Annotated in this window: 210 protein-coding genes and 1 tRNA gene (2 of these 211 running past the window's edge); 80 read left to right on the top strand and 131 right to left on the bottom strand. The window is 69.1% G+C overall.

Features of this window, described 5'->3' with window-relative positions; translation table 11 throughout:
* From ACIQJ5_RS04825 to ACIQJ5_RS04815, 3 genes are all read left to right on the top strand, one after another.
* Positions 1 to 125: the 3' end of an LOG family protein gene (locus ACIQJ5_RS04825; RefSeq protein ID WP_231089547.1), read on the top strand. Its footprint begins 979 nt before the window's first position; the window shows 125 of its 1,104 coding nt (coding positions 980–1,104); its start codon lies off the left edge, out of view; it ends in the stop codon at positions 123 to 125.
* Positions 126 to 262: 137 nt separating this feature from the next.
* Positions 263 to 1,561, top strand: coding sequence for an MFS transporter (locus ACIQJ5_RS04820; RefSeq protein ID WP_231089546.1), 1,299 nt, complete (start codon positions 263 to 265; stop codon positions 1,559 to 1,561).
* Between the two features lie 79 nt (positions 1,562 to 1,640).
* On the top strand, positions 1,641 to 3,152 hold the full coding sequence (locus ACIQJ5_RS04815) for a serine hydrolase domain-containing protein (protein ID WP_402841422.1): 1,512 nt from the start codon (positions 1,641 to 1,643) through the stop codon (positions 3,150 to 3,152).
* 65 nt (positions 3,153 to 3,217) lie between these two features.
* Here ACIQJ5_RS04815 and ACIQJ5_RS04810 read toward each other — a convergent pair whose 3' ends face one another.
* Both ACIQJ5_RS04810 and ACIQJ5_RS04805 read right to left on the bottom strand, forming a co-directional pair.
* Positions 3,218 to 3,586: an FKBP-type peptidyl-prolyl cis-trans isomerase gene (locus tag ACIQJ5_RS04810; RefSeq protein WP_231089544.1), complete on the bottom strand. Its 369-nt coding sequence runs from the start codon at positions 3,584 to 3,586 to the stop codon at positions 3,218 to 3,220.
* Positions 3,587 to 3,731: 145 nt separating this feature from the next.
* A complete protein-coding gene (locus ACIQJ5_RS04805; RefSeq protein ID WP_402841419.1) occupies positions 3,732 to 4,988 on the bottom strand; it encodes a PrsW family intramembrane metalloprotease in 1,257 nt (418 codons plus the stop codon).
* Positions 4,989 to 5,128: 140 nt separating this feature from the next.
* Here ACIQJ5_RS04805 and ACIQJ5_RS04800 point away from each other — a divergent pair, with 140 nt between their 5' ends.
* Positions 5,129 to 5,992 (top strand): fumarylacetoacetate hydrolase family protein, encoded by an 864-nt coding sequence (locus ACIQJ5_RS04800; RefSeq protein ID WP_402841417.1) that lies wholly within the window; start codon positions 5,129 to 5,131, stop codon positions 5,990 to 5,992.
* Between the two features lie 86 nt (positions 5,993 to 6,078).
* Here the strand turns inward: ACIQJ5_RS04800 and ACIQJ5_RS04795 are convergent, their stop codons facing one another.
* Positions 6,079 to 6,750 carry a GntR family transcriptional regulator gene (locus ACIQJ5_RS04795; RefSeq protein ID WP_231089541.1) on the bottom strand — a complete coding sequence of 224 codons (672 nt, stop codon included), beginning with the start codon at positions 6,748 to 6,750 and terminating at the stop codon, positions 6,079 to 6,081.
* A gap of 118 nt (positions 6,751 to 6,868) precedes the next feature.
* On the opposite strand from ACIQJ5_RS04795, the gene ACIQJ5_RS04790 reads away from it, so the two are divergent.
* Entirely contained in the window at positions 6,869 to 7,486 is a 618-nt protein-coding gene (locus ACIQJ5_RS04790) for an ankyrin repeat domain-containing protein (protein ID WP_402841412.1), read from the top strand.
* A gap of 47 nt (positions 7,487 to 7,533) precedes the next feature.
* On the opposite strand, the gene ACIQJ5_RS04785 is transcribed toward ACIQJ5_RS04790, so the two are convergent.
* From ACIQJ5_RS04785 to ACIQJ5_RS04765, 5 genes are all read right to left on the bottom strand, one after another.
* Positions 7,534 to 9,000 carry an aspartate ammonia-lyase gene (locus ACIQJ5_RS04785; protein WP_402842051.1) on the bottom strand — a complete coding sequence of 489 codons (1,467 nt, stop codon included), beginning with the start codon at positions 8,998 to 9,000 and terminating at the stop codon, positions 7,534 to 7,536.
* 140 nt (positions 9,001 to 9,140) lie between these two features.
* Positions 9,141 to 10,037, bottom strand: a complete 897-nt coding sequence (locus tag ACIQJ5_RS04780; protein ID WP_402841409.1) for a phosphodiesterase — start codon at positions 10,035 to 10,037, stop codon at positions 9,141 to 9,143.
* Positions 10,038 to 10,114: 77 nt separating this feature from the next.
* Positions 10,115 to 10,456: a peptidase gene (locus ACIQJ5_RS04775; protein ID WP_231089538.1), complete on the bottom strand. Its 342-nt coding sequence runs from the start codon at positions 10,454 to 10,456 to the stop codon at positions 10,115 to 10,117.
* Positions 10,453 to 11,964 (bottom strand): inorganic phosphate transporter, encoded by a 1,512-nt coding sequence (locus tag ACIQJ5_RS04770; RefSeq protein ID WP_231089537.1) that lies wholly within the window; start codon positions 11,962 to 11,964, stop codon positions 10,453 to 10,455. Before ACIQJ5_RS04770 ends, ACIQJ5_RS04775 begins: the two co-directional genes overlap by 4 nt.
* 208 nt (positions 11,965 to 12,172) lie before the next feature.
* Entirely contained in the window at positions 12,173 to 13,396 is a 1,224-nt protein-coding gene (locus ACIQJ5_RS04765; RefSeq protein ID WP_402841405.1) for an OmpA family protein, read from the bottom strand.
* A 181-nt stretch (positions 13,397 to 13,577) separates the two neighbouring features.
* On the opposite strand from ACIQJ5_RS04765, the gene ACIQJ5_RS04760 reads away from it, so the two are divergent.
* Together ACIQJ5_RS04760 and ACIQJ5_RS04755 are read left to right on the top strand one after the other, a co-directional pair.
* On the top strand, positions 13,578 to 15,701 hold the full coding sequence (locus tag ACIQJ5_RS04760; protein WP_402841402.1) for a S9 family peptidase: 2,124 nt from the start codon (positions 13,578 to 13,580) through the stop codon (positions 15,699 to 15,701).
* Between the two features lie 62 nt (positions 15,702 to 15,763).
* Complete coding sequence (locus tag ACIQJ5_RS04755) at positions 15,764 to 16,444, top strand: DUF4375 domain-containing protein (RefSeq protein ID WP_231089535.1); 681 nt, start codon at positions 15,764 to 15,766, stop codon at positions 16,442 to 16,444.
* Between the two features lie 76 nt (positions 16,445 to 16,520).
* On the opposite strand, the gene ACIQJ5_RS04750 is transcribed toward ACIQJ5_RS04755, so the two are convergent.
* Positions 16,521 to 17,549, bottom strand: a complete 1,029-nt coding sequence (locus ACIQJ5_RS04750) for an ATP-dependent 6-phosphofructokinase (protein ID WP_231089534.1) — start codon at positions 17,547 to 17,549, stop codon at positions 16,521 to 16,523.
* A gap of 256 nt (positions 17,550 to 17,805) precedes the next feature.
* Positions 17,806 to 19,950, bottom strand: coding sequence for a DEAD/DEAH box helicase (locus ACIQJ5_RS04745; RefSeq protein ID WP_402841397.1), 2,145 nt, complete (start codon positions 19,948 to 19,950; stop codon positions 17,806 to 17,808).
* 291 nt (positions 19,951 to 20,241) lie between these two features.
* On the opposite strand from ACIQJ5_RS04745, the gene ACIQJ5_RS04740 reads away from it, so the two are divergent.
* Positions 20,242 to 20,700 carry a carboxymuconolactone decarboxylase family protein gene (locus tag ACIQJ5_RS04740; protein ID WP_231089532.1) on the top strand — a complete coding sequence of 153 codons (459 nt, stop codon included), beginning with the start codon at positions 20,242 to 20,244 and terminating at the stop codon, positions 20,698 to 20,700.
* Positions 20,701 to 20,725: 25 nt separating this feature from the next.
* Entirely contained in the window at positions 20,726 to 21,601 is an 876-nt protein-coding gene (locus ACIQJ5_RS04735) for a sigma-70 family RNA polymerase sigma factor (RefSeq protein ID WP_231089531.1), read from the top strand.
* A 58-nt stretch (positions 21,602 to 21,659) separates the two neighbouring features.
* Here ACIQJ5_RS04735 and ACIQJ5_RS04730 read toward each other — a convergent pair whose 3' ends face one another.
* The 9 genes from ACIQJ5_RS04730 to ACIQJ5_RS04690 form a co-directional block, all read right to left on the bottom strand.
* Positions 21,660 to 22,523: an aldehyde dehydrogenase family protein gene (locus ACIQJ5_RS04730; protein ID WP_231089530.1), complete on the bottom strand. Its 864-nt coding sequence runs from the start codon at positions 22,521 to 22,523 to the stop codon at positions 21,660 to 21,662.
* Positions 22,520 to 23,962 carry an aldehyde dehydrogenase family protein gene (locus ACIQJ5_RS04725; protein WP_231089529.1) on the bottom strand — a complete coding sequence of 481 codons (1,443 nt, stop codon included), beginning with the start codon at positions 23,960 to 23,962 and terminating at the stop codon, positions 22,520 to 22,522. The genes ACIQJ5_RS04730 and ACIQJ5_RS04725 overlap by 4 nt, the downstream gene beginning before the upstream one ends.
* A gap of 67 nt (positions 23,963 to 24,029) precedes the next feature.
* Positions 24,030 to 25,040 (bottom strand): deoxyribose-phosphate aldolase, encoded by a 1,011-nt coding sequence (deoC, locus tag ACIQJ5_RS04720; protein ID WP_231089528.1) that lies wholly within the window; start codon positions 25,038 to 25,040, stop codon positions 24,030 to 24,032.
* On the bottom strand, positions 25,037 to 25,972 hold the full coding sequence (locus ACIQJ5_RS04715; protein WP_402841390.1) for a sugar-binding transcriptional regulator: 936 nt from the start codon (positions 25,970 to 25,972) through the stop codon (positions 25,037 to 25,039). Before ACIQJ5_RS04715 ends, deoC begins: the two co-directional genes overlap by 4 nt.
* Positions 25,973 to 26,081: 109 nt before the next feature.
* The gene (locus ACIQJ5_RS04710) at positions 26,082 to 27,020 is read right to left on the bottom strand and encodes a bifunctional riboflavin kinase/FAD synthetase (protein WP_231089526.1); all 939 of its coding nucleotides are present in this window, start codon (positions 27,018 to 27,020) and stop codon (positions 26,082 to 26,084) included.
* A complete protein-coding gene (locus tag ACIQJ5_RS04705) occupies positions 27,017 to 27,418 on the bottom strand; it encodes a hypothetical protein (protein ID WP_402842048.1) in 402 nt (133 codons plus the stop codon). Before ACIQJ5_RS04705 ends, ACIQJ5_RS04710 begins: the two co-directional genes overlap by 4 nt.
* Positions 27,419 to 27,532: 114 nt before the next feature.
* The gene (locus ACIQJ5_RS04700; RefSeq protein ID WP_402841386.1) at positions 27,533 to 27,901 is read right to left on the bottom strand and encodes a hypothetical protein; all 369 of its coding nucleotides are present in this window, start codon (positions 27,899 to 27,901) and stop codon (positions 27,533 to 27,535) included.
* A gap of 37 nt (positions 27,902 to 27,938) precedes the next feature.
* Positions 27,939 to 28,847 carry a tRNA pseudouridine(55) synthase TruB gene (gene truB / locus ACIQJ5_RS04695; RefSeq protein WP_402841383.1) on the bottom strand — a complete coding sequence of 303 codons (909 nt, stop codon included), beginning with the start codon at positions 28,845 to 28,847 and terminating at the stop codon, positions 27,939 to 27,941.
* A complete protein-coding gene (locus ACIQJ5_RS04690) occupies positions 28,847 to 29,482 on the bottom strand; it encodes a uridine kinase (protein ID WP_402841381.1) in 636 nt (211 codons plus the stop codon). Before ACIQJ5_RS04690 ends, truB begins: the two co-directional genes overlap by 1 nt.
* Positions 29,483 to 29,522: 40 nt before the next feature.
* Between ACIQJ5_RS04690 and ACIQJ5_RS04685 the strand changes: the two genes are divergently transcribed.
* Positions 29,523 to 30,386, top strand: a complete 864-nt coding sequence (locus ACIQJ5_RS04685) for an A/G-specific adenine glycosylase (protein ID WP_402841378.1) — start codon at positions 29,523 to 29,525, stop codon at positions 30,384 to 30,386.
* 38 nt (positions 30,387 to 30,424) lie between these two features.
* Here the strand turns inward: ACIQJ5_RS04685 and ACIQJ5_RS04680 are convergent, their stop codons facing one another.
* The 5 genes from ACIQJ5_RS04680 to nusA all read right to left on the bottom strand — a co-directional run bounded on the left by ACIQJ5_RS04680 (position 30,425) and on the right by nusA (position 36,251).
* Entirely contained in the window at positions 30,425 to 31,135 is a 711-nt protein-coding gene (locus ACIQJ5_RS04680; RefSeq protein ID WP_402841375.1) for a hypothetical protein, read from the bottom strand.
* Between the two features lie 293 nt (positions 31,136 to 31,428).
* Positions 31,429 to 31,863 (bottom strand): 30S ribosome-binding factor RbfA, encoded by a 435-nt coding sequence (gene rbfA, locus ACIQJ5_RS04675; protein WP_231089520.1) that lies wholly within the window; start codon positions 31,861 to 31,863, stop codon positions 31,429 to 31,431.
* A gap of 199 nt (positions 31,864 to 32,062) precedes the next feature.
* Positions 32,063 to 34,774, bottom strand: coding sequence for a translation initiation factor IF-2 (infB, locus tag ACIQJ5_RS04670; RefSeq protein WP_402841370.1), 2,712 nt, complete (start codon positions 34,772 to 34,774; stop codon positions 32,063 to 32,065).
* Between the two features lie 54 nt (positions 34,775 to 34,828).
* On the bottom strand, positions 34,829 to 35,101 hold the full coding sequence (locus tag ACIQJ5_RS04665) for a YlxR family protein (protein ID WP_231089518.1): 273 nt from the start codon (positions 35,099 to 35,101) through the stop codon (positions 34,829 to 34,831).
* 160 nt (positions 35,102 to 35,261) lie between these two features.
* Entirely contained in the window at positions 35,262 to 36,251 is a 990-nt protein-coding gene (nusA, locus tag ACIQJ5_RS04660) for a transcription termination factor NusA (protein ID WP_231089517.1), read from the bottom strand.
* Between the two features lie 145 nt (positions 36,252 to 36,396).
* Here nusA and ACIQJ5_RS04655 point away from each other — a divergent pair, with 145 nt between their 5' ends.
* Complete coding sequence (locus tag ACIQJ5_RS04655) at positions 36,397 to 37,071, top strand: hypothetical protein (RefSeq protein WP_231089516.1); 675 nt, start codon at positions 36,397 to 36,399, stop codon at positions 37,069 to 37,071.
* A 20-nt stretch (positions 37,072 to 37,091) separates the two neighbouring features.
* On the opposite strand, the gene ACIQJ5_RS04650 is transcribed toward ACIQJ5_RS04655, so the two are convergent.
* From ACIQJ5_RS04650 to ispG, 5 genes are all read right to left on the bottom strand, one after another.
* Positions 37,092 to 38,174 carry a TIGR00730 family Rossman fold protein gene (locus tag ACIQJ5_RS04650; protein ID WP_231089515.1) on the bottom strand — a complete coding sequence of 361 codons (1,083 nt, stop codon included), beginning with the start codon at positions 38,172 to 38,174 and terminating at the stop codon, positions 37,092 to 37,094.
* 55 nt (positions 38,175 to 38,229) lie between these two features.
* Complete coding sequence (locus tag ACIQJ5_RS04645) at positions 38,230 to 39,069, bottom strand: hypothetical protein (protein ID WP_402841363.1); 840 nt, start codon at positions 39,067 to 39,069, stop codon at positions 38,230 to 38,232.
* 69 nt (positions 39,070 to 39,138) lie between these two features.
* The gene (locus ACIQJ5_RS04640; RefSeq protein WP_402841360.1) at positions 39,139 to 40,125 is read right to left on the bottom strand and encodes a hypothetical protein; all 987 of its coding nucleotides are present in this window, start codon (positions 40,123 to 40,125) and stop codon (positions 39,139 to 39,141) included.
* A 60-nt stretch (positions 40,126 to 40,185) separates the two neighbouring features.
* Positions 40,186 to 41,097 carry a serine protein kinase RIO gene (locus ACIQJ5_RS04635; RefSeq protein WP_402841357.1) on the bottom strand — a complete coding sequence of 304 codons (912 nt, stop codon included), beginning with the start codon at positions 41,095 to 41,097 and terminating at the stop codon, positions 40,186 to 40,188.
* Between the two features lie 224 nt (positions 41,098 to 41,321).
* Complete coding sequence (gene ispG, locus ACIQJ5_RS04630) at positions 41,322 to 42,452, bottom strand: flavodoxin-dependent (E)-4-hydroxy-3-methylbut-2-enyl-diphosphate synthase (RefSeq protein WP_231091333.1); 1,131 nt, start codon at positions 42,450 to 42,452, stop codon at positions 41,322 to 41,324.
* A gap of 274 nt (positions 42,453 to 42,726) precedes the next feature.
* Here ispG and ACIQJ5_RS04625 point away from each other — a divergent pair, with 274 nt between their 5' ends.
* Together ACIQJ5_RS04625 and ACIQJ5_RS04620 are read left to right on the top strand one after the other, a co-directional pair.
* Positions 42,727 to 44,652 (top strand): chorismate-binding protein, encoded by a 1,926-nt coding sequence (locus ACIQJ5_RS04625; protein ID WP_231089511.1) that lies wholly within the window; start codon positions 42,727 to 42,729, stop codon positions 44,650 to 44,652.
* A complete protein-coding gene (locus ACIQJ5_RS04620) occupies positions 44,652 to 45,104 on the top strand; it encodes a DUF3592 domain-containing protein (protein WP_402841353.1) in 453 nt (150 codons plus the stop codon). The genes ACIQJ5_RS04625 and ACIQJ5_RS04620 overlap by 1 nt, the downstream gene beginning before the upstream one ends.
* Before the next feature lie 210 nt (positions 45,105 to 45,314).
* Here the strand turns inward: ACIQJ5_RS04620 and ACIQJ5_RS04615 are convergent, their stop codons facing one another.
* On the bottom strand, positions 45,315 to 46,640 hold the full coding sequence (locus tag ACIQJ5_RS04615) for a M50 family metallopeptidase (protein WP_402841350.1): 1,326 nt from the start codon (positions 46,638 to 46,640) through the stop codon (positions 45,315 to 45,317).
* A 162-nt stretch (positions 46,641 to 46,802) separates the two neighbouring features.
* Between ACIQJ5_RS04615 and ACIQJ5_RS04610 the strand changes: the two genes are divergently transcribed.
* Positions 46,803 to 48,425, top strand: coding sequence for a Mur ligase family protein (locus ACIQJ5_RS04610; RefSeq protein WP_231089508.1), 1,623 nt, complete (start codon positions 46,803 to 46,805; stop codon positions 48,423 to 48,425).
* A gap of 69 nt (positions 48,426 to 48,494) precedes the next feature.
* Here ACIQJ5_RS04610 and dxr read toward each other — a convergent pair whose 3' ends face one another.
* Both dxr and ACIQJ5_RS04600 read right to left on the bottom strand, forming a co-directional pair.
* On the bottom strand, positions 48,495 to 49,577 hold the full coding sequence (dxr, locus tag ACIQJ5_RS04605) for a 1-deoxy-D-xylulose-5-phosphate reductoisomerase (protein WP_402841346.1): 1,083 nt from the start codon (positions 49,575 to 49,577) through the stop codon (positions 48,495 to 48,497).
* Positions 49,578 to 49,664: 87 nt separating this feature from the next.
* The gene (locus tag ACIQJ5_RS04600; RefSeq protein ID WP_402841343.1) at positions 49,665 to 50,627 is read right to left on the bottom strand and encodes an FKBP-type peptidyl-prolyl cis-trans isomerase; all 963 of its coding nucleotides are present in this window, start codon (positions 50,625 to 50,627) and stop codon (positions 49,665 to 49,667) included.
* A gap of 222 nt (positions 50,628 to 50,849) precedes the next feature.
* Between ACIQJ5_RS04600 and ACIQJ5_RS04595 the strand changes: the two genes are divergently transcribed.
* On the top strand, positions 50,850 to 51,569 hold the full coding sequence (locus ACIQJ5_RS04595; RefSeq protein WP_231091332.1) for a 1-acyl-sn-glycerol-3-phosphate acyltransferase: 720 nt from the start codon (positions 50,850 to 50,852) through the stop codon (positions 51,567 to 51,569).
* 600 nt (positions 51,570 to 52,169) lie between these two features.
* On the opposite strand, the gene ACIQJ5_RS04590 is transcribed toward ACIQJ5_RS04595, so the two are convergent.
* The gene (locus ACIQJ5_RS04590; protein ID WP_231089505.1) at positions 52,170 to 52,634 is read right to left on the bottom strand and encodes an OsmC family protein; all 465 of its coding nucleotides are present in this window, start codon (positions 52,632 to 52,634) and stop codon (positions 52,170 to 52,172) included.
* A 76-nt stretch (positions 52,635 to 52,710) separates the two neighbouring features.
* Between ACIQJ5_RS04590 and ACIQJ5_RS04585 the strand changes: the two genes are divergently transcribed.
* Entirely contained in the window at positions 52,711 to 53,706 is a 996-nt protein-coding gene (locus ACIQJ5_RS04585) for an asparaginase (protein WP_402842044.1), read from the top strand.
* A gap of 43 nt (positions 53,707 to 53,749) precedes the next feature.
* On the opposite strand, the gene ACIQJ5_RS04580 is transcribed toward ACIQJ5_RS04585, so the two are convergent.
* Positions 53,750 to 56,545: an FtsK/SpoIIIE domain-containing protein gene (locus tag ACIQJ5_RS04580; protein WP_402841338.1), complete on the bottom strand. Its 2,796-nt coding sequence runs from the start codon at positions 56,543 to 56,545 to the stop codon at positions 53,750 to 53,752.
* 273 nt (positions 56,546 to 56,818) lie between these two features.
* A complete protein-coding gene (locus ACIQJ5_RS04575; RefSeq protein ID WP_231091330.1) occupies positions 56,819 to 57,574 on the bottom strand; it encodes a PP2C family serine/threonine-protein phosphatase in 756 nt (251 codons plus the stop codon).
* Between the two features lie 296 nt (positions 57,575 to 57,870).
* On the opposite strand from ACIQJ5_RS04575, the gene ACIQJ5_RS04570 reads away from it, so the two are divergent.
* Complete coding sequence (locus ACIQJ5_RS04570; RefSeq protein WP_231089503.1) at positions 57,871 to 58,656, top strand: DUF4870 domain-containing protein; 786 nt, start codon at positions 57,871 to 57,873, stop codon at positions 58,654 to 58,656.
* Positions 58,657 to 58,714: 58 nt separating this feature from the next.
* Here the strand turns inward: ACIQJ5_RS04570 and ACIQJ5_RS04565 are convergent, their stop codons facing one another.
* From ACIQJ5_RS04565 to prmC, 13 genes are all read right to left on the bottom strand, one after another.
* Positions 58,715 to 59,461 carry a YaaA family protein gene (locus tag ACIQJ5_RS04565; RefSeq protein ID WP_231091329.1) on the bottom strand — a complete coding sequence of 249 codons (747 nt, stop codon included), beginning with the start codon at positions 59,459 to 59,461 and terminating at the stop codon, positions 58,715 to 58,717.
* 101 nt (positions 59,462 to 59,562) lie between these two features.
* Complete coding sequence (locus ACIQJ5_RS04560) at positions 59,563 to 59,823, bottom strand: F0F1 ATP synthase subunit epsilon (protein WP_231092741.1); 261 nt, start codon at positions 59,821 to 59,823, stop codon at positions 59,563 to 59,565.
* Positions 59,824 to 59,825: 2 nt separating this feature from the next.
* Entirely contained in the window at positions 59,826 to 61,274 is a 1,449-nt protein-coding gene (gene atpD / locus ACIQJ5_RS04555; protein WP_231092740.1) for a F0F1 ATP synthase subunit beta, read from the bottom strand.
* A gap of 24 nt (positions 61,275 to 61,298) precedes the next feature.
* Complete coding sequence (locus ACIQJ5_RS04550; RefSeq protein ID WP_231092739.1) at positions 61,299 to 62,195, bottom strand: F0F1 ATP synthase subunit gamma; 897 nt, start codon at positions 62,193 to 62,195, stop codon at positions 61,299 to 61,301.
* Positions 62,196 to 62,216: 21 nt separating this feature from the next.
* A complete protein-coding gene (gene atpA, locus ACIQJ5_RS04545; protein ID WP_231092738.1) occupies positions 62,217 to 63,860 on the bottom strand; it encodes a F0F1 ATP synthase subunit alpha in 1,644 nt (547 codons plus the stop codon).
* A 63-nt stretch (positions 63,861 to 63,923) separates the two neighbouring features.
* Complete coding sequence (locus tag ACIQJ5_RS04540; RefSeq protein ID WP_231092737.1) at positions 63,924 to 64,712, bottom strand: F0F1 ATP synthase subunit delta; 789 nt, start codon at positions 64,710 to 64,712, stop codon at positions 63,924 to 63,926.
* Positions 64,712 to 65,266 (bottom strand): F0F1 ATP synthase subunit B, encoded by a 555-nt coding sequence (locus ACIQJ5_RS04535; protein WP_231092736.1) that lies wholly within the window; start codon positions 65,264 to 65,266, stop codon positions 64,712 to 64,714. Before ACIQJ5_RS04535 ends, ACIQJ5_RS04540 begins: the two co-directional genes overlap by 1 nt.
* 30 nt (positions 65,267 to 65,296) lie before the next feature.
* Positions 65,297 to 65,533, bottom strand: coding sequence for an ATP synthase F0 subunit C (atpE, locus tag ACIQJ5_RS04530; RefSeq protein ID WP_231092735.1), 237 nt, complete (start codon positions 65,531 to 65,533; stop codon positions 65,297 to 65,299).
* Positions 65,534 to 65,576: 43 nt separating this feature from the next.
* Positions 65,577 to 66,392, bottom strand: coding sequence for a F0F1 ATP synthase subunit A (gene atpB, locus ACIQJ5_RS04525; RefSeq protein ID WP_231092734.1), 816 nt, complete (start codon positions 66,390 to 66,392; stop codon positions 65,577 to 65,579).
* A gap of 148 nt (positions 66,393 to 66,540) precedes the next feature.
* Complete coding sequence (locus tag ACIQJ5_RS04520; protein ID WP_231092733.1) at positions 66,541 to 67,092, bottom strand: hypothetical protein; 552 nt, start codon at positions 67,090 to 67,092, stop codon at positions 66,541 to 66,543.
* Positions 67,089 to 68,255, bottom strand: a complete 1,167-nt coding sequence (locus ACIQJ5_RS04515; RefSeq protein ID WP_231092732.1) for an MraY family glycosyltransferase — start codon at positions 68,253 to 68,255, stop codon at positions 67,089 to 67,091. The genes ACIQJ5_RS04520 and ACIQJ5_RS04515 overlap by 4 nt, the downstream gene beginning before the upstream one ends.
* Entirely contained in the window at positions 68,252 to 69,031 is a 780-nt protein-coding gene (locus ACIQJ5_RS04510; RefSeq protein WP_231092731.1) for an L-threonylcarbamoyladenylate synthase, read from the bottom strand. The genes ACIQJ5_RS04515 and ACIQJ5_RS04510 overlap by 4 nt, the downstream gene beginning before the upstream one ends.
* A gap of 135 nt (positions 69,032 to 69,166) precedes the next feature.
* Entirely contained in the window at positions 69,167 to 70,042 is an 876-nt protein-coding gene (gene prmC, locus ACIQJ5_RS04505; protein ID WP_402841327.1) for a peptide chain release factor N(5)-glutamine methyltransferase, read from the bottom strand.
* 155 nt (positions 70,043 to 70,197) lie between these two features.
* On the opposite strand from prmC, the gene cysK reads away from it, so the two are divergent.
* The 6 genes from cysK to ACIQJ5_RS04475 all read left to right on the top strand — a co-directional run bounded on the left by cysK (position 70,198) and on the right by ACIQJ5_RS04475 (position 75,045).
* Positions 70,198 to 71,136, top strand: a complete 939-nt coding sequence (cysK, locus tag ACIQJ5_RS04500; RefSeq protein WP_402841325.1) for a cysteine synthase A — start codon at positions 70,198 to 70,200, stop codon at positions 71,134 to 71,136.
* Between the two features lie 127 nt (positions 71,137 to 71,263).
* Positions 71,264 to 71,833, top strand: coding sequence for a serine O-acetyltransferase EpsC (gene epsC / locus ACIQJ5_RS04495; RefSeq protein WP_231092728.1), 570 nt, complete (start codon positions 71,264 to 71,266; stop codon positions 71,831 to 71,833).
* Positions 71,834 to 71,873: 40 nt separating this feature from the next.
* Positions 71,874 to 73,268, top strand: coding sequence for an amidase (locus ACIQJ5_RS04490; RefSeq protein WP_402841322.1), 1,395 nt, complete (start codon positions 71,874 to 71,876; stop codon positions 73,266 to 73,268).
* 50 nt (positions 73,269 to 73,318) lie between these two features.
* Positions 73,319 to 73,564, top strand: a complete 246-nt coding sequence (locus tag ACIQJ5_RS04485) for a hypothetical protein (protein WP_231092726.1) — start codon at positions 73,319 to 73,321, stop codon at positions 73,562 to 73,564.
* The gene (locus ACIQJ5_RS04480) at positions 73,561 to 74,523 is read left to right on the top strand and encodes an SRPBCC family protein (protein WP_402841318.1); all 963 of its coding nucleotides are present in this window, start codon (positions 73,561 to 73,563) and stop codon (positions 74,521 to 74,523) included. Before ACIQJ5_RS04485 ends, ACIQJ5_RS04480 begins: the two co-directional genes overlap by 4 nt.
* Positions 74,524 to 74,634: 111 nt before the next feature.
* Positions 74,635 to 75,045, top strand: a complete 411-nt coding sequence (locus ACIQJ5_RS04475) for a GNAT family N-acetyltransferase (protein WP_402841315.1) — start codon at positions 74,635 to 74,637, stop codon at positions 75,043 to 75,045.
* A gap of 60 nt (positions 75,046 to 75,105) precedes the next feature.
* Here the strand turns inward: ACIQJ5_RS04475 and prfA are convergent, their stop codons facing one another.
* From prfA to ilvD, 10 genes are all read right to left on the bottom strand, one after another.
* Positions 75,106 to 76,185 carry a peptide chain release factor 1 gene (prfA, locus tag ACIQJ5_RS04470; protein ID WP_231092723.1) on the bottom strand — a complete coding sequence of 360 codons (1,080 nt, stop codon included), beginning with the start codon at positions 76,183 to 76,185 and terminating at the stop codon, positions 75,106 to 75,108.
* An 18-nt stretch (positions 76,186 to 76,203) separates the two neighbouring features.
* Positions 76,204 to 78,309, bottom strand: a complete 2,106-nt coding sequence (gene rho, locus ACIQJ5_RS04465) for a transcription termination factor Rho (RefSeq protein ID WP_402841311.1) — start codon at positions 78,307 to 78,309, stop codon at positions 76,204 to 76,206.
* 95 nt (positions 78,310 to 78,404) lie between these two features.
* Positions 78,405 to 79,340, bottom strand: coding sequence for a homoserine kinase (thrB, locus tag ACIQJ5_RS04460; protein WP_231092721.1), 936 nt, complete (start codon positions 79,338 to 79,340; stop codon positions 78,405 to 78,407).
* A 69-nt stretch (positions 79,341 to 79,409) separates the two neighbouring features.
* A complete protein-coding gene (locus tag ACIQJ5_RS04455) occupies positions 79,410 to 80,711 on the bottom strand; it encodes a homoserine dehydrogenase (RefSeq protein ID WP_402841307.1) in 1,302 nt (433 codons plus the stop codon).
* Positions 80,708 to 82,150, bottom strand: a complete 1,443-nt coding sequence (gene lysA, locus ACIQJ5_RS04450; RefSeq protein WP_402841305.1) for a diaminopimelate decarboxylase — start codon at positions 82,148 to 82,150, stop codon at positions 80,708 to 80,710. Before lysA ends, ACIQJ5_RS04455 begins: the two co-directional genes overlap by 4 nt.
* A 143-nt stretch (positions 82,151 to 82,293) precedes the next feature.
* On the bottom strand, positions 82,294 to 83,064 hold the full coding sequence (locus ACIQJ5_RS04445) for an LmeA family phospholipid-binding protein (RefSeq protein WP_402841302.1): 771 nt from the start codon (positions 83,062 to 83,064) through the stop codon (positions 82,294 to 82,296).
* Position 83,065: 1 nt separating this feature from the next.
* Positions 83,066 to 84,730, bottom strand: coding sequence for an arginine--tRNA ligase (gene argS, locus ACIQJ5_RS04440; RefSeq protein WP_402841299.1), 1,665 nt, complete (start codon positions 84,728 to 84,730; stop codon positions 83,066 to 83,068).
* 55 nt (positions 84,731 to 84,785) lie between these two features.
* Positions 84,786 to 86,174 carry a DUF2252 domain-containing protein gene (locus ACIQJ5_RS04435; protein WP_402841296.1) on the bottom strand — a complete coding sequence of 463 codons (1,389 nt, stop codon included), beginning with the start codon at positions 86,172 to 86,174 and terminating at the stop codon, positions 84,786 to 84,788.
* A 187-nt stretch (positions 86,175 to 86,361) separates the two neighbouring features.
* Positions 86,362 to 87,306, bottom strand: coding sequence for a Dyp-type peroxidase (locus ACIQJ5_RS04430; protein ID WP_402841293.1), 945 nt, complete (start codon positions 87,304 to 87,306; stop codon positions 86,362 to 86,364).
* 199 nt (positions 87,307 to 87,505) lie between these two features.
* Entirely contained in the window at positions 87,506 to 89,386 is a 1,881-nt protein-coding gene (gene ilvD / locus ACIQJ5_RS04425) for a dihydroxy-acid dehydratase (protein ID WP_402841290.1), read from the bottom strand.
* A gap of 108 nt (positions 89,387 to 89,494) precedes the next feature.
* On the opposite strand from ilvD, the gene ACIQJ5_RS04420 reads away from it, so the two are divergent.
* Entirely contained in the window at positions 89,495 to 90,292 is a 798-nt protein-coding gene (locus ACIQJ5_RS04420; protein WP_402841287.1) for a helix-turn-helix transcriptional regulator, read from the top strand.
* A gap of 4 nt (positions 90,293 to 90,296) precedes the next feature.
* On the opposite strand, the gene ACIQJ5_RS04415 is transcribed toward ACIQJ5_RS04420, so the two are convergent.
* The 5 genes from ACIQJ5_RS04415 to ACIQJ5_RS04395 form a co-directional block, all read right to left on the bottom strand.
* Complete coding sequence (locus tag ACIQJ5_RS04415) at positions 90,297 to 90,857, bottom strand: histidine phosphatase family protein (RefSeq protein ID WP_402841284.1); 561 nt, start codon at positions 90,855 to 90,857, stop codon at positions 90,297 to 90,299.
* Positions 90,858 to 91,010: 153 nt separating this feature from the next.
* Positions 91,011 to 91,370: a hypothetical protein gene (locus tag ACIQJ5_RS04410; RefSeq protein WP_402841281.1), complete on the bottom strand. Its 360-nt coding sequence runs from the start codon at positions 91,368 to 91,370 to the stop codon at positions 91,011 to 91,013.
* Between the two features lie 63 nt (positions 91,371 to 91,433).
* A tRNA-Arg gene (locus ACIQJ5_RS04405) sits at positions 91,434 to 91,506 on the bottom strand.
* A gap of 68 nt (positions 91,507 to 91,574) precedes the next feature.
* Positions 91,575 to 92,321, bottom strand: coding sequence for a tRNA (guanosine(46)-N7)-methyltransferase TrmB (trmB, locus tag ACIQJ5_RS04400; RefSeq protein WP_402841278.1), 747 nt, complete (start codon positions 92,319 to 92,321; stop codon positions 91,575 to 91,577).
* Positions 92,322 to 92,393: 72 nt separating this feature from the next.
* A complete protein-coding gene (locus ACIQJ5_RS04395) occupies positions 92,394 to 93,230 on the bottom strand; it encodes a DUF3097 domain-containing protein (protein ID WP_402841275.1) in 837 nt (278 codons plus the stop codon).
* A gap of 194 nt (positions 93,231 to 93,424) precedes the next feature.
* Here ACIQJ5_RS04395 and ACIQJ5_RS04390 point away from each other — a divergent pair, with 194 nt between their 5' ends.
* The 4 genes from ACIQJ5_RS04390 to ACIQJ5_RS04375 all read left to right on the top strand — a co-directional run bounded on the left by ACIQJ5_RS04390 (position 93,425) and on the right by ACIQJ5_RS04375 (position 97,683).
* Positions 93,425 to 95,470, top strand: a complete 2,046-nt coding sequence (locus tag ACIQJ5_RS04390) for a TPM domain-containing protein (RefSeq protein ID WP_269143253.1) — start codon at positions 93,425 to 93,427, stop codon at positions 95,468 to 95,470.
* Positions 95,471 to 95,551: 81 nt separating this feature from the next.
* Complete coding sequence (locus ACIQJ5_RS04385; RefSeq protein ID WP_231092708.1) at positions 95,552 to 96,286, top strand: PspA/IM30 family protein; 735 nt, start codon at positions 95,552 to 95,554, stop codon at positions 96,284 to 96,286.
* A gap of 120 nt (positions 96,287 to 96,406) precedes the next feature.
* Complete coding sequence (locus ACIQJ5_RS04380) at positions 96,407 to 97,237, top strand: arginase family protein (protein WP_231092707.1); 831 nt, start codon at positions 96,407 to 96,409, stop codon at positions 97,235 to 97,237.
* The gene (locus tag ACIQJ5_RS04375) at positions 97,234 to 97,683 is read left to right on the top strand and encodes a Fe-S oxidoreductase (protein ID WP_231092706.1); all 450 of its coding nucleotides are present in this window, start codon (positions 97,234 to 97,236) and stop codon (positions 97,681 to 97,683) included. Before ACIQJ5_RS04380 ends, ACIQJ5_RS04375 begins: the two co-directional genes overlap by 4 nt.
* A gap of 82 nt (positions 97,684 to 97,765) precedes the next feature.
* Here ACIQJ5_RS04375 and ACIQJ5_RS04370 read toward each other — a convergent pair whose 3' ends face one another.
* The 3 genes from ACIQJ5_RS04370 to ACIQJ5_RS04360 all read right to left on the bottom strand — a co-directional run bounded on the left by ACIQJ5_RS04370 (position 97,766) and on the right by ACIQJ5_RS04360 (position 99,511).
* Positions 97,766 to 98,215, bottom strand: a complete 450-nt coding sequence (locus ACIQJ5_RS04370) for an SIP domain-containing protein (protein ID WP_231092705.1) — start codon at positions 98,213 to 98,215, stop codon at positions 97,766 to 97,768.
* Positions 98,216 to 98,288: 73 nt separating this feature from the next.
* Positions 98,289 to 99,050 (bottom strand): tyrosine-protein phosphatase, encoded by a 762-nt coding sequence (locus ACIQJ5_RS04365; RefSeq protein ID WP_308071097.1) that lies wholly within the window; start codon positions 99,048 to 99,050, stop codon positions 98,289 to 98,291.
* Positions 99,047 to 99,511: a carboxymuconolactone decarboxylase family protein gene (locus ACIQJ5_RS04360; RefSeq protein ID WP_402841266.1), complete on the bottom strand. Its 465-nt coding sequence runs from the start codon at positions 99,509 to 99,511 to the stop codon at positions 99,047 to 99,049. The genes ACIQJ5_RS04365 and ACIQJ5_RS04360 overlap by 4 nt, the downstream gene beginning before the upstream one ends.
* A gap of 197 nt (positions 99,512 to 99,708) precedes the next feature.
* Here ACIQJ5_RS04360 and ACIQJ5_RS04355 point away from each other — a divergent pair, with 197 nt between their 5' ends.
* From ACIQJ5_RS04355 to ACIQJ5_RS04330, 6 genes are all read left to right on the top strand, one after another.
* Positions 99,709 to 100,653, top strand: a complete 945-nt coding sequence (locus tag ACIQJ5_RS04355) for an alpha/beta fold hydrolase (RefSeq protein WP_402841263.1) — start codon at positions 99,709 to 99,711, stop codon at positions 100,651 to 100,653.
* Positions 100,654 to 100,799: 146 nt separating this feature from the next.
* Positions 100,800 to 102,305, top strand: a complete 1,506-nt coding sequence (locus ACIQJ5_RS04350) for an ABC transporter substrate-binding protein (RefSeq protein WP_402841261.1) — start codon at positions 100,800 to 100,802, stop codon at positions 102,303 to 102,305.
* A 21-nt stretch (positions 102,306 to 102,326) separates the two neighbouring features.
* Positions 102,327 to 103,277: an ABC transporter permease gene (locus tag ACIQJ5_RS04345; RefSeq protein ID WP_402841258.1), complete on the top strand. Its 951-nt coding sequence runs from the start codon at positions 102,327 to 102,329 to the stop codon at positions 103,275 to 103,277.
* Positions 103,277 to 104,173 carry an ABC transporter permease gene (locus tag ACIQJ5_RS04340; protein WP_402841255.1) on the top strand — a complete coding sequence of 299 codons (897 nt, stop codon included), beginning with the start codon at positions 103,277 to 103,279 and terminating at the stop codon, positions 104,171 to 104,173. Before ACIQJ5_RS04345 ends, ACIQJ5_RS04340 begins: the two co-directional genes overlap by 1 nt.
* On the top strand, positions 104,170 to 104,958 hold the full coding sequence (locus tag ACIQJ5_RS04335; protein WP_231092699.1) for an ABC transporter ATP-binding protein: 789 nt from the start codon (positions 104,170 to 104,172) through the stop codon (positions 104,956 to 104,958). The genes ACIQJ5_RS04340 and ACIQJ5_RS04335 overlap by 4 nt, the downstream gene beginning before the upstream one ends.
* Complete coding sequence (locus ACIQJ5_RS04330; protein WP_402841252.1) at positions 104,955 to 105,746, top strand: ABC transporter ATP-binding protein; 792 nt, start codon at positions 104,955 to 104,957, stop codon at positions 105,744 to 105,746. Before ACIQJ5_RS04335 ends, ACIQJ5_RS04330 begins: the two co-directional genes overlap by 4 nt.
* A 13-nt stretch (positions 105,747 to 105,759) precedes the next feature.
* On the opposite strand, the gene ACIQJ5_RS04325 is transcribed toward ACIQJ5_RS04330, so the two are convergent.
* From ACIQJ5_RS04325 to ACIQJ5_RS04315, 3 genes are read right to left on the bottom strand one after another with little or no spacing between them, the layout of a single operon-like run.
* Complete coding sequence (locus tag ACIQJ5_RS04325) at positions 105,760 to 106,347, bottom strand: GNAT family N-acetyltransferase (RefSeq protein ID WP_231092697.1); 588 nt, start codon at positions 106,345 to 106,347, stop codon at positions 105,760 to 105,762.
* Positions 106,340 to 107,035: a uracil-DNA glycosylase gene (locus tag ACIQJ5_RS04320; RefSeq protein WP_402841248.1), complete on the bottom strand. Its 696-nt coding sequence runs from the start codon at positions 107,033 to 107,035 to the stop codon at positions 106,340 to 106,342. Before ACIQJ5_RS04320 ends, ACIQJ5_RS04325 begins: the two co-directional genes overlap by 8 nt.
* Positions 107,035 to 107,820 (bottom strand): SDR family oxidoreductase, encoded by a 786-nt coding sequence (locus tag ACIQJ5_RS04315; protein WP_402841245.1) that lies wholly within the window; start codon positions 107,818 to 107,820, stop codon positions 107,035 to 107,037. Before ACIQJ5_RS04315 ends, ACIQJ5_RS04320 begins: the two co-directional genes overlap by 1 nt.
* A gap of 185 nt (positions 107,821 to 108,005) precedes the next feature.
* Between ACIQJ5_RS04315 and ACIQJ5_RS04310 the strand changes: the two genes are divergently transcribed.
* The 3 genes from ACIQJ5_RS04310 to ACIQJ5_RS04300 all read left to right on the top strand — a co-directional run bounded on the left by ACIQJ5_RS04310 (position 108,006) and on the right by ACIQJ5_RS04300 (position 111,428).
* Entirely contained in the window at positions 108,006 to 109,322 is a 1,317-nt protein-coding gene (locus tag ACIQJ5_RS04310; RefSeq protein WP_231092694.1) for a bifunctional o-acetylhomoserine/o-acetylserine sulfhydrylase, read from the top strand.
* An 82-nt stretch (positions 109,323 to 109,404) separates the two neighbouring features.
* Positions 109,405 to 110,157 (top strand): DUF1345 domain-containing protein, encoded by a 753-nt coding sequence (locus ACIQJ5_RS04305; protein WP_402841241.1) that lies wholly within the window; start codon positions 109,405 to 109,407, stop codon positions 110,155 to 110,157.
* Positions 110,158 to 110,216: 59 nt separating this feature from the next.
* Positions 110,217 to 111,428 carry a homoserine O-acetyltransferase gene (locus ACIQJ5_RS04300; RefSeq protein ID WP_402841238.1) on the top strand — a complete coding sequence of 404 codons (1,212 nt, stop codon included), beginning with the start codon at positions 110,217 to 110,219 and terminating at the stop codon, positions 111,426 to 111,428.
* Between the two features lie 131 nt (positions 111,429 to 111,559).
* Here ACIQJ5_RS04300 and ACIQJ5_RS04295 read toward each other — a convergent pair whose 3' ends face one another.
* From ACIQJ5_RS04295 to ACIQJ5_RS04265, 7 genes are all read right to left on the bottom strand, one after another.
* Positions 111,560 to 112,750: an MFS transporter gene (locus tag ACIQJ5_RS04295; RefSeq protein ID WP_402841235.1), complete on the bottom strand. Its 1,191-nt coding sequence runs from the start codon at positions 112,748 to 112,750 to the stop codon at positions 111,560 to 111,562.
* Positions 112,751 to 112,837: 87 nt separating this feature from the next.
* Positions 112,838 to 113,515 (bottom strand): NUDIX hydrolase, encoded by a 678-nt coding sequence (locus tag ACIQJ5_RS04290; protein WP_402841232.1) that lies wholly within the window; start codon positions 113,513 to 113,515, stop codon positions 112,838 to 112,840.
* A 72-nt stretch (positions 113,516 to 113,587) separates the two neighbouring features.
* Positions 113,588 to 113,899 carry a thiamine-binding protein gene (locus ACIQJ5_RS04285; protein WP_231092689.1) on the bottom strand — a complete coding sequence of 104 codons (312 nt, stop codon included), beginning with the start codon at positions 113,897 to 113,899 and terminating at the stop codon, positions 113,588 to 113,590.
* Positions 113,896 to 115,209, bottom strand: a complete 1,314-nt coding sequence (locus tag ACIQJ5_RS04280) for a glycosyltransferase 87 family protein (RefSeq protein ID WP_402841228.1) — start codon at positions 115,207 to 115,209, stop codon at positions 113,896 to 113,898. Before ACIQJ5_RS04280 ends, ACIQJ5_RS04285 begins: the two co-directional genes overlap by 4 nt.
* Positions 115,206 to 116,012, bottom strand: coding sequence for an NAD(P)H-hydrate dehydratase (locus tag ACIQJ5_RS04275; RefSeq protein ID WP_402841225.1), 807 nt, complete (start codon positions 116,010 to 116,012; stop codon positions 115,206 to 115,208). Before ACIQJ5_RS04275 ends, ACIQJ5_RS04280 begins: the two co-directional genes overlap by 4 nt.
* A gap of 20 nt (positions 116,013 to 116,032) precedes the next feature.
* Positions 116,033 to 117,082 (bottom strand): hemolysin family protein, encoded by a 1,050-nt coding sequence (locus ACIQJ5_RS04270; protein WP_231092686.1) that lies wholly within the window; start codon positions 117,080 to 117,082, stop codon positions 116,033 to 116,035.
* Positions 117,079 to 118,395 (bottom strand): hemolysin family protein, encoded by a 1,317-nt coding sequence (locus ACIQJ5_RS04265; protein ID WP_402842039.1) that lies wholly within the window; start codon positions 118,393 to 118,395, stop codon positions 117,079 to 117,081. Before ACIQJ5_RS04265 ends, ACIQJ5_RS04270 begins: the two co-directional genes overlap by 4 nt.
* A 316-nt stretch (positions 118,396 to 118,711) precedes the next feature.
* On the opposite strand from ACIQJ5_RS04265, the gene ACIQJ5_RS04260 reads away from it, so the two are divergent.
* Complete coding sequence (locus ACIQJ5_RS04260; protein WP_402841222.1) at positions 118,712 to 122,416, top strand: multifunctional oxoglutarate decarboxylase/oxoglutarate dehydrogenase thiamine pyrophosphate-binding subunit/dihydrolipoyllysine-residue succinyltransferase subunit; 3,705 nt, start codon at positions 118,712 to 118,714, stop codon at positions 122,414 to 122,416.
* 75 nt (positions 122,417 to 122,491) lie between these two features.
* On the opposite strand, the gene ACIQJ5_RS04255 is transcribed toward ACIQJ5_RS04260, so the two are convergent.
* The 4 genes from ACIQJ5_RS04255 to ACIQJ5_RS04240 all read right to left on the bottom strand — a co-directional run bounded on the left by ACIQJ5_RS04255 (position 122,492) and on the right by ACIQJ5_RS04240 (position 127,359).
* Positions 122,492 to 123,799, bottom strand: coding sequence for an alpha/beta hydrolase (locus tag ACIQJ5_RS04255; RefSeq protein WP_402841219.1), 1,308 nt, complete (start codon positions 123,797 to 123,799; stop codon positions 122,492 to 122,494).
* Positions 123,799 to 126,303 (bottom strand): bifunctional lysylphosphatidylglycerol flippase/synthetase MprF, encoded by a 2,505-nt coding sequence (locus tag ACIQJ5_RS04250; protein ID WP_402841217.1) that lies wholly within the window; start codon positions 126,301 to 126,303, stop codon positions 123,799 to 123,801. Before ACIQJ5_RS04250 ends, ACIQJ5_RS04255 begins: the two co-directional genes overlap by 1 nt.
* A gap of 142 nt (positions 126,304 to 126,445) precedes the next feature.
* Positions 126,446 to 126,691 (bottom strand): zf-HC2 domain-containing protein, encoded by a 246-nt coding sequence (locus tag ACIQJ5_RS04245; protein ID WP_231092682.1) that lies wholly within the window; start codon positions 126,689 to 126,691, stop codon positions 126,446 to 126,448.
* Complete coding sequence (locus ACIQJ5_RS04240; RefSeq protein ID WP_308071095.1) at positions 126,688 to 127,359, bottom strand: sigma-70 family RNA polymerase sigma factor; 672 nt, start codon at positions 127,357 to 127,359, stop codon at positions 126,688 to 126,690. Before ACIQJ5_RS04240 ends, ACIQJ5_RS04245 begins: the two co-directional genes overlap by 4 nt.
* A 139-nt stretch (positions 127,360 to 127,498) precedes the next feature.
* On the opposite strand from ACIQJ5_RS04240, the gene aroA reads away from it, so the two are divergent.
* The 3 genes from aroA to bcp are packed head-to-tail and all read left to right on the top strand — an operon-like array spanning position 127,499 to position 130,411.
* Positions 127,499 to 128,854, top strand: coding sequence for a 3-phosphoshikimate 1-carboxyvinyltransferase (gene aroA, locus ACIQJ5_RS04235; RefSeq protein WP_231092681.1), 1,356 nt, complete (start codon positions 127,499 to 127,501; stop codon positions 128,852 to 128,854).
* Positions 128,851 to 129,891, top strand: a complete 1,041-nt coding sequence (rsgA, locus tag ACIQJ5_RS04230; protein ID WP_402841211.1) for a ribosome small subunit-dependent GTPase A — start codon at positions 128,851 to 128,853, stop codon at positions 129,889 to 129,891. The genes aroA and rsgA overlap by 4 nt, the downstream gene beginning before the upstream one ends.
* Before the next feature lie 46 nt (positions 129,892 to 129,937).
* Complete coding sequence (bcp, locus tag ACIQJ5_RS04225; protein WP_402841208.1) at positions 129,938 to 130,411, top strand: thioredoxin-dependent thiol peroxidase; 474 nt, start codon at positions 129,938 to 129,940, stop codon at positions 130,409 to 130,411.
* A 12-nt stretch (positions 130,412 to 130,423) separates the two neighbouring features.
* On the opposite strand, the gene ACIQJ5_RS04220 is transcribed toward bcp, so the two are convergent.
* A complete protein-coding gene (locus ACIQJ5_RS04220; protein WP_402841205.1) occupies positions 130,424 to 130,867 on the bottom strand; it encodes a histidine kinase in 444 nt (147 codons plus the stop codon).
* Between the two features lie 295 nt (positions 130,868 to 131,162).
* Here ACIQJ5_RS04220 and ACIQJ5_RS04215 point away from each other — a divergent pair, with 295 nt between their 5' ends.
* On the top strand, positions 131,163 to 131,411 hold the full coding sequence (locus ACIQJ5_RS04215) for a WhiB family transcriptional regulator (protein WP_023955350.1): 249 nt from the start codon (positions 131,163 to 131,165) through the stop codon (positions 131,409 to 131,411).
* Positions 131,412 to 131,473: 62 nt separating this feature from the next.
* Here the strand turns inward: ACIQJ5_RS04215 and ACIQJ5_RS04210 are convergent, their stop codons facing one another.
* From ACIQJ5_RS04210 to ACIQJ5_RS04200, 3 genes are read right to left on the bottom strand one after another with little or no spacing between them, the layout of a single operon-like run.
* Positions 131,474 to 132,967, bottom strand: coding sequence for a sensor histidine kinase (locus ACIQJ5_RS04210; RefSeq protein ID WP_231092677.1), 1,494 nt, complete (start codon positions 132,965 to 132,967; stop codon positions 131,474 to 131,476).
* 9 nt (positions 132,968 to 132,976) lie between these two features.
* On the bottom strand, positions 132,977 to 134,206 hold the full coding sequence (locus ACIQJ5_RS04205) for a CpaE family protein (protein ID WP_402841193.1): 1,230 nt from the start codon (positions 134,204 to 134,206) through the stop codon (positions 132,977 to 132,979).
* Positions 134,203 to 134,808, bottom strand: a complete 606-nt coding sequence (locus ACIQJ5_RS04200) for a hypothetical protein (protein ID WP_231092675.1) — start codon at positions 134,806 to 134,808, stop codon at positions 134,203 to 134,205. The genes ACIQJ5_RS04205 and ACIQJ5_RS04200 overlap by 4 nt, the downstream gene beginning before the upstream one ends.
* A gap of 143 nt (positions 134,809 to 134,951) precedes the next feature.
* On the opposite strand from ACIQJ5_RS04200, the gene ACIQJ5_RS04195 reads away from it, so the two are divergent.
* Positions 134,952 to 135,221, top strand: a complete 270-nt coding sequence (locus ACIQJ5_RS04195; protein WP_402841189.1) for a helix-turn-helix domain-containing protein — start codon at positions 134,952 to 134,954, stop codon at positions 135,219 to 135,221.
* A 12-nt stretch (positions 135,222 to 135,233) separates the two neighbouring features.
* Here the strand turns inward: ACIQJ5_RS04195 and ACIQJ5_RS04190 are convergent, their stop codons facing one another.
* Positions 135,234 to 135,890 carry a hypothetical protein gene (locus tag ACIQJ5_RS04190; protein WP_402841186.1) on the bottom strand — a complete coding sequence of 219 codons (657 nt, stop codon included), beginning with the start codon at positions 135,888 to 135,890 and terminating at the stop codon, positions 135,234 to 135,236.
* Positions 135,891 to 136,115: 225 nt separating this feature from the next.
* On the opposite strand from ACIQJ5_RS04190, the gene ACIQJ5_RS04185 reads away from it, so the two are divergent.
* Positions 136,116 to 136,550, top strand: coding sequence for an Rv3235 family protein (locus tag ACIQJ5_RS04185; RefSeq protein ID WP_231092672.1), 435 nt, complete (start codon positions 136,116 to 136,118; stop codon positions 136,548 to 136,550).
* 152 nt (positions 136,551 to 136,702) lie between these two features.
* Here ACIQJ5_RS04185 and ACIQJ5_RS04180 read toward each other — a convergent pair whose 3' ends face one another.
* Positions 136,703 to 137,929 (bottom strand): pyridoxal phosphate-dependent aminotransferase, encoded by a 1,227-nt coding sequence (locus tag ACIQJ5_RS04180; protein WP_231092671.1) that lies wholly within the window; start codon positions 137,927 to 137,929, stop codon positions 136,703 to 136,705.
* Positions 137,930 to 138,024: 95 nt separating this feature from the next.
* On the opposite strand from ACIQJ5_RS04180, the gene ACIQJ5_RS04175 reads away from it, so the two are divergent.
* The gene (locus ACIQJ5_RS04175) at positions 138,025 to 138,444 is read left to right on the top strand and encodes a VOC family protein (RefSeq protein ID WP_402841182.1); all 420 of its coding nucleotides are present in this window, start codon (positions 138,025 to 138,027) and stop codon (positions 138,442 to 138,444) included.
* Between the two features lie 58 nt (positions 138,445 to 138,502).
* Here ACIQJ5_RS04175 and secA read toward each other — a convergent pair whose 3' ends face one another.
* Together secA and ACIQJ5_RS04165 are read right to left on the bottom strand one after the other, a co-directional pair.
* Positions 138,503 to 141,343 (bottom strand): preprotein translocase subunit SecA, encoded by a 2,841-nt coding sequence (gene secA / locus ACIQJ5_RS04170; protein WP_269143252.1) that lies wholly within the window; start codon positions 141,341 to 141,343, stop codon positions 138,503 to 138,505.
* A gap of 41 nt (positions 141,344 to 141,384) precedes the next feature.
* Positions 141,385 to 141,978, bottom strand: coding sequence for a hypothetical protein (locus tag ACIQJ5_RS04165; RefSeq protein WP_402841178.1), 594 nt, complete (start codon positions 141,976 to 141,978; stop codon positions 141,385 to 141,387).
* Positions 141,979 to 142,074: 96 nt separating this feature from the next.
* Between ACIQJ5_RS04165 and ACIQJ5_RS04160 the strand changes: the two genes are divergently transcribed.
* From ACIQJ5_RS04160 to ACIQJ5_RS04145, 4 genes are all read left to right on the top strand, one after another.
* On the top strand, positions 142,075 to 142,668 hold the full coding sequence (locus ACIQJ5_RS04160) for a PadR family transcriptional regulator (protein ID WP_402841176.1): 594 nt from the start codon (positions 142,075 to 142,077) through the stop codon (positions 142,666 to 142,668).
* 127 nt (positions 142,669 to 142,795) lie between these two features.
* On the top strand, positions 142,796 to 142,918 hold the full coding sequence (locus tag ACIQJ5_RS04155; RefSeq protein WP_269143251.1) for a hypothetical protein: 123 nt from the start codon (positions 142,796 to 142,798) through the stop codon (positions 142,916 to 142,918).
* A gap of 68 nt (positions 142,919 to 142,986) precedes the next feature.
* Positions 142,987 to 144,102: a hypothetical protein gene (locus ACIQJ5_RS04150; RefSeq protein WP_402841171.1), complete on the top strand. Its 1,116-nt coding sequence runs from the start codon at positions 142,987 to 142,989 to the stop codon at positions 144,100 to 144,102.
* Positions 144,102 to 144,296, top strand: a complete 195-nt coding sequence (locus tag ACIQJ5_RS04145) for a hypothetical protein (RefSeq protein ID WP_402841168.1) — start codon at positions 144,102 to 144,104, stop codon at positions 144,294 to 144,296. The genes ACIQJ5_RS04150 and ACIQJ5_RS04145 overlap by 1 nt, the downstream gene beginning before the upstream one ends.
* Before the next feature lie 63 nt (positions 144,297 to 144,359).
* Here the strand turns inward: ACIQJ5_RS04145 and hpf are convergent, their stop codons facing one another.
* The 5 genes from hpf to mtrA all read right to left on the bottom strand — a co-directional run bounded on the left by hpf (position 144,360) and on the right by mtrA (position 149,949).
* Positions 144,360 to 145,022, bottom strand: coding sequence for a ribosome hibernation-promoting factor, HPF/YfiA family (gene hpf, locus ACIQJ5_RS04140; RefSeq protein ID WP_231092666.1), 663 nt, complete (start codon positions 145,020 to 145,022; stop codon positions 144,360 to 144,362).
* Between the two features lie 87 nt (positions 145,023 to 145,109).
* Positions 145,110 to 145,778 (bottom strand): ComF family protein, encoded by a 669-nt coding sequence (locus ACIQJ5_RS04135; protein ID WP_402841164.1) that lies wholly within the window; start codon positions 145,776 to 145,778, stop codon positions 145,110 to 145,112.
* A 97-nt stretch (positions 145,779 to 145,875) separates the two neighbouring features.
* Positions 145,876 to 147,576 carry an LpqB family beta-propeller domain-containing protein gene (locus tag ACIQJ5_RS04130; protein WP_402841161.1) on the bottom strand — a complete coding sequence of 567 codons (1,701 nt, stop codon included), beginning with the start codon at positions 147,574 to 147,576 and terminating at the stop codon, positions 145,876 to 145,878.
* Entirely contained in the window at positions 147,573 to 149,264 is a 1,692-nt protein-coding gene (mtrB, locus tag ACIQJ5_RS04125; RefSeq protein WP_231092663.1) for an MtrAB system histidine kinase MtrB, read from the bottom strand. The genes ACIQJ5_RS04130 and mtrB overlap by 4 nt, the downstream gene beginning before the upstream one ends.
* A 4-nt stretch (positions 149,265 to 149,268) precedes the next feature.
* Complete coding sequence (gene mtrA / locus ACIQJ5_RS04120; protein ID WP_231092662.1) at positions 149,269 to 149,949, bottom strand: MtrAB system response regulator MtrA; 681 nt, start codon at positions 149,947 to 149,949, stop codon at positions 149,269 to 149,271.
* A gap of 183 nt (positions 149,950 to 150,132) precedes the next feature.
* Between mtrA and ACIQJ5_RS04115 the strand changes: the two genes are divergently transcribed.
* The 8 genes from ACIQJ5_RS04115 (at position 150,133) to ACIQJ5_RS04080 (ending at position 158,816) form a co-directional block, all read left to right on the top strand.
* Positions 150,133 to 151,692 (top strand): glycerophosphoryl diester phosphodiesterase membrane domain-containing protein, encoded by a 1,560-nt coding sequence (locus tag ACIQJ5_RS04115; RefSeq protein WP_402841155.1) that lies wholly within the window; start codon positions 150,133 to 150,135, stop codon positions 151,690 to 151,692.
* Positions 151,676 to 152,356, top strand: coding sequence for a DUF4129 domain-containing protein (locus tag ACIQJ5_RS04110; protein ID WP_402841152.1), 681 nt, complete (start codon positions 151,676 to 151,678; stop codon positions 152,354 to 152,356). Before ACIQJ5_RS04115 ends, ACIQJ5_RS04110 begins: the two co-directional genes overlap by 17 nt.
* Positions 152,353 to 153,531, top strand: coding sequence for a DUF4350 domain-containing protein (locus ACIQJ5_RS04105; RefSeq protein WP_402841149.1), 1,179 nt, complete (start codon positions 152,353 to 152,355; stop codon positions 153,529 to 153,531). Before ACIQJ5_RS04110 ends, ACIQJ5_RS04105 begins: the two co-directional genes overlap by 4 nt.
* Complete coding sequence (locus tag ACIQJ5_RS04100; RefSeq protein WP_402841147.1) at positions 153,528 to 154,502, top strand: AAA family ATPase; 975 nt, start codon at positions 153,528 to 153,530, stop codon at positions 154,500 to 154,502. The genes ACIQJ5_RS04105 and ACIQJ5_RS04100 overlap by 4 nt, the downstream gene beginning before the upstream one ends.
* Before the next feature lies 1 nt (position 154,503).
* Positions 154,504 to 155,811 carry a DUF58 domain-containing protein gene (locus ACIQJ5_RS04095; RefSeq protein ID WP_402841144.1) on the top strand — a complete coding sequence of 436 codons (1,308 nt, stop codon included), beginning with the start codon at positions 154,504 to 154,506 and terminating at the stop codon, positions 155,809 to 155,811.
* A gap of 140 nt (positions 155,812 to 155,951) precedes the next feature.
* Positions 155,952 to 156,401 (top strand): Fur family transcriptional regulator, encoded by a 450-nt coding sequence (locus ACIQJ5_RS04090; RefSeq protein ID WP_402841141.1) that lies wholly within the window; start codon positions 155,952 to 155,954, stop codon positions 156,399 to 156,401.
* Complete coding sequence (locus ACIQJ5_RS04085; protein ID WP_231092655.1) at positions 156,394 to 157,845, top strand: catalase; 1,452 nt, start codon at positions 156,394 to 156,396, stop codon at positions 157,843 to 157,845. Before ACIQJ5_RS04090 ends, ACIQJ5_RS04085 begins: the two co-directional genes overlap by 8 nt.
* A 176-nt stretch (positions 157,846 to 158,021) precedes the next feature.
* Positions 158,022 to 158,816: an aquaporin gene (locus tag ACIQJ5_RS04080; RefSeq protein WP_231092654.1), complete on the top strand. Its 795-nt coding sequence runs from the start codon at positions 158,022 to 158,024 to the stop codon at positions 158,814 to 158,816.
* A gap of 57 nt (positions 158,817 to 158,873) precedes the next feature.
* Here ACIQJ5_RS04080 and ACIQJ5_RS04075 read toward each other — a convergent pair whose 3' ends face one another.
* Positions 158,874 to 159,863, bottom strand: a complete 990-nt coding sequence (locus ACIQJ5_RS04075) for a stage II sporulation protein M (RefSeq protein WP_231092653.1) — start codon at positions 159,861 to 159,863, stop codon at positions 158,874 to 158,876.
* A gap of 17 nt (positions 159,864 to 159,880) precedes the next feature.
* On the opposite strand from ACIQJ5_RS04075, the gene ACIQJ5_RS04070 reads away from it, so the two are divergent.
* Positions 159,881 to 160,678, top strand: a complete 798-nt coding sequence (locus ACIQJ5_RS04070; RefSeq protein ID WP_402841137.1) for an RDD family protein — start codon at positions 159,881 to 159,883, stop codon at positions 160,676 to 160,678.
* Positions 160,679 to 160,684: 6 nt separating this feature from the next.
* Here ACIQJ5_RS04070 and ACIQJ5_RS04065 read toward each other — a convergent pair whose 3' ends face one another.
* Positions 160,685 to 160,891 (bottom strand): DUF3499 family protein, encoded by a 207-nt coding sequence (locus tag ACIQJ5_RS04065; protein ID WP_231092651.1) that lies wholly within the window; start codon positions 160,889 to 160,891, stop codon positions 160,685 to 160,687.
* A gap of 84 nt (positions 160,892 to 160,975) precedes the next feature.
* Here ACIQJ5_RS04065 and ACIQJ5_RS04060 point away from each other — a divergent pair, with 84 nt between their 5' ends.
* Positions 160,976 to 161,410 (top strand): hypothetical protein, encoded by a 435-nt coding sequence (locus ACIQJ5_RS04060; protein WP_231092650.1) that lies wholly within the window; start codon positions 160,976 to 160,978, stop codon positions 161,408 to 161,410.
* Positions 161,411 to 161,416: 6 nt separating this feature from the next.
* Here the strand turns inward: ACIQJ5_RS04060 and ACIQJ5_RS04055 are convergent, their stop codons facing one another.
* The 4 genes from ACIQJ5_RS04055 to manA all read right to left on the bottom strand — a co-directional run bounded on the left by ACIQJ5_RS04055 (position 161,417) and on the right by manA (position 167,419).
* Complete coding sequence (locus ACIQJ5_RS04055) at positions 161,417 to 162,781, bottom strand: DUF5719 family protein (RefSeq protein WP_402841133.1); 1,365 nt, start codon at positions 162,779 to 162,781, stop codon at positions 161,417 to 161,419.
* On the bottom strand, positions 162,778 to 165,624 hold the full coding sequence (locus ACIQJ5_RS04050) for a glycosyltransferase (RefSeq protein WP_402841129.1): 2,847 nt from the start codon (positions 165,622 to 165,624) through the stop codon (positions 162,778 to 162,780). Before ACIQJ5_RS04050 ends, ACIQJ5_RS04055 begins: the two co-directional genes overlap by 4 nt.
* A gap of 145 nt (positions 165,625 to 165,769) precedes the next feature.
* Entirely contained in the window at positions 165,770 to 166,096 is a 327-nt protein-coding gene (locus ACIQJ5_RS04045) for a WhiB family transcriptional regulator (RefSeq protein ID WP_308071089.1), read from the bottom strand.
* A gap of 144 nt (positions 166,097 to 166,240) precedes the next feature.
* Entirely contained in the window at positions 166,241 to 167,419 is a 1,179-nt protein-coding gene (manA, locus tag ACIQJ5_RS04040) for a mannose-6-phosphate isomerase, class I (protein WP_402841124.1), read from the bottom strand.
* A 61-nt stretch (positions 167,420 to 167,480) separates the two neighbouring features.
* On the opposite strand from manA, the gene ACIQJ5_RS04035 reads away from it, so the two are divergent.
* From ACIQJ5_RS04035 to ACIQJ5_RS04015, 5 genes are all read left to right on the top strand, one after another.
* Positions 167,481 to 168,902 carry an O-antigen ligase family protein gene (locus tag ACIQJ5_RS04035; protein ID WP_402841121.1) on the top strand — a complete coding sequence of 474 codons (1,422 nt, stop codon included), beginning with the start codon at positions 167,481 to 167,483 and terminating at the stop codon, positions 168,900 to 168,902.
* Positions 168,903 to 168,956: 54 nt separating this feature from the next.
* A complete protein-coding gene (locus tag ACIQJ5_RS04030) occupies positions 168,957 to 170,378 on the top strand; it encodes an O-antigen ligase (protein ID WP_231092645.1) in 1,422 nt (473 codons plus the stop codon).
* The gene (locus ACIQJ5_RS04025) at positions 170,375 to 171,676 is read left to right on the top strand and encodes an O-antigen ligase family protein (protein WP_231092644.1); all 1,302 of its coding nucleotides are present in this window, start codon (positions 170,375 to 170,377) and stop codon (positions 171,674 to 171,676) included. Before ACIQJ5_RS04030 ends, ACIQJ5_RS04025 begins: the two co-directional genes overlap by 4 nt.
* A 63-nt stretch (positions 171,677 to 171,739) precedes the next feature.
* Complete coding sequence (locus tag ACIQJ5_RS04020; RefSeq protein ID WP_231092643.1) at positions 171,740 to 172,708, top strand: glycosyltransferase; 969 nt, start codon at positions 171,740 to 171,742, stop codon at positions 172,706 to 172,708.
* Positions 172,705 to 173,397, top strand: a complete 693-nt coding sequence (locus ACIQJ5_RS04015) for a hypothetical protein (RefSeq protein ID WP_231092642.1) — start codon at positions 172,705 to 172,707, stop codon at positions 173,395 to 173,397. Before ACIQJ5_RS04020 ends, ACIQJ5_RS04015 begins: the two co-directional genes overlap by 4 nt.
* A 2-nt stretch (positions 173,398 to 173,399) precedes the next feature.
* On the opposite strand, the gene ACIQJ5_RS04010 is transcribed toward ACIQJ5_RS04015, so the two are convergent.
* From ACIQJ5_RS04010 to ACIQJ5_RS03975, 8 genes are all read right to left on the bottom strand, one after another.
* Positions 173,400 to 174,137, bottom strand: a complete 738-nt coding sequence (locus ACIQJ5_RS04010; RefSeq protein ID WP_231092641.1) for an ABC transporter ATP-binding protein — start codon at positions 174,135 to 174,137, stop codon at positions 173,400 to 173,402.
* 1 nt (position 174,138) lies between these two features.
* Positions 174,139 to 174,939 carry an ABC transporter permease gene (locus ACIQJ5_RS04005; protein ID WP_402841114.1) on the bottom strand — a complete coding sequence of 267 codons (801 nt, stop codon included), beginning with the start codon at positions 174,937 to 174,939 and terminating at the stop codon, positions 174,139 to 174,141.
* A 59-nt stretch (positions 174,940 to 174,998) separates the two neighbouring features.
* Positions 174,999 to 177,017, bottom strand: a complete 2,019-nt coding sequence (locus ACIQJ5_RS04000) for an acyltransferase family protein (RefSeq protein ID WP_402841112.1) — start codon at positions 177,015 to 177,017, stop codon at positions 174,999 to 175,001.
* Positions 177,018 to 177,068: 51 nt separating this feature from the next.
* Positions 177,069 to 178,205: a UDP-galactopyranose mutase gene (glf, locus tag ACIQJ5_RS03995; protein WP_231092638.1), complete on the bottom strand. Its 1,137-nt coding sequence runs from the start codon at positions 178,203 to 178,205 to the stop codon at positions 177,069 to 177,071.
* Positions 178,206 to 178,290: 85 nt separating this feature from the next.
* On the bottom strand, positions 178,291 to 180,417 hold the full coding sequence (locus tag ACIQJ5_RS03990) for an acyltransferase family protein (RefSeq protein ID WP_402841109.1): 2,127 nt from the start codon (positions 180,415 to 180,417) through the stop codon (positions 178,291 to 178,293).
* Between the two features lie 15 nt (positions 180,418 to 180,432).
* Positions 180,433 to 181,671, bottom strand: a complete 1,239-nt coding sequence (locus tag ACIQJ5_RS03985; protein WP_402841106.1) for a lipopolysaccharide biosynthesis protein — start codon at positions 181,669 to 181,671, stop codon at positions 180,433 to 180,435.
* Positions 181,671 to 182,564 (bottom strand): glycosyltransferase, encoded by an 894-nt coding sequence (locus ACIQJ5_RS03980; protein ID WP_269143268.1) that lies wholly within the window; start codon positions 182,562 to 182,564, stop codon positions 181,671 to 181,673. Before ACIQJ5_RS03980 ends, ACIQJ5_RS03985 begins: the two co-directional genes overlap by 1 nt.
* Positions 182,565 to 182,601: 37 nt before the next feature.
* Positions 182,602 to 183,846 carry a glycosyltransferase gene (locus ACIQJ5_RS03975; protein WP_231092634.1) on the bottom strand — a complete coding sequence of 415 codons (1,245 nt, stop codon included), beginning with the start codon at positions 183,844 to 183,846 and terminating at the stop codon, positions 182,602 to 182,604.
* A gap of 38 nt (positions 183,847 to 183,884) precedes the next feature.
* Between ACIQJ5_RS03975 and ACIQJ5_RS03970 the strand changes: the two genes are divergently transcribed.
* Both ACIQJ5_RS03970 and ACIQJ5_RS03965 read left to right on the top strand, forming a co-directional pair.
* Positions 183,885 to 184,736, top strand: coding sequence for a glycosyltransferase family 2 protein (locus tag ACIQJ5_RS03970; RefSeq protein ID WP_402841103.1), 852 nt, complete (start codon positions 183,885 to 183,887; stop codon positions 184,734 to 184,736).
* Positions 184,733 to 185,614 carry a glycosyltransferase gene (locus ACIQJ5_RS03965; RefSeq protein WP_231092632.1) on the top strand — a complete coding sequence of 294 codons (882 nt, stop codon included), beginning with the start codon at positions 184,733 to 184,735 and terminating at the stop codon, positions 185,612 to 185,614. The genes ACIQJ5_RS03970 and ACIQJ5_RS03965 overlap by 4 nt, the downstream gene beginning before the upstream one ends.
* Before the next feature lie 59 nt (positions 185,615 to 185,673).
* Here the strand turns inward: ACIQJ5_RS03965 and ACIQJ5_RS03960 are convergent, their stop codons facing one another.
* From ACIQJ5_RS03960 to rfbA, 5 genes are read right to left on the bottom strand one after another with little or no spacing between them, the layout of a single operon-like run.
* Positions 185,674 to 186,057 (bottom strand): DUF2304 domain-containing protein, encoded by a 384-nt coding sequence (locus tag ACIQJ5_RS03960; protein WP_231092631.1) that lies wholly within the window; start codon positions 186,055 to 186,057, stop codon positions 185,674 to 185,676.
* Positions 186,054 to 186,785, bottom strand: coding sequence for a glycosyltransferase family 2 protein (locus tag ACIQJ5_RS03955; RefSeq protein ID WP_231092630.1), 732 nt, complete (start codon positions 186,783 to 186,785; stop codon positions 186,054 to 186,056). Before ACIQJ5_RS03955 ends, ACIQJ5_RS03960 begins: the two co-directional genes overlap by 4 nt.
* A complete protein-coding gene (locus ACIQJ5_RS03950; RefSeq protein WP_402841095.1) occupies positions 186,782 to 188,203 on the bottom strand; it encodes a sugar nucleotide-binding protein in 1,422 nt (473 codons plus the stop codon). Before ACIQJ5_RS03950 ends, ACIQJ5_RS03955 begins: the two co-directional genes overlap by 4 nt.
* A gap of 1 nt (position 188,204) precedes the next feature.
* Entirely contained in the window at positions 188,205 to 189,203 is a 999-nt protein-coding gene (rfbB, locus tag ACIQJ5_RS03945; RefSeq protein ID WP_231092628.1) for a dTDP-glucose 4,6-dehydratase, read from the bottom strand.
* Positions 189,200 to 190,072 carry a glucose-1-phosphate thymidylyltransferase RfbA gene (gene rfbA / locus ACIQJ5_RS03940; RefSeq protein WP_231092627.1) on the bottom strand — a complete coding sequence of 291 codons (873 nt, stop codon included), beginning with the start codon at positions 190,070 to 190,072 and terminating at the stop codon, positions 189,200 to 189,202. Before rfbA ends, rfbB begins: the two co-directional genes overlap by 4 nt.
* Before the next feature lie 153 nt (positions 190,073 to 190,225).
* On the opposite strand from rfbA, the gene ACIQJ5_RS03935 reads away from it, so the two are divergent.
* Positions 190,226 to 192,874 (top strand): hypothetical protein, encoded by a 2,649-nt coding sequence (locus tag ACIQJ5_RS03935; RefSeq protein ID WP_402841090.1) that lies wholly within the window; start codon positions 190,226 to 190,228, stop codon positions 192,872 to 192,874.
* Positions 192,875 to 192,984: 110 nt separating this feature from the next.
* Here the strand turns inward: ACIQJ5_RS03935 and ACIQJ5_RS03930 are convergent, their stop codons facing one another.
* From ACIQJ5_RS03930 to ACIQJ5_RS03920, 3 genes are read right to left on the bottom strand one after another with little or no spacing between them, the layout of a single operon-like run.
* Positions 192,985 to 194,955, bottom strand: coding sequence for a DUF6541 family protein (locus tag ACIQJ5_RS03930; protein WP_402841087.1), 1,971 nt, complete (start codon positions 194,953 to 194,955; stop codon positions 192,985 to 192,987).
* A gap of 7 nt (positions 194,956 to 194,962) precedes the next feature.
* A complete protein-coding gene (locus tag ACIQJ5_RS03925; RefSeq protein WP_231092624.1) occupies positions 194,963 to 195,871 on the bottom strand; it encodes a glycosyltransferase family 2 protein in 909 nt (302 codons plus the stop codon).
* The gene (locus ACIQJ5_RS03920) at positions 195,865 to 197,559 is read right to left on the bottom strand and encodes a glycosyltransferase (RefSeq protein ID WP_402841084.1); all 1,695 of its coding nucleotides are present in this window, start codon (positions 197,557 to 197,559) and stop codon (positions 195,865 to 195,867) included. Before ACIQJ5_RS03920 ends, ACIQJ5_RS03925 begins: the two co-directional genes overlap by 7 nt.
* Before the next feature lie 190 nt (positions 197,560 to 197,749).
* Here ACIQJ5_RS03920 and ACIQJ5_RS03915 point away from each other — a divergent pair, with 190 nt between their 5' ends.
* The 4 genes from ACIQJ5_RS03915 to ACIQJ5_RS03900 all read left to right on the top strand — a co-directional run bounded on the left by ACIQJ5_RS03915 (position 197,750) and on the right by ACIQJ5_RS03900 (position 200,893).
* Positions 197,750 to 198,616, top strand: coding sequence for an ABC transporter permease (locus tag ACIQJ5_RS03915; RefSeq protein ID WP_231092622.1), 867 nt, complete (start codon positions 197,750 to 197,752; stop codon positions 198,614 to 198,616).
* Positions 198,600 to 199,340: an ABC transporter ATP-binding protein gene (locus ACIQJ5_RS03910; protein WP_231092621.1), complete on the top strand. Its 741-nt coding sequence runs from the start codon at positions 198,600 to 198,602 to the stop codon at positions 199,338 to 199,340. Before ACIQJ5_RS03915 ends, ACIQJ5_RS03910 begins: the two co-directional genes overlap by 17 nt.
* A 76-nt stretch (positions 199,341 to 199,416) precedes the next feature.
* Positions 199,417 to 200,205, top strand: coding sequence for an NAD-dependent epimerase/dehydratase family protein (locus ACIQJ5_RS03905; RefSeq protein WP_231092620.1), 789 nt, complete (start codon positions 199,417 to 199,419; stop codon positions 200,203 to 200,205).
* The gene (locus ACIQJ5_RS03900) at positions 200,198 to 200,893 is read left to right on the top strand and encodes a 2-C-methyl-D-erythritol 4-phosphate cytidylyltransferase (protein ID WP_231092619.1); all 696 of its coding nucleotides are present in this window, start codon (positions 200,198 to 200,200) and stop codon (positions 200,891 to 200,893) included. Before ACIQJ5_RS03905 ends, ACIQJ5_RS03900 begins: the two co-directional genes overlap by 8 nt.
* Before the next feature lie 13 nt (positions 200,894 to 200,906).
* Here the strand turns inward: ACIQJ5_RS03900 and ACIQJ5_RS03895 are convergent, their stop codons facing one another.
* From ACIQJ5_RS03895 to ACIQJ5_RS03855, 9 genes are all read right to left on the bottom strand, one after another.
* Positions 200,907 to 201,176, bottom strand: coding sequence for a hypothetical protein (locus tag ACIQJ5_RS03895; protein ID WP_231092618.1), 270 nt, complete (start codon positions 201,174 to 201,176; stop codon positions 200,907 to 200,909).
* Positions 201,173 to 202,711 carry a class I SAM-dependent methyltransferase gene (locus ACIQJ5_RS03890; RefSeq protein WP_402841077.1) on the bottom strand — a complete coding sequence of 513 codons (1,539 nt, stop codon included), beginning with the start codon at positions 202,709 to 202,711 and terminating at the stop codon, positions 201,173 to 201,175. The genes ACIQJ5_RS03895 and ACIQJ5_RS03890 overlap by 4 nt, the downstream gene beginning before the upstream one ends.
* 124 nt (positions 202,712 to 202,835) lie before the next feature.
* Entirely contained in the window at positions 202,836 to 203,885 is a 1,050-nt protein-coding gene (locus ACIQJ5_RS03885; protein ID WP_402841074.1) for a substrate-binding domain-containing protein, read from the bottom strand.
* Positions 203,886 to 203,925: 40 nt separating this feature from the next.
* Positions 203,926 to 205,023 carry a glycosyltransferase gene (locus ACIQJ5_RS03880; RefSeq protein WP_402841072.1) on the bottom strand — a complete coding sequence of 366 codons (1,098 nt, stop codon included), beginning with the start codon at positions 205,021 to 205,023 and terminating at the stop codon, positions 203,926 to 203,928.
* A gap of 74 nt (positions 205,024 to 205,097) precedes the next feature.
* On the bottom strand, positions 205,098 to 206,561 hold the full coding sequence (locus ACIQJ5_RS03875) for an LCP family protein (protein ID WP_308071082.1): 1,464 nt from the start codon (positions 206,559 to 206,561) through the stop codon (positions 205,098 to 205,100).
* On the bottom strand, positions 206,558 to 207,025 hold the full coding sequence (gene purE, locus ACIQJ5_RS03870) for a 5-(carboxyamino)imidazole ribonucleotide mutase (RefSeq protein WP_402842035.1): 468 nt from the start codon (positions 207,023 to 207,025) through the stop codon (positions 206,558 to 206,560). The genes ACIQJ5_RS03875 and purE overlap by 4 nt, the downstream gene beginning before the upstream one ends.
* Positions 207,026 to 207,154: 129 nt before the next feature.
* Positions 207,155 to 208,279 carry a 5-(carboxyamino)imidazole ribonucleotide synthase gene (locus ACIQJ5_RS03865; protein ID WP_402841069.1) on the bottom strand — a complete coding sequence of 375 codons (1,125 nt, stop codon included), beginning with the start codon at positions 208,277 to 208,279 and terminating at the stop codon, positions 207,155 to 207,157.
* Positions 208,280 to 208,421: 142 nt separating this feature from the next.
* Complete coding sequence (locus ACIQJ5_RS03860; protein WP_372459814.1) at positions 208,422 to 208,979, bottom strand: PH domain-containing protein; 558 nt, start codon at positions 208,977 to 208,979, stop codon at positions 208,422 to 208,424.
* Between the two features lie 64 nt (positions 208,980 to 209,043).
* On the bottom strand, positions 209,044 to 209,832 hold the full coding sequence (locus ACIQJ5_RS03855) for a biotin--[acetyl-CoA-carboxylase] ligase (RefSeq protein ID WP_402841067.1): 789 nt from the start codon (positions 209,830 to 209,832) through the stop codon (positions 209,044 to 209,046).
* 104 nt (positions 209,833 to 209,936) lie between these two features.
* Here ACIQJ5_RS03855 and ACIQJ5_RS03850 point away from each other — a divergent pair, with 104 nt between their 5' ends.
* Entirely contained in the window at positions 209,937 to 211,538 is a 1,602-nt protein-coding gene (locus ACIQJ5_RS03850; RefSeq protein WP_372459813.1) for an acyl-CoA carboxylase subunit beta, read from the top strand.
* Positions 211,535 to 211,759, top strand: a complete 225-nt coding sequence (locus tag ACIQJ5_RS03845) for an acyl-CoA carboxylase epsilon subunit (protein WP_231092611.1) — start codon at positions 211,535 to 211,537, stop codon at positions 211,757 to 211,759. The genes ACIQJ5_RS03850 and ACIQJ5_RS03845 overlap by 4 nt, the downstream gene beginning before the upstream one ends.
* Positions 211,760 to 212,065: 306 nt before the next feature.
* On the opposite strand, the gene ACIQJ5_RS03840 is transcribed toward ACIQJ5_RS03845, so the two are convergent.
* The 4 genes from ACIQJ5_RS03840 to ACIQJ5_RS03825 all read right to left on the bottom strand — a co-directional run bounded on the left by ACIQJ5_RS03840 (position 212,066) and on the right by ACIQJ5_RS03825 (position 216,369).
* Entirely contained in the window at positions 212,066 to 213,142 is a 1,077-nt protein-coding gene (locus ACIQJ5_RS03840) for a hypothetical protein (protein WP_402841062.1), read from the bottom strand.
* Positions 213,139 to 214,410 carry an ATP-binding protein gene (locus ACIQJ5_RS03835; protein WP_231092609.1) on the bottom strand — a complete coding sequence of 424 codons (1,272 nt, stop codon included), beginning with the start codon at positions 214,408 to 214,410 and terminating at the stop codon, positions 213,139 to 213,141. The genes ACIQJ5_RS03840 and ACIQJ5_RS03835 overlap by 4 nt, the downstream gene beginning before the upstream one ends.
* A complete protein-coding gene (locus ACIQJ5_RS03830) occupies positions 214,400 to 215,065 on the bottom strand; it encodes a response regulator transcription factor (protein ID WP_231092608.1) in 666 nt (221 codons plus the stop codon). Before ACIQJ5_RS03830 ends, ACIQJ5_RS03835 begins: the two co-directional genes overlap by 11 nt.
* Before the next feature lie 62 nt (positions 215,066 to 215,127).
* On the bottom strand, positions 215,128 to 216,369 hold the full coding sequence (locus ACIQJ5_RS03825; protein WP_402841058.1) for a class I SAM-dependent RNA methyltransferase: 1,242 nt from the start codon (positions 216,367 to 216,369) through the stop codon (positions 215,128 to 215,130).
* 50 nt (positions 216,370 to 216,419) lie between these two features.
* Here ACIQJ5_RS03825 and ACIQJ5_RS03820 point away from each other — a divergent pair, with 50 nt between their 5' ends.
* Together ACIQJ5_RS03820 and ACIQJ5_RS03815 are read left to right on the top strand one after the other, a co-directional pair.
* Complete coding sequence (locus ACIQJ5_RS03820) at positions 216,420 to 217,064, top strand: Maf family protein (protein ID WP_402842032.1); 645 nt, start codon at positions 216,420 to 216,422, stop codon at positions 217,062 to 217,064.
* Between the two features lie 125 nt (positions 217,065 to 217,189).
* Complete coding sequence (locus ACIQJ5_RS03815; RefSeq protein ID WP_231092606.1) at positions 217,190 to 218,956, top strand: biotin carboxylase N-terminal domain-containing protein; 1,767 nt, start codon at positions 217,190 to 217,192, stop codon at positions 218,954 to 218,956.
* 62 nt (positions 218,957 to 219,018) lie between these two features.
* Here the strand turns inward: ACIQJ5_RS03815 and ACIQJ5_RS03810 are convergent, their stop codons facing one another.
* Both ACIQJ5_RS03810 and ACIQJ5_RS03805 read right to left on the bottom strand, forming a co-directional pair.
* Positions 219,019 to 220,023, bottom strand: coding sequence for a hypothetical protein (locus ACIQJ5_RS03810; protein WP_402841054.1), 1,005 nt, complete (start codon positions 220,021 to 220,023; stop codon positions 219,019 to 219,021).
* Positions 220,024 to 220,102: 79 nt separating this feature from the next.
* Complete coding sequence (locus ACIQJ5_RS03805; RefSeq protein WP_231092603.1) at positions 220,103 to 221,554, bottom strand: NAD(P)H-quinone dehydrogenase; 1,452 nt, start codon at positions 221,552 to 221,554, stop codon at positions 220,103 to 220,105.
* Positions 221,555 to 221,713: 159 nt separating this feature from the next.
* Here ACIQJ5_RS03805 and ACIQJ5_RS03800 point away from each other — a divergent pair, with 159 nt between their 5' ends.
* The 5 genes from ACIQJ5_RS03800 to ACIQJ5_RS03780 all read left to right on the top strand — a co-directional run bounded on the left by ACIQJ5_RS03800 (position 221,714) and on the right by ACIQJ5_RS03780 (position 226,525).
* Positions 221,714 to 222,547 (top strand): purine-nucleoside phosphorylase, encoded by an 834-nt coding sequence (locus ACIQJ5_RS03800; protein ID WP_402841050.1) that lies wholly within the window; start codon positions 221,714 to 221,716, stop codon positions 222,545 to 222,547.
* Positions 222,547 to 224,214, top strand: coding sequence for a phospho-sugar mutase (locus ACIQJ5_RS03795; protein WP_402841047.1), 1,668 nt, complete (start codon positions 222,547 to 222,549; stop codon positions 224,212 to 224,214). The genes ACIQJ5_RS03800 and ACIQJ5_RS03795 overlap by 1 nt, the downstream gene beginning before the upstream one ends.
* A 116-nt stretch (positions 224,215 to 224,330) precedes the next feature.
* Positions 224,331 to 225,668, top strand: coding sequence for an MFS transporter (locus tag ACIQJ5_RS03790; protein WP_402841044.1), 1,338 nt, complete (start codon positions 224,331 to 224,333; stop codon positions 225,666 to 225,668).
* A 9-nt stretch (positions 225,669 to 225,677) separates the two neighbouring features.
* Positions 225,678 to 226,262: a GNAT family N-acetyltransferase gene (locus tag ACIQJ5_RS03785; RefSeq protein ID WP_402841041.1), complete on the top strand. Its 585-nt coding sequence runs from the start codon at positions 225,678 to 225,680 to the stop codon at positions 226,260 to 226,262.
* On the top strand, positions 226,259 to 226,525 hold the full coding sequence (locus tag ACIQJ5_RS03780; RefSeq protein WP_402841038.1) for an HPr family phosphocarrier protein: 267 nt from the start codon (positions 226,259 to 226,261) through the stop codon (positions 226,523 to 226,525). The genes ACIQJ5_RS03785 and ACIQJ5_RS03780 overlap by 4 nt, the downstream gene beginning before the upstream one ends.
* Before the next feature lie 3 nt (positions 226,526 to 226,528).
* On the opposite strand, the gene ACIQJ5_RS03775 is transcribed toward ACIQJ5_RS03780, so the two are convergent.
* Positions 226,529 to 227,865 carry the 3' portion of a BglG family transcription antiterminator gene (locus ACIQJ5_RS03775; RefSeq protein WP_402841035.1) on the bottom strand. Its footprint extends 559 nt past the window's final position, so the window shows 1,337 of its 1,896 coding nt (coding positions 560–1,896); its start codon lies off the right edge, out of view; it ends in the stop codon at positions 226,529 to 226,531.

The raw sequence follows: 227,865 nt of genomic DNA, 5'->3' as shown, positions 1-227,865 counted from the left end.
AGTGGACGAGGGACGTGCCCGCGTGGCAGCTCCTGCGCTCGCTCGGTGCCGGACGAACGCTGGGTGAACGCATTCACCTCGTGGACTCGGCGCTGGATGCTCCCGCAGCGCTCGGTCTCACCTGACCCGCGCGCGAGCGCCGCGCCGGCGTCGCTGGCGCACGCCGCCGGCTCACGACGGCCGATCCGGTGTCCGTGTGCGCGGATACGCTGGTTCTCATGCCGCCCGCCAGTCGCGATCCGTATCCCTCGTCCCCCCGCGCATGAGCCGCAGCGCCTTCATCGACCTGTCGCCGTTCCGCGCTTCACCGGCGTTCGCGCGCATGTGGATCGGGTCCACGCTCAGTGGGCTCGGCGGGCAGCTCACCATTGCCGCGGTCATGCTGCACATGTTCGCGCTGACCGGCTCCACCTTCGCGGTGTCGATGATCGCGGTCGCCGGGCTCGCGCCCATGGTGATAGCCGGCCTGTACGGCGGGATGCTGGCCGACGCCTTCGACCGGCGGACGGTGGCCCTCCTGGCCGCCTCCGTCACCTTCTGCTCCACCCTGCTCCTGGCCGTCCTCGCCTGGAGCGGACAGGAAACGCAGTGGTGGCTGTACGGGCTGTCCATCGTGAACGCCTCCGCCAACTCGATCGTGATGGCCACGCGCAGCGCCATCACCCCACGGCTGCTGCCGCGCGAACTGCTGCCGGCCGCCTCCGCGCTCGGCGGCATCACCATCGGCATCATGGTGATGGTCGGGCCGGCCCTCGCCGGTGTGCTGGTGGCCACGACGGGCTATGCGTGGACGTACTCGATCGACGTCGTGCTCATGCTGGGTCTGTTCCTCGGGCTGTGGACGCTGCCCTCCCTGAAGCCGGAGGGTGAGATCGTGCGCCCCGGCCTGGAATCGCTGCGGGATGGCGTCCGCTTCCTGCGGCGGGCCGGCAACATCCGCCTGCAGTATCTGATGGACATCATCGCGATGACCTTCGGGCAGCCCATGGCCCTGCTCCCCGCCATCGGCGCGACCATCCTCGGCGGTGGCCCCATCACCACCGGTATCCTCACCGCGGCGGTGGCCGTGGGGGCCTTCCTGTCCAGCCTGTTCTCCGGACCGGTGAGCAGGTATCGATGGCATGGGCGCGGCATCGAGCGCTCGATCATCGTCTACGGCGCCATGATCACGCTGTTCGGGGCGATCGTGCTGACCGGCTGGCTGGGCGTCCTCGGACCGGCACCGGCCGATGCCACGCACGCCAACGTGATCCTGATCGTGCTCGCCTGCATGGCGCTCGCCGTGTCCGGCGCCGCGGACAACATCAGCTCGATCTTCCGCAGCACCATGATGCAGGCAGCGGTGCCCGACACGATGCGCGGACGGCTGCAGGGCATCTTCACCGTCGTGGTCACGGGCGGACCGCGCCTCGGCGCGCTGTGGTGCGGCCTGCTCGCGACCCTGCTGGCCGAGTGGTTCCCGCCGTTGCTCGGCGGAATGATCATCGTGGTGCTCATCGCGGTGCTGGCACGACTCAACCCCCGCTTCCGGGCCTACGACGCCGAGCATCCCGAGCCCTGATCTCGCAGACCCGCCGCCCGCCGGGGACGCCCTCGCGTCGGTGGAGCCGGCGCCGTCAGGCGCTCGTAGACTGTGGCGCATGCCTGCCACCGCGCACCTCGAATCCGCACTCGATGACTTCCTCGCCGGTGTCAGCGCCGATCACCTGGAACTGCACGGTCTGCTCATCGTGCGCGGCGACACCGTCCTTGCGGAGGCTGCGGCCGCCCCGCGGGCGCTGACCGATCGACGCTTGCTGTACTCCGTGAGTAAGACCGTGACGATGCTGGCGCTCGCGACGGCGATCGACGACGGACTCCTCGGCCTCGACGACGTCGCAGCCGACGTGCTCGGCATCGCGCACGCCGATCCTGCTGCTGCACGCCTCACCGTCCGCCACCTTGCACGAATGTCCTCGGGCCACAGTTCGGAGTCGCTGGGTCCGATGGAGGAGCTGGCGGTGCGCGAGGGCGTCCCGCTCGTCGACGCCTGGTTCCGTCTTCCCCTCGACACGGAGCCGGGATCGATCTTCAGCTACGACAGCGGAGCGACCTACGTGCTCGGCGCACTGGTACGGCACGTGACGGGAGAATCGCTCGCCGAGCGCGCACGCACGCGCGTCCTGGGCCCGATCGGGATCGGCGAGTTCGCCTGGTTCCGTGCCGCCGGCGACGACGAGGGCTTCAGCGGATTGCATCTGACGATCGAGGACATGGCCCGCATCGGCATGCTGCTTCGCGACGAGGGCATGGCCTCGGGCACGCGCATCGTGTCGGCGGCACTGGTGGCGGAACTCACCCGCTCGCAGATCGACAACCACGATCCGGCCGCACCGGATTGGAGCGCGGGCTACGGTCTGCAGCTGTGGCGATCACGCCACGGGTTCCGCGCCGACGGCGCCTACGGCCAGTTCGTGCTGGTGCTGGCGGAGCACGACACGGTGATCGCGCTCACCGGCGAACAGACCGATGGTCTCAGCCAGGATCTGCTGGAGCGGGTGTGGCGGCACCTGCTGCCCGCCCTCGACGCACCGATCGATCACACCGTGCGGCGCGAGATCGATCTGCCCCTCCCGGCGCAGGCACAGCTCCCCCGCGACGGGGCGACGCACCTCGGCACGGGGAGCACCTACGAGCCGCGCGCCTCTGCGGCTACCGACGGGGCGTGGGAAGGCTTCGGACCCTCCCGGGTCGCCCTGACCGCGCTCCGGGTGGAGGGCGGCGAGGGGGACCTGCGCTTCGGCCTCGTCTTTCCCGATGGCGAATCGGCGACTCTCGCCGGTGGCCGCGGCCACTGGATCGCCGGCGCCCTCCCCGGCCTCGGCGGTGGGAACCTGCCGGTCGATCCGTCCGATCGACGTGGGACCGTCGCCGTGACCGCTCGTGCGGTCCTCACGGACACCTGCGTGATCTGCGATGTGGTGCTGCCTTCGACCCCGCACCGCTTCCGGATCGTCGCCGATCCCGAAGCGGGCACGTTCGACGCGCGGTGGCGTGCCGAGCCGCTGTACGGCCCCGACCCCCGGACACTCGTGACCGATGCGGTGCGCCATGCCGCCGGCGAGGCGAGCGATCCCCTCCCCCGTCTTCCGCGTGAAGCCGCGCCTTCCTGATCCTCACACGTGAAAGGCGCAGGGCCCAGAGCTGATGCCCCGGGCCCTGCGCTGCGTCATCGGTCTCAGCCGACGGCGAGCAGGTCGATGATGAAGATCAGCGTCTTGCCGCCGAGGAAGTGACCTCCGGCAGGACCGTAGGCCAGGTGCGGCGGGATCACCAGTTCGCGACGACCGCCGACCCGCATGCCGGGAATGCCGTCCTGCCAGCCCTGGATCAGGCCGCGAAGCGGGAACTGGATGGACTCTCCGCGCCCCCAGGACGAGTCGAACTCCTCGCCGGACTCGAACTCCACGCCGGCGTAGTGGACGGTGACGTTGTCGCCGGGCTTCGCCTCGGCGCCGTCGCCCACGATGATGTCGCGGATGACGAGCTCGCTGGGCGCGGGGCCGGAGGGAGCGTCGAATTCAGGCTTCGTGCGGTCTGCAGTCATGTCTCCATCTTTGCGGGGAGGACGGGGCGCGGTCAAAGCCTCTTGACACTCGTTCGCCAGGAGCGCATCATGGCTGCACGCCAACTCAACGCCCGGCAGGTTTCGGAGGCAGTGCCCCGACCCCGGGCGTTGAGTCTGTCCGGGCTCAGCGCGCGAGCAGTGCCTGGCGATCGGCCACCGTGCGGTTCAGCAGCACCCATTCGTCCGCACCGGCCTGCGGATCACGACCGGAGATCGCTCGCTGACGCACGGCGGCGAGTTCGGTGGCGTCGACGATGAACTGCTTCATCTCACGCCCGCGACCGCTGCCGAGGCTGCTGGCCCACGCGAGCGCGGCGCGCCGACCGGGGCGTGTCGCCAGCATGTTGACCTCCTGCGGGGTGAACCAGCCCGCAGCGGCGTAGTCGCTGAGACGCATGCGCGTGAGCTTCGACTCCTCGCGCAGCAACAGGATGATGCCGACGATGAAGAGGATGAACAGCGGGACCTGGATGGCGAAGTACAGCGCGAGCAGGTCACCGAACACCGCGGAGCCGTTCCACAGGGCATGCAGACACGCGGCGCCCACCCAGCCCAGCAGGAACATGCCCACCACGTTTCCCCGGTTGCCCTGACGCACCGCCAGCCCGACGCAGAAGCCGGTGACGGCGGTGAACATCGCGTGCGCGAACGGCGACATGATCCCGCGGAGGAAGAAGGTGAGCGTCAGCGAGTCGACGCCGTCGGCAAGGGCCTGGCCGAAGTACTGGATGTTCTCGGTGAACGCGAAGCCCGCGGCGATCAGCATCGCATAGACGATCCCGTCAACGGGGCCGTCGAACGCGCGCTTTCCCATCACCACGAGGATCAGCAGGCCGAGGCCCTTCGCCAGCTCCTCCACGATGGGGGCCTCGATGACCGTCATGAGGGCGTCTGCCTCCGCGGTGGGCGGAAGCGCGAACGCGACGGCGATCCCCACGATGAGCGAAATCGCGACCGCGGCGATGCCGCCCCAGCCGAGGGCGAACAGCACCAGGGAGCGGGGCTCCGGCTCCCACCGGTCGATCAGAAGGGCGGCCGTGACCACGATGGCGAGCGGTACGAGCGCGAGGATCATTCCCACCACGGCACCCGTGGACCCGATGCCGAGCAGCATGTACGCGGCCACCAGCAGGAGGAGGAATCCGAGGATCACCCACAGCCACACCGCCGTGTGCCGCCCCTTCACGGTGGGCACGGGCAGCTGCGGAACCGCGGACTGCGGCGCGGGTGCGGCATAGGCGGGAAGCGTGCCGTACCCGACGGGCGCACCGTAGGCGGGAGGGGTGAGCGAGGTTGGTGCACTGTTCGCGTGCGAAGCCGTCGACGGGTACTGCTGAGGCGCCCCCATCGGCGACTGGTGAGAACCAGGGCCGAACGTCATGGCTGACAGCCTAGGGCGTCGCGCCGGAGCGGCGTTACTGCCGCGCGGCAGCATCCGTCGCATCGGTGCTCTTTCGCGCGACGGAGCGGATCGTTTGTGGAATCCACCCGGGTTCCACGACCGGCCGGTAACGTGGAGACATGCGCTTCGCCCACATTCAGCTGCCGGCGAGCCCCGAACCGACGCTGTGCGTCATCGACGAGGACGATGCGTTCATCCTCTCCGAGCTCTATCCCGGCGCGCCCTCCGATCTGACTCGCCTCATCGAGGGGGGTGACGAGGCCCTCACGCGCATCCGCGAGGCACTGCCCGGGGCGGATCGCTTCCCGTGGGCGGGCCAGGAGTTCGCGTCGGCGGTACAGCGACCGCCGGTCATCCTCGCGATCGGTCTCAACTATGCGGCGCATGCGGGTGAGCTCGGGCTGAAGGCGGATGCCGCACCGACGGTGTTCACGCTGTGGCCCAACTCCCTCACCGGGCACCACAACACGACGAGCTGGCCGCGTGAGCTGAGCGAGAACGTCGACTACGAGGCCGAGCTCGGCGTGATCATCGGCCGGACGGCCAAGAACGTGACGCAGGACGAGGCGCTGCAGCACGTGTGGGGCTACACGGTGGTCAATGACATCACGGCGCGCAACATCCAGTTCTCCGAGGCGCAGTGGTGCCGGTGCAAGTCCTTCGACGGATTCACCCCCACCGGCCCGTTCCTGGTGACGGCCGACGAGATCGACGACCCGCAGGACTTGCACATCTGGACCATCGTCGACGGTCACATGGTGCAGGACGGCTCGACGGGGCAGATGATCCGTCCGGTTTCCCAGCTGATCTCTCACCTGTCCTCATCGGTGACCCTGCTCCCGGGAACCCTCATCTCCACCGGAAGCCCCGGAGGTGCCGGCTACTCACGGGATCCGCAGATCTTCCTCCGCGATCGTTCCACCGTCACCGTCGGCATCGATGGGATCGGCGAGCTCGTCACGCACTGCCGCATCCACGACTGACGTCGCCTCGCCCCGCGACCCTCACCTGGTCACGATGCGCTCCCCTGGTTACGATGCGCTGAAGGGTGCGAGCGGCACGGACCGGATCAGCGGATGGTGCGGATGACGCCGGTGCGCCTGGCCTCGGTGTGAGCGACACGTTCCCTGCGGCTGCTCTCCAGGTGCTCGGTGGCAAGACGCGCCGCACGATCGCCGTCGCGATCCCGGATCGCCTCGAACAGCGCGACGTGCTCACTGCTGATGTGCTGCAGATCGTCGTGCTGGGTGAGCGCCCAGCGCACGCGGCTGCGAATGCCGCGCATCATCTCCCCGAGCAGACGGTTCTCGCTGAGCTCCGTGACGATCTCGTGGAAGTCTGCGGCGGCGCGACGGGAGGCCACGGGTTCACCCGAGCGCGCCCCCTCCTGCTCCTGCGCCAGCGCGGCCTCAAGCCGCTCCAGCCCGTCCCGGCGGTGGCGTTCAGCCGCCAGACGGAACGCGAGCGGATCCAGCACGGCCCGCACCTCGTCGAGGTCGGCGAGGTCGGCATCGGTGAACTCACGCACGATCGCCCAGGTGTTCGGTCGCGGCTCCACCAGCCCCTCCGTGACCAGTTGCTTCAGCGCGTCACGCACGGGGATACGGCTGACGCCGAATTCGGCGGCGAGATCGCGCTCGATCAATCGGCTGCCAGGCGGACGCTCACCGTCGAGGATCGCGTCTCGCAGCCAGGTGGTCACCCGGACGGATTCGGGCTCGCGCTTGTGGGGAGTGCTCACCCCGCCATTCTCCCAGACCTGTTCGCAGCCGGTCGAGGTCCATACACGGGATCGATCACGAAGAACTCAGAATGGTATACCATTATCCGCGCCCGGCACCCTCCGAAGGAGTCTCCCCATGCCCCTCGCCTTCGCACTCCGTGACATCGACCGCGACTACCTGTCGGCGGCGGCTGCGGGTGATCTCGCGAGAGTCCGCGAGGCCCTGGCGGGCGGCGCGAACCGCGATGTCACGGACCACGAGGAGGCCACCGCGATTCTGCTCGCGGCACGCGGCGGTCACCACGACACGGTGCGCGCACTCATCGCCGAGGGCGTCGATATCGATGCGCAGGATCAGATCTGCGCGAACCCGTTCCTGTTCGGATGCATCGCCGGAGATCTCACGCTGGTGCGGATCATGGTGGAGGCCGGCGCCGACATCACCCGACGGACGCGGATGGGCGGCAACGGGCTGACCCCGGCTGCCGAGAAGGGCCATCGCGAGGTCGTGCACTACCTGCTGGAGAACACCCGCATCAACGTGAACCTCACGAACAACCTGGGCTGGACCGCGCTGATCGAGACCATCATCCTCGGCGACGGTGGTCCCGCCCGGCAGGAGATCGTTACCCTGCTGCTGCGCCACGGGGCCCGCTCCGACATGTCCGATCCGTGGGGTGCCTCCCCCGCGGACCTCGCTCGCGAGCGCGGGTACGACGAGATCGTGGAGATCCTCGAACAGCACGGCGCATGAAACGAGGACGGCCGGTACCCGCGGGTACCGGCCGTCCTCGTTTCAGCTCAGGCGTTCGCCGCGTCCTCCACCGTCACCACGTTCTCCGCCGGCTGGATGACGGGGATCGTCCCGGTGACGACCTCGAGACCGGTGAGGCGTGCGGGCGAGATCTGCTTCATGACCTCTTCGCGGGTCATGAGACCCGCCTCGACCACGAGGTCGGCGATGTTGTGCCCGGTCATCAGCGCGGTCTTGGCGAGCGCGGCCGCCGAGGCGTAGCCGATGAACGGGGTGAGCGCCGTCACCACGCCCACGGATGCGCCGACCATGGCTCCGAGGCGCTCGGTGTTGGCGGTGATGCCGTCCACGCAGTTCACGCGCAGCGTCCACATGGCCTGTCGCATCCAGGTGATCGACTGGAAGATGGAGTGGGCGATCACCGGCTCGAAGGCGTTGAGCTGCAGCTGTCCGCCCTCCACCGCCATCGTCACCGTCAGGTCGGAGCCCGCGACGGCGAACGCCACCTGGTTGACGACCTCGGGAATCACCGGGTTGACCTTGCCGGGCATGATCGAAGAGCCGGCCTGGCGGGCCGGAAGGTTGATCTCACCGAGACCGGCCTGCGGACCCGAGGACAGCAGACGCAGGTCGTTGCAGATCTTCGAGAGCTTGATCGCATTGCGCTTGAGCGACGAGGAGAACGACATGAACGCGCCGGTGTCGCTCGTCGATTCGACCAGGTCGGTCGCGGTGCTCACCGGGATGCCGGAGATGTCGCGCAGGTGGGTGCACACGGCGTTGGCGTAACCCGGGTGGGTGGTGATCCCGGTACCGATGGCCGTCGCGCCCATGTTGATCTCGGTGAGGAGGAAGGCGTTCTCCTTGAGACGGCTGTAGTCCTCACCCAGCGTCGTGGCGAACCCGTGGAACTCCTGACCGAGCGTCATCGGCACCGCGTCCTGGAGCTGGGTGCGTCCCACCTTGAGGATGTCGTGGAACTCCCCCGCCTTGTTCAGGAACGACGTGCGCAGCAGATCCAGTTCGACGAGGAGGCTACGCAGCGTGAGCGACAGCCCGATCTTGATCGACGTGGGGTACACGTCGTTCGTGGACTGACTGCGGTTGGTGTGATCGATCGGCGAGAGGAACGCGTAGTCGCCCTTCTCACGCCCGACCATCTCCAGCGCAATGTTGGTGATGACCTCGTTCGCGTTCATGTTGGTGGAGGTTCCCGCACCACCCTGGATGACGCCGACGATGAACTGGTCGTGGAACTCGCCGTCGATCACCCGCTGGGCGGCGTGGTCGATGAGATCGGCCTTCTCCTGGCTCAGCACGCCGATCTCGGCGTTGGCGCGGGCGCTCGCCTGCTTGACCATCGCCAGGGCGATCACGAGGTCCGGATACACCGAGATGGGGCGCGTGGTGATCGGGAAGTTCTCCAGCGCGCGGGCGGTGTGGATGCCCCAGTAGGCGTCGGCGGGAATGTCGAGGGAGCCGAGCGAATCGGTCTCCGTGCGGGTGCGCGTCATTGCGTCCATATGTCGGTTCCTTCGTACGGCCTCGTGGGTCGTGTGTGAACGAGTGGGATGCATCCAGCTTAGTCGGCGGGCGCGTCCGCGACGGCGCCCTGTGAGTGAACCGTCTGGCCGGCCAGACACCAGCGGATGCCTCAGCGTTTGCGGCTGAAGTAGTCCAGTCGTTCCTGCTCGCTCATCGCCGCGAGCTTCGCGTACCACTCCGGCGTGAAGGTGTCCGCGGGCTCCGCCGATGCCACCGGGACGACCGCATGGGTGATGGTGTCGTCCCAGACATGGACGAGGTGGAAGGACTGACCGGCGTCCATGCCGTTCACCCGGTCATCGGGCAGGGCGAGATCCATCGTGTAACACGTGGCAGATGCCACGCTCACTGGAACACCATGGAACGTCCCGCTGGTGGAGTAGTGCAGGTGCCCCGCGAGGATCGCGCGCACGTCGCCGCCCTCGATGGCGGCGGCGAGCGACGGCTGATCGCGCAGCTCCAGGATGTCGAAGAACGGGATGTGGCTGGGCAGCGGCGGGTGGTGTATCGCGAGGATCGTGCCCAGCGGTGCGGGAGTCTTCAGCTCTTCTCGCAGCCACTCCAGCTGCGTCACATCGAGTTCGCCGTGATGCCACCCCGGCACCGTCGAATCGAGGGCGATCACCCGCAGACCGTCCAGATCGTGAACAGAGGTGACCGGTTCCTGCGTGGCCGGCCGGTCGAGCAGGTGCTCACGCAGAGCGGGCCGCTCGTCGTGGTTTCCCGCCACCCAGATGAGCGTGGCACCGATATCCTGGGCGAGCGGCTCGAGCAGGGCGCGCAGACGGCGATACGACGCGGGCTCTCCCCGCTCGGTCAGATCCCCCGTGAGGATGATCGCGTCGGGATGCGGCTGCATGGCGCGGATGCGCTCCAGGGTGCGTTCGAGGTTGGCCACCGTGTCGTAGCGACCTCCGAGGCGCGCCCCTTCGAGAAGGTGCGTGTCGCTGAGGTGCAGCAACGTACGACGGGCGGGGGCGTGTGCACCGAAGCGGAGCTCGTTCATGCAGACAGTCTAGGAACCGCCACCGACGCGAGGCGCGAGGACCGATCCGTGCGGGCGTCGCGCAGGGAGAGTACGGGTCAGCCGAACAGGGCGTTCTTGAAGACGATCATGAGCACGCCGCCCAGCAGCGCCGCGCCGCACAGCGTGAAGCACGCGTATGCACCGTACAGCGCAAGGCGCTTCTGCGAGAACGTCAGCGGACTCTTGCGCGCGGCCTTGGCCGCGGCCTTCTGAGCGCGCTGCGCCTCCTTCTCCGAGATGACGGTGATCGCGTCGGTGAACTCAGCGGGACCGACCACCGGCGCACGGCCGGCGCGCACCAGCAGGCGCACGCCGCACGCGTAGAAGAGCACCACAGCGGAGGCGCCGATGAGCGCACCGACGAAGACGTTGAGGAAGGCGCTCCACTCGATGCTCATCGTCCCGACTCCTTCTTCTCGCGCGCACCCTGGTGATCCGCGCTCGCTGCCTTCTCGCCACCGGACTTGGCGCGCGCCTTGTCTGCGCGCGACTTCTCGGACTTGTCGCGCACGTCCTTCGCCTTGACCTTCGCGGCGGCTGCCTGCTCCTTGGCCGCCTTGGCCTTGCGCTCCGCCTTGCGCAGCCGCTGCTCGACCTCCTGTGCCCACTCCTCCGCTTCCACGGCACGGCGTTCCGCCGCGCGTGCCTGCCGCTCGACCTCGTCGATCTGCCGCTGGGCCTGAGCCTGAGCACGCTCCTCCGCACGCATGATCATGCGCTGGGTGCGGGTGGGCGGCGGGTTGTCCTCGACGGCGACAGCGACGCCGGAGGCAGCGACATCGCTCATGGCGTTGCCGGCGTGGACCATGTTGCGGCGCGAGTAGAGGAACAGCCCGATGATCACGACCAGCGCGATGACGGCGTCGACGAGCACGCCCCAGTGACCGAACGCCACCACGACGAGCGCCGCGAGCGCGCCGACCAGACCTGCGGCGGGCAGCGTCAGCAGCCAGCCGATCATGATCTTTCCTGCTGTCCCCCAGCGCACCTTCGAGCCGCGGCGGCCGAGGCCGGAGCCGATGACCGAGCCGGAGGCCACCTGAGTGGTGGAGAGGGCGAAACCGAATGCGGACGACGCCAGGATGGTGGCGGCGGTGGACGCTTCGGCGGAGAAGCCCTGCGCGGGCTTGACGTCGGTGAGACCCTTGCCGAGCGTGCGGATGATCCGCCACCCGCCGATGTAGGTGCCCGCGGCGATCGTGAGCGCGCAGAGCAGGATGACCCAGAACTGCGGCTCGTGCTGCGACTGCCAGCCGACCGTGAGCAGGGCCAGGGTGATCACACCCATGGTCTTCTGGGCGTCGTTGGTGCCGTGGGCGAGCGCCACCATGGAGCTGGTGACGATCTGGCCCCAGCGGAAGCCGTCGCGCCCGTCGGGTTTGCCGTCATAGCGACGGGTGACGCCGTACGCGATCTTCGTGGCGACGAAGGCGATGATGGCCGCCGTGAACGGCGCGATCAGGGCAGGCAGGATGATCTTGGACATCACCGCGCCGAAGTTGATGGCCGACATGTTGACGCCGACGATCGTGGCGCCGATGAGGCCGCCGAACAGCGCGTGCGAGGAGCTGGAGGGAAGGCCGAGCAGCCAGGTGAGCATGTTCCAGGTGATCGCGCCGATCAGGGCGGCGAAGATCAGCGAGGGGAACAGCGTGTGACTGTCGTCTGCTGCGAGGATGTCGGCCTCGTTGATGATGCCGCCGGAGATGGTCTTCGACACCTCGGTGGACAAGAACGCCCCCACCAGGTTCAGCACGGCCGCCAGGAGGACCGCGGTCTTGGGCTTCAGCGCACCCGTGGCGATGGGCGTCGCCATCGCGTTCGCGGTGTCGTGGAAGCCGTTCGTGAAGTCGAAGAACAGCGCCAGGAGAATGACCAGGACGACGATGAGGGCTGCGAGTTCCACCGGCCGCTTTCAGATGGATGTACGAGGAATGGCGTCGACGTGATCGACCTGGTGAGCGAAGAGTTCACCTCGTTTTCAAGAACCGGCAACCGGCCATTCAGAATCCTACACGCGGCCCCGGGGACGGATAAAACGCAGCGGTGCCGCAGACGGGTCGCCTCCCCGTCGCGGCGAGGCGACGGGGAGGCGAGGAGACGGTGAGGCCGGCTCAGAACGCGGGGACGAAGATCTCGACGCGCCGGTTCAGCTGACGCCCCTCGGGGTTGTCTGCGCCGTTGATCTCGTTGGGCGCGACCGGTGCGCTCTCGCCGTAGCCGACGGCGGTGAATGAGGTCGCGACGCCGCGCTGCTGGAGTGCGGCGACGACCGACTGCGCGCGTTCGTCGGACAGGGTGAGGTTGTACGCGTCGTCGCCGATCGCATCGGTGTGACCGCCCACCTCGGCGGCCGGCACGCTCAGCGCGGTCAGCGCCTTCGCCAGCGCATCCATGGTGGCCGCGGCGTCCGGGCGGATGTCGGAGCGGTCGAAGTCGAACAGCACGCCGTCCTCGAGCGTGATGGTGGTGCCGCAGTACTCGATGGGAGCGAGCGCGCCCATCTTGGGGAACAGGCCCACGGGCGCAGCCTTCACGAGCGGTTCCATGTCGATGGTGGCCCCGTCGAACAGGCCGGTGCCGTCGCCGTGGTTGACCACCGTGTGCTCGCCGTCGCTGTACGAGCCCGAGCCGTCGCCGTTGTTGACGATGGTGGTGGTCTGCGTGGAGAACGAGCCCGAGCCGTCGCCGTTGTTGACCAGTGTCGTGCCCCGGTTCGCGTCCGACGAGGAGCCGGAACCATCGCCGTTCACCACGACGGTGAGGTTCGCGTCGCTGTAGGAGCCGGAGCCGTCACCGTTGCTCACGATCGTGACATCGCCACCGCTGAACGAGCCCGAGCCGTCGCCGTTGACGACGCCCACCCCGTCGCCCACGGTGAACGAGCCGGAGCCGTCACCGTTGTTGACCGTCGTGCCGCCGTCGCCGGAGACCGAGCCGGAACCATCGCCGTTGAGCACCATGACCCCTCCCGCGGTGGCGCGAGCGACGGCGTCGCCGCAGGCTGCGGGCGTGATGCGGATGCCGGGGATCTGCGGGATGTCGGAGGCGAACCGGGTGGCCACCCCCGCGAGCGCTTCGTCGGCCATCGCGATGGACGGAATCACCAGCGCGGGGATCGGCGGGATCTCACCCGGGGCGTACCCCGCGATGGCGGCCGCCGCGTCGCCGGTCGCGGAGGCGCTCGGCGAGGGCGCGGTGGTCGTCGGCTTGTCGGCACTCGACGAGGTGGCACTCGCGGGCTGCTGGACCTCAGCCGCGCAGGCGGCGAGCGGAAGGGTGAGAGACGTGGCGAGGAGCAGCGCCCCCCAGGCGCGTGCTGTCCGATCTGCGTTCATGATTCGACCCTACGGTGAGCGGGTGAACCGGCGGTGGCGCATCTGTCGCGAAGCTGTCTCAGGTCTGCGACAACCCGGCCGGCGGGCGCAGCGATCCCCTGGTCCCCCGGAACGACCGTTGCGCCAGGAACCGCCCCGGACGACCGCCGTGCCGTGCCCGGGGGCGCGATAGCGTGGAGCAGTGACAGAGATTCAGGCTCCCCGGGCCGAGCAGCGCCCGATCGACCGCGTCCACCACGGCGACACCTTCTCCGACCCGTACGAGTGGCTGCGCGCCAAGGAGGACCCCGAGGTCATCGCGCATCTCGAGGCCGAGAACGCCTACACCGACGCTCGCACCGAGCACCTCGCGGCGTTGCGCGCGCGCATCTTCGACGAGGTGAAGGCGCGCACCCTGGAAAGCGACCTGTCCGTTCCCAGCCGACGCGGCAACTGGTGGTACTACGGTCGCACGATCGAAGGCAAGCAGTACGGCGTGCAGTGCCGCGCACCGTTGTCCTCCCCGGACGACTGGACTCCCCCGCAGCTCACCGCGGACGCACCGGTCGACGGCGAAGAGGTGCTCTTCGACGGCAACGTCGAGGCCGAAGGGCATGAGTTCTTCTCCGTCGGCAGCATGGATATCTCGCGCGACGGCACCCACATGCTGTGGGGTATCGACGTGGAGGGCGACGAGCGGTACACCATCCGGGTGCGCAACCTGGTGGACGGGGTCACCTACGACGACGTGATCGAGGGCACCGCGGGCGGCGCCGAGTTCGTCCCCGACGGCTCGGGCTTCATCTACACCACGGTCGATGACGCCTGGCGTCCCGACACCGTCTGGCTGCACCGGATCGGCACACCGCGCGCCGAGGACGTCCGGTTGTTCCACGAGGACGACGAGCGGTTCTGGGTGGGTGCCGGCTTCACGCGCAGCGATGCGTACCTGGTCATCGAGAAGGGCTCCTCCGTCACCAGCGAGGTGGCGCTCGTCCCGGCAGCCGACCTGACCTCGGCGCCCGCGGTGGTCTGGCCCGCCGTGGAGGGAGTCGAGTACGGCGTCGACCACGCGGTGATCGACGGCGAAGATGTGCTCTTCATCACCCACAACGCCGATGCTCTCGACTTCGAGCTGGTCCGGGTGAGCGCCGATGATCCTCGCGGCGAGCGCACCCCTGTGCTTCCTCATGAGCCGGGAAGGCGCGTGCTGGGCATCGAGTGCTTCCGTGACTTCGCCGTGGTGGAGTACCGCCGAGCAGGGCTCGTCCGCGTCGGACGGCTCGACTACGCCACCGGCGCGATCGATGAGCTGGGCTTCGAGGAGCCGCTGTACAGCGTGGGCGTCTCGGGCAACTCCGAGTGGGCACCGCCGCAGGTGCGACTCGGCTACGGCTCGTTCGTGACGCCCTCCAGCGTCTACGACTGGGAGGTGGCAACCGGGCAGCTGCACCTGCGCAAGCAACAGCCGGTGCTCGGCGGCTACGACCCCGACGACTACGAGCAGGCCCGTGTCTGGGCCACGGCCGACGACGGCACGCAGATCCCCGTCTCCCTGGTATGGCGACGATCCTTCGGGCCGGTGGGTCCGGGAGCGCCCGTGCGACCGCTGCACCTGTACGGCTACGGATCGTACGAGCACTCGATCGATCCCGGGTTCTCCTCGATGCGGCTGTCGGCGCTCGATCGCGGTGTGATCTTCGCGGTGGCTCACGTGCGCGGCGGCGGTGAGATGGGGCGCGCCTGGTACGAGGACGGCAAGATCCGCAACAAGAAGAACAGCTTCTCGGACTTCGTGGCCGTCGCCCGGCACCTCGTCACGGAGGGATACACCTCTCCGGAGCGCATGGTGGCCGAGGGCGGCTCGGCGGGCGGGCTGCTGATGGGCGCGGTGGCCAACCTCGCCCCCGAGCTCTTCGCCGGCGTCCTCGCCTCGGTGCCGTTCGTCGACGCCCTCACCTCGATCCTGGATCCCTCGCTCCCGCTCACGGTGATCGAGTGGGACGAGTGGGGAAACCCGCTCGCGGACGCCGAGGTGTACGAGTACATGAAGTCGTACACGCCCTACGAGAACGTGCGAGAGGGCGTGGACTACCCCCGCATCCTCGCCGTCACCTCGCTCAACGACACCCGCGTCCTGTATGTCGAACCGGCCAAGTGGGTGGCCCGACTGCGCGACGTCGGCGCCGACGCGCTCCTCAAGTGCGAGATGGTGGCCGGGCACGGTGGCGTCACCGGCCGCTACAACTCGTGGCAGGAACGTGCCTATGAGCTGGCCTGGTTGTTCGAGGTCCTCGGCGTGGCGGAGGTCGAACCCGCGGTCTGAGGCCAGTCGCCACACACGGGGCGGAAGGGATCCTTCCGCCCCGTGTGCTGCATCATGGGTCTGTGACACCGCATTCCGCCGATCACGTCCGCGCCCGCATCGTGGATGTCCGCTTTGACACCCGCCGCGTGCTCGTGGACCTCGATGACGGCCGCACCCTGGGCGCACCACTCTCCTGGGCCTCCCGTGCGGCCGAGCTTCCCGCGTCGCAGCAGCGGCGCTGGGTGCTCGTCGACCACGGTCGTGGTGTCAACTGGCCCGCGCTCGGTCAGGAGGAACCCGAGGGGGCGCTGTCCCTCTGGATCATCGAGCAGGACCGGCTCTACGAGGGAGCGCTCGGTGTGCTCCAGCGCGCCGGCTGGGACGCCGCCGCCCTCAGCGCCCGCGATCGGGAACTGGTGGCGCTCTGGCGACTCGAGGCGGACGTCTACAACGGCGGCTTCCTGCAGTTCCTCGGCAACTGGGGTCAGCAGGACCTCGCAATCGCCCGCGATGCCGCCGGGCTGATCGGAGCGCAGCGCACCCACCGAGCGGTCATCTCGCTCCAGGAACTGCTCGGGCCCCTCATCGAGCGTGAGGACGTCACCTCCATCGATGACGTCCACCGCCTCATCGCCGCCGCGGCACCGTCCGATCCCGCCGCCCGGTTCGAGGAGCTGGAGGCCGAACTCACCGAGGCCATGGAGCAGGAGCTGGTGCGGTGCGTGGTCACCGCCTACGGCCCGGCCCCGTCAGAAGCCTGACCGATCCACCACGGCCTCACGGAACGGCGCAAGGCCGGGGCGGGGTGTCCCGCAGCCCGGCCCTGCTCGTCGCGGCTCAGCCGAAGAGAGCAGCAGCCTCGTCGTAGCGGTGCTTCGGCACCGTGTTCAGCTCACCGAGCGCGTCGGCGAACGGAACGCGAACGATGTCGGTGCCCTGCAGGGCCACCATCTGTCCCCAGGCGCCGTCGACGATCGCGTCGGCGGCGTGCAGGCCGAGGCGTGTGGCCAGCACGCGGTCGAAGGCGCTGGGCGCTCCGCCGCGCTGGATGTGGCCGAGGATCGTGGCGCGGGTCTCGATTCCGGTGATGCGCTCGATCTCCGGGGCGAGCAGGTCGCCGATGCCGCCCAGGCGCGGACGGTTGAACGCGTCGAGGCCCTTGTCGCTGTACGCCTCGTCCATGCCCTTGAGAGTGAAGCCCTCGGAGACCACCACCAGCGGCGCCCGGCCCCGGTCGTGCGCGGAGGTGACGAGCGCCGCGATCTCGTCGAGGGTCATCGGGTGCTCGGGGATGAGGATGGCGTGGGCGCCCGCCGCCATGCCGGCGTGCAGCGCGATCCAGCCGACGTGCCGGCCCATCACCTCGGCCACCATGCAGCGCTGGTGGGAGTCGCCGGTGGTGCGGAGGCGGTCCATCGCGTCCGTCGCGATGTTGACGGCCGTGTCGAAGCCGAACGAGTAGTCGGTCGCCTGAAGGTCGTTGTCGATGGTCTTCGGCACGCCGATCACCTTGATGCCGTCCTTGGACAGCCGATCGGCCGCCGCCAGCGTCCCCTCGCCGCCGATGGCGATGATGCCGTCGATCTTGTGCCCGTACAGCGTCTTCGCGATGTTCTCCGCGCCGCCGCGGTCGCCCTCGTAGGGGTTGGTGCGGCTGGTACCGAGGATCGTTCCGCCGGTCTTGGACAGGCCCTTCACCTCGTGACGGGTGAGGGGCATGAAGTCGCCCTCGACCACACCACGCCAGCCGTCACGGATCCCCACGAACTCGAGGTCGTAGGTCGTGGTGCCCTTGAGCACGATGCCGCGGATCACGGCGTTCAGTCCGGGGCAGTCGCCGCCGCTGGTGAGGATACCGATCTTCATGGTGAATGCTGCCTTCGCGCGTTGGAAAGGAGGGGGAACGAGGCGACGGTGCCTGCATCGAATCTAGCGGTCTCCCACCCTCCAGCGCCATTCAGGACGATGAGAACGGGTGTTCTTGACGCAAATCAGGCGGAATTTCCCCGACCACCTCAATTTCTCCGGCGTCACGCGTGAAGAATGCGAATTCCTTACATCTGGCTGCCGGGAACGACGCAGCCCCCGCACACCGGGTGCGGGGGCTGCCTCGACGAGCGTCTCAGGCGCCGAGAGCCTCGCGCAGCAGGTGCATGAGAGCCGCCAGCTGCACGGAGTCCTGGGAGCCCGGCTCCACGGACACGCCATCCAGCGCGCGCAGGGACAATCCCTGTTTCTGATCGATCAGCTCGGCGATCTTGGAGTCCAGCGTGTGTGCCGCGATGATGCGCCATGCGGTGACCGGCTCGTCCTGGCCGATGCGGTGCACGCGGTCGATCGCCTGCGTCTGCTCCGCGGCGGTCCAGCTGAGCTCGGCCAGCACCACGTTGGATGCGGCCTGCAGGTTGACGCCGACGCCTGCCGCGGTCAGAGAGCACACCGCGATCGAGACAGCCGGGTCGTTGTTGAAGGCATCAATCGCCTCCTGACGCGCCGTGGACGTCTGGTCTCCTCGGATCGACACCGCCTGCAGACCATTGGCCGCGAACAGCGCCTCCGCCTGGTTCATGACGTCGATGTGCTTGGCGAAGAACACCACCTTGCCCACCGACCGCTGCAGCTGGACGGCGTAGTCGGCGGCAAGACCCGCCTTCGCCTGACCGATGCGGCGCACCATCGTGAAGACGTTGTCGCCGCCGGCATCGGCGTTCTTCGCATCGTCGAACTCGTGCTGCGCGACAAGCCGCACGATGTCCTCGTCGATGCCGTCGGTGACGCGTCCGCGCGCCTCGATAATGCGGCGGTATTTGGCTGCCATGCGCTCGCCGAGCTCCCGCTCGGCCTGGCGGATGGAGCGGCCGAACTCGTCGTCCAGCTGCACCGGCATATCGGCGATCAGCTTGTCGGGAAGGTCCGCGGCCACGTCCTTCTTCTTGCGGCGAACGATGCCCATGGAGATCACGGCGTCACGGGCCTCGGGGTAGAACGCCTTGTCGGCGGGGGTGAGGCCGGTGGCGTCGAGCTTGTCGGCCAGGACGGGACCCGGGCGCTCCCCGTTGGTCCATCCCAGGAAGCGCCAGATCGCGTCGAAGTCCTCGACGTCGTTGATCAGCGGCGTACCGGTGAGGGCCATGAGCAGCGGGTTGCCGCCCGGGGTGGTCTCGCGAACGCGCGACGCCAGGGCCAGCACGTTCTGCGAGCGCTGCGAGCTGAGGTTCTTGATGAAGTGGGCCTCATCCACCACCAGCCCGCGCAGTCCCACCTTGCTCAGCCACTCGAGGTGGCGGTCGAGGATCTCGTAGTTCACTATGAACACGTCCGCGAAGGCGTCGATGTTCTCGCCGTCGCCCTGGATGACGGTGGCGCGGCGCTGAGGCGTCCAGCGCTCCACCTCGCGGGCCCAGTTCATCTTGACGACGTTGGGGACCACCACCAGGAGCGGGTAGGCACCGGCGACCGACGCGGCCAGTACCGACTGCGCGGTCTTGCCGAGACCGGGCTCGTCGGCCAGCAGGAAGCTGCGCTTGCCGGCGCGGACGGCTTCGATGAAGCGCATCTGGTGCGGCATCACCTCCAGCCCCTTGGGCGAGATGTGATCGAACTCGGGAACCGGCGGCAGTGCCATCGTCGCAGCCCCACCCCCGGCGCCCGTCTCGAAGGCCTTGTACAGCGGCCCCATGAGGTCCCAGCCATCGAGACGGCGCCGTGGTGTCTCCTTCGGGATGACGACGGAGGTGTCCGGTGCGAGGAACGGGTTCGACTCGAGACGAGACTCCACCATGGGCGGCGTCACCTGGCGCTCGGCGATGGCGGCCGAGACCACGGGCGTGGCCGCGACGGGCACCACGTCCGTGATGATCAGCTCGTCCGGAGCGAGCTCGGCGCCGGACTCGAGCAGCCAGTCGCGGCGCATGCGCTTGGCCACCGGACTCGTGGCCTGGTCGGCCTCCAGCAGCGGGATGATCGAGGTGTCCCGGGCCGCGGTCTTCGCGAGGATCTGCGCGACGCCCTCGAGGCGCTTAAGCAGCTCGGCGCGTGCGGAGTCGGTGAGATCCGGGTCGGCCTTCACGCGGGTGCGCTCCTCGCGCACCAGGAACGCGATGACCTGGAACTTGACGCGATTGGTGGGGCCGAGTTTGCCCTTCTGCGCCTTGGCCTCCACCTCGCGCACCTTGCGAGCGAGGATGGGGATGATCGGGGCCTCGTCATCACGACGGGAAGACGAGGACTTCCTGCGCCGTGAAGCGGCGGTTGCCGTGGTCGGCATGCTCCTCCTGAGCGAACGTCCGGGATTCCTCCCGGGGGGCCGGTGTGCACCGGTGCGATCTCGCGGAGGCTTCCGCTGCCCGCGCCACAGATTCCGCTTCAGCGGCCAGCGACACGGGGCGAAAACGCCCGCAGACGCATTTTACCGCATCACCCCCTCCCCCGCCATCGCTGTGGGACGCGAGTCGATGTCACACTTTCACGCGCTCGCACGACACCTCTGTGACACCACTCATCGCCATCGGTCCCCGTCCGTGAGACGTCGGGGGCCATTCCCAGAACAGGACGACACATGACTCGCATCGACATCAACCGCACCAACCGCCTCGGCTACACGGCCGTCATCGGGATGGAGGCCTACGCGCGCACGAACGTGGACAAGCGTCTGTTCGAGTTGCTGAAGATCCGCGCCTCCGTCCTCAACGGGTGCACCTTCTGCGTGGACATGCACATGACCGATGGGCTGAAGGCCGGTATCCCCCAGCGTGTGCTCACCGCCGCCACCGCGTGGGAGCACGCCGGCGACCTGCTGGATGAGCGGGAGAAGGCGGTTCTCGCCCTGACCGATGCCGTCACCCGCCTCGGCGAGAACGCCGTGGACGATGCCGTCTGGAACCGGGCCGCCGCGTTCTTCGACGAGGGCGAGCTCGGCGCGCTGGTGCTCGCGATCGCCACGATCAACGTGTGGAATCGCATCGCGATCGCCACGCGCATGACGCCTCCGGTGGACGCCGCGCACCCGGTGGCATGAGGATGGAGCGCAGGAAGGAGCGCGGATGACGACCCTCTCCCCGGCGGCGACGGCGTGGCAGCGCGAACAGGGTCGTCTGCTGGGCATCGCGTACCGGATGCTCGGCGACTACTCCGAAGCGGAGGACGTGGTCTCTGAGGTGGCCGAGCTGGCGGTTCACGCTGAGCGGGAGGCGTCGGAGATCCGGTCCTGGCCCGCCTGGCTCACCACGGTGTGCGTGCGCCGCTCCATCGACCGGGTGCGAGCGATCGCGGCCCGGCGCGAGAGCTACCCCGGTCCGTGGCTGCCGGAACCGGTGGCCACGGACCGGCTGCCGGACGATGTCGTCGCCACGCGCGAGATGCTCTCGATAGCGCTGCTGCATCTGGCCGAACAGCTCCCGCCACGTCAGCGTGCGGCCATCGTGCTGCATCGCGCTTTCGCCATGTCGGCGCCAGAGATCGCGGAGATCCTCGAGACCACGCCGGCCGCGGTTCGCCAGCTGATCTCGCGCGGGGAGCGGCGTCTGGACATCCACCCCGATCAGCCGGTGTCGACGCGGGTCGACGCCGCGTCGCTCGACCGGCTGATCGGCGGGATCGAATCGGGCGACATCACCCTCGTCGCCTCGATGCTCGAAGACGACGCGGTCCTGTGGACCGACGGCGGCGGCGTGGTCAGCGCGGCGCTGAATCCGATCTTCGGCGCCGCCGCCATTGCGCGCTTCGTCATCGGCGTCTTCGAGAAGGCACGGCGCGCGAACGACGAGATCCTGGTCGGATGGCTCGACGTCAACGGGGACCCCGCGATCGACTTCCGCCGTCGTGTCCGCCGCGACGTCGTCACGCTCCAGTTCGGCTCCACGGGGCGCATCGCCGGGATCCGTCAGATCGCCAACCCCGACAAACACTCCCGGCTCTGACGTGAAACGACGCGGGCCGGCTCTCCCGTGAGGAAGAGGCGGCCCGCGTCCGAAACCGTCAGATCATCGACTTCGTGTGCCAGACGGTCTTGGTCTCGGTGAACGCGGTGATCCGCTGCAGCGAGGGGGCCGCCGCATCCGGGCCGTCCTCCGGCGTGAGCACGCGCTTGAGCGTGCCCGCCGCGGACTGCTGCAGCGAGATCCAGTCCAGCGCGCCCGCGCCCACCAGGTCGAGGGCGTTGACGTCGTCGTGCGATGCGAGCCAGGGAGCGATCTCCGCAGGCGAACCCGTGAGCACGTTCACGACGCCCGCGGGGACATCGCTGGTGGCGAGGACCTCGGCGAAGGAGATCGAGGACAGCGGGAACGCCTCGCTGGCGATCACGACGACGGCGTTGCCCGCCACGAGGGCCGGGGCGACCGCCGAGACGAGCCCCAGCAGGGCGTTGTCCTGCGGGGCGATGATCACCACGACACCGGTGGGCTCGGGTACCGAGATGTTGAAGTACGGACCCGCCACCGGGTTCGCGGCGCCCGAGACCTGCGAGAACTTGTCACACCATCCGGCGTACCAGACCCAGCGATCGATCGCTTCATCCACCTGCGCGGCAGCGGCCGCCGCTGACACGCCCTGCTGTGCGGTGATCTCCTCGACGAACTGCGCGCGCCGTCCCTCGAGCACCTCGGCGATCCGGTACAGCACCTGGCCGCGGTTGTACGCGGTGGCGCCCGACCACCCCTTCACGGCTGCCCGCGCGGCCTTCACGGCATCGCGGGCGTCCTTGCGGGATGCCTGGGCCGCATTCGCGAGGAACTCGCCCGACGGCGAGCTGACGGCATAGGTGCGACCGGACTCGCTGCGCGGGAAGGCGCCGCCGATGGCCAGCTTGTACGTCTTGGGCACGGTCAGTCGCTTGCTCACGCCGCTCCACCCTTCAGGTAGGCGAGGAGGCCGTGCCGGCCGCCCTCGCGTCCGTAGCCGGACTCCTTGTAGCCGCCGAACGGGCTCGACGGGTCGAACTTGTTGAACGTGTTGGCCCACACCACACCCGCGCGCAGGCGGTCGGCCACGGCGAGGATGCGTGAGCCCTTCTCGCTCCAGATACCGGCCGACAATCCATAGGGCGTGTTGTTCGCCTTCTCGATCGCCTCCGCGGGAGTGCGGAAGGTGAGCACGGACAGCACCGGGCCGAACACCTCCTCGCGGGCGATGCGGTGGCTCGCCTGCACGTTCGTGAAGATCGTCGGCGCGAACCAGAAGCCGTTGTCGGGGATGTCGCAGTCCGCGCTCCAGCGCTCGGCCCCCTCCGCCTCGCCGATGTCGCTGAGCGCGCGGATGCGCTCCAGCTGGGCCGCCGAGTTGATCGCACCGATGTCGGTGTTCTTGTCCAGCGGGTCGCCCAGACGGAAGGTCGACAGGCGCGACTTGAGGCGGTCGACGAAGTCCTCGGCAATCGACTCCTGAACGAGCAGACGGCTTCCCGCGCAGCAGACGTGGCCCTGGTTGAAGAAGATGCCGTTCACGACGCCTTCGACCGCCTGGTCGATCGGTGCGTCGTCGAAGACGATGTTCGCCGCCTTGCCGCCGAGCTCGAGCGTCAGGCTCTTCCCGGTTCCGGCGACGGACTGCGCGATCGATCGGCCGACCGCGGTGGAGCCGGTGAAGGCCACCTTGTTGACGTCGGGGTGATTCACCACGGCGGACCCGGTGGCACCGGCACCGGTGACGATGTTGAGCACGCCGGCCGGAAGGCCCGCCTGCTGCACGATCTCGGCGAACAGCAGCGCGGTGAGAGAGGTGGTCTCCGCGGGCTTGAGCACGACGGTGTTTCCGGCAGCCAGCGCCGGGGCGACCTTCCACGCCAGCATCAGCAGCGGGAAGTTCCACGGGATCACCTGACCGGCGACGCCGAGAGCGCGCGGGTTGGCCCCGAGCCCGGCGTAGTCGAGCTTGTCCGCCCAGCCGGCGTAGTAGAAGAACCACGCCGCCACGAGCGGCACGTCCACGTCGCGGCTCTCCTTGATCGGCTTGCCGTTGTCGAGGGACTCGGCCACGGCCAGCTCGCGGGCGCGCTCCTGGACGAGACGAGCGATGCGGAACAGGTACTTCCCGCGGTCGCGTCCGCTCATCTTCGACCACACCCGGTCGTAGGCGCGGCGGGCGGCGGCGACCGCGCGGTCGACGTCGCTCTCGTCCGCGGTCGAGATCAGCGCGATCGTCGACTCGTCGGCGGGGTTGATGGTGCGAAACGACGCGCCGTTGCCATCGACGAACTCGCCGTCGATGAACAGGCCGTACTCGTCCTTCAGGTTCAGGATCGCGCGGGATTCCGGCGCGTCGGCGTACTCGAGAAAGCTCATCGTGCTTCGTCCTTCAGATCCGGGCTCGCATCCACGCGGGACGCGAAGTAGTCGGGGGAGCTCATCGTCAGTCGATGGTCACGTAGTCGGGGCCGGAGTAGTGTCCGGTGGTCATCTTCTGCCGCTGCAGCAGCACGTCGTTCAGAAGGCTCGACGCACCGAAGCGGAACAGGTGCGGCTGAAGCCACTCCTCGCCCACCGTCTCGGCGACGGTCACGACGTACTTGATGGCGTCCTTCGACGTCCGGATACCGCCTGCAGGCTTCACGCCGATCTTCTCGCCGGTGAGGCGGTGCCAGTCGCGCACGACCTCCAGCATCAGAAGGGTGACGGGGAGCGTGGCTGCCGGTGTCACCTTTCCCGTGGAGGTCTTGATGAAGTCGCCGCCTGCGAGGATGGCCAGCCACGAAGCGCGTTTGACGTTGTCGTAGGTGTTCAGCTCACCGGTCTCCAGGATCACTTTGAGCGACGCAGACGTTCCGTCCGCGCGACGGCACGCGTCCTTCACCTGGACGATCTGGTCGAACACCACCGAGTAGCGGCCCGACAGGAACGCACCGCGGTCGATGACCATGTCGATCTCGTCGGCGCCGGCCGCCACAGCCTCGCGGGTGTCGGCCAGCTTGATCGCCAGCGACGAGCGGCCGGAGGGGAATGCCGTGGCGACCGCGGCGACAGAGATCAGCCCGTCATCGGGATCGCCGTGCAGCGCACCGAGGGCCTCGACGGCGTACGGCACCATGTCGCCGTACACGCACACGGCGGCCACGCGCGGGCACGTCGGGTCGGAGGCGTCGGGGTGCACAGCCTTGGCGACGAGGGATCGCACCTTTCCGGGGGTGTCCGCGCCTTCGAGCGTGGTGAGGTCGATCAGCTCGATGACCCGATCCAGAGCCCATTTCTTCGAGGTGGTCTTGATCGAGCGGGTGCCGAGGTCGGCCGCGCGCTGCTCCAGACCCACGGCATCCACGCCGGGCAGTCCGTGCAGGAATCGGGCCAGGGTGATGTCGTCGGGCTCACCGCCGATCATCTCGCGCGCTCGTGCGGCGCGCTCTGCGGTGTCCGCCACAGCGGTCATTCGTCCTCCAGCAGGTCTCGGGCAGTGCCCTCGTCGGTGATCAGGATGGAACACAGTCCGTTCACGACCACCGCGCGGGCGATGTCGTGCTTGTCCTCGCCCGCCACCACGAAGATCGCGGTCTTGGCGGCACGCAGGGTGCTCAGTTCGACGCCCACGGTACGGCCGTCCAGTTCGGGATCGACGATGTTCCCGTTGGCGTCGATGTAGCGGCCGAGGACATCGCCGACGGCGCCCTTCATGGCCAGCTCCTCCAGGTCGCTCGCCCGGAGATATCCGGAGTCGACGAGGGCGGAGTTCTTGTCGCCGAGTCCCGCGCTGTACAGGTACGCATCAGCGCGCTGCGCGAGATCGAGCACGGCCGCCACGGTGCGGTCCGATGCGATGGCATCCTTCGTCTCGCGACGCTCGAGCACCGCCGGTGAGGGCAGGAGGACCACCTGCCCTCGTCCGCGATTGGCGATCGTGGATGCGAGCGTCGCCGCGGTGGAGGCGCGACGGTTGAGGCTCACGCCCCCGTTGATCTGCACCACCGTCACACCGGTGGCCCAGCCGTCGGGCAGCTTGTCCGCCACCTCGGTGAGGGTGTGACCCCAGCTCACGCCGAGTGTCTTCGGAACCGGGCGGAGTGCGGTGAGGAAGTCGGCAGCCGCCTGCGTGACGACGGAGGTGACGGAGCCGTTCTCGTCCGGCACCGGGACGACGATCGCGTCACTCAGCCCGAAGCGGGCGCACAGCTCGCGCTCCAGGGCGAGCCGACGCGCACGGGGGTGGACGATCTCGATCCGCACGATACCGCGCTCACGCGCCTGCGTGAGCAGCCGGCCGGCCTTCCAGCGGGAGATCCCGAGGAGCGCGCCGATCTCGTCCTGCGTCTTGTTCTCCTCGTAATAGAGTTCCGCGACGCGGACCGCGAGCAGTTCGTCATCCACCCCTCGACGGTACCGCCGCCTCCGGGCCCTGACAACATCTGCGCCTCCATGTGCTCACATGAGCAGGAGCCCCTGCGCTGATGCGCATCCCCCGCATCCCGCCTCGCCGTCAGGACAGGATCACGCGAGTGCGGGCGACGTCGTCCGTCATCTGCTCGATCAGCGCGGGGATCCCCTGGAAGGCCACCATGCCGCGGATGCGGTCGACGAACTCGACCACCACGTGCTGCCCGTACAGGTCCAGGCCCGTCTCATCGAGGACGTACGCCTCCACCTGACGAAACTCGACGTCGTCGAACGTGGGGTTCACACCCACGGAGATCGCCGACTTGTGATGAACGCCGTCCGGTGTCACGAGCCATCCGGCGTACACACCGTCTGCGGGCACGTCGCCTTGCGACTGCGGCGAAAGGTTCGCCGTGGGAAAGCCCAGCTCGCGGCCGCGCTTCAGCCCGTGAACGACCTCACCCTCCACCCGGTGCGGGCGGCCGAGCAACTGCGCCGCGCGCGCGACGTCGCCCGCCGAGAGCAGTTCGCGGATCCAGCTGGAAGACACCCGGCGTTCCTCACCGGCGACCACGACGTCGTCGACCACATCGGTGGTGAAGCCGAGTTCCGCGCCCATCCGCTCGAGGAGCTGCGCGTCGCCGGCACCGCGGTGCCCGAACCGGAAATCCGTGCCGAGGAGGACGACCACGGCGCCGAGAGCGCCCACCAGGATCTCGCGGACGAAGTCCTCTGCCGAGACGTGGGACATCTCCTCGTCGAAGCGCAGTACCACGGCGGCGTCGAGTCCGGTGCCGGCGAGAAGGTCGATCTTCTGGCCGAGGCTCACCAGCTCGTTCGGGCACAGTTCGGGACGGATGGTCGCGAGCGGGTTGCGGTCGAAGGTCACCGCGACGACCTTGGCCCCGAGGCGCTCGGCATCGGCTCGAGCGCGCTCGAGCACTCGCCGATGACCGGTGTGCACACCGTCGAACTTGCCGATGGCGACGACGGATGGCCCGAATCCGTCGGGGATCTCCGCGGGATCGGAGAACACGATCACGACCGCACCTCCGGCGAAGCGGCGGGCTTGTGGGTGATCAGATACCAGAGGCCGATGAACGGCAGGACGAGCGGAATGAACACGTATCCCTGGCCGAACACGCTCCATACCGTCGGATGCGCGAAGAGGTCAGGCAGCACGAGGCTCAGCGTGCCGATCACGAGAACGCCCGCCAGCTCGAAGCAGATGGCGATCCACGCGACGGTGTACCACCCGGGCCGACGCGAGAAGATCAGCGCCAGCGTGGCCACGACGTAGACCGCCGCCGATGCGGCGGACAGCGAGTAGGCCAGCGGCGCCTCGGCGAACTTCTCAACGATCTGCACGAACGAACGCGCCGTGGCGCCGAGGGCGAGCACCGCGTACACCGCGACCAGCACCTGACCGATGCCGCTCATCCGGCGCGGGTTCTTCGCACGCCGTGGGGTCCCGGATTCCCGGGGCGTCTGCCCGGTCTGAGCCTGTGTCATCACTCGGACGATTCTACCCGCGGCACGGAAGCGGCCCGGCGCTCAGGCCACCTGAACCGTCCAGATGACCTCCATGCGCCACACCATGATCGCAACGGCCAGCGCACCGACGCCCATCACGACCGTTGACCACCGGGAGCGGTCGACGAACGCCCACACGACGACGCCGACGGGGATGAGCGCTGCGGAGATGAGGTAGGTCCAGAACTCCAGGAGGCTCCCCGACGGCGGGTTGCCGGCGAAAGGTGCAGCGATGGCGATCACGATCTGCGCGATCAGCAGCAGCTCCAGCACCGCAAGCGCACCGACGCTCCAGTCACCGGGCACACGTCCGATGAGGCCCAGCACGATGCACAGGAGCGCGGCGGCCACCGCCACCGCCACGACGGCGATCGTGAACCCGAGGATCATGCGCTGGTCCTTGGCGTCCGGTTCATCGTGCGGGTGCTCATGGCTGCTCCTCCGGCATGTTCATGGCGCTCTTGAGGTCGGCGCCGCGCCGTTCCAGAACGCCGATCAGCGAGCCGTCCGGGGCAATCGCGGCTACGGGAAGGGACGCGACACGTTCGGCCGCACCGGCCAGCTTCTTGCCGTGGCGAAGATCGGTGGCTTCCTGCTCGGTCACGGTGAGAGCTCCGAGCACGTCGGTGGCGACCCGGGCGGGTGTGAGCACAGGGGCCGCGCCGATGCCGTCCGTCAGAGCCACGGCGTCCGACACGAGGAACGGACCGATCGCGCTCCGCCGTAGCGCCGTCAGGTGTCCGCCGACGCCGAGCGCAGCGCCGAGGTCCCGGGCAAGCGCGCGGATGTAGGTGCCGCTGGTGCAGTCGACCACGACGTCCAGATCGATGACCCCGTCACCGCGTCGGGTGTCCAGCACATCGAAACGAGAGACGGTGACCGGACGCGACTTCAGCTCGACGCTCTCCCCCGCCCGCGCCAGATCGTATGCGCGCTTACCGTCGACCTTGATCGCGGACACGGTGCTCGGCACCTGGAGGATATCGCCCGTGAGCGCGGCGATCCCTGCGGAGATGGCCGCGTCGGTGACGCCATCGGCCGATGCGGTCGCGGTGACCGTTCCGTCGGCGTCGTCCGAGTCGGTGCTAACACCCAGCCGGATGGTGGCGGTGTATGTCTTGTCCAGTCCCACCAGGAACGTGAGGAGCCGGGTGGCCCCCTCGATGCCGATGAGAAGCAGGCCGGTGGCCATCGGATCCAGCGTTCCGGCATGGCCCACCTTGCGAGTACCGAAGCCCCGCCGCACGCGGGCCACGACGTCGTGGCTCGTGATCCCCTGCGGCTTGTCCACCAGCAGCAGCCCCGCCGCGGGGCGGGGTCCGTTCGCGCGGGCCATCAGCAGGAGTCCTGGAAGAACTCGGCCGGACGATCCGGCCGGGAGATGTCGATGAGTGCCGACGCGGCTGCGCGCGGGCGGGCATCGCGCAGGTAACGGAACTCGGCTTCGCTGTACGGGGCGTCCGTCGAATGACCGGTGCGCTCGGCCAGACGGCTCTCCGGCGTCTCCAGCCAGAGCGCGAACGCCGCCGTGCCGCGAATTCCCTCCTGCTGGGCGAACACGCCGTCCAGCACCAGGACGGCGTCCTCGGGTGCCGTGACCCACCGCGCCTCGACCGGCTGATCGCGTCGCTCATCCCACACGCGCAGTTGCACGCCCGCCGTGGCGGAGGCCTGAGCCCCCTCACGGAAGGGGTCCAAGAGCACGCGCCGCAGCGTCTCGACGTCGACATCCCCGGGAGCGGGTTCCGCGCCACGTTCGGCGCGGGGGCGCACGAAGTCCGTGAGGGACGCGCGCAGCACAGCAGATCCGTCCTCCCCGATGATCTCGGCGAAGGAGTCGGCGAAGGACCGTGTGCTCTCGGGGTCGAGCCCGTCGACGAGCACCACTACGCGCCCCGCGGGACTGTTGTGCCGCAGTTGCTCGCGCAGCTCGCGCTGCAGCGTGGTGACGGGTGTGATCGGGAGCCGCATGCCTCCAGCCTACGGGTGGGGGCGGATAGGCTGGTGCCTCGTGTCCGAGATCGCCGATGCCCTGCAGCCGTGGTACCTCCGAACCGCGCGCGATCTGCCGTGGCGTCGTGCCGGCTTCGGTGCGTGGGGCATCCTCGTGAGCGAGTTCATGCTGCAGCAGACACCGGTCACGCGGGTGATCCCGATGCTGGAGGCGTGGCTGGAGCGCTGGCCCTCACCCGCCGCACTCTCCGAGGCGACGCCGGCGGAGGCGGTGAAGCAGTGGGCCAACCTCGGCTACCCGCGCCGCGCGCTGTGGCTGCACCGGGCAGCGGTGGAGATCACCGAGCGCCACCGGGGGGTTGTCCCGGACGACGTCGACGCTCTGCTCGCGCTCACCGGCGTCGGGGACTACACCGCGCGTGCGGTGGCGGTGTTCGCATACGGCCGGCGCGCGCCGGTGGTCGATACCAACACCCGGCGCGTCATTGCTCGTGCCGTGCACGGCCGCTCACAGCCCGGCGCCGCCGCGAAACGAGACCTCGCCGACATGTCGGCGCTGCTTCCCGAAGACGATGCGGCCGCCGCGGTGGTGAACGCGGCCGCCATGGAGCTGGGCGCCCTGGTATGCACCGCACGCATTCCGCGGTGTGAGGAATGTCCGCTGCGCGCGCTGTGCGCCTGGCGTGCGGCGGGCTATCCCGATACGGGCGACGAACGCCCGAAGCAGGCGAAGTACGAAGGCAGCGATCGACAGGCCCGTGGCGCTGCCATGCGGGTGCTGCGCGACGCCGAGCACATCGTTCCGCTGAGCGCGTTGATCCCCGATTGGCCGGACGCTCGGCAGCGAGACCGTGCGATCGACTCCTTGATCGCCGATGGCCTGATCGAGATCGATGGCGAAGGGGCTCGGCTCCCCCGTTGAGGAACGCTGGGTCCTCGCAGGCGTGCGAGATACCCGTGTCAGCCGCAGAACTCCGGCAGCGGCCGCTCCAGAAGCGTGACCGTGACGCCGCTGATGACATCGTCGCCCCCCGCACCGAAGTACATCGTTCCGCCGGCAGCCGGCACTCGAAGCGCCATCGTGTAGTTCGCGAGCATCGCGTTCTGTCCCTCGGGATAGGCCGCCTGGGCCTCCGCAAGCGTCGAGCCGATTCCGATGCCTTCAGCCGTCTTCGGGCTGCTTCCCGCTGACCCGGTGACCGAGACCTGGTTCAGCGTCGTGTTCGGCTCCCCGGAGACGGCGTAGCCCGCTGCGGCGAAGATCGAGAGCTGGTCCGCGCCGGAATAGCTGATCACCGGTGCGTCGGGCGACGGCGCGTCCGGGCCACAGCCGATCGTCCATCCGTCAGCGCCGACCGTTCCGGCCAGTGAGGCGAAATCCGCTCCGAGTTCGAGCGGGCCGATGCCGGCGCCGCTCACCACCCATCCGGCGGGGTCCTCGGCTGATGCGGTCTCGGTGGGCGACGGCTCCGGGGTGGGCGCCGTGGTCTCCGGCGGCGTCGTCGCAGGGGGTGTGGTGGCCGTGGCCGTGGGCTCGGGCGCAGCCGAGGACGAACCGCCATCCCCGCCGGATGATGTCGCGCAACCGGAGAGCGTGAGAGCCCCTCCGAGCATCAGCGCCGCCAGAGCCGCGGCGGTGCGAGTGCGTGCGATGGCCGTTGAGCGCATCATCTCCCCTTTCTCGTCCAGGCTGTGACGGCCCGGATCGCCCACACTACGGCAGACCGCCGACACGCCACGCCGGGCCCCGCCGTTTCTGCGACGAACGTGGCCGGACCGAGATGAACACCGGCGAACACGCCCCTGTTCCACCGTGGTGGGGCTCCCGCCGATGGGCGTCGACGCGCCCGTCAACCAGGAGGGCACGTCCGCCGGATGACAGGACGAGACCCCCTGTCGTCACCGTCGCGGTGGGCCAGGGGGTCTCGTGCTCGTCCGTGAGCAAGCGCTCACGGGACGATCGCTCAGTCCTCGTCGTCGTCCTCGCGCGGCTTCACGTACGGGTCCGCCTCACCGGCATACGACGCGCCCGAGGCGGTCTGCGCCACTTCGGCGTCGCGCTGGTGGGCCTCGCGCAACAGCGCCGAGATGTGGTCGGCGTTCTCCGGAAGCGCGTCGGGAATGAACTCCAGCGTGGGCACCAGTCGCACGCCCAGTCGCTTGCCCACTTCGGAGCGGAGCATTCCGGTGGCGGCCTTGAGCGCCGCGGCGCTGTCTTCACGTTCCTGATCGCTGCCGTACACGGTGTAGAAGACGGACGCATTCTGCAGGTCGCCTGTCATGCGCACATCGGTGATGGTGACGAAACCGAGGCGCGGGTCGCGCAATCCCTTGTCCAGTCGCTCCGCGATGATCACGCGGATGCGATCGGACAGGCGACCCTGTCGTTCTCCGGCCATGATTGCCTCCTTGCTCGGGGGTGCGGCAGGTGCACTCTCCCCATGGTAGTTATCGAAACGGATCGAGCCGGCACGGACGGACCGCGAGCTGCGGCACGATGGGTTCCCGGCCGCAAGCCTGCTCCGAACGGCCACCGCCCGCCCCACGAGGTGAGGCGGGCGGTTCCGCGATGACGCTGCTCCCGAGGGAGCGCGCCCATCAGGAACGAGGCTTCTCGACCATCTCCGTGGTCTCGATCTCGTCGCCGATCTGGATGTCGTTGTACTTGCCGAGGCCGATACCGGCTTCGTAGTCGGTACGCACCTCGGTGACGTCGTCCTTGAACCGGCGCAGCGACTCGATGGCCAGGCCATCGGCGATGACGATGCCATCGCGGATGACGCGTGCCTTCGCGTTGCGGGTGATGGTTCCCGAGCGAACGATGACACCGGCGATGTTGCCGAACTTCGAGGAGCGGAACACCTCGCGGATCTCGGCGACACCCGACTGGACCTCTTCGTACTCCGGCTTGAGCATCCCCTTGAGGGAGCTCTCGATGTCCTCGATCGCCGCGTAGATGACCGAGTAGAACCGGATGTCCACACCCTCGCGCTGAGCGCGCTCGCGCGCCTTCTGGTCGGGGCGGACGTTGAAGCCCACGATGATCGCGTTGTCGATCGTCGCGAGGTCCACGTCGGAGGCGGTAATGGCACCGACGCCGCGGTGGAGGATGCGCAGCTGCACCGAGTCGTCCACCTCGATCTTGAGCAGCGACTCCTCGAGCGCCTCGACGGCACCGGAGACGTCACCCTTGATGATGAGGTTGAGCGATTCGACCTTGCCCTCTTCGAGAGCACGGGTGAAGTCCTCGAGCGAGATGCGCTTGCGGGCCTTGGCCAGCTGGGCGTTGCGCTCGGCGGCCTCGCGCTTCTCCGCGATCTGACGAGCCGTGCGGTCCTCATCGGTGACGATGAAGGTGTCTCCGGCGCGCGGCACCGAGTTCAGACCCTGCACCTGAACCGGACGCGACGGGTACGCCTCTTCGACGGCGTCGCCGTTCTCATCGAGCATCGCGCGGACACGTCCGTACGCGGTTCCGGCGACGATCGCGTCACCGACGCGCAGCGTTCCGGACTGGATGAGCACGGTGGCGACCGAACCGCGGCCCTTGTCGAGCTTGGCCTCGATGGCCACACCACGAGCGGCCTTGTTCGGGTTCGCGCGCAGGTCGAGCCCGGCGTCTGCGGTCAGCAGCACGGCGTCCAGGAGCTCCTGGATACCCATGTTCTGACGCGCGGAGACGTCGACGAACATCACGTCGCCGCCGTACTCCTCGGCCACCAGGCCGTACTCGGTCAGCTGCTGACGCACCTTCGCCGGGTTCGCCTCGGGCTTGTCGACCTTGTTGACCGCCACGACGATCGGCACATTGGCCGCCTGTGCATGGTTGAGGGCCTCCACCGTCTGCGGCATGATGCCGTCGTCGGCGGCCACCACGAGGATCGCGATGTCCGTCACCTGCGCACCGCGGGCACGCATGGCGGTGAACGCCTCGTGACCCGGGGTGTCGATGAAGGTGATGGCGCGCTCGATGCCCTCGTGCTCGGTCCAGATCTGGTAAGCACCGATGTGCTGGGTGATGCCACCGGCCTCACCCGCGACCACGTTGGTCTGACGGATGGCGTCGAGCAGTCGCGTCTTACCGTGGTCGACGTGACCCATGACGGTCACCACCGGCGGGCGGATCTCCAGGTCGTCGTCATCCTCATCGGCGAGCTCGGCGTCCAGGTCCAGACCGAAGCCCTCGAGGAGCTCCTTGTCCTCGTCCTCGGGCGAGACCATCTGGATCTTGTAACCCAGCTCGGCGCCGAGGACCTCGAAGGTCGACTCGTCCAGCGACTCGGTGGCCGTGGCCATCTCGCCGAGGTTGAAGAGGATCGTCACCAGCGTGCCCGGCTGCACCGTGTAACCGGTGATGGCCTCGATCTTGTCGGCGAAGTCCGCGATGGAGGAACCACGACGGAGGCGAATGGTCTCGCCATTACCCCGCGAGACGTTGACGCCGCCCACCATCGGGGCATCGCGCATCTCGAATTCCTGGCGCTTGGCGCGACGCGACTTGCGCTGCTTCGACTTGCCGCCACCCTTGCCGAACGCACCGGCTGTGCCGCCACGACCACGGCCACCGGGGCCGGGACGACCGGCGAAGCCGCCGCCACCGGCGGGACGCTGGAAGCCGCCACCGGCACCAGCACCGGCACCGCCGGGACGACCGGGTCCACCCGGACGCTGCTGGAACGGAGCACCACCCGGACGACCGCCGCCACCGGGACGCTGCGGACGCGGGGCGCCCGGACGGGGCGAACCCGGACGGGGAGCCTGGGGGCGCGGGATGTTCCCGGGCGTCGGGCGCTGTCCCATGCCCTGCGCGGACGCGAAGGGGTTGTTGCCGGGACGCGGGCCGGCGGGACGCTGTCCCATGCCCTGCGAGGACGCGAACGGGTTGTTCCCGGGACGCGGGCCGCCGGGGCGGGGTCCGGGCGTGGGTGCACCGGGCTTCGGTGCACCGCCAGAGGGCTTGTCGCCGGCCGGCTTCTCAGCCGCCGGAGCGGCAGGCGCGGCCGGAGCAGCGGGCGCGGGAGCCTTCTCAGCGGCGGGCGCGCTCGGCTTGGGGCCCGGCTTCGGGCCGGGCTTCGGTCCGGGGGTGGCGGCCGGCTTTGCCGGGGTCGCCTTCGCGGGCGCGGCGGCGGAAGCTCCACCGGCAGCGCGCTCGGACTCCAGCGCGGCACGCAGCTTGCGCGCGACCGGAGGCTCGATCGTGGACGACGGGCTCTTGACGAACTCGCCGAGTTCCTTCAGTTTCGCAAGGGCGACCTTGCTGTCGACACCGAGTTCGGATGCGATCTCGTGTACGCGTGGTTTGGCAGCCACATTTCTCCTGTCTGGGTCCACCCAGGCAGGGCAGACCGTATCAGCGGACGGGTCTCATTTCGAGCCGTTCACTTTGTTTCCATAGCCGTTCAGCCGTTTCTCGATGGTCTGCGTGTCAAGTGGCCCCGACACACGGAGTGCTCGCACGAACGCCCGCCGCTGCAGCGCCTTCTCGAGGCACTGCGCATCGTCGTGCACCCACGCACCCCGCCCGGGCATCGAAGCCCGCTCGTCGAAGACGAGGGAGGTTTCGGAGGCCACTACCCGCAGAAGAGCGGAGCGAGATGCACGGCTGCGACATCCGACGCACGTCCGTACGGGTTCCATGTTACACCTCCCCGGTGCCTGCTCGCTCTCATCGCCATCGGCCGCTGCGACCCTCATGGCGCGGGATCACGGTGCTGGAGCGGAATCCGGCATCGCCGCCCCGGCCAGGCGGTGGCGGGCGGCTCCGGCGTTTCGCCGTCGCCTGCGCCGCCTCAGCGGATCACTTGTCGTCGAGAATCGAGTCCGGCTGGATATCGATCTTGGCGCCCGTGAGCTTCGCCGCCAGGCGGGCGTTCTGCCCTTCCTTGCCGATCGCCAGGGACAGCTGGTAGTCGGGCACCAGCGCACGGACGGCCTTGGTGGTGGCGTCCAGGACGAAGCTGGAGCTCACTTTCGCCGGCGACAGCGCGTTCGCCACGAACGTGGGCAGATCAGGACTGTAGTCGACGATGTCGATCTTCTCGCCCGAGAGCTCCTCGGTCACCGCGCGCACGCGACGGCCCATCTCGCCGATGCATGCACCCTTGGCGTTGACCTGCGGGTCGTTCGCGATGACGGCGATCTTGGTGCGATGCCCCGCCTCGCGAGCCAGGGACTCGATGGTGACCAGGCCGTTCGCGATCTCCGGGACTTCCAGCGCGAAGAGCTTGCGGACCAGGCCGGGGTGGGTGCGCGAGACCGTGATCTGCGGACCCTTGTTGCCCTTGGCCACGGTGGTGACGTACACGCGGATGCGCGACCCGTGCGTGTACTCCTCGCCCGGGACCTGCTCCTCGGGAGGAAGGATGGCTTCGACGGATCCGAGGTCCACGTGGATCATCTTGGGGTTGGGGCCCTGCTGGATCACTCCGGCGACGATGTCGCCCTCTTTGCCACGGAACTCCCCCAGCACGGCGTCGTCGGCGATGTCGCGCAGACGCTGACTGATGACCTGCTTGGCGGCGAACGCCGCGATGCGCCCGAAGTCCTCGGGCATGTGCTCCTCTTCGCCGATGACGGCGTCCTCATCATCGAGCACCGGGATGTAGACGGCGACGTGACCGGTCTTGCGATCCAGCGACGCGCGGGCGCCGGCGGGCAGCGATCCTTCCGGCGAGGTGTGCTTGGCGTAGGCCGTGAGCACCGCCTGCTCGATGATGCGAACGAGTTCGTCGAAGGGGATCTCCTTCTCTCGCTCGATGTTGCGCAGCAGTCCGAGATCGATCTCCACGGTGGGCCTCCCTATTCAGCTCTTCACCCGCGAACGGGCATCCTCTCCAGGATACTCGCTCGGCGAGGCGCGGCGGCACATCGGGATCCCACCGAGATCGCCCGCGACCATGGGAAGCTCGGAGGAACGACACCGAGGAGGACTCATGATCTCTCGACGAATGGCAGCGCTGCCGGCTGTACCCGCCATACCCGTGCCCCCGTTCGCGACGCGCGAGGACCATGATCGCTACCTCCGCATGCTGCAGCTCCACCTGGCGCTTCTCGACGACGGTGGTCCCGCGCTCGGGACCATCGCCTTGTCGGCCGCGCTGGAGGCAGGACGCCGCGACGGGCGAGCGTTTCCCGCGGGGCTCAGTGCGCTCGAGCTCACGGCGACGCTGACGTCGTGGTTCCCCGTCGCGTGGACCCTGGACGCGCTCGCGGCGGAGCTCGTCCACCATCTCGGCCGGGACGCTCCCACACTCCACCGCGGGCGGTGGCACTGGTTCACCGACCCTGACTTCCTCGCGGAACCGGCTGGCGCCGGCTGGCGCATCACCCGCCATGAGCGCGGCGGCCGGGAGGAGAAGACGGTGTCGGACGACCAGGTTCTCATCGCGGTGTGGGTCGAGCACTTCCGCGCCTGGCACAGCTACCCACTGGCGTGGCGGGTACCCGCCGAGGACATGGCCAACCTGGCACCGGCGACAGCCGCCGTGCGTCGCATCGATGCTGCGGACGCCGCACTGCCCTACCGCGCGATCTGGCGCGCCGCGGCCCGCGAGGCACTGCGCAGCGCGGGCGACGAGCGAACCGCGTCCGGTACACAGCCTCGCTGAGACGAGAGCGATACCGCCCGCTACTCCGAAGGGTTCTTCGTTCCCGCAGGCACGCGTTCGGGCGCGGAATCCAGCTCGTTGATCGCTCGGATCAGGTGGAACAAGTGCCCCACCTTGAACGGGTTCAGGATCATCGTCAGTCGCGGCAGCTCGGGAACGTCCTGGTCGGCGATCTCCACGGGCAGCGCCGACATGCTCTCGATGCGCCCGGAGACGAGCAGGTGGCCGAAGCGTTCGTTGAGCGATTCCAGCTCCTGCGGCGTCGGCGTCGCTCGGATGCGGAGCACAAGCAGCTCGTCGATCCACCGGAGCGAATCGTAGTTGCGCCAGAATCCGGTGATCTCCGCCTCGGCCTCCGCCACGGAATCCGTGATCAGAACGCGCTCCAGGTCGTCGCCCGAGACCACGCCCGCGGGAATCATCTGTTCGTCGACGAAGCGACGCAGACCCGACCAGAACTGTCCTCCGGGCTCGTCGAGCAGGACGATCGGCATCGGCTCCGCCTTCCCGGTCTGCTGGAGGGTCAGCAGCTCGAACATCTCGTCCATCGTGCCGAAGCCGCCCGGCACGCACACGAAACCGCTGGACTCCTTCATCAGCATGAGCTTGCGCGTGAAGAAGTACTTCATCGCCACCACGTTGTCACGATCGGCGAAGATCGCGTTCGGTCGCTCCTCGAACGGCAGCCGGATGGACACGCCGATCGCCCGATCGGGTCCCGCTCCCTCCGCGGCCGCCTGCATGATGCCCGGGCCCGCTCCCGTCACCACCATCCAGCCGCGTTCGGCCAAACGTTCGGCGATGTCGTGCGCCTGCCCGTAGAGCGGATCATCCGACCGCGTGCGAGCGGAGCCGAAGATGGTCACCTTCGGCACGCCCGCGTACGGAGCGAAGATGCGAAACGCGCGGCGCATCTCCGCCACCGCGGACGCCGTGATCTTCAGATCGAGCCGCTCGGTGCCATCGCGGCCCAGCTCAATGGCCGTGCCGATGATGCGGCGGATGAGCTCCCGGTTCGCCGTGATGCCGGCGTCGTGCAGCATGCGATCCATCTCGGCGCGCAGGGTCTCGTCGGGTCCGGGTGTGACGGTGGCTTCGGTCATGCCTCCACCCTCCCATGCCCCGGGGAACGGCGCCTGAACGGTTGCGCGCGCCGGTTCAGACCGCCGTCGCGGTGGTCGTCATCACCAGCGTCTGGGCGTCGGGCTGCGCGAGCTGCACCGTGATGGAGCGGAAATCGGCGAGGGATGCCACGTGGGTGCCGCCGCACGGGAAGGCTGCCTCGCCCTCCGGGAGCGTGCAGTGCCAGGTGCGCATGTCGGTGATCCCCGGCCCCGCTGTCTCGATGCGGCTGGCCGATCCCGCCGCGACCCACGCGGCCAGCTGGACGTTGGCCCGCTGCTCTCGCTCGGCCAGCGTCGCCGCCAGCGTCTCGCTGTCGAACCCCGCCTTGCGCAGGCTCTTACCGAGACGGTACCGGTCGACGCTGCCGTTGGCGTGGATGAAGCTGGACTCGTTGGCGCGGCCCTCGAAGTCGGGGTTGCCGAGCGGGTCGGGACGCACCTCCTTGTGCCAGAGGTCCGCGAGCGCGGCGTCCAGGGCGAGCGAGGCGAGGTGACAGGCGGTGTGTCCCCGGCTGAGATCCAGGCGCCGGCCGGCGTCGACCAGCGCGTGAACGGCGGAGCCCTCGGCCAGGGAACTCCCGGCGCCGATGACGTGTGCCACCAGCCACGTCCAGCCGTCGGTGCCGCGCTTGACGGGGATGTCGGCGCCGATCAGCAGGTCGGTGCCGTTCTCCGTCGCGGCCATCATCGTGTCGATCACGCGTACTTCCTCGCCCGCGGAGATGATCGTTCCGATGTCGCCCGGCTGATCCGGCCAGGTGTGATCGACCGGATGGAATGGCGTGGTGTCCAGCACGACCACGGCGCCGTCGGGGTGAGGCCGCACCGCTGTCACGGTGGCATCCCCCGTGATCGCACCGGAGGGAAAGGTCACGAGCGTCTCATTCACGCAGGCAACTCTCTCACGGCGGAGGGACGTGGGAGCTGAGCGCAGGGGCGCGCTTCAGAGATCCGTGCGCTCGGTCAGCACCGACAGGATGGAGCCGAGGAGGTCGTCCTGCATGTCGATGTAGCCGTAGCTGGCGAATGCCAGACGATTGACCCCGACGTCCACCACGCCGGTGGTGAGTCCGGCGTCGTCGACGGTGATCCACCCGCGATCGGCGCCCTCGACCTCGAAGTCCTCTCCGCTCGGCTCCCGCCCACGGTCCGCGCCGCCGGGATAGAAGGTGACGGCGATGCCGTCCTCCTCCGGCTGATGAGCTGCGCACCACCCCGCTCGCCCATCTGCCGCCAGCACGTCCCAGAGCGGTCCGCGGGGCTGCGAGTCGTTCTGGACGCCGGGCTCCGCGTCCGGCATTCCGCCATCGCGCGTCGCTTCGACGATCACCGAGCAGTCCGGCACCGCCCAGGATCCCGGAGGGAGCGGGGCGGCCACGGGGCGCTGTCCGATGAGACGTGCACCGACACGACCCACCACGGCCGACAGGGCATCCTCGCTGCCCGCACCGGCGATCAGCCAGGAGTCGCCGACCGCGAGCTCGGCCATGCAGAGGTCGGGGCCGTCGGTCTCGGGGCAGGCGACGATGTCGGGCGTGGCCAGCGCATCCTCGGAGACCAGGGACAGCGGGAGGATGTCCACCGAGACCGCCCCGGCACCCCCCGCGTCCCAATGACAGCTGAGAGCGCCGGCGAGATCGGACGCCGGGTCGGTACCGCGCAGATCCGTCGCCGTCCAGACCGCGGGCGCGATCGCGCTCAGGTCCTCGTCCGTGAGCATCTGGGCGCAATCGCCGGCGAAGGCCCTCTCCGGCGCGGCCGGCTCGGCATCGTCCGTGCTCGTCGGTTCGGTCGTCGCCGTCGCCGTCGCCGACGGCGAGGGAGTCGCCGGGGCGCTCGTGGTCGCCGATCCGGGACCTGTCATCGTGCACCCGGTGAGCACGAGCGTCGCCGCTACTGCGGTGAGGAATCGAGCGAGCGGAGAGCGCATCCTTCGATCATAGGGAAGGCCCACACCGGCAGCCGCAACGATTCGGCCACGCCGACCGGCTCACCACAGCTGGGCGATGACGTCGGCGAAGACCTCTTCCGCCTCCACCTCGACGCCGCGACGCTGGAACCACGTGCACACGTTCAGGACATCGCGGTGCAGGAAGTCCGCACCCGCGGGATTCGCCGCGAGGTCCACGATCTGCGGGAGATCGATCACCACCACACGCCCGCGATGCAGCAGCAGGTTGTAGGCGGACAGGTCACCATGCGCGAGGCCCGCCCGGGCGAATGCGATCAGCAGCGCGCGCACCTGCTCGAACGGATCGGCCAGCTCCGCGCCGCGCAGCCGCGTCTGGGCGAGCCGAGGCGCCGCCTCTCGTCCATCACCGATGAACTCCAGCAGGACTTCCGTTCCCGACACCTGCACGGGATACGGCACCGGGATCCCGGCTTCGTAGGCGGCGCAGAGCGCGGCGAACTCGGAGCCCGCCCAGTGGCCGGCGGAGACGGATCGCCCGTACGTGGACTTCTTCTCGACTGCTCGCACGTCGCGGGAGCGCCGCAAACGCCTTCCCTCCTCGTACTGCCCGGACCGATGGAAGTCGCTGGTGTCGGTGCCGCGGTAGCGTTTCGCGGCCAGCAGGCAGCCCTCGCGGTCGGGGACCGCACGCTCGATCAGGTGGACGTCGGCCTCCTTGCCGGTCTTGACGACGCCGAGCTCGGTATCGAAGGCCGCAGCACTGGTGACCAGCCAGGCGGGGTGCGGAAGCGGTCCGCGCTCCGTGGGCGACGCGGACGGCCAGGTGCTCCACCGCTGACCGGGACCGGGTTCGCGCTGGTCGAAGGCCTGGCCGCCCAGGACGTCGTCGTCGAATCCGCGGAAGGACGGGGACGAAGAAGGTCCGGGGTGAGCGGGGGCGGGCTGAGAGGTGGATGCAGATGCGGAGTCGATGAAGGACTCGAAAGACATGAGGAAGATCTCCGGACAGGAGGCCGCCGCTCAGTCGATGCGGAACGTCAGAATGCGGCCTCAGAGAGGTGAGAGGGTACGGATGACACCGTGATCGTGTTCATCGGTCATCACTCCTCTCCCTCGTTCCGGCCAGCCGGGTCGCGCGCATCGCGACCCGTTCACGCTAGCGCCTCCGCTGCGCGCAGACAAGGGTGCACGGCCCGGAGCGCCAGTCCGCCGTGTCAGCTCGTGACGACCTGCGCGGTGCCGAGCGGCGCATCGGGGCCCATTTCAGCGGCGATCCGGTTGGCCTCTTCGATGAGCGTGGCGACGATGTCCGCCTCGGGAACGGTCTTGATGACCTGACCCTTCACGAAGATCTGCCCCTTGCCGTTGCCGCTGGCGACGCCGAGGTCGGCTTCGCGCGCCTCGCCGGGACCGTTCACGACGCAGCCCATGACGGCAACGCGCAGCGGAACGGTCATGTCCTTGAGACCCTCGGTCACGTTGTCGGCCAGCGTGTAGACATCGACCTGCGCACGCCCGCAGGACGGGCAGGAGACGATCTCGAGCTTGCGCTCGCGCAGGTTCAGCGACTGCAGGATCTGATGACCGACCTTCACCTCTTCGGCGGGCGGGGCCGACAGCGAGACGCGGATGGTGTCGCCGATGCCCTCAGAAAGCAGGATGCCGAACGCCGTCGCGGACTTGATGGTGCCCTGGAACGCCGGCCCTGCCTCGGTGACGCCGAGATGCAGTGGCCAATCCCCCCGCTCCGCCAGCTGACGGTAGGCCTTGACCATCACGATCGGGTCGTTGTGCTTGACGGAGATCTTGAAATCGTGGAAGTCGTGCTCCTCGAACAGGCTGGCCTCCCACACCGCGCTCTCGACGAGAGCCTCCGCGGTGGGCTTGCCGTACTTCTGCAGCAAACGCTTGTCGAGGGATCCGGCGTTCACACCGATGCGCAGAGACACTCCCGCTGCCTTGGCTGCGGCGGCGATCTCTCCCACATTGCCGTCGAACTCGCGGATGTTGCCGGGGTTCACCCGCACCGCGGCGCAGCCGGCGTCGATGGCGGCGTAGATGTAGCGCGGCTGGAAGTGGATGTCGGCGATCACCGGGATCTGGCTCTTCTGCGCGATCGCGGGAAGGGCGTCGGCGTCGTCCTGGCTGGGAACGGCGACCCGAACGATCTCGCAGCCAGACGCGGTCAGCTCCGCGATCTGCTGCAGCGTGGCATTGATGTCGGTGGTCTTGGTGGTCGTCATCGACTGCACCGAGACGGGCGCGTCTCCGCCCACCAGCACCTTGCCGACACGGATCTGTCGACTCTTACGACGCGGGGCAAGGACTTCGCGGGCGGCGGGCATACCGAGATTCACAGCGGGCACGACTCCAGCCTACGGCCTGGTGCCTGCACGGCGGCCGTGTCCGGCCGGTGAATCGGCCACGCACCGCACGCGTCACACGACGTGAGAGCAACGCGCACGCTGTGATAGGTTCGGCGCATGCACGCGAACCAGTCCTGGTGGCCCGCCTCCTGAGGCGGTGTTTCGCGTAGCCACGATTCCAGACCGCCCCGCAATGGGCGGTCTTTCTTGTTTCGATCCCTCGAATCAGACTCCGCCCCGAACAGGAGAACACATGACCGGGTCGCTGACGCCCGAGACCGATCCGTCCGTGGAAGCCGAGCACGAGTCGGCGATTCCGGCATCCGGCGCCTTCGTGCTGCTCGCCCGCCAGGGCTCACCGGATGTGGAGATCCTCACCGGCGAGGTGTCCGACGTCGACCTGCTCTCGGACATCCCGCTGGTGGTGGACGGCACGCCCCGCGAGGTGTTCGCGCTGGTGCCCTACCGTCAGGTGCGCGAGCGGGGCTTCTCCGCCCACGACGACGATGCACCGCTTCGCACCCTCGTGATCGATGAGCACGTCCGCGTGCCTCGGGCAGAGCTCATCGCCGAGCTTCCGACAACGCCCGTCCCCCTGACCGACGCCGGTTTCGACATCTCGGACGACGAGTACGCCGAGATCGTCCGCACGGTCATCCGCGATGAGATCGGCCGCGGCGAGGGCGCCAACTTCGTGATCCGCCGTGACTATGTCGCCGGTGTCGACACCGATCCCCGCGTGGCCGCGCTCACCTGGTTCCGCGCCCTGCTCGAACACGAGCGAGGCGCCTACTGGACCTTCGCCGTCGTCACCGAGGGCCACGTCGCCGTCGGCGCCAGCCCGGAGGCACACGTCTCCGCGCAGGGTGGCGTGGTGACCATGAACCCCATCTCGGGTACGTTCCGCCACCCGGCGGGCGGCGCCACCAAGGAGTCCCTCAGCGAATTCCTCCGCTCCACGAAGGAGACCGAGGAGCTGTTCATGGTGGTGGACGAGGAGCTCAAGATGATGTCGGCCGTCTGCAGCGATGGCGGACGCATCACCGGCCCGCACCTCAAGGAGATGTCGCGGCTCACGCACACGGAGTACATGCTCCGGGGTACGAGCCGGATGGACCCGCGCGAGATCCTCCGCGAGACGATGTTCGCCCCGACCGTCACCGGCTCCCCGATGCAGAATGCCTGCACGGTGATCCAGCGTCACGAGCGCACGCCGCGCGGCTATTACTCCGGCGTCGCGGCGCTGTTCACACCCAACGACGACGGTGGCCACGACCTCGACGCGCCGATCCTCATCCGCACCGCGTACCTCGTCGAGGGCCGTCTGCGTGTCCCGGTGGGTGCGACCCTCGTCCGCCACTCCGATCCCGCCGGTGAGGTCGGCGAGACCCACGGCAAGGCGGCCGGAGTGCTGGGTGCGATCGGTGCGATCCCCCGGGACGTGCCCACCACCGCGGCCGACGAGGACCCCGACGCACCGCAGCCCGAGCCGATCTCGCTCGCCGCGGATCCGGAGATCGCCGCGCTCCTCGCCTCGCGAAACGGCCGCCTCGCGCCGTTCTGGATGAACCCCCAGGACGGCGCCGACGACGCCATCGCCGGGCCGTTTTCCGGTTCCGGCGCCCTGGTCGTGGACGCCGAGGACCGCTTCACCACCATGCTCGCGCATCAGCTGCGCCACCTCGGCCTGAACGCCACGATCGTGCCCTGGAACGAGGTCACCGACGAGCAGGTCGCCGCAGCCGATCTGGTCGTCGCCGGCCCCGGCCCCGGCGACCCGCGCGACGATGCCAGTGCACGCATCCGGCGCATGCGCGATGTCGTCACCGCCCGCCGTTCGGCGCATCAGCCTCTGGTCGCGGTCTGCCTCAGCCACCAGATCCTCGCCGACTCGGTGGGCATCGACCTCGGCCCGCTCGATTCGCCGCACCAGGGTGTCCAGAAGACGGTCGACGTCTTCGGCGAGCCGGCATCGGTGGGCTTCTACAACACCTTCACCGCCCGCGTCTCCCCCGGCACCACCGCCGTCGGCGATCTGGAGGTCTCCGCCGACGACCGCGGCGACGTGTACGCGCTGCGCGGCCCCCGGACGGCGTCGGTGCAAGGGCACCTCGAGTCCATCCTGTCCAGGGACGGTCTGCACACGCTGGAGCGGCTCGTCGCTCAGGCCCTCGCCTGATGCCCCGGGAGGGCTCGCGGGGATGGGGCTGGCCCTGGTCGGTGCTCTCCCTCGCGATCGGCCTGGCGGCTCTGGTGTTCGGTGGGGTTCAGATCGGCGCCGACGCCGTCGAGGCCTCGCGTGCCTCCTCCCCGATCGAGGCGACCGTCACGCAGGTGGACTACGCGTCGGGCACTGGAATGGGCAAGCGGTACTTCCCCACCGTCGAGTACACGGTGGACGGAACCCGCTATGAGGAAGGCACCGCGAACCACCGCGGCAGCGAACCGCAGGTCGGCGAGACGCTGACCGTGACGTACGACACGGCGGATCCTCGACGCGTGTCGCTCACGGGTGAGAGCGGTGGCGGTGGTGCGGACTGGGCTGGGTCGATCGTCCTGCTGGCCATCGGCGCAGGACTCATTGCCGCCGCGGTCGCGCTCAGCCCCGTCGCACGCTCGCGCCGCCGCTGACGATCGAGGCTGGTCGGCCCCGTCGCATGGGTCTCACAATCCGCACCGCCGACCGGATGGTGGTACCGAAAGTGAGACCGGAGCCCCGACCGGTCTCAGGAATTGTCGAGCGGATGACTGCTCGGCGCGGATGGTGAGACCACAGCACGGGCCGCACACCGCCCTGGCCGCGCCCCGGGCCACGCACCAGGCGCCGAGTGGGTGGGAGCCTCAGCCTCCGAGGATGCTGATCGGGTTCACCACATCGGTGACGACCAGCAGCGCACCCATCGCAATCAGGAACACCACGACGACGAACGTCACCGGAACAAGTTTGGTGGCATCGACCGGCTTCGGTGCCGGGCGGCGCAGCAGCTTCGCCCACGTGCGCTTGAGACCGTCCCAGAGAGCAACGGCCACGTGGCCGCCGTCGAGCGGGAGCAGGGGGATGAGGTTGAAGACGAACAGCGCGACGTTCAGTGAGGCGACCAGGCTGAGCATGCCCGCCACGCGACTGGCCAGCGGCGCGTCAGATGCGGCGACCTCGCCGGCGATGACGCCGACCCCGACGGGCGATATCGGCCCGTCCGGGTCGCGCTCGGCGCCGGTGAAGAGCGATACCGCGGTGCCGTAGAGCTTCTGCGGCAGCTGGACCATGACCCCCGCGACCGCGCCGACGTTGTTCATCGCCTGCTGCGGGCCCGCCCACAGCGGCTGCGGCACCATCGCGGTCTGGGCCACCACGCCGATGAAGCCCGCGGGCTGCGTCTTCGTGGTGCCATCGGTGTTGGTCTCGACGTTGCCGTCGGATCCCACCACGGGCCGCTCCGTGAGCAGCGGCGTGAGCTGGACCGTCTGCTCGGCGCCGTCCCGGCGGATCTCGACGTCGAGCTGCTTGCCCGCCGATGCGGCGATGATCGCAGACACGTCCGAGAACTCGTGCACGGCGGTGCCGCCGATGGCGAGGATGGTGTCGCCCGGCTGGAGGCCAGCCTGCGCCGCCGGGGCGACCGGGTCGCTGGGTGCGCAGGTGTTTCCGGCGACATCCGACTGCTGGACGCACTGGCTGACGCTCGCGAGGGTCGTGGTGGCCGTCTGCACACCGAACCCGCTGAACACGATGGTGAACAGCACGATCGCGAGGATGAGGTTCATCACCGGACCGCCGAGCATCACGATGATGCGCTTCCAGGTCGCAAGCGCATAGAAGGTGCGGTCTTCGGAGCCGTCGAGCGTCTCGTCATTGGCTGCGCGGGCATCCTGCACCATGGTGGCGAAGAAGCCGGCACCGGCCCGCCCCGCCCGGCTTCCCTTCGGAGAAGGCGGATACATTCCGGCCATCGAGATGTAGCCACCGAGGGGCAGCAGCTTGAAACCGTACTCGGTCTCACCGAAGCGGCGCGACCAGATGGTCGGCCCGAATCCGATCATGTACTGACCGACGCGCACCTTGAAGAGCTTCGCGGGGGCGAGGTGGCCGATCTCGTGCAGCGCGATCGACACGGCCAGCCCCACGAGGATCACGGCCATACCGATGATGAAGTAGACGACGCTCACATGTGGAGGCTACCGCCCGCTGCCTTTGAGTTGGCTCATGAATCCACCCGACGCCCGCAGCTCACGACACCGTGCTGAGCGGTGTGTGCCTCGGTGCAGGATGCGTCTCGCATCGGGCGCGCCGCCTCGCGAAACGCGCCCGCGTGGAATGATGGATGAGCCATGAGCAGCGACATTTCCACCCCGAACCTTCCGCCGGTCCTCCGCCCGGAGAACCCGCCGCACCGCGCCCTGCGCGAGCTCGCCGACCGCTTCGGCGTCGGCACTCGCGGAGACGTCGCGGATGTGGTCCTCACCGGTATCACCCTCGCCACCGCCGATCTCCGCCCCGGCGAGGCCTTCGTGGCGATTCGCGGCGTCAACCGGCACGGTGCGGAGTTCGCTCCCATCGCAGCGGAGAAGGGCGCCGTCGCGATCATCACCGACGAGGAAGGTGCGGCGATCGCCGCCGATGCGGGCCTTCCGATCGTTGTCGTCGACGATCCTCGCGGCACGCTCGGCGCACTGTCGGCGTGGGTGTATTCCACCGGTGCCGACGACGAGCTCCCCCTCCTGTTCGGGACCACGGGGACGAACGGCAAGACGAGTGTGTCGCACCTGCTGGAGGGCATCCTCCGCCAGATCGGTGTCACCACGGGTCTGTCCTCGACCGCCGAGCGGCACATCGCCGGACAGGTCATCGTCTCCCGCCTCACGACGCCCGAGGCCAGCGAGTTCCATGCGCTGCTGGCGCTGATGCGTGAGCGTCATGTGGAGGCCGTGGCCGTGGAGGTCAGTGCGCAGGCGCTCAGCCGGCACCGCGTCGACGGGCTCATGTTCGATGTCGCGGGCTTCACGAACCTCACGCACGACCACCTCGACGACTACGCAGACATGGCCGAGTACTTCGAGGCGAAGCTGCCGCTGTTCACGCCGGAGCGTTCCCGTCGCGCGGTCGTGAGCCTGGATTCCGCCGCGGGAGCGCAGGTGGTCAAGCGCGCCGGGGTTCCGGTGGTCACCATCGGCACCCCCCTGATCGCTCCCGATCCCGAGGCGGCACGCGCCGCCGACTGGGTGGTGGACATCGTCGAGGAGCGCCAGTCCGGCACCCGCTTCACCCTCACCGCGCGTGACGGGCGCAGCCTCACCACCGTGGTTCCCGTGATCGGCCCCCACATGGCCGCCAACGCCGGTCTCGCGATCGTGATGCTGCTGGAGGGCGGCTACGACTGGGATCGCATCGTTGCAGCGCTCGATCGTGACGGCGGTGTCACCGCGTACCTTCCCGGCCGCACCGAGCTGGTCTCGGGAGAGCGTGGTCCGGCCGTCTACGTCGACTTCGGGCACTCCCCCGATGCCTTCGAGAAGACTCTCGCGGCCGTGCGGCGCGTCACGCCCGGAAAGGTGCTGATGCTGTTCGGCGCCGACGGGGACCGTGACGCCACCAAGCGTCACGACATGGGACGCGCCGGTGTGCTGGGCAGCGACATCCTGGTGATCACCGACCACCACCCGCGCTTCGAGGAGCCGAGCGGCATTCGCCGCACCCTGATCGAAGGGGCCCGGCTCGCACAGCCGGACGCCGAGATCCACGAGTTCTCACCGCCCGAGACGGCGATCGTGGAGGCCGTCAAGCTGGTCGGCGAGGGCGACGCGATCCTGTGGGCCGGTCCCGGTCATCAGGATTACCGCGACATCCGCGGGGTCCGAACCCCGTACTCCGCGCGCGAGCTCGCGCGCCGCGCCCTGCGCGATGCCGGCTGGCCGGTCCCCGCGCCGCGCTGGCCGGTGCCGTACACCGACTGACCCGTTTCATTGCGCGCAGTTGGCTCCTATCCCGGCGCGGAAGGAGCCAAGTGAGCGCAATGAAACTGACTATGCGTTCGCGATGAGGGCATCCGCTGTCCGGCGGGCCCAGGCCTCCGCCTCCGCCAGCGACTCACGCGTGAGCGCCGCCGGGGCATCATGCGCATCCACGACCCGGTCGATCAGCTCGACGATGCCGAGGAACGGCAACCGACCCTCGTGAAACGCATCGACGGCCTGCTCATTGGCGGCGTTGAAGACGGCGGGGAAGGTGCCCCCGGCGCGACCGACCCGCTTGGCCAGCCGCACCGCCGGAAACGCGTCGTCATCGAGCGGTTCGAACGTCCAGCTCGTCGCGGTGGTCCAATCCAGCGGCTGACCGACTCCCCCGATGCGGTGCGGCCAGTCGAGGCCGAGCGAGATCGGCAGGCGCATGTCGGGCGGCGAGGCCTGCGCGATCGTGGAGCCGTCGATGAATTCGACCATCGAGTGGACGACCGACTGCGGGTGCACCACCACGTCGATCCGGTCGTAGGGGATGTCGAAGAGCAGGTGCGCCTCGATCACCTCCAGACCCTTGTTCACCAGGGTCGCGGAATTCGTCGTGACGACACGACCCATGTCCCAGGTGGGGTGCGCCAGCGCCTCGGCGGGGGTCACGTCCGCGAGTGAAGCCCGATCGCGGCCGCGAAACGGGCCGCCGGAGGCCGTGACGACCAGGCGCCTGACCTCCGCGGACGTACCCGAGCGCAGGGCCTGGGCAAGCGCAGAGTGCTCCGAGTCGACCGGGACGATCTGTCCCGGCTCGGCGATGGAGGTGACCAGTTCGCCGCCGACGATCAGAGACTCCTTGTTGGCCAGCGCCAGCGTTCGCCCGCTCTCCAGCGCCGCGAGCGTCGGTCCCAGGCCAACCGAGCCGGTGATGCCGTTGAGCACGACGTCCGCCTCGACATCGCGCACCAGTTGCTCGGCCTCCACGGCACCCATCGCGGTGTGCTCGACATGGAACTCGGCCGCCTGCGCCGCGACGGCCTCCCGATTCGTCCCGGCCGCGAGCCCCGCGACCTCGAATCGTCCGGGGTTGGCCCGGATCACATCCAGTGCCTGCGTGCCGATCGAGCCGGTGGAGCCGAGTATGAGGATACGACGCATGTCCTCAGCCTAACGAGGCACGCCACCCGCCCCACGAGAAGCGCGCCGCCCCCGACCGGGACGGCGCGCTCTCACGGAAGATGCCGATCAGCCCGCCGCAGGGGTGGCGGACTCGATCTTCACCACGAACACGAGGGTCTCGTTCGCGAGCTCGTTGCCGGTTCCGGCGTAGCCGCACTTGGGCGGCATTGCGACGAGCACGGTGGAGCCGACCTTCTGGCCCTCCAATGCGCGCTTGAATCCGGTGACCACGCCCGTGGTGGCGAAGGTCGCGGGCTCGCCGCGGTCCCAGCTGCTGTCGAAGGTGGTGCCGTCCGACCACTTCACACCGGTGTAGTCGACCGTCACGCTGTCGCCCTCGCCGACGACGTCGCCGTCGCCCTCGGTGAGCACGCTCAGCTCCACCTCGGTGGGTGCGGCGGTGCCGGCCGGGATGGTGATGGTGGGCTTGCCGGCAGAATCGAATGCCACCTCAGGCAGCTTCCCGGGCTCCTCCGAGACGGTGCACCACTGGGCGCCGGGAGTAGCACCGAGCACATCGAACACCCAGTAGCCGGCGGAGCCGTCCTGCTGCGGCGCGGTGATCACGATGCGGCTGCCGACCGTCGCGCAGCCGAAGATCTGGCCGATGCCGGTGGTGGACGTGAGCTGCTCGTTCAGGCCGGTGCCGTCGTGGCCCTGGTCCGAGGTCTGCTTGCCCGCCGCATCGAACATCGTGACGGCATAGTTCACATAGTCGCCGTCGGCGAGCTTGTCGCCGGTGCCCGCGACGGCGACCGTGCGCTGGATCTCGGTGGGAACGGTCGCATCACCGATCGTGATGGTGGGGGCGGCGGCGAGGTCGTCGCCGGTGACCGTGACGGACTTCGAGATGTCGCCTTCGGCCGCAGGCTGCTCGCAGACGTCGGTAGCGGCGGCGGTCCCGGCGGAGGCCGTCGACGAGGCGGAGGCGGACGAACTGGCGCCGGGCGTGGACGTTCCCGCACAGGACGTCAGCGCGAGGGCCGCGAGGCCGAGGGCGATCAGGGGGAACAGGCGGCGTGAGCGCACGAAGGCACCTCTCTTGTTCGGACGGATTCCCCATTCTCGCGCATCCCCATACGGATCTGCTGAGAGCTCCGGGCTTCGAGCAGCCCCTGTCGGGACGCGCGCGGGCAACGGGGCATGCCTGCTTCGGAATGCGCGCCGCGTTAAAATCTCCCAATGACCTCTCACGAGTCCGAGAACGCCGACGCGCCCGTAGTCGACACCCGCACGGACTCTGCCGGCACCATGAACCGGGGTGCGTACTTCCTCGGGCGGCTGGCCATCGGCCCCATCGCGCGGCTCATCTATCGGCCGCGCATCGAGGGTCGCGAGAACATTCCGCGCTCGGGCGGTGTGATCCTGGCGAGCAACCATCTTTCGTTCATCGACTCGATCGCCATTCCGGTCGCCGCTCCACGCCCCGTCCACTTCCTCGCCAAGTCGAGTTACTTCGACGGCACGGGATTCGGCGGGTGGGCATCACGCACGTTCTTCACCTCCATCGGGGCCATCCCCGTGCGACGCGGCGCGGGCCAGGCGGCGCTGGACGCGCTGGATCAGCAGCGACAGATCCTCGACCAGGGCCGTGCGGTCGCCCTCTATCCGGAGGGTACGCGTTCGCTGGACGGGCGCCTGTACAAGGGGCGCACGGGTGTCGCCTTCCTGGCTCTGCAGACCGGCGCGCCTGTGGTCCCGGTCGGCCTCATCGGGACGGACAAGGCCCTGCCGAAGGGAGCGAAGTTCCCCTCCCGCAAGGAGCGGATCACGGTGCGCTTCGGCGAGCCGATCGACGTCACCCGTCACGGTGCCGCCGACTCGGGGCGTGCGCGTCGCCTCGCCACGGATGAGATCATGGCGGCGATCCACGCCCTGTCCGGCCAGGAGCTGGCTGGCGTGTACAACGAGGCCCCGGCGCAGAACCCGATCGAGCGCATCAAGCAGGTCCTCCCCCACGAGCGACGCTGAGTCACAAGCCGGGCTGAGTCACGCGCCGCGCTGAGCCATGAGCCGCGCTGAGCCACGAGCCGCGCTGAGCGACATGCCGGCACCGACATACGACCGGCGCTGACTCACCACTGTGGTGATTCACGAACGTTGCCGACCCACCAACGACCCGACCCACGAACAGTCCCCATACACGAGCGGTGCTGAGTCACGAACAGTGCCGACATACGAGCGGTGCTGAGCCACGAACAGTGCCGACATACGAGCGGTGCTGAGTCACGAACAGTCCCGACACACGAGCGGTGCTGATTCACGAACAGTCCCGACACACGAACGACGCCGGCTCACGAACAGTGCCGATACACGAGCGATGCTGAGTCACCAGCCGCGCCAACTCGCGAGCCAAACTTCTTCACGAGCCCGCGCGACACACGACCGGAACCGACACACGACCGGAACCGACACAGCACCGGAACCGATACAGGACCGGAGCCGACACTCGACCCGCGCCGACACACGACCCGCGGCGGCCATGCCGGCGGCGGACACCAGCCACACCCGCGCTGCTGATCCCGCGAGGGGCGGCGACCAGGCGTCGCGAGGCGGTGGCGATTCGCTCCGTCAGGCGACGACGATCTCCGGTTCGACGCGAACGGGGAAGTTCACCGAGTTCGCGATGAAGCACCATTCGTGCGCATCGTGATGGGCGGCTGCGGCGCGCTCGACCATGTCGGCATCGCGCACGGTCACACGCGGGCGGAGCACGACCTCGGTGAAGCGTCCGCCGTTGCCCTCGGTCACCATCGTGCCCGAAGCGTCGTCCGTATACGCCACCACGACCACCCCGGCGAGGACGCAGGCGTGCAGGTAGCTGAGCAGATGGCAGGAGACCAGCGATGACAGCAGCAGGTCTTCCGGGTTCCACCGCTGCGGATCGCCGCGGAAAGGCTTGTCCGCGGAGGCGAGCAGATCTGCTTTCCCGTCCACGCGGACGGTCACGGAGCGCTCGTAGTCCCGGTAGCCCGTGGTTCCCGTTCCGGTGTTCCCGGTCCACTCCGCGTTCTGACGGTACTCGTGCTCGCTCATGCTGGCAGTCTCTCACGCCGACGGTTGCGCACGCCGCGGAAGCGCTGCCGTGCGCCGCTAGGCTGGGACGGTGACGGTGATGGAAACCTTCGGTGTGCAGGATGCGGTCGAGCTGGCCGTGGTGGATCGCAACGGATTCGTGGAGTCACGGCACGCCGGCGCGGCGATCGTGCTCTCCCCGGACGGCGAGGTGCGCGCCTCGTTCGGCCCCTCGGACGCGCTCATCCTGCCGCGCTCGACCCTGAAGCCTCTGCAGGCGCTGGGTTCTCTCACCGCCGGCGCTCACCTGGCCGGCGAACAGCTCGCGATCTCCACCGCCAGTCACGTCGGAACCGACCTGCACGTCGAAGTGGTGACGGAGATGCTGCGAGGTGGCGGATTTTCGCCCTCCGCACTGGAGTGCCCGCCGTCGTGGCCCGCCGACAACGCCACACGCGACAACATGATCCGCCACGGCGAGGACATCTCTCCCCTGCGGATGGCGTGCTCCGGCAAGCATGCCGCCATGCTGCTCGCCTGCCGGGCATCGGGATGGGAGAGCGCCGGCTATACCGACCCCGCACATCCGCTGCAGGCGCACACGCGTGACGTGATCGAGCGCTTTGTCGGTGAGAAGATGCAGATCACCACGATCGACGGATGCGGGGCTCCCGTGTACGCGATGACCATCGCGGGGCTCGCTCGTGCGATTCAGCGGGTCGGCACGGCGTCGGAACGATCGCCGTTCGCGCTGTACCGTCTCGCGGGCGAACTCATGCGAGCGGTACGCGAGAACCCATGGACCATCGAGGGTCCGGGACGACCCGACAGCGCACTCGTCGAGAAGCTCGGGATTTACTCCAAGTTCGGGGCCGAGGGCGTGCAGACCATGGTCGCCGCTGACGGGACCACCGTCGTCGTGAAGACCCTGGATGGCTCGACGCGCGTCGGGCATACCGTCGCCGTGCATCTGCTCGGCCAGGCGGGGGCGCTCTCTGCGGCACAGGTGGCTGAGGCGGATTCCGTCCTCGGACTGGATGTGCGCGGCGGCGGGCGCCCGGTGGGCAGGATCCGCTCCACAGTTCATCTCTGATCCTCGCTCGGCCACAGGCGGGTCGCGGCACCGCTGAATCCCCTCATTCCCACGAGACCCGCGTCAGCGCGCCGCCCATACGACAGAGCCAGGCACGCCCGGGGAGCGCGAACGGCGGCAGGGAGCGGTCGCCCGTCAGCGTGCGCACATCGCCCGAGCACTCCGCCGCGATCACCAGCTCCCCCTCCCGCCGCACGGCCTCGAGAAGCCGCCACGCGCGCTGCCACTGCTCGGGGTCTCCCACCAGCACGACTCCGCGCGGTGGGTCCAGGTCGGTGGCGGGGACCTCGGACACGCACAGGAGTGTCGCCGCCCAGATCCGCTCCAGGTGACGATGACGCTCGGCCGAACCGCGCAGCACGACCCCGGTGAGGATGTCCGCTCCTCCGGGCCGCCATCGCGCAGGGGCCCCGGGCTGCACGGCGGAGTCGTGTCGTCCTGGCCGCGGGTTCGAGGTGTTCCCCGGGTGCTCTCGCCCGGGCGACCGCAGCTCGCCGCCCGTCCGGGGCCGCACCGGACCGGGTCCACGCTCACCCACATCAACGGCACTCACCGGTGGTGCCGCAGCCCGCTCGACTCGGCGATCCGGCTCGGTGTCGTCACGGCACAGCAACTGCACCTCCATTCCATCGAGCGTGGCCCGTCCAGGAGGTCGGTTGTGGCGAAAGCCGGATGATTCCCCGCCAGCCAGCAGATGGTCGGATCGATTGGCCTGGGCGAGAACGGCGCGCCGGGGAATGAGGTCGATGATGCGAGCGCACGGGCCGGAAGCGCGCTGCGCGGTGACCACCACCGTCGTGCCCGTCATCCCGGCCCGGCGCACCAGGCTCTCGACACGGGCCGCGGCGTCCCCCGCCCAGGGCTCGGGCCACATCGTGAGAAGCACGTCCAGGTCATCAACGAGCACGAGCTCGGGAGAGTCCGCCTCCCAGCGCGCGAGGGCGTCCCACGCCGCCTCGGGCTCGGATGGGATCCGGAGCGTGTGCGCCACATCGGCGTCCACGAGGTCGACGAACGTCGTCTTGCCCGACCGTGCCTTCCCCAGCAGCACGAGTCCCCGCTCGCCGACACGCAACCACACCGGCAGTCGCCGCTGGTGATCGGGGTCGTCTGCCACAGCGATGAGGAGGTGGCCCGCGTGGCCGGACGCCTCGCTCCCGATGAGAGCATCGGCGTCGCTGACGGCGATGTGCTCCGGCAGCGGAGGCAGCCAGGGCCGTGCATGGGGGCGTTCACCCTGGGGCGTGCTGGCAAGCCGATCGAGATCGGCGGGCGACGTCAGCGCGATGCGGGTGCGCACCGGGACGGCGTCTCCACTGCGGCGCACATACGCCAGACCGCGTCCGTCCGGCCCCCCGGGGATACGCGCGGCGCTGTCCTCACCGATCACGGCGCGGCTGTCCTGCTCGCTCGACACGCGCAGGGCGATGCGGAGCGGACAGTTGGCGAGGGTGGCATCGCGCACCACTCCGGCCACTCGCTGCGCACCGATCACGAGGTGCATGCCGAGCGCCCGGCCGCGAGCGGCGATATCGGTGAAGACGGGTTCGACCTCGGGGTGCTGCGCGATGAGCGCGGGGAACTCGTCCACCACGATGACGAGGCGCGGCAGTTCCACGCGGCTGTCGCCGATGTCTCGCGCCCCGGCCGCAGCGATCACCGCCTCCCGGCGTCGGATCTCCGCCACGAGCGAGCGGACGGCGCGTTCGGCGAGTTCGCCGTCGAGATCCGTCAGCACACCCACGACGTGAGGAAGCACCGCGAGCGGCTCGAACGCGGTCCCGCCCTTGAAGTCCGCGAGCAGCAACTGCACGGCCTGCGGAGAGGACGCGCGGCAGAGACCCGCGACCCAGGTGATGAGGAACTCACTCTTGCCCGCGCCCGTCGTACCCACCACCACCGCGTGCGGACCGTCCGTCACGATGTCCAGCGAGGCATCCTGTCCCGCCGATCTGCCGATGCAGGCCGCGAGCTCACCCTCGGCATCGCCCAGCTCCGCGAAGCGCACGAACGGATCCTCGGAGGACGCCTCGCTGCGAGCCCGGTCCCGCAGCGAGTGCGCGGTGCTGACGGCCTGGGCCTCGGAGACCGCTTCGCATCGCAGCGGGACGCTGACAGCGCCGTGGCCGACGACGGCGTTCAACGCGTCCTGCAGCTCGATCACCGTCGGCGTGCCGGTGGGAACGCTGCTCTGGCGATCCACCCAGCTGATGGTCACGTCGGCCGGTGGACGAGGATCCGCCGGCCCGACGAGCGCCAGCGTTCGCGCGTCGGCGGCGCCGAGGGCGTGGGGAAGGTCGCACGCCCACGCCTCTCCCCGCGCGAGCACCTGCCAGCGCCCCGGCGGATGAAGCAGGCAGGCCTGCAGCACGATCGCCCGGGCCACCGCCGCCGCGGCGACCGGGTTGCCGCGCACACAAATGTCCCCGTTCAGGGGTATCGCGACCGGTGACCGGGCAAGGGACTGCGCCCGGGCACGCAGCTCTCGCACCTCCGGTCGATCGTCGCCCCGCCCGATGGTGCTCGCCACGTCCACCGTTCCGCTGCCGAGAGTCACCGTACCGTCCCTCTGCGGGTGGGCGCGCCAGATGGTCTCGGGCGCAGCGAGCAGGTCCGCTGAACTCGGATGCGCCGCCCACCGGGCACGGCGCTCCCGCGCATGCTGTTCTGCGACGGTGTCTGCGGCGGCGTCGACAGCCGAGAGGAAAGCGGCGCGCTCGCGTCGGCTCTCCCGCCTCTGCCCTCGAGCGCGATCCGCGAGCCCCGCGGCGAGCATCAGCGGCCCGAGCGCCGCGAACCACAGCATGAGAGCGGAGCCCGTCATCAGCCACATGCCCATCGCTCCGACAATAGGTACCACGGCCGCCACCAGGGGCAGAGGTGCGCGCGGCTGTGGCGATGGGGCGGGCGGCAGCGCGACTGGCTCATCCCCGGGGGATGTCTGCGCGGCGAGGAGGAAGCTCATCCCCCGACGATGGCGGATCGCTGCGGCGGACGTGCGCCGCTCACCGGCGATCGGGATGACATTCCGACGCTGGGGCGCTGGGGAGGAAGCCCACCGCCCGTTCAGCCCCTCATGCTCGTACGGCGACGAGATGCCGGAGTGACGGTGTCAGTGCGAGGAGGGCGTTCGGGCGACGTCCAGCACGATGATGGTCACGTTGTCCCGGCCACCGTTCTCCAGTGCCGCCTGCATCATCGCTTCGACCGCATCGCGTGGGTCGGGGTTGGCATTGAGGAAGTGCTGGATGCCGTAGTCGGTGAGCTCTTTGGTGAGCCCGTCCGAGCACACGACGAAGCGGTCGCCGTCGCAGATCTCCACGCGCACGTAGTCGGGGACGACCTTGTCGCTGGGGCCGACGGCTCGGGTGATGACGTTGCCGTAGGGGTGGTTCTCCGCCTCTTCCGGACTGAGTCGTCCGGCGGCAATGAGTTCCTGAACCACGGAATGGTCCGTGGTGAGCTGGTCAAGCTGATCGTCTCGCAGCAGGTACACACGAGAGTCGCCGATGTTGAGGGTCACCCACGATTCGCGCGCAGCGTCCGTATCGAGGTAGAGACCGGTCAGCGTCGTTCCGGTGCCTTCGTCGGTGGTCTCCGGATGCGACATGATGTCTGCCACGGCGCGCGTCAGTGAGCGTTCGATGGCCTTCGCGGTGACCTTGCCCTTTTCCACCATCGCGCGCAGTCGCTCCACCGTGCTGGCGCTCGCGATCTCGCCGCCGATGTGCCCGCCCATGCCGTCTGCCACGACGAACAGCGGGTAGCTCGTGAGGAACGCGTCCTGGTTGACCTCCCGCCGCCGACCCGTGTCAGTGGCGCCGTACCAGGTGAGCGTGACGTCATCACCGCTCGGCAACGCGACCACGAGGGATTCGGTCGTGCCGCGCTCCGTCACGCCGGGCCTCCCTCAGGTTCTGACACCTCGCATCGAGGCTGTGATTCATCCTAGTAGACGAGGGCGACATCCTCCCGCGCGCGCCACGAGTCTGCGGGAATCGCATCCCCCGTTCAGCGCGTGTGCGCAGACGGCGCCGAGAACGACAATTGCGGTGTCCCTCGTTGCCTCGCGGGGGTGTGCATACTACCTTTATTGCTTGCGGACCTCGCATTCCGCGCCCCGCCTGATTTTCTGCGCGGAACGAAACAGAAGGAAGGCCCCACATGAGCGATCCGAACGGCTCACAGCCGCAGCAGCCCCAGGAGCCCTACGGCGCTCCGCAGCCGCCGGCTCAGGACCCGGCAGCGGGTCAGCCGCAGCCCGGTGCCTACGACCCGAACGGCGGACAGCCGCAGCCCCCGCAGTACGAGGCCCCCGCTGCGCCGCAGTACGGCGCTCCCCAGGCTCCGCAGCCGGGCGCGCCCCAGTACGGCGCTCCTCAGGCGCCCCAGTACGGCGCACCGCAGGCACCCCAGTACGGCGCACCCCAGGCACCCCAGTACGGCGCACCCCAGGCACCCCAGTACGGCGCACCTCAGGCTCCTCAGCCGGGCGCACCGCAGTACGGCGCCCCGCAGGCCCCTCAGTACGGCGCGCCTCAGCCTGGATATGGCCAGCCCCAGTACGCCGCGGGGGGCAATGCCCCCTACACGCCCCAGCAGGATCAGACGATGGCGATGTGGGCGCACCTCAGCGGCATCCTGTCGATCATCCCGCCGCTCATCATCTGGCTCATCGGCAAGGATCGCGGTCCCCGCACGAGCGTCGAGGGCAAGGAGGCGGTGAACTGGCAGATCACCGTCATCATCGGCCAGGTCGCTGTGGCCATCGTCGCCGCCATCCTGTCGGCGATCCTCTGGTCGACTGGCGCCTGGGGCGTCGCAGGCCTGGTCAGCAATCTGCCCTGGCTCCTCTGGGTCGCGAACGTGGTGTTCTGCATCATCGCCGCGCTCAAGGTCAACAGCGGCGGCAGCTACCGCTACCCCGTGAACTTCCGCTTCATCAAGTAAGCGTGACGAGAAGAAGGGGCCGGAGCATCTGCTCCGGCCCCTTCTGCGTCCGCGGAGTTCAGACGACGAGTTCCAGTTCGGTGTTGCGTTCCCGCAAGAGCACGCCTGCCCCAGCTGCCCATCGCAGCAGACCGTCACGCGAGCGCACCCGGGGCCGGTCCTCGGCCAGCCGGCGTACCAGCTCCCCCTTCGCATGCTTGTTGAAGTGATTCAGGGCGCGGACCGTGCCGTCCTCCCCCGCGGTCACCACGCGCACATAGGCGTGGGGAACCTCCGCGGGAATCGGCCCCAGGGCCGCGTAGGCCTCCGACCGCAGATCCAGGACAAAGGCCGGGGCATGAACGGCGACAGCGGCGGAGACCGCCGACCCCCACAGACGCTTGAGCGGACCGAGCGCCGGAAGAGATGTGCCGGCAGCGAGGCGGTACGCGGGGATCGCGTCCAGAGCGCCCACGGGCCCGAACGGCGCGCTGTGGATCATCACGTGTGCACCGAGCCACCGACGAGCGGTCCGGTCCAGCTCCCCGGCCGCCAGCGCATCGAAGAGGACTCCGGTGTATCGATCCACTGCGGGCAGTGTCGGAGACTCCCGCAGCGCCGCGTTGACGGCGATGTCGCTACGCTGGCGCTCGCTGAGCTTGAGCACGCGGGCGGCCTCGTCCGGGTCCGCGGACAGCGCGACGAGGGCGTCGACGGTCCGCTCCCGCTGTGGCTGGAGGGCACCGAGCGCAAGCCGGGTGAGGTCCAGCGGCGCGCCCGATCCGCCGGGACGCTTGGTCTCGGACGGTGGCAGAAGAACCAGCACGATGTCCTTTCCCGATGACACCGAGGTCATCACACGACGAAGCGCGCCGGCAACCCGAGGGCTGCCGGCGCGCTTCGAATGGTCGATTCAGCGAGAGCCGATCAGGCGACCAGTGCGGCGTTGCCCGCCACGATGGTGAGGTCCGATCCCTCCATCGACAGGAAGCCGTCCTTCGCCGAAGCGATGACCTTGCTGCCGTCAGTGGTGGTGATGCGCACCTGACCCTCCGCGAGGATGGCCAGCACCGGCTCGTGACCGGACATGAAACCGATCTCGCCTTCGACGGTCTTGGCCACGACCAGCGAGGCGTCTCCCGTCCAGATCTCCGACTCTGCGGAGACGAGGGTCACGTGCAGCGCCATGATCAGGCGTTCTCCTTCTGGATCTTCGCCCACTGCTCTTCGACGTCGGAGATGCCACCGACGTTGAAGAAGGCCTGCTCGGCCACGTGGTCGAAGTCGCCCTTGACGATGGCGTCGAACGACTCGATGGTCTCCTTGATCGGAACCGTCGAGCCCTCGACACCGGTGAACTTCTTCGCCATGTAGGTGTTCTGCGAGAGGAACTGCTGGATACGACGGGCGCGAGCCACGACGATCTTGTCCTCTTCGGAGAGCTCGTCAACACCGAGGATGGCGATGATCTCCTGGAGTTCCTTGTTCTTCTGCAGGATCTGCTTCACGGCGTTGGCCACGCGGTAGTGGTCGGCACCGATGTAACGCGGGTCGAGGATACGCGACGTCGAGGTCAGCGGGTCCACGGCCGGGTACAGACCCTTCGACGCGATCTCACGCGAAAGCTCGGTGGTGGCGTCGAGGTGGGCGAAGGTGGTCGCCGGAGCCGGGTCGGTGTAGTCATCGGCCGGCACGTAGATCGCCTGCAGCGAGGTGATCGAGTGACCACGCGTCGAGGTAATGCGCTCCTGGAGCACACCCATCTCGTCGGCGAGGTTCGGCTGGTAACCCACGGCCGAAGGCATACGGCCCAGCAGGGTCGACACCTCGGAACCGGCCTGCGTGAAGCGGAAGATGTTGTCGATGAACAGCAGCACGTCCTGGTTCTGGACATCGCGGAAGTACTCCGCCATGGTCAGAGCAGACAGCGCGACGCGAAGACGCGTCCCCGGCGGCTCGTCCATCTGGCCGAAGACAAGGGCGGTCTTGTCGAAGACGCCCGCTTCTTCCATCTCGTGGATCAGGTCGTTGCCCTCACGGGTGCGCTCGCCGACACCGGCGAACACCGACACACCACCGTGGTCCTGAGCGACGCGCTGGATCATCTCCTGGATCAGAACGGTCTTGCCGACGCCGGCACCACCGAACAGACCGATCTTTCCACCCTGCACGTACGGGGTCAGCAGGTCGATGACCTTGATGCCCGTCTCGAACATGGTGGTCTTCGACTCGAGCTGGTCGAAGTTCGGAGCCTTGCGGTGGATCGGCCAGCGCTCGGTGACCTCGATGGTCTCGCCGGGCTCGAGGTTGAGAACGTCACCGGTGGCGTTGAAGACCTTGCCCTTGGTGACGTCACCGACGGGAACCATGATCGGCTCACCGGTGTCGCGCACCTCCTGGCCGCGGATCATGCCGTCGGTGGGCTTCAGCGAGATGGCGCGAACGAGGTCGTCGCCGAGGTGCTGTGCGACCTCGAGGGTGATCTCGGTCGACTCGTCACCGATGACGATGGTCGTCTTCAGTGCGTTGTAGATGTCCGGAATCGCGTCGTGCGGGAACTCGATGTCGACGACGGGCCCCGTGACGCGTGCGACGCGCCCGACGACCGCAGTCTGAGCTGCCGTGGCGGTGTCAGTCATGGTCTTCTCTTTCGTGATGAGGTCTTAGGACGCCAGAGCGTCCGCGCCGCCGACGATCTCGGCGATCTGCTGCGTGATCTCGGCCTGGCGCGCGTTGTTGCGCAGGCGCGTGTAGTCGGTGATGAGCTTGTCGGCGTTGTCCGAGGCCGACTTCATCGCCTTCTGCGTGGCGGCGTGCTTGGAGGCAGCCGACTGCAGCAGGGCGTTGAAGATGCGGGACTGGATGTACACCGGCAGGATCGCGTCCAGCACCGTCTCGGCGTCCGGCTCGAACTCGTAGAGCGGGTACACCTGCGAGGAGGACACGTCGGCGGCATCGGCCTCGGTGATCTCCAGCGGAAGCAGGCGAACGCTCTCGGGCTCCTGGGTCATCATGCTGACGAACCGGTTGTAGACGAGGTGGATCTCCTCCACGCCGCCGTCCGCGTAGTCCGTACGGAACGCGTCCAGCAGGGTGTTGGCGATGTCCTCAGCCGTCGAGAACGCGGGCGAATCGGTGTCACCGATCCACTCGCCGGCGGCGGCCAGCTTCCGGAACTGGAAGTAGCCGACCGCCTTGCGCCCGACGAGGTAGAAGACGACCTCCTTGCCTTCGCTGCGCAGCAGCTCAGCAACCTCCAGACCCTCACGGAGGATCTGGGAGTTGAAGGCACCCGCGAGACCGCGGTCCGCGGCGAAGATCACGACCGCGGAACGGCGGATCTGCTCGGGCTCGGTCGTGAGCGGGTGATCGACATTGGAGTACGTCGCGACGGCGGACACGGCACGCGTCACGGCACGCGAGAAGGGAGATGCCGCGTGCACACGCGCCATCGCCTTCTGGATTCGCGAAGCCGCGATGAGTTCCATCGCCTTCGTGATCTTCTTGGTGGTCTGAGCAGACTGAATCTTCTGCTTGTAGACCCGGAGTTGTGCGCCCATGAGTGTCTCTCTGTCAGGCGATTACGCCCGACGACCCTTGACGATCTTCTCCTGCGTGACGTCATCGGCAGCGGCTGCGTCCACGCTCTCGTTGCCGAGGGCGTCGATCGCACGGCCCTTGCCGCCGTTGAACTCGAGGATGAACTTGTCGGTGACATCGTTCAGCTCGGCGATGGTGTCGTCATCCAGCACGTTGGTCTCGCGCAGGCGCGTCAGGATCTCGGTGTTGCGGCCGACGTAGTCCAGCAGCTCGCGCTCGAACGGCAGCACGTCCTCGACGGCGATGGTGTCGAGCTTGCCGTTGGTGCCGGCCCAGATCGAGACGACCTGCTCCTCCACCGGGTACGGCGAGTACTGCGGCTGCTTGAGCAGCTCGGTGAGGCGGGCACCACGCTCGAGCTGACGACGCGACGCCTGGTCGAGGTCGGACGCGAACATCGCGAACGCCTCGAGCGAGCGGTACTGGGCCAGCTCCAGCTTCAAGGTGCCGGAGACCTTCTTGATGGACTTGACCTGCGCGTCACCACCGACTCGCGAGACCGAGATACCCACGTCGACGGCCGGACGCTGGTTGGCGTTGAACAGGTCGGACTGCAGGAAGATCTGGCCGTCGGTGATGGAGATCACGTTGGTCGGGATGTAGGCGGAGACGTCGTTCGCCTTGGTCTCGATGATCGGCAGACCCGTCATCGATCCCGCACCCAGCTCGTCGGAGAGCTTCGCGCACCGCTCGAGCAGACGCGAGTGCAGGTAGAAGACGTCACCCGGGTAAGCCTCACGTCCCGGCGGACGGCGAAGCAGCAGCGAAACGGCGCGGTACGCCTCAGCCTGCTTGGACAGGTCGTCGAACACGATGAGGACGTGCTTGCCGCCGTACATCCAGTGCTGGCCGATGGCCGAGCCGGTGTAGGGGGCGAGGTACTTGAAGCCCGCGGGGTCCGAGGCGGGAGCAGCGACGATCGTCGTGTACTCCAGCGCGCCGGCCTCTTCGAGCGCGCCCTTCACCGAAGCGATGGTCGAGCCCTTCTGGCCGATGGCGACGTAGATGCAGCGAACCTGCTTGTTGACGTCGCCCGACTCCCAGTTGGCCTTCTGATTGATGATCGTGTCGATCGCGATGGCCGTCTTGCCGGTCTGGCGGTCACCGATGATCAGCTGACGCTGACCACGACCGACGGGGATCATCGCGTCGATGGCCTTCATACCGGTCTGCATGGGCTCGTGCACCGACTTGCGCTGCATGACGCCGGGGGCCTGGAGCTCGAGAGCACGGCGACCCTCGATCGAGCCGATCTCGCCGAGACCGTCGATCGGGTTGCCGAGCGCGTCCACGACGCGACCGAGGTAGCCGTCGCCCACCGGGACCGAGAGGACCTCGCCCGTGCGGGTGACTTCCTGACCGGCCTCGATGCCCGAGAACTCGCCCAGGACGACGACGCCGATCTCGTGCTCGTCGAGGTTCTGGGCCAGGCCCAGGGTGCCGTCGGCGAAGCGGACGAGCTCGTTGGCCATCACGCCCGGGAGGCCCTCGACGTGCGCGATGCCGTCAGCAGCGTCGATGACGGTGCCGACCTCGGTCGCGGAGGCGCCAGGGGTCTCGTAAGCGGCGACGAAGTCCTTCAGCGCGTCACGGATGACATCGGGGCTGATAGAGAGATCTGCCATTGTGTTCCTTCGTTCAGTGGGGCCCTGCCCCGAAGTTCTCCGCTGGTGCGGGAAAGTCTGGTGTCAGCCGATCAGCTTGTGGCGCACGTCGGCCAGACGCGACGAGATCGATCCGTCGATCACGTCGTCGGCGATCTGCACGCGCAGTCCTCCGACGACCGTGGGGTCGATGACCGTGTTGAGCGTGACGCCGGAGCCGTACTTGGCTGCCAGCGCCGCGGTGAGGCGCTTGCTCTGCTCGTCGTTCAGCGGGGAGGCCGAAACCACCGTTGCGACCGTGCGGCCGCGCTGTGCCGAGACGATGTCCATCGCCCGGTTCAGCAGCTGACGAACGCGCCGCTCCCGGGGGAGCTGCACGAGCGAGGAGACGATGAGCGTCGTGGCGGGGGAAGCGGCTGCGCCGATCAGCTTCTCGACGAGGGCTCCCTTCGCCGCAGACTGACCCAGACGGCTGCCGAGAGCCAGCTCCAGATCAGGGTTCTGAGCGATGGTGCGAGAGAAGCCGAACAGCTCCCCCTCGATGTCGGCGTTCGCATCCGCGGCCGAGGCGGCGCGGATCGCGAGCTCCTCGATGCCGTCGGCGAGACCGGCGGCATCGGACCAGCGCTGTGCGGCGACGGTGGTGAGGACGTCCACGGCCACGGCGCCGAGCGCCGAGCCGAAGACGGCCTTCACGACCTGTTCACGCGCGGCCACGGGGGCTGCGGAATCGGACAGCGCACCGGCGAGCTGCGTCGACTCGCTCACCGCACGCGCGGCTGCGAACAGGTCGCGTGCGGTGGCGAGGTCGAGCGTGTGCGCGTCGAGCGCCTTCACCGACGCCGCGAGTGCCTGAGTGGTCGCGCTGCCCATCAGTGGTTCGCCTTCTCGGAAGCCTCGAGGTCCGCGAGGAAGCGGTCGACGACGGCCGTGGCCTTCTTGTCGTCGTTCAGCGACTCGCCGATCACGTTGCCTGCAAGGCTGAGGGCCAGCGTGCCGACCTCTCCACGCAGGGAGACGAAGGCGGCCTGACGCTCGGCCTCGATCTGCGTGGAGGCAGCGGTCTGGATGCGTGCGGCCTCGGCGGTCGCGGCTTCCTTCGCCTCGGCGACGATCTTCTTGCCGTCCTCACGGGCGGCGTCGCGGATCGTACCGGCCTCCTTGCGTGCCTCGGCCAGCTGCGCGGTGTACTCCGCGAGAGCGGCCTCGGCCTGCTTCTGGGCCTCGTCAGCCTTGGCAATGTTGCCCTCGATGGCTGCGGAGCGCTCGTCGAGCATCTTCGTGACCTTCGGAAGGGCGACCTTCCACACGACCAGCAGGATGACCACGAAGCAGACCGCCGACCAGACGATGTCGTAGATCGCCGGGAACAGCGGGTTCGGAGTCTCCTCCCCGCCGCCTGCGGCAGTGACAAGAGCGTTCAGCATCCTGTCTCCTTACGTGTCAGTGGGGTGAAATCAGCCCTGGAAGATGAAGTAGGTCGCGATGCCGATGAAGGCGAGGGCCTCGGTGAAGGCGATACCGATCCACATCATGACCTGGAGGCGACCCTGCAGCTCGGGCTGGCGGGCGACACCCTCGATCGTCTTGCCGACGACGATGCCCACACCGATGGCGGGACCGATGGCCGCGAGGCCGTAGCCGATCGTTCCGACGTTTCCGGAGACCTCGGCGAGAATCGTGGTAGCGTCCACGGTTTTTCCTTTCGTTGGGTGGGTGCGGCTTGTGCCGACCCGCTCAGTGCTCGTCTGCGACTGCGAGCTGGATGTAGACCGCAGTCAGGATGGTGAAGACATACGCCTGGAGGAAGGCCACCAGGAGCTCGAAGATGGTGTAGGCGAAGCCCGCTGCGAGCGTGCCGACACCGAGGATCGGGAAGAACCCGCCTGCGTGGAAGAAGAAGAACCACGTGGCCGAGAAGAACAGCACCAGCATGAGGTGGCCGACCATCATGTTCATCAGCAGTCGCAGCGTCAGGGTGACGGGACGGATGATGAAGGTCGAGATGAACTCCAGCGGCGTGACCAGGAAGTAGATCGGCCACGGCACGCCCGAGGGGAACAGTGAGTTCTTGATGAAGCCCTTGGGGCTCTTCTTCAGACCGGCGTAGATGAAGGTCACGTAGGCCACCACGGCCAGCAACAGCGGCATCGCGATGATCGAGGTACCCGCCAGGTTCAGACCCGGGATGACACCGGTCAGGTTCATGAACAGGATCATGAAGAACAGCGTCGTGAGGATCGGAAGGAAGCGGTTGCCGTCCTTGCGCCCCAGGAGGTCGTGAGCGATGTTGACGCGCACGAAGTCGAAGCCCATCTCGACGATCGACTGACCGCGTCCGGGGATCAGCTTCATCTTGCGGGTGCCGAGCCAGAGGATCAGCACGAGCACGACGGTGACCAGGATCTGGATCAGGTGGATCCGGTTGATCGCGAACGGCGTGCCCTCGAACAGAACGATATCGGGGAAGAACTCCCAGATGGAGGGGGCGTGGAAGCCGTTCTCGTCATCAGACGAGGCGGCAGCGGCGATAATGCTCGCGGCGTGGATCACAGGTTGCGGCTCCAACTTCGGGGCACCGGGCGAGCCGATACGACGATGGGTGAGACGGCGTCATCCCGACCTTCGCGCACAAGAGGCGCACCACAGGCCAGGGGAACTTCTTCAGCCTATCAAGATTTTTGGGATGTCACGAATCGAATCACGCGCGATCCAACGGCTTCTCCGCGTTGCGGGAGGACTCCTCCCGAGCGGCGGGCGTATCCTCCCCCGCTGCCGGCTGCGTCGCCTCTTCCTCGTCGTCGAACGAGGTGGGCAGGTCGGCATCCGACACGTACGGGATGCGCATCTTCATCATGACGATGACGTCGACGACGAGGGTCGCCAGGATGCTGACCACCAGGGCGATGAAGAACACCATCGAGTCCAGCCACGGGGCCCCCCGCAGCAGGAACAGCGCGACGATGAAGATCACGAACTTGATCACCCAGCCGCCGAGGACGATGGAGAAGAACAGGGTGGGGTACAGCGGATCGCCGTTCCAGCGATTCGCGATCAGGATGCTGGCGCCGGTGATACCGAGAAACAGGGCGGCCAGCACGACACCCACCAGGGCGCTGAAGAGACCGGACGTTCCGGACACGGCGAAGCCGATCACCGCACCGGCGACGGCGAGCACGGCGGTGACGATCCCCGCGACGGTGAGGACCCGCCGGAGGACGGGGTTGCTGGCGACGGGAGCTGCGGGGGTCATTTCGAGGCCTCCTGGAGGGCACGCCGTCGTGTGCGGCGCGCGGTTTCGGGTGGGATGAAGGTGACCACGGCGCATGCGGCGAGGCCGACTGCTGCGAAGGCGATGCCGAGCCAGTACCCACCGGGCCAGCGCTCTCGCACCGCCACGTACATCAGCAGCACGGACAGCGACAGCACGGCGGTCCAGGCGTAGAAGATGAGCGTGGAGTCGCGATCGGAGTGGCCGAGGTCGAGCATGCGGTGGTGCAGGTGCTTGCGGTCGGGCGCGAACGGGCTCTTGCCTGCGCCCATGCGGCGGAGCACGGCGAGCACGAAGTCGGTGAGCGGGAAGATCACGATGATGATCGGCAGCAGCAGGATCGGGATGAAGGCCCCGAGCAGCATGGACTGGCCGAAGGTGTCCGGGTCGAGCATCTCGGGGGTGATCCGGCTCAGGATCGCGATGGTGCAGGTTCCCAGCAGCAGTCCGAGCAGCAGCGCGCCGGAGTCGCCCATGAAGAGCTTGGCGGGTCTCCAGTTCAGCGGCAGGAACCCGGCGCATGCGCCCACGATCACTGCGGCGAGGAACGTGGCGAGGTTGAAGTTGTTGTCGCCGCCGGTATCGCGCACCAGCATGTAGGAGTACGCGAAGAGGACTCCCGCGGCGATGAGCACGGTACCGGTGAGGAGCCCGTCCAGGCCGTCGATGAAGTTGACGGCGTTCATCACCACGACGATCACGATCATGGTCGCGACGATGCTGATCCAGCTGGAGCCGACCATGATGCCGCCGATGGGCAGGGCGATGATCTGGAGCCCGCCCCCGATGGTGATGATGCCCGCGGCGATGAACTGCGCGCCGAGCTTGATCATCCAGTCCAGATCCCAGATGTCGTCTGCTGCCCCGACACCGACGATCAGGGCGGAGGCGATCAGCACGGAGATGATGGGGGCCGGGTCCGCCCAGAAGGGCGCGAAGTATGGATTCGCGCGGGAGATGAGCACCATCAGGGCGATCGCAAGGAAGATCGCGATCCCGCCCAGGCGTGGGGTGGGCGTGGTGTGCACGTCCCGCTCGCGGATTCCGGGGTACAGCTTGAAGCGCATGCTCAACTGCCACACGCCCCACGAGAGCATGAGCGACATGGCTCCCGTGAGGATGATGGCGAAGAGATACTGCTTCACGCGTTCTCGCCGCCGGGAGGGCCTTCCACGCTCGCCGCGTCATCGGAGGCGTCAGCATCCGCATCGGAGGTGAGGGCGATGGAAACCGCCACCGGATCGGCCTCGAGGAGGTCGCCGAGCACCTCCCGCAGCCGCTCGCGGGAGATCGCCCCTTCGCGCAGCACCCGCACCACCGGCTGCTGCCCGTCCGGCAGATCGGCCGCGCGGACCAGGGTCGTCGCGTCGACGATCGTCGAGGCGATGCCCTCGGCCACCTCTCCCCCGTCGAGATAGACGGCAACGGCGTCGCCGAGCATGTCCTGCGCCTCGGCGGCATTGCGGGCGGCGGGCTGACCGGTGAGGTTGGCGCTGGAGACGGCCAGCGGCCCGGTCTCCATCAGCAGTTCCCGGGCGATGCGGTGATCGGGCATGCGCACGGCGACCGTGCCGCGCGTCTCCCCGAGGTCCCACACCAGACTCTCCTGGGCGGGGAGCACGATGGTGAGCCCGCCGGGCCAGAACGCCTCGATCAGATCGTTGACCGCATCGGGAACCTCGCTGACCAGCGCGGTCATCGCGGCGACGCTGCCGACCAGCACGGGCGGTGGCTGATCGCGTCCGCGTCCCTTTCCGTCCAGCAGCCGCTGCACGGCGGCAGGGCTGAACGCGTCGGCTCCCACGCCGTACACGGTGTCGGTGGGAAGGACGATCAGCTCGCCCCGGGCGATGGCCTGGCGGGCGTGACGCATGCCGCTGAGCAGCTGCGTTTCATCAGAGCAGTCGAAGACAGGAGACATGGCAGCCCCAGTCTACGGCGCGCGTCCCGCGGTTCCCGTGAAACTTCCGTCGGCGGGCGAGAATCGCCGCGTTGCACGACTTCCCGTCCACGCACGGAAGTCCCCCGGTGAAGACGCGGCGGACGGCGGAGGCGATCAGGGGCGGACGGCCGTGGTCACGCGATCGCGATGGGTGAGGTCGGCGTGCGTCGCGGCGGCCACCCAGCCGTCCGAGGTGAGGATGTCCCGCACGCCCTGACCCTGCCACTCGCCGTGCTCGAGCACGATCATGCCGCCCGAGTGTGCAAGACGCAGCCCCACCCGCGAGATGGTCCGGATGTCATCCAGGCCGTCCTCGCCGCTGTACAGCGCCTCGCGCGGGTCGTGCAGGCGCACCTCCGGATCTCGCGGAATCGCGTCGGCCGGGACGTAGGGCGGGTTCGAGGCGACCACCGACACCTGTGCGTTCAGATCGTCGAGCGCGTCCGCGAAACTGCCGTGACGCAGTTCGAGGTTGCCGTCGGTGAGTCGTGCCACGTTGCGCGCGGCCCACCGATACGCATCCGCGCTGCGCTCCACCGCGACAATCCGCGCGTGGGGCACCTCGGTGGCCAGGGCAATCGCGATCGCACCGGAACCGGTTCCGAGATCGACGGCGAGTGGACGCGGCGACGGCACGGCCGCGAGCGCGTCGATCGCGAACTGGGCGAGGATCTCGGTCTCCGGGCGCGGGACGAAGACGCCCGGTCCGACGGAGAGCTCGAGATGACGAAACGGCGCGCGTCCGGTGATGTGCTGCAGCGGCACGCGCTCTGCCCGCCGCGCGATCGCCGCATCGAACGCGGCAGCCTCCTGTGAGTTCAGGTCCCTCCCCGTGACGACGGCAGCCTGCACACCCCCGCGGGACAGCTCGAGTACGTGAGCGGCGAGGAGCTCCGCGTCCACCGCCGCGTCGAGGATGCCGGCCTCGGCGAGCACGGCGGCGCCCGCCTGCAGGGCGGCACGCAGGGTGAGCGTCGAATCCGTCGTCATCGGTCCTCTTCCTCGGCAGCGTCCGGGCGACGCTCCCCCAGCCTATTGCGGTCATCGCCTCGTCAAGCGGCGTCACATTACGCAAGTCGGTCAGCCGGGCGTCGTATCGTGCCAGGACTGGCAACGCTGCTCGCACAACCCGAAAGGCCCCGCACATGGCTGGTATTCACGAAGACATCACCTCCACGTTCGGCGACACCCCGCTGGTGCGCCTGAATCGCCTCACGGAAGGCGCCGGCGCCGAAGTGGTGGCCAAGCTCGAGTACTTCAACCCGGGCTCGTCGGTGAAGGACCGCCTGGCGGTGGCGCTGGTCGATGCCGCGGAGGAGTCCGGCACTCTGCCCGCCGGTGGCACGATCGTCGAGGCCACCAGCGGCAACACCGGCATCGGCCTCGCCCTCGTGGGTGCCGCACGCGGCTACAAGGTGATCCTCACGATGCCCGCGTCGATGTCCGTCGAGCGTCGCGTGCTGCTGAAGGCGTTCGGCGCGGAACTGGTCCTCACCGACCCCGCCGGCGGGATGAAGGGCGCGGTCGCCGAGGCCGAGCGCATCGTGGCCGAGACCCCGGGCGCGATTCTGGCGAGCCAGTTCGCGAACGAGGCGAACCCGGCCGTTCACCGCCGCACCACCGCTGCGGAGATCCTGCGCGACACCGACGGGGCGATCGACTACTTCGTGGCGGGCATCGGCACCGGCGGCACCATCACCGGCGTCGGCGAGGTGCTGAAGGAGAAGGTGCCCGGCATCACGATCGTCGCCGTGGAGCCGAAGGACTCGCCCCTGCTGACGGAGGGGACCCCGGGACCCCACAAGATCCAGGGAATCGGGCCGAACTTCATCCCGCCGATCCTGAACCGGGACGTCATCGACGAGGTCATCGACGTCACGTTCGAGGACTCCATCGCGTCCTCCCGCGCACTGGCCTCGAACGAGGGCATCCTCGCCGGCATCTCCGCCGGCGCGGCGGTGTGGGCGGCGCTGGAGATCGCCCGGCGTCCTGAGGCCGCGGGCAAGCGCATCGTGGTCGTCATCCCCGACACCGGCGAGCGCTACATCACCACCGCGCTCTTCGAGGACCTTCGGGAGGGCTGAGCCACCGCCGCATCTGAGCGGGCCGGATCGCATCGATCCGGCCCGCTCATCGTTTCGGGAGGCGCCGTCGTCGCAGCCAGCGCGTCATACTCGGCCGGTTGCTCCCCGAAGGCGGCAGGATGGGATCATGACCGCTCTGTCCCGCCTGCGCGAGGATCTCGCTGCCGCGCGCCTGCGTGATCCGGCGGCGCGCACCTCGGTGGAAATCGCGCTGCTGTACCCGGGACTGCACGCGCTGTGGGCGCACCGGCTCAATCACTGGCTATGGCGCCGGAATCTGCGCTTCGTCGCGCGGGCCGGATCACAGTTCGCGCGCTTCCTCACCGGCATCGAGATCCATCCGGGCGCCACGATCGGACGGAGGTTCTTCATCGATCACGGCGCGGGCGTGGTGATCGGGGAGACCGCGATCGTGGGCGATGACGTCATGATGTACCACGGCGTCACCCTCGGCGGACGCACCCACGCAGCAGGCAAGCGCCACCCCACCATCGAGGACGGTGTGGCCATCGGCGCCGGAGCGAAGGTGCTCGGCGACATCACCATCGGCGCGCGCTCCGCGATCGGCGCCAACGCCGTCGTCACGCGTGACGCCCCCGCGGACTCCGTCCTCATCGGCATCCCCGCGAAAGCGCGGCCCCGCGTCCCGGGGGAAGACACACGCGCGGTGCTCACCGCGCCCGAGTACATGATCTGATCTCGCTCATCCGGTCAGCCGCAGCGCATAGGCTCGAACGGTGACCCGGATCCATGACCTGACCGTCGGCGAACTCACCGCCGAGATCGCCACCGGCGCGCTGAGTCCGACCGAGGTGGTCGGGCACTATCTGGAGCGGATCGATCGGCTGGGCACGCAGGTCGGCGCTTTCACCGAGGTCACCGCGGATGCCGCGCTGCGGCGAGCAGCCGGTGATCTGCCCCGCGGACCCCTGTACGGCGTCCCGTTCGGCGACAAGGATCTCGTGGCCCGCGCCGGAGTGCCCACCCGCTACGGCTCGCGAGCCTTCAGCGATCACATCCCCGTCACGTCCGATCCGCTGGCCGAAGCCCTCGACGCCGCCGGCGGGATCAGTCTGGGCAAGACCACGACACCGGAGTTCGGCCTCACCGGCTTCACGGAGCCCCGTGTGGGTCCAGCAGCCCGTAATCCGTGGGATCTCGCCACCGGTGCAGGGGGCTCCAGCGGCGGCGCCGCAGCGGCCGTGTCGGCAGGTCTGCTCCCGTGGGCTCCGGCCTCGGACGGGGGCGGTTCGATCCGCATCCCCTCTGCCACCTGTGCCGTTGTCGGGCTGAAGCCGTCCCGGGGGCGGCTGCCGATCGGTGCCGGACTGGACTCGTATGACGCCCTCGCGGTCAACGGCCCGATCACGCGTACGGTCGGAGACGCCGCCCTGCTCCTGGACGTGCTCGCCGCGATCGCGCCGTCTCACCGATCGGTGGTGGCTCCGGGGACGGGTCCGTTCGCCGATGCTGCGCGCGCGGAGATCACGGGACTGCGCCTGGGCATGACGCTGACCACCCCCTGGGACCACGCCATGCACATCGTGCTGGATCCCCATGCGCGGGCAGCCTACGACCACGCTGCGACGGTCCTCGCAGCCGCCGGCGCCGACGTGGAGAGCGCCGACTGGCAGCCGACCGGATACCCGGAACTGTTCGGCACACTGTGGCGCGCCAGTGCCGCGACCCTCCCGCTCGACGAGGACGCACTCGCCCGGGTGGAGCCGATCACGGCCTGGCTCGTGCGCGAGGGTCGTGATCTCGACGCGCGGCGACTGGTGTCCGCCTATGCCGCAGCGCGGCTGTTCGAGCGTCGCACCATCGAGACCTTCGCGCGGTACGACGCCGTCCTCACGCCCGCGCTCGCCCTCGACCCCCGCCCGCTCGGGTGGTATCGCACCGAGGATGCCGAGCGCACCTTCGCCCAGCAGGTCGAGTACGCGCCGCACACCAGCTGGGTGAACGTCGCGGGTCTTCCCGCGATCACGGTCCCGATCCTCGCGGGCCCAAGCGGTCGTCCCTGGAGCGTCCAGCTTGTGGGACGGCCCGGCGGCGAGCGTGCGATCCTCGCGCTCGCGGGGCGACTGGAAGCCGAGCGGGGCGCGCTCCCCCGGCCCCCCGGGTTCGAATGACATTCGCAACCTTGGTTGACAACTTCCTAGAAGCAACCTAGGTTGACAGCATGACCCAGATCACGATGGTGGATGTGGCCACCGACACCTCCGATCCGCGCGCGGGGCTGCGTGCCGTCGTCTCGCTACGAGAGCTCACCGAATCACTCGAGTTGCGACAGGTCGAGGCGGCTCTGCGCGCCGGGATGAGCTGGACCGAGATCGCCGCATCCCTCGGCGTGACGCGGCAGGCCGTCCACAAGAAGTACAGCCGCCGCGTCGATCCGACGATCGCCCTGCCGCGGAGGTCGTCGTGAATCGCATCGCCGCCACCGTGGGCACGTCCCAGACCCTCTCGATGGCGGGCTTCACGGAAGCGGCACGGCATCACCGATCGGTCGCGGATCTGGACGATCTGCTGGTCGCGCTCACCCTGGACGACGGGCTCGGTGGACAGGCGCTGCGATCGGGCGGCCTGGACCGGGAGAGCATGCGCGCAGCGATCGCCGCCACCCGATCGCAGCGGCTCTCGGCACTCGGGGTGAGCGCGGATGCCGTGGAGCCCGATGACTCCTCCGCGCGGCGGACCGCACGGTGCACGTGGAGTCCGCGTGTGCTGCAGCTGTTCCAGTCGGTCCCCGCCAGCCGAGACTTTTCCGCGAGCATCCTCCGCGCTGTGCTCGACGAGCCCAGCGGTCACGTCGCCGACGTGCTGGCGCACACCGGGCTGGATCGCACGGAGCTCGAGCGGGTGCTCGACGCGGCGGCCGATGCACCCTCGTCGCAGCGTCGCGCCGCCACGGACGTGCTCAGCGGCAGCGCCAGCGCCCACGTCGCGGCGCCGATCGACACGGTCTGGGCGCTGGTCTGCGATCCGGCTCGCCTGCACGAATGGGCGCCCGCCGTCGGGGAGCCGGCGCGAGAGCAGGAAGGGGGGCTCTGGCTGACGAACGCTCCCGCGACCGGCCCCGACGGTCGTCCATTGCGCATGCGCGAAGGCGCCCGTCTGCAGCAGTGGCAGCTCATCGACGCCGCCGAGCCGACGAGGGTCGTGTGGGCGGTGACGTATCCGGCGCTCGCGCGCGCGAACCGGCAGCACTTGTTCCTCGATCTGGCGCCGTCGGCGGGCGGGACGCGTCTGCAGGTCACGGTGGAGTGGCACCGCACCGTCTCCGGCGGCTTTCCTCTCGGCAGGCTGCTCCGCCCGATCACGCGGTGGGCGGCGAACCAGGGCGCACGTAGTACGGCGCACGCGATCGCCGGGACGTTCCGCTGATGGGAGATGGCCGGTCCCCGTGGCCGGGGGGCGCTGCACGTCGCGGAGGACCGGCCACCACCGGCGCGCTGGACTGGTCTCAGCGGACCGGCCGGGTCTTAGCGTTGCCACATGACCCTCTACGAGTTCTCCGCCGACCCCGCCCGCATCGACATCGACCGCACCCACCGATGGATCGCTGAGGAGTCGTACTGGGGGCGGGGCCGAGCCCGCGAGCGTCACGCCGCGGCGATCGCGAACTCCCGCGCCTACGGCGTCTATGACGCCGAGTCCGGGGATCAGGTCGGGTATGCCCGCATCATCACCGACGGCGTCACCTTCGCGTGGCTCTGCGACGTCTTCGTCGACCCCGATCGCCGCGGCGAAGGTATCGGCAAGCTCCTCATGTCCGGGATCACCGCCGAGCTGGAGCCGCTGAACCTGCGCCGCGTCATGCTGATCACTGCGGACGCCCACGGCCTCTACGCGTCATACGGTTTCGAGCCCCTCGAGGATCCCACCCAGTTCATGACGCTCACCTGACCGGCGGATGTCAGCCGAACCCGGCGCCACCGCGCGTGCGGGCTCGGCTGGCGTGCGTCGTCAGGACTGGTCGCCGAGAGCGGACAGTCGCTCCTGCTCGTCGGTCTCGATGCACGAGGCGATCACCGGCTCCAGGGCGCCATCGAGTACGGCGTCCAGGTTGTAGGCCTTGTAGCCCGTGCGATGATCCGCGATGCGGTTCTCCGGGAAGTTGTATGTGCGGATCCGCTCTGAGCGGTCCATGCCGCGGATCTGCGACTTGCGCGCATCGGATGCGGCGGCGGCGAGTTCCTCCTGCTGCTTGGCGAGGAGCCGGGCACGCAGCACGCGCATGCCGGCCTCGCGATTCTGCAACTGGCTCTTCTCGTTCTGCATGGACACCACGATCCCGGACGGGACGTGGGTGATCCGAACCGCGGAATCGGTGGTGTTCACCGACTGCCCGCCCGGACCCGACGAGCGGTAGACATCGATCTTCAGATCGTTCGGGTCGATGTGCAGTTCCTCGGGTTCATCGACTTCGGGGAACACCAGCACGCCGGTCGTGGAGGTGTGAATGCGCCCCTGAGATTCCGTGGCGGGCACCCGCTGCACGCGGTGCACCCCGCCCTCGTACTTGAGGTGGGCCCACACGCCCTGCGACGGATCGGACGAGGAGCCCTTGATGGCGACCTGGACGTCCTTGTACCCGCCGAGATCGCTTTCGTTGCGCTCCAGCAGTTCGACCTTCCACCCCTGATGCGCGGCGTACTGCGAGTACATCCGCAGCAGGTCGGCGGCGAACAGCGCGCTTTCCGCGCCGCCTTCTCCCGCCTTGATCTCCATGATCACATCGCGAGCGTCGTCGGGGTCACGCGGGATCAGCAGGCGGCGCAGCTTCTCTTGCGCGAGCGCCAGCTGCTCCTCGAGCGCCGGGATCTCCGCAGCGAACGCGTCATCCTCCTTGGCGAGGTCCCGAGCGGCGGCGAGGTCCTCCCCCGCCGCCACCCAGTCCTCATGAGCCTTCACGATCCTGCTGAGTTCGGCGTAGCGCCGGTTCACCCGCTTGGCACGGGCGGCGTCGGCGTGCACCTCCGGATCGGCGAGCTCCCGCTCGACCTCGCGGTGCTCGTCGATCAGAGCCTGAACGGACTCGAACATCAGCGTCTGGATCGTGGCTCAGCGGATGTTGTTCTCGTGCGCGTGCGAGGAGCCGCCGGTGGGAGCCGGAATGGACTTCTGCATCTGCACGAGGAACTCCACGTTGGAGGACGTCTCCTTGAGCTTGCCCAGGATGACCTCCACCGCCTGCTGCGGGTCGAGGCCGGCGAGGGCGCGACGCAGCTTCCAGGTGATCTTGACCTCGTCGGGGCTGAGCAGCATCTCCTCGCGACGCGTCGAGGACGCGTTGACATCCACCGCCGGGAAGATGCGCTTGTCCGCGAGCTGACGGCTGAGACGCAGCTCGGAGTTGCCGGTGCCCTTGAACTCCTCGAAGATGACCTCGTCCATCTTGGAGCCGGTCTCCACGAGCGCGGTCGCGAGGATCGTCAGCGAGCCGCCGTTCTCGATGTTGCGCGCGGCGCCGAAGAAGCGCTTCGGCGGGTAGAGCGCCGAAGCGTCCACGCCACCGGTGAGCACGCGACCCGACGTGGGGGCCGAGATGTTGTATGCGCGTCCGAGGCGAGTGATGGAGTCGAGCAGCACGACCACGTCGCGCCCCAGCTCCACGAGGCGCTTGGCGCGCTCGATGGCCAGCTCCGCCACGGTGGTGTGGTCCTCGGCAGGACGGTCGAAGGTGGAGGCGATGACCTCGCCCTTCACCCGGCGCTGCATGTCGGTGACCTCTTCCGGACGCTCGTCGACCAGCACGACCATGAGGTGGACCTCGGGGTTGTTCTGCGCGATGGCATCGGCGATCTGCTGCAGCACGATCGTCTTGCCCGCCTTCGGGGGTGCGACGATCAGCCCGCGCTGACCCTTGCCGATCGGGGCGACCAGGTCGATGATGCGCTGGGTCAGCTTCTCCGGCGCGGTCTCGAGGCGGAGCCGATCCTGCGGGTACAGCGGGGTCAGCTTGCCGAACTCCACGCGAGCGGCCGCATCGTCGACCGACAGGCCGTTGATCGAGTCCACCTTCACCAGCGCGTTGTACTTCTGGCGGCCGCTCTGCTCACCCTCGCGGGGCTGCTTGATCGCACCGACCACGGCGTCGCCCTTGCGCAGGTTGTACTTCTTCACCTGTCCGAGAGAGACGTACACGTCGCTCGGGCCGGCGAGGTAGCCGGTGGTGCGCACGAACGCGTAGTTGTCCAGCACATCCAGGATGCCCGCGATCGGGATCAGGACATCGTCCTCGCCGATCTCCGGCTCGAACTCGTCCTGCTGCTGGTTGGCGCCGCGGCGGTTCGTGCGCTTGCGGCTGCGCGAGCCGCCCTCGTCATCCCCGTGGTTCTGGTTCTGGTTGTTGCGGCCGCCGGCGTTCTGCTGGCGGTCGCCGTTGTTCTGGCCACCGTTGTTCTGGCCGCCGTTGTTCTGCTGACCGTTGCCGTTCTGCGAACCATCGCCACCGTTGCGGTTCCGGTTCCGGTTGCGGTTACGGGTGCGGCGGCCGCCCTCGGCCTGCTCGCCGCCCTCGGCCTGCTCGCCGCTGTCCGGCGTCTGCGGGGCATCGGCTGCGGGAGCCGTCGCTGCCTTGTCAGCGGACTCCGGGCGCGAAGCATCGACTGCGCCCTCGGCTCCGGCGACCGGCGCGGCGTTCTCCTCCGCCGCGGCCTGAGCGGCAGCGGCCTTGGTGGCACGGGTGCGCTTGGGCTTGGCGGGAGCCTCGGCCTCTGCCGCGGCGTCGGTGGCGGGAGCGGCGTCTGCGCTGGCCTCCGCAGGGGCCTCGGCGTCGGCCTTCGGCTTCCGGGCGCGCGACGGGCGCTTCTTCGGCGCCTCCTCCGTGCTTGCAGCCTCGGCGCTCGGCGCTTCAGCGGCGGATGCCTCGGCCGCGGGCGCCTCGGCCGCATCGGCGGCAGTGCTGCGGCGAGGTGCGCGCTTGCGCGGCGCCTTGGCCGGGGGCTCTTCCGCAGCCGGCGCCGCGTCTGCGGCGGGTGCGGCCTCGGCAGATGCGTCGGCTGCTGCCTTGGCCGCCGACGCCGTCGTCGCACGTCGCGGTGCGCGCTTGCGGGCGGGTGCTGCCTCGGCGGCGGGTGCCGCCTCGACGGCAGGGGTGTTCTCGATGTCGGAGTTCGACTCCACGAGTGCTCCTCTGAATATGGGAAGTGTCAGACATCTCTGCATTCGTCACTCGGACGAGCACGACCATCGGGAGGGAAGTTGCGTTCTCCCGATGGGATGATGCAGAGGTTTTCGCAGAATTGCGATCGGAGGTCAGATCACGCTCCGGGCGTGGAATCCCCCGATATGTTCCTCACTGTAGCACCTTTGAAATCGACGGCGAGCATGCGCGCATCCCATGTCGCACCCGGGACACCGGCGGCGAGCTCGACAGCCGCCGCACGCGCACCCGGGCCGTCCGCCAGCACGAGCACCGAAGGACCGGCACCCGATACGACCGCGGGGAATCCCTCGGCGCGCAGCGCCCTGACCAGCTCGATCGTGGCGGGCATCGCCTGCGCACGGTAGTCCTGGTGCAGCTTGTCCTCCGTGGCGGACAGCAGCAGTTCCGGGCTCTGGATGAGCGCGGCGATCAGCAGGGCCGAGCGCGACACGTTGAACACCGCGTCCTCGCGCGGCACCTGGGTGGGCTGCAGGCTGCGAGCCAGCGAGGTCGACATCGTGAAGTCGGGGACGAACACCACCGGGGAGACGCCGCGATGCACCAGCAGCTTCTTGTGAGCCGGTCCCTCAGGAGTCATCCATGCGATCGTGAGACCGCCGAACAGGGCCGGTGCCACGTTGTCGGGGTGGCCCTCGATCTCCGTCGCGATGCGCAGCAGATCGGCGTCGCTCAGCTCAACGCGGCCTTCGAGCAGCCCCTTGGCGGCCAGGATGCCGGCCACCACGGCCGCGCCGGAGGATCCCATCCCGCGGCCGTGCGGGATGACGTTGTGCGCCACCAGGCGGAGGCCGGGCTGTGGCACCCCGTACTCATCGAACACATGCCGGATCGTCCGCACGACCAGGTGCGACTCATCCCGCGGGATGTCCTCGGAACCCGACCCGGTGACCTCGATGTCGAGCTCCCCTGCGGGCAGCTCTGTCACCGTCAGGTCGTCGTAGACGCTCAGGGCCAGGCCGAGCGTATCGAAGCCCGGACCCAGGTTGGCACTCGTCGCGGGAACGCGCACCGCCACCGTGCGAGCGCTCATGCGAGGCGCGGCCTTACCGGGCGGGGGTCGACGGCATCGCGGACTCGTCCGCTCGTGGAACGTGCCACGTCACTCTCCTTCAACGCGCAGCACGCTGCTCACGGCGCGGACGACGTCGCTGGCCGAAAGCCGCTGAACGGTGCTGCTCAGGTCTTCTTCGCGTGCGGTGTGCGTGCCGATCACGATGCGGGCCGTACCAGCGCCGTCGACGACAGTCTGTTCGACCGTCGCAACGGACACGCCGCCGTCGCTGAGGATGCTTGCGACGGTCGCGAGCACACCGGGTTGATCCGTCACTTCCAGGGTGATCTGGTAGCGGGTGGTCACAGCGCCGATCGGGAGGATCGGCAGGTTCGCGCGCGTGGACTCCCCCACGCCCACGCCGCCGGCGATGTGGCGGCGGGCGGCGGAGACCACGTCTCCGAGCACGGCCGAGGCCGTCTGCACGCCACCCGCGCCGGCACCGTAGAACATGAGAGGGCCGGCGGCCTCAGCCTCCACGAAGACGGCGTTGTTCGCGCCGTGAACGCTCGCCAAGGGGTGCTCGCGGGGCACGAGCGCCGGGTAGACGCGCACCGAGATGCTCTCCTGCCCGTCGGTGTCCATGCGCTCGGCGACTGCCAGCAGCTTGATGACGAAACCGGCGTGACGTGCGGCCTCGATCATCGAGGCGGTGACGGTCGTTATCCCCTCACGGTGCACCGATTCGAGCGGCACGGCGGTGTGGAAGGCGAGGCTGGCGAGGATGGCGGCCTTCTGCGCCGCGTCGAAGCCCTCGACGTCTCCGGTGGGGTCGGCCTCGGCATACCCCAGGCGCTGTGCGTCCGCGAGCACCGCGTCGAAGTCGGCACCCTCGGTGTCCATACGGTCCAGGATGTAGTTGGTGGTGCCGTTGACGATCCCCATGATCCGTTTGACGCGGTCTCCGGCGAGGGAGTCGCGCAGCGGGCGGATGATCGGGATGGCTCCGGCCACGGCCGCCTCGTAAGACACCGAGGCGCCCACCTGCTCAGCGGCCTCGAATATCTCGGGACCGCTCGTGGCCAGCAGCGCCTTGTTGCCGGTGACCACGTCGGCACCGGAGTTGATGGCCTCCAGGATGAGCTCGCGCGCGGGCTCCAGTCCGCCCATGAGTTCGATCACGATATCGGCTCCGTGGATGAGGGCGGCCGCATCCGTGGTGAAGAGTTCACGAGGCAGCTCGGTGTCGCGGGGTGCGTTCACGTCGCGCACCGCGATGCCGACGAGCTCCAGATCGGCACCGGCGCGGTCAGCCAGTTCGGTGCGCTGCTCCAGCAGGAGTCTGGCCACCTGCGAGCCGACGGAGCCGGCTCCGAGCAGGGCGATGCGGAGGCGTCGGTAGTCGATCATGCGTTCTCCTCCGAGCCGATGACCGGCTCATTCGCGCCGTCCACACCCGCGTCGCGCGCGAGCAGGTCGGCGATGGTCTCACCACGGACGATGACCCGCGCGGTGCCGCCGGAGACGGCGACCACCGGCGGGCGCGGAACGTGGTTGTAGTTGCTGGCGAGCGATGCGCAATAGGCGCCCGTGACCGGCACCGCCAGCAGGTCGCCGTCGGCGACGTCGCCGGGAAGGTACTCGTGATCCACCACGATGTCGCCGGATTCGCAGTGCATGCCCACCACGCGGGTGAGGGCGGGGGCAGCGGAGCTGGTCCGGTCGGCCAGGCGCGCCGAGTACTGGGCTCCGTACAGCGCGGGGCGGGCGTTGTCGCTCATTCCGCCGTCCACGGCGACGTAGGTGCGCTGCCCCGTGCCGTGAGACGTCTCCACCGTGACGTCTTTCACGGACCCGACCCGGTAGAGCGTCACCCCGGCGGTGCCGACGATCGCACGGCCGGGTTCGAAGGCGAGCTCGGGCAGCGCCACACCGCGCTCAGCGGCAACCTCTGCCACAGCCTGGATGATCGCATCGGCGAGCACCGGCAGCGGCGTCGGGTCGTCGGCGGAGGTGTAGGCGATGCCGAACCCGCCGCCGAGGTTCAGGACGGGCAGCGGTTCGCCGCCACCGAGACGGATGGAGAGGTCGATGACGCGCGAGGCCGATTCGCGGAAGCCGGCCACGCCGAAGATCTGCGAGCCGATATGACAGTGCACCCCGACGAGATCGAGGGCGTCCGTCTCATGGATGAGAGCGGCAGCCGCCTCGGCATCGAGGGCGGAGAGACCGAACTTCTGGTCTTCGTGCGCGGTGGCGAGAAAGTCGTGCGTCTCGGCGTGCACGCCGCTCTGGACGCGCAGCACCACGCGGACACACGTGCCGGCGGCCCGCGCGACGGCATCGAGGCGTCGCAGCTCGTCGATGTTGTCGACCACGATCGTGCGCAGGCCGGCCTCCAGCGCCTCGGCGAGAGCTGCACTGCTCTTGTTGTTGCCGTGGTAGCCGATGTCGGCCGCAGCCACGCCTGCACGCAGCGCGACCGCCAGTTCGCCGGGACTGCAGACGTCGACCTTCAGGCCCTCTTCCGTCACCCACCGAGCGATCTGGGTGGAGAGGAAGGCCTTGCCCGCGTAGTACACCCGCGCGGTGGTGCCGTGGCGCTCTGCGGCCGCGGCGAAGGCGTGTGCGGCACCGCGCGCGCGCTCGCGGACTTCGTCCTCATCGAGCACGAGCACCGGGGTGCCATAGGTCTCCGCCAGGCGGGTGGCGGGGATGCCGTTGAGCATCAGGCGGCCGCGGGCATCACGACCGGAGCGAGCCGGCCAGACCCCCGCGGCCAGGGCGTTGGCGTCGGCAGGCTCATGAAGCCACCCGGGAGCAAGGCTGTCGGGCAGGGCGGAAGACATGGTGGACCAATCTGGACGGGTGCGGTCGCTGCGCTGAGGCGCGTCGGATCGTCCCAAAAGTCTAGGGCAACCGGCATGCCGGCCCCGTCCAGGTGACCTTCCGCGTCATCGGCGCAGGAGGATCGGGAAAAACCCGGCTGGGGTCAGTCGCAGGTTCCCATCGCCTGCAACGACGGATCCAGCGCGATACGTCCATCGAGGTCGGCGGTAGCCACGAGAGCATCGGGGCTGACCGTGACCGCGGTGAGCCGCACCCCGGCGGGGAGCTGACCGCGCAGGCATACCGGCCAGGGGCCGATGACGGAGTCGGCGAGGCTCCCGAACCTCTCGCGCACCCCATCCGCGCTGAGCGTGAGCCCGCCCACGTCCACGCTTTCGGCGGTGAGCTGCAGATCGCCGTCCGCCACGGCAGGGGCGAGCGTGAGGGCGAGCGGGATGTGCTGACCGAACACCGACAGCGCCGCTGACCCCGTGACCACACCGTCGCCGAACGAAACGTCCTCCACGGGCACGCCCGCCGTGGACACGAGAGCGAGGATCTGATCGGCGGAGATGTCCGCACTGATCTGAGCCGACTCCATCGCGCCGTCGAACCGCACTCCCTCGGCTGTGCCCGAGACATCGGCGGTCAGCGCCCCGAGGGCCACGCCGTCCGAGGAAGCGGTGACATGGTCGAGGCGCTGGCCGATCACCTGCGGGAGAGCCCAGCCGTCGACGCCCACCTGGACGGGGTGGTCGGCCGGAAGCGAGAGAGCGGTACGGAGTTTGTCGGCCACGATCCCGGGCACGACCGCACGGGCGATCAGTTCGGCAGCGACGACGACAGCGACGAGCAGCACAACCACCGCAGCGAGCACCCACGGCCAGCGACGCCGCTTCGGGCGCGCGCCGGCCATGGTGGCATCGGTGGTCATGTCACATCCGCTCGGGGGCGCTGACGCCCAGGAGCTGGAGGCCGTTGCGCAGGACCTGACCGGTGGCGTCGTTCAGCCAGCGGCGGCTGTGGTGCACCGGCTCCACCGGCGCATCGCCGAGGGGAACGATGCGGCAGTTGTCGTACCAGCGGTGGTAGAGCCCCGCGATCTCCTCGAGGTAGCGGGCGACGCGGTGGGGCTCGCGGACGTCCGCGGCGAACGCGACCAGTCGCGGGAACTCCTGCAGCGCGCCTAGGAGCGCCGACTCGGTCTCGTGCGTCAGCGTCTCGGGGGCGAAGACGGAGCGATCGACTCCGGCCGCCTCGGCGTTCCGGGCCGCGTTGAACGTCCGGGCGTGCGCGTACTGCACGTAGAACACCGGGTTGTCGTTCGTGCGCTTGCGCAGCACGTCCAGATCGATGTCGAGGTTCGAGTCGGTCGAGCTGCGCGTGAGGGCGTACCGCGCCGCGTCGACACCGACGATGCCGACCAGGTCCTCCATCGTGACGACCGTTCCCGCGCGCTTGGACATGCGAACCGGCTTGCCGTCCTGCACCAGGTTCACCATCTGGCCGATGAGCACCTGCAGGTTCACGTACGGCTCGTCGCCGAAGGCGGCGACGACGGCCATCAGACGCTTGACGTAGCCGTGGTGGTCGGCGCCGAGCATCATGACCTCACGGTTGAAGCCCCGCTCGCGCTTGTCGAGGTAGTAGGCGATGTCGCCCGAGATGTAGGCCGCGTCGCCGTCCGACTTGATGACGACGCGATCCTTGTCGTCGCCGAAGTCGGTGGTGCGCAGCCACAGCGCGCCGTCCTTCTCGTACATGTGGCCGAGCTCCTGCAGACGCGCCACGGCGCGCTCCACTGCACCCGACTCGTGCAGCGAGTTCTCGTGGAAGTAGACGTCGAAGTCGACACCGAAGTCGTGCAGGCTCTGCTTGATCTCCGCGAACATCAGCTCCACGCCGATGCTGCGGAACACCTCCTGCTGCTCCTCCCGCGACAGCACGGAGAGATCGCCGTCGTAGAGCGGCACGACACGTGCGGCGATCTCGCCGATGTACGCGCCGCCGTAGCCGTCCTCCGGCGTGGGCTCTCCGAGGTGCGCGGCGAGGAGACTGCGAGCGAACCGGTCGATCTGTCCGCCGTGGTCGTTGAAGTAGTACTCGCGGGTGACCGAGGCGCCCTGGGACTGCAGGATGCGCGCGAGCGAATCGCCCACGGCGGCCCACCGAGTGCCGCCGAGGTGGATCGGCCCGGTCGGGTTCGCCGATACGAACTCCAGGTTGATGTTCTCGTCGGAGCGGGTGTCGGCGTGACCGTACGTGTCGCCGGCCGTCACGATGGTGCGCGCGAGCTCACCCGCGGCGCCGGCCTCCAGCCGGATGTTGATGAATCCGGGCCCGGCGACCTCGACGGAACCGACACCGTCGATCGACGATGCGGCGTCGGCAATCTGCTGCGCCAGCTCCCGCGGGTTTGTGCCGACCTTCTTCGCGAGCTTCATGGCGATGTTGGTCGCCCAGTCGCCGTGGTCGCGGTTCTTCGGGCGCTCCAGCGTGATGTCGGCAGCGCTCACCCCGAGGTCCTCGCCGGGGCGTCGCTCCGCGAGGATGGGGGCGACGACGTCGAACAGGGCGGAGGCGAGCGAATCGGGATTCATGATCCCCCTATTCTATGCGGCCCCTTCCCCGCCCCCGTGCGGGCGAGGCGAGCCGCTAAGCCCCGGCCGGCAGGTACCAGTCGGTCTCGCTCGCGGCGATGAGCGCGGCGTGATCCGCCTCGTTGCGGTCTGCGTATGCGAGGGCGAACCGGGCCAGAGCGTGATCGGCCGCGCCGAGTCCGCGCCCGCCGCCGAGATAGCCCGAGATCGTGGCCGCGAATCCGGATTGCGCGTGCGCCCGGGCGAGGGCGACGGCGCAGAGCCCGGCATAGGCGGCGATCTGATCGGCACCCTGCAGCTGCATCGGGTCCACGCCGCCCTTCTTGTCACGGAACTGCCGGACGTAGAACGATCGGCCGTTATCGGCACGCAGGGAGCCGAGGAACGGGTCGCCGGATGCCTGCATGATGCGCTGGCCACGCACCACGCGGATCCCGGGTTCGGCTTCGGCGACGGCGCCGGCGTGCGTCTCCAGCACCGACGCTGATGCCTCCTTGATCTGCAGGAACAGCGCCTCATCGTCGGCGTTGGTCGTGAGTACGAGCAGACACCGGGTGCCCACGCTGCCGACCCCGACCACCTTGACCACCGCATCGGTCACCCGGAACTGGGACAGCAGCGCCGCGGCATCGGCGTCGAGGGTGTCGGCGTAACCGCGGAAGAGGTCGTCCGCCGTGGCACTCTCCCATCCCGCGACGCGCGTGGTCAGCGGCGGCTGGTCGACGATGCGGCGCACGCCGTCCGCCCGGATGGCGGTGAGCTTGCCGAGGGCGCGCTCCGAGGTGTTCCGTTCCGCCTTGCGCACGGTCTTGGTCGCGGCGCTGGTGGCATCGTCGTCGAGTCCGGCGCGGCCCAGGACCTTCAGGATCCGCTTCGCCGAGATCCTCGTGAAGAAGCGCTCGGCTGCCTCCATGTCCGCGAAGCGCGACAGCGCGATCCGGTACGCGAGAGACGTGCGTGCGGCCGCATCAGCCTCGTCGACATCACCGAGGCCGAGTTGACGGGCGAGGATCGCGACGCTGGTGACCAGACGCTTCAGATCGAACTCCCACGGACCGGGAGCCGTCTCGTCGAAGTCGTTGAGGTCGAAGATGAGGTCGCGGTCGCGAGCGGCGAACAGCCCGAAGTTCGACAGGTGCGCATCGCCGCACAGCTGAACCTCCACTCCGGTGCGCGGGGTGCGGGCCAGGTCGGCCGCCATGACGGCTGCGGCACCGCGGTAGAACGCGAAGGGCGATTCACTCATCCGCTCGCGACGCAGCGGGACGAGCTCCGCCAGCCGGTCGACGTTCTGAGCGCGCAGGATCCCGATCGGGTCGCGATCGGCATCGCTCCCGGTGTCCGCGAGCGCAGACCGCGGTGTCTCCCGGCGAAGGTCTCGTCCGTGCTCTCGCTGCCGCGCCCGGGAGTCCGGAACGTGCACCGCGGTATCCCCTGCTGTCATGGGCATACGGTAGCAACCCGTGAGCACGGCGTCTCAGCAACGCGATGACCGCACAGGAGCGCACATGCGCGCCGGCTCCGGGAATCCGCGAACGGGCAGCCAGGGCGCTCTTTTGCACCGAGTCGCCCTCCATTGCCCGCCCCGGCCGAACCGCTCGCACCTGTGCGGCCCGAACCGCGCCTCGCGGTCAGGCGGGCGCGGCGAGGAACGGCTCCGGGTCCTCCAGGAAGTTCTCCGTCGGCACGAAGAAGTTGCATCCCGTGTGCGCGGTGGAGAAGTCGAGGATCGCGTCGTGGGTTGCCGCACCCTTCCCGGTGAACATGTTCCGCAGCATCTGTTCCGTGACGGCCACATCCGCGCTGTAGCCGATGAAGTACGTTCCGAATTCCCCGGTGGACAGCGTGCCGAACGGCATGTTGTCCCGGACGATCTTGCGCTGCACGCCGGACTCGTCCTCGATCGTGTTCATGACCAGGTGCGAATCGGGAGCCTTGTCCTCGTCGGCGAATTCGACGTCGGAGAGCTTCGTGCGACCGATGACGGCCTCCTGGTGCTCGGTGGTCAGCTTCGCCCAGTCGGCCAGCTGGTGCGTGTAGCGCTGCACGATCACCGTCGATGTCCCCGCCCACGGACCCTCCGCGACGAGGGCTGCATCCTCCGCCTCGATCCCGTTCGGCGGGTTCTCGGTGCCGTCGACGAAGCCGAGGAAGTCGCGCTCGTCGAAGTACCGGAAGCCGTGCACCTCATCCACGACGCTCACCATTCCCGCCAGGCGCTCCAGAATCCGCCGGCCCAGCTCGAAGCAGAGGTCTGCCCGCCGAGCGCGGATGTGGAACAGCAGATCACCCGGTGTCGACGGCGCGTGGTGCGCGGTGCCGTCGAGTGCGACGAACGGGTGCAGACCCGGCGGCCGGGGCGCCGAGTACAGGCGATCCCACGCGTCTGCTCCGATCCCGACCACGCAGGTCAGCCCATCTTCCGGTTCGCGGAACGCGACACCGCGGATCACCCCGCCGATGTCGCTGAGCACATCGACCACATCCTCTTCACGGCCCGCGTCGATCGTGAGCACGAGGAACAGGGCGTTGCGCGCCGGGATGTCGATGATCCGCTGGGGACGAAGTCGTGCCATGGCACCATCTTGCGTCACTCGCGCATCCGAGCGGCGGTCAGGCATCGGCGCGTCCTTCGCGGGGGCTCCTGCACGGTGCCTCGCGGATCCTGGCAGGTCGAGGCATAACGGCGGAGCAGCGCACGAAGTCGGGCACGGCGCCGGCGACGACGAAGGCACCCGCGGATCGCGGGTGCCTCCGTCTCCTCTAACCGTGTGCTCAGGCCGGCTGTGGGCTGGTCATCCGGTAGAGCGCATCGACGTCGCGCACGGCGCCCTTGTCGGCGGAGGTGGCCATCGCGGCGTACGCGCGCAGTGCTGCCGACACGTGCCGTTCGCGATTCTTCGGGTGGTAACCGCCGTTCTCCTCGAGCTTCTCGCGGCGGGCGTCCAGCTCGGCATCGTCCACGAGCACGCGGATCGCGCGGTTGGGGATGTCGATGTGAATGAGGTCGCCGTCCTCGATCAGCGCGATCTCGCCGCCGGACGCGGCCTCGGGCGAGATGTGCCCGATCGACAGGCCCGAGGTTCCCCCCGAGAACCGGCCGTCGGTGATGAGGGCGCACTTCTTGCCGAGGCCGCGGCCCTTGAGGAACGAGGTCGGGTACAGCATCTCCTGCATGCCCGGCCCGCCCTTGGGACCCTCATAGCGGATGACGACGACGTCGCCCTCCTTCACGGTCTTGTCCAGGATCTTCTGAACCGCCTCCTCCTGCGATTCGCAGACCACGGCGGGACCCTCGAACACCCAGATCGACTCGTCGACGCCGGCCGTCTTCACGACCGAGCCGTGACGGGCGATGTTGCCGTGCAGCACGGCGAGTCCGCCGTCCTTCGAATAGGCGTGCTCGACCGAGCGGATGCAGCCCTCGGCAGCGTCCGTGTCGAGAGAGGTCCACTCGTTGGACTGGGAGAAGGCGGTTGAGGAGCGCTGTCCGCCCGGCGCGGCGTGCCACAGGGCCGTGGCCTCATCGGTGGCCTTCCCGCCGCGGATGTCCCAGTCGTCCATCCACTGCTGCAGCGAGTCGGAGTGCACGGTCTTGACGTCGGTGTGCAGCAGCCCACCGCGGTTCAGCTCGCCCAGCAGAGCGGGGATGCCACCGGCGCGGTGGACATCCTCCATGTAGTACATCTTCCCGTAGGCGGGGTTGGGCGCCACCTTCGCCAGGCACGGCACCTGACGCGAACGAGCGTCGATGTCGTGCAGGTCGTAGTCGACACCCGCTTCGCGGGCCGCGGCCAGCAGGTGCAGGATCGTGTTGGTGGAGCCGCCCATGGCGACATCGAGCGCCATCGCGTTGTCGAACGCCTCGTGGGTCGCGATCGAGCGCGGGAGCACCGACTCGTCGTCGTTCTCGTAGTAGCGCTGGGCGAGGTCGACGATCGTGGCGCCGGCCTTCTCGTACAGCGCACGGCGAGCGGTGTGCGTGGCGAGCACCGAACCGTTGCCGGGCAGCGACAGACCGATGGCCTCGGTGAGGCAGTTCATCGAGTTGGCCGTGAACATGCCGGAGCACGAGCCGCACGTGGGGCAGGCGTTCTCCTCGATGAGGTTGATGTCGGCATCGGAGATCGACTCGTCCACGGCATCGGAGATTGCATTGACGAGATCGAGTGAGCGCACCGAGCCGTCGGTGAGGGTGACCCGGCCTGCCTCCATCGGTCCACCGGAGACGAACACGGTGGGGATGTTGAGGCGGAGCGCGGCCATCAGCATGCCGGGGGTGATCTTGTCGCAATTGGAGATGCAGACCAGGGCGTCGGCGCAGTGCGCGTTCACCATGTACTCCACCGAGTCGGCGATCAGGTCGCGAGACGGGAGCGAGTAGAGCATTCCGCCGTGCCCCATCGCGATGCCGTCATCCACGGCGATCGTGTTGAACTCACGTGCGACGGCGCCGGCGTCGTGGATCGCCTGCGAGACGATACGTCCGACGGGCTGGAGGTGGGTGTGGCCGGGGACGAACTCCGTGAAGGAGTTCGCGACGGCGATGATCGGCTTGCCGATGTCCGAATCGGCAACACCGGAAGCGCGCATCAGTGCGCGGGCACCGGCCATATTGCGGCCATGGGTCACGGTACGAGAGCGAAGCATCGGCATGGATCCAGTATGGATGCGCCCTCGGGCATTGTCGGCACCGGAGCCGAACGGCGCTGATACTAGTAGTGAGACTGCTAGGTTCAGATTCCCATCAGAGAGGGTGCGCTCATGACCGCGATGGATGATTCACGGCGTGAACTCGGCGAGTTCCTGCGTCGCCGGCGCACCGGAGTGAACCGCGCGGAGTACGACCTTCCCCCCGTCGGACGGGCACGGACGACCGGGCTTCGCCGGGAGGAGATCGCGTTCCTGTCGGGTGTCTCGGTGACGTGGTACACGTGGCTCGAACAGGGCCGGGACATCAACCCCTCCCGGCAGGTGATCGACGCGATCGCGGTGAACTTGCGTCTCACCCATGCCGAGCACGACTACCTGCTCGGGCTCGCGGGCTTCACGCCCTCCCCGCGACCCGAGCCGCTCGCTCCGGCGCCGGTGCCGGCGCACGTGCAGCACCTGCTCGACGCTCTCGACCCGGCCCCCGCGTTCGCCGTCACGCCCCACTGGGACATCGCGGCGTGGAATCCCGCGTACGCGCATCTGTTCCCCGGGGTGGCGACGGCGCCCGCGGAGGAGCGCAACCTGCTGGTGTTCGTGTTCACCGATCCGTATGTGCGCGCGATGCTTCCCGACTGGGACGTCACATCGCGACAGTTCCTTGCGGAGTACCGCGCCGAGGCCGGCGGCCGGATCGGCGGGCCTGACCACGTGCGCCTCGTGGGCTTCCTGCGAGAAGCGAGCCCGGACTTCGCGGCGGCCTGGGACGAGCACGAGATCGACCGTTTCGCCTCCCGACGCCGCGCTTTCGTGCATCCGGTCGATGGTGAGCGGGTGTTCGAGCAGGTGAAGATCACCCCGCAGGACGCCCCGGATCTCACGATCGTGGCCTACCTGCCCGACGCCGACTAGAGCCTCAGACCAGGTGCAGTCCCGCTGTCACGGTCCATGCTCCGGGCGCGCCCGAGAACCGCACCGAGTGCGCGTTTTCCGGTTTGACCGTCGGCGCGCCGACCACGGCATCGGCGAATGCGCGGATGAAGGTGCCGTGGGTCGCCAGGATCAGGCGCTGCCCCGGGTACCGGGAAGCGATCGCGTCCACGGCCGCCACGGCGCGAACGGTGAGATCCTCGTACGACTCCTCGCCGGGCCAGTCGGTGCCGAACCGGAGCGTCGCCTGCTCGCGCGTCATGCCCTCCGCGGCGCCATAGTCACGCTCCACGAGCGCCGGATCGACGTCGAGGGAGTCCACCCCGCAGATCTCGGCGATGATCCGCGCGGTCTCGACCGCCCGCTGCAGAGGGGAGGTCACGATCCGGTCCCACGACGCATCGGACAGGAGAAGGCCCGCCTGCGTGGCCTGTGCGCGCCCGGTGGCGTTCAGCGGAATATCGCTGGAGCCCTGCAGCAGATCCTGTCTATTCCAGTCGGTCTGCCCGTGTCGCACCAGAGCGAGGAGGGTCGCGTTGTCATCCATCGGGTCCATTCTCCCCCCGGGATGCGTCGCCGACGCGCAGCGGCCCGATGGCGGGTCCCGCGCGGCGGGCTACGGTTGCGGTACGAGTCCGCGGGTATGGCGCGCAGCACGGGGCTAGCGTGCGGGGGTGCCGCGCCGAGCCCGCACCGCAGCTCACAGCACGTACAGGCCGAGAAGCGTCAGACCGGCAGCAACCAGCAGGTAAACCCCGGTTGCCACAACGCCCCGGGCGATCACCCGGTTCGCCGGCTTGCCGCTCGATGCCGCGGACACGAGTGCTGCCGCAGCCGTGAGAGCCCAGATGGCCGGGACGACGAAGACCAGGGAATTCTGGCCGATCCCGATGGCGGCGAAGTTGCACTGCCGGCCGCTCTCCCCGCATCCGGCGGCCGCGAGCCGCAGGAGGAACACGACGAGGCCTCCCACCACCGACAGGATGAGGTGAAGAACGATACCCGGCAGTGCCTGCACGACCAGCGCGCCACGTGTGCGCGCCGACGCCCGAGAATCCATGTATCCCCTTCGCCGTGAAACGACGAACCCCGGAACTCTCATCTGAGTCCCGGGGTGTTGTTGTGCCCCTGACAGGAGTCGAACCTGCGACCTACGGTACCGGAAACCGGCGCTCTATCCACTGAGCTACAGAGGCGTACCGCATGAGCCTATCATCGCGACGCGATGGGTCCCGACGCGCGTGACGCCCGGGCGCGGCGCGGCTCAGGCGCGGGATCGGCGACGGTAGGTGAGGTCGCGGATGTCGCGACCGGCACGCTGCCCCTTGCGCTCGAACGCCGTGAGCACGCGACCGTCGAACCGCTCCGCCCACTCCCCCTCGAACGCGCGCTCGAACTGCTCGGACGCGTCCAGAACGTCGCGCATCTGGAGCGCGTACTCCTCCCAGTCGGTCGCCATGCGGAGCAACCCGCCGTCGCGAAGGGCGTCGGCGATCACCGGCGTGAACTCCGGCTGGATGAGGCGGCGCTTGTTATGGCGCACCTTGTGCCAGGGGTCGGGGAAGAACACCCACACCTCCGTGACGCTCGCTGGCGGCAGCAGCTTGGAGAGCACTTCGGGTGCGTTCGCCTCTGCGAGGCGGAGGTTGGTCACCCCCGCCTTGTCGGCATCCAGCATGGTGCGGGCCAGGCCCGCCCGGAACACCTCGACGGCCAGGAAGTCGGTGTCCGGATTCTGCTGGGCCGCGTGCACGATGGCGTGTCCCTGACCCGATCCGATCTCGACCACGAGGGGCGCTTGCCGACCATATGCCGACGACGGAATGAACTCGGCCTCCGGGTGCACGGACATCGAGGCGACGTCTCGCGGAATGTCCAGCAGGAACGTGTCCGCCAGCTCCGCGTACGCCCGTTCCTGCGCGTCCGACATGCGGCCGGAGCGGCGCACGAAGGACACGGTCTTCTTGCGGAACGGGGCTTCTACGCTCTCGGGCGCGCCAGAATCACTCACCCATCAAGGGTAGGACACCCCGCCGCACGGTCATTCCGCGGCCTCGCGAACTTGCACGTGGGCGACCGCGCGTCATTCGGTCACGAAGTCGATGAGTTCCTCGACCCGGCCGATGAGCGCCGGCTCCAGGTCACGGAACGTCGTCACGCGCGACAGGATCCGCTGCCACGCGCGGGCGATGTCGGCCTGGTCCTCGTGGGGCCAGCGGAACGCCTCGCAGATGCCGGCCTTCCATTCCACGCCTCGCGGGATCACGGGCCAGGCTGTGATCCCCATCGCCTGCGGTGTGACGGCCTGCCAGACGTCGATGTACGGGTGTCCCACGATCTTCATGTGCTTGCCGTGAGGGCCCTTCAGGAGCTTCTCCACGATGCGGGTCTCCTTGGAGCCCGGCACCAGATGGTCCACCAGGACCCCGTAACGCCGCTGCGCCGTCGGGGGTTCGGTCTCGAGCAGATCGGCGAGGTTGTCGACGCCCTGGAGGTACTCCACCACGACCCCCTCGATGCGCAGATCGGCGCCCCAGACCTTCTCGACGAGCTCGGCGTCGTGGCGTCCTTCGACCAGGATCCGGCTCGGGCGGGCAGTGCGGGCACGTGCATCGGCTACGGCGAAGGAGCCCGACGCCGTGCGGGTCTTGCCGGTGGTCGGCTCCTTCGGGGCGGCGGGAACCAGTTCGACGAGCTCCCCCTCGATGAGGAACCCATGACCCAGCGGGAACAGCCGCTTGCGTCCCTTCCAGTCCTCCAGCTCGACCTCGGCGTGGGTCGACTTCGTCACCGCGCCGCAGTACCCGTCAGCGGCGACCTCGACCACCAGGTCCCGTTCCGCGGGGACCTTCTTCACGAGCTTGCGTCCCGCATCGCGCCATCCTGGCGCGAGTACGTCCGCGCCGTACCGATCGTCCATCCTGACCTCCTGAATCTCTCAGCCTAGGCGCGTGACCCGGCCGGTTCCGGCCGACGCGCGTGTGCCGGGCCGTGACACGTCGGGTGTGATTTCGCTGTGGGCGTTCCCACACCTGGGAAGTCGGTGATGACCTCGCTGGCCGGGATGAATAGAGTGGTCGCAGAACCGGAACCTCGAGCTCAACAGGGGGTGGCATGCGGGGTCTGAGACGAGTACTGACGCTCGGTGCGGTGGCAGGAGTGCTGCTGGCCGGACTCGGCATGGGGGCGGCGTACGCCACCGATCCGGGTCCGTTGACGGGGAGCGGCCACGTCACCGATTCCAGCGATGTGCTCACCGCAGGCCAGGAGGCTGCGCTGAACGAGCAGCTGTCGCAGCTCAGCACCGACAGCGGCGCAGAGCTGTTCGTCGTGTTCATCGACTCCTACACGAACCCCACGGGCGACGTCGAATGGACCGAGCGCACCCGCAATGGAAACAATTTCAGTGACCGCCAGTACCTGATCTCCATCGCCACCGTGGATCGCAACTTCGCGATGGCGGGGCCCGACAGTGGCGGCCCGCTGAACGCGTCGCAGCAGGTCGAGGTGACCGACGCGATGCTGCCCGCCCTGCAGAAGAGCGACTGGGCAGGAGCCGTGTCCGACGGCGCCGCGAAGATCCAGGACATCCTGGTGGACGGCCCGAAGCGGGCCGCGACGGCATGGATGCTGTTCGGCGTCGTGGTGGTCATCGCGGTGCTGGCGACGGTCGTGTTTCTCCTGGTGAAGCGGGCCCGCAAGGCCGCCGCTGAGCGGGCCGCGCGGCAGGCTCAGATCGAGCAGCTCGCTCAGGAAGCCGGGATCGCGCTCGTGCGCACCGATGACGTGGTGAAGGCCAGCGAGCAGGAGATGGACTACGCGCGGGCGCAGTTCGGTGACGACGCGATCGGCGAATTCACGGCTGCCCTCCAGGCCGCATCCCAGAACCTCGACGAGGCGTTCGGTCTCAAGCAGAAACTCGATGACGAAATCCCCGACACCGACCAGCAGAAGATCGAATGGAACCAGCGCATCATCGAGCTGTGTTCGCAGACCACCACGGAGCTGGAGAGCAAGAAGGCCGACTTCGACCAGCTCCGCAAGCTGGAGCAGAACGCGCCTGCGGCGCTGGAGAACGTCCAGCGACTTCGCGCCGCGGCGGTCTCGGAGATCGAGCGAGCCGACCAGATCCTCGCCCGGCTTGCGCAGACCTACGCGGCGGGCGCGATTTCCGCCGTGGCCGACAACACCACGCAGGCGCGCTCACGCATCACTTTCACGGATCAGCAGATCACGGCCGCCCAGTCGGCCATCGCCGCGGGGCAGACGGGCGACGCCGCCATGTCGATCCGTGCCGCCGAGGGCGCGATTCAGCAGGCGACCCAGCTCGAGGACGCCGTCGAGGCGCTCGCCACGAACCTGACCGCGGCCGAGCAGCGCGGAGGTGAGCTGGTCCGCGAGATCCAGAACGATATCCAGGCGGCACAAGGTCTGCCGGACTCCTCCGGGTCCATCGCCCAGACCGCTGCGACAGCCGCGCAGCAGCTGCGACAGGCGCAGTCGCTCCTGGGCAACGCGAACCGGGACCCGCTCGAGGCGCTGCGGATGCTGGACGCTGCCAACACCGCCATCGACGCGGTGATCGCGCGCGGACGCGACGAGGCGGCGAAGATCCAGCGCGCACAATCGATGCTGGGCAGCGCGCTGCAGCGGGCTGACACCCAGATCGCGTCCGCGGAGAGCTTCATCCTCAACCGCCGCGGTGCCATCAGCAGCACCGCTCGGACGCGCCTTTCCCAGGCGCAGCAGAACGCCGCTCAGGCTCGGGCCGTCGCGAGCAGCGATCCCGTGCAGGCGCTCAGCCTGGCACAGTCCGCCGACCGCCTTGCCTCAGAAGCGCTCCGGCTCGCGCAGAACGACATGGGCATGTGGGGCGGCGGAGGCGGCGGCGGAAACGACGACAGCCTCGGCGCTCTCCTCGGCGGCATCCTCATCGGCAACTCCATGAACAACAACCGCCGCGGCGGCGGGTGGGGCGGCGGCGGGTGGGGCGGCGGAGGCGGCATCTTCGGCGGCGGCGGAAGCAGCAGCAGCGGCCACAGCGGCGGGTTCTTCGGAGGCGGAGGCGGCGGCGGATTCTCCGTCGGCGGCTTCGGCGGCGGAGGCGGCAGCTTCGGCGGAGGCGGCGGCTCGTCAGGACACAGTGGAGGCCGCTTCTGAAGACTCCGCAGCCCGCACCCTGAACCCATACCCGGGCCACCGGCCCGCACCAGCACGAACCTTCCAAGGAAAGGAATCCCGATGGCAAAGCAGTCCATCTTCGGTCGCATCTCCACTCTCATCCGGGCGAACGTCAACGCGATGATCGACGCGGCTGAGGACCCGCAGAAGATGATCGACCAGCTCGTCCGCGACTACAGCAACAACATCGCCGACGCGGAGTCGGCGATCGCGGAGACGATCGGCAACCTGCGCATGCTCGAGCGCGACCACGCCGAGGACATCCAGGCCGCCAACGAGTGGGGCCAGAAGGCTCTCGCCGCCAGCCGCAAGGCCGACGAGTTCCGCACGGCGGGCAACACCGCCGATGCCGACAAGTTCGACAACCTCGCCAAGGTCGCGCTGCAGCGTCAGATCTCGGCCGAGGGCGAGGCCCGCCAGGCCGAGCCGACCATCGCCTCGCAGACCGAGGTCGTCGACAAGCTCAAGAGCGGCCTCAACGGCATGAAGACCAAGCTCGAGGAGCTGAAGAACAAGCGCAGCGAGCTGGTCGCCCGCGCCAAGACCGCCGAGGCCCAGAACCGCGTGCACGACGCGGTGAAGTCCATCGACGTCATGGACCCGACCAGCGACCTCAGCCGCTTCGAGGACAAGGTCCGCCGCCAGGAGGCGCTCGCACAGGGCAAGGCGGAGATCGCTGCCTCGTCGCTGGACGCACAGTTCAACAGCCTCGACGACATGGGCGAGCTGACCGAGGTCGAGGCTCGCCTCGCCGCCCTCAAGGCGGGCCAGGCGCCGCACGCGATCGAGCAGTAATCTTCGCTCCACCCCGCGGGCGTCGGTCTTCGGACCGGCGCCCGCTGGCGTTGCAGGCCGATCGTGCGCTGAGGGCGAAGCACGGGGACAGCACCGGCCGACGGTGGGAAGATTGTGGGCATGACCCGCTTCCTGATCGTGCCGCAGTGGCAGGGCTCACCATCCGCTCGTGCCATGTCCCTCGCCGATGGTGCCGAAGCCATCGCCGGCGACCTGCCGCACAGCGCCGTGATCGTCGTGCCCGTACCGCTGGAGGCCGGTGAGCCCATCCAGACCGACGTGCTGCGGGCCAGTTCTCTGCTGCGCGTCCAGGAGGCCATTGTGGAGGCGCTCGGCAAGGTCGCACCGGGTGAGCACGCCGTCCTCATCGGTGGCGACTGCAGCATCTCCGTGCCGGCGATCGCTCATCACGCCGAGCAGCACCGCCACGCGACGGAGGGCGAAGCCCTCGCGGTCGTCTGGTTCGATGCGCACGGCGACCTCAACACGCCCGATTCCAGCCCGTCGGGCTCCTTCGCCGGAATGGCGCTGCGCACCGTCATCGGCGAGGGCGCGGAACCCCTCACTCGTGGCGGGCTCTCCCCCGTCCACGCCACCTTGGTCGGTGCCCGCTCCCTGGATGATGCGGAGGTTGACTACATCGCATCATCGGGGATCGGGACCCACGCGGGAGACGACGCGGCGGATCTCGCCGCGGCGATCGTCGCGACCGGAGCCACCCGGGTGTACCTGCACATCGATCTCGATGTCCTCGACCCCGCGGAGATCACCGGGGTCGGAGACGCCGTGCCGTTCGGCCTCACGCGCATGCAGCTGGTGGATGCGATCCGGGCGATCCGCGAGCGCCTCCCGCTGGCCGGTGCCACGATCGCCGGCTTCGCGCCAGCCTCGCCGATCGCCGCCGTCGAAGATCTCGGTGCGATCCTGCGCATCGTCGGCGCCCTCGCATGAGCCGCCGCATCCCCGCAGACTGGGAGGCGCGCGCCGAGCGCATCGTCCGCCGAGGCGCTCGATGGGACCGCCTCATCCCCGGCGCGTTGCTGGATTCCCCGGTCAGCCGCGTCGGGTTCTGGTGGGGTTGTGCCGTTGGCTGGGTGTGGGGCGGGCTGTGGAGTCGCGGCCGGGTGGAGCACCGCAACGGCCTGTGGGTCTTTCGCGGGATGCCGAACTGGACGCACGCGCGCGGCGGCGTGTGCGTCGGCAACTGCTTCCTCACGGGGGACGCGGAGCCCACCACGGCGGTGCTTCGCCACGAAGCCGTCCACGCCGACCAGTGGCGGCGCTACGGCTTCCTGATGCCGTTCCTGTACGCGCTGTCGGGACGCGATCCCCTCCGCAACCGCTTCGAGATCGAGGCAGGCCTCGTCGACGGCAATTACGTTCCGCGGGGCGCGTGACTCATCCCCCGTTTCATTGCGCGCAATAGGCTCCTATTCGGCGCGATTTGGGGCCAATCGCGCGCTATGAAACCGAGTGGACTCAGTCCGTAAAGCGAGCGAGCGCAAACACACGCGAGGCGGGGACCTCCAGGGAGCGCGTGAGGTGGGCGGCGATGTCAGACGCCGCCAGCGGGTCCCCCAGCAGAAAGACGCGCGTGCTGTCGTCCTCCTCCTCGCACAGCATCTCGTCGGCCCAGGCGGTGACGGCGCGCGTGAGGGCGTGACCCACACCGCACTCGCTGCCCGCGGGCCCGGTACGACGCGAACGGTCCAGCCAGGTGACCGTCATCCGCGGCGGCGCCTGCAGTTCAGAGACCCAGGACGCGTCGGGAACCTCGACGAACACGCGCCCGGTCGCGCAGAGCGGCAGGGTGGCGATCAGCGCCTCCAGCTCGGCGAAGCACGTCTCGTCGGCCGCGATGAGATGCGGGGCCTTCGGATTGCGTGCGGCACGGCGCGCGGAGACGGGGCGGGACGAGCGTGCGGTCATGATGCGTCCATCATAACGCGAGGATAGGCATGCCTTACCTCACACTCGGAAACTGCCCAGCGAACCAGCCCGCTCAGCGGGCGATGAGCACGTCCGCGAGACCGGCGATCTCGTCATCGCTCATGCCGTGTGCACGCAGATAGTCGGCGGGAGAGCCGTACTGCATGTCGAGAGAGTCGAGAAGCCCGTGCATCACACGGGCGGGCGAGCGCGTGGTGAGCTCCTCCAGGTGCACCATGTCCGGGTACATCCGTCCGAGGAATGACAGCACCTGACGATTCCGCTCCTCCGGAAGCAGTGTCTCCGTCCGGGCGTAGTCGGCGACGACAGCATCGCGGTCGACTCCCGCGGCCGACAGCGCCAGCGCCACGGTCACCCCCGTGCGGTCCTTGCCCACCGTGCAGTGGACCAGCACCGGCTGGACCTCCAGCACCGTGCGCACGGCATCGACCACGCGCGTTGCGGCATCCTCGGTCATCGCGCGGTACATGTCATCGAGGCTCTGGTCTTCGGCGAAGAACGACGCCACCGAGCCAAGGAAGACGGGCATCCGCCGGATCGGCACCTCGCCCGCGCGGGACGGATCGCGCTGCACCTCCTCGTCGTCGCGGAGATCGACGATGGCCCGCAGACCCAGCGCGTCGAACGCCGCGCGATCGGCCAGTTGCGCCAGGTTGCCGGAGCGGAACAGCACACCCGAGCGCGTCATCCCCGCACCCGCGCGCAGACCGCCGACATCGCGGAAGTTGAGGACGCCCCGGATCAGCGAATCACCCGGCACATCGACGCCGGCCCCGCGCGTGCCATCGGCGGAGGGGACGGCCGGGATGGTCACTGCCCGCGCGGGGGCACGGGATACCGACCTGCCACCGCGACCCTGTTGAAGGCGTTGATGGAGACGCACGCCCAGCTCAGAGCGGCGTACTCCTTCTCGGTCAGCACCGAGCCGACGCTGTCGTACACCTCGTCGGACACCCCGCCGTCGCCGATGTTCACATATGCTTCGGCGAGTTCGAGTCCTGCCCGCTCCCGGTCGGTGAAGACGCCCGATTCGCGCCAGGCACCGATCTGCATCATCTCGTCCGTCGTGAATCCCGCGGTGATCGCACGGTCGGTGTGCACCCGCACGCAGTAGGCGCATCCGTTCAGCTGGGACGAGCGCAGCATCACGATCTCCTTGAGCCGGTCATCGATGCCGTTGGCGGTGCAGATCCGGGCAACGGTGTCCGAGAACGCCGCCAGAGCCTTGTACGCTTCGGGTTCGGTCCGGGACAGGTGCACGCGGTTCTCAGCCATGTCACCATGCTAGGTCGTCCCCGTCCAGGAACGGCCGAAATGCAATTTGCTCTACTCCATACGCATTTCGTGAGCATATAGTGAAGCTCGCGCCGCTCATTTCTGAGCATTATGTCGATGAGTTTCTCGGATGCGGCACGGACGGTCCAGAATGGGGCCTGCGCGAACCCGCGCTTCCCTCGACCGAAGGATCCCCTGTGATCATCGACGCGAACCAGGCCGCATCACACGGCACCGACGAGTTCGCCTACCTTGCCGGGCAGGTCGACGCGCTGAACTCCCGCTCCGGGCGATCGTCCGTCGCGGTGCCCGTGGTGGAACGAGTGACAGTGGACACGGCGACCGGCTCGATCAGCGCCCTGAGGTTCGGGACGGACACCCCCGCGGTCGTCCTCCTCCACGGCGCCGGCCTCAACGCCCACACCTGGGACACGACGGTCCTGGCCCTGGATCTCCCCGCACTGTCCATCGATCTGCCCGGTCACGGCGATTCAGACTGGCGCAGCGACGCCGACTACTCCCCCGCCCACATGGGGCCCGCGGTCGCCGACGCGATCGCGGCATTCACCGATACGCCCATCACCCTCGTCGGCCACTCCCTCGGCGGGATGACCGCGGCATGGATTGCCGCGCACCGACCGGAACTGGTGAGCACCCTCCTCCTCGTCGACATCACGCCAGGAATCGACGGGGGCCCGGGTCCCGCTCAGCTTCGCGCCTTCTATGAGAAGGCCGAGTTCCCCTCGCGCGACGCGGTCGTGGACTGGGCGCAGTCCTTCGGCATGGGAGGGGACCGCGCAGACACCGAGCGGGGCGTCTTCTTCAACACCCGGGTACGCGAAGACGGCAGCGTGGTGTGGAAGCACCACTTCGCTGAGCTCGCGCGGCACGTCCTCCCCGGGGCTGCTCGCACGGAGGGAACGCCGGCGCTGCGACTGGACACCGGCTGGGACGACCTCGCCGCGGTGACCGCCCCGATCACGCTCGTACGCGGCGCCTCGGGCTACATCAACGACGCGGCGCTGGCCGCCTTCCGCGAGCGCGTACCCGCCGCCGCGATCATTGCGATCGACTCCGGTCACAACCCCCAGGAGACGAACGCCGCAGAACTCGCCGACATCGTCCGCGAGGTCGCCGCGTGACCCCCTGTGACGCCGCATTCCGAGCGGATTGCATTCGCCGCCGTTCGCGTTTCTAAGCTCACTCCATTCCACGCGATTCCACCGAACCGCCCCGCGCTCACCCAGATTCTGCAAGTCTGAACCGACACCGTTCCGAAAGGACCGACATGTTCCGCCGAACCGCCGTCATCGCGACGATCGCCGCACTCGCCCTCACGCTCGGGGCGTGCGCCGGCGGCAGCGCCGCACCCGACCCGACCTCTTCCGCGGCCGCCGATGCGGACGCGACCCTGCGCGTCGGTCTCGTGCTCGAGCCCACCAACCTTGACATCCGTCATACCTCGGGGGCAGCCCTCGAGCAGATCCTCGTCGACAACATCTATCAGGGCCTGGTCACCCGCACGCAGGACAACGAGATCGTCGACGCACTCGCCAGCAAGCACGAGATCTCGGCGGACGGCCTCACCTACACGTTCACCCTGCACGAGGGCGTCACCTTCAGCGGCGGCCAGCCGCTGACCTCCGCCGATGTCGTGGCCGCGTACACGCAGGTGAAGGATGACGAGACCGTCGTCGGGCACAGCGACTTCGCCGATGTCGCCTCGATCACCGCTCCCGATGAGAGCACCGTCGTGATCACCCTCACGCAGCCGAACCAGAACTTCCTGTTCGCCCTGACCACCCCGGCCGGGCTCGTCTTCGCGAAGGACGACACCACGGACCTCAAGACGGCCGCCAACGGCACCGGCCCCTTCACCCTGGCGGACTGGAAGCAGGGCGACAGCATCACCTTCGCACGCAACGACGCCTACTGGGGCGAGAAGGCGGGCGTGAAGGAAGTGGTGTTCAGCTACATCCCCGACTTCAGCTCCGGTGTGAACGCCGCGCTGGATGACAGCGTGGACGTGCTCACGGCCGTCGACCCCAACCTGGCCTCGCGCTTCGAGGGCACCGACTTCACCATCACCCGCGGCAAGACCACGGATAAGGCCGTGCTGGCGTTCAACAACGCTGCGGCCCCGCTGGACGACCCGAAGGTGCGCGAGGCGCTGCGTCTCGCGATCGACCACAAGGCGCTCGTCGAGGCCGTCGGGGCCGGACAGCCGCTGTACGGCCCGATCCCCGAGCTCGACCCGGGCTACGAGGACCTGTCTTCTCTCGTCTCCTACGACCCGGAGAAGGCGAAGGCCCTTCTGGCCGAAGCCGGCAAGAGCAACCTCAGCCTCACCCTGACCATCCCCAGCTTCTACGGCACCACCGTCGCCACCTACCTGGTGTCCGCGTTCAACAAGATCGGTGTCAAGCTGACGGTCAACTCGGTCGAGTTCCCCACGTGGCTGACCGACGTCTACCAGAACCACGACTACCAGCTCAGCTTCGTGCTCCACGTGGAGCCGCGAGACTTCGGCAGCACGTGGGCGAACCCGGAGTACTACTTCGGCTACACCAACGCCCAGGTGAGCGACCTGTACGAGCAGTCGCTGCGCACCGTGGACGCCGACGAGTCCGCGAAGCTCCTCGCCGAGGCCGCGAAGATCGTGTCGCAGGACAACGCGGCGGACTGGCTGTACGTGGGCGAGACGCTCACCGCGGTCTCCCCGATCGTGCAGGGCTTCCCCACCGACTCGATCAACTCGCGCATCGATCTGTCGCAGATCACCGTCACGGAGTGACCGTCTTCGACTGACGCATCGATGACACGCTTCCTGCTCACCCGAGTGGCCCTGCTGATTGCAGGGCCACTCGTGGCGAGCATCCTCATCTTCCTCGCGCTGCGCGTCTTCCCGGGCGACGTCGCCCAGCTGATCGCCGGCTCCCAGGGCACCCCCGAGCAGGTCGCGCAGCTGCGCGAGCAGCTCGGTCTCAACGAGCCGCTGTGGACGCAGTACGTCGACTGGATCGGCGGCGTGTTCCGCGGCGACCTCGGCACCTCGCTCCTCACCGGGTCGGCCGTCACCGACCAGCTGGCGCAGAAGGCGCAGGTCACCGTGCCGCTGGCGCTGATGTCGATGCTGGTGGCGCTGCTGGTCGGCGTGCCGTTCGGCGTGCTGTCCGCGCTTGGGCGCGGAAAGCGCTCGGGGAGCGTCATCAGCTTCATCGCGCAGGCGCTGGCCTCCGTCCCGGTGATCTGGGCCGGCATGCTGCTGGTGATCGTCTTCGCCCTCTGGCTGCACTGGCTGCCCGCGCAGGGCTTCCCCCGCGGCGGATGGAATCACGCACCGCAGGCCTTCGCATCGCTCGTCCTGCCCGCGCTCACGATCGGTGTGGTGGAGGGAGCGGTCCTCCTGCGCTTCGTCCGCAGCGCCACACTCCAGGCGATGACCGAGGACTACGTCCGCACGGCAGCGGCGCAGGGCCTCACCCGCACCCGCGCTCTGCTGCGTGACGGGCTGCCGAACGTGGCCATCTCGATCATCTCGATCCTCGGACTGCAGTTCGCCGGGATCGTCGTGGGGGCTGTGGTGGTGGAGAAGCTCTTCAACCTCCCCGGCATCGGACGGATGCTGGTGACGGACGTGGGCAACCGCGACCTCCCGATGGTTCAGGGCGAGATGCTCACCCTCACGGTCGTGGTCCTGGTGATCGGAGTGGTCATGGACATCGTGCATCGTCTCATCGATCCGCGGCTGCGGGAGGCGTCCTGATGCGTGCCAACACCCTCACCCGGCTCTGGAGCATCGGGACCGGCCGCTTCGGTCTCATCGTGGTGGTGCTCGTCGCCCTCCTCGCGGCCGTCTCGCTGGTGTGGACGCCGTTCGATCCGAAGGACGTCGACGTGTCGGCACGGTGGGCCGGTCCCGGCTGGCCCCATCTGCTCGGAACCGACGGGACCGGTCGCGACATGTTCACGCAGTTGATGACCGGCGCTCGCACGGCCGTGTTCGTCGCTGTCGGCTCCGCCATCATCGCCACGGTGGTCGGTGTGGTGCTGGCGTGCCTCGGCTCCCTCACCCCTCGCCTGGTGCGCGAGGGCGTGGCGACCTTCATCGACATCCTCATCGCCTTTCCCGTCCTGATCATCGCGATGATGATCTCCTCGGTCTGGGGCGGTTCGCTGTGGGTTGTGGTGATCGCCGTCGGCATCGGGTTCGGCGTGAACATCGCCCGCGTGACCCGGCCGGAGCTGCGTCGCGTGCTGGCGAGCGATTTCGTGCTCGCCGCCCGCGCGTCCGGTCTGACACCAGGACAGGTCCTGGTGCGCCACCTGCTGCCGAACGTGGCGCCGGTGTTCATCGTCCAGCTGTCCTGGTCGATGGGGGTCGCGCTGCTCGCCGAGGCGGGCCTCAGCTATCTCGGACTCGGCGCCTCGGTCGGCGAGCCCTCCTGGGGCCTGCTCCTCAGCGAGACGCAGCAGTACATCCTGGTGCACCCGCTCGCTGTGGTCTGGCCGGGACTCATGATCAGCATCTCGGTCCTGGCGCTGAACCTGCTCGGCGATGCGCTTCGCGAGGCCACCGATCCCACGCTGTCTCGCCGACGGCGCGTCCCGCGCGACGCGCGCAAGGCCCCCGCACAACCCGGAAGCACGGTGATCGCATGAGCCTGGAGGTCAGCGGCCTGGTCGTCGACATCGACGGCAAGCGTGTCGTGGACGGGATCGACGTCACCGTTGCAGACGGCGCGCGCGTCGGTCTCATCGGGGAATCCGGCTCCGGCAAGTCGATGACGGCGCTGGCGCTGCTCGGGCTTCTGCCTCCGGGTGCCGAGGTCTCCGGATCGATCCGGTGGAACGGACGCGAGCTGGTGGGCCTGCCCGACGGCGAGCTCGCGCAGCTGCGCGGCGACGACATCGGCATCGTCTTCCAGGAACCCCGAACCGCGCTCAACCCGATCCGCACGGTGGGCGCGCAGATCGGCCGTTCCATCCGCATCCACGAGGGCCTGCGCGGTGCCGCGCTGCGCGATCGGGTGCTCGCCGAGGCCGCACGCGTGCGGCTCCCCGATCCGGAATCGATCGTCAAGCGCTACCCGCACCAGCTCTCCGGCGGACAGCGCCAGCGTGTGGCGATTGCGATGGCACTGGCGTGCCGCCCCAAGCTGCTCATCGCCGATGAGCCGACCACGGCGCTCGACGTTACGATCCAGGCCGAGATCCTCGCGCTGCTGCGTCGCCTCGTCGCCGAAGACGGCATGTCGCTGGTCTTCATCACCCACGACCTGGCCGTGCTGAGCGAGATCGCCTCGGCAGCGGTGGTGCTCGAGCACGGCCGCGTGGTGGAGGCAGGCCCCATCGGCCACCTCCTGACGGCACCCCAGTCGACCGTGACGCAGGGTCTCCTGCGCGACGCGACCGCGACGCTGTGGCGCGGTGAGGAGAGCTCATGAGCATGACGGCGCGCCAGTTGTCGCGCGTGCACCGCGGCCCCCGCACCTCTGTGTTCGGGCCGCCGAGTCGCACCGTTGCACTGCACCCGACGGATCTCGACATCGCCGACGGTGAATCGATCGGGATCATCGGCGAATCCGGATCCGGGAAGTCCACGCTGATCCGGCTGCTGCTGGCCCTCGACACCCCCACCACCGGGACCGTGGCCGTGGACGGGACGGACGTGGACTTCTCCGGCTCCGCCGCTTCGCTGCACTGGCTGCGCCGCCGCACCGGACTCGTGTTCCAGGACCCGTACGCATCGCTGGATCCGCGGATGAGCGTCGGACGCATCATCGGGGAGCCGCTGTGGGCACTGGACATCCCGGGTGATCGCCGGGCGCGCGTGCGCGAGGTGCTGGAGGACGTCGGACTCGACGCGGCGATGGCCGAGCGCTATCCGCACGAGTTCTCCGGCGGACAGCGTCAGCGCATCGCCCTGGCCCGCGCGCTGGTGCACCGCCCGTCGATCCTCATCGGCGATGAGCCGCTCTCCGCACTGGATGTCACGGTGCGCGCACAGATCCTGGAGCAGCTCGCCGAACTCCGCGAGCGCGACGGACTCACCCTCGTGCTGGTGTCCCATGACATCGGGGTGGTGCAGTCCCTGTGCGACTCGGTCGCCGTGATGAGCGAGGGGCGAATCGTCGAACGCGGCGCGACCGCGGACGTCCTGCACCACCCGGCCCAGGAGTACACCCGCCGGCTGCTCGCGGCGATCCCGACCATCTCGCCGGAGCGGGACTGAGACCGGCCGAACGTCAGTAGCGGTAGTGATCCGGTGGCAGGGGCTGCTCGGGCCGCGGGAGCTCGAGCTGTAGTTGCACGATCCCCAGCCACCGGTCGAACTTGCGCCCGACCTTCGCGAGATGCCCCACTTCGGTGAAGCCGAGCTTGCGGTGCAGGGCGATCGAGGCGTCTCCGCCCTCGACGATCACCGCGACGACCTGGCGCACACCGGCTTGTGATCCCGCCGTCAGCAGCGCGGTGAGCAACGCCCGGCCGATTCCCTGCCCCTCGGTACCGGGGGCGAGGTAGATCGAGTTCTCCGTGGTGAACCGGTACGCGGATTTCGCCGACCACGGCTGCAGCAGCGCGTATCCGAGCACGCCGTCGCGCGGCGAATGGGCGACGAGGAACGGCAGGTCCACGGCGGCGAGCGCGTCGAACTTCTCGTGCCACTCCTCCAGCGATCGAGCCGACTCGTCGAAGGTGGCCACCGACCGGCGGACGAAGTGCGCGTAGATCTCGGCGACCTCCGCGAGGTCAGCGGGCTCGGCAGGACGAATGCCGTACACGGTCTCCAGGTGCCGCTCCTCCCCGAGCCGGATCGGGGCCTCGTCATTCATGCGGGATCCTCCAGTCCACATCGGCAGCGCCCTGCTGTCGCAGCAGCTCGTTCACCCGCGAGAACGGACGCGACCCGAAGAAGCCCCGGCTGGCTGAGAGCGGCGAGGGATGCGCGGACTGCACGGTCGGCGTGCTGCCGAGCATCGGGACGAGGGACTGAGCATCCCGGCCCCACAGAATCGCGACCAGCGGACGGTCGCGGGCGACGAGCGTGCGGATGGCGTGATCGGTGACCTTCTCCCATCCCCAGCCGCGGTGGGAGGCGGGGGCACCCGGTGCCACCGTGAGCACCCGGTTCAGCAGCATCACGCCCTGCTCGGTCCACGCCGTGAGATCCCCGTGCGGCGCCGGCGCGATCCCGAGATCGTCGTTGAGCTCGCGGTAGATGTTGCTGAGGCTGCGCGGCAGCGGCCGCACGTGGCGGTCCACGGCGAACGAGAGCCCGATGGGGTGACCCGGGGTGGGATAGGGATCCTGTCCCACGATCAGCACGCGCACGTCATCGAGGGGAGCCTGGAAGGCTCGCAGCACGGCGTCCCCGGCCGGCAGGTAGTGGCCACCCTCGGCCACCACGCCGCGCAGACGCTCACCCAGTGCGGCGATGTCGCCAGCGACGGGCTGCAGCGCCTCGGCCCATCCGGCATCCATCAGCCCGGCATCGGCGAGCTCCGACAGCGACTTCGCCATCAGGACTCGTACCCGCGGGGACGAAGGGGGCCGCGTGCCAGCAGATGCGCGGCGGCCTGTGCCACGGGGCGCATCGTCACCAGATCCAGGTTCACGTGCGCCGGCGCGTTGAGAGCGTAGGCGATCACGTCGGCCACGTCCTCCGCGACCAGCGGAGCCTCGACGTCCTGGTACACCTTTTGTGCCGCCGCGTCGTCGCCACGCAGACGGTTGAGCGTGAACTCCTCCGTGTGCACCAGGCCGGGGGCGATCTCCACCACACGGATCGGCTCGCCGTTGAGCTCCAGGCGCAGCGCCTGCACGAGCATCGACTCCCCCGCCTTCGCGGCGTTGTACCCGCCGCCACCCGGGTAGGCCGTCTGTGCTGCCGTCGAGGTAACGAACACCAGGTCGGCGTGGGAGCCCGTCGCAATCGCCTCCCGCAGCTGCGGGAGCAGGGCGGACACGAGTCGCTGCGTCGCCAGCACGTTCGCCTGGAACATCCACTCCCAGTCCTCCGGCCGGCCGTCCTCCACGCGCTCGGTGCCGGCGGCGCCTCCGGCGACCTGCACGACAGAGTGCACGGCCCCGCGCTGCTGCAGCCAGTCCGCCAGCGCCGCCACGTCGGTGGGGTCGGTGAGGTCCGCGGCGAACACCGCGATGCCGTGCGCGTCGGCGAGTTCCTGCAGGCGTTCCGCGCGGCGGGCCACGCCCACCACGTCCCACCCCGTCTTCGCCAGCGCGATTGCCGTCGCCCGGCCGATGCCGGAGCTCGCCCCTGTCACCACTGCGGTGCGTGTCGTCATGGAATCCACGCTACCTCCCGTTTCATCGTGCGCAATTCGCGCCACAGGGACCGATATGGGAGCAATTCCCGCGCAATGAACCGGAAGAGGTTACGTAACATTTCCGGCACATTGGTGTAGGAGGTGGCGGCTTCCTACTCTCGGGGGACGCGGTCGAATCGGGCCGCCGACCCGAAGGAGCACTCATGTCCGACAACTGGCGTTTCGAGACCAAGCAGATCCACTCCGGCGCTCAGCCGGACCCCGTCACCGGTGCACGCGCCACGCCGATCTACCAGACCACCGCGTACGTGTTCAAGGACACCGACCACGCGGCGAACCTGTTCGCGCTGGCCGAGTTCGGCAACATCTACACGCGCATCCAGAACCCCACGCAGGACGTCGCGGAGCAGCGGATCGCCGCGCTCGAAGGCGGTACGGGTGCACTGCTGCTGGCATCGGGTCAGGCCGCGTCCACCTTCGCCGTTCTCAACATCGCTCAGGCGGGGGACCACATCGTCTCCTCCTCCGCGATCTACGGCGGAACCTACAACCTCTTCAAGTACACGCTGGGCAAGCTCGGCATCGACGTCACGTTCGTCGAGGACCAGGACGACGCCGAGGAATGGCGCCGCGCGGTCCGCCCCAACACCAAGCTCTTCTTCGCGGAGACCATCGGCAACCCGAAGGTCAACGTGCTCGACATCCGCCGCGTCGCCGACGTCGCACACGAGTCGGGCATCCCGCTGATCGTCGACAACACCATCGCCACGCCCTACCTCATCCGCCCCTTCGAGCACGGCGCCGACATCGTCATCCACTCGGCCACCAAGTTCCTGGGCGGTCACGGCACCGTCCTCGGCGGGGCCATCGTCGACGGCGGCAAGTTCGCGTGGTCGCAGAACGTCGAGAAGTTCCCGGGCCTCACGGAGCCGGACCCCTCGTACCACGGTGCCAGCTACACCACCGCGGTGGGCGATGCTCTCGCCTACATCATCAAGGCACGCGTGCAGCTGCTCCGCGACCTTGGCTCCGCGATCGCCCCGGCCTCGGCCTGGCAGCTGATCCAGGGCATCGAGACGCTCTCGCTGCGCATCGAGCGCCACGTGCAGAACGCCCAGGACCTGGCCGAGTGGCTGGAGAACCACCCCGACATCGCCTCGGTCAACTACGCCGGGCTCCCGTCGTCGCCGTGGTACGCCAACGCCAACACCTACGCACCGAAGGGCGCCGGCGCGGTGTTCTCGTTCGAGCTGAAGGGCGGCGTCGACGCCGGCCGGGCGTTCGTGAACAACCTCAGCCTGTTCAGCCACCTCGCCAACATCGGCGATGTGCGCTCGCTGGTGATCCACCCGGCCTCGACCACCCACTCGCAGCTGACGCCGGAGCAGCAGCTCACCAGCGGCGTGACCCCGGGCCTCATCCGTCTGTCGGTGGGCCTGGAGAACATCGAGGACCTCAAGGCGGACCTGGAGGTCGGCCTGGCCGCGGCTCGTGCACAGGCGGAGTCCGCTCGCGTCTGATCGCGCGGTGACATGACGGAGGCGCCTCGCTCGCGGGGCGCCTCCGTCATGTCGTGGCACGGCTCCTCGATAGGGTGGCGGCATGGCATCCCGGCGCTCGCATCGTCAGTACCCTCGAGCCTTCGACGACGATCACCGCGCCGGCACGGCATCCGCGATCGGCGCGGTGCTGGTGCTGATCGGCGTGGGCATCCTGCAGCTGTCACAGGGATCGGGAAGGCTCTGGCCGCTCACCCTCGCGAGCGGGCGCGAAGAGGTCATCGCCGCCGTCCTCACCACGGGATGCGTCTTCTGGATCGTCTACTCGATCATCTATCTGGCGTGGACGCATCTGCTGTTCTCGCGGACGCCGCGTGAGGAACTGCGGCGCATCGCCGACATCCAGCACCACCGCCGTCCGGGTGCGACGGCGGCGCTCCTCGGTGCGGGAGCGGACGGCACCGGTACGGTGAGCGCGTCACTCATCGCCCTCGTCGTCGCTCTCGGCACGGCGGTGCTCGGTGTGGGCCCGGGCGAGGAGTGGCGGATCCTGCTCGTGGTGGCGGCCGTCGCCGCATCCTGGGGCGCGATGGTCTACTCGTTCGCGCTGCGCTATCTGCGTCTGGATGCCGGCGGCGAACGCATCGAGTTCGACATCGACGAGACCAGTCAGTTCAGCGACTTCGTGTCGATGGCCATGCTGATGTCCGCCCTCGGTGCGGCTGCCGGCGGGACCGCCCGCACGCGCGCGGGTCTCGTGGCCGTCCGTACGCACGGCGTCTTCGCCTTCGTCTTCAACGCGCTGGTGGTGGCGATGACCGTCTCTCTCGTCGTGGGACTGGTCACCGCGCGCTGATCCGACGCACACGGCGTCACAGTTGGCCTCCAACGCGGCGAACACGGGAGAATGGTGGCGTGGATTGGCAGATCTCCGAGGACACCGTTCCGTCATCACCGGTGACGGAGGCCGATGCGCGATCCCTGCTCGGCCGCCCGCCGGTGACCGGGGCCTGGCGCGACGGCGACCCGGTCGGCCATCGCAGCTTCGCCGCGTTCGACGAGTTCCGCACGGATGCCGGCGGACGACTTCCCGCCTTCCGCCTGGCGTATGAGAGCTGGGGCCAGCTGAACGAGGCCCGCGACAACGCGGTGCTGATCCTGCACGCGCTCACCGGCGACAGCCATGTGCGCGGCGACGCCGGGCCGGGTCACCCCACGGCGGGATGGTGGGAGGAGATCGTCGGCCCGGGCGCCGCGATCGACACCGACCAGTGGTTCGTCATCGCGCCCAACATCCTCGGAGGATGCCAGGGGTCCACGGGCCCGTCCAGCATCGGCCCGGACGGGCGCGAATGGGGCTCCCGCTTCCCGTACCTCACCGTGCGGGACCAGGTGCGCGCACAGCGCCGGCTCGCGGACCGGCTGGGCATCGATCGGTTCGCGGCCGTGGTGGGCGGCTCCATGGGCGGCATGCATGCCCTGGAGTGGGCGATCGAGACCCCCGAACGTGTGGCCCGCCTCGCCGTGCTCTCCTCTCCCCCGGTCAACACGGCGGATCAGATCGCGCTGAACTCCGTCCAGCTGGAGGCGATCGCGATCGATCCGGCGTTCCAGGGCGGCGACTACTACGATTCCGGTGCGGGCGAGGGGCCACACCGCGGTCTGGCCCTGGCTCGGCGCATGGCGCTGCTGAACTATCGCAGCCCGTCTGAGCTCAACCAGCGCTTCGGACGATCATGGCAGTCCTCGGTGAGCCCCATCGGCGATGACGGCCGCTTCGCCGTGGAGAGCTACCTCGACTTCCACGGCAACAAGTTCACCCGCCGCTTCGACGCGAACAGCTACCGGATCCTGGTCGGCGCGATGGACTCACACGACGTCGGCCGAGATCGAGGCGGTGTGGAGGATGCGTTGGCGCGAGTCACCGCGACCACCCTGGTCCTCGGCATAGATAGCGACCGCCTGTTCCCCATCGACGGCCAGCACCGCATCGCGCGCGGCATCCGCAACACCCTCGATGGCGACCGGGCCGTGGTGCTCTCCAGCGACTTCGGACACGATGGCTTCCTCATCGAGACCAGCGCCGTCGGTGCGCACCTGCGCCGTCTGCTGGACGCCCCGGCCTAGCGGTCTCAGATCCGGCACACCACCGGACGTCTCGGTACATCTTCTGAGACCAGCAGCACCTGTGTGGTCTCACATCCGGCACACCACCGGACGCCGCAGTGCATCTTCTGAGACCACCGGCACCCACGGCTTCAGCGACGGAGGGTGGCGCGCAGGCTGATGTCCCGGTCAGCGCGCAATGACAACGCGGCCAGCACCAGGCCGAGCCCGGCGAGCGCGGCGCCGACCCAGGACGGAGCCTGGAACCCCCAGCCCGCCGCGATCACCGCTCCGCCGAGGGCGGCCCCCAGGCTGTTGCCGATGTTGAGCGCCGAGTGATTCATCGCGGCCGCGATCGACTGGTTGTCCTGTGCGACGTCCATGAGCCGGGTCTGGATGGTCGGCGATGCGATCGCCGACGAGACACCGACAGCGAAGATGAAGATCACGAGAGTGACGATCCAGCCGCTCGTGAGGGCGAGCAGGATCAGCGAGACGATGAGCGCCACGAACGAGCCCAGCAGCGACCGCGGAAGATCCCGGTCGGCCAGGCGTCCGCCCAGGAGGTTGCCGATGGTCATGCCGAGGCCCATCACCACGAGGACGATCGGCACCGCCCACGCGGGCGATCCGGCCACCTCGGTGACGAGCGGGGACACATAGCTGTAGACGGCGAAGAACCCGCCGAAGCCGATGGCGCCGACCGCGAGGGTCGCCCACACCTGGCCGATGCGGAACACGCCCAGCTCCGCGCGCATGGTGCGGGACGGGTCGCCCTCATGGGCGGGGACGAAGATGGCGATCATCGCCGTGGCCAGGGCGAAGATGGCCGCCACGATGGCGAAGGCCGCGTGCCAGCCCAGATTCTGCCCGATGAACGTTCCCGCCGGCACACCGACGACGTTCGCGACCGTGAGGCCGGTGAGCACGAAGGCCACCCCTTGCGCGCGCTTGCCAGGGCCCAGCAGATCGGCCGCGACCAGCGCGCCCATCCCGAAGTATGCGCCGTGCGGAAGCCCCGCGAGGAACCGTGTCAGCGCCACCCATTCGAAGGTAGGGGCGATGAGGATCGCAGCGTTGAACACCGCGAGCGCGGCAGCGAGCCCGATCATCACCCGGTGACGCGGATAACGGGCGAGAAAGCCCGAGATCGTGGGCGCGCCCACCACCACTCCCAGCGCGTAGAGGCTGATCAGCCAGCCGGCCTGCGCGATGGCCTGTTCGGAGTCGGTGCTCCACAGGGTGGCGAGGGTCGACTGCGCGATCTCGGGCAGCAGGCCCATGATCACGAACTCGGTCATGCCGATGCCGAAGGAGCCTACGGCCAGGGAGAGGAGTGCCATCGTCGCCATCCCCCTCGAGGATGTCGATGAGGTCACCGCACCACTCTAATGCTGCGGTGAACCCTCACGAACACGGGGGTCGAATCGTTACGATCCGGCGGACGGACGCGGCGGGACGTACCGCCAGGGCAGGGCCGACGCGTCGAGGCGGTGACGCTGGTCCTCGGGCGTTGCGGCGGTTCCGTCGTCGCCGTCCCAGCTGAACATCCGCGCGCCGTCGATGATGCGCGCCAGCGTGGCGTACGTGCGAACGCTCGCCCCCTCGAGCCGGGCCAGCGCGGATTCGGCATCGACGGCATCGCGCAGATTCAGCAGTGTGACGAACGTCGGCGGATAGAGCCGGGCGTCCCCCGCTGCGTGCAGGGCGAGCATGTCCGCGGGACGGAACCACTCCGCCCGCACGACCTCCGATGCCTGCACGCGGATGCGCCCGCCAGGGTCGGATGCCGCGAAGAACCATGTGCGGATGCGCTTCGGCTCGGTCACCGGCGGGATCCATTCCGATACCGGTACGAGGGCATCGACCTCAACGTGCAGTCCGGTCTCCTCCGCGACCTCCCGGACGGCGGCACGACGCAGGGTCATGCCTGCGTCGCTCGACACGTCCGCCGCCTCGACGCGTCCGCCGGGGAACACCCACGCCGATGCGAAGGATCCCCGATCGGGGCGCTGCATCATCAGAACCTCGACCCCGCCGTCCGCCACCGAGCGCAGCAGCATCACCGTGGCCGCCCAGGGCAGGTCGTCATCCGCGATCGAGGTCATGCTCGATTCTCTCGCAGGTACGCGCCCCGGAGACGAAGGCCCGCGCGGCAGGGCCCAGCCGGTGTCGGCGCCTCAGTCCGCGGTTTCCTCGAGGGCGCGTTCGAGACGCTCCAGCTTGCCAGAGAGCTCACCGGTGTATCCGGGACGGATGTCGGCCTTCAGCACCAGTGAGACGCGTGAGCCGAACGGCAGCACGGCCTCGGTCGCGCGCTTGACGACGTCCATGACCTCGTCCCACTCCCCCTCGATCTCCGTGAACATGCTGGAGGTGGCGTGCGGAAGTCCGGACTCACGCACCACGCGTACGGCTGCGGCGACCGCGTCGTGGACCGAGCCGTCTTCGCGACCCGTGCCGCTCGGTGCCACCGAGAATGCGACGATCATGGCTGTCTCTCTTCCTCGCCCGCGGCGAACGTCGATGCATCGATACCGGCCACCGGGACCGTGATCCCAGCCTGCACCATGCCGGGCGCGACGGGCAGCCGCACCAGCCGCACGATCAGGGCGATCAGCATGCCGACCAGGATCGCGTTTCGGGCGGTGAGCACCAGTACCGCCGAGACATGGGCGGTGAGCACCCGGTCGTACATGATCGGGTAGATGAACTGCGTGAGCAGAGCCGAGGCGATCGACAGCAGCGCGTAGGGCAGCACGCCGCGCCGGCCCCACAGGATCCACAGCACCACCGGAGCGATCAGCCAGATCTGGAACTGGGGTGAGCCCACCTTGTTGCAGACGATGAAGGCGAGCACGAGCGCCAGCGCCAGCGGGGACAGCAGGCGTCGTTCCGACACGCCGGCGCGCACCTTCACCACTCCGATGATCGCGATGGCCGCGGCCACCAGTACCAGCAGCGGCGTGGTGAGGGCGGAGACGACATCGTCGCCCGCACCGGTCACCTGGAAGGTGACGATGTCCTGGTTGTAGACCACCGCGGCACCTGGCAGCCGCAGCATCGCGGCCCACGTGTACGGCGTGCTCACCGGGGCCTCCACCTGGAGCCCGCGATCGGACTGCGTGGTGAGGAAGCCGAACAGGTGACCGGCGCCGCCGCCGAGGACGACGACGAGCATCACGGCACAACTGAAGACGATCGCGGGCACGAGCACGCGCCACCGCGAGCGCAGCGCCACCACGGCCGCCACGAGCATCGCACCCGGCCAGATCTTGATCCAGGCTCCGATCGCGAACAGGACGCCGGCGATGCGGGGGTGGCGGGCGATGATCAGCACGGCGATCACCGCGAGCGGGACCGTCACGGCGTCGATGCGGTACAGCCCGATCGGACCGAGGGCGAGGGCGAACAGCACCCAGAAGGACGCGGCCAGCACGCGGGTGCGACTCGTGCCGCGCCCGAGGAGCATGCCGAAGCCGATGAAGTTGAGGATCACCACCATCACGGCCCACGCCATGGTGTAATCCGTGATCAGCACCAGAAGCCGCGGCAGCAGCATCGGGACAAGCGCCACCGGCGGATAGACCCAGGGCTCGGTGACGCCGACGACGCGGCCCTGCAGCGCCTGGGAGGACCACGGTCCGTAGACGTTGTAGACATCGCCCATCGGCTGATTGGGGAGCACCCACCCCTCCCACAGCACGAACAGCTGCACGAGGGCGAACGCGATCCAGGGCACCGGGAGTCCCAGCACGCGCAGACGTTCGGGACTGATCAGGGATCCGAGGACGCGCTTCACGCCACCACCTCCGCGACGGCGGCAGGCAGCGCCTCCGCCACATCCAGGGCGACGATCGGATGACCCGTCGCCGAGTCGGCGCCGGCGGCGATCGTGGCGGCACGGCCGTGCAGCCAGGCCGCTGTTGCCGCCGCGTCGCGCAGCGGGGCATCGGGGTTCTGTGCGATCACTGCGCCGATGACGCCAGCCAGCACATCCCCGGCGCCCGCTGTCGCCAGCCATGCCGTGGCGGCTCGCACGTGGACGAGGTCGCCCGCGGGGTCCACCACGATCGTGTCATGTCCTTTGAGGAGCACCACCGCCTGCAGTCTGCCGGCCAGTGCGCGGGCGTCGGCTTCGCGATCGCCGCTCACCTCCAGCGACACCGACGCGGCGAGGCGGGAGAATTCGCCCGCGTGCGGGGTGAGCACCAGCGGCGCGCGGGCGCCGTGGGCCAGGTCGAGGGCGCCCGCATCGACCACGACGGGGGCGGAGTCCGCGAGCAGTTCGCGAAGCTCTGACGTGTCGGCGTCGGATCGGGCGGAGGAGTCGGTGCCGGAGCCGATGACCCACGCCCCCACACGACCCGTTCCGATGACGGTCTCCGGACGGCGCTGCAGGATCAGGTCGGCCGGGGCCGGGCCGCTGTAGCGGACCATTCCGGCCCCCGCCCGCCAGGCGCCCTCCACGCCGAGGAGAGCGGCGCCGGGATACGACGCGGAGCCCGTGTGGATTCCGACGACACCGCGACGATACTTGTCGTCGTCGATGCTCGGCGGGCGGACGATGCGTGCGGCGTCGTCCGCCTGCCAGAGCTTCGTCATGAGGAAACGCTACCGCGGCCTCAGCGCAGACGCCGTGTGGCGTCCTGCACCTCTCCCACGAGTTCCTCGATGATGTCCTCCAGGAACAGCGCGCCGATGGTGGCACCGGCGCTGTCGCGAACCCGCGCCACGTGCTGATGGGCATCACGCATGATGGCCAGGGCGTCCTCCAGATCCGTGGTGTCCTGCACCGGTGCGAGCGCATGGATCCGCTTGGCGGGGATCGGGTGGGTGCTCGCCTCCGGGGCATCCGAGGAGACCCGCAGCGCGTCCTTGATGTGGACGTACCCCGTCGGCTCACCGTCCTCGTCCACCACGACGTAGCGGGAGAAGCCATACTGCTTCACCGCGGATTCGAGGTCCTCGGGCGTCGCCGTGCGCGCCAGCGTGACCAGCTTCTCGCGAGGCACGGCGATGTCGCGCACCTTCTTGTCGGTGAACTCCACCACCGCCAGCGCCGTGCCTGCGGCATCGTCGAGGACACCCTCGGCGCGGGAGGTCGCGACGATCGTGGCCACCTCTTCCAGCGTGAAGGTGGATCCGGCCTCGTTCTTGGGCTCCACCCGGAACAGGCGGACCACCCCGTTCGCGAGCCAGTTCAGCGTCCAGATCACCGGGTGGAAGACCTTCGAGACCCACACCAGAGGCGGCGCGAGCAGCAGAACGGCCCGATCCGGCACCGAGAACGCCAGGTTCTTCGGAACCATCTCGCCGAAGACCACGTGCAGGTACGAGACGACCACGAGGGCGATGATGAACGCGACGGTCTTGACCGCATCCTCGCTCATCCCCGTCAGTCCGAGCGGGCCCGCCAGCAGATGGTGAAGCGCCGGCTCCGACACGTTGAGGATCAGCAGCGAGCAGATCGTGATGCCGAGCTGCGATGTCGCAAGCATCAGGGTCGCGTGCTCCATCGCGAACAGCGCGGTGCGCGCCGCGCGGGATCCGCGCTCGGCGAGCGGTTCGATCTGCGACCGCCGCGCGGAGACGACGGCGAACTCCGCGCCGACGAAGAAGGCGTTGCCGAGCAGCAGCACCACCAGCCATGCGAGGCCTGCCCAGTCGTTCATCGGCCCGCCTCCTCATCGATCGTCACCGGGTTCGCGATGAACTCCACGCGATCCACGCGTCGTCCGTCCATGCGCACCACACGCAGCGTGCCCTCGTCGATCTCGACTTCATCTCCCACGGCGGGGATCCGCTCCAGACGGCTCATGAGGAAGCCGCCCACCGTGTCGTAGACCTCGCCCTCGGGGACGTGCACCCCCGCGCGGTCGCGCAGTTCGTCGGGGCGCAGCTCGGCCGGGAACACGATGCTCTGCCCGCGGCGGGTGATGCCCACGCGCCGACGGTCGTGCTCGTCGAGCACGTCGCCGACGATCTCCTCCACCAGATCCTCGAGCGTCACCACACCCGCGGTCCCGCCGTACTCGTCGACGACCACGGCCATCTGGTATCCCCGCGAGCGCAGTTCACCGATGAGCGCGTCCAGGTGGAGCGTCTCCGGCACGCGCAGGGCGTCCTCGGCGAGCGCGCCGACGGGAACATGGATGCGCTTGCTGCGGGGCACGGAGACGGCCGCCTTCAGGTGGACGATGCCGGTGACGTCGTCCAGGTCGTCGTCGTACACCGGGAAGCGGCTGAGCCCGGTCCGCCGGGCCGCGTCGATGACGTCATCCGCCGTGGCGTCTCCGGCCAGGGCCTCCACGCTCGGACGCGGGGTCATCACATCCCCCGCCGTGAGGCGGGCGAAGGTGAGGGAGCGATCCAGCAGCGAGGCCGTGTCCGCTTCCAGCACGCCGGCCATCGCCGAACGGCGCACCAGGCTGGAGAGCTCTTCGGCAGAGCGGGCACCGCTCAGCTCTTCCTTGGGCTCGATGCCCATGGCGCGCAGGATCCCGTTGGCGGATCCGTTCAGCACGGCCACCGCCGGGCGGAACACCGTGGTGAACACGGTCTGGAACGGGATCACCAGCTGCGCCGTCTGACGCGGCAGCGCGAGCGCGAAGTTCTTGGGCACCAGCTCGCCGATGATCATGGAGAGCACGGTCGCGATCGTCATGCCGATCACGGTGCCCACGGGGGCGGCGATCGATGCGGGAAGCGACAGCAGTTCGAGCGCGGGCTCGAGCAGCTTCGCCAGCGCGGGCTCCAGCGTCACGCCTGTCAGCAGCGTGGTCAAGGTGATGCCGAGCTGAGCGCTGGAGAGGTGCGTCGACGTGATCTTCAACGCCGCGATCGTCATCGACAGGCGCGTCTCCCCCCGCTCTCGGCGGGCTTCGAGATCCGCGCGGTCGAGGTTCACGAGCGCGAACTCGCTCGCGACGAAGAGACCGGTTCCGACGGTGAGGAGGATTCCGACGCCCAGGAGGACGTAATCCATCGGCTGCATCAGCGGTTCTCACCACCGATGCGGCGGCCGGACGCGGACACGCCCCGGCGGATGCGGTGATCCGCGGGCGGATCAGTGACGGGCGAGGGTCTGCAACTCGGAGGGTCGTCCATGGTGCGCACGAGTCTAACGGACGCTGCTGGGAGCGTGCCCGGCTCAGCGCCGCACCATCCGGGATCGACGGCGTGTCGCGGGCGTGGACAAACTCCCGGAGGCCTGCCGTTCTGGACTAGGCTTGTCTGTCGAAAGCACGCGGGAGATCTCCGCGTGCGTGACGAGATCACACGACGAAAGTGGGCGATCAAGCGTGTCGAGCAACTCGAGCGTTGGCGGGGCTTCGAGCGAGGGAGAATTCGGGGCCAACGAGTGGCTCGTCGAAGAGCTCTACGAGCAGTACAAGAGCGACAAGAACTCCGTAGACAAGGAGTGGTGGCCGGTTCTCGAGTCCTACCACCAGAAGGCCACCGGTTCCGCTCCGGCCACCCCCGGCGCCCCGGCAGCGACGCCGGAATCCGCCCCGATCGCAGCCGCCACCCCGGCGGCACCGGCCGCTGAGGCGCCGGCACAGAACAACGGTCAACCGGTGGCACGCACCACCGCCAAGCCGGCAGCCCCGCAGCCGATCCCCGCGCAGGCACCGAAGGCCACCGCTCCCGCTGCGGATGCCGGTGAGGCCCAGGAGGACGTCGTCACGCCTCTCAAGGGCATCTTCAAGACCATCGCCGCCAACATGGACGTCTCGCTGACGATCCCCACCGCCACCAGCGTCCGCACCATCCCCGCGAAGCTGATGATCGACAACCGCATCGTCATCAACAACCACATGGCGCGCACCCGCGGCGGCAAGATCAGCTTCACCCACCTCATCGGCTGGGCCATGATCCAGGCGCTGAAGGAGTTCCCGAGCCAGAACGTCTACTACGACGAGATCGACGGCAAGCCCTCGGTCATCGCGCCGGCGCACATCGGGCTCGGCATCGCCATCGACCTTCCCCGTCCCGACGGCACCCGCGCCCTGGTGGTTCCTTCCATCAAGCGGGCCGAGACGCTGAGCTTCACCGAGTTCCTGGCCGCGTACGAGGATCTCGTCCAGCGCGCCCGCGTGAACAAGCTGACAGCAGCCGACTACGCCGGCACCACCATCTCGCTCACGAACCCGGGCGGCATCGGCACGGTGCACTCTGTGCCGCGCCTCAGCAAGGGTCAGGGCTCGATCATCGGCGCCGGTGCGCTGGAGTACCCGGCGGAGTTCGCCGGCGCCAGCGAGCGCGTGCTCAATGAGCTGGCCATCGGCAAGGTGATCACCCTCACCAGCACCTACGACCACCGCGTGATCCAGGGCGCGGGCTCGGGCGAGTACCTCAAGAAGGTGCACGAGCTGCTCATCGGCCAGCGCGAGTTCTACGAGGGCATCTTCGCCGCGCTGCGCATCCCCTACGCGCCCATCCACTGGGCCGCCGACATCAAGGTGGACATCGCCGAGCGCGTGGACAAGCAGGCCCGCGTCCAGGAGCTCATCAACTCCTACCGTGTGCGCGGTCACCTGATGGCCGACATCGACCCGCTCGAGTACGTGCAGCGCTCGCACCCCGACCTGGAGATCGAGACCCACGGTCTCACGTTCTGGGACCTGGACCGCGAGTTCGTCGTCGGCGGCTTCGGCGGCCGGCGCACGATGAAGCTGCGCGAAGTGCTCGGAGTGCTGCGCGACTCCTACTGCCGCACCATCGGCGTCGAGTACATGCACATCCAGGACCCCGAGCAGCGCGCCTGGTTCCAGGAGAAGATCGAGGTCAAGTACCAGAAGCCCGGTCACGACGAGCAGCTGCGCATCCTCAGCAAGCTGAACGAGGCCGAGGCCTTCGAGACCTTCCTGCAGACCAAGTACGTCGGGCAGAAGCGCTTCTCGCTCGAGGGTTCCGAATCCCTCGTTCCGCTGATGGACGAGATCCTGCAGGGTGCCGCGCGCTCCGGCCTCGACGGCGCGGCCATCGGTATGGCTCACCGCGGCCGTCTGAACATGCTCACCAACATCGCCGGGAAGACCTACGGTCAGGTCTTCCGCGAGTTCGAGGGATCCACCCTCCCGGGCAACAAGCTCGGCTCGGGTGACGTGAAGTACCACCTGGGCACGGAAGGCACGTTCGTCGCCGAAGACGGCAGCGAGCTGCCGATCCAGCTGGCTGCCAACCCGTCGCACCTGGAGACGGTCGACGGTGTGCTGGAGGGCATCGTCCGCGCGAAGCAGGACCGTCACCCGATCGGCTCGTTCACGTGGCTGCCCATCCTGATCCACGGCGATGCGGCGTTCGCCGGTCAGGGCGTGGTCGTCGAAACGCTGCAGATGTCGCAGCTGCGCGCGTTCCGCACCGGCGGCACCATCCACGTGGTCGTGAACAACCAGGTGGGCTTCACCACGGTTCCCGGTGATTCGCGCACCTCGGTGTACGCCACCGACGTCGCCAAGACCACGCAGGCGCCCATCTTCCACGTCAACGGCGATGACCCCGAAGCCGTCGTGCACGTGGCCCAGCTCGCCTTCGAGTACCGCGAGAAGTTCCACCGCGATGTCGTGATCGACCTCGTCTCCTACCGCCGACGTGGCCACAACGAGGGCGACGACCCCTCGATGACGCAGCCCCTGATGACCAACCTCATCGAGGCCAAGCGTTCGGTCCGCAAGCTCTACACCGAGGCGCTCGTCGGTCGCGGCGACATCACCGAAGCCGAGTACGAGCAGACCAAGGCGGACTTCCAGGACCGTCTCGAGGTCGCCTTCGCCGAGACGCATGCCGCACAGACCGGCGCGATCCCCGTGGTCAACGAGCAGGGTGCGCCCGCAGTGGCCGGCGCTCCGGACAACACGGGCATCTCCTCCGAGACGATGCAGATCATCGGCGACGCGTTCACCAACAAGCCGGCCGGCTTCACGGTGCACCCCAAGCTGGAGCAGCTGCTGAACAAGCGTGCCGACATGTCGCGCAACGGCGGCATCGACTGGGGCTTCGGCGAGCTGCTCGCATTCGGCTCCCTGCTGCTGGAGGGCACCCCGGTGCGCCTCACCGGTCAGGACGCCCGTCGCGGCACCTTCGCTTCGCGCCACGCCGTGCTGCACGACCGCGCGAACGGTCAGGAATGGCTGCCGCTGGGCAACCTCTCCGACACGCAGGCACGTTTCTGGGTCTACGACTCGCTGCTGAGCGAGTACGCCGCCATGGCGTTCGAGTACGGCTACTCGGTGGCCGCCCCCGAGGCTCTCGTGCTGTGGGAGGCCCAGTTCGGTGACTTCGCCAACGGTGCGCAGTCGGTCATCGACGAGTACATCTCCTCCGCCGACCAGAAGTGGGGCCAGCAGTCCAGCGTCGTGCTGATGCTGCCGCACGGCTACGAGGGCCAGGGACCCGACCACTCGTCGGCACGCATCGAGCGCTACCTGCAGCTGTGCGCCCAGGACAACATGACCGTGGCCCGTCCCTCCACGCCGGCCCAGCACTTCCACCTGCTGCGCCGCCAGGCGTACGCCAAGCCGCGTCGTCCGCTCATCGAGTTCACCCCGAAGGGCATGCTGCGTCTGCGCAGCGCCTCCAGCCCCGTGGAGGACTTCCTCTCCGGGACGTTCCGGACGGTGCTGGACGACGAGCGCGGCGTCGACGCGTCGAAGGTCACGCGCGTTCTCCTGCACTCCGGAAAGATCCACTGGGATCTGGTGTCCGAGCTGGAGAAGACGCCGAACGAGTCGATCGCCCTGGTGCGCGTCGAGCAGCTCTACCCGGCGCCGGTCGACGAGCTCAACGAGATCCTCGCGCGCTACCCGGATGCCGAGCTGATCTGGGTCCAGGACGAGCCGGAGAACCAGGGTGCGTGGCCGTTCATGGCCCTGGAGGTCGCCCCGCTGCTGAAGGGTCGCCCGCTCGGACACGTCACGCGCGCCGCAGCCGCGTCCCCTTCCACCGGTTCGTCGAAGATCCACGCGCTGGAGCAGGCCGACCTGCTCCGCCGCGCACTGAACTGACATCACCGTGACGACGAAGGCCCTGCACTTGTGCAGGGCCTTCGTCGTCACGGTCACGTGGCATGCGGGGCCGGGCTACCCGCCCGCGGTCGCGAACGCGTCGAAGCCGGCGTCCGTGCCCACCGTGGCCAGCAGATAGTCCAGTCCCTGTGTGAGTGCGCCGCGCACGTGCCCCTCGCCCGGAATCGTCAGTGCGCTCACGCGGAAGCCCGCCTGCTGCGCGAGTGCCGCGTTCCTGACCTGCCCGGGTCCGAAGACCGTGTCCTGATCGCCGTGGGTGAATATCGCGTGACGATCGTTGTAGGTTCCCGGCTTCGCCGCCGCGAGCACCGCTGCGGGCAATGACGCCCGGTAAGCGCTCTCGTCCCCCGCCCACGCGGTCGTGACCGCGTTCTGGGGGTTCTCCGAACCGGGGTACTCGTTGCCGGAGACGTCTCCGATGACGCCCCAGGTCTGCGGATGCTGCACCCCCCAGGAGAAGGCGCACGCGCCCCCGTTCGAGTAGCCCGCGATCGTCCATGCGGACACGTCCGGCAGCACGGCGAAGTGCGATCGGATATAGGCGGGCACATCCACGTTCACGTAGGTCGCCACGGCGCCGTATGTCGCGGAGTCCGTGCACACCGGGTCGTTCTGCGGGTTCCCGGCGAGCTGATCGACCACCACCACGATCGGTGCGAGCCCGTGATGCGCCGCAGCGTACGCGTCCGCGGCCGTGGCGATGGGCGTGATGTCGGGTGAGCCGGGCTGCCCCATCATCATCACGACCACCGGGAGCTTCGGGGCATCGGCCACCAGCGCCGCCGGCGGCAGATACACCGACGCATCCCGGGGCGCGTACGGGAGAGAGGGAACGATCCGCTCATCACCGCGCAGAACGCCCGTGCGCCCCTGCGCGGGCAGGTCCGCCGGCGGCTTCCACTCTGCGATCGTCGGCCGCTGCTCGTCCACGGGCAGGGGCGGCAGTTCGGCCGCGGGACCGACATCGATCCCGATGATGGCAGCCGGAGTATGGGTGACGCCGTAGAGCGCGTTCACGGCGAGCCCCAGTGACAACGCGCTCGCCACGACCAGCAGGACCGCAGCCGCGCGCCGCCACCAGCCGCCGGTGATCAGCGCGATCATGCCGATGCCCGCAAGGGCTCCCGTCACCAGCACCCAGGGCGCGGTTCCCGCCGGGAGCGGTCCGGCGAACGCGTTCGCCGACTGCGCAGAGAGCACGGCCACGCTGACGGCGCCGGCGCCGACCAGTGCCCCGGCGAGATGGCGCAGCGGACGCCGCCCACGCACCATCACCGCCGTCACGAGGGCGAGTACGAGCAGTCCCACCACGGTCCGCACCGGCGAATCGATGAGCTCCATCGTGAGGAGCCACGTTCCCATCAGGACCGCCGTTCGAACAGTCCGCGAGCGAACTCCACCAGGTGGCGACCGCTCGCCGTGGGCAGGTAGGTCCGCACCAGCGCGTACCCGATGGCGGGCAGTTCCACGGGGTCGGGATACACCATGCTCAGCGTCGCGTACTCGGGGCGGAACTTCTTCTTGAACCGGAAGAGGGAGGCGAATCCGTACAGCGGCTCCAGGGCCGCGGACAGGCTGGCGAGCAGTCCGTCGATGCTCCCCCGCCGGGCGGCGGCATCGTCCGACTGCACGAGCGGCGCTCCGGAGAGGCTGAGGACCTCCGCCCCGTCTGCCTGCATCTGCAGCGCGGCAGATGCGATGAGGAACTCCATCACGCCGTTGGGCGACTCGGGCGCGCGCCGCATCACATCGAGGGTCCAGCCCACGAGTTCTCCACCGCGATGCACCGGCACCCAGCTGGTCACGCCCAGCACCGTGTCATCCGCCGCGACGGCGAGCATGAGACGCACCGCCGGATCCTGCATCTCCGGCACCGACCCGAGCGTGAAGCCCATCTCCGGCAGCGCCTTCTCCGAGGCCCAGTGCTCACTGATCTCACGGATCTGCCGCGCGTGGGCGCGCGAGAGCTCCGCCCAGCTGGTCCACAGCGGCAGGACTCCCTCGCGACGCATCCGGGTGACGGGGTGGCGAACCTTCTCGCCCGCTTTGCCCGCCATCGTGAAGGTACGCGGATGCAGGACCGTCTCCTCCGCCACCGGCATGCTGCTCCACCCCAGCGATTCCAGGATCCGGCGGGTGTCGTCATGGACGCTGTAGAACACCGGGGTCCACCCGTGGGCCGAGGAGAACTCCACGAAGCCGCGGATCGCACCCTCGCGGTGCTCGTCGTCCGCTGCCGGATCAGAGATCGCAATGGCGACGCCGCCCTGAAGCCGGTAGGCCACCGCTGACGCGCCGTCCTCAGAGAACCAGTGCCGCGCGCCCTCCCACGTCCCCAGCCAGCCGAGCGTGCCGGCGTCCGTCGTCGTGACCAGAGCACGATAGGGATCGGATGCGGCGACCTGCTCGGTGCGGGTGCGTGAGAACAGACGCAGCACAGCCGCCACGAAGAAGGCCCAGAACACGACCCCCACCCACTGCCAGAGGAACAGGCCGGGTCCGTGGTGCGGGAAGCGGGTGCCGCCGGGAAGGGGCACCAGTCCCGGCGGCAGGAACCGCCGCAGCGCGTCTCCGAGCAGTTCGCCCGGCGTGGGCGGCTGATTCCAGGCTCCCCGCAGCATCCACTCACCGAGGAAGAACACCACGGCGAACACCCCGAAGCAGATGGCCACGGTGAGCGCGAACCGGTGCACGGCGGCACGCGTGCTGCGCACCGCGAACACCGACCGCGCCAGCACGAGCACGAGGATCGTCGCCGCGGGCAGGGCGAGTGCGCCGATGCCCCAGAGCACCGCCTCCACGATCTGCTGCGATCCCTCTCCGGCCACCACCACACTTCCCGCCACCGCGGATCCGAACGCCGCAACGAACAGCACACCGTTCGTGGCGATGGCGAGCACCCATGCCGAGCGCCGCCCCGCCAGCAGGCCGATCGCCGCCACGACCAGCAGGACCAGGGGGACGACGGCCAGCAGGGCGGGACCGAGCCCCCGCGTCACGAACAGCATGTTCTGGTGGTCACAGACGGGGAGATAGTGCGAGGCACAGCGCGCCGAGATGCGCTGATCGAAGTCCGAATAGGCACCCACCACCACCGAGAGCGGACCACGTCCGCCGCCGTTGACCAGCGCGGCGATCGGACCGATGCCGAGCACCGCCACGGCCCCCGCGATCAGAGTGCGCCGCTCGTGCTGGCTCCCGCGCCACCAGGTGGTCTGCGGGGTGCGCGCGGCCCACAACTCGCCGATGATCGTGCCGACCACGAAGGCGAGCAGGCTGAGCCAGGAGGACAGATCGCCCGCGTACAGGGCGGCAGCGAGCGCGCCGAGACCGATGATGAGCCGGCTGCGACGACGCCACAGCGTCGGGGCGACACCCGCTGCGGCGCTGACCGCGCAGATGACGCCGATGCTCGGATCCGCGACGCTCAATCCCGCCACGTTCGCGAAGTCCGGGATCCGCGCGATGCCGGACTGGATGAAGACCCCGAGGAGCACCACGACGGTGCCGCCGCCGGCGAGGGCGAGCAGCACACGCCGGGGACGGAGGTGGCGTTCCGCGAAGACGAGGAGGGGAACGCCGATGACGATCGCGACCGTCCCGGTCACCACACTGTCGGGGACGAGAACGGCGGTGAACGCCGTCCACCACCGCAGATCGCTCAGCGTGGCTTCGGCTCCCGCGGCCATCAGGGGTCGCCACGGGCCGTGGAACACCGTGGCGAGCAGCATCCAGGCACCGAAGACGGTCGCTATCGGGGAGGCGGAGACGATCCGGCGCAGCGCCGCCACGGCCTCGCGCGCACGACGAGCGCGTTCGACGGCGGGTGCGGGCGGGGTCTCAGCGGGAGGGGGAACCTGAGGCACCTCATGATCGTGCACCCGTGAGCCCGCCCGCCGCGACGGCAGAGTGCGCGTCACGGGCGACTCACGACAACGTCACAGCCGGCGCATAGATCCCACCGGAGACTCGCTCAGCCTGCCGCCCTCACCGGCGGCGTGCGCGTGCTCAGGCGTGCGATGCCTGGGCGGCGCGGATGCGCTCGAGCACCAGGAGGCGCAGCTCCTCGGGGGCGTCCTCCTTGCAGGCGCGCGCGACCACCTCGGTCAGGGTCTTGGACACCACCGCTTCTTCGCGGCAGCTCTCACAGGTGTCGAGGTGGGCTCGGATGTCGGATTCCTTCGTCCGGCACACCTCGTTGCGGAGGAACTCCTCCAGGTCCTGCCGCGCTTTCTCGCAACCGCAGTCGGTCATTTCTTGCTCCTCGATGCGGTGGGACGGATTCCTCGCTCCGCCGCGTAGTCGGCCAGCAGGTCTCGCAGCATCCGCCGACCGCGGTGCAACCTGCTCATGACCGTTCCGATGGGGGTCTTCATGATGTCGGCGATCTCCTGATAGGCGAAGCCTTCGACATCGGCCAGATACACCGCGAGGCGGAAGTCCTCGGGGATCGCCTGCAGCGCATCCTTCACGACCGATGCCGGCATCCGGTCGATCGCCTCAGCCTCAGCCGACCGCGAGCTCATCGCCGTCGTCGACTCCGCACCGCCCAGCTGCCAGTCCTCCAGGTCATCGATCGTGCCCTGGAAAGGCTCGCGCTGCTTCTTGCGGTACGTGTTGATGTAGGTGTTGGTGAGAATGCGGTACAGCCACGCCTTGAGGTTCGTGCCCTGCGTGAACGACGCCCACGAGGAGTACGCCTTGACGAAGGTCTCCTGCACCAGATCCGCGGCGTCGGCGGGGTTGCGCGTCATGCGCATCGCCGCGCCGTACAGCTGATCCATGAACGGGAGCGCCTGCTCCTCGAACTGCGTACGGGCATCGCCCGTGCTCGTTTCGGTCTGATCTGACTGATCCATCGCGAGCCAGTCTAGATCGTCGACCTGTTCGAGCTCCGGTGAACGCTCCAGCGTCGCGTTCATGCGCCTCCTCGTTCGTGTCGTCCGCTTCTCACATCGGGTGCAACCGGCATGTCGCGAGCACTATTCCCCCACCGCACCGGTTGTCAATGTGCACCCGGCATATTCGTCCGATCCGATGGGGCCAAGTAGGGTGGAGCCGATGAGTGCACAGATCGACCTCGCCACCGCAACAGCACCCCAGGGCGCATACGCGGCACCGGTCGCAGACGCGCCGGTGCACGCCACGCTCAGCGTGCCCGGATCGAAGTCCCTCACCAATCGGGAGCTGATCCTGTCGGCCCTGGCGGAGAGCCCGAGCCGGCTGCGCTCTCCGCTGCACTCCGACGACTCCGCACGGATGATCGACGGATTGCGCGCTCTCGGCGTGGAGATCGAGGAGACCGAGGCGAGCGGACCGTTCGGACCCGATCTGCAGATCACCCCGCCTCGTGCCTTCTCTGCGGGCGCCGAGGTGGACTGCGGCCAGGCGGGTACCGTCATGCGGTTCCTGACGCCGCTCGCCGGACTCGCCACCGGAGAGGTCACGGTGACCGCACACGAGTCGGCACTGCATCGCCCGATGGGCGAGATGATCAGCGCGCTGCGCGATGTCGGCGTCGACATCGACGACGCCGGGCGCTGGTCGCTCCCCTTCACCGTCGTCGGTCACGGACACATCCGCGGCGGCGAGATCGTCATCGACGCATCGCGCTCGAGCCAGTTCGTCTCCGGGCTCCTGCTCGCCGCTGCACGGTTCGATGTCGGCCTCCAGCTGCGCCATTCCGGTCAGCGCCTGCCGTCGATCCCCCACATCGAGATGACAATCGACGTGCTCGCACACCGCGGCGTGCACGTGGAGCGCACCTCGCCCACCGACTGGGTGGTTCCGGCCGGGTCCATCCGCGGCAAGGACGTCGCCATCGAGCCCGACCTGTCCAATGCCGCGCCATTCCTCGCTGCAGCCCTCGTCACCGGCGGCGCCGTGACCATCACCGGGTGGCCGGCACGCTCCACGCAGCCGGGTGCGCTGCTGACCGAGATCCTCCCCCAGTTCGGCGCCCGCGCCACCCGCCGTGGCGGTGCCCTGACCGTCACCAGCACCGGCCCCATTCGCGCGGTGGACCTCGACCTCACCGCGGCGGGCGAGCTCGCTCCCACACTGGTGGGTCTCGCGGCTCTCGCCGACGGCGTCAGCACGTTCCGCGGTATCGGCCACATCCGCGATCACGAGACCGATCGGATCGCGGCGCTGGTGGCCGAGCTGCGCGCCATCGGCTGCGGTGCGGAGGAGACTCCGGACGGCATCATCGTCACCCCGGCTCCGCTGCACGGGGCCACGTGGAAGGCCTACCACGACCACCGCATGGCGACGACCGGCGCGCTGCTCGGCCTCGCCGTCCCCGGAATCGTGATCGACGACATCGGCACCACCGCGAAGACGTTGCCGCAGTTCACCGCGCTGTGGGAGCTCATGCTCAGCCCGCGCGAGGAGTGCCCGGAGGACGCCGCCGCGTGAGCTGGCTCGGAGACTTCGACGACGACGAAGACGAGTTCGACGAGAGCGATATCCGCATCCGTCCGAACCCGAAGGCCAACCGTCCGCGGACCAAGCGCCGTCCGGCACACGAAGACGCGACGATCGGCCGTGTGCTCGGAGTGGACCGCGGCCGCTACAGCGTGCTGCTGGACGAGGACACCGACCACGAGCGCACGGTGACGGCGACGCGGGCGCGCGAGCTGCGCAAGACGCCGATCGTGACCAACGATCGCGCGCGTGTGGTGGGTGACCGCACCGGCGAGGCCGGGACGCTGGCGCGCATCGTCGGGATCGTGGACCGCACCTCTCTGCTGCGCCGCAGCGCGGACGACACCGATCAGGTGGAGCGGGTCATCGTGGCCAACGCCGATCAGATGCTCATCGTGGTCGCCGCCGCGGATCCCGAGCCGCGCGAACGGCTGGTGGACCGCTACCTCGTGGCCGCGCTCGACGCCGGCATACGCCCGCTGCTGGTGGTCACCAAGACGGACCTCGCCGACCCCACGGCCTTCCTGCAGCATTTCGAGACGCTCGCTGATCTGCGCGTCTTCCGCAGCGCGCGTGGAGAGGTACCGCTGGATGAGATCGGTGCGGCACTGGTGGGACACGCCACCGTGTTCGTCGGCCACTCCGGCGTCGGAAAGTCGACGCTCATCAACGCCCTCGTGCCGAGCGCCGGGCGCGCCACCGGGCATGTCAACGACGTCACCGGCCGCGGGCGCCACACCTCCTCGTCCACGGTCGAACTGCGCTTCCGGGGAGCGGGCGGCACAGGCTGGGTGATCGACACCCCGGGCGTGCGCTCGTTCGGCCTCGGACACGTGGACACGGCGAACATCCTCGCGGCGTTCACGGACCTCGCCGAGATCGCCGAGGACTGTCCGCGCGGATGCACCCACCTGCCCGATGCACCCGACTGTGCGCTCAACGAGGCGGAGGCCGAGGGAGAACTCGGCCCCGCCGGCAGCGCCCGCCTGGACTCGCTGCAACGACTGCTCGCGACGTTCGAGTCCTGACGCCTGTTTTTGGCGTCGCGCCCGCGGCCGCGCCTAGGCTGAGATCATGACGCAGCGCCTGGAACCCGCAATGCCCGCTCCCGACTTCACCCTGACCGCTCAGAACGGCGAGTCCGTCACTCTCAGTGCGCTGCGCGGCGGTCCCGTGGTGCTCTACTTCTATCCCGCCGCGATGACTCCGGCCTGCACCGCCCAGGCTTGCGACTTCCGTGACTCCTTCGCCCCGCTGCAGGCGGCGGGTTACACCGTGCTCGGCGTCTCCCCCGATGACGTCGCCAAGCTCGCGCGCTTCCACGAGCGCGACCACCTGCCGTTTGATCTGCTGGCCGATCCGGACCACGCCTTGATGGACCAGTACGGCACGTGGGGTGAGAAGAAGAACTACGGCCGCACGTACGAGGGTGTGATCCGCTCCACCTTCATCATCGACGCCGACGGCATCATCCAGGAGGCGCTGTACAACGTCCGCGCCACTGGGCACGTCGCGCGCATCATGCGCATCCTCGGTCTGGCCGGCTGACGCCGAGCAGACTCAGCGGGAAGAACCCTCCGGCGCTTCGTCCGCGACCGGCTCGTGGCTGCGATCCGGGCTGCGTCGCGCGGCCACGATGATCAGGACGAAGCCGATGATCGCGGGGATGATCAGCCAGGCGCCGACCAGGGGATGCGGTGACGGCCCTGTGCTCGCGCCGAGTCCCACCGCGAACACCAGCACCTGTGTCACGATGCCCCCCGAGCGCCCCCAGGTGCGGCCACGGAGGATGCCGGCAGCGAACGCGAGGATACCGATTCCCAGCACGATCGTGAGCACCAGCAGCGCGAGCGCACTCACCAGGTCCGCAGTATCCCCGGCGAGGATGGCACCTACCTCGACGGCGGCGAGGACGAGGGTCACCACCCCCTCGAGGGCGACGATGATGGATGCGGCGATGGTTGCGGGCTGCGGGCGCGGCGAGACCGGTTCGGGGATCGTCATGGGTGCTGCGCGTCCTTCTCATCGTGTCGTGCGTCGCGTGGATCTGCTGCGCACGACGGGGGCATGTGGGCCTGTTCCGGCGCTCGCCGGTCGCGGATACCTGGCTGTGAGAATCAATTAACCCTTGATTCACCCGGGAATCCGTGGAACCATTATCAGTGCCGTGTGCTCCCACAGCGGCGTGGGACGAGCGCTCTGCTCGTATATACACAGGGTATCCAACCCACCCGGGGTAGACACCGCATCCGTGCGTCTCCCCACCACCCCACACCCCCACCTACAAGGAGCACGAAGAATGGATTGGCGCGATAAGTCCGCCTGCCTGACGGTCGACCCTGAGCTTTTCTTCCCCGTCGGGAACACCGGTCCCGCCGTGGATCAGATCGAGAAGGCCAAGGCGGTGTGCGCCCGCTGCACCGTCACGGAGATCTGCCTGCAGTACGCCCTCGAGACCGGTCAGGACTCGGGTGTCTGGGGAGGCCTCTCCGAGGACGAGCGCCGCGCCCTGAAGCGTCGCGCCGCGCGCGCCCGCCGCGCTTCCTGAGGCGCAAGCGCCCGAACCCGAACGCCCCCGGTCATGACCGGGGGCGTTACGCGTTGCGCGGCTCAGCCGTCGGCGCGGATCCACTTCAGCGGGATGTCGATGGTCACCTCGGTGCCCGAGCCGGTGAGGGTGTGCCAGTCGATGGAGCCGGACAGCTCGCCCTGGATCAGAGTGCGCACGATCTGCGTCCCGAGCCCCTGTCCCACCTGTCCCTCCGGCAGACCGCTGCCGTCGTCGCGCACGCGCACCTCGAGGTGCTCTTCGTCGCGCTCGGCGATGATCTCGACCACGCCCTCGTCCTGCTCGGCCAGACCGTGCTCGACCGCGTTGGTGACCAGTTCGGTGAGCGCCAGGGCGAGCGGAGTCGCGTACTCGCTGGGAAGGCTGCCGAACTTGCCGGTGACGTGGGTGCGAGCGCGCGTCCCGGCGCCAGCGGCCACTTCGGCGACCAGCTTCAGGACGCGGGTGAAGACCTCGTCGAAGTTCACGTTCTGCGTGAGACCGCTGGCCAGGGTGTCGTGCACGATCGCGATCGACGCCACACGGCGCATCGCCTGGGTGAGCGCGTCGCGCGCCTCCTCGGAGTGGGTCCGCCGCGCCTGGATGCGCAACAGGGACGACACCGTCTGCAGGTTGTTCTTCACCCGGTGGTGGATCTCGCGGATCGTCGCGTCCTTGGTGATGAGCTCCTGCTCCTGGTGGCGGAGCTCCGAAACGTCGCGGCAGAGGATGATCGCTCCGATCCGCTTGCCGTTGTTCTTCAACGGGACCGCGCGCATGGACACCGTCACCCCGCGCGCTTCGATGTCCGAGCGCCAGGGGGCGCGTCCGGTCATGACCACCGGAAGGGACTCGTCCACTTCCCGACCCGCGGGCAGGATCTCAGCGACCACCTCGACCAGGCTCTCGCCTTCGAGCTCATCGTCGAATCCCATGCGGTTGAACGCGGACAGCGCGTTCGGGCTGGCGAACGTCACCGTGCCGTCCACGTCGAGGCGGACCAGCCCGTCCGAGGCCCGCGGAGCGCCACGGCGCGGTGCGGTCGGGGCGTCCAGATCGGGGAAGTCGCCCGTGGAGATCATCGAGAACAGGTCGTCCGCGCACTCGTTGAACGTGATCTGCTGGCGCGAGGGCGTCCGCGCCTCGCCGAGGTTGGTGTGACGGGTCAGGATTCCGATGACGTTGGGCTTCTCCCCCACCACCGGCCGGGTGCGCACGATCGGCACAGCGCGCACGCGGGTGGGGACCTCCTCGAACCACTCGGGCGAGGACGAGTCGACGATGGTGGCCGTCTGGAAGCTCTCCTTGATCTGCGCGTACCACTGCGGACGCACGCTGTCGCCCACGATGTCGCGGTAGAAGAGTGTGGCCGCGCCGCCGGGGCGCGTGTGCGCGACCGCGATGAACGAGTCCTCCGGTGTGGGTACCCACATCACGATGTCCGCCGACGCGAGGTCGGCGAGGAGCTGACCGTCACCGGCGAGACGATGGAGCCATTCCACGTCTGCTTCGTCGGCGCGGCCCTGCAGGTAGACGAGATCACTGAGTGTCGACACTCCGTAAGCCTATTGGCTCCCGCGCGCACTTCCCCGAGTGCGCCGGGCACGTCGTCCCGCCTGCGGGCGTCGCGGCGGAGCATCCGCGGCGCCCGTGGCGTCCAGCAGCGCCGCGATCCGGCGCACGGCGGCGGTGAGTGCCGAGCGTGGGGCGGCGACGATCACCGGCAGTGCGTGCAGCACTGCACGATCGGCGGCGGAGCCGTCGTCGGGAATGAAGTGCACCTCGGTGGCCGCCGCGTAGCGCTCCAGCGTGCGACGCAGCTGGCCGCGGGCGTCGAGCCCGATGGCGCGTGATCGTACGCGGTTGACCACGACGGTGATCGGGGTGGCCGGGGCCAGCTCTCGCAGTTCGGTGACCGCCCGCACGAACCGGGAGACGCCGATCGGGTCCGCGGCGCACACGGCGATGATGCGGTCCGCCCGCTGCAGCGCCGCGATCGTGGCCGCATTGCGCCGTGGTCCGCCATCCAGGTCGCTGACGATCTGCTCGTCCTGCTCGATGAGCGCCGAGGTGTCGATGAAGACCTGGTCGCTCCAGCGTGCGACCGCATCGATGACGGCGCGCATCCGGTCCGCCGGGAGCTCGGGCCAGCGCGAGGGGCGGTTGATCCCGGACAGCACGGCAAGCGCATTCTTCTCGATCGGCACAAGGTCGCGGATGCGGGCGTACTCCGCCTCGTCGAATGACCGGCGACCCGCCTGACGGCACGCGCCGGCAAGCCCCGGCGTCTCCTCAGCGAGCCCCAGCATCGCGGCCACCGCCGGCGCGTGACTGTCGGCGTCGATGAGCGCCACCTCGATCCCGCTGCGCGCCCGCTCGGCTGCGAGAGCGACCGCGAGAGTGGAGCGCCCCGGAGCGCCATGCGGACCCCACACAGCGATCACGTCGCTGCGCCGCGAGCTCAACGGCCCGGGAACGGCGGCGACGGATGCCAGCACGGCACGCGCGGTCGCCTCGCGCACCGGGACGACCCCGAGCCGCGCCGCGAGGTTGACGCCGGCCCCATCCAGCGCGAGCGGGACGACGCGCACGCGCTGGGCGTCACAGCGGGCCAGCAGCGCGCCATCGAGTTGCCGGGGATCCGCCAGGAGAACCAGGGCATCCACCCCGGCCAGCGCATCCGGCTGACCGATCTGGAGGGGACCCAGGACGGCCACCCGCTCGCCGACGGCCTCCAGCTCCTCGCAGAGCGGGCGAGCGATGGACGGGGGCAGACACACCGCGATCGTGCTCATGAACCGCCGCCCGCGCTGATCACCGACAGGGCGCTGCCCGAGGAGATGGCGGCGAGAACGTCTGGCACCGCGTCACGGGGAACGACCAGTTCGATCAGCGCCGATGCCGTGCGCACCATCGAGTCATCCGCGCGCACCGAGACCACCACGGCACCCGAGACGAGCACGCGCGGGGTCGGAGCGTCGGACTCACCGGAGCCGTCCATCCACACGTCCACGGTGCTGCCCGTGCGGACCCCGGATGCCACCTCGACCGCACTGCGGATCACGACGGTCGTCAGTTGCGCGGAACCCTCCGGAGCCAGGGCGTCGCGCGGCACCAGCTCCCCCGGTGCGACCACGCGGGTGATGACGCTGCCCGGCGGCACCTCCGAGGCGAGGATGTAGTGCTCTGACGTCGTGCCGAGCATCACCTCCGTGCTCTGCAGGTCGTCGGGCCCCAGCGTCTGCCCCGGAAGCAGCGTGCCTGCGGCCGTCGCGACGGCCACGGTGGTCCTCGCGGCTGAGACGACTCCCCACACCGCCGCCACGGAGGCGGCGACCAGGGCGATGCCGATGAAGAAGCGGGCGTCGGAGAAGAAGCGGTTGCGGCGGCTGGACATGTGGGCGATGTTCTCAGACGGCCCACCTGCCACGATGACGACTATCCACAGCGTGAGATCCGCCGCACGGCCGCACGGCCGACGATTATCCACACTCACCAGATCGCCGCCAGAATATGTTCCCCACGCGTCATAATCGACTCATGCCCGACATCAGCGCCCCCGGACGCCACGTCTCGCCGGCGCAGGTGGCAGAACTCCTGGACCTCACGGTGGACGATGTCCTCGCGCTCGTCCACGAGGGCCGGCTGCGCGGGGCACGCGTCGGAGCCAGTCATCAGTGGCGCATCGAAGAGGCGTCGATCGTCGACTATCTCGACGAGCAGCGCGAGGAGGCGCGGCGCATCGCCCTATGGCGCCAGTCGGACACCGCCAGCTTCCCCGAGATGTGGGGCGTCGTCCGGCGCGATTGAGGCGCCGCCCGGTCACACCATCGTGCCGACCGTGCGCACCTGGCCGATGGCGGCGAAGGGGATCACGATGTGCGCGCGAACCTCGCTGGCCCGCCGTGGGCGACCGGATTCGTGCACGGCGAGATCGAGATGGTCAGCCCCCGCCCGGTCGATCGTGCCGTGCAGGATCTCACCGTCGACCAGCCGGACGGTCACGGGACGACGCCGGCGAGCGAGATCTCGCATGAGGAAGCCGAACACCACCCGCCCGCTCAGTTCGTCCTCTGTCGCAGGCAGCGCAGAACGCAGAATCGCCGCGTGCTCGGTCTGCACCGTGCGAATCGCCGCCAGCGGGTACAGCGCCAGTCCATCGCCGCTGGCGGTGGCGTCCCAGAGATCCGCGCTCCGACGCCCCGGCTCGCTGCTCGCGGCGTGGTACCCCGCCCCACCGTCGTCCGCCACGATGGCGAGCCAGTCGGCACCCACTCCGACGACCCGCCCCGAACCGCTCACCCCGGCCGCGCGCACCGTGACGACGGCTCCGTCGGCGATCAGCGACGTCAAACGGGTCCGCAGCGCCAGGCGCGCAACCCGCAGTCGCTCGGTCTCGGTGTTCAACGCCGCGCGCTCAGACTCCCATTCCGCGTCGAGCTGCGATTCCAGGTCCTCGAAGAAGTCATCCCATCGCACCGCGCGACTCTAGCGCGGCCGCGGCGCACGTCCCGGGGCCTGTCCCCAGGGTCTCCTGAGGCCCCGCGGTCCCCCGGTTCTCGCGTGCGCCGGCCCTCCGACGGCGGCATCGCGCGCGCATAGGCGTATTCCTGACCCCAGTTCTGTGGTCATTCTCGTCACGAGGCGCGCGAGCATGACAAGCTGGGCTTCGCCACAGAGTCCCCGCGCTGTGAGGGGACAATCATGGCCACGGCCACCGGCGCGGTGCGCGCGTTGCAACGCGCAAGCACAGTGGAGATCGCGGAGTTTTTCGCACCGCAGCGAACGAGCACCGTCGACCTCCCCGACCCTGCGGTACTGCTACGAAATCTCACCGTCGGGGTCCTGGAGTCGCTCGCCGGTGTTCGCGACGTCGACCAGCTCGCCCGCTGGCTGTCGCAGGAGGCGTTCCTGTCCGTCGTCACTCGCGTGGGCCTCGCCACCCGGGCGCGCAGTGCACGTGGCGTCGCCGCGGCCCGCCCCCACCAGCGGGTGTTGTGCGTGAGGCATTCCAGTCCCGCCGACGGCGTCGTGGAAGGTGTCGTGGTGGTCGCCACGCCCACCCGTACGCGCGCGGTCGCCATTCGACTCGAGGGTTACGACCGGCGCTGGCGCGCCGTGTCCCTGGCCCTTCTCTGAGGCTTCTCCCCCTGAGAAGACGCGGGCCGCGAACCCGCACCCGTACCGGAGCGCTCCCAATCCGTTCCGGTGCATCATGGGCTCGTTCTGAGTCCAGAGGGCCGGTCTCCGCTCTGGAGACCGGCCCTCACGACATCAGGACGAGCGGGGAGTCACTGGCGGTAGCTGGACAGGAAGTTCCCGATGCGCTCGATCGCGTTCCCGAGCACGCGCGCCTCGGGCAGAGTCACGACGCGGAAGTGGTCCGGCGTCGCCCAGTTGAAGCCGGTGCCCTGCACGAGCAGGATGTGCTCGGCCACCAGAAGGTCGTAGACCAGCCGCGCGTCGTCGTGGATCTCGTGGACCTCCGGGTCCAGCCGCGGGAACGCGTACAGCGCGCCACGTGGCTTCACACAGGACACGCCGGGGATGGCGTTCAGCCCCTCCCAGGTGACGTCACGCTGCTCGTGCAGCCGCCCTGAGGGGGCGATGAGGGCGTCGATGGTCTGCACTCCGTCGAGCGCCGCTTGCACTGCATGCTGGGCGGGGGCGTTCGGGCACAGCCGCGTGGATGCCAGCAAATTGACGCCCTCCAGGAAGCCCGCCGCGTGCTTCTTTGGTCCGGTGATCACCATCCATCCCGAGCGATAGCCGGCCACCCGGTAGGTCTTGGACAGGCCATTGAACGTGAGGCAGAGCAGATCCGGCGCGAGCGTGGCCGTGGGGATGTGCTGCGCGTCGTCGAAGAGGATGCGGTCGTAGATCTCATCGCTCAGCAGCAGCAGCGAGTGCTCCCGGGCGATCTGGATGATGCCCTCCAGCGTCTCCCTGCTGTAGACGGCACCGGTCGGGTTGTTGGGGTTGATGATCACGATGGCCTTGGTGTTCGGCGTGATCTTGGCGCGGATGTCTTCGAGATCGGGATTCCACTCGTTCTGCTCGTCGCAGATGTAGTGCACCGGGGTCCCTCCGGACAACGAGGTCATGGCGGTCCACAGCGGGTAGTCCGGTGCCGGGATGAGCACCTCGTCCCCCTCGTTGAGCAGGGCCTGCATCACCATCGTGATGAGCTCGGAGACGCCGTTTCCCAGGAACACGTCGTCCGGATCGACGTGGGGGAAGCCCGGGACCTGCTCGTAGCGGCTGACGATCGCCCGACGGGCGGACAGGATGCCACGGCTCTCGGTGTAGCCATGAGCGGTCGGGATGGCCGCGATCATGTCACGGACGATCTGGTACGGGGCCTCGAATCCGAACACGGCGGGGTTGCCGGTGTTCAGTTTCAGAACCGGATGCCCTGCTGCCTCCAGCCGCGCCGCCTCGGTCAGTGCGTTCCCCCGGATTTCGTAGAGGACGTTCTTGAGCTTGGCGGACTGATCCAGCGGACGGAGTGGGTTCATGTCCCAAGGGTAGTCCCCCGCGCGGGGTGGTCCTGACCGTCCACTCCCGCCTCGGTGGCCTGTCCGATGTCCGAGGGCCGTGGCAGGATGACGCCATGCATCAGCACGTCAGCTTCATCACCCTGGCCACGGCGGATCTCGATCGCGCGGCCGCCTTCTACGTCGATGGACTCGGATGGACCCCTGCTTTTCGTGGCGAGGACGTCCTGATGTTCCGTGTCGGGCCCGCGCTCATGCTCTCGCTGTGGACGGAGACCGGATTCGAGGGCGAGGTCGGCCCGCTGCGGCGCGGTCCGGGCGCCGCTCCGCTCACTCTGGCCCACAACGTCTCCTCGCCGGGGGCGGTCGACGCGGTGCTTGCCGACGCCCAGCGCGCCGGTGCCCGCGTCGTACCGGGCGAACACCGCGCCTGGGGCGGGTACTCCGGTTACTTCGCCGATCCCGACGATTTCCGGTGGGAAGTGGCCTGGAACCCCGACCCCGAGATGGCGTTCGTCAACGCCCCTGCCACGTGAGAACAGCGTGGGCCCCGGATATCTCCGGGGCCCACGCTGTTCTCAGGAGTCAGGTGGCTCAGCGCTTCTTGCCCTGTGCCCGACGCTCGGCGCGGTTGGAAGCACTGCCCTGACCGGGCTCCACCTTCTGACCGAACGCCCCGCGCTCGGCCGGCTTCTCCGCCTCCGGCGCATCGGTCGCGGCGGCAGCAGCAGCGGCACGGCGCACGCGATCGGTGGCCGCCTGCTGAACCTGGCCCTTGTCGTTGCGGACCTCGACGTCCCCGGCCTCGCCCGGTGCCGAGTACTCCAGCTTCGCGCTGTTGTCATCGGGGTTCTGCAGACCCTTCGCCTGCACCTGGGTGACCTCGCCGTCCTCGGCAGGACGGACCTCGACCTCGAGGTTGAACAGGAAGCCGACGGCCTCCTCCTTGATCGAGTCCATCATCGACTGGAACATCGCGTAGCCCTCGCGCTGGTACTCGATCAGCGGGTCACGCTGCGCCATGGCGCGCAGGCCAATGCCGTCCTTGAGGTAGTCCATCTCGTAGAGGTGATCGCGCCAGCGGCGATCCAGCACCTGCAGCACGACACGACGCTCCAGCTCACGCATCGCGGCCTCGCCGAGCTTCTCCTCGCGCTGCTGGTAGGCGATCTGCGCGTCGCTCAGGAGCTCGCGCTTCAGCCCGTCCTGGCTGATGCGTCCCTTGGAGCCGCCGGCTTCCGCCACGACCTCGTCGATCGTCACGTTCACGGGGTAGAGCGTCTTCAGCTCAGTCCACAGCGCATCGAAGTCCCAGCTCTCGGTGTGACCGGACTGGGTGTGCTCGTCGACGATGCCGCCGATGGCGTCCTCGATGAAGTGCGCAACGCGGTCCTTGATGTCATCGCCTTCGAGCATGTGACGGCGGTCGGCGTAGATCGCCTCACGCTGACGGTTGAGGACATCGTCGTACTTCAGCACGTTCTTGCGGATCTCGGCGTTGCGCGCCTCGATCTGGGACTGCGCCGACTTGATGGCGCGGGTGACCACGCCCATCTCGATCGCCGTGTCGTCCGGAAGGTTGGAGCGCTGCAGCATCGACTCGGCGAAGCCGCTCTGGAACAGGCGCATGAGGTCATCGGTGAGGCTGAGGTAGAACCGGGACTCACCGGGATCGCCCTGACGTCCGGCACGACCGCGCAGCTGGTTGTCGATGCGGCGCGATTCGTGGCGCTCGGTGCCGAGGACGTAGAGACCACCGGCCTCCCGCACGGCTGCGGCGTCCTCCTCGACCTGCTTCTTCATCGCCGCGTACGCGTCATCCCACGCGGCCTCATACTCCTCCGGCGTCTCCACCGGATCCAGGCCGCGCGACTTGAGCTCCTGAACCGCGAGGAACTCGGCGTTGCCGCCGAGCATGATGTCGGTTCCACGACCGGCCATGTTGGTGGCGACGGTGACCGCGCCCAGGCGTCCGGCACGCGCCACGATCTCGGCCTCGCGCGCGTGGTTCTTCGCGTTGAGGACCTCGTGCTTGATGCCCTTCTTCGCCAGCAGGCGCGACAGGTACTCGCTCTTGTCCACGGACACCGTGCCGACCAGCACCGGCTGCTTCTTCTCGTGGCGCGCGGCGATGTCCTCGACGATCTGGGCGAACTTCGCCTGCTCGTTCTTGTACACCACGTCCGGCTGGTCCTTGCGGATCATCGGCCGGTTGGTCGGGATCGGCACCACGCCCAGCTGATAGGTGGACATGAACTCCGCCGCCTCGGTGTCGGCGGTACCGGTCATGCCGGCGAGCTTGTCATACAGACGGAAGTAGTTCTGCAGGGTCACGGTGGCGAGAGTCTGGTTCTCGGCCTTGACCGGCACACCTTCCTTGGCCTCGATGGCCTGGTGGATGCCCTCGTTGTAGCGACGGCCCACGAGGATACGGCCGGTGTGCTCGTCGACGATCATGACCTCGTCGTTCATCACGACGTAGTCGGTGTCGCGCTTGAACAGCGCGAGGGCCTTGATCGAGTTGTTGAGGAAGGAGATGAGCGGGGTGTTGGCGGACTCGTAGAGGTTGTCGATGCCGAGGTAGTCCTCGACCTTCTCGATTCCCGGCTCCAGGACGCCCACCGTGCGCTTCTTCTCGTCGACCTCATAGTCGATCTCAGGCTCCAGGGTGCGGGCGATGCGCGCGAACTCGGTGAACCACCGGTTCGCCTCGCCCGAGGACGGGCCCGAGATGATGAGCGGCGTGCGGGCCTCGTCGATGAGGATGGAGTCCACCTCGTCCACGATCGCGTAGAAGTGACCGCGCTGGACGAGGTCCTCCTTCTGCCACGCCATGTTGTCGCGCAGGTAGTCGAAGCCGAACTCGTTGTTCGTGCCGTAGGTGATGTCGGCGTTGTACTGCTCGCGGCGCACCGCCGGGGTCTGCCCGGAGACGATCACGCCCGTGGTCATGCCGAGCGCGCGGAACACGCGTCCCATCAGCTCGGACTGGTAGGTGGCGAGGAAGTCGTTGACCGTGATCACGTGCACGCCCTCGCCCGCGATCGCATTGAGGTACGCGGGAAGCGTGGCGACGAGGGTCTTTCCCTCACCCGTCTTCATCTCGGCGATGTTGCCGAGGTGAAGGGCCGCACCGCCCATGATCTGCACGTCGTAGTGACGCTGGCCGAGCGTGCGCTTGGACGCCTCGCGAACCGCGGCGAAGGCCTCCGGCATCAGGCTGTCGAGCGTCTCGCCCTTCTGGTAGCGAGCGCGCAGCTGTGCGGTCTCGCCACGCAGATCCTCGTCGGTGAGCTTGCTGTACTCATCCTCGAGTGCGTTGACGGCGTTGACCACTCGCTTCAGCTGGCGAAGGATGCGTCCTTCACCCGCACGAAGCAGCTTCTCGATCGGGTTCACCACGGGAGTCGTCTCCATCCATCGGGTCGTGCGCATGCTCGCGCCGCTGCCGCCTTTCGACGGCACACTCGCCCATGTTATCGGTCCGTGACCTCAGAGGCGGCTGGATATGCACTCTGCTCGCTCACGGCGATCAGCCGGACGGCACCCAGGAGCACCACGGCGAGCAGCACGGAAGTCACGGCGAGCACCCCGGTACCGGCGAGCACGGCACCCGTGACGGCCGGCGCTGCCGGGGGGCCGGTCCACAGGGGCGCCCCCATCACCAGAGCAAGAGCCGCCGCCCACACGGCGCCGACGCCGACAGTGAACGCCCGCGCAGGTCTTTCGCGGCTGAGGTCGACGACCAGGAGCACTCCGCCGACGACGATGACGAGTTGCACGGCCAGCGCGAGCAGCGGCAGCCGTACGCCCGAGACCTGCAGGGCGGCGCCGGCCAGCGGTGCCAGAGCGACGGCGAACGCCCCGATCACGCCGGCCGTGCCGTGGATGAGAGTTCCGGGTCCAGCAGTGACGGCGAGGACCGCCAGCGTCACGGCGGCGCAGATCACGAGGGCCGACAGGGTGTCGGTGCCGGCGGGCACGAGGAGGGCGGAGAGCGCGGAGACCAGTCCGATCCCGAGGAGCAGGACGCCCGCCGCAGTCCAGGCGGTGGTGCGGGTGAGACGCATGCCTCCAGGGTATTGCTCCGGAAAATGATTGCACAGTATGTGATTTCTCGATATACATATACCCGGAAACGTGATACCGGAACGTTGGGGAGTCACATGTCGGTCCGCCAGAGCCTTCTCGCCATCCTCGATCAGGGGCCGTGCTACGGGTACCAGCTTCGCTCCGAGTTCGACCGCCGCACCGGTTCGACCTGGCCGCTGAACGTCGGTCAGATCTACAACACCCTCGAACGCCTGGAACGGGACGGCCTGGTACGCCGCGGTGACCCGGACGACGCCGGCCATGTGTTCTGGGAGATCACCGACGCCGGACGCTCGGAGGTCACCGCCTGGCTGTCGTCCGCTGTGGCGCGCACCGGTGGCACACGAGACGAGCTGGCCATCAAGTTGGCCGTCGCGGCCACGCTTCCGGGCGTGGACGTCACCGCGGTGATCCAGACGCAGAGGCAGGCGACGCTCGCCCAGTTGCAGGAGCTCCACCGCACCTCCGACGCCGGACCGGCACCGGACTCCCCCGAGGAGCTGGCGTGGTCTCTGGTGGTCGACTCGATGATCTTCCAGGCCGAGGCGGAGGCGCGGTGGCTGGATCACACCGAGCAGCGCCTGCGTGTTCATCCGCAGCATGCACTGGAACTGGAGCTGTCCACCGAGCGCCCCCGGCGCGGCCGCCCCGCAAAGTCGCGCAGCTGATCTGTCGCGGAGCTGATCGGAAAAAAGTTCCCGACATCTGAGACCTTTCGTGCGGCTGCGGACATACCCCTATGAAGCAGTCCTCATCCGACACCGGACGATGATGTATCGAAGGAGCACGGACACGATGCCCAGCAAGGTTCCCCCCACTCTCACCCTCTCCGCCGCCATCGACCCCGCCGCGCTCACGCTGCCTCCGACGGAGCCGATCGACATCACCGAGCTCATCCGCGCCGAACTCGAACGCTGAGCGCGCGGGTGAGTGCGCGCTGAGCGAACCCGCAGCCCCGCGCCGCACCTGCCGCCTAGGATCAACACATGGCAGGTTTCTGGGGCAGGCGCAGGCGCGAGGAACAGGAAGCTCAGGACGCGGCGGATGCGGATCTCGCCCGACGCGCGGGAGCGGCCCTGGTGTCCGCGGACGAGCGCATTCGCGTGACGACCGACGAGCTGGAGTTCGCTCGCGCCGAGCTCGGCGAGAAAGCAGTCGGTCCCCTGGCCGAAGCGCTGACCGCCGTGCGCACGCATCTGCGTGAGGCCTATCAGCTCAATCAGCTCAACCATGACGAGATCCCCGACACCGTCGAGGAGACCCGTACCCGCAACGCGCGCATCATCCAGCTCTGCGAATGGGCAGAATCCGTGCTCGACGAGCGGACCTCGGCCCTCCAGGACCGTATCGAGCTGGTGCGCCGAGCGCCGCAGATCCTCGAAGGCGTCCGCCGGGACACCGCCGCGCTGAGCGAGCGCGTCCCGGGAGCGAAGGAAGTCATCGCCCGTCTCGAGCTGCGCTACAACGACGACGCCATGCGCCAGATCCGCAATGGTGCCGACGAGATCGAGAACCTGCTCGCCTTCGCCTCGCACAGCGCCAATGTGTCGGCGCGACGTCGCGAGGCCGGTCGCAACGAGGAGGCGAACCTCGCGCTTGAGACCGCGACCGAGGCCGTGAGACGCGCCACGACCATCCTGGACGGCATCGACGACTTCGAGCTCGAGGCGATGCGCGCCGAGTCGACGCTCGCGGACGTCATCGCCGACTCCCGCGGAGACCTCATCCGGGCTCGCACCGCGCCCCGCTCGCCGGCGGTCACCGCAGCGGCCACTCAACTCGACGCCGCGCTTCGGGCCCTGCCCGCGCCCGGCACACGCACCGATCCCTTCACCGAGCTGTCGGTGCTTCGCGAGGCCAACAGCGCGCTCGATGACGCCATTGCGAAGGCTGTGGAGCGCGCCGCCCGACCGCTGCCGCCCATCGCCACCGTCCGTCACGCCGTGGACGACGCCGATCGGCAGCTGGCCGTCGCCCAGAACGTCATCTCCGGGCATCGCGGCTGGATCGGCGCGGACGCACGCGTCTGGCGGAGGCGGAGCGGCTGCGCCAGGACATCGACCAGCTCATCGAGCCGGAGGACACCCGGGAGCAGGCTCTGATGCTGGCACGGCGCACCGGCAGCCTCGCCGCACAGGCACTGCAGCTGGCACAGCGAGACATCGACTCGTCCCGTCCCGACGACCGCTGGGACGGCCCGCGCGGCGGCGGGCGCGGCATGTCGGGCGGCGACATGCTCGGCGGCCTGATCGGCGGGGCGATCCTCGGCGGCATCATCGGGGACATCTTCGACTGAGCCCAGGACACACGACGAAGGGGCTGTGCAGCGGATGCTGCACAGCCCCTTCGGGTGATCGGGTCAGGACGCCTGCGCTGCCGCGGTGGGCTGGGCGAGCGTCGTGAGCGAGATGACGCCGTAGTCCCAGCCTTTGCGGCGGTAGACCACGGACGGGTGGTCGGTGCGAGCGTCCACGAAGAGGAAGAAGTCGTGGCCGACGAGTTCCATGCGGTCGACCGCATCCTCGACGCTCATCCACTCCGCATCGAACCGCTTCGTGCGGATCACGACGGGGGTGTAGTCGGGCTCGTCCTCGTTGCCGGTGATGATCGGAATCTCACCCGTGGCCACAGATCGGAGCACCTCGGCCGAGGCAGGCTGCAAGTCGATGCCGGTGAGGCCCTCGCCCTTCTGGAAGTGCGCACCACGCGGATGATCCCGCGCCTCGATGCGCTTGCCCTTCACGCGACGGATCTGCTCGGCGAGCTTGTCCAGCGCGAGATCGAGCGCGACGAACTTGTCTGCGTCCGTCGCCTCGGCCCGTACGATCGGGCCCTTGCCCACCAGGGTGAGCTCAACGGTCTCGTCGTCCATCCGGCCCTGCTTGTAGGCGTGATGGGTGACCTTCACATCGAGGCGCTGCGCTCGCGGCGCGAGCGTCCCGACGCGGGCGGCCTTCTCCTCGGCCACCTCGCGAAACCGGTCCGAGATCCCCACGCCGACACCAGCGAAGTTGATTTCCATCTCTGACCTCCTTGTCCGGTCCGCCCACGGGGCGGGCGGACCCAGCCGCTTAGTTGTCGTCCACCGTAGCCCCCGGACGCCGACATGTCACCTGTCATTTGCCGGTGTGTCATCTCGGTCCGCGCTGAGCGCCGTGGCGGCGCCGAGAACGCGTGCGCCACCGGCGCGAAGGGTCGCGGCAGCGGCGTCCAGTGTGGCGCCGGTGGTGACCACGTCGTCGATCAGGACGACCGGACACCCGGGTCTCAGCGCCCCGCGCAGGGCGAACGCACCGGCCATGTTCGCCGCCCGATCCCGCCTCCCGAGCGCTCGCTGATCGGCCACCCGGCGCGTGTGACGAAGCACGCGGACGGAGTGCAGCCCGCCGCGGCTCGCCATCAGTTCGACGGGGTGAAACCCCCGTCGGCGATAGGAGCGCGCCGACGAGGGGATCGGGACCAGCGCGATCGGCTGAGCGCCGAAGTCCCGCTCCTCGCGGGCTTCGGCGACGAGGGCGTCGACGGCTCGGCGCAGCGCAGCGCCCAGTGGCCGGGCGCAGGGCGTCTGACCGGCCTTGTACGCCCGCATCACCGGCGCTGCCTCCTCCCAGCGCCAGGAGCTGAACACGGCCGTCCCGCCCGCCGTGCCGCGTCGCGCAGGACCGCCCCGGTCCAGTGCGTGGATGCAGGGCTCGCACACCGCGGGGCCGTCGATGCCGCATCGCACACACGCAGAGGGAACCAGGAGGTCGAGGAGTTCACTGATCAGGCGTCGCATACACCCAGCGTGACGCCCTCGACGTTCCTGCGGCGGCCCGCACGGCTCGCCCTCCACCGTTTCCCGCGCGGACAGGACCTGGGCAGGAGCGGATCGCTCAGCGAATCACGGTCTGCACGTTCGCCAGCACCGTGATGCCGTCGGCGACCTTCTGGAACACCGAGTTGCGTCGCGAGTAGAGCGTGCCGTCGGAGCTCAGCAGCCGCACGTTCGCGGTGCGGTTGACGCCCGCCAGGTGTGCGGCGCCGTCCGGAGCACGGAACCCATCGCGAACGCCGCCGATCGAATCCGATCCGAACCAGGTGTCCGTGCCCTCGCGGCTCAGCACGCCGACGGTGAGCGGGTCGAGCCACGCGACGTCCAGCCCGGTACCGCTCAGATCACGCAGCCGCTTGAACTCACCGAGCCCCGTGGGCTTGCCGTCGGCCCCGCGCAGCACCGGGAACCAGCCGAGGATCGCGGAGGAGCCCTCCGTTCCCAGTACCGCCAGCCGTGTGCCATCGCGCGAGATCTGCATCGCCTGCACCGACGTCAGCTCGGTGATCCCGCTCGTGAGGGGGATCTCCTGATCCTGTGGCGAGCTCACCTTGAGCGACGACGGGTCGGCGCTGCTGGTCCAGACGAACCCTTCCGGATCCACGGTGGGCTCGATCAAACCGGGGCGATTGTCCAGCACCACACGATCCGCGTCGTCGGTGTACCGGTAGACGGTGCCGTCCTGCCCCCGCCCGACGGCGACGGCCGGTGCCGCCGAGGTCCCCGTTCCGCTGATCAGGACGAGCGCGTTCGGCGAGGTCTCGTGGATGTCGACGGCGAGCAGCTCACTGGGAGTCAGACTGTTGCCGCTGACCGTGACGGCGCCGTTGCCGGTGAGCGCGAAGAGCGTGCTGTCCACGGTCCCCGCATCCACGGTCTGCGGGGCGGGCGACAGCGCCGTCGCCCCGACGCTCATCGTCACCGACGAGGCGCCGAGGCTGCGTTCGAGCTGCAGCTTCATGAGCCCGAGGGTGCGGGAGTCGTCGGTGGGAAGCTCCGCGAACGAGACCGTCGTGCCGCTGTCGGCCTGCACGACGGAGCCGTCCTGCAACGTCGTGCCGTCGGGGATGGCCGTGCGCACGGCCGGGGCGATGTCGGCGCTCGGCCCACGCAGCAGTGCGGCCACGGTGCGTTCGGCCGCGCCCAGCTTGGGGAAGTAGCGCTGATCCGGCACGAGGTAGTGGAAGGTGGGATCGAAGAACATGAGGGAGGTGGACTGATAGGAGGCGTAGAACAGGTTCGACTCCATCACGATGCCGTCCGGTGCGGAGGTGATGCGCCACTCCCCCGCGTCCGGGCTGCCGGTCGGCTGCTTCTCGAGCTGGAACGGGAGGACGATCGGCTGTGGTGCGGCCTGCCGGTACACCCCCTCCTCATCCACCACGGCAACGGGCTTCACCGTCATGGTGACCGTGCCGTCTTCGGCCACCTCGGATAGCTCGCGCTCGTTGAAGGAGTCGATCGTCACGCTCTGGTTGGGCTGCCAGGCGACGGACGGCGCCAGGAACTTCCGCGCGGTGGCGAAGTCCCCGCGCGGACTGTTCGCGGCCTGAATGAAGTCGCGGACGATCCGGTCGGGATCGGAACCTTTGACCGGATCGGATGCCTGCACCTCGATCTGCTCCTCGCCGCCGAGCGGCTGGTCGAGCACGACGGCCTGCACCGAGGACGACGTGGGCATCGCCCCACAGCCGGAGAGTGCGAGCGCGAGCACGAGCGCCGCGGCGACGCCGCTGCCGCGACGGATGTTCCCGGTCATCATGAAGGCTCCTCCTCCGCTGTGCTCTTCTTGGCGACGGCACTGGTCAGACCCGCCACGAGGATCGGCTGGGTGATGCCGAGCTGCTCGAGCGCGGCACCGGCATCGCTCGGCTCCAGAGGCACCGGCGACAACGTGGAGAGCGTCTCCCCGTCCCGCGGCAGCACGAGGACGAAGTTGGTGCCCTCACCGGGACGCGACCACACCTCCAGCGTGCCGTGGTGCAGCTTCGCGTCGCCGAGCGCGATGGACAGGCCGAGGCCCGTCCCCCCGATCGTGCGCTTGCGCGACGGGTCCGCGCGCCAGAACCGGTCGAACACCCGCTCGGCATCCTGGGGCGTCATCCCGATGCCGTAATCGCGCACGCCCAGAGCCACGACGTGCTGATCACTGTCGACGGTGACCACGATGGGGCGCCCTTCACCGTGCTCGATGGCGTTGCCGAGCAGGTTGCGCACGATCCGCCGGATGCGGCGCGGATCGATGTCGATCGGCGAGTAGCCGCCGGGCGCGACCAGGCGGATGTCCGACCCGCGCTGCTCGGCGAGCTGCTGCATGCCCTCGATGCAGTCCTCGGCGAGCTGCGCGACGCTGGTGGGTTCCAGCTCCAGCTGCACGGAACCCGCATCGTATCGGCTGATCTCCAGCAGGTCGGTGAGGAGCACCTCGAACCGCTCCACCTGCGTCTGGAGCAGCTCCGCCGAGCGCGCGGTGACCGGATCGAAGTCGTCGCGCTGCATGTTCAGCATGTCGGCGGCGAGCTTGATGGTGGTCAGCGGCGTGCGCAGCTCGTGCGAGACGTCCGAGACGAAGCGCTGCTGCACCAGCGACAGATCCGCCAGCTCCTTGATCTGGGATTCCAGGCTGTCGGCCATGGCGTTGAAGGAGCGACCGAGCGCCGCGATCTCATCATCGCCGCGCACCTGGACGCGCACCCCGAGATCGCCGCCGGCGAAGCGGGCGCTGGTCAGCGCGGTCTGCGCCACGGGAGCGGCGACCTGCCGCACCACGAACCAGGAAATCAGTCCGACCACCACCAGCAGCAGCAGACCGGCGATCCACAACATGAGCTGCAGGAACCCGAGCGTCTGCGACGCGGAGCTGAGGTCGTACACCAGGTACAGTGCGTAGGCCCCGTATTCGGGCAGATCCAGCTGACGGCCGATGATGATCGCGGCCACCGGCTGGCCGTCCTGGGTGATCTGGGTCGACTGCCACCACATGCCGTCGGGCTTGTCCTGGACCTGGGCGCGCAGCTCAGCGGTGATGATCGCGGGATCCAGATCTCCCCAGAGCCGGTCCTGCCAGACGTTGTCCACCGGCACGTCGGTGTCGATGCGCAGCATCGCTCCCTGATCGCTCGCGGAGCGTTCGATGAGGTCCTGGTTCATCGTCTGCAGCGTGGGGATCAGGGTCGAGCGGCCGCCGGCGAGGTCGGCCCGGTTGAGGAGCTCCTGTGCCGCCTCGGAGGCCCGACGAGCGTCGGAGGCGACCTGCTCGTAGCGCGAGGTGAACAGATAGTTCTGAATGACGAAGCTCATCACCACGAACGACACCAGCACCGCGATGGCCGTCAGCGACACCGCCGTCGCGGTGGTGCGAAACCGCAACGAGGAGTTCCAGGAACGGCCGATCCGCGCGGCCCAGCCGCGGATGCCGCCTTCCGCCGCGAGGCGTGCCTCGAGGCTCATGAGCTCATTCCACCGCGCCAGCGCGGTAGCCGACACCGCGCACCGTGGTCACGATCCGCGGGTTGTCCGGGTCGAGCTCCACCTTCGCGCGCAGGCGCTGCACGTGCACGTTCACGAGCCGGGTGTCGGCCTTGTAGTGATAGCCCCACACCTGTTCCAGGAGCATCTCGCGGGAGAACACCTGCTGCGGCTTGGAGGCCAGCGCGACGAGCAGCTCGAACTCCAGCGGCGTGAGGGCGATCACCTCGTCGGCGCGGCGCACCTCGTGTGCGGCCACGTCGATGGTGAGATCGCCGACGCGCAGCACCTCGGAATCTCCCGCGGTGGTCGGACGCAGCCGCGTGCGAATGCGCGCGACCAGCTCCTTCGGGTTGAAGGGCTTGACCATGTAGTCGTCGGCGCCGGCTTCCAGGCCCGTGACCACGTCCGCCGTGTCAGCACGCGCCGTCAGCATGATGACGGGGATGCCCGACTCCGTGCGGATGCGGCGGCAGACCTCGATGCCGTCCATACCCGGAAGCATGAGATCGAGCAGGATCAGGTCCGGCTTCTCATCGCGGAACGCCTGCACCGCTTCGGACCCATCCGCGCAGAACACCGTTTCGAAGCCTTCGGTGCGCAGCACGATACCGATCATCTCCGCGAGCGCGGTGTCGTCATCGACGACGAGGATGCGAGACGTCATAGCGACGGATGGTCCTTCGTTCGAGCATGCCGGACGGGTGTCGGCTCTGCTCCAGCGTAATCGACACGCCTGCAGAACGGTGGGAAGCGGCGCAGGATCGGTCTGAGAGCATCCGGTGGAGAGATTTCGAGGGTCGATGCGCATGTGACACGATGGGGATCACACGCATCGAGGGGGCTCACCGTGACACTGAATCCGGGCACATATCCCGCGTGGACTCCTGCGCCACAACCGGGGATCATCCCGCTGCACCCGCTCAGTTTCGGCCAGATCCTCGGTCGCTCCTTCAGCGCGCTGCGCCACAACCCCAAGGTGCTCTTCGGGTTTGCGGTCTGTTTCCAGGTGGGCGTCAGCGTCCTCGGGACGCTGGGAATCACCGGTCTGCTGCTGCTCACGATGCCACGCCTGGAGACGGCGTCGCTCGCGTCCGACGACTACAGCACGATCGTGGCGGGCAACTCCCTGCTGATCTTCCTGGGCACATTGGTGATCGGTCTGGTGATGCAATGCGTCACCATCGTGGTGCAGGCCGTCGTCGCGGCGGACGTCGCGGGCGGCGTCGTGGCCGAGCGGCAGACCCTGGGACAGCTGTGGCGGCGGGTCACCCCGGTTCTCGGCAGGCTGATCGGCTACACCTTCCTCATCGGCCTGGCGATGGCGGTCGTCATCGCCGTGCCGGCCGTCGTGATCATCGCGGTGGCCGTCGGGGCATCGATGAGTCTTGGCCGCGGCGGCATCGCGATCACGGTCATCCTCGTCATCCTCCTGATCCTGGGCGTGTTCGTCCTCTTCCTCTGGCTCAACACGAAGCTCTCTCTGGTGACATCCGCCATCGTGCTGGAGCGCGCCGGCATCCGCTCCGCGATCGGCCGCTCCTGGACGCTGACTCGTGGTCGCTTCTGGGTGGTGTTCGGCGTGAGCATCCTCATCAACCTGGCCTTCGGAACGATCGCCGGCATCGTCGGTTCGGTCGTGCAGATGATCACGGGCCTCGGAGCCGCCGTTTTCTCCCCGACGGGCACCCCCAGCGACTTCTCGGCGATGATGAACACGCTGTTCATCGCCACGCTGCCGTCGCTGGTCGTGCAGGTCGTGATCCAGTCTGTGGGTCTCGTGGTCAACGCGACGGCGCTCACGCTCTGCTATACCGACGCCCGCATGCGACGCGAGGGCCTCGACGCCGATCTGCTGGCGTACGTGGAGCGGCGTGATCTCGGCGAGCCCACCTCGGATCCCTTCGCATACGACCCCGCTCGGGTGCACACGCCGTCCCCCGCGGGGGGCGCACCCGGATACGGTTCCGGTGGGCCCTACCCGATGTCGCCCGGCTACGGATCCGGATACACAGCGACCCCCGCGACACCGGGGTACGCCACGTATCCGCAGACGTCCGGCTACCCGCAGAACCCCGCGTACGGACAGGCACCCGCATACGGACAGGCACCCACATACGGGCAGACACCCACATACGGGCAGGCACCCGCATACGGGCAGGCACCCGCATACGGACAGACACCCGCATACGGACAGACACCCGCATACGGACAGACACCCACATACGGACAGACACCCACATACGGACAGGGCCCTGCTGCACCGACGTACGGACAGGCGCCCGCGTACCCGGCAGCGAGCGCACAGCAGCCCTTCGTCGCGCCGCCGACCCCGCAGCACAATGAGGGCGCCCCCGGCGATCCGTACGCCGCTCCCGTCGATCCCTCGCATGATGAGCAGTCCCGCTGACGTGATCGGATTCTCCGAGGTCCCCCTGGTTCCGGACCCGGACGAGGCCCGCTCCTGGCTCGAGGACGAGCTGGCCAAGCCGGCCTACGCCGAGGCCCAGCCCACCTGGTTCGACCAGATGGCGAAGGCCATCAGCGATTTCATCTCGAGCATCCTCAATCCGCAGATCGGACCGGGTGGCGGCATGGTCGTCGCCGCCATCATCGGTGTGCTGATCGTGGCGATCATCGTCGCGGCCGTCATCGTGTGGGGTGTGCCGCGGGCACGCGCGACGTCGCGCCTCACCGCCGACGACCTGCTCTTCGGCGAGGAGGAGACCCGCACCGCCGCAGAGCTCCGACGCGCGGCCCGCCAGGCAGCCGCGGCGAGCGACTGGGATGAAGCCGTGATCCTCCGCTTCCGGGCACTGGCGCGCGGCCTGTCCGAACGCGGAGCGGTGCGCCTCGGGCCCGGAGCCACCGTGCACGCCTTCGCGGCGCAGGCTGCCGCCGCGTTCCCCGGCGAGGTCGCAGAGCTGAACATCGCGGCAGACCTGTTCGACGCCGTCCGATACCTCCGACAGCCCGGCACCGCCGACGCGTTCGAGCGCATCACCGGCACCGACGAGCGCCTGGAGCGCACCCGCCCCGCCGCCCTCCCGGAGCTCACGGCGGTGACCGCATGACCCGCACAGCGCAGGAGGCGGGCACGCCGCTGGTCTCCCGCCGCCGGCGGGGATGGCGAGGGTGGCTCGTCGTGGTCGTCATCGTCGCCGTCGCCTCCGGGCTGCTGCTGTGGTCCGCGAGCGCGTTCACGGTGTCGGAGAAGGATCGCACCGATCCCGAAAGCCACGGCCCCGACGGCTACCGGGCTCTGGTCGAAGTGCTGCGCGATCACGGCGTCACGGTGGACGTGGTGCGCGCCCGTTCCGACGTCACCCGGCTGCTCGACGGCGGTGCAGGCACGCTCGTGCTTCCCGATCCGTTCGCACTGTCGGACGACTCGGTTCGGGCGATGATCGACGCGGCGCCCGCCACGGTGCTGCTGAGTCCAAGCTCCGCCGTGCTGGATCTGGCCATCCCGGGCGCGGAGATCGTCGGCTACGGAACGACAGCGGTCGACGCGCACTGCGACCTCCCCGCCGCGAGTAACGCCGGAACGATCCGTCCCGGTGCCCTGATGACGGGCGGCGATGTCGCCTGTTTCCCCGCGGGCGGTGGCGCGGCGCTGATCTCGCAGTCGGACGAGGGGCGAACGGTGACCGCGCTGGATGCGTCACTGCTGTTCACCAACGCGCATATCACCGAGAACGGCAACGCGGCGCTGGCGCTGGCCCTCCTCGGCCAGCACGACTCGCTCGTCTGGTACGTCCCCAGCTGGAACGACAGCGATGCGCAGGGCACCTCGGATGCCACTCTGGCCGATCTCACCCCCGGGTGGGTCACCCCCGCACTCGTGCTTCTGGCACTGACCGCTGCGGTCGCGGCGATCTGGCGCGGCCGGCGATTCGGTCCTCTGGTCGCGGAGCGGCTGCCGGTCACGGTCCGGGCATCGGAGACCCTGGAGGGGCGCGCCCGCCTCTATGCACGGGCTCGGGACACCGGGCACGCGGCGCGTATCCTCCGCCGGCGCAGCACCGCCGAGCTGGGCCGCCTCCTCGGAATGGGACGCGGTGCGACCACGGATGCTGTGATCGAGGCGGCCGCGGCCGCTGTCGCCGGCCCCCGTGACGCCCTGCGAGCCCTCCTCACCGGCCCGGAGCCGGGCACCGACGCCGAGCTCGTCGAGCTCAGCGACCGACTCGCACAATGGGAAGCGGCGATCCGCGCCGCCGTACGAACCGAAGGGAAGCGCTCGTGAGCACACCCGGATACTCCACCCCGGACCCCACCCGCGACGCGATCAACCGCGTCCGCTGGGAGGTGGGCAAGGCGGTCGTCGGCCAGGACGGAACGGTCACCGGCCTGCTCATCGCGCTCCTCGCACGCGGGCACGTCCTGCTGGAAGGCGTGCCCGGGGTGGCGAAGACTCTGCTGGTGCGCTCCTTCGCACGTGCGATCGGGCTGGACACCAAGCGCATCCAGTTCACCCCCGACCTGATGCCCGGCGACGTCTCCGGCTCGCTGATCTACGACGCCCGCTCGGGCGAGTTCGAGTTCCGTGAGGGGCCCGTCTTCACGAACGTGCTTCTGGCTGACGAGATCAACCGCACGCCGCCGAAGACACAGTCCGCGCTGCTTGAGGCGATGGAGGAGCGACAGGTCTCCAGCGACGGCGTCAGCCGCCGTCTCCCCGAGCCCTTCCTGGTTGCCGCCACGCAGAACCCGATCGAGCAGGAGGGCACCTACACGCTGCCTGAGGCCCAGCTGGACCGATTCCTGCTCAAGCTCATCGTGGAGGTGCCCGGTCGCGACGCCGAGGTGGACGTGCTCCGCCGTCACGCCGCCGGCTTCACCCCGCGATCGCTGGAATCGGCCGGCCTGCAGACGGTGGTGACCCCCGCCGAGATCGCCGCGGCGCAGGAGGCCGTCGCCCGCGTCGCGGTGACGGACGACGTGCTCGCCTACATCGTCGATCTCGCCCGGGCCACGCGCAGCAGCCCGTCGGTGCAGGTGGGAGTGAGCCCGCGCGCCTCCACAGCTCTGCTGGCGGCCGCGAAGGCGTGGGCGTGGCTGGGCGGATTTCCGGCGATCACGCCCGATCACGTGCAGGCCATGGTCGTGCCCGTGTGGCGGCACCGACTGCAGCTGCGTCCCGAGGCCGAGATCGAAGGCGTGTCGGCCGACTCGGTGCTCACCAGCGTCCTCGCGCAGACCCGGGTACCGATCTGACGTGTATCTGACCGGCCGTGCCCCCGTTGTCCTCGCCCTCGGCGTGGTGCCCGTCGTGCTCTCCACGAGCATGGGCATCAGTGCCTGGACGATGCTGCTGTTGTGGGTGGTGCTGGTGCTCGCCCTCGTGGTCGCGGACACCGCCCTCGCCGCAGATCCCCGGCGGCTCGCGGTGGACCGGGACGTCCCCGGGCGCTCACGTCTCGGGGAGCCGGTCCGCACCGAGCTGATCCTCACCAACCACGGTGCTCGGCGCGCTGTCCTGGTGGTGCGAGATGCCTGGCAGCCCACGGCCGGTGCGCCGCAACGCCGCGAGCACATCGTCATCCCTGCGGGCGAGCGACGCTCGATCGTCATTGCGCTCCTCCCCCGGCGCCGGGGTGAGCTGCGCAGCGCCTTCGTCACCGTGCGTTCTGCCGGCCCCCTGGGCCTGGCCGGCCGACAGGCGAGCCTGCACAGTGAAGGCCGCATCCGGGTGCTCCCGGCGTTCTCCTCGCGAAGGCACCTGGCCTCCCGCGTGGCGCGGCTCAAGGAGCTCGACGGCAACACGTCCATCCAGGTGCGCGGGCAGGGCACGGAGTTCGACTCGCTGCGCGAGTACGTCCGCGGTGACGACGTCCGCTCGATCGACTGGCGTGCCACCGCCCGTGCCGGCACGACGATGCTCCGCACCTGGCGGCCCGAGCGTGACCGGCACGTCGTGGTGATCATCGACACCGGGCGCACGGCTGCCACCCGTGTGGGCGATGCCACGCGCCTGGACGCCGCCATGGAGGCCACGCTGCTGCTCGCGGCGCTGGCACAGCGAGCCGGTGATCACGTGCACCTTCTGATGTTCGATCGCGTCGTTCGGGCACGGGTGACCGGCGTGGACGGCCCCGGGCTGCTGCCCGCGCTCACCGACGCAATGGCGGGTGTCGATGCGCAGCTGATCGACACCGACTGGGATGCGGCGCTTGCCCAGACCCGCGCGCTGGGCGTGCGCCCGTCGCTGCTGGTCATCCTCACCGCGCAGGACGAGCCGCTGAGCTCGCGAGCCTTCCTGACCTCGCTCGGGCTGGTCCCGCGGGGCGCGCGGCTGGTGGTGGGGTCGGCGACGGACACCGCGCTGGATGAGATCGCTGCCGAGCGCGGAGATGCCGACGCCGTCTACCGGGCGGCGGCCGCAGAGCAGACCGCGCACGAGGCGGCACTCGTCGCCTACGCCGTGGAGCGCTCGGGCGGCGACGCCATCGCCGACACGCCCGAGCACCTGCCGCCACGCATCGCCGATCGCTACCTCGAGCTCAAGGCCCAGGGCCGCCTCTAGCCCGCGAGACCTCTCTCTGTGGGCGAGAATCCGCGCAACGCGGCGACCCCCGCCCACGGAGTGCGCCATACGACGATGGCATCGAATCACGGGTGAGTCGTATTTACGAATGAGTCAGAAAAACGCGTAGACTCGACGGCATGGCACACCGGGAGACACCGACGGCGGAGCACGTGGCGAACGTGCTGCGCGGTGCCGGTCTCCGGGTCACCGCACAGCGCGTGGCGGTGTACACCGCTCTCGCCGCCCACCCCCATGCCTCGGTCGATGCCATCCATGGTGCGATCCGCGACGCGGTCCCGGGCATTGCCCTGCCGACCGTGCACGGCGTGGTGGGAGATCTCACCGACGCGGGCATCGTCCGCCGCGTGAGCCTGCCCGATGCCGATCGCGCCCTCTACGAACTCGAGTACGTCGACAACCACCACCATCTGCAGTGCATCGTCTGCGGGCGGGTGGAGGACGTGGAGTGCACCGTCGGGCACGCCCCCTGCTTGATTCCCTCTCAAGACCACGGAATGCGCGTGTTGGAAGCAACCGTCACCTTCCGTGCCATCTGTTCAGACTGCGAAAGGAATGGACATGGCTGAAGCCAACTTCACCACCACCCAGACCGGCACGCCCGTCGCCAGCGACCAGTTCTCGCTGACGGTCGGCGCTGACGGTGTCACCGCCCTTCACGACCGCTACCTGGTGGAGAAGCTCGCCTCCTTCAACCGCGAGCGCGTGCCGGAGCGCAACCCGCACGCCAAGGGCGGCGGGGCATTCGGCGAGCTCGTCATCACCGAGGACGTGTCGCAGTACACCCGCGCGGCGGTGTTCCAGAAGGGCACCACCAGCGAGACGCTCATCCGCTTCAGCTCCGTCGCCGGTGAGCAGGGCTCCCCCGACACCTGGCGCGACGTGCGCGGCTTCTCGCTGCGCTTCTACACCACGGAGGGCAACCTCGACATCGTGGGAAACAACACCCCCACGTTCTTCATCCGCGACGGGATCAAGTTCCCCGACTTCATCCACTCCCAGAAGCGCCTCGGTCAGTCTGGTCTGCGCGATGCGGACATGCAGTGGGACTTCTGGACGCTCTCGCCTGAGAGCGCGCACCAGGTGACCTACCTCATGGGCGACCGCGGTCTGTCGAAGTCGTGGCGTCACCTCAACGGCTACGGCTCGCACACCTACCAGTGGATCAACGCCGCCGGCGAGCGGTTCTGGGTCAAGTACCACTTCCACACCCGTCAGGGTGTCGTGGCGATGTCCCCGGAAGAGGCCGAGCGCATCGCCGGCGCGGACGCGGACTACTACCGTCGCGATCTGTTCACGGCCATCGAGAACGGCGACTTCCCCACCTGGGACGTCTCGGTCCAGATCATGCCGTACGAGGAGGCGAAGACCTATCGCTTCAACCCGTTCGACCTCACCAAGACGTGGTCGCACGCGGACTACCCGCTCATCCCGGTGGGCCACTTCACGCTGAACCGCAACCCGCAGAACTTCTTCGCGGAGATCGAGCAGGCCGCCTTCTCGCCCGGCAACCAGGTCCCCGGAACCGGCATCTCGCCGGACAAGATGCTCATGGCACGCGTGTTCGCCTACCCGGACGCACAGCGCCACCGCATCGGCACCAACTACAACCAGCTGCCGGTGAACCAGCCGCACGCCGCCCCCGTGAACAACTACATGCACGAGGGCAACATGCAGTTCCTGTTCAACCCGGCGGACGCCCGCGTCTACACCCCGAACTCCTACGGTGGCCCCGCGGCCGACCCGGCACGCGGTGTCGAGGGCAGCTGGGAGAACGACGGCGAGCTCGTGCGCTCCGCGTACACGCTGCACGCCGAGGACGACGACTTCGGCCAGGCCGGAACCCTGTACCGCGACGTGTACGACGATGCCCAGAAGGCCCGCTTCCTGGAGGTGCTGCTCGGTCAGTACGCCGCCCTCACGCAGGACCGCATCAAGGAGCGCTTCATCCAGTACTGGACGAATGTGGACGCCACCCTCGGCGCCACCATCCGCCAGCGCGTCGGCGCCTGATCGCTCTCCCTCACAAGGGGGTCGGACCACATGGTCCGGCCCCCTTTTTGCGTGCGGAGCCGATGACACAGCTTTGCGGCTAGGTGTGCGTCGCTCTCACCGGGAAAGCGCGGGGCCGATACGATCAGCGACGAACCAGCGGTGCCCCCACAACAGTCGTTCGAACGGAGTATCAAATGAGTCGTGATCCGCGCACGGGCAAGAGCCCCGCGTCTGCTGCATCGGCCAGCGCCGAGCCCACCATGGGCTCGAAGCTGGCGGCCGAGGCTCTCGGCACCTTCCTGCTGGTGTTCGGCCTGATCGGCGCGGCCCTCTTCAGCTCTCATCTCGCCGACGTCCAGAACGCGCCGGCTCCGGGTATCGTCCCCGTCGTCGCCGCGGTCGCGGTGGGTCTCAGCGTCATCATGGGCGCGTACGCGTTCGGCCCGATCTCGGGCGGACACTTCAACCCCGCCGTCACCCTCGGTCTCGCCGCCGCGGGACGATTCGCGTGGAAGGACACGCTGCCCTACATCATCGCGCAGGTCGTCGGTGGCGTGGTCGCCAGCAGCGCGCTGGTGCTGATCGGCCTGTTCGGTCCCGCCGGATGGCTCACGTCCGCACAGGACAGCGGATTCGCCAGCAACGGCTGGGGCAGGCTCTCCCCCGGCGGGTTCGACATGCCGGCGGCGATCATCATCGAGGTGATCCTGACCGCCGTGTTCCTCTTCGTCATCCTCGGCGTCACGCATGCCAAGCGCGGCACGCAGTTCGGCGGCCTGGTGATCGGTCTCTCGCTGACGCTGATCCTCCTCGTCGCGGTACCGGTGGACAACGCGTCCGTGAACCCGGCCCGCTCGCTGGCCACCGCGATCTACGGCGGCGCCGATGCGCTGTCGATGCTGTGGGTCTTCATCGTGTTCCCCATCGTCGGCGGTCTGCTGGCCGGCTTCTCCTACCGCGCCCTGTTCGACAACGTCCAGAAGCGCTGAGCACGCGAGCGATGGGGCGGGACCGATCCGGTCCCGCCCCATCGCCGTTCCTGCCGGTCAGCCCGCGTACAGCGTCGGGGTGCCGGCTTCGTATTCCGTGAGGTCGCCGGTCTCGCCACGACGGGTGGCCCAGCGTCCGATGACCAGCATGTAGAAGAGGAAGATTCCGAGAGCCAGCGCGCCGATGGTGATCTTCACCGCGGACGGCCAGGGCTGACCGGTGACGAAGCCCTCCACCAGCCCGGACAGGGCCAGCGACAGGATGAGCCCGATCACCGTGGTCGCCAGTGCTCGCCCGGCGGCTGCCAGCGACTCGCCGCGCGTGCGACGCCCGGGCGCGATCCAGGCCCAGAACACGTGAAGACCCGCCGCCGCAGCGACGAAGATGCTGGTCAGTTCCAGGAGGCCGTGCGGCAGCAGGCTGAGGATCAGCACGTCACCGCGATCGAACGCCAGCATCACGGCACCCGCGACACCGAGGTTGACGGCGTTGCTCATGATCACGTACACGGGGAAGATCCCCGTGACGCCGAACATCACGCACTGGGCGGCGATCCAGGCGTTGTTCGTCCACACCTGGCCGGCGAACGCCGCTCCGGGCTCGTAGTAGTCGGTGAAGTCGTTCTCCGCATACTGCTGCAACTGCGCCTGCGAGCCGAGGGTGGCGATCAGGGCCGGGTCCGCGGAGATCCACAACGCCGCGAGTGCGGCGATGCCGAGGGTCGCCACGGCGATGGCCAGAGTCGTCCAGCGCAGTCGGTACAGCGCCGCGGGCAGCTGGAGCGCGAAGAAGCGCGGGACCTGCCGGGCGATGTTCTCCCCAGCACCGGTCAGCCGGTGGCGGGCGCGGGCGATCGTGACCGAGAGCGCGTCACCGAGCTGCGTTCGTCCCGCCGAGGTCTTGATGTCGGAGAGGTCGGCTGATGCCGCCCGATAGCGCACCACCAGCTCATCCACGTCCGCGCCGGAGAGTGTGCGCGATCGCGACAGCTCGTCGAGGCGATCCCACTCCCCCCGGCGTCTGCTTCGCAATGCGTCCAGATCCATTGGTGTTTACTGTACCCATGTCTGCTGTCGTCGGCTCGATCCATCAGGATGAGATCCTCACCGGTGAGGCGGTGGCCCTCGACGTGCAGCCGCTGGGGCTCATGATGCGGGCGCTCGGCGCCGTGATCGACATGCTCATCGGCTACGCGATCATCATCGGAGCCTTCGCCGCGCTGTTCGCCTCCGGTGTCGACGCGTCGGTGTTCGCCATCATCCAGATCAGCGTGATCGTGCTGGCGTTCGTCGTCGTCCCGACCGCCGTGGAGGCCATCACCCGCGGACGGAGCGTCGGGAAGCTGGTGGTGGGCGGGCGGATCGTCCGCTCCGACGGCGGGACGACGGGTTTCCGGCATGCCTTCATCCGTGCACTCATCGGCGTTCTCGAGATCTACATGACCTTCGGGGGCCTGGCCTTCCTGGTGGGCGCGTTCACCCCGCGTTCGCAGCGGCTCGGGGATCTCGTCTCCGGTGCCTACTGCGAACGCACACGCACCCCGCAGGTGCCCGAGCATGTGCTCGTGCTGCCGCCCGCACTCACCGGCTGGGCCCAGCTCGCCGACGCCGGACGGCTTCCGGTTCGCCTCTCACGCCGGATCACCCAGTTCCTCGCTCAGTCGGCGAATCTCATGCCGGGGGCACGCGCCCGCATCGCGCAGGAGCTGGCGGCCGAGGCGGCGCAGTGGGTGTCGCCGGTTCCACCGGTGGACGCGGAGACCTTCCTGCGCGCGGTGGCGGTGGTGCGTCGCGAACGGGAGGCACGCGCCCTGGACATTCAGAGCGAGCGCGTGAACACGCTGCTGGGATCGGTGCGCTGATCCGGTTCAGGACTGGAGCGTCTCGTGGCGGATGACGACCCAGCCCTTCGGCACCGACAGCCGCTCTGTGTGCATGGCGCAGAGGTCGTGGGCATGCGGATCGCCGGCGGCGCCCAGCGGCCCGATGGCAGCCATCTGATCCGCGTAGTCGTACGTGAGCGTGGAGACCGCCTCGCGGGAGCAGCCGACCTTCGAGCAGAGCCTGGTGAACATAGCCCTCCCACCCTATGCCCGATCGCGGACATCGCACGGCGACAGGCACGGCCGCCACAGCGCTCGGCGACCTAGGATGGAGGAATGATCTGGCCGCGACGTCCCGCTCCGCCGGCTCGTCCGCGCCCCGCCCGCCACGGCCGCCACGGCCGCACCGGGCGCAGCCCCGTCGTTCCGCCGCCGCTGCCGCCGCTCGAATCGCGGCAGGACCGCTTCGAGCTGGTGGTGCACGACACCGCGCAGTTCCTGCGCGACGCGTGGGAGGATCTGCGCGAGGTGTCCTTCGAGGTGGGGATCATGCCCACGCGCGCGGACGCCGAGGGAATGCCGCGGTGGTTCGTGGATCGGGAGGCCCGGCGCATCGTGATCTTCCGGTTGCCGATCGAACGACTCGACCGCGCCAACCGCATGGACGATCTCGGCGCCAAGATGTCGATGGAGGGTGCGGTCTTCCGCGCCGCGGCCGAGTACCTCGATCGCGATCCCTGGGACCTGGGCACCCAGCGCTGGCGCAACTGACCTGCGTCAGCGTGTGATCGTGATCGGAGCGCTGTCCGCGTCGGCGGGCCACACCGCGGCTGCGGCGAGTCGCTGGCCATCGGCATAGGAGACGGTCGCGTGCAGCGCGCCCTCGCCCGGATCCAGCACCGCGTCGGCGGTGCTGGCGACGGGGACCTGTGCGCCGCCGTGCGCCGGGACGTTCACGGTGCTCTCCCGCCCTCCGACGGTGACCGTCGCAGACACGTCGTCATCACCGTCGTTCCACAGCGCCAGCACGGCTGCCGCACCTCCCGCGACCGCGAACGCCGTGGGCGCGGAGATCTCCGGAGCTGCCGGATACCAGGCGTCGTCATCACCCTCACCCGCGCCGGTCGCCTGCCAGACGGCCGCGACCAGGGGCGATGCCCCCTCCACCGTGACGTCGTACGCCCCGGCGGGCAGTGCGTCTAGCGGAATGTCCACCGGGATGCCGGCCACGGCGTCCACGCTGAGCTGGACCGGCGCAGCAGCGCCGTCGACGGGCTGCGCGCTCACCGTGACCGGTCCGGAGGCATCCGGCATGAGGACGCGGACGGAGGTGAGGGCGGGCCCAGCGGTCGTGACCGTCACACCGGGGATGATCTGACGCGCCGAAGCCTGACGCACCGCATCCTGGAAGTCGATTCCCGCAGGAACCAGCCCGCGCACCAGCGCGGACTGCAGCGACGCCTGCACCGGAGCGCCCTCCGCGTGAACGTTGATCACCGGTGAGCTGTCACCGCCGGACAGTGACGCGACAGGAACGGTCGCCACCGTCCCGGGCGCCACCGAGAGCGAGCCGCCCGCGGGGGTGGTGGGGCCGGCGAGTCCGTAGACGGTGAAGGACACGGTGGCCGTGACGCCGAACGGGTTCGCGATGGTGATGACACCGGAGGAGCCGGTGCGCCCGTCGATGCCGACCAGCCAGGACTCGGTGAGCGGCGGGCGGCACGATGAGGCCGCATATCCCGAGAGGTCATCGGCGTCGGAGGAGAACGAGGCGGCGCCCGCCACCGCGGCGCGCTTGCCGTCCACGGGCGGGGCGCTGACGACGCCGAACACGGCTCCGTCGACCCCCAGCACGGGAAGCTCATCCGACGCGGCACCGGAGTCCGACAGGATCGGGGTCAGGCGGGCTGCCTCCGACACCGTCTGGGCGGAGTCCGTGACCCGCCCGAGCACCAGCGCCGAGCCCGTGCACACCAGCGTGACGTCGCCCGGGGCGGGCTCTCGGACCGTGGCTGGCACGGCAGCGGAGACCGCGGGAAGCGGTGATACGACGGCCGCAGCGACACCGACAGCCGTGACGGCCACGGCAAGGATGCCCGCTCCCGCGCGAGCGAGGCGGCCCCGGGATGGTTCCTTCGTCATTCCTGCTCCTTCGATGCGCCGATCATGCGCGGCCGCACGCGAGCCGCGCGCACGGAGGCGCGGGTGGGAATGGCCAGCAGCACCGCGATCACCAGCGACACCAGAGCCGCGATGATCAGGATCGCGCTGACCGAACGGTCGTCTGAGGTGAGCGCCGGGCGGGGCGCCACCTCACCGCTCACTCCCCACAGGGCGCCCTTGCCGGTCTCGCCGACGGCGGTGAATGCGGGGTTACGGTCGAACGCGGCCACGGCCTGGGCGCGCAGCGCCGCTGCGGGCCCCGAGGTGGCGGTCACCGGCTCGACGAGCACGAAGCGGATGCCGAGATCGGCGAACGAGACGTCCTGCGCCTGAGGGGTCATCGCATCGGCGATGCGGTTCGCCAGTTCCTCCTCCGGGGCGGTGAACGCGGTCCGGGTGCTGAGGATGCTCGACTGGGCACCCAGCGAGTCCGAGGATCCCCACACGACCCGTTGCACGACTGTGCCGTCCTCGCGGATGTCGAGCACGAGGGTCGCGCCACGTGCGCCTTCGTCGAGCTCCGCTGCGACGTACGCCGGCAGGGTGCTGCGCGGTCCGTTCTGTGCAGCGGCGTCGCCGCGCAGAACCGCCGTGAGGTGGGGAACGGCGGTGACCAGCACGAGCAGCACGCCGATGGTGCCGAGCGCACCGCGCAGGCTCAGCGGCATTCGCAGCGAGTGCAGCGCGAGGAGAGCGCCCAGGACGAGAGCCGACCAGGACACACTGCCCAGGGAGCCGGGCCAGAGTGCCACCGCGGCCCCGTCCACCACGCTCACGGAGATCCGGGAGGCCACGAGCCCGGCAACCGCGGCACCCCCGGCGACCAGGAGCAGCGGCACACCGACCCGCCAGCGCACGGTGAAGGCGCCGACCGCGGCCAGAACGGCGACCGGGACCACGAGCGCGGGAGCGAACCACGCCCACCGCACGAGGGCGTCGCCGGCACCGGCCGACGAGAGCAGGCCGGGCCACCCTGCTCCATCGCCCGCAGGGAAGCCGGCGAGGAGCGACAGACGCCCCCACAGATCGTCCGACGCGCGCGCACCCTGGTAGGGCAGTCCCGGATCCGCCAGCAGGCTCAGCGGCTGCTTGTGTGCGACATGGAACCAGACGAGGGGCAGGAAGAAGACCGCGGTGGGAACCAGCGTCCACAGCAGGCGGATCGCACCCGAGAACCGGGCGACGCAGATGGCCGCCACGCACGCGACGATGGCGATCACCGCGAGGACTCCCCCGGCGCTCGGCGCACAAGCGGCCACCACCAGCATCAGCAGGGACGCCGCTCCGGCCGAACCCCAGGATCGGTGGGCCGCCAGCCCGGTGTACACCAGCCACGGCAGTGCAACGTGAAGGATGACGGCCGCCGGGCGGGGGTCGACGAGCGCGCCGAGAAATGTCGGGGCGATCGTCCACAGCACCGCACCGGCGATCCGCAGGCCGGAGCGCTCGGTCACGCGCGTGGCGGCGAACCACCCGCCGAGCGTGGCCAGCGGCAGCGCGGCGACCCACAGCACCACCAGCGCCGAGGAGGGGGCGGCGGGCATCAGCGAACCGAGCACGGCCAGCACCGCCGCGAAGGGGTCGGCCGGCAATGCGCCATCCAGGCCGTATCCGCGCTGGCCGAACACCGCATCGGTCCACAGGCTGGCCAGCTGCGTGCGCAACGGCAGTGCCCCGCCGCCGCCGAGGACCGGCCAGGACAGCAGCGGGAAGAATGCGACGATCGACACCGCCAGCGACGCCAGCACCGTCCACGCACCGCCGCCCGAGAAGAAGCGCAGTTCCGGTCTCGTGGTGCGGGCCGACTGCCCGTCGCCGAGCAGGATCTCGCGTCGCTCAACGCGTCCGATGCGCAGGGGATCCACGCGCCACCAGTCACCGCGTCGTCCGCGCAGGCGGGCACGCGAGCGCGCGATCGACGGCCAGCGGAAGGCGGCGACGAACGCCGCCGCCCACTCCGGGAGCACCGCGCCAGGCGCCTTGGCCAGCAGATGACTGACGGCGCGCCAGAGGGCGATCGGCAGGAAGGACAGGATGTGCAGCGGGACGACCGCGGCCGGCGCGTAGACGAGGCGCCGGTGCAACTGGGCCAGCCGCGTGACGTAGACGATACGGCGACGGTCGGCGGCGCGGACCGGATCCGGCAGGCCCGCCACCCCGTCCGCACGGACGGCCACGCGGGCCGCGGGTGCGAGCGCCACACGGTCGCCGCCCAGACGCGCGCGAACGCCGATGTCGAGTCCCTCGTCTGCGCCCCCGAGGGCACGATCGGGAAGCAGGTCCCCGCGGCGCTCGGCGCGCAGCAGCACACCGCGGATGTCCGCGCCCAGGACGTCCTCGCGGCCGTCGTGCTGCCCCTGGTCGAACTGCCCCGCGGCAAGCTCCACGCTCTCGCCGCCACGCGACATGCTCACCCCGAGGGACGCGATGATCTCGCTATCGCTGCGGCGGACGAGTTTCGGAGCGACCACTGCCACGGAGGGCTGCAGCTCGAGGACCGCGGCCAGTCGCTCCAGCGCGTCAGGAGCGGGAGACGTGTCCTGCGCCAGCAGCCACAGCGCGTGATCGGGATCCACCCGGCGCGACGCCAGCTCGATCGCCTCCGCGAACCCGGTGGCGGCTTCTGCCTGAATGATGCCCTCGGCACCGGACGCGTCGGCCACCTCCGCGAAGCGGCGGTCCTTGCCGCACAGCACGATCGTGAGCGCATCCACGGGATGACGCTGGGCTGCGACCGCGGCGAGCGTCTCCTTCAGGTGGGGAAGCCCTGCGGCGCGCGCATCCGGGTGCGCGACGATGACGGCGTGTACAGGAGCAGGCATGGCGCTTCAGCGTAGGCAGGCTTCCGGCGCAATTCGGGAGTGCCGCGCCGGGAAGGGGTCAGACGGTCCGGGGATTCACCGGGCTCGGGACGCAGAACGGCGTATCGCCCATCTCCAGGAGATGGACGATACGCCGAATTCCGTGTCAGCCCGCGCGGCGCTTGAGCTTGCGGCGCTCGCGCTCGGACAGGCCGCCCCAGATACCGAAGCGCTCGTCGTTGGACAGCGCGTACTCGAGGCACTCGCCGCGCACATCGCATGATGAGCAGATGCGCTTGGCGTCTCGCGTGGAGCCGCCCTTCTCCGGGAAGAACGCCTCCGGGTCGGTCTGCGCACAGAGCGCCTCGCCCTGCCATGCCAGTGCGTTGTCCTCGTCATCGGCAACCGGCCGCCGGACCCCGGGCACTCCCAGGTTCACCGGATCGACGAACCAGTTGTCGGGGACGCTGGAACGGTACTGTGATCCCGTCATCTGCTCTCCCACTGTCTTCCCCCTCACGGACCGCGTCAGTCGCGGTGCGCTCACATAATTACAGCGGTGTGATTCGCTCCGGTCAAGTCGCAGAGCATATTTCCTCAACCCGACCTTCAAGCTTCATGACACACCCCGGGAGTGTCACGAAGCGGAATCGATGCTCTCCCCGGGCGTCGCCACGAACGCCTCGCCGGTGCCGCCGATGCGGAGCGGACCTGACGCCCCCAGCGCGATGGCCGCCTGACCGGGTGCCAGGAGGACATGCTCCCCATCCAGTTCCACCGCGCACTCACCCGCCGTCGCCACCACGATCGCGGGACCGTCCACCCGCATGTCGGCGATGACGCCGCTGCCGGCATCGGGCCGGGCCACGGCCAGGGCGAAATCCGCCACGCCGGGACCGTAGGTGTCCACACCGGTCGCACCGGCGAGGGGCCGCGGGTGGATCACGGGAACGACCCCCGGTGTGGAGTCCAGCAGCGTGAGCAACTCGGGAACGTCGACGCGCTTGGGGGTGAGCCCGCCCCGGAGCACGTTGTCGCTGGCCGCCATGATCTCGACGCCGATGCCGCTGAGGTAGGCATGCAGCAGGCCCGCCCGCAGATACACCGCCTCCCCGCGCCCCAGCACGGCGAGATTCATGAGCATGGCGACCACGATGCCGGGGTCTCCCGGGTACACGGCCGCGATCCGGCGGGCGGCTGCGAGCTCGTCGGCGAACTCCGCAGAGGCGGCTGTGGCCAGGGCGTCGGTGACATCGGAGACGATGCGGGCGGCGTCCCCGGCGAGGAGGTGCTCGATCGCGCGGCGCAGGATGTCGGCGTCCGTGACATCGGCGACGGGGTCGAGCAGGGAACGCAGCTCCCGCACGCCCTCGGCGTCTCCGAGGCTTGCGAGGTAGCGACGGGAAGCATCAAGGGGGCGCAGGCCGCACAGCGCTTCGAATCTCTCGCTGAGCGACACGATGAGCTCCGGCTTGTGGTTGTCGTCGCGATAGTTGCGCTCGGGCGCGTCCAGGGCGAGCCCCGCCTCCCTGGCCCATCCCGCCTGCGCCTGAGCGCGCGAGGGGTGCACCTGGATGGACAGCGGCGATCCGGCAGCGAGCAGCTTCAGCAGATACGGCAGCGGGCCGGCGGAATTCTCCGCGAGTCGCTCGGGCAGCGAGGTGCCGTCGGCCAGCACGGCGGGAGAAGCAGGGTGATCGCCGAACCACACCTCCGCTTCGGGAGCGCCCGTGGGCTCACGTCCCTCCAGCTCGGCGAGGAGAGTGGTCGATCCCCAGGCGTAGTCACGCGGCGTGTTCGTCATGAGCTCCAGCACGGCGCCAGCCTATCCGCACCCACAGGTGCCCCCGAGCCGGGTCCGCTACTCTCAGTCCGCTATGACCGTCACAGCTCCCGTCCCGCTCCCGCGCATTCGCGCGCGCACACGGGCCGACGCGTCTGCGGTGCCCCTCAGCCGTGAGGCGCTGCGCTCGGAGCAGTCCACCGTGCTGATCCGCGCACACGCCGCGGTGGTGGTCTTCGCCATCTTCTGCGCCCCGGCCTTCGATCGCGCCGCCGGCACCACGGGCGCTGCGCTGGTGTTCATCGCGCTCGCGATGGTGACGGCACTGCTGTGGATCCCGCGTCTGCTGCGCCCCGGGCTCGCGCCGGCCTTCCCCTGGCGACGGCTGCCCTGGATCGCGCTGGCCTACCTGGCCTGGGGCGCGGCATCGACGCTCTGGACCAGCTGGCTGCCCTCCACGCTGCTCACCTTCGGCGGCATGATCGTCATCACGATGCACGGGCTGTTCCTCGCATCGAGTCTCTCCTGGCGTGAGCTGGTCCAGGCGTTCAGCCGCGGCCTGGAGGCGGCGGTCGGGCTCTCCCTGGTCTTCGAGCTCTTCGTCTCCCTGGTCGTTCGCGCACCGCTGCCCTCCGCATCCTGGGGCCCGGTGCTGGTCGACCCCGAGGACCCCAAGCTGTACTGGTCGCAGAACCTGCTCCTCGAGGGCGGGCGCATCCAGGGAATCGTGGGCAACGCGAACCTCCTGGCGATGATCTGCCTGATGGCGATGCTCGTCTTCGCCGTGCGTTTCGCGGATGACGCACGCGTGCGCGTGCGAATGGCGGGATGGTTCGTCATCGCCGCCTACGTCTTCATCCGGTGCGATTCGGCCACCGCCTGGGTGTGCGCGTTCGGCGCCGTGCTGGTTCTCGTGGCCGTCCTCGCCATGCGACGGGTGCACGTGCCCGCGGGGCGCGGGAGCCTGTATGCGCTGTTCCTGTCGATCGGCGGCGCGCTCGTGGTGGTGTGCCTGTTGTTTCGCGACGAGCTGTTCCAGGCGCTCGGACGCTCGTCCGATCTCACCGGCCGCCGGGACATCTGGCGCGAGGTCCTCGCGCGCGCATCGCAGCACCCCCTCGACGGCTGGGGGTTCGCGAGCCCGTGGGTCCCGTGGGACCCGGGGTTTCGCTCCTGGATCCTGGAGCGCACCATCCCGGTGATGCAGGCGCACAACATGTGGGTGGACGTGTTCTTCCAGCTCGGCCTCATCGGCGTGTTCTTCATCGGCATCACCTACGCCGCCTTCACCTGGCGGGCGTGGTTCTTCGCGATTGATCGCCCACGATGGGATGCGCGCGCCGACCGCCCCTACCGGGCGCTGAGTGTGCTGCCCGCACTCATCGTCGCGGTGCTGCTGGTGCAGGGCCTCACGGAGTCCAACCCCATCATGCTGTGGGGCTGGCTGTGCGTGATCACCTTCGCGTTCAAGATCAAGTCCGCGCCGCTCGTGGGAGAGCAGGGCGACCCGCGCTGACGCGCACGGAACAACCGGTTTCACCAGCCTTTCCCGCGATACCCTGGGGGAACGATGGCTCAGCACTCCTCCCACCCGATCGCAGCTGCGCCCGCACCGCCCGCGCGGGAGCGCACGGCGCGACTCTGGTTGCGCGCGTACTGCGTGCTGGTGCTGGTGCTGGCGATGTGCATGGGTGCCCTGAACAACCTCGTCGGCCCGGAGGGCGTCGCGCTCGTCCTGAGCGTGTGCACGGTCGTCACCGTCCTGATCTGGACCCTGTCCCCGGTCATCCGGCGCGCGACGGCACAGTCCTGGCCGCGCGCCCCGTGGGCCTTCCTGGGCTATGCGGCCCTCGCGGGGCTGTCGATCCTGTGGTCCGCGTGGCCCGCGGTGTCTGCGGCCACGTGGTTCGCCCTGATGGTGACCACGGCACACGGCGTGTTCCTCGCGGTGGCGCTGACGTGGCGCGAGGTGGTTCGCGCGCTGGTCTCGGCCTGCCGCTGGGTGCTCGGGCTCAGCCTCGGTTTCGAGCTCTTCGTCTCGGTGATGCTGCGCCACCCCGTTCTCCCACCCTTCCTGGGCGAGGTCACCGACCCGAGCACGCAGCTCTACTGGTCCCGCGACAACCTCTTCACCTCCGGGCGGATCCAGGGGATCGTCGGCAATTCGAATCTGCTCGGCATGATCTGCGTGCTGGCCCTGATCGTGTTCGTCATCGCCGCCCTGGCCGGCCTGTCGCGCCGCGGGGTCGCCATCGCCTGGCTCATCGTCACTCTGTTCCTCCTGGTGCGCGTCGGCTCGGCCACCGCCGCGGTCATCGCGTTCGCGGTGCTGCTGGTCGCCGCCGCGGCGATCGCCGTGCGACGCAGCCACACGCTGCGGGCGCGACGCAACTGGTACGTCCTGTTCGGCGCGGTCGCGGTGGCCGGGCTCGCCGCGGCGCTGATCGTGCGAGACCGGCTCTTCGAGCTGCTGGGCCGCGGCGGCGATCTCACCGGCCGCGGCGAGATCTGGAGCCAGGTGATCGAGCGGGCGAATCAGCGCCCGGCGTTCGGCTGGGGTTTCGCGACTCCCTGGCTGCCCTGGGACCCACACTTCGACGGCTGGATCATCGACCATGGCCTGAGCGTCTTCCACGCGCACGACATGTGGGTGGACGTGTACCTGCAGCTGGGGTTCGTGGGCGTGGTGGTCATCGCCGCAGCACTGTTCGCCCTGGTCTGGCGGGCGTGGTTCCTGGCGGTGGATCGTCCGCGGTGGGACATCGAGTCGCGACGCGCGTTCTCCCCGCTGAGCCTGCTGCCCATCCTCGTGGTGGCCGCTCTTCTGGTGCAGGGCATCACGGAGTCGCGTCCGCTGATGGAGTGGGGATGGCTGCTGATCGTGCTGCTGGCCACCAAGACCGCGGCCGACCCCGTCCTTGCCGGTGAGCCGATCGCTGCTCCCCGCCGCCGACGCCCCCGCCCCGGGGCCTCAACACCGACGCCACGATGAGCGGGCGCTGGGAACCGGTGCGCTCTGCGCTCGATTCCGCCGCCATGGCGCGCGCGTACGCCCTCGCCGCCTTCGGGACGTTCTTCGCCGGCCACGCGATCGAGGCCATGGCGGGCTCGGTCACGCTGATCACCATTGCGGCGGGACTCGTGGCGGTGGGCATCGCGATCCTGGTGGTCCGCCGCGCCGAGATCAGCCCGCTCCGGCTCGTCCCGCTGTCGGTGCTGCTGTTCATCACCTGGGCGGGGATCACCCTCGTGCTTCCTATGTCGGGCCCGACACGTTCCTTCTCGCACTGGCTGGCACTCGTCGGCGTCGCGGTGATCGCCGTCGTCATCGCGCACATCCGGGACACGCTGCAGACCGTTCGTGCCCTCGGCGACGTCCTGCGCACCCTCCTCACGGGATCGCTCCTGGTCGAGATCCTCTCGGGCGTCCTCCTGGACATGCCGTTCCCGTTCCTCGGCGTGCAGGGCGCGATCGCTGCCGGAGGACCGATCCAGGGTCTGTTCGGCACCCGCAACATGCTGGGGTTCGTCGCGGTGATCGCTCTCATCACCTTCGTCATCGAGCTGCGCACGCACTCCATCTCGCGGGGGCTCGGGATCTACTCCCTGGTGCTCGCCGGTGCGCTGGCCGCGCTCAGCTCCTCCCCCACCGTGATCGTCCTCTCGCTGGCGGTCGCCGTCGCCTCCGCCGCCTTGGCGATCGTGCGCCATACGCCCACGGAACGCCGCACCCGCATCCAGTGGATCCTCGGCGCCCTGGTGGTGGTCGGCATCGGGACCGCCTACGTGCTTCGCCACCAGGTGATCGCACTGCTGGACGCCGGCACCGATTTCTCCACCCGCGCCGAGCTGTGGAACTCCATCCTCGTGCAGGTGCGCTCACACGCCTACCAGGCCTGGGGCTGGGTGGGCCCCTGGAATCCGGATGATCCGCTCGCCTTCCCCTACACCGCCATCAACCTCTTCGGCCGTCACCATGCCTCCGCACTGAGCGCATACTTCGACGTGCTGCTTCAGCTCGGCTGGCTGGGACTCGTCCTGTTCGCGCTCCTGGCCGGGACGGCGCTGGTGCGCTCCTGGCTGGTGGCCAGCGAGCGCCGCTCCGTGCTGTACGCCTGGACGCCGCTGGTGCTGGTGACCCTGCTGGTCGACTCCGTGTTCGAAAGCTTCACGCTGTTCGGCGTCGGCTGGCTCATGCTCGCGCTGTGCGCGATGCGCGCCGGGCAGTCGCGCTCCTGGCGTGAGGCGGCCGCCGCGCGCGCTCCGGAAACTCCCGGGACCGCACGGTAGGCTCGAAACGGCCCACCCGCCGCCTCCGTTTCTGCAAGAACCAGCTGTCAGGAGCACGCTCGCATGCCCGAAGTGTTCGATCCCGCATCCGCGACGATCGTGGTGGTGACCTACAACCGGTCCGCTCTCCTCACGCGCCTGCTCACCTCCATCGAGGCGATGGATCCGAAGCCCGGGCACCTGGTCATCGTCGACAACGCCTCCGTGGACGACACCACCCAGGTGGTCGAGTCGTTCCGGGAGCGCATCGGCACCGAGATCGTCTACCAGCGCCTCGCCGAGAACACCGGCGGATCGGGCGGTTTCAGCGAGGGTGTGCGTCTGGCCTACGAGCTGGGCTCCACCTGGCTGTGGATCATGGACGACGATGTCGAGGTGATCGCGGACGGACTGGCCCGCATGGGTCACTGGGGACAGCGATTCCAGAGTGTGCAGGGGCGCCGGTACGACTTCGATGGCAGCGAGTTCTACTGGCAGTACCGCCTGTCCATCCCCCTCGGCATCCCGATCCCCTTCGCCCCCGCGGGCTTCGACGACAGCGGTTACCGCGAGATGAACTCCGGGTGCTTCGAGGGCATGTTCATCCATCGCGACATCGTGCAGCGCATCGGCCTGCCCGATCCCCGCTTCTTCATCTACTGGGATGATTCGGTGTACGGCTGGCTCGCGTCGCTGCAGACCCGCTCCGCCATCGTGAACGAGTTCGTGCTGCGACGCACGCGTGAGATCAAGCAGTGGGACATGGGGATTCGTCACCTCAACGCGTCCAGCGATGCGTACCGGTACTACATCATGCGCAACCGCGCGCACATGGCCCACTACTTCAAGCAGCACGGTGCGTACCGGCCCGTCCGCTTCCGGATCGGCACGGCCCTGACATTCGCGAAGGAGCTGATCCGTCTGCTCCTGGTGGAGCGCAAGGTGCGCGGCACCAGCAATCTCTTCCGGGGCCTGCGCGACGGGCGCGTGATCGCCCGGGATGCCGACTGGCGTCCGATGCAGCCGCTGCAGCCGGTGGAGAGCGCGGCGTGAGCTCCGGCTCACCATCCTCCGAGGCGCGCCCGCAATGGGTGTTCGCCCCGAAGCCGAAGCGCCGCACCGGACGTGTCGTCCTGATCGTGGCGCTGATCGCCCTGGTTGTCGCGATCGCGTTGGCCTCGGTGATCCTGCTGATGCCCCGGGCTGACTCTCCGGGCGGCGGGGCGACGACGGCGACACCGACTCCCCCGCCGACGGCCAGCGCGTCTGCAACGCGCACGCCGAGCAGCAGCGTCACGCCACCGCCGACAGCCACGCCCACCGCGACGGCAGCCCCGGATCCGACGCCGACGGATGAGCTTCCCCCCGTGGACCCCGAGGAGCCGCTGCCCGTGCCCACCGATGCGGTGACCGCGCCCCCGGTGGTCGTGCCCGATACCGGTGCCTTCGCCACCGCCATCTCGCCTCGGGTCGCCGACGCCGACACCGGCCTCGGCATGCTCGCCTCGCAGACTCCAGACGCCGCGTTCGACATCGTTCGAACGCTCGAACAGGACGCGATGATCCTCGCTGACGAGAATCCGCCGGACTCGATCGCCTCCTCGTGGCGTCCGACCGTGCAGACCTATCTGGGCGCGCTGGGCACCCTTCGTACTGCGATCGGTGACGGCACGGACACCGTCGCTCCCCTGGCAGAGGTCCGAACCGCGCTGCAGGCGGTCAAGGATCTCGCCGGGCTCTGAGCCTACGGCGTGGTGCTGTCGGCGTTGTACCGGTCCAGCACCTCACCGATCGGACCGTCCAGGGCCAGCTCGCCCGCGCGCAGGTACAGGCCGCGCGTGCAGAAACGGCGGAGGTCACGTTCGTTGTGGCTGACGAAGAACAGCGTGCGCCCCTCCGCCAGCAGTTCCTCGATGCGTCCGTAGCACTTCTCACGAAACGCCTTGTCACCGACGGCGAGGACCTCGTCGACCAGCAGGATCGGCGCGCCGAGTTGCGAGACCACGGCGAAGGCGAGTCGCACCTTCATGCCGTTGGACAGATGCTTGTACGGCGTCTCGAGTCGGCCGTGCAACTCGGCGAAATCGATGATCTCCTCGAACCGGTCGGCCACCTCGGCCCGGCTCATGCCGTGCAGACCCGCGATGAGGCGGACGTTCTCCGCGACGGTGAGGTCGCCGACGAAACCGCCGGTGAGCTCGATCAGCGGCGCGACGTCGTCGTGAACGGCTACGGTGCCCGCGTCCGGCAGCAGCACGCCGGCCACGAGCTTCAGGAGGGTGGACTTGCCCTGCCCGTTTCGGCCGACCACACCGATCGCCTCGCCGGCCTCCACCCGGAACGAGACGTCCTTCAGTGCCCAGAACTCGGCGCTTCCCGGATGGCGGCGGGCGCGAGACGAGAAGAGATCCTTCAGGTTCGGGCGCCCGCGCCGGGCCCGGCGAAAGCGGATCCCCAGACCCGTCACCTCGATCGCGGCCACGTCACAGCCCCTTCAGTACGGTCGGTTCGAGGCGGCGGAAGACCGCGGCCCCGAGGATCAGCAGAGCCACCACCTCGACCGCGGCGATCAGCACCACGGTCCAGTCCTCCTGGGAGGGGAAGAAGCCGATGCGGTACAGCGAGAAGATCCCCGCGAGCGGGTTGAAGGCCCCGATCACGTCGAAGGGTGCGGGGAGGTCACCGATGCCGTAGATCACCGGGGAGGCGTAGAACAGGGCTCGCAGGACCAGGCGCGTCGTGCGCTCCAGATCGGAGAAGAGCACGCAGATCGGGCTGATCAGCAGCCCCAGCCCGATCAGCAGCAGCAGCTGCATGATCACCGCCACCGGGAACCAGAGCAGGTTGATCGTGACCGGAGCGCCGTTCACGATCGCGAACACCACGAGCACGGGGATGGAGAAGAGGAACTCGACGCCCTTGCTCACGATGATCCGGTTGACCCAGATCGAGCGGGGGATGGCCGTGGAACGCACCAGTTTGGCGTCCTTACGGAACGCCCGGGTGAAGTCGGTCACCGCGGCGTTGAACCACACCCACGGCAGCAGCCCGAGGATGAGGAAGACGATGTACGGGTCGCCTCCGACTTCTTTGCGGTGGAACACCTGCGTGAAGACGAACCAGTAGATCAACGACATCACCAGCGGATCCAGGATCGACCACAGGTAGCCGAGCGCACTGGTGGCATAGCGCACGCGCAGATCGCGCGCGGACAGCAGCCACAGTGAGTGCAGGTACCGCCGCGGAGAATCCGATTCGCGTCGGACGGCGCGCACGCGCGTCACCGCGCTGATCCTGCGGGAGCGCCGCTGTGCCGGGGACGCGGGTTCACCATGTTCCGAGTCTAGGCCGACGGCCACGCGAATCCGGTGAGCTCGAGCTCGCGCTCGAAAGCCGGTGCCAGGCGATCGGCGAACTTCCACGTCAGGTGGTTGTCATCGAGGTAGACCGCGAGGTCGCCGAAGGTCGCCGGGCAGATGCCGTCCGGGCAGAGGTAGTCGCTCATATCCACGACGTACGCGCCGTCCAGCTCCGCCAGCCCGGCGGCGGGGTCTTCATCGGCCAGCACGTCGGAGCGCAGTCTGCTGCACGCGGTGGGATCGTCGAGGTTCTGCTCGGCGCAGAAGTACATGTTCTCGTCGAATCGCGGATTGTCGCGGATGAGGATGACCTGGCTGCCGGCATCGAGCAGCGTCATCACCGTGGTCTCGATCGCGGGCATCTCGACCTCGTCGGGAGAGTCCGCCGCGGCCCGCGTGCTCATCAGGACCACCACGGCGGGAGGCGAGGAGAGCAGATCCTCGTACACCTCGTCGTTCCACTGCCGGCATTCGGGCGTGAAGGCGATGTCGCTGTCCGGGGCGAAGGGACATCCACCGAGGAGGTTCGCGGTGACCTTCATGTCCTGCCGCTGCAACGCCGGGAGCATCGCCCCCATCCACTGCTCCGCGTGGGAGTCGCCGACGAAGGTCACCCGCGGGGCGCCGTCGTGGCCGTCCTTCTCACTGCAGTGCTCACGCGCCACCTCGCCGGCCGGTTCCAGCGCGCCGGAGCAGAACCCGTTGTCCAGACGCACCCACTCGTCATCGAGCTTCGTGCCCCGCGGGATCAACGTCCGGATGGGCTGGGTGGGCTCGAAAGTGAGGTCCGCCTCCAGCATCGCCTCAGCGGCCGCCGCACGGTACTCGGTGTCCAGCTGCCATGCGTAATTCGGAACCGCCACCAGTCCCATGATCACGGCGGTGGCGAAGTAGGACCGCCACGGGAGGGCCGAGGGCCACTTCCAGTTTCCGAGCGGGCGTTCGATCAGATAGTGGAGCACAACGGCCACGACGAACGAGGCGCCGATGATCGCAGCCCCCTCCGCGAGGTCCGGGCTCGTCCCCGTCACGACGATCCAGGTCGTCAGCAGCGGCCAGTGCACCAGGTACAGCGCATAGGCGATGCGGCCGAGCCAGCGAAGCGGTGCTGAGCCGAGCACGATCGTGAAGCTGGCGCGCGTGCGTCCCGCCACGACGATCGTCGCGGCGGCGAGAGTCGGCCACAGCGCCAGATAGCCGGGGAAGCCGCCGGACACGTCCAGCACGATGCCGCATGTCAGGATGGCCAGCAACCCCAGCCAGCCGAGGATCTCCGCGATCCACCGCGGCAACCGGAGCCCGACGGGCAGCAGCGCGACGAGGGAGCCGATGGCGAACTCCCAGAGACGTGCACCGGTGTCGAAGTACGCGAATGCCTGGTTCTGCTGCGTGGTGACGATCGAGTAGGCCAGCGAGGCTGCGAAGATGGTCAGGAAGACCACCAGCGCCACCGACGCCAGGCGGATCCTCAGCAGGCGGGCGATCCCCCAGCACAGGAGGATCACCAACGGCCACAGCAGGAAGACCTGCATCTGGATCGACAGGGACCAGAAGTGCAGGAACGGTGTGACCGAGTTCGCATCTCGCGCGTAGTAGTCGACGCTGTTGAGCGCAAGCTCCCAGTTCTGGAAGTAGAACAGCGACGCGCGCGCCTGCTCCCACGCGGCGTTCCACATCGAGGGCGGGAACACGAAGAACACCGTGATGAGGGTGGCGGCGATCGTGGCCGCTGCCGCCGGCACCAGGCGCCAGAAGCGCTTCGCGTAGAACGCCCCCAGACCGACCCCACGCCCGGCGTCCGCGCGACGCACCAACGACGACGTCATGAAATATGCCGACAGCAGCAGGAACACGTCGACGCCGCCGGAGACGCGTCCTACCCAGACGTGGTAGATCACGACCAGAACGATCGCGAAGGCGCGGAGGCCGTCGATGTCGTGACGGTAGGCGGGCGTGCGTGAGGCGGCGGTTCGAGGGCCGTCGGAGATGCGGGGGGAGGTCATTCCGGGATCATGCGAGATCGTGCGGCCGGTGTTCCCGGCCGCACGACGACATCATGCGAGGTTGTTGTTCCACATCGACAGGGCGGAGCCGATCGCCATGTGCATGTCCAGGTACTGGTAGGTGCCGAGACGGCCGCCGAAGTGCACGTCCTTCTCGCCCTTGCCCAGTTCCCGGTACGCGAGCAGACCGTCGCGGTCCGCGGCGGTGTTCACCGGGTAATAGGGCTCGTCGTCGCGGGTCGCGAAGCGGGAGTACTCGCGGTGGATGACCGTCTTGTCCTTCGGATACAGCTCGGCGCGCTCCGGGTGGAAGTGCTTGAACTCGTGGATGCGCGTGTACGGCACGTCGGCGTCCGGATAGTTCATCACCGACGTCCCCTGGAAGTCGCCGATGTCCAGGACCTCTTCCTCGAGGTCGATGGTGCGCCAGCTGAGCGCGCCCTCGGCGTAGTCGAAGTAGCGGTCGACGGGACCGGTGTAGACGATGGGAACCTGTCCGACCGTGGCCTTCTTGTTCAGCGGCTGGGACTCGTCGAAGAAGTCGACGTTCAGCTTGACGTCGATGTTCTCGTGATCGGCCATCCGCTCCATCCACGCCGTGTACCCGTCGACGGGCAGACCCTCGTGGGTGTCGTTGAAGTAGCGGTTGTCGTAGGTGTAGCGCACCGGGAGACGGCTGATGATCGACGCTGGCAGCTCGCGGGCGTCCGTCTGCCACTGCTTGGCGGTGTAGTCCTTGATGAACGCCTCGAACAGCGGGCGACCGATCAGGCCGATGCCGCGCTCCTCGAGGTTCTTCGCGGTGTGAGCCTCGAACTCCCCGGCCTGCTCCGCGATGAGTGCACGCGCCTCGTCCGGCGTGTAGGCCGCGTTGAAGAACTGGTTGATGGTGCCGAGGTTGATGGGCAGCGGGTATACGACGCCCTTGTGGGTGGAGTACACGCGGTGCACGTAGTTGGTGAACTTCGTGAAGCGGTTGACGTACTCCCACACGGTCTCGTTGGAGGTGTGGAACAGGTGGGCCCCGTAGCGGTGCACCTCGATCCCGGTAATGGGCTCGGCCTCGCTGTAGGCGTTGCCTCCGAGGTGGTGGCGCCGGTCGATGATGGTGACCTTGCGCCCGGCGGCCGCTGCCCGCTCTGCGATGGTGAGGCCGAACAGGCCGGAGCCGACGACGAGAAGATCCATGGGTTTCCTTCGTGTTGATGCAGCACACCCCAGGGCAGAAGGCGCACCGGACCCTACTGTAACGGAGCGGGCTGGGATTTCCGGTTCAGCCCGCGGCGATGGCCGCATCCAGGCGGTCCGAGAACGTGGGCAGCAGGCGCAGCACGTACTGCAGGCTCAGGTGGTCGGCGTCGTAGAAGACCGCCATGCCGCCCACCGCGGCGAAGCAGGTGGTCTCATCGCACATCCGATCGGACAGGTCCATCAGGTGCACACCGGGCCCTGCGACCGTTGCCGCTGCCACGATCGGATCGCCGGGAAGTGCCGTCTCGCGCGGCACGCCGCACGCCGTCGGGTCGCTCGCGCGCAGCATGACGCAATCGGGCGGGCGCACCTGGCCGTTCAGGGGCGTGTCCGCGATCGCGACGACCAGGGATCCGGCGGCGGCCCACCGCTGCCAGGCGGCGGCCAGGCCCGCGGTGAACTGCTCCGCCGGGTCGCGGCCGGACCCATCGTCGACGAGCTGCTGACGAGCCGCCATGGAGGTGAACACCAGGTCGGGAGTCTCCTGCTCGATCTGGGCGATCACATCCGCACTGTACGTCCGGCAGCGGTCGCGATCCACGTCGCCCCAGACGTCCCGGAACCCGGTGAAGGCGACTTCGGCGACCGGACACCCGCCGAGGAAGCTGATCGTCAGCTCCCAGTTCCGCTCACGCGCGAGGGAGAACAGCGCGCCCTGCCACTGCTGGGCGTGGGAATCCCCCACCAGCCAGACGCGTGCCGTGGGCTCGGCGGCCCCGAAGATGCACCGGTGAGTGGTCAGTTTGTCGTCGTAGGTCAGCGAATCGACGACCTCCCCGCACTCCGGCGGGGTTGCGAAGTACTCGTCCTGGGCCGTGGACTCGGCATCGATCACCGGTGCGTTCACGTCGCAGGTCGCCGGATCGGCCAGCGCATCCGGGCCGGTGCACTCCCCCGCTCCCGTGACGTGCGCGGGTGGAGCGGCCGCCGCGTTGTCCGCGGTGACCCTCGCGGCGATCCCGATCGCGAAGCACGCCGCCGTGATGACGGCCACCGCAATCGCCGATGCGACGAACGCGCGACCGGCGGACAGGGCGAGAGCGGGGGCGCGCATGGCGGGGACCTCCACGAATCGTCGGGTGCCCCACGCCAGGACGAGCGTTGCGGCGATGATCAGGACACGATGCCCGTCTTCCAGCGGCGCGTGGATGAGGAACGGGAGCAGCACGATGACGGGCCAGTGCCACAGGTACCAGGAGTACGACACCTCGCCGAGCCATTGCACGGGGCGCAGCCCCGCCAGCTGATCCCAGAACGGCAGCCGTGCCGTGCCGGACCCGCCGATGATCACGGCGGCGGTCGCGAGCACGGGTATCGCCGCGATCGCACCGGGGAAGGCCGAGGAACCGCGCAGCGTGAACACGCACGCGATGACGGTGGTCAGCCCGCCGACCACGAGGACGAAGACCAGCAGCCTCGGTATCCGCCGGTTCTGGCAGAGGAGGGCCACGAGACCCCCGACCGCGAACTCCCACGCGCGGGTGAAGGTCGAGAAGTACGCCGCCGCCGGCGTCAGCGCGGTGAGCCACACGGACAGCCCGAAGCTCACGATGCCGAGCACACTGAGCGCGAGCACCACGCGGTTGCGGAGCGCACGGCGACGACGCCGGATCATCACGGCGCCCAGCAGCAGCACCGGCCAGATCAGGTAGAACTGCTCCTCCACCGACAGCGACCAGTAGTGCTGAACGGCCGATGGGGCAGCGTCGTGGGCGAAGTAGTCGACAGAACTGATCGCCAGCGCCCAGTTCTGCGTGTACAGGGCGCTGGCGCCGATCTGGAGCGCATTCACGGACCACCGGGTCACCGGCAGCAGCACCACCACACCGACCAGGGTGACGGCGAGAACCAGGAGCGCCGCGGGCAGCAGCCGCCGGATCCGCCGGGCGTAGAACTCGCGCAGGCCGATGCGCCCCCTGCTGCTCAGCTCCCGGAACAGGTGATCCGTGATGAGGAAGCCCGAGATGACGAAGAACACGTCGACACCGATGAACCCACCGGTCACCGCACGCGGCCACAGATGGTTCAGCACCACGGCGAGGATGGCGATCGCTCGCAGCGCCTGGATGTCGAGCCGGAATCGGCGTCGCGCGTGTGCTCGCGCTTCGCGGCGCGTACGAGGCGCCGCCAGGGCGATAGCGGATGTCACCGGACCACCACGTCTCTATTCGAGCGTCGGCGTTGGCCGAGTGGTGCGCCAGAGGGCGGCGGCGCGCCAGACCGCAACGCCGACGAGCGGAAGCGCGACGACGGCGAGAGCACCAGTGACACCGCCGAAGCCCGTGGCGGGTATGAGAAGACCGACCGTGACCACGGCACCGGCGACCGCGCTACGCGAGAGCACGCGGCCTTGCCCCAGGGCGACCAACCCTGCCAGGCCCACAAGCTGTCCGATGCACTCGCTGGCGAACGCGATCGCTCCGATCACGGCCAGCAGCGGCGATATCTCGATGCTGCCCAACAGCTGGCTGAAGACTGGCGCCAACGTGGCGAAGCACACTCCTCCAGCGAGCCCGATCCCGATCGAGAACCACATCACCGTGCGTGCGCGCGTGCGCAGAAGGTCGGCTTGCTCGCCCACCCAACTCTGCGCCGCCTGGAGGATCGGGCCGAGCACGATGACGCCGTAGCGGAATATGCGGTCCACCATGCCGAACACGGGAACCGCAGTGGGGCTGAATATCTGGAGGAGCACCGCAGGAAGGGTCGTCGCGAGGTTACCGAACAACAGCGTCACCAGGCCGTGCCCCTGCGTGCGCATCTCGGCGGCGAGCGCCGATGGCGCGGGGCGGTGTAGGCGCGCGCCGTCTTGACCGCGCAGCGCGACGATGAGCCCCACCAACACGCCTCCCATGGTGAATGCCGCTGTCGCTGCCAGATATGCCCACAACGCCGGAACGATCACGACGGCGATCAGCCCGGCGATCTGGCCGAGGATGGCCGGCAATGCGTCGTACGCGAGAAGCGCCAGCGGACGGTTGGTTCCCACGAAATACCAGGCAGCACCGACACCCGGGACGGTGTACGTCAGGGTCGCCAGAATCGCCATCGCGGGATCCGAGCCGAGCGCAATACCCAGGATGATCGCGAGCGGGCCGACAACAAGCAGCAACGGAACCCGTGCGAAGAGCGAGTCGACGAGGAACTGGCGACGGTCTTCCGGTGCCAGCGCGGCCACGGAAGCAGGACCTGTCGCTCCCCACCCGAATGCCACGAGGATTGACGCGAACTGATTGATGGCCTGCAGCAGGTAGAGATTTCCCCAGCCCGCGGTGCCGAGCACATCCGTGATCAGCTTGATGGAGACAAGGCCCACCACGGTCGAGGCGATGACCGAGATCGAGAAGAGCGCACTGCGCCGGAACAGTGCGTGGGAGAACAGCCGACGAAGTGGGAGCGGCATCACCGCAGCCGCGCCTGCACCTCAGCGGGAATGCGGCCGAGCACACCTCGTCGGGCGTCACGGCGTCCCCAACGAATAGCACGAAGCTGCACGGCGCGGTCCGGTGCCAGCAGCGAGCCTCCGATCACCATTTCCCAGAGCTTGCGATTGCGTAACCGCGTCCAGTCGCGGGCTTGATCACGGTAGGTCTGGGCAAGCCACAGGCTGTTGCGCACCATGTAGTACGTGCGCGCTGGCGAGTGGTAAAGCACGTGCCGCGGCTTGCCACCCAGCACGAGGTGGCGGCCGAATACCTTTAGAGGCACGAGCTCGCCAAGTTCATGTGCCATGTGCAGACCACGGTCAGCACGGAATTCCATCCCCATCGTCACGGCACGGACTGTGAAATCACTGTCGACCGCATCGATGAAGAGATCCTCATTGAACAGACCGACCCGATCGAAGGTGGCCATCGGCACGACCTGCCCTGACTGGATCGGGTCGAAGGGCTGGCCGTCCGGGAGATAGAGGATCGGTGCCCCTCCGACGACGCCAGGAACAGCCGCAGCGACGATCGCTCCGTCCTGTTGCGAACGCTCGAGAGTCGCCAGGAGGCGAGCGACGTGATCGGGGGCGAGAGCTGAGTCCTGATCGAGCGTCACGACGTGCGTCGCCCCCAGTTCGCGGGCACGGTTCACGGCGGTGTTCAGCGCCGCGGCGATCCCTCGGTTCGTGGGCGAGGAGACCGTATGAATGCGGTCATCACCGAACTCGATCGTCTCCAGCGTGTGGGAACCGTCATCGACGAGCACGATCGCATCGACCTGATCGAGCACGTCGAGCATACGATCGCGCAGGTCATCCGGGGCGTGAAACACCGAGACGACGGCGATGATCCGGTGCTCTGTACTCATGTGGTCCTTCGGTCGACAGCCAGATTCCGATGGTAGTTCATCGTGCCTGGCGGACCGCTTCGTAGACGCCGCGCACGCGACGACGAAACGCGTCCTGTCCGTAGACGCCATCCGCCCAGACCCGCGCGCGTTCGGTGCGCTGCACGTCCGGTGCCCGCAGCTCGGCGATCACGGCACGGGCGAACTCGGCGGGATCCTCGGTGACCGCGGCGAACAGATCCTGCGCGTCAATGCCCTCGGCGCCGACGGGCGTGGCGACGACGGGCACGCCGCGCAGCATCGCATCCAGAGTCTTGAACTTCACCCCGGCACCGGTGTGCAGGGGAGCGACGAAGACGCTCGCACCGGCGTACCAGGGCTCCAGAGAGTCGACGAAACCGGTGACCTCCACGCCCGCTGCCCGCGCGGAGCGCTCAAGCGACTCCGGCGGATTCGCACCGGCGATGACGAACCGCGACTCCGGGACGGCCGCCGCCACCTGTGGCCACACCTCGTCGAGGAACCACTGGGCGCCGCGATGGTTGTCGGGGCGGTTCAGGGCACCGGTGAAGAGCACGACGGGGGCGCTCGGGTCCGGGGACCGCTCCGGTGTCGTCTCGGGACCGAGACCCGGATGCACCACCTCGACCGGGGTGCCCGGCCGCAGCCGCTCCACGAGCGCCGCGTCCTTCTCGCTGAAGACGATGAGTACGTCCAGGGCCGCGAAGGAGGCGGCCTCCCGGCGGGCGCTTCGACGCGCCGCCAGCCGGTAGCCCGCGCGCAGCAGCGGGTTGGCGGCCTGGGAGGCCGCACGCTCCCAGCGCTGTGTGATCACGTCATGCGCCACACCGACCAGACGCGCCTTCGGCAGCCGCGCGCGCACGCGCGGGGCGAGGGCGATCATCTCCGACCAGTGGAACTCGATGATCTCGGCGGCGGCGAGCTCTGGCCACGGCGCACGCTCGGTGGCGAACAACCGGCGCCATGGCCATGGCACCGCACTTCCCTGCCACGCCGACTCCAGGTCCCACAGCAGCTTCGCACCGCCGCGCCCACCCGGGCCGACACCCTGCAGCAACGTGCTGGGCGGTTGTGCCGACCGTCCGCGGGCCTCCCGGTTGACCGGGGTGTCGGGGGCGAAATGGTGGATCGCGAAGTCCTCGGCCAGCGCGTGGTCCTGAGCGAGGACATACTGCCCTCCCGCATGGGCGATCGCGGGGTACGGGATATACTTTGTGACGCTGGCCAACATCGGAATCCCGTCCGACCGAGCCGACGTCGCTGAGGTGTCAGCAGGAGCCATTGCTCCAGCCTAGTCAGCGTCCGCGTCGCATCTGAGGATTGATCATCGACTACACCGCTGTCATCATCGCCTACCGCCAACCCGCGCTCCTCGCGGCGGTGATGAACCGCCTGGCGTCCCAGACCCTTCTGCCCCGCGAGGTGCTCGTCGTCGACAACGGCGGCACGCTCAGCGCCGCGGACGTGGCAGCCATGCCACTGTCCGACCGGGTACGTCTCATCGAGCGTCCCGACAACCCCGGTTACGCCGTGGCGGCGAATCAGGCGCGCGGCACCGCCTCCGAGGCGGTGCTCGTCCTGACCCACGACGCCGACTTCGACGACGCTCTGGCGGCCGAGCTCTGCGACGCCCTGGCCGCACACCCGACCGCCGGCGCGGCCGCCCCCGTGCTGCGGTGGTCCTCCGATCCGGAGCGGGTGTTCTCCGCGGGCGGCTACCTCACCGCCGGGGGACGCGGCGGACATCTCACAGCCCCCCGCGCGGCCCAGCCCTACCCGGTGGACTGGGTCGACGGGGCCATCGTGATGTACCGCACCAGCGCGCTGGATGGGATCGGCTGGATCAGCGAGGACTACTTCCTCTACTTCGAAGACGTCGACACCGCCTGGCGGATGCGCCGGGCAGGACACGAGACGCTCGTCGTGCCGTCCGCGCTCGCGCGTCAGCAGCCGGGCGCGCATCCCATGTACCTCGGTATCCGGAACATGACGCTGTTCGCCCGCACCGCGGGAATCCCGCCGCTGCGGCAGGCTGGGGCCGTGCTGCGCCGCGTCGCGGAGGAGTCCGTCGGCGGCCTTCTGCGCGGGCGCGCCCCGCATCCGATTCAGGCGTGGCGTGGGTGGCGTGATGGACGTCGCGGGGTCACCGGCAAGCCGGAGGACCGATCATGACCATCGATGTGATGCTCCCCTACTACGGGGATTCCGAGCTTCTCCGTCTCGCCGTGCAGAGCGTTCTGGCGCAGACCTTCACCGACTGGCGGCTGGTCTGCGTCGACGACGGCAGCCCGGACGGTGGCATCCACGACTGGCTCATGTCGTTGCACGACGAGCGCATCGTCTCGATGCGCAACGAGGCGAACCTGGGCGTGGCCGGAAATTTCTCCCGGTGCCTCGAGCTGGTGCAGGCCACACACTTCACGATGATGGGCAGTGACGACATCATGCTGCCCGATCACCTGGCTGTGCTCGATGCCGCCCGTCGCCGGTACCCGGACGCGCAGCTCCTCCAGCCGGGCGTGCGGGTGATCGACGGCGACGGCAGGCCCGCGCTTCCGCTGGCCGATCGCATCAAGGCGATGCTGCGCCCCCGCACCGACCGCCACGATGTCGTGCTGCGTGGCGAGGAGATGGCGACGAGTCTCACCCGCGCCGACTGGGCGTACTTCCCCTCGCTGCTCTGGCTGACCGCTCCCGCCCAGCAGGTGGGCTTCAACCGGCAGTACGAGATCGCGCTCGACCTCGGGCTGATCCTCGACCTCGCGATGCGCGGCGGCAGTCTGGTGGTGCTGGATCCCGTCACCTTCGAGTACCGCAGGCACCGGGCATCCGCATCGATGTCAGCGGCTCGCTCGGGGGAACGGTTCGCTCAGGAGAAGCGGTTCTTCGCCGACTACGCCCGCACCTTCCAGGCCCACGGCTGGAAGCGCGCCGCGGGAGTCGCGCGCCGCCACGTCATCTCCAGGCTGAACGCGCTGAGCGAGCTGCCGGGCGCGCTCCTCTCGGGAGGTGCCGGAGCATCCCGCCTCCTCCGGCACGCGGTCCGCTGAGTCCCGACCCGTCGGCGGGTACGGCGCTGCCCTTTCCGGGACTGCGCCGCTGCCGGGGGTCAGCTCCCGGGCGCGGTCGGATCCGTGCTCGCGTCCCGGTCGCGATCCTCCAGTGCGTCCAGTCGCGCCCCGAGGATCGCCACTTCCTCCGCCAGGCGACGAGTCTCGTTCTCGCTCTGTGACAGCTCCCACGACAGGTGCAGCGCCACACCGATCAGGACGACGATCGCTGCGGCGAAGAACAGGTTGACCGGCAGCTGGACACCGAGCAGGCGAGTCGCGCGCTCCAGCAGTCCGGGGAAGAGCCCCAGCACGAGCAGCACGACGCCCAGCAGCAGCCACAGGATCGCGTACTTCTCGCGCAACCGGCGGGTCAGCAGCATCCACATCACGGGGATGATCACGCCCAGGGAGACGATGATGCCGAGAATGCTGATCATCATGCGGCGTCTCGCTTTCGACGGGGGTTCGGGCGCATCAGGGCCAGGGTGAGGGCGAACACCGAACGCAGCAGATACACGGCCGAGCCGAGGGGTCCCTGGCTCGGGGTGCCGTGCTGACGCGGGCGCATCGCCACCGGCACCTGCGTGACGGTGAGGCCGGCGTGCAGGGCCGCCACCAGAGAGTCGAGGGTGTCACCGAGATACTCGGCGGGGTAATACCGCACGTACTGGTCGATGGCCCGCGGCCCTGCAGCCCGGAAGCCGCTGGTCACGTCGGTGAGGCGGACGTGCGCGACGGCGGAGACCACCTTCGCGAGCACGATCATCGCCCAGCGACGAGGACCGCGCACCGAGTAGTCGCCGACGTCGGCGAATCGTGCCCCGATAGAGATGTCCGCGTGGGCGAGGCCGGCGAGCACCTCGGCGATGTCCGCCGGATTGTGCTGGCCATCGGCGTCCACCTGGATCGCCTGACTGTACCCCCGGCGCTTGGCATAGGTGAAGCCGGCGCGCATCGCGCCTCCGACGCCGAGGTTGTACGGCAGGGAGAGCACCCGTGCGCCCGCCGCACGGGCGACCTCCGCCGTGGCGTCGGTCGAGCCGTCGTCGATCACGAGGACGTCGTAGGCAGGATCGGCGCCGATGATCTCGCGCACCGTGTTGCCCACGTTGCGTTCCTCATTCCACGCCGGGACGAGGATGAGCACCCGGCCGTCGGGTGGGGTCACGAGCGATCACTCACCTGGAGGTACGCGTCCAGCGACGCGGTCCACGCAGACGGAGTGAATCCGGTAGCGGTGATCTTGGCCAGCTCCAGAACACTGTTGCGTGGCCGCGGCGATACCGGAGCCGTGGCCGAGGCGAAGTACTCCGCGGTGCTCACACCGCTGACGCGCTCCGGATCGGCGCCGACGGCCGCGAAGACGGCGCAGGCGATGTCAGCCCACGAAGCGGCCTCGCCCTCTCCCGTCACGTTGTAGGTGCCGAACGGGGCGGACGAGTCGAGCAGGTGCCGGATCGCGGCAGCGATGTCCGCGGTGAACGTGAGCCGGCCGATCTGGTCGTCCACCACCTTCGGGTCGACACCCCGCTCGGCGAGCGACGCCATCGTGCGCACGAAGTTCTTCCCCTCGCCGATCACCCACGAGGTGCGGACGATGTAGTGACGCGGAGCCGTCGCCGCGGCGATGTCGCCGGCGGCCTTCGTCTGGCCGTAGACGCCGAGCGGCGCGAAGGGGTCCTCCTCGGTGTACGCACCCGACTTGGCGCCGTCGAAGACGTAGTCGCTCGACACCTGCACGAGAGTGATGGCGAACTCCGTGGCGATGGCGGCGAGGCTGGCGACGGCGACAGCGTTCGCGGACCAGGCATCGGCGCGTCCTGGGGAGACCTCGGCCGCGTCCACCGCGGTGTATGCGGCGGCATTGATGATCGCGCCGTAGTCCCGCCAGCGCCGCGCGTCGCGCAGCCCCGGAGCCGTGACGTCCAGGCCGGACCGCCCGGCGAACTCGACGTGCGCCGCCCCCGCATACGCCTCGCGCAGTGCGAGGCCCAGCTGCCCGTCCGCACCCAGTACCAGGATGCGCTTCGGCGGGATCGGGGTGACATCGGCCAGCCGCGGGTGGTTCTTGTCCTTCTCGCTGATCTCCACCTCTGCGAGCGGGATCGGCCACTCGATCGCTGCGGTCTCGTCGGCCAGGTTGAGGAACGAGTAGGACGCGTTCGGCGACCAGTGATCGTTGACGAGGTAGGTGTATGCGGTGTCGGCCTCGAGCGTCTGGTACGAGTTGCCCACGCCACGGGGAACGAAGATGGCGCGCGACGGGTCCAGCTCGGTGGTGTACACCGCCCCGAAGCTCGGCCCCTCGCGCAGATCCACCCAGGCACCGAAGATCCGGCCCGTGGCCACCGAGACCCACTTGTCCCACGGCTCCGCGTGGATCCCGCGTGTGGTGCCCACGGCGTCGTTGAAGGACACGTTGTTCTGCACCGGCCCGAAATCGGGAAGACCCAGGGCCGTCATCTTCTCGCGCTGCCAGTTCTCCTTGAACCAGCCTCGAGCGTCACCGTGCACGGGAAGTTCGAGCACCACGAGCCCCGGAATCGGCGTCTCGACGAGCGAGAGAGCCTTTCCGTACTCCGTCATCTCACTGCCCCTTGCTGGCGTAGAACGCCTCGGTGGCGTCCTTGGCGGGCGCCCACCAGCTCTCGTTCTCGCGGTACCAGTCGATCGTCGCAGCCAGCCCGCTCTCGAAGTCGGAGAAGCTGGGCGTCCAGCCCAGTTCGGTGCGCAGCTTGGTGGAGTCGATCGCGTAGCGCAGGTCGTGTCCGGCGCGGTCGGTGACGTGATCGTAGGCGTCGCGGGGCTGACCCATGATCTCCAGGATCAGCTCGACGACGTCCTTGTTGTTGCGCTCGCCGTCGGCACCGATGAGATACGTCTCGCCGATGACCCCCTTGTCGAGGATCGTCGCCACCGCAGAGGAGTGGTCGTTGGCGTGGATCCAGTCCCGGACGTTCTCCCCCGCGCCGTACAGCTTCGGCCGGATGCCACGGATGACGTTGGTGATCTGACGCGGGATGAACTTCTCCACGTGCTGGTAGGGGCCGTAGTTGTTCGAGCAGTTGGAGATGGTGGCCCGCACGCCGAACGAGCGCACCCATGCGCGCACGAGGAGGTCGGAGCCGGCCTTCGTGGACGAGTAGGGCGAGGACGGGTTGTACGGCGTCTGCTCGGTGAAGCGCTGCGGGTCATCCAGCTCCAGATCGCCGTAGACCTCATCGGTGGAGATGTGATGGAAGCGGCGATCGTGCTTGCGAGCGGCTTCGAGCAGGGTGTAGGTGCCGACGATGTTGGTGTCCAGGAAGGGACGGGGGCTGTGCAGCGAGTTGTCGTTGTGGCTCTCGGCGGCATAGTGCACCACGGCATCGACATCGGCGAACAGCTCGTCGACGAGCTCCGCATCGGTGATGTCGCCGTGGATGAAGCGCACACGGTCCTTCGGCAGGCCGTCGAGGGACGCCCGGTTCCCGGCGTAGGTCAGCGCGTCCAGCACGCTCACGTGCGCGTCGGAATTCTCCACCATGTAGTGGACGAAGTTGGATCCGATGAAGCCGGCACCGCCGGTGACAAGGAGACGGGTCATGCGTGTGCTCTCTTCAGAAGGTCCAGCAGATAGGTGCCGTAGCCGCTCTTCACGAGCTTCTCCGCTCGCTCCCGTAGCTCGTCGTCGGTGAGGAAGCCTTGCCGCCAGGCGACCTCTTCGGGCGCGCCGATCTTCATCGATGTGCGTCGCTCCATCGTGCGGACGTAATCCGCGGCATCGGTCATCTGATCGAATGTTCCGGTGTCCAGCCATGCGGTGCCCCGCGGAAGCACCTCGACCTGCAGCTTTCCGCGGCTCAGGTACTCACGGTTGACATCGGTGATCTCGTACTCCCCGCGCGCCGACGGCTGCAGGTTGCGAGCGATCTCGACCACGTCGTTGTCGTAGAAGTACAGTCCGGGAACGGCGTAGTTGCTCTTGGGCTCTGCCGGCTTCTCCTCCAGGGAGATGGCATTGCCCTCGGCGTCGAACTCGACGACGCCGTACGCCTCAGGCTCCGCGACCCAGTACGCGAAGACGGCGCCGCCGTCGATGTTCGCGAAGCGCTGCAGCCTCGTGCCCAGGCCCGGTCCGTACAGCAGGTTGTCACCGAGGACGAGGGCGACGGAGTCGTCGCCGATGAAGTCCGCGCCGATGGTGAAAGCCTGTGCGAGCCCGTCGGGCGAGGGCTGGACGGCGAAGGTGATGGAGATGCCGAACTGCGACCCGTCCCCCAGCAGGCGCTCGAAATGAGCCGCATCGTGGGGGGTGGTGATCACCAGGATCTCGCGGATTCCCGCGAGCATCAGGGTCGACAGCGGGTAGTACACCATCGGCTTGTCGTAGACCGGAACCAGCTGCTTCGACACGCCCAGCGTGATCGGATGCAGACGCGTGCCGGATCCCCCGGCGAGAATGATGCCCTTCACGGTTCCATGGTGTCATACGGGCCCTGCGAGAACGCCCCGCCGACACGCGCCGACGTTGCGCGACTCGGACACGAGCCGGTGGCAGACTCGTCAGCAACGCCAGTCACAACAGTAACAGTGGCATCATCAGTCACTTTCCGTCAGAATGGGGCAGTGACTCCGACGCTCCCCACCCGTCGCCGTGCCCTCGTCGCGGCTCTCGCGTCGGCCGCGCTGTGCCTCTCCCTGCTGGCCGCGCAGCCGGCCCTCGCCCAGTCGACGCCGGATCCCGCCGTCAGCACGGCTTCCCCGTCGCCGAGCGACTCCCCGATCACCGAGACGCCGGATCCGACCCCGCAGCCGGACGAAACAGGCACGGCATCCCCGTCGCCGGAGGCCACGTCACCAGAGGTCGTCGAGACACCCGAGCCCGTGCCCAGCGATAAGCCGGCTCCGACGCCCTCACCCTCCGTCACCGGAGGACCCGCGATCGCCGCCGCGGCAGCCTTCTCGGCGACGCTCGCGGAAGCCTCGGCCGCGGTGGCCGGCTTCCAGGCCGGGAACATCATCAACGACGCGACGTTCACGAACAAGAACACGATGTCGGCGTCCTCGATCGACACGTTCTTCCGCAAGATGGTGGGGACCTGCCAGTCCGGCTACACCTGTCTGAAGGACTACCGCCAGAACACGCCCAACCGCTCCGCCGACTCCTACTGCAGCGGCTACTCGGGCGCTGCCAACGAGTCCGCGGCCACGATCATCTACAAGGTCTCCCAGTCCTGCAACATCAACCCGCAGGTGCTGATCGTGATGCTCCAGAAGGAGCAGGGACTCGTCACCCACACGTGGCCGAGCCAGTGGCGCTATGACATGGCACTCGGACAGGGATGCCCCGACACGGCGCCGTGTGACCCGGCGTTCGCCGGATTCTTCTACCAGATCTACGGCGCGGCCCGCCAGATGAACATCTACATGGAGGGGCGCTACTTCACGTACTACCCCGCGGGCCGCACCTCCAACATCTACTGGCACCCCAACGCCAGCTGCGGCGCGGCTCCGGTCTACATCTCCAACAAGGCCACGTCGGCGCTCTACTACTACACGCCCTACCAGCCCAACCGCGCCGCACTGAACGCGGGGTATGGCGAGGGCGATGGCTGCTCGAGCTACGGCAACCGGAACTTCTACCTGTACTTCAACCAGTGGTTCGGCTCCACCCAGGGCGGCGGCACGCCGACGACGCCGGCGGACAACGTGCGCATCATCCGCGCGTCCGACGCCCCGGCCGTGTATCTGGCCGCCGGTGGCACCCGCTACCAGATCTCCACGGCCGCCGATCTCGACGCCTACACCGCGACCTTCGGCTCGATCGTCATCGTCTCCTCCGCCGAGGTGTCTCGCCTCGGCAACGGCGGAGTGGTCACCCGTTCCGTGCGTGATCCCCGCAACGGCGCGATCTACCTTCTGGAATCCGACCGCACGAAGCACCGCTTCCGCACGGTGGAGTCCGTGACGCAGTTCGGCTACCGCGCCGAGAACGCGCGCGATCTGCCGGCGTCGGTGATGGACGCCTTCGCCACGGGCGCCGAGGTCGGCTCCGTGTACCGGGTGGGTACGGGATCGCAGGTCTTCACCGCCCGGTACTCCCGCTCTCAGTACGTCTACGACGCCACTGCGCTGGGCGATCGGCTCGGGGCGGAGAGCACCTACGTGGCCACCATGGACCCCGCGGCGGCGGCGCGCATCACAGCCGGCGCCACCTACTTCGGCGATCGGCGTCTCGTGCGGGCCGCGTCGTCCGCCATGGTCTATCTGACGACGCCCACCGGAACGCTGGTTCCTGTTCCCTCGCTGGATCTTGCGGCGCTGTTCGGTGCCTCCGGCGTCACCGCCGTGGCCGACTCCTCCGTCAGCTCCTCCGCCGTGACCCGCACCACGCTGCTGCCGGCCGTCGCCTGCGGGCAGGAGGTCCGGGTGCTCGACGGATCCGCCTGGCGCCGGGTGACGAACGCCACCAACGTACGCACCACCAAGCTCACGGCCGCCGACTGCGAAGGACTGCCCGCGATCTCGGGCGCCACCCTGACCGGACCGATCTTCGCTCGTCCCGCGAGTGGTTCCGCGGTCTACTACTTCGACCCGTCCGGCTCGCTTCGCCACGTGGTGAGCTACGCGGATCTCGTCGCCCTGAACGGCGCCCCCAACCGGGCCATCCTCACCGTCTCCTGGGCTCAGGCCGCGATCACGGTGTACGGCGTCGGCAACCCGCTGGTGGCGCGGGAGGGCGCGCTGCTCTCGTTCGCCGGAGACCCCGCCGTCTACGTCGTGCAGAAGAACACCATCCGCCACGTCCTCACCTGGACCTCCCTGGTCTCGCTCAGCGGCGGCTCCACCCCGAGCGTGGACCCGCGTGCGGCATCGGTGAAGGCCTCATTCACGCTGGGCAAGCCGTATCTCGCCGATCGCAACGCGGTCCGCTTCGGCAACGCTGACGAGATCTACATCGCCGAGAGCGGGAAGCTTCGCTACGTCGCCACCTGGGACACCTTCGTGAGCTACTACGGCGGTCAGATCCCGAACGTCGACAGCCTGCCCACCTCGCAGCGGAGCAAGTTCGCCAATGGAACGCCGCTGCTCAAGAACGGCAGCTTCGCGCGGTTCGGGACCGACCCCAAGATCTACTACATGGACGGCACCTCGCTGCGTCACGTGACGACATGGGAGGCCTACCTCCGCCTGGGAGGCAATGCCACCGCCAGCGGCGTGGCGGTCGTCCCCGGCAAGGCGTCCGACTACCCCATCGGATCCCCGATCAGCTGATCGCCCCTCTGCGGAGAAAGGCCGTGCTGTCCCAGGACAGCACGGCCTTCCGTTTCGGACTCAGCGCCTGCCCGCCTCCCCGCGTCACCTGCGGCGGCGCGGATCGCGGATCAGTTCGCGAGGCCGCAGGAGGTGACCTGGTAAAGCTCGGCCCCCGGCTCACTCGCGACCAGGCGCGCGTACGGCGAGTCATCGAGATCGTCCAGGCCGCTGAAGTCCGGATGATCCGACTCCATGAACTCCCCGCCGTCGAACACGAGGATGTAACGCACCCCGGTGGCCTCCAGCGCCTGACACATCCGCGGGCTGTCGCCCTCGGTGTCGAAGGAGCTGTTGATCACGGCCGCATCCGGCGTCTCGACCATCAGGAGGTGTGGCATGAGGACCTCACGGCCGCTGATGCCATAGGCGAAGGAGGTCCCCGTCCAGGGGTTGCCCGCGATCACGTCGCCCTCGGGCACGTACTCGTCCAGCTCCGAGAGCAGCTTGTACTCCCCGGCGGACAGGATCGGGCCGTCCGTGCCCTCACCATTGCCGTAGGCAACGTGCAGGTCGGTCTGCGCCTGACGCAGCGCACCGGAGTTCACACCCAGCAGAAGCAGCACGGCGAAGACCCCCAGCGCGAGCGGTATGACGCCGCGCAGGCGCCGCAGGCGTGACACCGTGAGAAGGCGCACGACCAGCCGCACCAGATGCTGGGCGCCGAGCGCCGCGATCGGAACCACCGTGATGACCCAGATGCTCGCCAGACGCGGGGGGTTGTTGTACCACGGCCCGGTGAGCCAGGTCCGCAGTGTCTCGAAGGGCGACCCGGCGACGATCACGTAGAGCGCCCCGCCGATCACCAGCATCCCCAGCGCCACCGCCCGCAGATAGGTCGGGCGACGCAGGGCCGTGACGGCTCCCACGAGGGCGAGGAGTGCGAGGAGATAGGCCACGGGGTAGTCGAACACCGCCGCTGTCACCACCTCCCCCACCGCGGTGGGGAGCGTACCGGTGACGGGCCAGTAGATCTCCTGAGCCGGTGGACGGACGAACTTCAGCACGACGATGCCGACGACGCCCAGCGCGATCATCCCGGACAGCACCAGCGCCCGATCACGCGTCCGCGCGCGGGTCCGCCACAGGTGGAGGGCGAGGGCGAGCACCGACGGGACCGACAGCGCGAGCACCGCCAGGAAGGCGCTCGGGTGCGCCAGGGCGACACCCGGCAGGAGCAGCACGACGAGGAGTATCGCGTCCTGTCTGCGGGGCGCGCGATGCGGGCGCAGAACGGTGATCATCGCGGCGATCGCGACCGGGGCGATCGCGAGCCCCAGAAAGAGCGGATAGACGGGGCCGTAGTGCAGGGGCAGGTACGGGAACGCGGGCGAGGCCGCGGCGAGAACCCCGCCCGCGACGCGAGCCAGCGGGCTCGAGCCGAGCAGGCGTCCGGTGAGCAGGACGATCGAGGCCGGCCACACCAGCGCGGCGGCCACGAACACCAGGGCGTTGCTCGCCAGCGCGACAGAAGCGCCCGACAGCTGAACGATCAGCGACGCGACCGCGTGCCAGCCGGACGGGTAGAAGAGCAGATTCCCGGGCGAGGTCATCGTTCCCACCCAGAACGGCGATGCATTCCCGGTGTCCAGCACGTACTGGATCGCGTTCACGTGGAAGAAGTTGTCGTAGCGCTGATTGATCAGCGTGGGGTCCCCGATCGCATGGGCCAGCACCCAGGTGATGAGCGCCGCAGGGGCGAGCATCGCGAGCGCGCCCGCCCAGACACGCAGCCCGGCGGGTCGCCGACGAGCAGCCGGGGCGACGGGCTTGCCCACCCAGCGCATCCACGCCCACGCGGCCACCGACGCCACCGCTGTCAGGGCCAGCACGGGCAGGATGTTCCAGCGCAGCGGCGTCCACCCGGCGATGACCGATGCAACGGTGATGAGAGAGACCGACAGGGGCGCTGCGGCCGCCAGCAGCCACCAGCCGCGCAGACGCAGGAAGAAGCCCAGGACGAAGCCCGGTACCGCCAGGACCCCGATGGCGGCCAGCACCGCCGGGAGGAATCCGATCCAGGTGTCGAGGGAACCGCTCATCGCCGGCTCAGGCGGTCACGCGCGGGGAGTCGACGTAGTCGATGCGCGGGTTGAAGGTGATGCCCTGCAGCCACTTGCGCATCAGCTTGGCGCGCAGGGGCAGCGAGACCCGCCCGCGGTGCAGACTGACGAACAGGCGGGCACCGAACTCCAGGTAGTACAGGAATCCCTGGTGGTGCAGGCGCCACGACGCCTCGTTGCGCACGCCGTAGGAGAATTTCCAGACGCTCTTGGCATCGACCATGGCGAAGTTGACGCCCTTGTTGTCGCCCATGTCGTGCACCACGACGCTGTCCATCACCTGGACACCGGGGCACAGGCGCGTCATCCGCTGCGTGTACTCCCGGTCGTCGAACCAGATGAAGTACTCCTTGTACGGCAGTCCGTAGCGCGCTATCGCCCACCGCGGGATGAGCACCGACACGAACGAGCAGGTGGTCACCATCACGCTGTTCTGCCCCTTGACGAGCAGCCGCCCCCAGTCCCACGTCGGGATGGGGTTGTTCATCTCGCAGATGTTGCCGTCGGTGTACTCCACCACCGAACACGCGAAGGGAACGTCGCCGCCGAGCTCGTCCACGGCCTCGTCGAAGCCGCGGACCATGTTGGCGAGCGCTTCCGGCTTCGGGTAGCAGTCATCGTCCATGATCCACACGTGATCGGCCCCGGTCTCGTAGCCGCGACGCATGCCCTCGGAGAACCCTCCGGCGCCACCGGAGTTGGTCGCCATCGTGATGACCTCGTGCGGCACCGTCGTGGTCAGGGAGGCCAGGTACTCGGCGGTGCCGTCCGTCGACGCGTTGTCGATGATCAGCAACGTCTCGACGGGGAGGGTCTGCGCCTCGATCGAGGCGATGACGGTCTTGAGCTTCTCCAGGCGGTTGAACGTGACCACCACTGCTGCGACGGCTACCATGTCGCCACCTCCTGTGCGAACCACTCGCCCGCCGATTGCGTGTTCATCAAGGTCTTCTCCGCTTCGCGTTCATCGTGCCAGAGCTGTCGGCGGGCGGCTTCATCCCCCGCCAGCCGCAGCGCGAGATCCGCCTGGGCGCGTGCCGCGAGGAACGCGTTGCGCGAGGTGAGCGCCCGCGCAGGCACGATATCGGACTGGGCACCCACGTCCGTGGAGATCACCGGCACGCCGGCCGCGATCGCCTCGAGCGTGGTGAGGGTCAGTCCCTCGTTGTGCGCCGTGATCATGAGCAGGTCGGTCTCGGCATACGTCTCCGCCACGGGCACCGACGAGTCGCGCCGGATGATCACGTCCGTGAGCCCCTTGCCGGCGATGAAGTCCTCGATCGCCCCGGCCATGTCGCCGTCGCCATGCATGATGAAACGGATCGACGGGTCGGCCGCGTGGATGCGCCCCACGGCCTCGACGAAGACCTCGGGGGCCTTCTGCCGGGCGATCCGGCCGACGAAGGACACGGTGAAGGGGCCGTCACTGCGGGGGCGGAAGACCGGCTCGACTCCTTCCGCCACGGTGAGGCCCACCAGCGGAGCCATGACGATCTTGTCCGCATCGATGCCCTGCACATCACGCATCCAGCGCTCCAGAGCAGGCGAGATCACGTGGTGCGTGGTGATCGGCGCATCGGCCATGACGGCGGAGGCGGGGTAGCCGCCGCCGCGGTACTCCACGATGTGGGTGGTGTCGATGATCGGGATCTGCGGACGCGAGGCGCGGATCCACGGCAGTCGATCGTAGAGCCACTGGTTGTGGTGCACGAACACACCGCGCACGTCCCAGGTGCGAAGGATCGCGCGCAGCAGTTCCTCCACCCCCGGAGTCTGCGAGAGCGCCGTCGCCTCCGAGAACGGGATGGTGACGGCACCGTCGAGCTCGGCGCGATCGATCCACGGCTGGTGCGAGTCGCGGTTGGCCAGCACGATCGGCACGAAGCCCGCGTCGCGGATCATGCGTACCGTCTCGAACGCCCAGCGCTCGGCGCCGCCCATCTCGAACCAGTGCATCCCGACCAGGACGGCCCGCGGCGCGCCGGCGGGGGCTTCCACCGCAGGGACGAGGCGAGCGTCCTCATGGATTCCGCCCGGGAGGAAGTCGGCGGCGTAGTCCCGGCGCGGCACCGGCGAGTGCAGGGGGCGCCGGTGGCGCAGCAGCTCCAGATCGCGCACCTGGTCGTACAGCAGCGGCGTGCGTGAGCGGATCGCCCGAAGCGCGCGGCGCACCGGGTCGGGTGAGATGTCGCGCGGCGGGTCGAAGTCGAGCACGCTGTCGCGGGGAATGTGGATGTGGCGGATGTCGCCGTCGATCAGCTCGTCCGCCGGCGCCTCGACGGCTGTGTGCTCCCGCGGCTCGTCGGCGACGAGGCTGCGGATCTCGGCGGTCCACAGCCGGCGCTGGAACGCCCGGGACGCTCCGCTGAACGAGCTGTCATCCGTGCTGCGCGGAAGGTCGGTGGGCCCGCCGTCATAGGCGATGAGGCGAAGCGTCCGTCCCGGCGCCATCAGGGCGTGAAACGCGCACGCCCCCGCCAGGATCCGCTGCTCGCGCACGCTGAGATCGGCGGGGATCTCATCGCCTCGGAGGATCTCGAACAGGGCGGGCTCGCCGAACTGGCGCTCGATCGACACGGGCACAGATCTCCACTCTCGCAGGTACCGGAGAAGCCTACCAGCGGCGTTTTTCCGCCCTGTCAGGGCGCGCTCAGGTGACCGGGACTCGCGGATCAGGGCTCTCTCAACGTCGCGACACTCAGCGCCATTAGGATGGTCAGCGCCCGCTCGGCCGGATCCTCCTGGTCCGGCAGCCCGACCACTGAGGAGCAGAATGACGCGATCGTCCACGGACGCCGCGACGCTCGAGCGTCCGGGGCGCAGCCACGGCCTGCTCGATGTCTTCGATCACCGCTACCTGCTCTCGCTCATCGTCCGCAAGGAGATCCAGATCCGCTACCGCGGTTCGATCCTGGGCTGGCTGTGGTCGTATGTGAAGCCTCTCGTGCAGTTCGTCGTGTTCTGGCTGGCGATCGGCGTGTTCCTCGGCCAGAACAAGAACGTCGAGTTCTTCCCGATCTATCTGCTGTCGGGCATCACCGTGGTGACCTTCTTCAACGAGGCGTTCTCCAACGCGACCCGATCTCTCGTGGACAATGCGGCGCTGATCAAGAAGATCTACCTGCCCCGCGAGATGTTCCCGGTGGCGAGCATGCTCATCGCGGCGGTGAACACCCTGCCCCAGGTGGTGGTGGTCATCGTGATCTCGCTGTTCTTCGGCTGGGCTCCCTCGCTGCTGCAGGTGGCCGCGATCCTGCTCGGGCTCGTGCTGGTGGCACTGCTGGCCACCGGGCTCGGCCTGCTGTTCGGATCGATCAACGTCACCTTCCGCGACGCGCAGAGCTTCGTGGAGATCATCACGATGTGCGCCGTGTGGGCGTCGCCGGTGATGTACCAGTGGACGATGGTGCAGGCGGAGATCCCGCACTGGCTGTGGGTGATCTACCGCCTCAATCCGATCACCATGGCCGTGGAGCTGTTCCACTTCGGCATCTGGGGCGGACTGCACCCCAAGAACGCTCAGGTGATCGATGGTCTGTGGACCTATGTCGGCATCGCGTTCATCACCAGCCTCATCCTGGTCTTCGTGGGCCAGCTCGTCTTCCGGCGCCTGGAGGGTCGCTTTGCCCAGGACCTCTGAGAACACCGTGCCCCGCATCATCGCGGACGACGTCCGCAAGGCGTTCCGGCTGCGGCACACACACTCCATCAAGGAGACGGCGCTCGCCGCCGTGCGACGCAAACCCATCACGACGGACTTCCGTGCTCTGGATGGCGTCTCCTTCCAGATCGGCGAGGGCGAGGCCGTGGCGCTGCTGGGCTTCAACGGCTCCGGAAAGTCCACGATGCTGAAGATGATCTCCGGTGTGCTCACCCCCGACTCGGGTGAAGTTCTCACCCGGGGGCGCGTGGCCGGGCTCATCGAGGTCGGCGCCGGATTCCACCCGGACCTGTCGGGCCGCGAGAACATCTACCTCAACGCGGCGATCCTCGGGATGACGCGCAAGGAGACCGACGAGCGATTCGACTCGATCGTGGAGTTCAGCGAGATCGAGCAGTTCATCGACACCGAGGTCAAGCACTACTCCTCCGGCATGTTCCTGCGCCTCGCGTTCTCGGTGGCGATCCACACCGAGGTGGACATCCTGCTGATCGATGAGATCCTCTCCGTGGGTGACGAGCCGTTCCAGAAGAAGTGCCTCGCGCGCATCCGTGAACTGCACGCGGCGGGCAAGACGCTCGTCGTGGTCTCCCACGACCTCGACATGGTCTCCGATCTGTGCGAGCGCGGAATCCTGCTGCGCGGTGGCACCGTGGAGTTCGACGGGGACAGCAAGCGCGCCGTGGAGCTGATGCGCGCCTGATCACGCGCATTCGCCCGTCGGCATGTGCGGGGCTAGGCTGGTCCGATACCCGACGACGTGCATGGAGGTGCCGCCCGTGAGGAGTGCCCTGCTCGGCGCCACAGGATTCGTGGGCCGCAACCTCCGCGCGGCGCGAACGTTCGACGACCTCTACGACTCCCGGAACATCGGCGACATCGCGGGACGCACCTACGATGTGGTGTTCTCGGCTGCGACGCGCGCCGACTCGCACCGGATCAATGCCGATGGCGGCGCTGATCGCGCGGAGATCGACACCCTCATCGAGCGCGTCTCACGCGCTCGTATCGAGCGGCTTGTGCTGATCTCCACCGTTTGCGTCTTTCCCGCCGGGACGACGCCGGATGAGGAGACGATGCCCGACGAGAACGGCCTCACCCCGTACGGGCGTAATCGCCTGCACATGGAGCGCGTGCTGTCCGAGCGCTTCGACACCGTCGTGCTGCGACTGCCCCAGCTGTACGGCGACCACCTGCGCAAGGGCGTGGTGCACGACCTCCTGCGCAACCACCGCGTCGCGCACATCCGGCCCGACGATCATCTGCAGCACTACGACGTTCGTCGGCTCGCGGCGGATGCCGCCACAGCGATGGCGGCGGGGATCACCACCCTGAACATCGCCACGGCGCCGATCCGCAACGACCAGCTGGCCGAGCGGGTGTTCGGAATCGACATCCGGGGCCAGGAGCCGCCCGAGCCGCCCAGCCCGTTCGCCGCCATGTACACGCGCGACATGCGCACCCGCCACAGCGCCCTCTTCGCCGGCACGGAGGGATACATGACCGACGCCGCCGGCGTGCTGGCGGGCCTTCGTGCCTTCGTCGACCGGGAGCGCGCCGGTGCGTGACGGTCGGATCGTCTCGGCAGTCATCACCTGCGCGGGCCAGGGCACGCGGTTCGGATCGAACAAGCTGCTCGTGAACCTGGGTGGGAGGACCGTGCTCGAGCGCACCGTCCGTGCGCTCTCGGTGGATCCGGTCGATGAGGTCATCGTGACCGCGAGCGCCGAGAATGCCGACCTCTACCGCCGCATCCTCCGAGACGCCGGGCTGGACGTCACGGTCGTGATCGGCGGTGCCGAACGGCACCTGAGCGCGCGGCACGGACTGCAGAGCACCCGCGGCGAGATCGTCGTGGTGCACGATGGTGTCCGGCCATTCGTGCAGCCCACCGCCGTCTCCGCCGTGGTCGATGCGGCGATGCAGCACGGGGCGGCCATGCTCGGGACCCCCAGCACGGTGCAGATCAAGCTCGTGGGCGAGGACGGCTTCGTGCAGGGCTCCCTGGAGCGCCAGCACAGCTGGATGGGCCAGACGCCCCAGGCCTTCGACCGCGATCTGCTGGCGACCGCCTACGACCGCGCCGTCGCATCGGGCTACTCACGAGTGAGCGACGACGCGGATCTGGTCCACGAGTTCACCGGCACAGCGGCCCGCATGCTCACCGGAAGCGCGGAGAACATCAAGATCACGACGCCGCAGGACCTCGCGACCGCGCGCCTCATCGCCGAACGGCGCACGGCGGACGAGCGCTGAGGCGTCTGGTCCCTCAGGAGCCGCGCAGCGGATTGTCCGAGCGCAGCCGCTCGATGACGAGGTCGTAGAGCTCGTTCACCCGTCGGGCGTCGGTGCGGATCTCCCAGAGTTGCTGGCGCAGGTCGGCGTTCTCGGCTTCGAGAGCCGCGACCCGCTCGCTGAGGGGAGCCACCGCCTCCATCGCGGCGAAGTCCGCATCGCCGAGACGCTCGAGCTTGCCATAGGCGCTCGGCGCGATGCGGCGCGCGAGCGAGCGCACGGTACGGCGGATCCGGTTGATCATGTCTCCTCCAGGAACAGGGGGGCATCGGTGCGATCCACGCGCACGGCTGCGGTGCCGCGTGTGCCCGTACCGTCCGGGCGCATTCCGCGCCGGAGCACGCGTATCGCGAGACGCCGCCCACGCGCCTCCTGCTCCAGCCAGGCCGTGGGCATGTGCCAGGTGCGCGGAAGGGTGGCGTCGTAGTCGTGGGCGATGTCGGTGTCGTCGATGAAGTGCGCGAACCCGCTTCCGCGCAGCATGAGCTCGAGCATCATCAGCAGGTTGTGCCGGCCGTCGGCGGTCATGCTCTGCAGCAGGTGGCTGCCGAACACCACCCATTCCCGCCCCTCGGCGAGGAGCTCGGCCCCCAGCGCCAGAACGGCAGAACGGTCGTTGAGGTTCAGGAAGCGGTAGCGGACGGCGTCGTCGTCGAAACGCCCGGCGAGCGCCAGCGCCTCCAGACTGTAGTCCACGCCCAGCACGGTGTGCCCAGCGGCGGCGATCCTGCGCGCCCACGTTCCGTCTCCGCACCCCACATCCAGCACACACGCTCCCGGCGGCAACGCCGCGATGAAGGCGTCCACCTCTTCCGCACTGCCTTCGCCCTGCGGGCCGGATGCGGCGAGGTAGTGCTCCTCCCAGGCGTCGCGGCCGTGGTTGAAGCTGCCGAACCAGCCGTCGAAGCGCAGCACGGTCGAGGGCGGGTCGGGGAAATGGAACGACGCGTCCGGCACCCGCCACGATGGCCCGTACGCGAACGCGAGCCAGGCTTCCGGCACCGCAGGGGCAGGGAGGGAGGTGCCCTCGATGTCCAGTGCGACCGGCGGGACGAGATCAGCCGCGGCGATTCCCTCACCGCGCAGCGCAAACGGCTGATGATAGGTACGGCCGCGGAAGAACCCGGTGAACACGTCGATGTAGTGCTCCGGGAGACCGGCATCGTCCGTGAAGTGCACGGCGATGTGCGCGAGGCTGTGCCGTACCACGGTGAGGCCCTCGCCCCTGAGCAGGCGTTCCATCCGCGTGCTCTCCAGGGCGAGATCGGAGGGATCGCTGTGCGCGGAGAGAAAGGCCAGGTCGATGTCGTCGTCGTGCGCGAGCATCCGCCCCTCCCGGACGACGCCCAGGAGTGCTCCGCCGACCACGAACGGATCCCACCCGCCGCGCCGGAGCAGGTCCACCACGCGCCGGGCGCTGACCAGCATGCGCTGGCGAACCCCGTCGCCGCGTCCGTCGTTGACGGCGCCGAGCGTATCCCACTTGTTCATCGCGAGCAGGCGCCCGCGTCCGTCCACGAGTTCGAGACGCTCGTCCACACCGGCGAACCGCATCTCGCGAGCCGCCAGCTCCGCACCGCTCACGACGTCGTGAACGCTGACACGCGTGGAACCCACGAGCCGCGCACGCAGCGCAGCGGGCCACTCGAAGTGCACGTGTCCGTCGCGCGCAGCCGGGACCGTGGTCGTCCACACGCGGTGCCCGTCGAATCGCACGTCTACGCGCGTCACCTCGCGCACGGCGACCTCGGCGATGACGAGATCGGGTACGGCCTCCACTGGCAACACCTCCGGCGTGCTCGGGTTCGCACGCTCCCTCACCCTATCGGTGAGGCGGCAGCCGCACGAGGACTCCTCGGGATCCGGGCGTGTTCCCCCGGGCGCGTCCGACCTGATCGCGCGCCTATGCCGACCCGACGGAATCCCGCTCCACGAGCGTGGGCAGCAACAGGCTCCGCGTCAGTGCCGTCGAGCGCGATCCGTGGATCCGCGCCAGGCACATCTCGAACGCCCGATCGCCCAGTTCCTGCTTCGGGGGCGAGATGGCGGTGAGAGGGACGGGTGCGAGCCCGGCGACCTCGTCGTCGTAGGAGATCACCGACAGATCCTCGGGGATGCGCACCCCCTCCTCCAGCGCCACCTCCTCGAGTGCGATGGCGTCCACGTCGGTGAGGACGATGAGTGCCCGGATGTGCTCGGCCTCGCACCGGCGGATCAGGTCCACGAGGTGTGAGCGCTCGGTAGCCTGACCGCTGGCGTCACGCGGCAGCTCGGTCACGAACGAGCGCTCGTGCGACCGCACGGCTGCGGCGAACCCCCGCCGCAGCCACACGGAGGTGGCGGTGCCGGCCCGCAGCGCGAGGGCGATACCCGAGTGGCCGGCGTCACGCAGGCGCTGGACGGCCAGCGCGACGCCTGCCTCGTGGTCGGTGCGCACGGATTCCACCTGGCCGAGGGGCCGCATCGGATCGATGCTGCGCTCGGCGATGGTCACGGGAATGTTCTGCGCGCCCAGCAGATCCCGCAGCGCGGTGTCCTCCCAGTCCGCGTTCGCCGGGGTGATGATCAGGCCGTCCACACCGCGCGCCACGAGCTGACGGACCTGTGCGCTCTCGCGGTCGCTGCGGTAATCCGATACGGCCAGGGCCAGCCGACACCGACTGCGCGAAGCGGCACGACGGATGCCGTCGACCACGCCGTGGTAGTAGTAGGTCGCGCTCGGCACGATGACGCCGATCGTGGCGAGCGGCGTCGATGCCCGCACACCCGACCGACGGGGAGAAACCGCGCCGCCATGCACCCGTACCAGGAGCCCGTCCGCCTCCAGCTGCGCGAGGTCTCGCCGCAGCGTCATTCCCGAGACGCCGATGCGCGCGGCGAAGTCCGCCACCTGCAGGGCGCCGCGCACCCCCAGCTCGGACAGGATCCGTTCACGACGCTCATCGGCAAGCATATGAACATCTTCGCCCATGAACGCTCAGAGGTGCGCAGACTCAGAGCTCGGCGTGCAACTGCCAGATGCGCTCGGCGGAGCTGTCCCAGGAGTAGGCGCGCCCGCGGTCATCGCTCAGCACGCCGTAGCGCTCGGTGTCGGCGAGCACCTCTGCGACCGCGTCGGCGAGGTCGCGCTCCTCCGCAAGCACACCGCCGTCGGCGATGACCTCGCGGTGTGCGGGTGTGTCGAGGGCGACCACCGGCACCCCGAGCGCGAGCGCCTCCACCACCCGCCACGGCCAGGCAGTGCGCGTGAGCGTGGAGATCAGCAGCTCCGAGCGGGCCAGCACCACGGCGCGATCGGCCGCATCCAGCTCCGGACGCACCTGAAGGTGCCGCTCCGGCACGCCCGCAGCGGAGGCGAGCTCCCTCACCGCGGCCTCCTGGTCCGCCGGCACTCCGATGATCAGCACGGCGAGGTCGTCACCCGCCTGTCCCGAGACAGCGGCGAGCGCCTTCCCGAGGCCGTCGGACGGCGCCGTCGTCGCGTCCGTCACGACGTAGCGTTCGGGAAGCACCAGATCCCGGGCGCGCGCATCGGCGTCGGTGGGCTCGCGGAACCCGGACGGTGCTGCACCCGCCACCACCCGCACGCGGTCACCGAAGGACCACTCCTCGTCGAGGCGGGCGGCGTGGGCGAAGGTGGGCACGACGATCGCGTCCGCGTGTTTGACGGCGCGCTTGAGCATGCCGCGATTCCAGGTGACGGCGGTGCGGGCCACCTCCGACGCCGCCTCCCAGGCCCGCAGATCCCACAGCGTGACGACGCTCTGGTCGCCGTCGTTCACCCGGTCATGACGCACCAGCGGGGCGGCCAGGGTGGTCGAGTGGATGAAGCCGCCCCCGATCGAGGGAGCGACCCCCAGCTGCCAGGCGGCAAGGAGCTCCCGGCGGGCGAGAGATGCCACCCGGACCCCGGAGAGGCCCGGCACGAGCGTGGTGAGATCCGCCTCGCCGCTGGGGACGATGGCCGCCACCTCGCACCCGTCCGGGGCCATGCGGATCAGAGCGCGCGCGGTCTCAAGCCCGGCCGTCGCCTGGTCCGAGAAGGACTGTGCCGAGGCCTGATCGATCACCACACGAAGGGTCGCCGTCATGTCTCCGACCCTAGTGCTCGCCGCCGACACCGCCCCTTCGGCACCCCGGAGGTCGGGGGACGCTCAGGTTGTCGTCAGGGCGCGGGAGTGTCCTCCGCGGCCGGCGGATGCAGCCTCTCCTGGATGAGCTGCTGGATCGCGGTGAAGTCCGGGCTCGTGTCATCGATCGTGCTGCCGTCCAGGAGCGGGGTGCCTTCCGGGGTGAGTTCGATCTTCTGCACCTCCTGCGACTTCGCCTTCAGGGCGAGGTTGAGGAAGGGCTGCATCATCGACTGCGGCACGTCCGTCTCCATGACAGCCGTTCCGGCCTTCGCGATCTCCTGGAACCGCGAGAGCACGTTCTCCGGGGTGAACTGCTTGAGCATCGCCTCCTGCAGCTCACGCTGGCGACGCATCCGATCCCAGTCGCTCGTGGTGTAGCGCGAGCGCGCATACCACTGGGCGGTGTTCCCGTCCATGTGCTGTTCGCCCTGCTCGATCCACCCGATCGCCCAGTCCTCCGCCGGCTGCCCCTCGTACGCGGGGCCACCGCCCTCGGGAAGCCGCTCGGTCACCGTGATCTGCACCCCGCCGAGCGCATCGATCAGCGCCGCGAAGTGGTCCATGTCGATGAAGACGTAGTACGGGATGGTGATGCCGAGAACGCCCTCGGCGGCGTCCTTCGTCGCCTCGATTCCGGGGGTGGAGCCGTTGGCGACCGCATCGGGATACAGGCCCTCGTCGGCGCGGCAGATCTCCAGCTCGGTGTTGAGCTGGTTGATGGCGCTGGTCCAGCCGCACTCCTCGTCTGCGACGCCGTAGTGGCCGTCGGGATAGAGGTCCTGCATGGGGCCGGGGGCGAAGGGGACATCCGGCATATCGCGCGGGATGCCGGTGATGGTGACCGCGCCGGTGTCGGCGTTGATGGACACCACGGAGATGCTGTCGAAGCGCATGGAGTCCCGGCCATCGCCGGAGTCCGCGCCGAGCAGCAGGATGTTGTAGTACCCGTCGGAGGGCGCCACGGGCGGGGCGCTGGAGGCGAACACGCTGCCGAGCGTGTCCCGGGTCGTGCCGACGATCCCCGCGGCATAGGTCGCCGTGCCGCTGGAGACGACGAGCAGGCCCGCTGCGAGGGCGGCGATGCCGAACCGCGATGCCGTCCGGATGCGAACGAGCTTCACCAGCATCAGGGTGTTCAGCCCGAGGATGATCCACAGCACCGCATAACCGATGAGAAGCCCCTGAGCGAGCACGGTGATCGCCGCGAACAGCCAGCCGACACCGATGAGCCAGAAGTAGAAGTCACGCAGCAGCACGGCGATGAGCACGGCGATGACGAGGAGCGTCCACATGAGGATCGTGGCTCCGAGGCCGAAGCGCCCGAGCTTCCGGTTGCCCGCCAGAACCTGCGGGGAGCCGGGGATCAGGAAGCCGAGGATCACCAGCCACCAGCCGCGGCGGGTCATCACCGCACGATCTGCCGCGTCAGGGTGACGCATGGGCTGGGTGCGGATCGCGGACCCCGCCCCCGTCCGATCGGCGACGAGCGCGGTCACAACGATCCCTTGAGCCGGATGTTCTTCTGCTCCACCTGAGCCTCCAGGTCGCGCGCGTAAGCCTCGACCGCGTCGGCGACCGCGGGGTCGGAGGTGCCGAGGATACGCGCCGCCAGCAGTCCGGCGTTCTTCGCGCCGCCGATCGAGACGGTGGCCACCGGGATTCCCGCGGGCATCTGCACGATCGACAGCAGCGAATCCATGCCGTCCAGTGTCGCCAGCGGCACCGGGACGCCGATCACGGGCAACGCCGTGATGGAGGCCAGCATGCCCGGCAGGTGCGCTGCACCCCCGGCGCCGGCGATGATCACGCGCAGGCCGCGTCCGCGTGCCTCCCGGCCGTAGCGGACGAGCTTGTCCACCGTACGGTGCGCCGAGACGACCTCGACCTCATGCGGGATCCCGAACTCGGTCAGTGCGGCGGAGGCGTCCGCCATCACGCGCCAGTCCGAATCGGAGCCCATGACGACGCCGACGAGCGGGTTCTCGGATGAATGCAGCGCAGAGGTCACCAGAACAGGCTAGGGGGCCCGGCCGAACGCCCGGTGCACGGCACGCGGACGATCGCCCCGAATCCGCTGGGAGCTGGCGCCTCAGTCGAACGCCGCAGCAGCCGCACGGGCAGAGGCCAGCACGGCGTCCAGCTCCGGCCCCGCGGCGTTGACGTGGCCCACCTTGCGACCGGGGCGCGGGGCCTTGCCGTAGGTGTGGACCTTCGCGTCGGGGGCCGCCGCCAGCGCCGCCGCGAAGCGCTCCGCCATCGTCGCGCCCTCCGGCCCGCCGAGGATGTTGATCATCACCGCGTGCGCCGCACGCGGTGAGGGGTCCCCGAGGGGCAGATCCAGCACGGCGCGCAGGTGCTGCTCGAACTGACTCGTCACCGCGCCGTCCTGCGTCCAGTGGCCGCTGTTGTGCGGACGCATGGCCAGTTCGTTGACCAGGATGCGCCCATCGGCGGTCTCGAACAGCTCCACCGCGAGCATGCCGGTGACACCGAGTTCCTCCGCGATGCGCAGCCCGAGGTCGGCGGCCTCCTCGGCGAGCCCGCCGATGCCGGGCGCGGGAGCGGTCACCTCGGCACAGACGCCGTCACGCTGCACGGTCTGGACGACCGGGTACGCCAGAGCCTGGCCCGACGGACGGCGGGCCACCTGCTGGGCGAGCTCACGGGTGAAGTCGACCATCTCCTCGGCCAGCAGCGCACCGCCGTTGGCATCCTCGGCGAGTGCGGTGAACCAGTCGTCGGCCTCGTGCGCGGCGTTGACCACGCGGACCCCTTTGCCGTCGTACCCGCCCCGAGCCGTCTTCACCACGGCACGTCCGCCGTGCGCGTCGAGGAAGGCTGCCAGCTCGTCGGCGTCGCGCACGGCGGCCCAGTCGGGCTGCGGTGCCCCGATGCGTGCCATGGTCTCGCGCATCACGAGCTTGTCCTGGGCGATGGCGAGAGCCTCGGGCCCGGGGTGCACCGCGATGCCCGCCGAGACGAGCCCCGCCAGCACGTCCTGCGGCACGTGCTCGTGGTCGAACGTGATGACGTCGACGTCACGCGCGAACGCGAGGACGGTGTCGAGATCGCGGTAGTCGCCGGTCGCCGTGGCGGCCAGGGCCGCGGACATGCCGGGCTCCTCAGCGAGAACGCGGATCTCCAGCCCCAGCTCCTCCGCCGGCGCGATCATCATCCGTGCCAGCTGTCCGCCACCGATCACTCCGACGCGCATGCTCTCTCCCTCGCTTCGCGGTGCCCGTACGCACCGCATCCATCCTCCCCCATCGCGCGGGCTTCCTCGCCCCGCTCGCCTCCGCCTCCGCGGAGACGGTCCGCGCAGGAGTGGGTCCACGCGGCGGGAGGGCGAGGGTGGGTCAGACGAGGGAGCCGGTGGTGCCGGCCTGCTGATCGCGATGGGCGAGGATCTGGTTGACCTCCACCTGATCGACCAGGACCTCGTGCACCAGGCGGGCGTGCGGCACGTCCGCGAGCCGCAGCGGCGGCTCCACGCCGTTCGAGAGGACGAGCGTGCCACTCCCCCACAGGCGCTGCAGCGGACCGCGCCGCAGCGACACCGTGTACCCGCGGGCGTGGGAGAGCTCACGGCGACGACGCGAGAACAGCCCGTCCGCCACGATCACCCGGCGGGTGGTGATCGTCACCCGGCGTGTGGACCAGACCACGTACGGCACCAGCACCAGCAGCACCACGACGATGCCGCCGGCGAGCCAGAGCATGAGGTCGGTGAGCCAGGGCACCGGCGCGTTGCCGGTGAACCAGCCGACCGCTCCAGCCGTGGCAATGAGAACCAGAGCCGACCAGAACAGTCGTCGCGCGTGGGGGTGCAATCGAGCGATGAGCAGCTCGGGCACGGGAGATCCGGGTGCCGGCATCAGCGGGCGCCCCCCGATCGATCCCGGTTCGCTCATCATGAGCCCATTGTCCCCTGCTCCCCCGCCGGAGCCGGGCAGCGGCGCGCCCCCGCGAGCGTCCGCGTCAGAAACGGAGGTGGACGATGTCACCCGCCGAGACCGCCGCGGGGTCAGCGGCACCGGCGCGGGTCACCTGCAGGCGCCCCTCGGCGTCGATCCCCGTGGCGGTTCCCTCCAGCACAGACCCATCGGGAAGGGACACGCGAACCGCCCGCCCGAGAGTCCCGCACACGCCGACCACATCCGCGTGCAGCCCGCTGGCCACGGCATCGCCCCCCGCAGCGATCAGGGCGGTCAGGGCGCGGTCCAGGCGCACCAGGTAGTCGGCCATGAGGCGATCCTCGTCGCAGACCTCACCCTCCACGGCGAACGACGTGGCCGTCTCGACCGGGAGCTGCTCCGGAGCCATGGCCGTATTGATCCCGGAGCCCACCACGACGGCGGCGAAATCCAACGTCGCCTCGGCGAGGATGCCGCAGATCTTCCGCCCTCCCACCAGGACGTCGTTGGGCCATTTGAGGGCCACGTCCTGGTCCGTCAGCTGGGCGCGGATCGCCTCGGTCATCGCCCATCCGGCAGCCAGCGGAATCCAGCCGCGCGCATCGAGCGGCAGCTCCCCGACCCGCAGCAGCACACTGACGGCGAGCGCGGAACCCGGCGGGGTCTCCCAGCGCCGGTCCAGGCGCCCGCGCCCCGAGCGCTGATCGGTGGTCAGCAGCACCGACAGGTGGGGGTACTCCTCCGCCGAGGCCGCGACCACGAGGTCGGCGTTCGTCGACCCGGTGTGCTCGGCCACCTGGACGCGGGGGCTCACGGCTGCAGTCAGCGGGTATCCGTTCGCGGGAATCGTCATACCGGCACCCTACGACGATGCGCCCACGGGCTGCGACGGGCACAGAACCCGAGGTGCGGGATTGTGGATTCGCCACAGGCGTTCGGCGAGGCACCGCTACTAGGGTGGAATCCGTGACCGACGAGACCTACGACTTCGCGACGACCGCTGGCAAGATCGCCGACCTCCGTGCCCGTTTCACAGAGGCCGTCGTACAGCCCGAGAAGCTGGCCCAGGACAAGCAGCACGCGAAGGGCAAGCTGACCGCGCGCGAGCGCATCGAGATGCTCGTGGATCAGGGCAGCTTCGTGGAGTTCGACGAGTACGTGCGCCACCGCACCACGGCATTCGGCATGGATCGCTCCCGCCCCTACGGCGATTCGGTCGTCACCGGCATCGGCACCATCAACGGCCGCACCGTGGCGCTCTACTCGCAGGACTTCACGACATTCGGCGGCTCGCTGGGCGAGGTCTCCGGGAACAAGATCATCAAGATCATGGAGTACGCGCTGCGCGGCGGTATGCCGATCATCGGCATCCTGGACTCGGGTGGGGCGCGCATCCAGGAGGGTGTGCTCGCCCTCAGCAAGTACGGCGAGATCTTCCGGATGAACACGGCGTCCTCCGGCGTCATCCCGCAGATCTCGATCATCATGGGCCCGGCGGCCGGCGGTGCTGTGTACGGCCCGGCGCTCACCGACTTCGTGATCATGGTCGACAAGACCAGCCAGATGTTCGTCACCGGCCCCGACGTGATCAAGACCGTCACCGGCGAGGACGTCGGCATGGAGGAGCTGGGCGGTGCGTACACCCACAACACCCGCTCTGGTGTGGCGCACTACCTGGCCAGCGATGAGGAGGACGCGATCGACTACGCGCGCACCCTCCTGTCGTTCCTGCCGGACAACAACATGACCGATGCCCCCGGGTACGACTCGCACTTCGAATTCGAGACCACGGACCTCGATCGTCAGCTGAACACCGTCATCCCCGATCTTCCCACCCAGCCCTACGACATGAAGGGCGTCATCGAGAAGATCGTCGACGACGGCGAGTTCCTCGAAGTCCAGCCGCTGTACGCGCCCAACATCCTCATCGGCTTCGGCCGCGTGGAGGGTCGCAGCGTCGGCATCATCGCCAACCAGCCTTCGCAGATGGCCGGCACCCTCAACATCGAGGCGGGCGAGAAGGCCAGCCGATTCGTGCGGTTCTGCGATGCGTTCTCGATCCCGATCGTCACGCTCGTGGACGTGCCCGGCTACCTGCCCGGCACCGACCAGGAATGGACCGGTGTCATCCGCCGCGGCGCGAAGCTCATCTACGCCTACGCCGAGGCCACCGTGCCGCTGGTCACCGTCATCCTGCGCAAGGCCTACGGCGGCGCGTACATCGTGATGGGCTCCAAGCAGCTGGGCGCCGACGTCAACCTCGCCTGGCCGACGGCGGAGATCGCCGTCATGGGCGGCCAGGGCGCCGTCAACATCCTCTACCGCAGCGAGATCCGCGCGGCCGAGGAGGCCGGTGAAGACGTGAACGCGGTGCGCACGAAGCTCGCCAACGAGTACACGTACAACGTCACGAGCCCGTTCCTGGCCGCCGAGCGCGGTGAGATCGACGGGATCATCGAGCCCGCCGCCACCCGCGTGGCCATCGCGAAGGCCCTGCGCTCGCTGCGCGGCAAGCGCGCCGAGCTGCCCGCCAAGAAGCACGGGAACATCCCGCTGTGAGCGAGCACGACGACGCCCCGGTCACGCTGGAGATCCGCCGGGGACACCCCACCCCCGAGGAGCTGGCGGCCGTGGTCGCGGTGGTCAGTGACGCGTACGCCGCCGAGGTAGCGAGCCTGGAGGCCGACGACGGTCCGCGACCGTCCGCCTGGATGCAGACGCGCCGGAGCCTGCGGCGCCCGCTGAATCGAGAGGTCGGCTGGGGCCGCTTCAGCCGCTGAGGTCTCGGATGTGGGCCACCGCCCTGCGGTGGCCCACAGTCTTGTGAGCCCCGTCCTCCTGTCCCCCATCTGTCCCCCAAACGACCGACAGACAGCGGCATGTATCTCGCACATACTGAGGGGACGACGCTCTGCGTTCACCGGTCCGGCCGTTTTCAGGGTACGGTCCGCGCCGGTGCAGTCTGAGTCTTCGGGTGGCTCGGACGCCAGGACGAGGGGTGAGGAACTGACTCCCCCTCGTCGGCGTCCGGCCCGGAACTCATGGGGCGACAGATCCACGGGTGACGAGAGGGGCTCCCCCGCGGATCAGTCGCGCGCCCGCCGCGGATCGTCAGCGGCCACCCGCTGACGCGGGATCTCCTCCCACAGCACCACGGAGTCCTCGTCGTCCGACTCGTCCATGCGCCCGACCACCGTGACGGCGACGCGCGGATCGCGAGCGGTGCGGATGATCAGGCGCGACGCGACAGTGCCGGAGACGATCTCGGCCAGCTCGCCGCGGATGCGATCCAGCGACTGCTGGTCGAGACCGTCCAGGCCGCCCTCGTCGAAGACCGTGATGGTGCTGCCCCGGCGACGCGCGCTGTCCAGTTCGGCCCGCACGCGGTCATCGAGCAGGCGGGCTCCGCGCAGTTCGTCACGCAGGCTGCCCTCGGCCAGACGGGCCTGCGCTCGCTCGTCGGGGGTCAGCTCGCCCCCGGACTGGATCACCCGTACCAGGATCGGGGCTGCCACCTGGAGAGCGAAGCGCACACGCACCCGCCGTTCACGCCGGCGCGTCTCCTGAACGGCCTGCCAGGCCACGGCGGCACGCTGCAGTTCCACGAGACGAACGGTGTCCCGCGCAGCCCGGTCGAGGAAGCCGAGGAGCAGCTGCGCCCCCACGATCCACATCACCGATCCGGTGAGGCCCTGCCCCAGGGCCACGATCGGCCCCAGCCAGGCGGTGGTGCTCACGGCGAGCGCCGCCGTGCCGGCCCACGCGAATCCGGGACGGCGCCGCACGGTCGCAACGGTCAGCAGGGCTCCGATCAGGCCGACGTAGCTGGTGGCCCAGGACTCGGCCCGATGATCCGCCCCCACGCTGAGCGACACTGCCGTGGGCACCAGGGCGGCGGTCGCCACCGCCAGCACCGCGGCCCAGACCGGCAGCTTGCTGGGGCCGCGATTTCCTGCGGTGAGCGGCGCGTCCGGGTAGGCCGCCGGGATGCGGGAGTCGGCGAAGAGGCAGATCGCGGTCGAGATCACACCCAGCGCGAGGGCGCTCACGTAGACCACCGGCGCCGACGGTGTCGCCGTCCACATCAGACCGCGCGAAGCCAGGTAGACGGCGAAGACCAGGCCGAGCCCGACGAGGAGCCTGCGTACCGGGAGCACGGTCACTGGAACTCCATCCGCTCGGTCGCGGCACCCGCGGAGACGGCGCCCTCCGGCAGCCACCGCATGGTCACGCGCGTGCCGGCGACCGAGGACTGCAGGCTCACGGTCCCGCCCACCGCCTCGACCCGCGCGATGATCGAGCCGCGGATGCCGAGCCGGTCCTCGGGGACCGCGGTCAGATCCATGCCGCCGCCGAGATCCGACACGGTGATCTGGCAGCCTCCCCGAATCGACTCCACGTCGGTGGTCAGTCCGACCGCGTCGGCGTGCTGGATGGCGTTGGCCACCGCCTGGATGGCCGCGAGAGTGAGCGCACGTGCCACATCACGGGGGATGGAGGTCTCGGTCGGGCACCGCACGGGCAGGGTGAAGCCGAAACCGTGCGCCGCCGCCGCGATGTCCTGCGCGATCACGCGGGTGGTGACCGGCGTGGTGTCATCGTCGTCCTCGGGGTCCTCGGCGCCCGCGAGGCCCGACAGCGCGGCTTGTGCCATCGAGGTGGCGAGTTCGCGCTCCCGTGGCGAGTCGGCCCGTTCGGCGGCGATGAGCGCGGAGAGCACGCTGTCGTGGATGAGAGCGGCCAGTTCCATCCGCTCCTGCTCGGCGGCGTCGATCGCCGCGGCCTCGGCGTAACTGTCCAGCGCCTGCGCGCGGGCACGGTCCACGGAGATGCCCACCGAGCGGGTCATCCACACGATGATCAGCAGCACGAAGCCGAAGATGAGCGAGAACGACACGTCGGCGAGATTCGCCCGCCAGAACTCAGCGGTCCCGCCGCCCTGGATGATGCGCACGGCCGCGAACCCGAGAGGGATCAGCACCGTGAGAACCACGGCGAGCGGGAGCGGGAAGGCGAGAGCGGCGCCGACCGTGGCGACGTTGATGAGGAACCAGATCCAGGGCTGCTCGGTGGCCGAGACGACGCTGCCCTCGGAGGCGAACGGCCACACCACCAGCAGGGCGATGAACACCACGCAGAACAGTCCGGCGCCGCTGCGTGCCCCACGGCCGATGATCCCCGTGACGATCATGACGGCGAGGGCGCCGAAGACCACGACGATCATAGGCGTGTGCCACGATCCGGTCTCCGTGCTGCCGAGGGCCGCCACCGCGGCCTGTGCCCCGAAAACGATGCAGACCAGACCGATCACCAGGGCGAAGATGCGCTCGATGCGCGCGCGGGTGAAGCCGCCGGATTCCGGGATCGATCCCCAGAACAGCGGCTCCGCGTCGACGTCGGCGGTGCGGCGGCGCCGGGACTCAGCCGACACGCGGTGCGTTCTTGTCCGCATCGTCGATGATCCCGTCTTCCATCGCACGCATGAGGAGGTCGACCTTGGTGGGTGCCGGACGTCCGACGTCGGTGTACTTCGCCCGCACGCGCGCGATGTTCTCCTTCGCGGTGCTGAAGGCGATGCCGAGGCGATCGGCCACGACTTTCAGCGGCAGCCCCGTGGCGTACAGGGCCAGCACCTCGCGTTCGCGCTGGGACAGCTGCGCGAGCGCGAAGTCGGCATCACCGTCCACGGCGCTCGCCCACTCCACGTTGTCCAGCGGGCGCCCCGCGGCCACGGTGCGCACTGCGGCGATCACTTCGCCGATCGGGGCCGACTTGCTCACCACGCCGATCGCCCCGGCGGCGAGGGACTCGCGCACGGCCGCGGGCCGGTCGGCGACGCTGTGGATGATCACGGCCGAGCCGTCCAGCACGATGCGACGAACATTGTCGGTGATGGCGCTGCCGTCGCCGAGACCGAGGTCGAGCACCGCCACGTCCGCCGGTGCCTCGTTGCCCGCGCGGCGCCACCGCAGGTAGGAGGTGACGTTCTCACCGCTGAAGATGACGTCGGCGCCCTCGCGCAGCAGGGCTGCTTCCAGTCCCAGACGAACCGACTCGTGGTCGTCGATGAGGCACACGCGGATCATAGGGTCAGCCTAGCGGCGCGGACGAACCCCGACATCTCGGCGATCGCGCCGCTGCGCTGCGCTTATCCGTCGGCCCGATGCAGCAGCGCCACCGTCTCCAGATGGTGGGAGTGCGGGAACAGGTCGAACGCCTCGATCGCATCGGCCGCGTAGCCCAGCTCCCGGAAGGTGCCGAGATCGCGTGCGAGGGCCACGGGATCGCACGCCACATAGACGATCGTGCGCGGTGACAGCGCCGCGAGGTCGGTGACCACACCGCGACCGGCCCCGGTGCGCGGCGGATCCAGCACGACGACGCCCTGGGCGAGTCGCTCCTTCTCCCGCGCGGAGGCCCCCTGCACCAGTGAGCGCAGGTAGCGGTCCACCCGCGCCGTCTCGGCCCGCGCACCCACCCACTCGGAGAGGTTCTCCCCGGCGTGCTCCGTGGCCCGGGCATCCGCCTCCACGCTCGTGATGCGAGAGCCGCCGAGGTCCGCGACCGTGGCACCGAACAGGCCCACACCGCCGTAGAGGTCGAGGTGCCAGGCGTCCGGATCGACGTGCTCATCGCCGAGGAGCCGGCGGATCGCGGCGTCGAGCGTGGCAGCGGCGCCGCGGTGCACCTGCCAGAAACCATCGGCATCCACCTGGAACTCGCGCTGGCCCACGGTCTCGACGACCACCTCGTGCTGCTCGCGGGCGTTCTGCTCGGCGCGGCGGTTGATCACACGCACGCGACCGTCGGCGGGCTGGACCAGGTCGATGCGGTCACCGCGTCCGGCGAACAGCTTGTCGGCGGCGCGCTCGATCGGCAGCGTGGCCAGCGGGAGCTCCTCCACCGGGATCACGCGATGGCTGCGCGCGGCGTACGGTCCGACATTCCCGGCGTCGTCCACGTGCAGGCTCACCCGGGTGCGCCAGCGCAGTCCGTCGGTCTCGCCGTCGACCGCCCGCACGTCGACGGAGCGCTCGATGCCCCCGAATCGGCGCAGCGCGTCGGTGAGCACGTCCGATTTGAGGGTTCGCTGGTGCGCGAGGTCGATGTGTCCGAAGTCCGCGCCGCCCGGGCGGTCCTCGGGAGCGTGGCTGATATCCGCCGGCGCCCAGACGTGCGGGCGTCGGTGCTCGGAGGCCTCCAGCACCTCCACCGTCTCTGCGCGCCAGAATGACTTCTTGTTGGTGTCGGTGAGTCGCGCGCGCACTCTCTCACCGGGGATCGCGTCGGACACGAACACCACGCGCCCCTCGTGACGGGCGACGAACACGCCGCCGTGGGCGACGCCGGTGATGGTCAGGTCGAGGGTGTCTTCAGCAGGAGTGGGCACTGGTCGATTCTCCCATGCCCGCCGCCGTCGGACTGGATAGCCTGTCACTCATGCAGGTGCTGCTCGCGTCCACGTCCCCCGCCCGTCTCATGCTGCTGCGCCAGGCAGGGATCGAGCCATTGCTGCACTCGCCGGGAGTCGATGAGGACGCGGCGGTGGCTTCTCTCGAATCGGGGCTCGGCCGCACGCTCTCCCCCGCCGAGCACGTCCAGGTTCTCGCCTCGCTCAAGGCCGCCGCCGTGGCGGAGCGCATCGATGATCTCGCTCCCGGTTTCGACGGCATCGTGATCGGCGGCGACTCGATGTTCGAGCTCGACGGCACGGTCTACGGCAAGCCCCATGAGGCGGCCGTCGCCCGCGAACGGTGGCACCTCATGCGCGGTCGCACCGGGGTGCTGCACTCCGGTCACAGCGTGCTGCGCGTGGAGGGTGGCGCGGTGCAGGGGCAGGCCGACGCCGTCGCGGAGGCGTCGGTCTCGTTCGTCGACGACATGACAGATGCCGAACTGGACGCCTACATCGCCAGCGGGGAGCCGCTGCAGGTGGCGGGCGCGTTCACCCTGGACAGTCTGGGAGGGCCGTTCATCGAGCGGATCGAGGGCGAGCCGTCCACGGTGATCGGGATGTCGCTGTCAACGCTTCGGCGGCTGGCAGCCCAGCTCGGCGTGGCGTGGCCGACGCTCTGGAACCGGTGATCGCCTCCCCGCGGCGGTGTGATCACGCTCCTGCGCGGTGTTGGTAGGTCGTCTGAAACGTATTCCGCAGATTCTTGTCGAGAGTGCTCAAAAGATCGCGCATTCGTCGCGGTAGTCTGGCACTCATGCCTGCAATCTCGAAGGTCTTGATCGCTAACCGCGGCGAGATCGCCGTCCGCATCATTCGCGCAGCACGAGACGCGGGGATCGCGTCCGTCGCCGTATACGCCGACCAGGATCGTGACGCGATGCACGCTCGCCTGGCCGACGAGGCCTACGCTCTCGAGGGCTCGACCTCAGCCTCGACCTACCTGGTCATCGACAAGATCCTCTCCGTCGCCCGCCGCGCGGGAGCGGACGCCATCCACCCCGGCTACGGCTTCCTCGCTGAGAACGCCGACTTCGCCCGTGCGGTGATCGGCGCGGGCATCACCTGGATCGGCCCGTCCCCGGAGGCCATCGAGGCGCTGGGCGACAAGGTCACCGCACGCCACGTGGCCGAGAAGGTGGGCGCTCCGCTCGCCCCCGGCACCCAGGGCACCATCGAATCCGCCGCGGAGGTCGTCGCCTTCGCCGAGGAGTTCGGTCTCCCCGTCGCCATCAAGGCGGCCTACGGCGGTGGCGGCCGCGGCCTGAAGGTCGCCCGCACGGTCGAGGAGATCCCCGACCTGTTCGACTCCGCCACTCGTGAGGCGGTCGCCGCCTTCGGTCGCGGCGAGTGCTTCGTCGAGAAGTTCCTCGACAAGCCCCGTCACGTCGAAACCCAGTGCCTCGCGGACGCTGCGGGCAACGTGGTCGTCGTCTCCACACGTGACTGCTCGCTGCAGCGCCGCAACCAGAAGCTGGTCGAGGAGGCCCCTGCGCCGTTCCTCACGGACGAGCAGAACGAGCTGCTGTACTCGGCCTCCAAGGCCATCCTCAAGGAGGTCGGCTATGTCGGTGCGGGAACCTGCGAGTTCCTCATCGGCGCGGACGGCACGGTGTCGTTCCTCGAGGTGAACACCCGCCTGCAGGTCGAGCATCCGGTCTCCGAAGAGGTCACCGGACTCGACCTCGTGCGTGAGCAGTTCCGCCTCGCCGAGGGCGGTCTGCTCGATTACGACGACCCGAAGCCGGTGGGCCACTCGATCGAGTTCCGCATCAACGGCGAGGACCCGGGTCGCGGCTTCCTCCCCCAGCCCGGGCCCATCAAGGTGTTTAAGACCTTCGGCGGCCCCGGCATCCGTCTCGATTCCGGTGTGACCGCCGGAGACACCGTCTCGGGTGCATTCGACTCGCTGCTCGCGAAGATCATCGTCACGGGCAAGGACCGCGCGGAGGCGCTGGAGCGCTCGCGCCGCGTCCTCGACGAGTTCGAGGTCGCGGGACTGCCCACGGTCCTGCCGTTCGACCGCCAGGTCGTGCGTGAGCCCGCGTTCACGGCGGAGGACGGCGTCTTCGCCGTGCACACGCGCTGGATCGAGACCGAGTTCGTGAACGAGATCCCCGCATGGGACGGTGAGCTGGAGCCCGCCGCCGACGCCGCCGGCCGCCACACCGTCGTCGTCGAGGTCGCCGGCAAGCGCCTCGAGGTGAGCCTGCCCGACCGCATCGTCGGCCCCGCCGTCGGTGCGGGCCGTCCCGCCGTGGCCCCGCCGTCGCGCCGCTCGCACAAGTCCACCGCCTCCGCCGGAGCCTCGGGCGACGCTGTGAAGTCGCCGATGCAGGCCACCGTTGTGAAGGTCGCGGTCGAAGAGGGCCAGCAGGTCGTCAAGGGCGATCTGGTCGTAGTGCTCGAAGCGATGAAGATGGAACAGCCGCTGCAGGCGCACAAGGACGGCGTGATCGGCGCGATCAACGCCAGCGCGGGCGAGACCGTGTCCGCCGGTCACCAGCTGCTCACCATCAGCTGAGACCGATGTGAGAAGGGCCCCGATCACCTCGGGGCCCTTCTGCTGTCCGTGGCGGCCACCTGTCAGGAGCGACGCGATCGATCCGCCGCAGCGACGCCCGCTGCCCACGACGACAGGGCGCGCTGCGCGAACGTGGTTCCCAGCGATTCGCGGCGCGCCGAGTCCGAGAAATACGACAGCGCAGCCCACAGCACCCAGGGATGGACATCGCTCGAGTCTGCGGTGAGCGTGAACACCGGATCCCCGGGCGCCGCCTCGAACGTCACGGCCCTCAGCTCTGCGGAGATCCCTGCCGGGTCGAGATGCAGCACGATGGTCGGGACCTCCGCATCGTCACGCCGACGGCCTCCGAGCATCGTGCGTTCGCTCGGCGCGAATCGCATGGCATCCGCCTCGACGCGGCGAATCGCGCTCCAGGGGATCACGGCGACCAGCTCCACACCGGTGACGAGCACCGCCCTACGCCCGATCGCGAGCCCCATCGCCCGTCTGCCGAACGATCCGCCGCGCATCCGGCCGATCCCCGTGCGGATCGCGGCCCCGGCGAAAAGCAGGCCCGCGAGCCCCGCCACGGTGCCGATCACAGCCGCCGTCACGCGTGTCCCGGCATCGCGTGCCGGATCCGGCACGATCACGACCGCCGCTGCTGTCGCCGCGCCCAGCAGCAGCAACGCCAGCGCCGCGAAGCCGGCCACCATGCTCGCCCCGCGACGCCGTTCGGGGAAGAAGTGCACCCAGTCATCGGGAAGATCGCGCTGTGCGCGCGTCAGAGTGACGGCGTTGATCAATCGCGGTGGTGCGACGGGCGGACGCTGCCCCGCGAAGATCAGGATGACCGCTGCACCGAAGCCGGCGACCACGGCAGAGCCGAGCACCCGCCCGAGGACTCCGGCGGGTTCGCTCGCTGCCGCCGTCAGCGCCGCCGGGTTGAGCAGGGCAGCCACCGCGAGCGCGACGATCACCCAGCCGGCGGCCAGCGGGAAGCGGGATCGCCGCGGGGGCGCCCAGGCGCGTGGCCACGGGATGGGCGGCAGCGTCGGTGCCGACGGCAGGTCTGGGGTCACCACGGGACCCAACTTAGTTTCATCGTGCGCACTTGGCTCCTTCGGCTGCCCGAAAGGAGCCAAGTGCGCACGATGAAACGGGTCAGGCGCCGGATTCCTGCCGGTTGACGAGGTGCATCGCCCGCATGGCATCCGTGATGGACCCGGTCAGCGACGGGTACACGGCGAACACGCGCGACACCTGGTCCACCGTGAGGCGTCGCTCGACGGCGATGGCGATCGGGTAGATCAGCTCGGAGGCGCGCGGGGCGACGATGACACCGCCGATGACGGTTCCCGATCCCTTCCGCGCGATGATCTTCACGAAGCCGTCCTTCATGCCGATCATCTTGGCGCGCGGGTTCGCGGCCAGCGGCAGCTTGTGCACGACGCCGTCCGCCTTGCCGTCCAGGACGTCCTGCTCGGTGAAGCCGACCGAGGCGACCTCGGGGGCGGTGAAGATGTTGGCGGTGATCCGGCCCTTCTCCAGCGGGATGACGATGTCACCGAGCGCGTGGAACACGGCGGTGCGCCCCTGCATGGAGGCCACCGAGGCCAGCGGCATGAAGTCGGTGCAGTCGCCCGCGGCGTAGATGTTGGGCACGGAGGTGCGCGCCACGCGGTTGACCACGATGTGGCCGGAGTCGGCCAGCTGCACGCCCGCCTCCTCCAGGCCGATGCCGGCCGTGTTCGGGATCGATCCCACGGCCAGGAGGCAGTGGCTGCCCTCGACCGTGCGACCGTCGGCGAGCGTGACGACGACGCCGTCGCCGCTTCGCTCCACCTTTTCGGCACGAGACTTGTTGAGCACCTTCATGCCACCGCGCTTGAAGACCTTCTCCAGCACCGCAGCGGCGTCGGCATCCTCAGAGGGCAGGATCTGATCACGGCTGGAGATGAGGGTGACCTGAGCGCCGAGGTTCATGTAGGCCGAGGCGAACTCGGCACCGGTGACACCGGAGCCCACCACGATGAGGTGCTTCGGCAGCTCCTTCATGTCGTACAGCTGAGTCCAGGTGAGGATGCGCTCGCCGTCGGGCATCGCGGACGGCAGCCGGCGCGGGGAGGCGCCCACCGAGACCACCAGCGTGTCGGCCTCCACCCGGTCGAAGTCGGTGCCGCCGGGGCCGGTGGAGACCACCACCGCGCGGTCCCCCTCCAGGCGCCCGTGGCCGTTGATGATGCGGACGCCGGCCTCCAGCAGCGCGCTTCGCATGTCGTCGGACTGCTGACGCGCCAGCGTCAGCAGTCGCTTGTTGACGGCGGCGAGGTTGATGGCCACCTGGGGCTTGAGCGGCTTGCCGTCGGCTCCCTTCGCGAAGAACTGCACGCCGAGGTCACTGGCCTCGCTGATCGCGACCGCGGCATCGGCCGTGGCGATCAGGGATTTGGAGGGGACGACGTCGGTGATCACCGCGGAACCGCCGACGCCCGCACGCTCCACCAGGGTGACCTCGGCACCCAGCTGAGCTGCCGCAATCGCCGCCTCGTAGCCGCCGGGACCGCCGCCGATGATCGCGACGGACTGCGTGCGCTCAAAAGAGAGGGATGCCATGCTCCCATTCTCCCCTAACGACATCCCCTTCATTGCGCGCACCTGGCTCGTATCCGGCCCGGATAGGGACCAGTCGCGCGCGATGAAGCGAGCACGGCATGCGCGAATGAGCAGTGGAGTGCTCTGGTGAGGGGCGTGTGGGGTTCCTAGAGTGGGAGGATGCCTGAGAACCACGACAATCCGCTGGACGACGCGAACACCGATCCGTTCGACGTCGCACGCACCGCTGCCGCCGACATCGCACGCCTGACGGGTGTGGAGCGCCATGACATCGCGCTCACGCTCGGAAGCGGCTGGGGCAAGGCTGCGGATCTGATCGGCGAGACCGTCGCCACGATTCCGGCCACCGAGGTCACCGGGTTCTCGAAGCCCGCGCTGGAGGGCCACGTCGGCACGATCCGCAGTCTGCGCACGGACAGCGGGAAGAACGTGCTCATCATCGGCGCACGCACGCACTACTACGAGGGTCATGGCGTCCGCCGCGTGGTGCACAGCGTGCGCACCGCGGCCGCCACCGGCGCGGAGATCATGGTGCTCACCAACGGCGCCGGCGGCATCAAGGAGAGCTGGAAGCCGGGTCAGCCCGTGCTGATCAGCGACCACATCAACCTCACCGCGGATTCCCCCATCGAGGGCGCCAACTTCGTGGACCTGACCGATCTGTACAGCGCACGTCTGCGCGGCATCGCACGCGAGGTGGATGCGACCCTCGACGAAGGCGTGTACTGCCAGTTCCGTGGTCCGCACTACGAGACGCCCGCCGAGGTCCAGATGGCCAAGGCCATCGGCGGCCACATCTGCGGGATGTCCACCGCTCTCGAGGCGATCGCCGCCCGCCAGTCGGGCATGGAGGTGCTCGGCTTCTCGCTGATCACCAACCTCGCCGCCGGCATCCAGAAGACCCCGCTCAGCCACGCGGAGGTCATCGAAGCCGGCCGCGACGCGGAGCCGGTGATCTCCGACCTGCTCGCGCGCGTGATCGGACGACTCTGATGAGCGTCGCGGATGCCGTCACCCGGGCGGAGGCCTGGCTCGCGCAGGATCCGGATCAGACGACCCGCGACGAGCTCGCACAGCTGCTGACGCGCGTCGCCGACGGCGAGGAGGCTGCTGCCGCCGACCTCGTCGATCGCTTCGCCACCCGTCTGGAGTTCGGGACCGCCGGCCTCCGCGGCCGGCTGGAAGCGGGATCGAACCGGATGAACCGAGTGCTCGTGTCACAGGCCGCCGCGGGCTTCGCCGCCTATCTCCGGGAGCACGTCGACGGCGTGCCGACCGTGGTCATCGGCTACGACGGCCGGCGCAACTCGCAGGTCTTCGCCACCGATTCCGCCGAGATCTTCGCCGGAGCGGGACTGCGGGCCATCCTTCTGCCGCGCCTGCTTCCGACCCCGGTGCTGGCGTTCGCCGTGCGTCTGCTGAACGCCGACGCGGGTGTCATGGTCACCGCCAGTCACAACCCGCCCGACGACAACGGCTACAAGGTCTACCTCGGCGGGAGCGACGATGGCTCGCAGATCGTCTCGCCCGCCGACAAGCAGATCGCAGCGCACATCCAGCGCGTCGCCGATACGCTCACCGTTCCCGCGCTGCCCCGTTCGACCGACTACACGGTCGCCGACGAGTCGGTGCTGGACGCGTACGTCACGGCCACCGCCGCCGTCGGCCCTGCTCCGGCAGCGGGCGGCGACCTTCGCTGGGTGTACACCGCCATGCACGGCGTGGGGTACGAGACCATCTCGCGCATCATCACCGAGGCCGGATACGCCGCACCGATTCTGGTGACCGAGCAGATCCAGCCCGACGGCCGGTTCCCCACGGTGGCCTTCCCCAACCCCGAGGAGCCGGGCGCGATGGACCTGTCCTTCGCCGCGGCTCGGGAGGCCGGTGCCGATCTCATCATCGCGAACGACCCCGATGCGGACCGACTGGCCGTGGCCGTTCCGGCGGATGTCGACGGTGGCTGGCGCCGGCTGAGCGGCAACGAGGTGGGGCTGCTCCTGGGCTGGCAGAACGCACGGGCGGCTGCCGGCACCCCCGGCGCATCGCTCGCCTGCTCACTGGTCTCCTCCCCCGGTCTGGGCGCGGTCGCCGCCCACTACGGGCTCGACTTCCACGAGACGCTCACCGGCTTCAAGTGGATCTCTCGGGCGCCCGGGATGGTGTTCGGTTTCGAGGAGGCCCTGGGCTATCTCGTCAACCCGACGACGGTGCGCGACAAGGACGGCATCTCGGCAGCCATCGCCTTCCTGAAGCTCGCCTGCGACGCCCGCGCCGAGGGGCGCACCGTCGCGGACCTGCTGGACGAGTTCGGCGAGACGTTCGGGCACTTCGCCAGCGGTCAGGTCTCGATCCGCGTGGAGGACCTGTCGCTGATCGGACGCATCATGGCGGGTCTGCGCGCGCAGCCGCCGGTCGCGTTCGGCGATGACGCCGTGAGCACGGCCGAGGACTTGCTGGAAGCGCCGCAGGGCACGCCGTCCGGCGATGTGCTGCGCTACCGGCTCGCCTCCGGCTCCCGCATCGTGGTGCGCCCCAGCGGCACCGAGCCGAAGCTCAAGGTGTACCTGGACGCGAAGGCGGAGTCCGCCGAGGCATCGCAGGCACGGATCGCGGCCATGGACGCCGCCGTTCGGGACCTGCTCGGCACCTTCTCCTGAACCACGAGAACGGGTGGGGCGGCAGGGCCGTCCCACCCGTTCTCGTGTCTGCGCCGTCTTGACACACTTCTCTGACTCCCGGAGAATTCTCGCGATATATCGCGAAGAAGAGAATGATGACAGACGCCAGAGACGACGCCTCCCCACCGCCCGCAGATCCGCCTCACTGGATGCGCGGCCTGCTGCTGTTCTTCAGCGGCCAGACCGTGAGCCTGCTGGGCTCGATGCTGGTCCAGTACGCGATCTTCTGGTACCTGACGATGGAGTTCCGCTCCGGTTCGGTGATGATGCTGGCGGCGCTGTTCGGTTTCCTCCCGCAGGCGATCGTGTCGATCTTCGGTGGCGTGTGGGCGGATCGTCACAATCGCAAGCTCCTGATCATCGCCGCGGACGGGTCCATCGCGCTCACGACGGCGATCCTCGCGGTCCTTCTGCTGGCGGGGTACGCGCCGCTCTGGCTGATCTTCCTCACCCTCGCAATCCGATCGGCGGGCGCAGGCATCCAGACCCCCGCGGTCTCCGCGATGATCCCCCAGATCAGCCCGCAACGACACCTGATGCGCGTCAACGGCATCATGCAGACGATCAACTCGATCATGATGCTCATCGCCCCGGCCGCCGCCGGCGCCATCTTCGCGTGGGCGACGCTGCGAACCGGCTCCGGGCTGCAGGCGCTGCTGCCGATCTTCGCGATCGACGTGGTCACGGCCGTGATCGGCATCGCTCTGCTCGCACTGGTGCGGGTGAGCAAGGTCGATCGCTCCGCGGAGGAGCCCGTCGGGTACTTCGCAGACCTGGCCGCCGGGATCCGGTATGTGTTCGGCCACGCGTTCGTTCGCTGGCTCCTGGTGCTCTACGCGGTGGTGTTCCTCTTCACGGTCGCACCCTCCAACCTCACCCCGTTGATGGTGGTGCGCACCTTCCCCGCTGGCGACGAGGCCGGAGACGTGGTCAACCTCACCATCCTGGAGCTCGCCTTCAGCATCGGCATGGCGCTGGGCGGCATCCTCGTGGCGCTGTGGGCCGCCCAGCGCGACCGCATCACCCTGATCACCGCGGCATCCCTCGCCTTCGCGGTGCTGTCCATCGTGCTGGGCCTGTCCCCGAACGTCTGGATCTTCTTCGGCGCGATGTTCCTGACCGGCCTCGTGGTGCCGTTCTTCGGCACCACCGCCATGACCCTCCTGCAGGAGACCGTGGAACCGGAGCGGCGGGGGCGTGTGTTCGGGTTCGTCGGCATCGTGATGGCCCTCGCCATGCCCGTGGGCATGCTCGGCTTCGGACCGCTCGCGGACGTCATGCCGGTCGAGGTGCTGCTGGTGGCCGCGGGAATCGCCACCATCGTCGTGGTGGCGATCGCCCTGCTAATCCCGGCGGGACGCCGCGCGGTCGCCTCGGCGCGGGCGATGAGCAGAGCCGCCGCCGGAAGCGGGGACGCCGACGCCGGTGCTTAGACTGGGCGGATGATCGACGCCCCCGTCACGCTCACTGGAAGCCGCGTCCGCCTCGAGCCGCTGAGCGAGGCGCACGCCGAGGGGTTGCGCGCCGCCGCAGCGGGGAACACCGATGCGCTCTGGTACACGGTGGCACCCCGTCCGGACGGCATCGACGAGGACATCGCCGACCGGCTCGCGCAGCGTGATCGCGGGACGATGAACCCGTTCGCGATCCGGCGCCTGGAGGATGACGCGATCGTCGGGGAGACGACGTTCTGCAACGTGCAGCCGGAGCTTCCGCGCACCGAGATCGGCTACACCTGGCTCGCGCTCGACGCCCGCGGGACGGGAGTGAACGCCGAGGCGAAGCTGCTGCTGCTCGCGCACGCCTTCGACACGTGCGGGGTGATCGCCGTGGAGTTGCGCACGCACTTCCACAACTTCGCCTCACGGCGGGCGATCGAGCGCCTGGGGGCGAAGCAGGACGGCGTTTTCCGCAACCACCGCTTCGGACCGGACGGGACGCTGCGCGACACCGTCGTGTACTCGATCCTCCCGCACGAGTGGCCCACGGTGCGTACCGGGCTGCGCGCCCGTCTCGGCGAGCTGTGAGCGATCTCGACGCCACCGCCGAGGCGGTGCTGGGGCAGGATCTGCACGCGCGCCCGGCCGCCGCGGTCGCGGCCCGCGCGGGAGATTTCGCCGGAACGGTGATGCTGCGAGCCGGGTCCGGCTCAGAGCTCAACGCCGCCAGCGTCCTGTCGCTGATGGCGGCGGACCTTCGCGCCGGCACGACGGTGGGAGTGAGAGCGCGCGGGGCCGGCGCGTCGGGGGTGGTGGCCGCAATCGCCGCGATCCTCCGCGCGACCGAGTGAGTCTCAGCCGTCGATGAGGGCGGCCAGCTGCTCCAGGAAGGCGGGGAAATCGGTACCGCGGCGCACGAGACGCTGCACCGAGGCGGCGTCGGAGAAGACCTCCACGAACTGCTCGAACACCGTCTGGAACGCCTCGCGATCGGTCTCGCTGAAGGCGACCATGGCCACCACCTGCACCCGGGCATCTCCCCAGGGCAGGGTCGATTCAGCGATCCCGATGGCGATGGCGGTGCGCGTGGCGGTCATCCCGATCGCGTGCGGCACCGCCAGGGTCTCCGTGAAGGCGGTGGAGGAGGTCCGCTCCCGAACCACGGTGCTTTCGACGTACTCCTCGTCGATCACCCCCTCTGCCACCAGGAGCGCCCCGAGGCGGCGGATGACGCTCTCCTCGTCGGCACCGGCCTCGATCCCCCGCACGAACGCCGCGGGCACGAAGTAGCGTGACAGCTCGGCCCGGAACTGCGAGAGCCGGCGCGAACGACGGATCCGAGCCACCGCCGCCATCACGCGCTCCGCATCCACGTCGGTGAAGAACGGCGAGATCTGCACCACGTTGTCGGCGTTCTGCCCCGACTCCAGCGTGGTCAGCACGAGGTCGGTGTCGAAACCGCCGGACGGCTCGGCGTCCGTGTGCACGTCGGTGATCATCAGCACGGAGCCGAGCGACTGCTCGATGCCGGTGCGCAGCAGTTCGTGCATCTCGTAGTACCCGGGGCACACCAGGGTGGCGGTCAGCCGGTTCTCCAGCGAGCGCCGCCGTTCCCACTGGCCTCCGATGTGCATCGCGAGATACGCCACCTCGTCGTCGTGGACCGGGATCCCGAAGCGCTCGTAGAGCGCGCTGGCCAGCGCCACGGCGACGTCGAACAGCAGCGGATACGACGCCTTCAGCGTACGGGTGAGCGGGTTGCGGCTCCACTCGCCGCCGCTGGAGCGACGCCGCAGATTCTGCACGTGCGCCACGAGGCGGGTCAGCACGTCGTCTTCGAGAGCCGGAACCGCGAACCGCTCGGTCACCGCGTCGACGATCCGCCGCAGCTCCCCCGCGATCGCCGCATCGTCATCGGTGTCGTCCGAGGGAGATCCGGAGGCGACGGCTCCGCGCACGCGCAGCAGCACGGTGAGCGCGTCCACCTCCGCGGCGGGAAGCGCTGCTCCGAGGACCTCACGGATGACGTCGTCCACGACCTGGCGCGCCGCAGGGTCCACCACAGCGTCGCCGACAGGCTCGATCACGGCGCCCGCGGAGGATCGCCAGGCCGCCAGCAGCACCGCGAAGGCGACCCCGCCGAGGGCGAACTCGTTCACGAAGTACCCGCCTGCGGTCAGCTGTGCGCTCA

The sequence above is a fragment of the Microbacterium sp. GXS0129 genome (assembly GCF_044769785.1).
GTDB classification, from domain to species: Bacteria; Actinomycetota; Actinomycetes; order Actinomycetales; family Microbacteriaceae; genus Microbacterium; species Microbacterium nymphoidis.
Note: the sequence above shows the minus strand (reverse complement) of the source record. Positions and strands in the feature narration are given on the sequence as shown.

Coding starts and splice junctions, on each gene's coding strand:
- ACIQJ5_RS03915 (WP_231092622.1), top strand. CDS start 197,750: ATGACGCGATCGTCCACGGACGCCGCGACGCTCGAGCGTCCGGGGCGC.
- ACIQJ5_RS04050 (WP_402841129.1), bottom strand. CDS start 165,624: ATGCCTGCTCCTGTACACGCCGTCATCGTCGCGCACCCGGATGCGCGC.
- ACIQJ5_RS04510 (WP_231092731.1), bottom strand. CDS start 69,031: ATGTCTCCTGTCTTCGACTGCTCTGATGAAACGCAGCTGCTCAGCGGC.
- ACIQJ5_RS04145 (WP_402841168.1), top strand. CDS start 144,102: ATGCTGGCACGGCGCACCGGCAGCCTCGCCGCACAGGCACTGCAGCTG.
- ACIQJ5_RS04085 (WP_231092655.1), top strand. CDS start 156,394: ATGGCTGAAGCCAACTTCACCACCACCCAGACCGGCACGCCCGTCGCC.
- glf (WP_231092638.1), bottom strand. CDS start 178,205: ATGGATCTTCTCGTCGTCGGCTCCGGCCTGTTCGGCCTCACCATCGCA.
- ACIQJ5_RS04265 (WP_402842039.1), bottom strand. CDS start 118,395: ATGGATTACGTCCTCCTGGGCGTCGGAATCCTCCTCACCGTCGGAACC.
- ACIQJ5_RS04655 (WP_231089516.1), top strand. CDS start 36,397: ATGATCTCTCGACGAATGGCAGCGCTGCCGGCTGTACCCGCCATACCC.
- ACIQJ5_RS04150 (WP_402841171.1), top strand. CDS start 142,987: ATGGCAGGTTTCTGGGGCAGGCGCAGGCGCGAGGAACAGGAAGCTCAG.
- ACIQJ5_RS04430 (WP_402841293.1), bottom strand. CDS start 87,306: ATGGCACGACTTCGTCCCCAGCGGATCATCGACATCCCGGCGCGCAAC.
- ACIQJ5_RS04700 (WP_402841386.1), bottom strand. CDS start 27,901: ATGATCCTCGGGTTCACGATCGCCGTCGTGGCGGTGGCGGTGGCCGCC.
- prmC (WP_402841327.1), bottom strand. CDS start 70,042: ATGACGACGGATTCGACGCTCACCCTGCGTGCCGCCCTGCAGGCGGGC.
- ACIQJ5_RS04055 (WP_402841133.1), bottom strand. CDS start 162,781: ATGACGAAGGAACCATCCCGGGGCCGCCTCGCTCGCGCGGGAGCGGGC.
- ACIQJ5_RS04295 (WP_402841235.1), bottom strand. CDS start 112,750: ATGGCACTCCTCTCCCTGGCCGTAGGCTCCTTCGGCATCGGCATGACC.
- ACIQJ5_RS04360 (WP_402841266.1), bottom strand. CDS start 99,511: ATGGCTGAGAACCGCGTGCACCTGTCCCGGACCGAACCCGAAGCGTAC.
- ACIQJ5_RS03820 (WP_402842032.1), top strand. CDS start 216,420: ATGCAGGTGCTGCTCGCGTCCACGTCCCCCGCCCGTCTCATGCTGCTG.
- ACIQJ5_RS04745 (WP_402841397.1), bottom strand. CDS start 19,950: ATGCCGACCACGGCAACCGCCGCTTCACGGCGCAGGAAGTCCTCGTCT.
- ACIQJ5_RS04735 (WP_231089531.1), top strand. CDS start 20,726: ATGACGACCCTCTCCCCGGCGGCGACGGCGTGGCAGCGCGAACAGGGT.
- ACIQJ5_RS04270 (WP_231092686.1), bottom strand. CDS start 117,082: ATGAACGACTGGGCAGGCCTCGCATGGCTGGTGGTGCTGCTGCTCGGC.
- ACIQJ5_RS04240 (WP_308071095.1), bottom strand. CDS start 127,359: ATGAACGCGACGCTGGAGCGTTCACCGGAGCTCGAACAGGTCGACGAT.
- ACIQJ5_RS04820 (WP_231089546.1), top strand. CDS start 263: ATGAGCCGCAGCGCCTTCATCGACCTGTCGCCGTTCCGCGCTTCACCG.
- ACIQJ5_RS04135 (WP_402841164.1), bottom strand. CDS start 145,778: ATGCGACGCCTGATCAGTGAACTCCTCGACCTCCTGGTTCCCTCTGCG.
- ACIQJ5_RS04205 (WP_402841193.1), bottom strand. CDS start 134,206: ATGAGCACGATCGCGGTGTGTCTGCCCCCGTCCATCGCTCGCCCGCTC.
- ACIQJ5_RS04175 (WP_402841182.1), top strand. CDS start 138,025: ATGCATCAGCACGTCAGCTTCATCACCCTGGCCACGGCGGATCTCGAT.
- ACIQJ5_RS03855 (WP_402841067.1), bottom strand. CDS start 209,832: ATGACGATTCCCGCGAACGGATACCCGCTGACTGCAGCCGTGAGCCCC.
- ACIQJ5_RS04800 (WP_402841417.1), top strand. CDS start 5,129: ATGCGCTTCGCCCACATTCAGCTGCCGGCGAGCCCCGAACCGACGCTG.
- ACIQJ5_RS04220 (WP_402841205.1), bottom strand. CDS start 130,867: ATGACGATCCCCGAACCGGTCTCGCCGCGCCCGCAGCCCGCAACCATC.
- ACIQJ5_RS04110 (WP_402841152.1), top strand. CDS start 151,676: ATGAGCAGTCCCGCTGACGTGATCGGATTCTCCGAGGTCCCCCTGGTT.
- ACIQJ5_RS04815 (WP_402841422.1), top strand. CDS start 1,641: ATGCCTGCCACCGCGCACCTCGAATCCGCACTCGATGACTTCCTCGCC.
- ACIQJ5_RS03795 (WP_402841047.1), top strand. CDS start 222,547: ATGAGCGTCGCGGATGCCGTCACCCGGGCGGAGGCCTGGCTCGCGCAG.
- rfbB (WP_231092628.1), bottom strand. CDS start 189,203: ATGACCCGTCTCCTTGTCACCGGCGGTGCCGGCTTCATCGGATCCAAC.
- ACIQJ5_RS04105 (WP_402841149.1), top strand. CDS start 152,353: ATGACCCGCACAGCGCAGGAGGCGGGCACGCCGCTGGTCTCCCGCCGC.
- ACIQJ5_RS04725 (WP_231089529.1), bottom strand. CDS start 23,962: ATGAGCTTTCTCGAGTACGCCGACGCGCCGGAATCCCGCGCGATCCTG.
- ACIQJ5_RS03985 (WP_402841106.1), bottom strand. CDS start 181,671: ATGCCGCTCCCACTTCGTCGGCTGTTCTCCCACGCACTGTTCCGGCGC.
- ispG (WP_231091333.1), bottom strand. CDS start 42,452: ATGCCCGCCGCCCGCGAAGTCCTTGCCCCGCGTCGTAAGAGTCGACAG.
- ACIQJ5_RS04335 (WP_231092699.1), top strand. CDS start 104,170: ATGAGCCTGGAGGTCAGCGGCCTGGTCGTCGACATCGACGGCAAGCGT.
- ACIQJ5_RS04785 (WP_402842051.1), bottom strand. CDS start 9,000: ATGACGCGCACCCGCACGGAGACCGATTCGCTCGGCTCCCTCGACATT.
- ACIQJ5_RS04070 (WP_402841137.1), top strand. CDS start 159,881: ATGTCTGCTGTCGTCGGCTCGATCCATCAGGATGAGATCCTCACCGGT.
- aroA (WP_231092681.1), top strand. CDS start 127,499: ATGAGTGCACAGATCGACCTCGCCACCGCAACAGCACCCCAGGGCGCA.
- ACIQJ5_RS03830 (WP_231092608.1), bottom strand. CDS start 215,065: ATGATCCGCGTGTGCCTCATCGACGACCACGAGTCGGTTCGTCTGGGA.
- ACIQJ5_RS04810 (WP_231089544.1), bottom strand. CDS start 3,586: ATGACTGCAGACCGCACGAAGCCTGAATTCGACGCTCCCTCCGGCCCC.
- ACIQJ5_RS04345 (WP_402841258.1), top strand. CDS start 102,327: ATGACACGCTTCCTGCTCACCCGAGTGGCCCTGCTGATTGCAGGGCCA.
- ACIQJ5_RS03960 (WP_231092631.1), bottom strand. CDS start 186,057: ATGATGATCAGCATTCTCGGCATCATCGTCTCCCTGGGCGTGATCATC.
- ACIQJ5_RS04130 (WP_402841161.1), bottom strand. CDS start 147,576: ATGATGACCGGGAACATCCGTCGCGGCAGCGGCGTCGCCGCGGCGCTC.
- ACIQJ5_RS04380 (WP_231092707.1), top strand. CDS start 96,407: ATGACCCGCTTCCTGATCGTGCCGCAGTGGCAGGGCTCACCATCCGCT.
- ACIQJ5_RS03980 (WP_269143268.1), bottom strand. CDS start 182,564: ATGAGTACAGAGCACCGGATCATCGCCGTCGTCTCGGTGTTTCACGCC.
- ACIQJ5_RS04775 (WP_231089538.1), bottom strand. CDS start 10,456: ATGAGCATCGAGTGGAGCGCCTTCCTCAACGTCTTCGTCGGTGCGCTC.
- ACIQJ5_RS04435 (WP_402841296.1), bottom strand. CDS start 86,174: ATGACAGCAGGGGATACCGCGGTGCACGTTCCGGACTCCCGGGCGCGG.
- ACIQJ5_RS04060 (WP_231092650.1), top strand. CDS start 160,976: ATGATCTGGCCGCGACGTCCCGCTCCGCCGGCTCGTCCGCGCCCCGCC.
- ACIQJ5_RS03790 (WP_402841044.1), top strand. CDS start 224,331: ATGACAGACGCCAGAGACGACGCCTCCCCACCGCCCGCAGATCCGCCT.
- ACIQJ5_RS04325 (WP_231092697.1), bottom strand. CDS start 106,347: ATGAATGACGAGGCCCCGATCCGGCTCGGGGAGGAGCGGCACCTGGAG.
- atpD (WP_231092740.1), bottom strand. CDS start 61,274: ATGACTGACACCGCCACGGCAGCTCAGACTGCGGTCGTCGGGCGCGTC.
- ACIQJ5_RS04000 (WP_402841112.1), bottom strand. CDS start 177,017: ATGACCTCCCCCCGCATCTCCGACGGCCCTCGAACCGCCGCCTCACGC.
- ACIQJ5_RS03815 (WP_231092606.1), top strand. CDS start 217,190: ATGCCTGCAATCTCGAAGGTCTTGATCGCTAACCGCGGCGAGATCGCC.
- secA (WP_269143252.1), bottom strand. CDS start 141,343: ATGCGCACGACCCGATGGATGGAGACGACTCCCGTGGTGAACCCGATC.
- ACIQJ5_RS04595 (WP_231091332.1), top strand. CDS start 50,850: ATGAACCGGGGTGCGTACTTCCTCGGGCGGCTGGCCATCGGCCCCATC.
- ACIQJ5_RS04090 (WP_402841141.1), top strand. CDS start 155,952: ATGGCACACCGGGAGACACCGACGGCGGAGCACGTGGCGAACGTGCTG.
- ACIQJ5_RS04330 (WP_402841252.1), top strand. CDS start 104,955: ATGAGCATGACGGCGCGCCAGTTGTCGCGCGTGCACCGCGGCCCCCGC.
- rbfA (WP_231089520.1), bottom strand. CDS start 31,863: ATGGCCGGAGAACGACAGGGTCGCCTGTCCGATCGCATCCGCGTGATC.
- ACIQJ5_RS04075 (WP_231092653.1), bottom strand. CDS start 159,863: ATGGATCTGGACGCATTGCGAAGCAGACGCCGGGGGGAGTGGGATCGC.
- ACIQJ5_RS04370 (WP_231092705.1), bottom strand. CDS start 98,215: ATGACCGCACGCTCGTCCCGCCCCGTCTCCGCGCGCCGTGCCGCACGC.
- ACIQJ5_RS04540 (WP_231092737.1), bottom strand. CDS start 64,712: ATGGGCAGCGCGACCACTCAGGCACTCGCGGCGTCGGTGAAGGCGCTC.
- ACIQJ5_RS04195 (WP_402841189.1), top strand. CDS start 134,952: ATGCCCGACATCAGCGCCCCCGGACGCCACGTCTCGCCGGCGCAGGTG.
- ACIQJ5_RS04025 (WP_231092644.1), top strand. CDS start 170,375: ATGAGCGGGCGCTGGGAACCGGTGCGCTCTGCGCTCGATTCCGCCGCC.
- ACIQJ5_RS04035 (WP_402841121.1), top strand. CDS start 167,481: ATGACCGTCACAGCTCCCGTCCCGCTCCCGCGCATTCGCGCGCGCACA.
- ACIQJ5_RS04155 (WP_269143251.1), top strand. CDS start 142,796: ATGCCCAGCAAGGTTCCCCCCACTCTCACCCTCTCCGCCGCCATCGAC.
- mtrA (WP_231092662.1), bottom strand. CDS start 149,949: ATGACGTCTCGCATCCTCGTCGTCGATGACGACACCGCGCTCGCGGAG.
- cysK (WP_402841325.1), top strand. CDS start 70,198: ATGGCTGGTATTCACGAAGACATCACCTCCACGTTCGGCGACACCCCG.
- ACIQJ5_RS04640 (WP_402841360.1), bottom strand. CDS start 40,125: ATGCGCTCTCCGCTCGCTCGATTCCTCACCGCAGTAGCGGCGACGCTC.
- epsC (WP_231092728.1), top strand. CDS start 71,264: ATGACCGCTCTGTCCCGCCTGCGCGAGGATCTCGCTGCCGCGCGCCTG.
- ACIQJ5_RS04535 (WP_231092736.1), bottom strand. CDS start 65,266: ATGCTGAACGCTCTTGTCACTGCCGCAGGCGGCGGGGAGGAGACTCCG.
- ACIQJ5_RS04160 (WP_402841176.1), top strand. CDS start 142,075: ATGTCGGTCCGCCAGAGCCTTCTCGCCATCCTCGATCAGGGGCCGTGC.
- ACIQJ5_RS04455 (WP_402841307.1), bottom strand. CDS start 80,711: ATGATCGACTACCGACGCCTCCGCATCGCCCTGCTCGGAGCCGGCTCC.
- rho (WP_402841311.1), bottom strand. CDS start 78,309: ATGCAGAGATGTCTGACACTTCCCATATTCAGAGGAGCACTCGTGGAG.
- ACIQJ5_RS04390 (WP_269143253.1), top strand. CDS start 93,425: ATGCGGGGTCTGAGACGAGTACTGACGCTCGGTGCGGTGGCAGGAGTG.
- ACIQJ5_RS04560 (WP_231092741.1), bottom strand. CDS start 59,823: ATGGCGCTGCACGTGACCCTCGTCTCCGCAGAGTCGGAGATCTGGACG.
- ACIQJ5_RS04180 (WP_231092671.1), bottom strand. CDS start 137,929: ATGAACCCACTCCGTCCGCTGGATCAGTCCGCCAAGCTCAAGAACGTC.
- ACIQJ5_RS04740 (WP_231089532.1), top strand. CDS start 20,242: ATGACTCGCATCGACATCAACCGCACCAACCGCCTCGGCTACACGGCC.
- ACIQJ5_RS04305 (WP_402841241.1), top strand. CDS start 109,405: ATGGCATCCCGGCGCTCGCATCGTCAGTACCCTCGAGCCTTCGACGAC.
- ACIQJ5_RS04375 (WP_231092706.1), top strand. CDS start 97,234: ATGAGCCGCCGCATCCCCGCAGACTGGGAGGCGCGCGCCGAGCGCATC.
- ACIQJ5_RS04245 (WP_231092682.1), bottom strand. CDS start 126,691: ATGACCGACTGCGGTTGCGAGAAAGCGCGGCAGGACCTGGAGGAGTTC.
- ACIQJ5_RS03800 (WP_402841050.1), top strand. CDS start 221,714: ATGCCTGAGAACCACGACAATCCGCTGGACGACGCGAACACCGATCCG.
- ACIQJ5_RS04290 (WP_402841232.1), bottom strand. CDS start 113,515: ATGACCTCGATCGCGGATGACGACCTGCCCTGGGCGGCCACGGTGATG.
- ACIQJ5_RS04410 (WP_402841281.1), bottom strand. CDS start 91,370: ATGGATTCTCGGGCGTCGGCGCGCACACGTGGCGCGCTGGTCGTGCAG.
- ACIQJ5_RS04255 (WP_402841219.1), bottom strand. CDS start 123,799: ATGGGAACGTGGCTCCTCACGATGGAGCTCATCGATTCGCCGGTGCGG.
- ACIQJ5_RS04650 (WP_231089515.1), bottom strand. CDS start 38,174: ATGACCGAAGCCACCGTCACACCCGGACCCGACGAGACCCTGCGCGCC.
- ACIQJ5_RS04215 (WP_023955350.1), top strand. CDS start 131,163: ATGGATTGGCGCGATAAGTCCGCCTGCCTGACGGTCGACCCTGAGCTT.
- ACIQJ5_RS04570 (WP_231089503.1), top strand. CDS start 57,871: ATGAGCGATCCGAACGGCTCACAGCCGCAGCAGCCCCAGGAGCCCTAC.
- ACIQJ5_RS03965 (WP_231092632.1), top strand. CDS start 184,733: ATGACCATCGATGTGATGCTCCCCTACTACGGGGATTCCGAGCTTCTC.
- dxr (WP_402841346.1), bottom strand. CDS start 49,577: ATGCGTCGTATCCTCATACTCGGCTCCACCGGCTCGATCGGCACGCAG.
- ACIQJ5_RS04635 (WP_402841357.1), bottom strand. CDS start 41,097: ATGTCTTTCGAGTCCTTCATCGACTCCGCATCTGCATCCACCTCTCAG.
- argS (WP_402841299.1), bottom strand. CDS start 84,730: ATGAATCCCGATTCGCTCGCCTCCGCCCTGTTCGACGTCGTCGCCCCC.
- ACIQJ5_RS04080 (WP_231092654.1), top strand. CDS start 158,022: ATGAGTCGTGATCCGCGCACGGGCAAGAGCCCCGCGTCTGCTGCATCG.
- ACIQJ5_RS04340 (WP_402841255.1), top strand. CDS start 103,277: ATGCGTGCCAACACCCTCACCCGGCTCTGGAGCATCGGGACCGGCCGC.
- ACIQJ5_RS04420 (WP_402841287.1), top strand. CDS start 89,495: ATGACCGCGATGGATGATTCACGGCGTGAACTCGGCGAGTTCCTGCGT.
- ACIQJ5_RS04765 (WP_402841405.1), bottom strand. CDS start 13,396: ATGAACGCAGATCGGACAGCACGCGCCTGGGGGGCGCTGCTCCTCGCC.
- ACIQJ5_RS04395 (WP_402841275.1), bottom strand. CDS start 93,230: ATGGACGATCGGTACGGCGCGGACGTACTCGCGCCAGGATGGCGCGAT.
- ACIQJ5_RS04385 (WP_231092708.1), top strand. CDS start 95,552: ATGGCAAAGCAGTCCATCTTCGGTCGCATCTCCACTCTCATCCGGGCG.
- ACIQJ5_RS03930 (WP_402841087.1), bottom strand. CDS start 194,955: ATGAGCGGTTCCCTCGACACCTGGATCGGATTCCTCCCGGCGGTGCTG.
- ACIQJ5_RS04020 (WP_231092643.1), top strand. CDS start 171,740: ATGCCCGAAGTGTTCGATCCCGCATCCGCGACGATCGTGGTGGTGACC.
- purE (WP_402842035.1), bottom strand. CDS start 207,025: ATGGGCTCCGATTCGGACTGGCGCGTGATGGCGGACGCCTCCGCCGCA.
- ACIQJ5_RS03805 (WP_231092603.1), bottom strand. CDS start 221,554: ATGGCATCCCTCTCTTTTGAGCGCACGCAGTCCGTCGCGATCATCGGC.
- ACIQJ5_RS04590 (WP_231089505.1), bottom strand. CDS start 52,634: ATGAGCGAGCACGAGTACCGTCAGAACGCGGAGTGGACCGGGAACACC.
- bcp (WP_402841208.1), top strand. CDS start 129,938: ATGACGCAGCGCCTGGAACCCGCAATGCCCGCTCCCGACTTCACCCTG.
- ACIQJ5_RS04185 (WP_231092672.1), top strand. CDS start 136,116: ATGGCCACGGCCACCGGCGCGGTGCGCGCGTTGCAACGCGCAAGCACA.
- deoC (WP_231089528.1), bottom strand. CDS start 25,040: ATGACCGCTGTGGCGGACACCGCAGAGCGCGCCGCACGAGCGCGCGAG.
- truB (WP_402841383.1), bottom strand. CDS start 28,847: ATGGCCCGCGCGAACGGACCCCGCCCCGCGGCGGGGCTGCTGCTGGTG.
- ACIQJ5_RS04065 (WP_231092651.1), bottom strand. CDS start 160,891: ATGTTCACCAGGCTCTGCTCGAAGGTCGGCTGCTCCCGCGAGGCGGTC.
- ACIQJ5_RS04045 (WP_308071089.1), bottom strand. CDS start 166,096: ATGACGGGATCACAGTACCGTTCCAGCGTCCCCGACAACTGGTTCGTC.
- thrB (WP_231092721.1), bottom strand. CDS start 79,340: ATGAGCGCTCGCACGGTGGCGGTGCGCGTTCCCGCGACGAGTGCCAAC.
- ACIQJ5_RS04690 (WP_402841381.1), bottom strand. CDS start 29,482: ATGCGGCTCCCGATCACACCCGTCACCACGCTGCAGCGCGAGCTGCGC.
- ACIQJ5_RS04350 (WP_402841261.1), top strand. CDS start 100,800: ATGTTCCGCCGAACCGCCGTCATCGCGACGATCGCCGCACTCGCCCTC.
- ACIQJ5_RS04580 (WP_402841338.1), bottom strand. CDS start 56,545: ATGGGCATGTGGCTGATGACGGGCTCCGCTCTCATGCTGTGGTTCGCG.
- ACIQJ5_RS03950 (WP_402841095.1), bottom strand. CDS start 188,203: ATGACGGAGTACGGAAAGGCTCTCTCGCTCGTCGAGACGCCGATTCCG.
- ACIQJ5_RS04415 (WP_402841284.1), bottom strand. CDS start 90,857: ATGGATGACAACGCGACCCTCCTCGCTCTGGTGCGACACGGGCAGACC.
- ACIQJ5_RS04665 (WP_231089518.1), bottom strand. CDS start 35,101: ATGGAACCCGTACGGACGTGCGTCGGATGTCGCAGCCGTGCATCTCGC.
- ACIQJ5_RS04445 (WP_402841302.1), bottom strand. CDS start 83,064: ATGACCACCGATGCCACCATGGCCGGCGCGCGCCCGAAGCGGCGTCGC.
- lysA (WP_402841305.1), bottom strand. CDS start 82,150: ATGTCTTCCGCCCTGCCCGACAGCCTTGCTCCCGGGTGGCTTCATGAG.
- ACIQJ5_RS04485 (WP_231092726.1), top strand. CDS start 73,319: ATGACCCAGATCACGATGGTGGATGTGGCCACCGACACCTCCGATCCG.
- ACIQJ5_RS04805 (WP_402841419.1), bottom strand. CDS start 4,988: ATGACGTTCGGCCCTGGTTCTCACCAGTCGCCGATGGGGGCGCCTCAG.
- ACIQJ5_RS03880 (WP_402841072.1), bottom strand. CDS start 205,023: ATGACGGCGACCCTTCGTGTGGTGATCGATCAGGCCTCGGCACAGTCC.
- ACIQJ5_RS04610 (WP_231089508.1), top strand. CDS start 46,803: ATGAGCAGCGACATTTCCACCCCGAACCTTCCGCCGGTCCTCCGCCCG.
- hpf (WP_231092666.1), bottom strand. CDS start 145,022: ATGGAAATCAACTTCGCTGGTGTCGGCGTGGGGATCTCGGACCGGTTT.
- ACIQJ5_RS04750 (WP_231089534.1), bottom strand. CDS start 17,549: ATGAAGATCGGTATCCTCACCAGCGGCGGCGACTGCCCCGGACTGAAC.
- ACIQJ5_RS04165 (WP_402841178.1), bottom strand. CDS start 141,978: ATGCGTCTCACCCGCACCACCGCCTGGACTGCGGCGGGCGTCCTGCTC.
- ACIQJ5_RS04200 (WP_231092675.1), bottom strand. CDS start 134,808: ATGTCCAGCCGCCGCAACCGCTTCTTCTCCGACGCCCGCTTCTTCATC.
- ACIQJ5_RS04705 (WP_402842048.1), bottom strand. CDS start 27,418: ATGAGCGGCATCGGTCAGGTGCTGGTCGCGGTGTACGCGGTGCTCGCC.
- atpA (WP_231092738.1), bottom strand. CDS start 63,860: ATGGCAGATCTCTCTATCAGCCCCGATGTCATCCGTGACGCGCTGAAG.
- ACIQJ5_RS03925 (WP_231092624.1), bottom strand. CDS start 195,871: ATGGTAGCCGTCGCAGCAGTGGTGGTCACGTTCAACCGCCTGGAGAAG.
- ACIQJ5_RS04275 (WP_402841225.1), bottom strand. CDS start 116,012: ATGACGAAGCTCTGGCAGGCGGACGACGCCGCACGCATCGTCCGCCCG.
- ACIQJ5_RS03860 (WP_372459814.1), bottom strand. CDS start 208,979: ATGATGAGCGAACCGGGATCGATCGGGGGGCGCCCGCTGATGCCGGCA.
- ACIQJ5_RS04680 (WP_402841375.1), bottom strand. CDS start 31,135: ATGATGCGCTCAACGGCCATCGCACGCACTCGCACCGCCGCGGCTCTG.
- ACIQJ5_RS04625 (WP_231089511.1), top strand. CDS start 42,727: ATGACCGGGTCGCTGACGCCCGAGACCGATCCGTCCGTGGAAGCCGAG.
- ACIQJ5_RS03975 (WP_231092634.1), bottom strand. CDS start 183,846: ATGGCTCCTGCTGACACCTCAGCGACGTCGGCTCGGTCGGACGGGATT.
- prfA (WP_231092723.1), bottom strand. CDS start 76,185: ATGTTCGAGTCCGTTCAGGCTCTGATCGACGAGCACCGCGAGGTCGAG.
- ACIQJ5_RS04780 (WP_402841409.1), bottom strand. CDS start 10,037: ATGAACGAGCTCCGCTTCGGTGCACACGCCCCCGCCCGTCGTACGTTG.
- ACIQJ5_RS04320 (WP_402841248.1), bottom strand. CDS start 107,035: ATGGCGAAGTCGCTGTCGGAGCTCGCCGATGCCGGGCTGATGGATGCC.
- ACIQJ5_RS04550 (WP_231092739.1), bottom strand. CDS start 62,195: ATGGGCGCACAACTCCGGGTCTACAAGCAGAAGATTCAGTCTGCTCAG.
- ACIQJ5_RS03785 (WP_402841041.1), top strand. CDS start 225,678: ATGATCGACGCCCCCGTCACGCTCACTGGAAGCCGCGTCCGCCTCGAG.
- ACIQJ5_RS04475 (WP_402841315.1), top strand. CDS start 74,635: ATGACCCTCTACGAGTTCTCCGCCGACCCCGCCCGCATCGACATCGAC.
- ilvD (WP_402841290.1), bottom strand. CDS start 89,386: ATGCCGATGCTTCGCTCTCGTACCGTGACCCATGGCCGCAATATGGCC.
- ACIQJ5_RS03895 (WP_231092618.1), bottom strand. CDS start 201,176: ATGATCAACCGGATCCGCCGTACCGTGCGCTCGCTCGCGCGCCGCATC.
- ACIQJ5_RS04315 (WP_402841245.1), bottom strand. CDS start 107,820: ATGACGACACGCACCGCAGTGGTGACAGGGGCGAGCTCCGGCATCGGC.
- ACIQJ5_RS04790 (WP_402841412.1), top strand. CDS start 6,869: ATGCCCCTCGCCTTCGCACTCCGTGACATCGACCGCGACTACCTGTCG.
- ACIQJ5_RS04030 (WP_231092645.1), top strand. CDS start 168,957: ATGGCTCAGCACTCCTCCCACCCGATCGCAGCTGCGCCCGCACCGCCC.
- ACIQJ5_RS03885 (WP_402841074.1), bottom strand. CDS start 203,885: ATGCTTGCCGATGAGCGTCGTGAACGGATCCTGTCCGAGCTGGGGGTG.
- ACIQJ5_RS04285 (WP_231092689.1), bottom strand. CDS start 113,899: ATGATCGTCGCATTCTCGGTGGCACCGAGCGGCACGGGTCGCGAAGAC.
- ACIQJ5_RS04310 (WP_231092694.1), top strand. CDS start 108,006: ATGTCCGACAACTGGCGTTTCGAGACCAAGCAGATCCACTCCGGCGCT.
- mtrB (WP_231092663.1), bottom strand. CDS start 149,264: ATGAGCCTCGAGGCACGCCTCGCGGCGGAAGGCGGCATCCGCGGCTGG.
- ACIQJ5_RS03865 (WP_402841069.1), bottom strand. CDS start 208,279: ATGCGCGTCGGAGTGATCGGTGGCGGACAGCTGGCACGGATGATGATC.
- ACIQJ5_RS04620 (WP_402841353.1), top strand. CDS start 44,652: ATGCCCCGGGAGGGCTCGCGGGGATGGGGCTGGCCCTGGTCGGTGCTC.
- ACIQJ5_RS04520 (WP_231092733.1), bottom strand. CDS start 67,092: ATGACCCCCGCAGCTCCCGTCGCCAGCAACCCCGTCCTCCGGCGGGTC.